General features: G+C 65.8%; 203 protein-coding genes and 1 pseudogene (2 of these 204 running past the window's edge). 96 read left to right on the forward strand and 108 right to left on the reverse strand.

Annotated features, from left to right (window positions below):
• Both U4Y88_RS20490 and U4Y88_RS20495 read left to right on the forward strand, forming a co-directional pair.
• On the forward strand, positions 1-780 hold the 3' portion of the coding sequence (locus U4Y88_RS20490; protein WP_321785970.1) for a type IV toxin-antitoxin system AbiEi family antitoxin. Its footprint begins 285 nt before the window's first position; only the last 780 of its 1065 coding nucleotides appear in the window; its start codon lies beyond the left edge, outside the window; the stop codon is at positions 778-780.
• Positions 749-1654 carry a nucleotidyl transferase AbiEii/AbiGii toxin family protein gene (locus U4Y88_RS20495; RefSeq protein WP_321785972.1) on the forward strand — a complete coding sequence of 302 codons (906 nt, stop codon included), beginning with the start codon at positions 749-751 and terminating at the stop codon, positions 1652-1654. Before U4Y88_RS20490 ends, U4Y88_RS20495 begins: the two co-directional genes overlap by 32 nt.
• A gap of 32 nt (positions 1655-1686) precedes the next feature.
• On the opposite strand, the gene U4Y88_RS20500 is transcribed toward U4Y88_RS20495, so the two are convergent.
• Positions 1687-2472, reverse strand: coding sequence for a DNA/RNA non-specific endonuclease (locus U4Y88_RS20500; RefSeq protein WP_224013189.1), 786 nt, complete (start codon positions 2470-2472; stop codon positions 1687-1689).
• A 313-nt stretch (positions 2473-2785) separates the two neighbouring features.
• Positions 2786-3145, reverse strand: a complete 360-nt coding sequence (locus U4Y88_RS20505; protein WP_224013187.1) for a DUF3564 domain-containing protein — start codon at positions 3143-3145, stop codon at positions 2786-2788.
• A gap of 383 nt (positions 3146-3528) precedes the next feature.
• Here U4Y88_RS20505 and U4Y88_RS20510 point away from each other — a divergent pair, with 383 nt between their 5' ends.
• The 3 genes from U4Y88_RS20510 (at position 3529) to U4Y88_RS20520 (ending at position 6111) form a co-directional block, all read left to right on the forward strand.
• Complete coding sequence (locus U4Y88_RS20510) at positions 3529-3951, forward strand: rubrerythrin family protein (protein WP_321785974.1); 423 nt, start codon at positions 3529-3531, stop codon at positions 3949-3951.
• A gap of 182 nt (positions 3952-4133) precedes the next feature.
• On the forward strand, positions 4134-5483 hold the full coding sequence (locus U4Y88_RS20515) for a heterodisulfide reductase-related iron-sulfur binding cluster (RefSeq protein WP_321785976.1): 1350 nt from the start codon (positions 4134-4136) through the stop codon (positions 5481-5483).
• Positions 5484-5520: 37 nt separating this feature from the next.
• On the forward strand, positions 5521-6111 hold the full coding sequence (locus U4Y88_RS20520) for a DUF3501 family protein (RefSeq protein ID WP_321785978.1): 591 nt from the start codon (positions 5521-5523) through the stop codon (positions 6109-6111).
• A gap of 35 nt (positions 6112-6146) precedes the next feature.
• Here U4Y88_RS20520 and U4Y88_RS20525 read toward each other — a convergent pair whose 3' ends face one another.
• Positions 6147-6608, reverse strand: coding sequence for a GNAT family N-acetyltransferase (locus tag U4Y88_RS20525; RefSeq protein WP_321785980.1), 462 nt, complete (start codon positions 6606-6608; stop codon positions 6147-6149).
• A gap of 135 nt (positions 6609-6743) precedes the next feature.
• Between U4Y88_RS20525 and U4Y88_RS20530 the strand changes: the two genes are divergently transcribed.
• Positions 6744-8234: a PLP-dependent aminotransferase family protein gene (locus tag U4Y88_RS20530; protein WP_321785982.1), complete on the forward strand. Its 1491-nt coding sequence runs from the start codon at positions 6744-6746 to the stop codon at positions 8232-8234.
• Positions 8235-8271: 37 nt separating this feature from the next.
• On the opposite strand, the gene U4Y88_RS20535 is transcribed toward U4Y88_RS20530, so the two are convergent.
• From U4Y88_RS20535 to U4Y88_RS20585, 11 genes are all read right to left on the reverse strand, one after another.
• Positions 8272-9576 (reverse strand): FAD-dependent oxidoreductase, encoded by a 1305-nt coding sequence (locus tag U4Y88_RS20535; protein WP_321785984.1) that lies wholly within the window; start codon positions 9574-9576, stop codon positions 8272-8274.
• A gap of 13 nt (positions 9577-9589) precedes the next feature.
• Positions 9590-10882 carry an FAD-binding oxidoreductase gene (locus U4Y88_RS20540; protein ID WP_321785986.1) on the reverse strand — a complete coding sequence of 431 codons (1293 nt, stop codon included), beginning with the start codon at positions 10880-10882 and terminating at the stop codon, positions 9590-9592.
• Positions 10883-10946: 64 nt separating this feature from the next.
• Positions 10947-12578: a DUF3138 family protein gene (locus U4Y88_RS20545; protein WP_321785988.1), complete on the reverse strand. Its 1632-nt coding sequence runs from the start codon at positions 12576-12578 to the stop codon at positions 10947-10949.
• A gap of 156 nt (positions 12579-12734) precedes the next feature.
• Positions 12735-13646 carry an ABC transporter permease subunit gene (locus U4Y88_RS20550; RefSeq protein ID WP_321785990.1) on the reverse strand — a complete coding sequence of 304 codons (912 nt, stop codon included), beginning with the start codon at positions 13644-13646 and terminating at the stop codon, positions 12735-12737.
• Positions 13643-14551: an ABC transporter permease subunit gene (locus tag U4Y88_RS20555; protein ID WP_405044934.1), complete on the reverse strand. Its 909-nt coding sequence runs from the start codon at positions 14549-14551 to the stop codon at positions 13643-13645. The genes U4Y88_RS20550 and U4Y88_RS20555 overlap by 4 nt, the downstream gene beginning before the upstream one ends.
• Before the next feature lie 73 nt (positions 14552-14624).
• On the reverse strand, positions 14625-15776 hold the full coding sequence (locus tag U4Y88_RS20560; protein WP_321785992.1) for an ABC transporter ATP-binding protein: 1152 nt from the start codon (positions 15774-15776) through the stop codon (positions 14625-14627).
• 298 nt (positions 15777-16074) lie between these two features.
• Complete coding sequence (locus tag U4Y88_RS20565; RefSeq protein WP_321785994.1) at positions 16075-17196, reverse strand: polyamine ABC transporter substrate-binding protein; 1122 nt, start codon at positions 17194-17196, stop codon at positions 16075-16077.
• Between the two features lie 78 nt (positions 17197-17274).
• The gene (locus U4Y88_RS20570; protein WP_321785996.1) at positions 17275-18717 is read right to left on the reverse strand and encodes an aspartate aminotransferase family protein; all 1443 of its coding nucleotides are present in this window, start codon (positions 18715-18717) and stop codon (positions 17275-17277) included.
• Positions 18718-18736: 19 nt separating this feature from the next.
• Positions 18737-20071 (reverse strand): glutamine synthetase family protein, encoded by a 1335-nt coding sequence (locus tag U4Y88_RS20575; RefSeq protein ID WP_224013173.1) that lies wholly within the window; start codon positions 20069-20071, stop codon positions 18737-18739.
• Positions 20072-20101: 30 nt separating this feature from the next.
• Positions 20102-20908, reverse strand: a complete 807-nt coding sequence (locus U4Y88_RS20580) for a gamma-glutamyl-gamma-aminobutyrate hydrolase family protein (RefSeq protein WP_321785998.1) — start codon at positions 20906-20908, stop codon at positions 20102-20104.
• 293 nt (positions 20909-21201) lie between these two features.
• Positions 21202-21426, reverse strand: a complete 225-nt coding sequence (locus U4Y88_RS20585; RefSeq protein WP_224013171.1) for a hypothetical protein — start codon at positions 21424-21426, stop codon at positions 21202-21204.
• A gap of 411 nt (positions 21427-21837) precedes the next feature.
• On the opposite strand from U4Y88_RS20585, the gene U4Y88_RS20590 reads away from it, so the two are divergent.
• The 3 genes from U4Y88_RS20590 to speB all read left to right on the forward strand — a co-directional run bounded on the left by U4Y88_RS20590 (position 21838) and on the right by speB (position 25042).
• A complete protein-coding gene (locus U4Y88_RS20590) occupies positions 21838-22407 on the forward strand; it encodes a cupin domain-containing protein (protein ID WP_224013170.1) in 570 nt (189 codons plus the stop codon).
• Between the two features lie 85 nt (positions 22408-22492).
• On the forward strand, positions 22493-23983 hold the full coding sequence (locus U4Y88_RS20595; protein ID WP_321786000.1) for an aldehyde dehydrogenase: 1491 nt from the start codon (positions 22493-22495) through the stop codon (positions 23981-23983).
• Between the two features lie 96 nt (positions 23984-24079).
• A complete protein-coding gene (speB, locus tag U4Y88_RS20600) occupies positions 24080-25042 on the forward strand; it encodes an agmatinase (protein ID WP_321786001.1) in 963 nt (320 codons plus the stop codon).
• A gap of 16 nt (positions 25043-25058) precedes the next feature.
• On the opposite strand, the gene U4Y88_RS20605 is transcribed toward speB, so the two are convergent.
• The gene (locus tag U4Y88_RS20605) at positions 25059-25511 is read right to left on the reverse strand and encodes a MarR family transcriptional regulator (protein WP_321786003.1); all 453 of its coding nucleotides are present in this window, start codon (positions 25509-25511) and stop codon (positions 25059-25061) included.
• A 357-nt stretch (positions 25512-25868) separates the two neighbouring features.
• Here U4Y88_RS20605 and U4Y88_RS20610 point away from each other — a divergent pair, with 357 nt between their 5' ends.
• From U4Y88_RS20610 to U4Y88_RS20630, 5 genes are all read left to right on the forward strand, one after another.
• Positions 25869-27359 (forward strand): DHA2 family efflux MFS transporter permease subunit, encoded by a 1491-nt coding sequence (locus U4Y88_RS20610; RefSeq protein ID WP_224013258.1) that lies wholly within the window; start codon positions 25869-25871, stop codon positions 27357-27359.
• 109 nt (positions 27360-27468) lie between these two features.
• The gene (locus U4Y88_RS20615) at positions 27469-28410 is read left to right on the forward strand and encodes an AEC family transporter (RefSeq protein WP_321786005.1); all 942 of its coding nucleotides are present in this window, start codon (positions 27469-27471) and stop codon (positions 28408-28410) included.
• Between the two features lie 86 nt (positions 28411-28496).
• Positions 28497-28688: a glycine zipper 2TM domain-containing protein gene (locus U4Y88_RS20620; RefSeq protein ID WP_224013165.1), complete on the forward strand. Its 192-nt coding sequence runs from the start codon at positions 28497-28499 to the stop codon at positions 28686-28688.
• Between the two features lie 285 nt (positions 28689-28973).
• A complete protein-coding gene (gene adiC, locus U4Y88_RS20625; RefSeq protein ID WP_321786007.1) occupies positions 28974-30548 on the forward strand; it encodes an arginine/agmatine antiporter in 1575 nt (524 codons plus the stop codon).
• Positions 30545-32893 (forward strand): Orn/Lys/Arg decarboxylase N-terminal domain-containing protein, encoded by a 2349-nt coding sequence (locus U4Y88_RS20630; RefSeq protein WP_310629901.1) that lies wholly within the window; start codon positions 30545-30547, stop codon positions 32891-32893. The genes adiC and U4Y88_RS20630 overlap by 4 nt, the downstream gene beginning before the upstream one ends.
• A 102-nt stretch (positions 32894-32995) precedes the next feature.
• On the opposite strand, the gene U4Y88_RS20635 is transcribed toward U4Y88_RS20630, so the two are convergent.
• The 3 genes from U4Y88_RS20635 to U4Y88_RS20645 form a co-directional block, all read right to left on the reverse strand.
• Positions 32996-33841 (reverse strand): carbohydrate ABC transporter permease, encoded by an 846-nt coding sequence (locus U4Y88_RS20635; RefSeq protein ID WP_065057562.1) that lies wholly within the window; start codon positions 33839-33841, stop codon positions 32996-32998.
• Entirely contained in the window at positions 33838-34755 is a 918-nt protein-coding gene (locus tag U4Y88_RS20640) for a sugar ABC transporter permease (protein WP_321786009.1), read from the reverse strand. The genes U4Y88_RS20635 and U4Y88_RS20640 overlap by 4 nt, the downstream gene beginning before the upstream one ends.
• Positions 34756-34972: 217 nt before the next feature.
• Positions 34973-36205 (reverse strand): sugar ABC transporter substrate-binding protein, encoded by a 1233-nt coding sequence (locus tag U4Y88_RS20645; protein ID WP_321786011.1) that lies wholly within the window; start codon positions 36203-36205, stop codon positions 34973-34975.
• Between the two features lie 348 nt (positions 36206-36553).
• Here U4Y88_RS20645 and U4Y88_RS20650 point away from each other — a divergent pair, with 348 nt between their 5' ends.
• From U4Y88_RS20650 to U4Y88_RS20660, 3 genes are all read left to right on the forward strand, one after another.
• On the forward strand, positions 36554-37327 hold the full coding sequence (locus U4Y88_RS20650) for an SDR family oxidoreductase (RefSeq protein ID WP_321786013.1): 774 nt from the start codon (positions 36554-36556) through the stop codon (positions 37325-37327).
• A gap of 84 nt (positions 37328-37411) precedes the next feature.
• A complete protein-coding gene (locus tag U4Y88_RS20655; RefSeq protein ID WP_224013159.1) occupies positions 37412-38476 on the forward strand; it encodes an ABC transporter ATP-binding protein in 1065 nt (354 codons plus the stop codon).
• A 61-nt stretch (positions 38477-38537) separates the two neighbouring features.
• Positions 38538-39422 carry a MurR/RpiR family transcriptional regulator gene (locus U4Y88_RS20660; RefSeq protein ID WP_321786015.1) on the forward strand — a complete coding sequence of 295 codons (885 nt, stop codon included), beginning with the start codon at positions 38538-38540 and terminating at the stop codon, positions 39420-39422.
• Here the strand turns inward: U4Y88_RS20660 and U4Y88_RS20665 are convergent.
• The 3 genes from U4Y88_RS20665 to U4Y88_RS20675 form a co-directional block, all read right to left on the reverse strand.
• Positions 39419-40864, reverse strand: coding sequence for a cytochrome P450 (locus U4Y88_RS20665; protein WP_224013157.1), 1446 nt, complete (start codon positions 40862-40864; stop codon positions 39419-39421). The genes U4Y88_RS20660 and U4Y88_RS20665 overlap by 4 nt on opposite strands.
• Positions 40865-40970: 106 nt before the next feature.
• Complete coding sequence (locus tag U4Y88_RS20670) at positions 40971-41861, reverse strand: IclR family transcriptional regulator (RefSeq protein ID WP_321786017.1); 891 nt, start codon at positions 41859-41861, stop codon at positions 40971-40973.
• Between the two features lie 2 nt (positions 41862-41863).
• Positions 41864-42691 (reverse strand): IclR family transcriptional regulator, encoded by an 828-nt coding sequence (locus tag U4Y88_RS20675; protein ID WP_321786019.1) that lies wholly within the window; start codon positions 42689-42691, stop codon positions 41864-41866.
• A 216-nt stretch (positions 42692-42907) separates the two neighbouring features.
• Between U4Y88_RS20675 and U4Y88_RS20680 the strand changes: the two genes are divergently transcribed.
• The 3 genes from U4Y88_RS20680 to U4Y88_RS20690 all read left to right on the forward strand — a co-directional run bounded on the left by U4Y88_RS20680 (position 42908) and on the right by U4Y88_RS20690 (position 45944).
• Positions 42908-43867: an MBL fold metallo-hydrolase gene (locus U4Y88_RS20680; RefSeq protein ID WP_321786021.1), complete on the forward strand. Its 960-nt coding sequence runs from the start codon at positions 42908-42910 to the stop codon at positions 43865-43867.
• Between the two features lie 83 nt (positions 43868-43950).
• Entirely contained in the window at positions 43951-45663 is a 1713-nt protein-coding gene (locus U4Y88_RS20685; protein WP_321786023.1) for an FAD-dependent oxidoreductase, read from the forward strand.
• A 50-nt stretch (positions 45664-45713) separates the two neighbouring features.
• On the forward strand, positions 45714-45944 hold the full coding sequence (locus U4Y88_RS20690) for a DUF2783 domain-containing protein (RefSeq protein WP_224008624.1): 231 nt from the start codon (positions 45714-45716) through the stop codon (positions 45942-45944).
• 62 nt (positions 45945-46006) lie between these two features.
• On the opposite strand, the gene hydA is transcribed toward U4Y88_RS20690, so the two are convergent.
• From hydA to U4Y88_RS20715, 5 genes are all read right to left on the reverse strand, one after another.
• Entirely contained in the window at positions 46007-47464 is a 1458-nt protein-coding gene (gene hydA, locus U4Y88_RS20695; RefSeq protein ID WP_321786024.1) for a dihydropyrimidinase, read from the reverse strand.
• A gap of 43 nt (positions 47465-47507) precedes the next feature.
• Entirely contained in the window at positions 47508-49013 is a 1506-nt protein-coding gene (locus tag U4Y88_RS20700; protein ID WP_224008619.1) for an NCS1 family nucleobase:cation symporter-1, read from the reverse strand.
• A gap of 82 nt (positions 49014-49095) precedes the next feature.
• The gene (preA, locus tag U4Y88_RS20705; protein WP_224008617.1) at positions 49096-50373 is read right to left on the reverse strand and encodes an NAD-dependent dihydropyrimidine dehydrogenase subunit PreA; all 1278 of its coding nucleotides are present in this window, start codon (positions 50371-50373) and stop codon (positions 49096-49098) included.
• A 72-nt stretch (positions 50374-50445) separates the two neighbouring features.
• Positions 50446-51858 (reverse strand): NAD(P)-dependent oxidoreductase, encoded by a 1413-nt coding sequence (locus U4Y88_RS20710; RefSeq protein ID WP_321786026.1) that lies wholly within the window; start codon positions 51856-51858, stop codon positions 50446-50448.
• A 160-nt stretch (positions 51859-52018) separates the two neighbouring features.
• Complete coding sequence (locus U4Y88_RS20715; protein WP_321786028.1) at positions 52019-53284, reverse strand: Zn-dependent hydrolase; 1266 nt, start codon at positions 53282-53284, stop codon at positions 52019-52021.
• Positions 53285-53733: 449 nt separating this feature from the next.
• Between U4Y88_RS20715 and U4Y88_RS20720 the strand changes: the two genes are divergently transcribed.
• Entirely contained in the window at positions 53734-54447 is a 714-nt protein-coding gene (locus tag U4Y88_RS20720) for a TetR/AcrR family transcriptional regulator (protein ID WP_415774475.1), read from the forward strand.
• A gap of 66 nt (positions 54448-54513) precedes the next feature.
• Here the strand turns inward: U4Y88_RS20720 and U4Y88_RS20725 are convergent, their stop codons facing one another.
• Positions 54514-54996, reverse strand: a complete 483-nt coding sequence (locus U4Y88_RS20725) for an Lrp/AsnC family transcriptional regulator (RefSeq protein WP_065057580.1) — start codon at positions 54994-54996, stop codon at positions 54514-54516.
• A 399-nt stretch (positions 54997-55395) separates the two neighbouring features.
• Here U4Y88_RS20725 and U4Y88_RS20730 point away from each other — a divergent pair, with 399 nt between their 5' ends.
• A complete protein-coding gene (locus U4Y88_RS20730; protein WP_321786030.1) occupies positions 55396-56043 on the forward strand; it encodes a LysE family translocator in 648 nt (215 codons plus the stop codon).
• A 102-nt stretch (positions 56044-56145) separates the two neighbouring features.
• Here the strand turns inward: U4Y88_RS20730 and U4Y88_RS20735 are convergent, their stop codons facing one another.
• Together U4Y88_RS20735 and U4Y88_RS20740 are read right to left on the reverse strand one after the other, a co-directional pair.
• A complete protein-coding gene (locus U4Y88_RS20735; protein WP_321786032.1) occupies positions 56146-57351 on the reverse strand; it encodes a DUF2242 domain-containing protein in 1206 nt (401 codons plus the stop codon).
• 410 nt (positions 57352-57761) lie between these two features.
• The gene (locus U4Y88_RS20740; protein ID WP_415774476.1) at positions 57762-58922 is read right to left on the reverse strand and encodes a branched-chain amino acid ABC transporter substrate-binding protein; all 1161 of its coding nucleotides are present in this window, start codon (positions 58920-58922) and stop codon (positions 57762-57764) included.
• A gap of 410 nt (positions 58923-59332) precedes the next feature.
• Here U4Y88_RS20740 and U4Y88_RS20745 point away from each other — a divergent pair, with 410 nt between their 5' ends.
• A complete protein-coding gene (locus U4Y88_RS20745; protein ID WP_321786035.1) occupies positions 59333-60007 on the forward strand; it encodes a GntR family transcriptional regulator in 675 nt (224 codons plus the stop codon).
• 133 nt (positions 60008-60140) lie between these two features.
• Here U4Y88_RS20745 and U4Y88_RS20750 read toward each other — a convergent pair whose 3' ends face one another.
• A complete protein-coding gene (locus tag U4Y88_RS20750; RefSeq protein WP_321786037.1) occupies positions 60141-61502 on the reverse strand; it encodes an APC family permease in 1362 nt (453 codons plus the stop codon).
• 251 nt (positions 61503-61753) lie between these two features.
• Positions 61754-62584: a carbon-nitrogen hydrolase family protein gene (locus U4Y88_RS20755; RefSeq protein WP_321786040.1), complete on the reverse strand. Its 831-nt coding sequence runs from the start codon at positions 62582-62584 to the stop codon at positions 61754-61756.
• 144 nt (positions 62585-62728) lie between these two features.
• Here U4Y88_RS20755 and U4Y88_RS20760 point away from each other — a divergent pair, with 144 nt between their 5' ends.
• Positions 62729-63580: a helix-turn-helix transcriptional regulator gene (locus U4Y88_RS20760; RefSeq protein ID WP_321786042.1), complete on the forward strand. Its 852-nt coding sequence runs from the start codon at positions 62729-62731 to the stop codon at positions 63578-63580.
• A 70-nt stretch (positions 63581-63650) separates the two neighbouring features.
• On the opposite strand, the gene U4Y88_RS20765 is transcribed toward U4Y88_RS20760, so the two are convergent.
• The 6 genes from U4Y88_RS20765 to U4Y88_RS20790 form a co-directional block, all read right to left on the reverse strand.
• Positions 63651-64082: a rubredoxin gene (locus tag U4Y88_RS20765; RefSeq protein ID WP_321786043.1), complete on the reverse strand. Its 432-nt coding sequence runs from the start codon at positions 64080-64082 to the stop codon at positions 63651-63653.
• Between the two features lie 43 nt (positions 64083-64125).
• Positions 64126-64449 (reverse strand): hypothetical protein, encoded by a 324-nt coding sequence (locus U4Y88_RS20770; RefSeq protein WP_310630331.1) that lies wholly within the window; start codon positions 64447-64449, stop codon positions 64126-64128.
• A gap of 139 nt (positions 64450-64588) precedes the next feature.
• Complete coding sequence (locus U4Y88_RS20775; RefSeq protein ID WP_310630330.1) at positions 64589-65146, reverse strand: FUSC family protein; 558 nt, start codon at positions 65144-65146, stop codon at positions 64589-64591.
• Between the two features lie 124 nt (positions 65147-65270).
• Positions 65271-66677 carry an aspartate aminotransferase family protein gene (locus tag U4Y88_RS20780; protein WP_321786045.1) on the reverse strand — a complete coding sequence of 469 codons (1407 nt, stop codon included), beginning with the start codon at positions 66675-66677 and terminating at the stop codon, positions 65271-65273.
• Positions 66678-66883: 206 nt separating this feature from the next.
• The gene (locus tag U4Y88_RS20785) at positions 66884-67297 is read right to left on the reverse strand and encodes a DoxX family protein (RefSeq protein WP_205995712.1); all 414 of its coding nucleotides are present in this window, start codon (positions 67295-67297) and stop codon (positions 66884-66886) included.
• 173 nt (positions 67298-67470) lie between these two features.
• The gene (locus U4Y88_RS20790; protein ID WP_065057591.1) at positions 67471-68196 is read right to left on the reverse strand and encodes a pirin family protein; all 726 of its coding nucleotides are present in this window, start codon (positions 68194-68196) and stop codon (positions 67471-67473) included.
• Positions 68197-68329: 133 nt separating this feature from the next.
• Between U4Y88_RS20790 and U4Y88_RS20795 the strand changes: the two genes are divergently transcribed.
• The 4 genes from U4Y88_RS20795 to U4Y88_RS20810 all read left to right on the forward strand — a co-directional run bounded on the left by U4Y88_RS20795 (position 68330) and on the right by U4Y88_RS20810 (position 72567).
• Positions 68330-69238 carry a LysR family transcriptional regulator gene (locus U4Y88_RS20795; RefSeq protein WP_321786047.1) on the forward strand — a complete coding sequence of 303 codons (909 nt, stop codon included), beginning with the start codon at positions 68330-68332 and terminating at the stop codon, positions 69236-69238.
• 546 nt (positions 69239-69784) lie between these two features.
• On the forward strand, positions 69785-70348 hold the full coding sequence (ahpC, locus tag U4Y88_RS20800) for an alkyl hydroperoxide reductase subunit C (protein WP_224013658.1): 564 nt from the start codon (positions 69785-69787) through the stop codon (positions 70346-70348).
• Between the two features lie 188 nt (positions 70349-70536).
• Positions 70537-72138, forward strand: coding sequence for an alkyl hydroperoxide reductase subunit F (ahpF, locus tag U4Y88_RS20805; protein WP_310632770.1), 1602 nt, complete (start codon positions 70537-70539; stop codon positions 72136-72138).
• A gap of 162 nt (positions 72139-72300) precedes the next feature.
• On the forward strand, positions 72301-72567 hold the full coding sequence (locus tag U4Y88_RS20810; RefSeq protein ID WP_224013656.1) for a cupin domain-containing protein: 267 nt from the start codon (positions 72301-72303) through the stop codon (positions 72565-72567).
• Positions 72568-72585: 18 nt separating this feature from the next.
• Here U4Y88_RS20810 and U4Y88_RS20815 read toward each other — a convergent pair whose 3' ends face one another.
• The 4 genes from U4Y88_RS20815 to mprF form a co-directional block, all read right to left on the reverse strand.
• The gene (locus tag U4Y88_RS20815; RefSeq protein WP_224013655.1) at positions 72586-72870 is read right to left on the reverse strand and encodes a HigA family addiction module antitoxin; all 285 of its coding nucleotides are present in this window, start codon (positions 72868-72870) and stop codon (positions 72586-72588) included.
• A 10-nt stretch (positions 72871-72880) separates the two neighbouring features.
• Positions 72881-73165, reverse strand: a complete 285-nt coding sequence (locus U4Y88_RS20820; RefSeq protein ID WP_224013654.1) for a type II toxin-antitoxin system RelE/ParE family toxin — start codon at positions 73163-73165, stop codon at positions 72881-72883.
• Between the two features lie 96 nt (positions 73166-73261).
• Positions 73262-74683 (reverse strand): virulence factor family protein, encoded by a 1422-nt coding sequence (locus tag U4Y88_RS20825; protein WP_321786049.1) that lies wholly within the window; start codon positions 74681-74683, stop codon positions 73262-73264.
• Complete coding sequence (gene mprF / locus U4Y88_RS20830) at positions 74680-77292, reverse strand: bifunctional lysylphosphatidylglycerol flippase/synthetase MprF (RefSeq protein ID WP_321786051.1); 2613 nt, start codon at positions 77290-77292, stop codon at positions 74680-74682. The genes U4Y88_RS20825 and mprF overlap by 4 nt, the downstream gene beginning before the upstream one ends.
• A 645-nt stretch (positions 77293-77937) precedes the next feature.
• On the opposite strand from mprF, the gene U4Y88_RS20835 reads away from it, so the two are divergent.
• Positions 77938-79110, forward strand: coding sequence for a porin (locus tag U4Y88_RS20835; protein WP_321786053.1), 1173 nt, complete (start codon positions 77938-77940; stop codon positions 79108-79110).
• A 145-nt stretch (positions 79111-79255) separates the two neighbouring features.
• Here U4Y88_RS20835 and U4Y88_RS20840 read toward each other — a convergent pair whose 3' ends face one another.
• Positions 79256-79681, reverse strand: coding sequence for a DUF2917 domain-containing protein (locus U4Y88_RS20840; RefSeq protein ID WP_321786055.1), 426 nt, complete (start codon positions 79679-79681; stop codon positions 79256-79258).
• 684 nt (positions 79682-80365) lie between these two features.
• On the opposite strand from U4Y88_RS20840, the gene U4Y88_RS20845 reads away from it, so the two are divergent.
• From U4Y88_RS20845 to U4Y88_RS20865, 5 genes are all read left to right on the forward strand, one after another.
• On the forward strand, positions 80366-80596 hold the full coding sequence (locus tag U4Y88_RS20845; RefSeq protein WP_224013649.1) for a hypothetical protein: 231 nt from the start codon (positions 80366-80368) through the stop codon (positions 80594-80596).
• Positions 80577-81305, forward strand: coding sequence for a GntR family transcriptional regulator (locus U4Y88_RS20850; protein ID WP_224013648.1), 729 nt, complete (start codon positions 80577-80579; stop codon positions 81303-81305). The genes U4Y88_RS20845 and U4Y88_RS20850 overlap by 20 nt, the downstream gene beginning before the upstream one ends.
• 679 nt (positions 81306-81984) lie before the next feature.
• Positions 81985-83232: a formyl-CoA transferase gene (frc, locus tag U4Y88_RS20855; protein ID WP_321786057.1), complete on the forward strand. Its 1248-nt coding sequence runs from the start codon at positions 81985-81987 to the stop codon at positions 83230-83232.
• A gap of 44 nt (positions 83233-83276) precedes the next feature.
• The gene (locus U4Y88_RS20860) at positions 83277-84110 is read left to right on the forward strand and encodes a fumarylacetoacetate hydrolase family protein (RefSeq protein WP_321786059.1); all 834 of its coding nucleotides are present in this window, start codon (positions 83277-83279) and stop codon (positions 84108-84110) included.
• A 46-nt stretch (positions 84111-84156) separates the two neighbouring features.
• A complete protein-coding gene (locus U4Y88_RS20865) occupies positions 84157-85113 on the forward strand; it encodes a hypothetical protein (protein WP_321786061.1) in 957 nt (318 codons plus the stop codon).
• A 113-nt stretch (positions 85114-85226) separates the two neighbouring features.
• Here the strand turns inward: U4Y88_RS20865 and U4Y88_RS20870 are convergent, their stop codons facing one another.
• Positions 85227-86171: a LysR family transcriptional regulator gene (locus U4Y88_RS20870; protein ID WP_224013644.1), complete on the reverse strand. Its 945-nt coding sequence runs from the start codon at positions 86169-86171 to the stop codon at positions 85227-85229.
• A gap of 361 nt (positions 86172-86532) precedes the next feature.
• Between U4Y88_RS20870 and oxlT the strand changes: the two genes are divergently transcribed.
• Both oxlT and U4Y88_RS20880 read left to right on the forward strand, forming a co-directional pair.
• The gene (gene oxlT, locus U4Y88_RS20875; protein WP_224013642.1) at positions 86533-87861 is read left to right on the forward strand and encodes an oxalate/formate MFS antiporter; all 1329 of its coding nucleotides are present in this window, start codon (positions 86533-86535) and stop codon (positions 87859-87861) included.
• A gap of 21 nt (positions 87862-87882) precedes the next feature.
• On the forward strand, positions 87883-89061 hold the full coding sequence (locus tag U4Y88_RS20880) for a LysR family transcriptional regulator (protein ID WP_321786063.1): 1179 nt from the start codon (positions 87883-87885) through the stop codon (positions 89059-89061).
• A 135-nt stretch (positions 89062-89196) separates the two neighbouring features.
• Here U4Y88_RS20880 and U4Y88_RS20885 read toward each other — a convergent pair whose 3' ends face one another.
• From U4Y88_RS20885 to gltS, 3 genes are all read right to left on the reverse strand, one after another.
• Entirely contained in the window at positions 89197-90174 is a 978-nt protein-coding gene (locus tag U4Y88_RS20885) for a 2-dehydropantoate 2-reductase (protein WP_321786065.1), read from the reverse strand.
• A 259-nt stretch (positions 90175-90433) separates the two neighbouring features.
• Positions 90434-91054 (reverse strand): LysE family translocator, encoded by a 621-nt coding sequence (locus tag U4Y88_RS20890; RefSeq protein ID WP_321786067.1) that lies wholly within the window; start codon positions 91052-91054, stop codon positions 90434-90436.
• A gap of 113 nt (positions 91055-91167) precedes the next feature.
• Positions 91168-92388, reverse strand: a complete 1221-nt coding sequence (gene gltS, locus U4Y88_RS20895) for a sodium/glutamate symporter (RefSeq protein ID WP_321786069.1) — start codon at positions 92386-92388, stop codon at positions 91168-91170.
• Positions 92389-92655: 267 nt separating this feature from the next.
• Between gltS and U4Y88_RS20900 the strand changes: the two genes are divergently transcribed.
• From U4Y88_RS20900 to U4Y88_RS20940, 9 genes are all read left to right on the forward strand, one after another.
• Positions 92656-94071: a DUF2252 domain-containing protein gene (locus tag U4Y88_RS20900; protein ID WP_224013637.1), complete on the forward strand. Its 1416-nt coding sequence runs from the start codon at positions 92656-92658 to the stop codon at positions 94069-94071.
• A 60-nt stretch (positions 94072-94131) separates the two neighbouring features.
• Entirely contained in the window at positions 94132-95016 is an 885-nt protein-coding gene (locus U4Y88_RS20905; RefSeq protein WP_224013636.1) for a LysR family transcriptional regulator, read from the forward strand.
• Positions 95017-95052: 36 nt separating this feature from the next.
• Positions 95053-95838 carry an SDR family oxidoreductase gene (locus U4Y88_RS20910; protein ID WP_321786071.1) on the forward strand — a complete coding sequence of 262 codons (786 nt, stop codon included), beginning with the start codon at positions 95053-95055 and terminating at the stop codon, positions 95836-95838.
• Positions 95839-95964: 126 nt separating this feature from the next.
• The gene (locus U4Y88_RS20915) at positions 95965-96168 is read left to right on the forward strand and encodes an oxidoreductase-like domain-containing protein (RefSeq protein ID WP_310631210.1); all 204 of its coding nucleotides are present in this window, start codon (positions 95965-95967) and stop codon (positions 96166-96168) included.
• Between the two features lie 40 nt (positions 96169-96208).
• The gene (locus U4Y88_RS20920) at positions 96209-97090 is read left to right on the forward strand and encodes an NAD-dependent protein deacetylase (RefSeq protein ID WP_321786073.1); all 882 of its coding nucleotides are present in this window, start codon (positions 96209-96211) and stop codon (positions 97088-97090) included.
• A 67-nt stretch (positions 97091-97157) separates the two neighbouring features.
• A complete protein-coding gene (locus U4Y88_RS20925) occupies positions 97158-97775 on the forward strand; it encodes a pyridoxamine 5'-phosphate oxidase family protein (protein WP_310631208.1) in 618 nt (205 codons plus the stop codon).
• Between the two features lie 28 nt (positions 97776-97803).
• A complete protein-coding gene (locus tag U4Y88_RS20930) occupies positions 97804-98445 on the forward strand; it encodes a DUF938 domain-containing protein (protein WP_321786075.1) in 642 nt (213 codons plus the stop codon).
• A 139-nt stretch (positions 98446-98584) separates the two neighbouring features.
• Entirely contained in the window at positions 98585-99997 is a 1413-nt protein-coding gene (gene gndA, locus U4Y88_RS20935; RefSeq protein WP_224013630.1) for an NADP-dependent phosphogluconate dehydrogenase, read from the forward strand.
• A gap of 248 nt (positions 99998-100245) precedes the next feature.
• Positions 100246-100572, forward strand: coding sequence for a DUF4148 domain-containing protein (locus tag U4Y88_RS20940; RefSeq protein WP_224013629.1), 327 nt, complete (start codon positions 100246-100248; stop codon positions 100570-100572).
• A 773-nt stretch (positions 100573-101345) separates the two neighbouring features.
• Here the strand turns inward: U4Y88_RS20940 and U4Y88_RS20945 are convergent.
• Together U4Y88_RS20945 and U4Y88_RS20950 are read right to left on the reverse strand one after the other, a co-directional pair.
• On the reverse strand, positions 101346-102203 hold the full coding sequence (locus tag U4Y88_RS20945; protein WP_321786077.1) for a DUF2968 domain-containing protein: 858 nt from the start codon (positions 102201-102203) through the stop codon (positions 101346-101348).
• A 130-nt stretch (positions 102204-102333) separates the two neighbouring features.
• Complete coding sequence (locus U4Y88_RS20950; protein WP_224013627.1) at positions 102334-102654, reverse strand: hypothetical protein; 321 nt, start codon at positions 102652-102654, stop codon at positions 102334-102336.
• Positions 102655-102990: 336 nt separating this feature from the next.
• Here U4Y88_RS20950 and U4Y88_RS20955 point away from each other — a divergent pair, with 336 nt between their 5' ends.
• Complete coding sequence (locus U4Y88_RS20955) at positions 102991-103734, forward strand: murein hydrolase activator EnvC family protein (RefSeq protein ID WP_224013626.1); 744 nt, start codon at positions 102991-102993, stop codon at positions 103732-103734.
• 281 nt (positions 103735-104015) lie between these two features.
• Positions 104016-105020, forward strand: a complete 1005-nt coding sequence (gene ltaE, locus U4Y88_RS20960) for a low-specificity L-threonine aldolase (RefSeq protein ID WP_321786078.1) — start codon at positions 104016-104018, stop codon at positions 105018-105020.
• Positions 105021-105093: 73 nt separating this feature from the next.
• On the opposite strand, the gene U4Y88_RS20965 is transcribed toward ltaE, so the two are convergent.
• Entirely contained in the window at positions 105094-106443 is a 1350-nt protein-coding gene (locus U4Y88_RS20965; RefSeq protein ID WP_224013672.1) for an MFS transporter, read from the reverse strand.
• A gap of 642 nt (positions 106444-107085) precedes the next feature.
• Between U4Y88_RS20965 and U4Y88_RS20970 the strand changes: the two genes are divergently transcribed.
• Positions 107086-109539 (forward strand): glycogen/starch/alpha-glucan phosphorylase, encoded by a 2454-nt coding sequence (locus U4Y88_RS20970; protein WP_321786080.1) that lies wholly within the window; start codon positions 107086-107088, stop codon positions 109537-109539.
• A 132-nt stretch (positions 109540-109671) separates the two neighbouring features.
• Here U4Y88_RS20970 and U4Y88_RS20975 read toward each other — a convergent pair whose 3' ends face one another.
• The 11 genes from U4Y88_RS20975 to phnG form a co-directional block, all read right to left on the reverse strand.
• Positions 109672-110103 carry a DUF6232 family protein gene (locus U4Y88_RS20975; RefSeq protein WP_321786082.1) on the reverse strand — a complete coding sequence of 144 codons (432 nt, stop codon included), beginning with the start codon at positions 110101-110103 and terminating at the stop codon, positions 109672-109674.
• A 190-nt stretch (positions 110104-110293) separates the two neighbouring features.
• Entirely contained in the window at positions 110294-111454 is a 1161-nt protein-coding gene (locus U4Y88_RS20980; RefSeq protein WP_321786084.1) for a porin, read from the reverse strand.
• Positions 111455-111946: 492 nt separating this feature from the next.
• Entirely contained in the window at positions 111947-113086 is a 1140-nt protein-coding gene (locus tag U4Y88_RS20985) for a M14 family metallopeptidase (RefSeq protein ID WP_310634420.1), read from the reverse strand.
• Positions 113087-113302: 216 nt separating this feature from the next.
• Positions 113303-114070 carry an ABC transporter substrate-binding protein gene (locus U4Y88_RS20990; protein ID WP_321786086.1) on the reverse strand — a complete coding sequence of 256 codons (768 nt, stop codon included), beginning with the start codon at positions 114068-114070 and terminating at the stop codon, positions 113303-113305.
• A 565-nt stretch (positions 114071-114635) separates the two neighbouring features.
• Complete coding sequence (locus U4Y88_RS20995) at positions 114636-115769, reverse strand: alpha-D-ribose 1-methylphosphonate 5-triphosphate diphosphatase (RefSeq protein WP_321786088.1); 1134 nt, start codon at positions 115767-115769, stop codon at positions 114636-114638.
• Between the two features lie 117 nt (positions 115770-115886).
• Positions 115887-116660, reverse strand: a complete 774-nt coding sequence (gene phnL / locus U4Y88_RS21000; RefSeq protein WP_321786090.1) for a phosphonate C-P lyase system protein PhnL — start codon at positions 116658-116660, stop codon at positions 115887-115889.
• Positions 116661-116673: 13 nt separating this feature from the next.
• Complete coding sequence (phnK, locus tag U4Y88_RS21005; RefSeq protein WP_224013616.1) at positions 116674-117444, reverse strand: phosphonate C-P lyase system protein PhnK; 771 nt, start codon at positions 117442-117444, stop codon at positions 116674-116676.
• A complete protein-coding gene (locus U4Y88_RS21010) occupies positions 117441-118361 on the reverse strand; it encodes an alpha-D-ribose 1-methylphosphonate 5-phosphate C-P-lyase PhnJ (RefSeq protein ID WP_321786092.1) in 921 nt (306 codons plus the stop codon). Before U4Y88_RS21010 ends, phnK begins: the two co-directional genes overlap by 4 nt.
• Positions 118358-119452 carry a carbon-phosphorus lyase complex subunit PhnI gene (locus U4Y88_RS21015; protein ID WP_321786094.1) on the reverse strand — a complete coding sequence of 365 codons (1095 nt, stop codon included), beginning with the start codon at positions 119450-119452 and terminating at the stop codon, positions 118358-118360. The genes U4Y88_RS21010 and U4Y88_RS21015 overlap by 4 nt, the downstream gene beginning before the upstream one ends.
• Complete coding sequence (gene phnH, locus U4Y88_RS21020) at positions 119452-120126, reverse strand: phosphonate C-P lyase system protein PhnH (protein WP_321786096.1); 675 nt, start codon at positions 120124-120126, stop codon at positions 119452-119454. Before phnH ends, U4Y88_RS21015 begins: the two co-directional genes overlap by 1 nt.
• The gene (gene phnG / locus U4Y88_RS21025) at positions 120123-120620 is read right to left on the reverse strand and encodes a phosphonate C-P lyase system protein PhnG (RefSeq protein ID WP_321786098.1); all 498 of its coding nucleotides are present in this window, start codon (positions 120618-120620) and stop codon (positions 120123-120125) included. Before phnG ends, phnH begins: the two co-directional genes overlap by 4 nt.
• A 257-nt stretch (positions 120621-120877) precedes the next feature.
• On the opposite strand from phnG, the gene phnF reads away from it, so the two are divergent.
• The 4 genes from phnF to U4Y88_RS21045 all read left to right on the forward strand — a co-directional run bounded on the left by phnF (position 120878) and on the right by U4Y88_RS21045 (position 123993).
• Positions 120878-121633, forward strand: a complete 756-nt coding sequence (gene phnF, locus U4Y88_RS21030) for a phosphonate metabolism transcriptional regulator PhnF (protein ID WP_321786100.1) — start codon at positions 120878-120880, stop codon at positions 121631-121633.
• The gene (locus U4Y88_RS21035) at positions 121630-122385 is read left to right on the forward strand and encodes a DUF1045 domain-containing protein (protein ID WP_321786102.1); all 756 of its coding nucleotides are present in this window, start codon (positions 121630-121632) and stop codon (positions 122383-122385) included. Before phnF ends, U4Y88_RS21035 begins: the two co-directional genes overlap by 4 nt.
• Positions 122382-122963 (forward strand): phosphonate metabolism protein/1,5-bisphosphokinase (PRPP-forming) PhnN, encoded by a 582-nt coding sequence (gene phnN / locus U4Y88_RS21040; protein WP_321786104.1) that lies wholly within the window; start codon positions 122382-122384, stop codon positions 122961-122963. The genes U4Y88_RS21035 and phnN overlap by 4 nt, the downstream gene beginning before the upstream one ends.
• 136 nt (positions 122964-123099) lie before the next feature.
• Entirely contained in the window at positions 123100-123993 is an 894-nt protein-coding gene (locus U4Y88_RS21045) for a LysR family transcriptional regulator (RefSeq protein ID WP_224013608.1), read from the forward strand.
• Positions 123994-124058: 65 nt separating this feature from the next.
• On the opposite strand, the gene U4Y88_RS21050 is transcribed toward U4Y88_RS21045, so the two are convergent.
• Positions 124059-124883 carry an IclR family transcriptional regulator gene (locus U4Y88_RS21050; RefSeq protein WP_224013607.1) on the reverse strand — a complete coding sequence of 275 codons (825 nt, stop codon included), beginning with the start codon at positions 124881-124883 and terminating at the stop codon, positions 124059-124061.
• Positions 124884-125497: 614 nt separating this feature from the next.
• Between U4Y88_RS21050 and cyoA the strand changes: the two genes are divergently transcribed.
• From cyoA to U4Y88_RS21080, 6 genes are all read left to right on the forward strand, one after another.
• Positions 125498-126391, forward strand: a complete 894-nt coding sequence (gene cyoA / locus U4Y88_RS21055; RefSeq protein ID WP_224013606.1) for a ubiquinol oxidase subunit II — start codon at positions 125498-125500, stop codon at positions 126389-126391.
• A gap of 6 nt (positions 126392-126397) precedes the next feature.
• Positions 126398-128401, forward strand: a complete 2004-nt coding sequence (gene cyoB / locus U4Y88_RS21060) for a cytochrome o ubiquinol oxidase subunit I (RefSeq protein ID WP_310630895.1) — start codon at positions 126398-126400, stop codon at positions 128399-128401.
• 3 nt (positions 128402-128404) lie between these two features.
• The gene (gene cyoC / locus U4Y88_RS21065; protein ID WP_224013604.1) at positions 128405-129016 is read left to right on the forward strand and encodes a cytochrome o ubiquinol oxidase subunit III; all 612 of its coding nucleotides are present in this window, start codon (positions 128405-128407) and stop codon (positions 129014-129016) included.
• Positions 129017-129334 (forward strand): cytochrome o ubiquinol oxidase subunit IV, encoded by a 318-nt coding sequence (gene cyoD / locus U4Y88_RS21070; protein ID WP_321786106.1) that lies wholly within the window; start codon positions 129017-129019, stop codon positions 129332-129334.
• A gap of 315 nt (positions 129335-129649) precedes the next feature.
• A complete protein-coding gene (gene pcaF, locus U4Y88_RS21075; RefSeq protein WP_310630894.1) occupies positions 129650-130852 on the forward strand; it encodes a 3-oxoadipyl-CoA thiolase in 1203 nt (400 codons plus the stop codon).
• Positions 130853-131176: 324 nt separating this feature from the next.
• Positions 131177-131797 (forward strand): hypothetical protein, encoded by a 621-nt coding sequence (locus U4Y88_RS21080; protein ID WP_224013671.1) that lies wholly within the window; start codon positions 131177-131179, stop codon positions 131795-131797.
• A gap of 173 nt (positions 131798-131970) precedes the next feature.
• Here the strand turns inward: U4Y88_RS21080 and gabD are convergent, their stop codons facing one another.
• Together gabD and gabT are read right to left on the reverse strand one after the other, a co-directional pair.
• Entirely contained in the window at positions 131971-133422 is a 1452-nt protein-coding gene (gene gabD, locus U4Y88_RS21085; RefSeq protein ID WP_224013601.1) for an NADP-dependent succinate-semialdehyde dehydrogenase, read from the reverse strand.
• A gap of 175 nt (positions 133423-133597) precedes the next feature.
• Positions 133598-134890, reverse strand: a complete 1293-nt coding sequence (gene gabT, locus U4Y88_RS21090; RefSeq protein ID WP_310630893.1) for a 4-aminobutyrate--2-oxoglutarate transaminase — start codon at positions 134888-134890, stop codon at positions 133598-133600.
• Between the two features lie 124 nt (positions 134891-135014).
• Here gabT and U4Y88_RS21095 point away from each other — a divergent pair, with 124 nt between their 5' ends.
• Complete coding sequence (locus U4Y88_RS21095) at positions 135015-136808, forward strand: PLP-dependent aminotransferase family protein (protein WP_321786108.1); 1794 nt, start codon at positions 135015-135017, stop codon at positions 136806-136808.
• Between the two features lie 39 nt (positions 136809-136847).
• On the opposite strand, the gene U4Y88_RS21100 is transcribed toward U4Y88_RS21095, so the two are convergent.
• The 4 genes from U4Y88_RS21100 to phnC all read right to left on the reverse strand — a co-directional run bounded on the left by U4Y88_RS21100 (position 136848) and on the right by phnC (position 140809).
• Positions 136848-137684 carry an EamA family transporter gene (locus U4Y88_RS21100; protein ID WP_321786110.1) on the reverse strand — a complete coding sequence of 279 codons (837 nt, stop codon included), beginning with the start codon at positions 137682-137684 and terminating at the stop codon, positions 136848-136850.
• 322 nt (positions 137685-138006) lie between these two features.
• A complete protein-coding gene (gene phnE / locus U4Y88_RS21105) occupies positions 138007-138858 on the reverse strand; it encodes a phosphonate ABC transporter, permease protein PhnE (RefSeq protein ID WP_321786112.1) in 852 nt (283 codons plus the stop codon).
• Between the two features lie 8 nt (positions 138859-138866).
• Positions 138867-139853: a phosphonate ABC transporter substrate-binding protein gene (gene phnD / locus U4Y88_RS21110; RefSeq protein WP_310630889.1), complete on the reverse strand. Its 987-nt coding sequence runs from the start codon at positions 139851-139853 to the stop codon at positions 138867-138869.
• A 62-nt stretch (positions 139854-139915) separates the two neighbouring features.
• Positions 139916-140809: a phosphonate ABC transporter ATP-binding protein gene (gene phnC, locus U4Y88_RS21115; RefSeq protein WP_321786113.1), complete on the reverse strand. Its 894-nt coding sequence runs from the start codon at positions 140807-140809 to the stop codon at positions 139916-139918.
• Positions 140810-141114: 305 nt separating this feature from the next.
• Between phnC and U4Y88_RS21120 the strand changes: the two genes are divergently transcribed.
• From U4Y88_RS21120 to U4Y88_RS21145, 7 genes and pseudogenes are all read left to right on the forward strand, one after another.
• On the forward strand, positions 141115-142149 hold the full coding sequence (locus U4Y88_RS21120; RefSeq protein ID WP_224013594.1) for a M14 family zinc carboxypeptidase: 1035 nt from the start codon (positions 141115-141117) through the stop codon (positions 142147-142149).
• Positions 142146-143102: an alpha/beta fold hydrolase gene (locus tag U4Y88_RS21125; RefSeq protein ID WP_321786115.1), complete on the forward strand. Its 957-nt coding sequence runs from the start codon at positions 142146-142148 to the stop codon at positions 143100-143102. The genes U4Y88_RS21120 and U4Y88_RS21125 overlap by 4 nt, the downstream gene beginning before the upstream one ends.
• 54 nt (positions 143103-143156) lie before the next feature.
• Positions 143157-144230 (forward strand): selenide, water dikinase SelD, encoded by a 1074-nt coding sequence (selD, locus tag U4Y88_RS21130; RefSeq protein WP_224013592.1) that lies wholly within the window; start codon positions 143157-143159, stop codon positions 144228-144230.
• Entirely contained in the window at positions 144227-145132 is a 906-nt protein-coding gene (locus U4Y88_RS21135; RefSeq protein WP_321786117.1) for a cation diffusion facilitator family transporter, read from the forward strand. The genes selD and U4Y88_RS21135 overlap by 4 nt, the downstream gene beginning before the upstream one ends.
• 441 nt (positions 145133-145573) lie before the next feature.
• Positions 145574-145705 (forward strand): annotated as a pseudogene (locus tag U4Y88_RS37775) (ESPR domain-containing protein); the annotation flags it as partial.
• A gap of 96 nt (positions 145706-145801) precedes the next feature.
• Entirely contained in the window at positions 145802-150328 is a 4527-nt protein-coding gene (locus U4Y88_RS21140; protein ID WP_321786119.1) for a YadA-like family protein, read from the forward strand.
• A 470-nt stretch (positions 150329-150798) separates the two neighbouring features.
• Entirely contained in the window at positions 150799-153738 is a 2940-nt protein-coding gene (locus U4Y88_RS21145) for an ESPR-type extended signal peptide-containing protein (RefSeq protein ID WP_321786121.1), read from the forward strand.
• A 251-nt stretch (positions 153739-153989) separates the two neighbouring features.
• Here U4Y88_RS21145 and U4Y88_RS21150 read toward each other — a convergent pair whose 3' ends face one another.
• Positions 153990-154265, reverse strand: coding sequence for a DUF4148 domain-containing protein (locus U4Y88_RS21150; protein ID WP_224014512.1), 276 nt, complete (start codon positions 154263-154265; stop codon positions 153990-153992).
• A gap of 258 nt (positions 154266-154523) precedes the next feature.
• On the reverse strand, positions 154524-155528 hold the full coding sequence (locus U4Y88_RS21155; protein WP_321786123.1) for a LysR family transcriptional regulator: 1005 nt from the start codon (positions 155526-155528) through the stop codon (positions 154524-154526).
• 188 nt (positions 155529-155716) lie between these two features.
• Here U4Y88_RS21155 and U4Y88_RS21160 point away from each other — a divergent pair, with 188 nt between their 5' ends.
• From U4Y88_RS21160 to U4Y88_RS21185, 6 genes are all read left to right on the forward strand, one after another.
• Positions 155717-156703 carry an alpha/beta hydrolase gene (locus U4Y88_RS21160; RefSeq protein ID WP_224014508.1) on the forward strand — a complete coding sequence of 329 codons (987 nt, stop codon included), beginning with the start codon at positions 155717-155719 and terminating at the stop codon, positions 156701-156703.
• Positions 156704-156736: 33 nt separating this feature from the next.
• Complete coding sequence (locus U4Y88_RS21165; protein WP_224014506.1) at positions 156737-157963, forward strand: efflux RND transporter periplasmic adaptor subunit; 1227 nt, start codon at positions 156737-156739, stop codon at positions 157961-157963.
• An 85-nt stretch (positions 157964-158048) separates the two neighbouring features.
• Complete coding sequence (locus U4Y88_RS21170; RefSeq protein ID WP_321786125.1) at positions 158049-161234, forward strand: efflux RND transporter permease subunit; 3186 nt, start codon at positions 158049-158051, stop codon at positions 161232-161234.
• Between the two features lie 15 nt (positions 161235-161249).
• The gene (locus U4Y88_RS21175) at positions 161250-162815 is read left to right on the forward strand and encodes an efflux transporter outer membrane subunit (protein ID WP_321786127.1); all 1566 of its coding nucleotides are present in this window, start codon (positions 161250-161252) and stop codon (positions 162813-162815) included.
• A 200-nt stretch (positions 162816-163015) separates the two neighbouring features.
• The gene (locus tag U4Y88_RS21180; RefSeq protein ID WP_321786129.1) at positions 163016-164236 is read left to right on the forward strand and encodes an acyl-CoA dehydrogenase family protein; all 1221 of its coding nucleotides are present in this window, start codon (positions 163016-163018) and stop codon (positions 164234-164236) included.
• A gap of 65 nt (positions 164237-164301) precedes the next feature.
• The gene (locus U4Y88_RS21185) at positions 164302-165627 is read left to right on the forward strand and encodes an Nramp family divalent metal transporter (RefSeq protein ID WP_321786131.1); all 1326 of its coding nucleotides are present in this window, start codon (positions 164302-164304) and stop codon (positions 165625-165627) included.
• A 140-nt stretch (positions 165628-165767) separates the two neighbouring features.
• Here the strand turns inward: U4Y88_RS21185 and flhC are convergent, their stop codons facing one another.
• Both flhC and flhD read right to left on the reverse strand, forming a co-directional pair.
• The gene (gene flhC, locus U4Y88_RS21190) at positions 165768-166367 is read right to left on the reverse strand and encodes a flagellar transcriptional regulator FlhC (protein WP_224014497.1); all 600 of its coding nucleotides are present in this window, start codon (positions 166365-166367) and stop codon (positions 165768-165770) included.
• Positions 166368-166378: 11 nt separating this feature from the next.
• Positions 166379-166699: a flagellar transcriptional regulator FlhD gene (flhD, locus tag U4Y88_RS21195; protein ID WP_065057654.1), complete on the reverse strand. Its 321-nt coding sequence runs from the start codon at positions 166697-166699 to the stop codon at positions 166379-166381.
• Between the two features lie 719 nt (positions 166700-167418).
• On the opposite strand from flhD, the gene U4Y88_RS21200 reads away from it, so the two are divergent.
• On the forward strand, positions 167419-167877 hold the full coding sequence (locus U4Y88_RS21200) for a universal stress protein (RefSeq protein WP_224014495.1): 459 nt from the start codon (positions 167419-167421) through the stop codon (positions 167875-167877).
• 23 nt (positions 167878-167900) lie between these two features.
• On the opposite strand, the gene U4Y88_RS21205 is transcribed toward U4Y88_RS21200, so the two are convergent.
• The 7 genes from U4Y88_RS21205 to U4Y88_RS21235 all read right to left on the reverse strand — a co-directional run bounded on the left by U4Y88_RS21205 (position 167901) and on the right by U4Y88_RS21235 (position 178122).
• Complete coding sequence (locus tag U4Y88_RS21205) at positions 167901-169181, reverse strand: nitrate/nitrite transporter (RefSeq protein WP_310632252.1); 1281 nt, start codon at positions 169179-169181, stop codon at positions 167901-167903.
• A gap of 58 nt (positions 169182-169239) precedes the next feature.
• The gene (locus U4Y88_RS21210) at positions 169240-170028 is read right to left on the reverse strand and encodes a peptidylprolyl isomerase (RefSeq protein ID WP_321786133.1); all 789 of its coding nucleotides are present in this window, start codon (positions 170026-170028) and stop codon (positions 169240-169242) included.
• A gap of 50 nt (positions 170029-170078) precedes the next feature.
• Positions 170079-170762, reverse strand: a complete 684-nt coding sequence (gene narI / locus U4Y88_RS21215) for a respiratory nitrate reductase subunit gamma (RefSeq protein WP_224014490.1) — start codon at positions 170760-170762, stop codon at positions 170079-170081.
• A gap of 70 nt (positions 170763-170832) precedes the next feature.
• Entirely contained in the window at positions 170833-171528 is a 696-nt protein-coding gene (gene narJ / locus U4Y88_RS21220) for a nitrate reductase molybdenum cofactor assembly chaperone (RefSeq protein ID WP_321786135.1), read from the reverse strand.
• A 1-nt stretch (position 171529) separates the two neighbouring features.
• Complete coding sequence (narH, locus tag U4Y88_RS21225) at positions 171530-173053, reverse strand: nitrate reductase subunit beta (protein ID WP_224014485.1); 1524 nt, start codon at positions 173051-173053, stop codon at positions 171530-171532.
• The gene (locus U4Y88_RS21230; RefSeq protein WP_321786137.1) at positions 173050-176832 is read right to left on the reverse strand and encodes a nitrate reductase subunit alpha; all 3783 of its coding nucleotides are present in this window, start codon (positions 176830-176832) and stop codon (positions 173050-173052) included. Before U4Y88_RS21230 ends, narH begins: the two co-directional genes overlap by 4 nt.
• A 555-nt stretch (positions 176833-177387) precedes the next feature.
• Entirely contained in the window at positions 177388-178122 is a 735-nt protein-coding gene (locus U4Y88_RS21235) for a helix-turn-helix domain-containing protein (RefSeq protein ID WP_415774477.1), read from the reverse strand.
• On the opposite strand from U4Y88_RS21235, the gene U4Y88_RS21240 reads away from it, so the two are divergent.
• From U4Y88_RS21240 to U4Y88_RS21250, 3 genes are all read left to right on the forward strand, one after another.
• Positions 178075-178614 carry a hypothetical protein gene (locus U4Y88_RS21240; RefSeq protein WP_321786282.1) on the forward strand — a complete coding sequence of 180 codons (540 nt, stop codon included), beginning with the start codon at positions 178075-178077 and terminating at the stop codon, positions 178612-178614. The genes U4Y88_RS21235 and U4Y88_RS21240 overlap by 48 nt on opposite strands.
• A gap of 248 nt (positions 178615-178862) precedes the next feature.
• Positions 178863-179294, forward strand: coding sequence for a DoxX family protein (locus tag U4Y88_RS21245; RefSeq protein WP_224014481.1), 432 nt, complete (start codon positions 178863-178865; stop codon positions 179292-179294).
• A 43-nt stretch (positions 179295-179337) separates the two neighbouring features.
• Complete coding sequence (locus U4Y88_RS21250) at positions 179338-179607, forward strand: hypothetical protein (protein WP_224014480.1); 270 nt, start codon at positions 179338-179340, stop codon at positions 179605-179607.
• A 132-nt stretch (positions 179608-179739) separates the two neighbouring features.
• Here U4Y88_RS21250 and U4Y88_RS21255 read toward each other — a convergent pair whose 3' ends face one another.
• From U4Y88_RS21255 to U4Y88_RS21265, 3 genes are all read right to left on the reverse strand, one after another.
• The gene (locus U4Y88_RS21255) at positions 179740-181209 is read right to left on the reverse strand and encodes an MFS transporter (protein ID WP_321786138.1); all 1470 of its coding nucleotides are present in this window, start codon (positions 181207-181209) and stop codon (positions 179740-179742) included.
• A gap of 147 nt (positions 181210-181356) precedes the next feature.
• The gene (locus tag U4Y88_RS21260; protein WP_321786139.1) at positions 181357-182658 is read right to left on the reverse strand and encodes an MFS transporter; all 1302 of its coding nucleotides are present in this window, start codon (positions 182656-182658) and stop codon (positions 181357-181359) included.
• 188 nt (positions 182659-182846) lie between these two features.
• On the reverse strand, positions 182847-183023 hold the full coding sequence (locus tag U4Y88_RS21265; protein WP_321786141.1) for a hypothetical protein: 177 nt from the start codon (positions 183021-183023) through the stop codon (positions 182847-182849).
• Between U4Y88_RS21265 and U4Y88_RS21270 the strand changes: the two genes are divergently transcribed.
• Positions 183022-183741 carry a response regulator transcription factor gene (locus U4Y88_RS21270; protein WP_224014475.1) on the forward strand — a complete coding sequence of 240 codons (720 nt, stop codon included), beginning with the start codon at positions 183022-183024 and terminating at the stop codon, positions 183739-183741. The two genes, U4Y88_RS21265 and U4Y88_RS21270, sit on opposite strands and share 2 nt — an antisense overlap.
• A 141-nt stretch (positions 183742-183882) precedes the next feature.
• Here U4Y88_RS21270 and U4Y88_RS21275 read toward each other — a convergent pair whose 3' ends face one another.
• Both U4Y88_RS21275 and U4Y88_RS21280 read right to left on the reverse strand, forming a co-directional pair.
• Positions 183883-184164 (reverse strand): hypothetical protein, encoded by a 282-nt coding sequence (locus tag U4Y88_RS21275; RefSeq protein WP_224014473.1) that lies wholly within the window; start codon positions 184162-184164, stop codon positions 183883-183885.
• A 184-nt stretch (positions 184165-184348) separates the two neighbouring features.
• A complete protein-coding gene (locus U4Y88_RS21280; protein ID WP_224014471.1) occupies positions 184349-184681 on the reverse strand; it encodes a hypothetical protein in 333 nt (110 codons plus the stop codon).
• 381 nt (positions 184682-185062) lie between these two features.
• On the opposite strand from U4Y88_RS21280, the gene U4Y88_RS21285 reads away from it, so the two are divergent.
• Entirely contained in the window at positions 185063-188305 is a 3243-nt protein-coding gene (locus tag U4Y88_RS21285) for a transglycosylase domain-containing protein (protein ID WP_321786143.1), read from the forward strand.
• 100 nt (positions 188306-188405) lie between these two features.
• Here U4Y88_RS21285 and U4Y88_RS21290 read toward each other — a convergent pair whose 3' ends face one another.
• Together U4Y88_RS21290 and U4Y88_RS21295 are read right to left on the reverse strand one after the other, a co-directional pair.
• Positions 188406-188936: a glycine zipper family protein gene (locus tag U4Y88_RS21290; RefSeq protein WP_321786145.1), complete on the reverse strand. Its 531-nt coding sequence runs from the start codon at positions 188934-188936 to the stop codon at positions 188406-188408.
• A 19-nt stretch (positions 188937-188955) separates the two neighbouring features.
• Complete coding sequence (locus tag U4Y88_RS21295) at positions 188956-189345, reverse strand: hypothetical protein (RefSeq protein WP_321786147.1); 390 nt, start codon at positions 189343-189345, stop codon at positions 188956-188958.
• 644 nt (positions 189346-189989) lie between these two features.
• Between U4Y88_RS21295 and U4Y88_RS21300 the strand changes: the two genes are divergently transcribed.
• The 6 genes from U4Y88_RS21300 (at position 189990) to U4Y88_RS21325 (ending at position 197061) form a co-directional block, all read left to right on the forward strand.
• Positions 189990-190454 carry a DUF2844 domain-containing protein gene (locus U4Y88_RS21300; protein ID WP_310632780.1) on the forward strand — a complete coding sequence of 155 codons (465 nt, stop codon included), beginning with the start codon at positions 189990-189992 and terminating at the stop codon, positions 190452-190454.
• A 14-nt stretch (positions 190455-190468) separates the two neighbouring features.
• Entirely contained in the window at positions 190469-192043 is a 1575-nt protein-coding gene (locus U4Y88_RS21305; RefSeq protein WP_321786149.1) for a DUF3443 family protein, read from the forward strand.
• Between the two features lie 413 nt (positions 192044-192456).
• The gene (locus U4Y88_RS21310) at positions 192457-194154 is read left to right on the forward strand and encodes a methyl-accepting chemotaxis protein (RefSeq protein WP_321786151.1); all 1698 of its coding nucleotides are present in this window, start codon (positions 192457-192459) and stop codon (positions 194152-194154) included.
• 16 nt (positions 194155-194170) lie between these two features.
• Positions 194171-195022 carry a CheR family methyltransferase gene (locus U4Y88_RS21315; protein ID WP_224014457.1) on the forward strand — a complete coding sequence of 284 codons (852 nt, stop codon included), beginning with the start codon at positions 194171-194173 and terminating at the stop codon, positions 195020-195022.
• The gene (locus tag U4Y88_RS21320; RefSeq protein ID WP_224014455.1) at positions 195009-195506 is read left to right on the forward strand and encodes a chemotaxis protein CheD; all 498 of its coding nucleotides are present in this window, start codon (positions 195009-195011) and stop codon (positions 195504-195506) included. Before U4Y88_RS21315 ends, U4Y88_RS21320 begins: the two co-directional genes overlap by 14 nt.
• 52 nt (positions 195507-195558) lie before the next feature.
• Positions 195559-197061 (forward strand): chemotaxis protein CheW, encoded by a 1503-nt coding sequence (locus U4Y88_RS21325; RefSeq protein ID WP_321786153.1) that lies wholly within the window; start codon positions 195559-195561, stop codon positions 197059-197061.
• A 2-nt stretch (positions 197062-197063) separates the two neighbouring features.
• On the opposite strand, the gene U4Y88_RS21330 is transcribed toward U4Y88_RS21325, so the two are convergent.
• Positions 197064-198086, reverse strand: a complete 1023-nt coding sequence (locus tag U4Y88_RS21330; RefSeq protein WP_321786155.1) for a DUF2891 domain-containing protein — start codon at positions 198084-198086, stop codon at positions 197064-197066.
• A 46-nt stretch (positions 198087-198132) separates the two neighbouring features.
• Positions 198133-198852, reverse strand: a complete 720-nt coding sequence (locus U4Y88_RS21335; RefSeq protein ID WP_224014452.1) for a TetR/AcrR family transcriptional regulator — start codon at positions 198850-198852, stop codon at positions 198133-198135.
• A gap of 223 nt (positions 198853-199075) precedes the next feature.
• Between U4Y88_RS21335 and U4Y88_RS21340 the strand changes: the two genes are divergently transcribed.
• Genes U4Y88_RS21340 through U4Y88_RS21355 form a run of 4 tightly spaced genes read left to right on the forward strand, consistent with a single transcriptional unit; the run spans position 199076 to position 204778 of the window.
• A complete protein-coding gene (locus U4Y88_RS21340) occupies positions 199076-200257 on the forward strand; it encodes an isovaleryl-CoA dehydrogenase (protein WP_321786157.1) in 1182 nt (393 codons plus the stop codon).
• 40 nt (positions 200258-200297) lie between these two features.
• A complete protein-coding gene (locus tag U4Y88_RS21345) occupies positions 200298-201905 on the forward strand; it encodes a carboxyl transferase domain-containing protein (protein ID WP_224014449.1) in 1608 nt (535 codons plus the stop codon).
• A 43-nt stretch (positions 201906-201948) separates the two neighbouring features.
• Positions 201949-202734 carry an enoyl-CoA hydratase/isomerase family protein gene (locus tag U4Y88_RS21350; RefSeq protein ID WP_321786280.1) on the forward strand — a complete coding sequence of 262 codons (786 nt, stop codon included), beginning with the start codon at positions 201949-201951 and terminating at the stop codon, positions 202732-202734.
• Between the two features lie 34 nt (positions 202735-202768).
• A complete protein-coding gene (locus tag U4Y88_RS21355; RefSeq protein WP_321786159.1) occupies positions 202769-204778 on the forward strand; it encodes an acetyl/propionyl/methylcrotonyl-CoA carboxylase subunit alpha in 2010 nt (669 codons plus the stop codon).
• A 129-nt stretch (positions 204779-204907) separates the two neighbouring features.
• Here the strand turns inward: U4Y88_RS21355 and U4Y88_RS21360 are convergent, their stop codons facing one another.
• A complete protein-coding gene (locus tag U4Y88_RS21360; protein WP_310632789.1) occupies positions 204908-205393 on the reverse strand; it encodes a carboxymuconolactone decarboxylase family protein in 486 nt (161 codons plus the stop codon).
• A 66-nt stretch (positions 205394-205459) separates the two neighbouring features.
• Here U4Y88_RS21360 and U4Y88_RS21365 point away from each other — a divergent pair, with 66 nt between their 5' ends.
• Entirely contained in the window at positions 205460-205975 is a 516-nt protein-coding gene (locus tag U4Y88_RS21365) for a MarR family transcriptional regulator (protein WP_321786161.1), read from the forward strand.
• A gap of 64 nt (positions 205976-206039) precedes the next feature.
• On the opposite strand, the gene U4Y88_RS21370 is transcribed toward U4Y88_RS21365, so the two are convergent.
• From U4Y88_RS21370 to U4Y88_RS21415, 10 genes are all read right to left on the reverse strand, one after another.
• Complete coding sequence (locus U4Y88_RS21370) at positions 206040-206828, reverse strand: CDP-diacylglycerol diphosphatase (protein WP_321786163.1); 789 nt, start codon at positions 206826-206828, stop codon at positions 206040-206042.
• A 281-nt stretch (positions 206829-207109) separates the two neighbouring features.
• Positions 207110-207400, reverse strand: coding sequence for a DUF6587 family protein (locus U4Y88_RS21375; RefSeq protein WP_224014439.1), 291 nt, complete (start codon positions 207398-207400; stop codon positions 207110-207112).
• On the reverse strand, positions 207397-209262 hold the full coding sequence (feoB, locus tag U4Y88_RS21380) for a ferrous iron transporter B (protein ID WP_321786165.1): 1866 nt from the start codon (positions 209260-209262) through the stop codon (positions 207397-207399). Before feoB ends, U4Y88_RS21375 begins: the two co-directional genes overlap by 4 nt.
• Positions 209259-209534, reverse strand: coding sequence for a FeoA family protein (locus tag U4Y88_RS21385; protein ID WP_224014435.1), 276 nt, complete (start codon positions 209532-209534; stop codon positions 209259-209261). Before U4Y88_RS21385 ends, feoB begins: the two co-directional genes overlap by 4 nt.
• A gap of 268 nt (positions 209535-209802) precedes the next feature.
• Positions 209803-211266 carry an indoleacetamide hydrolase gene (gene iaaH / locus U4Y88_RS21390; protein WP_310632794.1) on the reverse strand — a complete coding sequence of 488 codons (1464 nt, stop codon included), beginning with the start codon at positions 211264-211266 and terminating at the stop codon, positions 209803-209805.
• 187 nt (positions 211267-211453) lie between these two features.
• Positions 211454-212374 carry a ferritin-like domain-containing protein gene (locus U4Y88_RS21395; RefSeq protein WP_310632795.1) on the reverse strand — a complete coding sequence of 307 codons (921 nt, stop codon included), beginning with the start codon at positions 212372-212374 and terminating at the stop codon, positions 211454-211456.
• 136 nt (positions 212375-212510) lie between these two features.
• Complete coding sequence (locus tag U4Y88_RS21400; protein WP_205994927.1) at positions 212511-212738, reverse strand: transcriptional regulator; 228 nt, start codon at positions 212736-212738, stop codon at positions 212511-212513.
• 383 nt (positions 212739-213121) lie between these two features.
• Complete coding sequence (locus tag U4Y88_RS21405) at positions 213122-213826, reverse strand: NAD(P)H-dependent oxidoreductase (protein ID WP_321786167.1); 705 nt, start codon at positions 213824-213826, stop codon at positions 213122-213124.
• Between the two features lie 430 nt (positions 213827-214256).
• A complete protein-coding gene (locus tag U4Y88_RS21410) occupies positions 214257-214730 on the reverse strand; it encodes a hypothetical protein (protein WP_321786168.1) in 474 nt (157 codons plus the stop codon).
• Positions 214731-215086: 356 nt separating this feature from the next.
• Positions 215087-216358, reverse strand: a complete 1272-nt coding sequence (locus U4Y88_RS21415; RefSeq protein ID WP_321786170.1) for a cyanate transporter — start codon at positions 216356-216358, stop codon at positions 215087-215089.
• 177 nt (positions 216359-216535) lie between these two features.
• On the opposite strand from U4Y88_RS21415, the gene U4Y88_RS21420 reads away from it, so the two are divergent.
• Entirely contained in the window at positions 216536-217270 is a 735-nt protein-coding gene (locus U4Y88_RS21420; RefSeq protein ID WP_224014423.1) for a GntR family transcriptional regulator, read from the forward strand.
• 25 nt (positions 217271-217295) lie between these two features.
• Here U4Y88_RS21420 and U4Y88_RS21425 read toward each other — a convergent pair whose 3' ends face one another.
• Together U4Y88_RS21425 and U4Y88_RS21430 are read right to left on the reverse strand one after the other, a co-directional pair.
• Complete coding sequence (locus tag U4Y88_RS21425; RefSeq protein ID WP_065057692.1) at positions 217296-217511, reverse strand: hypothetical protein; 216 nt, start codon at positions 217509-217511, stop codon at positions 217296-217298.
• 140 nt (positions 217512-217651) lie between these two features.
• Positions 217652-218296 (reverse strand): glutathione binding-like protein, encoded by a 645-nt coding sequence (locus tag U4Y88_RS21430; protein WP_321786172.1) that lies wholly within the window; start codon positions 218294-218296, stop codon positions 217652-217654.
• A 187-nt stretch (positions 218297-218483) separates the two neighbouring features.
• Here U4Y88_RS21430 and U4Y88_RS21435 point away from each other — a divergent pair, with 187 nt between their 5' ends.
• The 3 genes from U4Y88_RS21435 to U4Y88_RS21445 all read left to right on the forward strand — a co-directional run bounded on the left by U4Y88_RS21435 (position 218484) and on the right by U4Y88_RS21445 (position 219498).
• Entirely contained in the window at positions 218484-218678 is a 195-nt protein-coding gene (locus U4Y88_RS21435; RefSeq protein ID WP_373681580.1) for a DUF1653 domain-containing protein, read from the forward strand.
• 59 nt (positions 218679-218737) lie between these two features.
• The gene (locus U4Y88_RS21440) at positions 218738-218932 is read left to right on the forward strand and encodes a YqaE/Pmp3 family membrane protein (RefSeq protein WP_065057694.1); all 195 of its coding nucleotides are present in this window, start codon (positions 218738-218740) and stop codon (positions 218930-218932) included.
• Between the two features lie 164 nt (positions 218933-219096).
• Complete coding sequence (locus tag U4Y88_RS21445; RefSeq protein ID WP_321786174.1) at positions 219097-219498, forward strand: hypothetical protein; 402 nt, start codon at positions 219097-219099, stop codon at positions 219496-219498.
• 204 nt (positions 219499-219702) lie between these two features.
• On the opposite strand, the gene U4Y88_RS21450 is transcribed toward U4Y88_RS21445, so the two are convergent.
• Positions 219703-219960 carry a DUF4148 domain-containing protein gene (locus tag U4Y88_RS21450; RefSeq protein ID WP_224014418.1) on the reverse strand — a complete coding sequence of 86 codons (258 nt, stop codon included), beginning with the start codon at positions 219958-219960 and terminating at the stop codon, positions 219703-219705.
• Between the two features lie 351 nt (positions 219961-220311).
• Here U4Y88_RS21450 and U4Y88_RS21455 point away from each other — a divergent pair, with 351 nt between their 5' ends.
• Entirely contained in the window at positions 220312-220599 is a 288-nt protein-coding gene (locus U4Y88_RS21455) for a DUF4148 domain-containing protein (RefSeq protein WP_224014416.1), read from the forward strand.
• A gap of 100 nt (positions 220600-220699) precedes the next feature.
• Here U4Y88_RS21455 and U4Y88_RS21460 read toward each other — a convergent pair whose 3' ends face one another.
• The 3 genes from U4Y88_RS21460 to U4Y88_RS21470 form a co-directional block, all read right to left on the reverse strand.
• A complete protein-coding gene (locus U4Y88_RS21460; protein WP_321786176.1) occupies positions 220700-221077 on the reverse strand; it encodes a 2Fe-2S iron-sulfur cluster-binding protein in 378 nt (125 codons plus the stop codon).
• Positions 221074-222234, reverse strand: a complete 1161-nt coding sequence (locus U4Y88_RS21465; RefSeq protein WP_321786178.1) for a VIT1/CCC1 transporter family protein — start codon at positions 222232-222234, stop codon at positions 221074-221076. Before U4Y88_RS21465 ends, U4Y88_RS21460 begins: the two co-directional genes overlap by 4 nt.
• Before the next feature lie 95 nt (positions 222235-222329).
• On the reverse strand, positions 222330-224378 hold the full coding sequence (locus tag U4Y88_RS21470) for a sigma-54-dependent Fis family transcriptional regulator (protein WP_321786180.1): 2049 nt from the start codon (positions 224376-224378) through the stop codon (positions 222330-222332).
• A 178-nt stretch (positions 224379-224556) separates the two neighbouring features.
• Between U4Y88_RS21470 and U4Y88_RS37780 the strand changes: the two genes are divergently transcribed.
• Entirely contained in the window at positions 224557-224910 is a 354-nt protein-coding gene (locus U4Y88_RS37780; RefSeq protein WP_415774478.1) for a DUF2964 family protein, read from the forward strand.
• 421 nt (positions 224911-225331) lie between these two features.
• Complete coding sequence (locus U4Y88_RS21480; RefSeq protein ID WP_224014410.1) at positions 225332-225625, forward strand: DUF1488 domain-containing protein; 294 nt, start codon at positions 225332-225334, stop codon at positions 225623-225625.
• A 144-nt stretch (positions 225626-225769) separates the two neighbouring features.
• Here U4Y88_RS21480 and U4Y88_RS21485 read toward each other — a convergent pair whose 3' ends face one another.
• The 4 genes from U4Y88_RS21485 to U4Y88_RS21500 form a co-directional block, all read right to left on the reverse strand.
• Entirely contained in the window at positions 225770-226303 is a 534-nt protein-coding gene (locus U4Y88_RS21485) for a cytochrome b (protein ID WP_321786182.1), read from the reverse strand.
• A 207-nt stretch (positions 226304-226510) separates the two neighbouring features.
• Positions 226511-227812 (reverse strand): NCS2 family permease, encoded by a 1302-nt coding sequence (locus U4Y88_RS21490; RefSeq protein ID WP_224014406.1) that lies wholly within the window; start codon positions 227810-227812, stop codon positions 226511-226513.
• A 427-nt stretch (positions 227813-228239) separates the two neighbouring features.
• Positions 228240-228503, reverse strand: coding sequence for a DUF4148 domain-containing protein (locus tag U4Y88_RS21495; RefSeq protein WP_321786184.1), 264 nt, complete (start codon positions 228501-228503; stop codon positions 228240-228242).
• A gap of 100 nt (positions 228504-228603) precedes the next feature.
• A protein-coding gene (locus tag U4Y88_RS21500; protein WP_321786185.1) for an AraC family transcriptional regulator crosses the window boundary here: on the reverse strand, positions 228604-229358 show its 3' portion. The gene runs 247 nt beyond the window's last position; the window shows 755 of its 1002 coding nt (coding positions 248-1002); the start codon falls outside the window, past its right edge — the gene reads right to left on this strand; its stop codon occupies positions 228604-228606.

Consider the following 229358-nt stretch of genomic DNA (forward strand, 5'->3'; position numbering starts at 1 on the left):
CAGTACGTTTCTCCGAAGCTCGCCTCAGAACTCATTGCCGGGCGCATCCCGTTTATCGACACCGCTGGCAACGCCTATATCGATGAGCCGGAGGCCACCATCATGATCGTCGGGCGGGATCGGCCCGCGACGTTTGTGAAGGAAACGTCCGCGCGCTCGACCACGCCCAAGGGCCTTCGCGTCATGTTCGCGCTGGCCAGCGAGCCAGCCCTGGTCAACGCGCCATATCGCACGATTGCCGCGCATGCCGGCGTATCGCTCAACACCGTGAATCTGGCGATGGACGATCTCATCGCCCGCGCGTTCGTGGGTATGAAAGGCGACGAGCGGGTGATGGCCGATTGGCGCCGCTTCGTCGAGGCCTGGGTGAGCCTGTATCCGGTCCGTTTGCGGCCGAAGCTCGGCGGGCGCAGGTTCAAGGCCGCGACGAGCGGATGGTGGCGCGACATGCCCTTCGACCATTACGCCATGTACCTCGGCGGCGAGGCGGCTGCCGAACGCCTGACCGGCCAGTTGAAGTCGGCTTCGGTGACGATCTATAGCCACTCGGGCATCTCGTCCGAGTTCCTGCTTGCCGCGCGTCTGCTGCCCGATGTGCACGGCGAGGTCGAAATTCTCGACGCATTCTGGCCTTCGGCCACGGAAGCCCGCGGGGGCGATGGCGTACAACTCGTCCACCCCTTGCTCATCTATGCCGACCTGATTGCGTCGGGCGACAGCCGGTTGCACAGCGTGGCGGAAACCGTTTATGAGCAGTGCCTCTCCACCCCCCCTGTTTGAGGTTGCGGACGAGCGGCCCGTCGATGACACGACGATCGCGCTGCTTCGCGAAGTCAAAACTGCATGCGACCGACTAGGCGCCGAGTTCGTGCTTGCTGGCGCGGCGGCGCGCGATATCCAGATGTGGCACGTTCACGGCGTCAAGGCCCCTGTCGCGACGCGTGACGTCGATGTCGCCGTGTGCGTCGTGAGTTGGGCCTGGTACGATGAGCTGGTCGCGCTGCTCGGGCGGACGGGGCGCTTCGAGCAGGACGCGAAGGAGCAGCAGAAGCTCCTTTTCAGGCGCCCTGGAGACGCGTTCGCCTCGCAACTCGATCTGGTGCCGTTCGGTGCGCTCGAAGCGCCGCCAGGCGCGATCGCGTGGCCGCCCGGCGAGGACATTGTTCTGACTGTGCTGGGATTTCAGGAGGCTGTGGATACGGCATGCAGCGTCCATATCGGCGAGGGGCTCGTGGTGCCGGTCGTTGCGCTCCCTGCGTTTGCGTTGCTGAAATTGATTGCGTGGAAAGAGCGGCGCGCCCGCAAGAATAGCGATGCCTCGGATCTGCTCTTTATTCTGCGTAGCTACGTTGATGCGGGCAACGGCGAGCGCCTTTTCGAGCACGCGGCGGATCTGCTCGTCAGGCACGACTTCAAGGCCGAATATGCGGCAGCCGGCTTGCTGGGACGGGAGGCGAGCGCGATCGCGAAACCGCAAACGCGCGAGTTCATTCGCGCGATGCTCGACTCGCCGCGAGTCTACGACATGCTGCGAGCCGATTTATTTGCTCGCGCGGCAACGCAGATGTTCGGCGAACCGGACGAAAACACCGACGCGCTGCTTGCTGCGTTTGCCGAGGCGTTCGCGAGTGCGAGCCCGCGCACCGGGGTTTAGCGGGGTCGTCGACTCGACCCGCACTTACTCGCTCACCACCCCCACTTCTTCACCGCAAACGCGTGCCCGTTGAACGCGACCTTCGTCTGCGCGGCGACATTCGCGGGAATCCCCGGGAACGCGATACCGCTCTGCGCTTCGAGATCGCGCACCGAACGCACGTCGTAGCGATCGGCGGTCGTGTTGTCGGCGACGATCGCGAACGCGAGCTGCTGCGACGGCACGTACACCACCTTGAAGATCTGCGTGGGCACCAGCACGCGTGACGCGCCGATGGTCTGCAACTGCGCGCCCGAGAAAAGCGGCCCGGTCACGACATAGGCGTCGCCGTATTTCGACGCGAGCTTGCGCACGGCCGTTTCGATGTGCGCCCAGAGGCGCTGATTGTTTTCGCGGTTCTGCGGCACGATGTTGGCGAGCGAGAACGACTCGGCCATCGCCTGCGGATTCCAGCGGTTACCCGCCGGGCTCATGTGGCCGCGATCGAAGCCGCTGCGCTTGTAGTCGGCGAGCGTCGCGCCTTCGCCGGCGGGCAGGCGGTCGTCTTCGAAGAAACGATTGGTGCGCGTCATGTCCTTCGCGGCGTCGAGGTGATCGCGCGTCAGGTGTTCCGCCGACCAGAGCGGGCCGTGCGTGACGCCCGAATGCAGCACCACGAAATCGGAATAGCAGAGCATGCGCGTCTTCGGCGCCATGCGCGCATTGGTGAGCTTCGGGAACTGGCCGTCGGGGACGAAATCGGTGCACGCGGGCGCGGCGAACGCATGGCTCGAAAAACTCGACACGGCCATGACGAGACAGGCAAACAGCTTCTTCATCGGCGGGAATACAGGAAGACGTACAGCAAGAAAATCGGATCACGCGGGGCGACGTGAAACGCGAAGCGGAACTCGAACGACGCTTCGGCGCGCCCTGCGCAACGTGCATAAAGGGCCCGAAAGTATAGCGGCGGCTTTCGCGAGCGGCCATCTTTGTACGCGGCTTCGCGTCATCGGCCTGCACGATTGCCGCGAAGCGCAACTAACAAATGAAAACGGCGCCGCGATGAGCGGCGCCGCGAGGCAATCAAGCTAAACCAATCAAGCGAAAGCAACTAAAGGGAACGATCGCGCCGGGCGGGGCGCGAAGGGATCAGCCTGCGAACAGCGCGTTTTCGGCGTGGATCGCCTGGCGATCCACCGCTTGCAGGCGCCACTGGCCTTCCATCTGCGTATGCGAGGTTTCGCATGCCCAGGTGGCGTCGCCATGCGCCGAGCTGATTTCCTGGCGGCGGTTCACGTGCAGGCCGCGCAGGGTGCAAAGCGGTTCGTTCTCGCGCGGCGCGCATAGCGCCGTCACGCCGTTCGCATCGCGAATCTCGCCCCAGGCGGGAAGCTCGATGCCGTCGTGCGACTCGCGCGACCAGCGTTGCTGGTCGGTATCGAGCCAGAGCACGGCGTAGTCGTGGTTGACGGTCGGATCGGGACCGTTAATCAGAATCGTCAGTCGCATGTGATCTCCGCAAAGACGCGCCATCGGCGCGAAAACTGTCGTGACACTCATTGAGACTCGGGGGCAGACATTCAGCATAGGATGTGTGCGCGCATCCGCAAGTCGATTCTTCACATAGTGGGACGTCAAATCGTCGCGCCTCGGCAGTACCAGGGTTTGCGCGTGTCCCGGTATCCGCGATGGGTCCGCCGACTGCCGTCGCGCGGCGTTTGCGCGGCGATTCGGGTTCCGGCTATCGGCGAGATTGAAATTCGCAATTGGGACTGCAAAGGGCATTTCCTAGATTGATAGTGCGGCGTGATCCGCACTCATGACTGTCTGCTGCACCGCACGAAGATGCGCAGCGCCGCGTCCCCACAATCAAACGATGGATGGAGGCACAGATGGCACAGCTCAAAGGCTCGAAGACGGAGCAAAACCTCAAGGACGCCTTCGCCGGCGAATCGCAGGCGAACCGGCGCTACCTGTATTTCGCGGCGAAAGCCGACGTGGAAGGCCAGAACGACGTCGCCGCGCTGTTCCGCTCGACCGCCGAAGGCGAAACCGGCCATGCGCACGGCCACCTCGAATATCTGGAAGCGGTCGGCGATCCGGCCACGGGTTTGCCGTTCGGCAGTTCGCGGCTGAATCTCCAGGCGGCGATCGCGGGCGAAACCCACGAGTACACCGATATGTACCCCGGCATGGCCAAGGCCGCGCGCGACGAGGGTTTCGACGAAATCGCCAACTGGTTCGAGACGCTGGCCAAGGCCGAGCGTAGCCACGCGAACCGTTATACGAAAGCGCTCGAAGTGCTGGCCGATTAGCGCTGGCCGATTGGTGCTGCGATTGCTGCTGCGATTGGTTCCGGCCAGTCAACGGTGCGACCCGCGCGCCTTCGCAGGCGCTTTGCCGACGCAACGCGCACGCGGCCTGAGCCGCGTCGCGCGCGTTCGTCTGCGTGCGCCCTATCGACAAAAGACAAGAAAAAATAAAACAAGGAGACGTCATGCCCCACAAGGAAGGCAGTCTCGAAGCCCCGACGCGGCATCCGCTCGACTGGCGCTCCGATGCGTTCTACGACTCCGCCCAGCTCGACACCGAACTGGCGCGCGTGTTCGACATCTGCGCGGGCTGCCGGCGCTGCGTGTCGCTGTGCGGCGCGTTTCCGGCGCTGTTCGATCTCGTCGACGAAACGGATAGCGGCGAGGCGCACGACGTCGACAAGGCCGAGTTTTCGAAGGTGGTCGATCAGTGCTATCTGTGCGACCTCTGCTACATGACGAAGTGTCCCTATGTGCCGCCGCATCCGTGGAACGTCGACTTTCCGCATCTGATGCTGCGCGCGAAGGCGATCGACTATCGCAACGGCGAGGTGAAACTGCGCGACCGCGTGCTCTCGAACACCGACGCGCTTGGCCATCTCGCGGGCATTCCGGTCGTCACGCAGACCGTGAACGCGGTGAACGGCACGAAGGCGATGCGCGCGGCGATGGAGGATGCGCTCGGCGTGGATCGTCACGCGTGGCTGCCGTCGTTCGCCACGCGCAAGTTTCGCGGCGCGGCGCGCAAGGCGTCGGCGAGCGAGGTGCGCGACGGCGAGCGCACGCCCGGCAAGGTCGCGATCTACGCCACGTGCTACGTGAACTTCAACGAGCCGGGCATCGGCCACGATCTGCTCGCGGTGCTCGATCACAACGCCATTCCCTACGTGCTCGTGAAAAGCGAATCGTGCTGCGGCATGCCGCTGCTCGAACAGGGCAATCTGGACGGCGTGGCGAAGAAGCACGACGCGAACACGCCGATCCTCGCGCAGTACGCGCGCGAAGGTTACGCGCTGCTGGGCGCGGTGCCGAGTTGCGTGCTGATGTACAAGCACGAACTGCCGCTGATGTTCCCCGACGACGCCGATACGCACGCCGTGAGCGAAGCGTTCTGGGACCCGTTCGAATACTTCGTGGCGCGCAATCGCGACGGCCTGCTCAAGACCGATTTTCGCGCGCCGCTCGGCACGGTTTCGTATCACGTGCCGTGTCACGCGCGCGTGCAGAACATCGGCCGCAAGACCGCCGATCTGCTGTCGCTCGTGCCCGAAACGAAGGTCAACGTGGTCGAGCGCTGTTCGGGCCACGCGGGCACCTTCGGCGTGAAGAAGGAATTTCACGCGATGGCGATGAAGATCGGCACGCCCGTGTTCAAGCAGATGGCGCAGGGCGAGCCCGATTTCATTTCGTCCGATTGCGCGCTCGCGGGCCATCACATCGCGCAGGGCATCGACGAGAAGCAGTTGCGCGACGCGCAGGGCGGGCCGCCGCTTGCGCATCCGCTCACGCTGCTGCGCCGCGCCTACGGTATTTGATCAGGATAACGATTGAATTGATCGACGAGAGAAACCGATGACTATCGCCAGAATCGCCAGAAATTCACTGCTCACACTGGAAGCGTACGCGAAGCAGCGCACCGAGATGCGCAACCACATCATCGAGCACAAGAAGCGCCGCGCCGTGGCGCTCGGCAATCACCTCACGTTCCTGTTCGAAGACGACGCGACGATCCGCTATCAGATTCAGGAAATGCTGCATATCGAGCGTATTTTCGACGAGGCGGGCATTCAGGGCGAACTCGACGCCTACGCGCCGCTCGTGCCCGACGGCAGCAATTTCAAGGCCACCATGCAGATCGAGTACGAGCACGAGAAGGAGCGCCGCGCGGCGCTCGCGCGGCTGATCGGCATCGAGGACCGCGTGTTCGTGCAGGTGGACGGCGAGGCGCCCGTGTTCGCCATCGCCGACGAAGATCTCGAACGCGACAACGAAGAAAAGACTTCGGCCGTGCATTTCGTACGCTTCGAACTGACGCCGGAAATGAAACAGCGCCTGCGCGAAGGCGCGGCGCTGTTGATCGGCTGCGATCATCCGAACTATCGCGTGCCGGTGCAGACAATCGGCGGCGCGGTGCGCGAGTCGCTGCTCGGCGATCTCGCGTGAGCACGACGTTTGACGCGTGACGTGCACCGTGCGCGTTAAACGTCCTTGCGATACATGACGAAGCCGGGCTTCACCGCCACGTCGTCGTAAAGGCGCATGGCAGTCAGATTCGTCTCGTGCGTATGCCAGTAGACGCGCGACGAATTCGCGGCCTTCGCGTGCGCATAGACCGCTTCGATCAGCGCGCGGCCCACGCCCTGGCAGCGCACCTCCGCCGCCGTGAAGAGATCCTGCAAATAGCAGATCGGACCGTCGAGCGTGGTGCTGCGGTGATAGATGAAATGCACGAGGCCCACCACGCGGCCGCTCTTGAGCGCGATGAACGCGTGCATGGGTTCGTAGCCGTCGAAGAAGCGCGTCCACGTGGTGCGCGTGATCGACTCGGGCAGCGCCGTCGGGCCCGAGCGCTCGTAGAAGTGGTTATAGCCGTCCCACAGCGGACGCCATGCCGCGTAGTCGTCGGGCGTGACGGGGCGCACCTGGATCGCTTCGTTCAATCTCGTTCTCCTGTTTGCTTCATCTGCGGAGCGAAGGCGTGCAGGGCAGGCCTTCGCGAATCACAGGTGTCAGCGTAAGCGATCTGTGGCACCATTGTTAGTCCCACGCAACCGACAAACGATGGAGCCACGAAATTGGATTACGCGCTGATCATGGCGGCCTACGAGCGCAAGGCGCGCACGAGCGTGCAGCGCCGGCTCACGCAGCAGGATCTGCTGTACGAGAGCCTGCGTCGCGCGATTCTCGACGGCGACATCGTGCGCGGCACGCGTCTCGCGTCGAGCCGCGCGCTCGCCGAGGAGATGAGCATCGCGCGCAATTCGGTGCTCTATGCGTACGAGCGCTTGCTGGAGGAGGGTTTCATCACGGCCACGCGTCACGGCTCGGTTGTGAACGACGTGAAGGCCGTGGCCGCGCAGCCAGCGGGGATTGAGCAAGCCGCCGCGGAACAAGCAGCGGATGCCCCGCGCACGCTCTCGCGGCGCGTGAGCGAATTGCCGCCGCGTCCCGCGTATCGCGCGGGCGTGACGGCGTTGCGTCCGGGCGTGCCTGCGCTCGACGCGTTTCCGCTCGCGCAGTGGCGCAGCACAGTCGAACGCGCGCAACGAGAGTTGAGCCCGGAAGATCTCAGCTACGGCGCGAGCGCGGGCATTCCGGCGCTGCGCCAGGCCATCGCGCAATACGTGCGCGTCTCGCGCGGCGTGCGTTGTCAGCCCGATCAGGTGTTCATCACCGAAGGCACGCAAGAGAGCCTCGATCTCTGCGCGCGTTTTTTCGCCGATGCGGGCGAGCGCGTCTGGATCGAGAATCCCGGTTATCTGGGCGCGCGCGTCGCGATGCACGCGGCGAGTCTGAAGCTCGTGCCGATTCCCGTCGATGCTGCGGGCATGGCCGCGCGCGAGGAGCACTGGCGCGAGACGCCGCCGCGCCTGATTTATCTCACGCCGTCGCATCAATATCCGCTCGGCTGCGTGCTGAGCCTCGAACGGCGGCTCGCGCTGATCGAGCGTGCGCGCGCGTGCGGCGCGTGGATCATCGAAGACGATTACGACAGCGAGCTGCGTCACGACGGCCCGCCGCTGCCTTCGATCCAGGGTCTCGCCGACGACACGCCCGTGATCTATCTCGGCACCTTCAGCAAGACGCTGTTTCCGGCGCTGCGCATGGGCTTCATGATCGTGCCGCGCCAGGTGGTGGAGCAGGTCGACATGGCGCATCGCACGCTGGTGCGCCAGGGCCGCGTGGCGGACCAACGCGCGCTCGCGGAATTCATCGAGAGCGGGCGTTACGCGCGTCATCTGCGGCGCATGCGCAAGCTGTATCTGACACGCCGCGACGGTCTCGTCGCGGCGATCGACAAGCATCTCGGCGGATTGATGACGGTGTCGGCGGACGCGGGCGGCATGCATCTGAGCGTGCGTCTCGACGCGCCGCTCGACGACGTCTCGGTAAGCGAGGCCGCGCGCGAGCATGGCCTCGCGCTTTCGCCGCTGAGCGCGTATTGCCTCGACGCGCCCGATGCCGAGCACTACAACGGCTTTCTGCTCGGCTACGCGGAAGCCTCGCCCGAAGACTCCGATGCGCTGATGGCCACGCTCGCGCGCGTGGTGCGCGCGATGCTCTGATCCGCGACCAGGAGCTTCGCAGCGGTTCTGCGAGTGCTCAGAACATCTCCATGATGCGGTGATAGAACATGCCGATTTCGAGCGCGGGACGGCGCCACGCCGGACCGAGCGGGAAGCGCGCGTGGCGTAACTGCGCGAACAGATCGAACGCGGCGCGCTCGCCCGCGATGGCCTGCGAGACCACGCGCCCGGCGATGCCCGTGAGCGCCACGCCGTGGCCTGAAAAGCCCTGCACGTAGAACCAGTTCGGATCGACCGCGCCGAAGTCGGGCGCGCGATTGCGCGTGACGTCGACGAAACCGCCCCACGCGTATTCCACCTGCACGCCTTCGAGCTGCGGGAACACGCCCGTCATGCGCGTCTTCATCGCCTCGGTGAGTTGCGCGGGCGCGGCGCCCGTGGAATCGGCGCGGCCGCCGAACAGCAGGCGGTCGTCGGCGGAGAGACGGAAGTAGTCGAGGAAGAAGTTGTTGTCGCAAATGGCGGCGCGGCCGGGAATCAGCGCGTCGGCGCGCGCGCGTCCGAGCGGCGTGGTCGCGATGATGTACGAGGCGATCGGCGCGATGCGCGCTTCCACCGGCGCGGGCAGCACGCCGCCGGGCGCGGCGTTGCAGCACGACACCACGAAGCGGCAGCGCACCTCGCCGCGCGCGGTTTTCACCACGGGCTGCGCGCCGCGCACGACTTCCGTGACGCGCGAATGCGCGTACAGTTGCGCGCCTTCCTTGCGCGCGGCATCGGCGAGACCGAGGCAGTATTTCAGCGGATGCAGATGCCCCGAGAGCGGATCGTAGACGCCCGCGAGATAGCCCTGCGAATTCACGCGCTGGCGCGTGGCGTCGGTGTCGAGCCATTCGAGCTTGTCGTAGCCCCAGCGCGCGCGTGCCGCATCCATCCACGAACGCAGGCTCGGCACACGCTTCGGCTTGGTCGCGACCGTCACGTAGCCCGAGGTGAAATCGCAGTCGATCCCGTAGCGCGCGATGCGCTCCTTCACGAGTTCCACGCCCTGAATCGAGAGCGCCCACGCCGCGCGCATGCCTTGCGGCCCGAGTTGCTTTTCGAGCACTTCGTCCTTTGCGAAGCCGACGAGCGTTTGCCCGCCGTTGCGTCCCGACGCGCCCCAGCCGGGACGATGCGCGTCGAGCACCACGACGGAGAGGCCGCGCGCGCGGCATTCGAGCGCGACCGAGAGGCCCGCGAAGCCCGCGCCGATCACGCAGACATCGGCGTCGAGCGCGCCTTCGAGCACCGGGTCGTCGGCGGCGGGGCGCGTGACGGAGGCTTCGTAGTACGAGTGGCGGGCGAGCACGTCCGCCTGGGCGTCGAGGTCGAGTTTCATCGGTTCAGATCCATCAAAGCAGGTCCTTCATTCGATACCAGGCCATCGCGAGCACGAGGGCCGGGGTGCGCAGCGTAGCGCCGCCAGGAAAGTCGCGGTGACGGATCTTGCCGAACAGGTCGAAGCGCGCGGCCTGGCCGTGAATCGCTTCGGCGATCAGCTGGCCCGCGAGACCCGTGGTGTTCACGCCATGCCCCGAAAATCCCTGCGCGAAATATACCGTGGGCGAGACGCGGCCAAAATGCGGCGCGCGATTCATGGTGATATCGACGTAGCCGCCCCACGCGTAATCGACCTTCACATCGGCGAGTTGCGGGAAGGTCTTGAGCATGTCGCGGCGCATCGCTTCGCCGAGGTTCGGCGGCGCGAAGGTCGAATAGCTGACCTTGCCGCCCCACAGCAACCTCGTGTCGGGCGCGGGGCGGAAGTAATCGAGCACGAAGCGGCTGTCGCACACGGCGGCTTGCGCGGGCATCAGCGTGCTCATGCGCGCCTCGCCGAGCGGTTCGGTGGCGATCACGTAGGTGCCGACCGGCATGATCTTGCGCGCGAGCGCTGGCGCCAGCGCGCCCAGATAGGTATTGCACGCGAGCACGACGAACTTCGCGCGCACCTTGCCTTGCGCCGTTTCGATCACGTGCGCGCCCGCTTCGTCGCGAATGCGCGTGACGGCGCTGTCTTCGAAGATCTGCACGCCCGCTTCGTGCGCCGCGCGCGCAAGGCCGAGCGTGTAGTTGAGCGGATGCAGATGGCCGCTGTCCGGGTCGTAAAGGCCGCCCGGATAGCGGCCCGATTGCACGTAGCGGCCTACGCCGTCGCTCTCCACGTAACGGAAGCGGTCGTAGCCGAAGCGATGCGCGGCTTCATCGCGCCAGCGCTTGAGTTCGTCGACGTCGCGCGCCTTGTTCGCGGCGGTGAAATAGCCTTCCGTGAGCGCGCAGTCGATGTTGTGCTTCGCCACGCGCGACTTCACGATGTCGAGCGTTTCGAGGCCCATGTCCCACATCTGTTTGACTTCGCCTTCGTTCATGAACTGCGCGAAGGTGTCGATGCCGCAGGCGAAGCCGCCGATCAGCTGGCCGCCGTTGCGTCCGCTCGCGGCCCATCCGACCTTCGAGGCTTCGAGCAGCGCGACGCGATAGCCGCGCTCCGCGAGATTGAGCGCGGTGGACACGCCCGTGAGACCCGCGCCGATCACGCAGACATCGGCGTCGAGCGTGCCTTGCAGCGCGGGATGGCGAGTGGCGTCGTTGGCGGTGGCCGCGTACCACGACGGCGCATGAGGCTGATTGGCGAATTTGTGCATAAGGAATGCGTGCGAAAAAAAACGGCGGGCGCGGGCGCGTGGCCCGCCGCCCGCCGCGTACCCGTTAGAACGAGTAGATGAACTGCGCGCCCAGCAAGTCGTTGCTCTTGCCGTACGAGCCGTCGTCGTGCAGGAACACCTTCTGCGTGGCCCAGTCGTGGCGATATTCGACCTTGACGGTGATCTGCTGCGTCGGGAAGAACAGCAGGTCGAGCGCGACGTCCTGGCGTACCGCGCCCTTGCACTCGAAGCCGTAACCGCCGCCCGCCTGCGAGTTCGTCAGGCAGTCCGCGCCGATGCCGAAGCCGTTGTACGGGTCCATGCCGTTGCCGTTGAGCGCGATGCCGCCGCCGCCGCCGCCGTTCTTGCTGTTGGCGAGCACGTCGTAACGCGCGGTCACGCCCATGCGGCCCACGAGCGGCGCGGTGAACTTGCGGTGCGCGAGCAGCGAGAGACCGTACCACTGCGCGTTGCCGCCGTTGAACGCGGCGCGCTGCTGCTGGCCGTAATCGACTTCGGCGTTGTACTGGATGTCCGCTTGCGTGTAGGTCGCATCGACTTCGCCGAAGAAGAAGTAGCCGCCCGAGCTCGTTGCCTGGCCGCCCGGACCGTAGACGACCTGACCGTCCGAGTTGGTCGCGCTCGACAGCGTCTGGCGGCCGATGTTGAACGAACCGCCGATATCGAGCGCGCTCGACATCGTGTAGTCCGCGCGCGCCGTGAAGGTCGGGATCTTGTTGCTCGTCGTGATCGGATCGCCCAGCGCGTTCGTGCCCGTCTGCGTAACCGCGCCGTAGGTGCGGTACTGCTCGTTGCCGAGGATGAACTTGAAGGCCCACTGGCTGCCGTCCGGCGCGTAGTTCCAGCCCACACCCACGTAGCTGCCCGGATCCGAGAAGTCGTACAGCAGGTTGTGCGTGAGGGTCAGCATCTGGTTCGACTGCTGCACCTCGTAGCCGCCGAAGCTCGGCATCAGACCGGCGACGAAGGTCTGCGTGGCCGTGATCGGCACCGTGACGATCGCCGTGTTCAGGATGTTGTTGCCGATGTCGCCGTGTTCGTTCGCGAGCAGCGTGATGCCGTTGCCGCGGTTCGGCATGAGCGTGATTTCGGCGGACGGCGCCATCGGGCCGACACCGAAGGTCTTCTTGATGTCGAGGTAGAGGTCGCCGAACGTGCTGTTGAAGTAGTTGTACGAGCTTTCGTGATTCGCGAACAGGAACGACGAGGTGCCCGGCGCGCGGTTGTAGATGTACGACGGGTCGATATAGCCGGTGATCGAGAGGCCCGCGATCGGTCCGGTGCTGGCCGCGTCGCTGAGCGAATCGACCTTGAGCTGCTGGCTCGCGATCTGCTGCTTCATCGAGTCGACGTCGTCGTTGGTCAGACGAGCGGGCGCCTTGCCGTAGTCGGGCGAGCTGATATCGATGGGCGCGGCTTCCGCCGTGGCCGTCGTGCCCGCTGCCGCCGTCGCGCCTGCTGCACCCGCCGTGCCGCCTGCCGACGCCGTGGCCGTTTTCGACGTCCCCTTCGCCGTACTCTTCGAACTGGCGATTTCGCTCTTGAGCGATTTCACCTCTTTTTGCAGCGCATTGAGTTGCGCCTGGAGGGCCTTGATCTGATCGCTGGTCGAGTCCGCGAAAGCGAGCCCCGGCAGTGCCCCGGCCACCAGCAGACAGATTAACTTCTTCTTCATGGACAATTCTCCTTATTGGGTCGTTATTGCAAACACTTCGAGGCGTTCTTGCTTTTTCTTGCGGCGGGCCGTTGCACGCGGCGCGCGCGAGGCGCGCCGTCTTGTTGTCAAACTCTCAGGTTCCGTCGAGCTTCACTGCGAACTGCGAAAACCGCTTCAGGCCGCGCGCCGTCCGATCGGCGCGCCCACCGCGCCCGCCGGTGAAGCGGCGCTGACCGTTTCGGCGGGGTCGGGCTGCGTGAAGGCCATCTGCAGGTCGCGCAGACGCTTCTTCTCGCGTGCGCTCATCAACTGATTCACCGCGATCACGCCGATCGTCACGGCCGTGATGAACAGCGTGGCGAGCGCATTCATTTCCGGGTTCAGGCCGAGACGCACGCGCGAGAACACGACGAGCGGCAGCGTGGTCGAGCCGGGACCGGAGAGGAACGCGGAGAGCACGAGGTCGTCGATCGAGAGCGTGAACGAGAGCAGCCAGCCGGAGAGCAGCGCCTGCGAGATCAGCGGCAGCGTGATGACGAAGAACACCTTCAGCGGGGTAGCGCCGAGATCGAGCGCGGCCTCTTCGAGCGACTTGTTCATCTCTTTCACACGCGACTGCACGATGATCGCGACGTAGGACACGCACAGCATCACGTGGCCGATCCAGATCGTCAGGATGCCGCGCCCGGCGGGCCAGCCGATCATCTGCTGGAGCGCCACGAACAGCAGCAGCAGCGAAATGCCCTGGATCACTTCGGGAATCACGAGCGGTGCGTTGATCATGCCGGTGTAGAGCGTGAAGCCGCGAAAGCGTCCCATGCGCGCGAGCACGAAGCCCGCCCACGTGCCGATCACCACCGAGGCGAACGCCGTCATCAAACCGATCTTCAGCGAGAGCCAGGCGGCGCTCAGCAACTCGTCGTCCTGCAACAGCGCGGCGTACCACTTGAGCGAGAAGCCGGACCACACCGTCACGAGCTTCGACTCGTTGAACGAGTACACGACGAGGCTGATGATCGGGATATAGAGGAACAGAAAACCGAAGGTGAGAACGCTGGTCGAGAGCGTGCGATTGGGCTTGATCATTTGCCTTCCTCCAGTTCCTTGACCTGGTAGTACTGGAACACGGCCATCGGCACGAGCAGCAGCAGCACCATCGCGACCGTGACGGCGGACGCCATCGGCCAGTCCATGTTGTTGAAGAACTCGTCCCACATGACGCGGCCGATCATCAGCGTGTCGGCGCCGCCGAGCAGTTCGGGAATCACGTACTCGCCCACCGCCGGAATGAACACGAGCAGGCTGCCCGCGATGATCCCGTTCTTCGAGAGCGGCAGCGTGATCCGCGTGAACGCGACCCACGGCTTCGCGCCGAGGTCGTACGCGGCTTCGAGCAGCGTGAGGTCCATCTTCACGAGGTGCGCGTAGAGCGGCATCACCATGAACGGCAGATACGAATAGACCATGCCGATATAGACGCCCGCATCGCTGTGATAAAGACGCAGCGGCGAGTGAATCAGGCCGATGGCGATCAGCGCGTGATTGAGCAGGCCGTCGTCCTTGAGAATGCCGATCCACGCGTAGACGCGAATCAGGAACGAGGTCCAGAACGGCAGCATCACGGCCATCATCAGCACGTTGCGCGTGGCCGGATTCGAACGCGCGATGTAGTAGGCGATGGGATAGCCGATCAACAGGCAGAAGATCGTCGAGACCGCCGCCATCTTCAGCGAGCTGATGTAGGTGGCGATATACAGGCTGTCCTGCAACAGGAACGCATAGTGCGAAAGCTGCAAGGCCAGATGCACCATGCCGTCTTTCATCTCGACCAGATTCGTGTAGGGCGGAATGCCCATCACCTGGTCGGCGAAGCTGATCTTGAGCACCAGCACGAAGGGCAGCGCGAAGAACAGCGCGAGCCACAGGAACGGCACGCCGATCACCGTGGTGCGGCCCGACGGCACGAAGCGCGAGAACATGCGCGCGAGCATGCCGCGCGGCGCGCTGCTGCGCGACGACACGGAGGGCGTGGAGGGCAGGGACGTACTCATGTCGGCATCTCCGTTATTGCGTGAGCACGACGCCGCTGGCGGGCGACCACGACACATACACGTCGTCGTTCCAGGCCGGCGCGCCTTCGTTCATCAGATGCGAACTCGACAGGTTCGACACCACCACCTTGCCGCCCGGCAGACGCACGTGATAAAGCGAATAGCTGCCCATGTAGGCCACATCCGTCACGACGCCGCGCGCCCAGTTGGTTGGCGTGCCCGGCTTCTCGCGCGTCACGCGCACACGCTCGGGGCGCACCGAAATGCCCACCGGCATGCCGAGCGGCCCGGTTACGCCGTGGCTCACATACATGCGCGTTTCGAGGTCTTCGCTTTCGACGTAGATGTGATCGGGTTCGTCCTCGACCACCTTGCCTTCGAACAGATTGGTCGAGCCGATGAACTCGGCCGAGAAGCGGCTGTTGGGGAATTCGTAGACTTCGTTGGGCGAGCCGATCTGCACGATGCGGCCTTCGCTCATGACGGCGAGACGATTGGCCATCGTCATCGCTTCTTCCTGATCGTGCGTGACCATCACGCAGGTGACATCGACCTTCTCGATGATGTTCACGAGTTCGAGCTGGGTCTTCTGGCGGATCTTTTTATCGAGCGCCGACATCGGTTCGTCGAGCAGCAGCAGCTTGGGGCGCTTGACGAGCGAGCGTGCGAGCGCGACGCGCTGCTGCTGGCCGCCCGAGAGCTGATGCGGCTTGCGCTTCGCGTAGCGGCTCATCTGCACGAGATTGAGCGCGTCGGCCACGCGTTCCTTGATTTCGTTCTTCGGCACGCCTTCCTGCTTGAGGCCGAACGCAACGTTCGATTCCACGCTCATATGCGGAAAGAGCGCATACGACTGGAACATCATGTTGACCGGACGGCGATAGGGCGGCAGCGACGCGAGGTCCTCGCCGTCGACATAGATCTTGCCCGAGGTGGCCGTTTCCAGCCCGGCGAGCATGCGCAGCAGCGTGGACTTGCCGCAGCCGGAGCTGCCGAGCAGCGCGAACAGTTCGTTCTTCGCGACGTTCAGGCTGACGTTGTTCACGGCGACACTGTCGCCGAACTTCTTGACGACGTTTTCGATGCGCACGAAAGCGTCGCGGGAGGCGGCCTGCGCGCCCGGTTGCGCGGCTTCGGAGGCGTGGACTTTGGACGTCGAATTCATGATGTAACGGTTTCCTTTCTGATCGCGGCACTGCGCGTCGTCGCGCGGTTTTCCTGTTGCGTCACTACGGTTTTGCAAATCGCGGGCGCGAGTTGCCCCGCACGGGGCGCACAAGGCGACTCGCGGACGTCAGCACTGCGAACGGAGCTCGGTGGAGGCTGGCGCGTTGCCGGGGAAAGGGGGCGGCGCGCTCAGCCGGACATCAAACAGCGGACTTCGTGGCGGCGAGGGGTCGAGCGATCCCTCAGCCGCGCGTTGTCTCCTTCCTTCTCCTTGTTATTCGCGCCTCAATGGACGCTTAGTGGCCGGTCTTGAGCTGCGACCACAGGCGGTTTTCGAGGCGCAGGATTTCGGCCGGCATCGGCCGCATCAGCGTCATCTTCTTGAGCACGTCGTCGCCCGGATACACGGTCGGGTCCTGCGCCACCGACGGCGTCACGAACTGGCGCGCGGCCTTGTTCGCAGTCGGATAGAACACTTCGTTGGTGATCGCGGCGTTGACCTTCGGGTCCTGGATGTAGTTGATCCACTTCAGTGCGGCTTCGGGATGCGGCGCGTCCTTCGGGATCACCATCACGTCGAACCACAGCAGACCGCCTTCCTTCGGATTGCCGAACTTGATGTGATACGAACGCTTGGCTTCCTCGGCGCGGCGATGCGCGATGCCCACGTCGCCCGACCACGCGAAGGCCACGCAGATGTCGTTGTTCACGAGGTCGTTGATGTAGCCCGACGAATTGAACTGCGTGATGTACGGGCGGACTTTCTTCAGCGTTTCGAAGGCGGCCTGATAGTCGGCCGGATTCGTGCTGTTCGGATTCTTGCCCATGTATTGCAGCGTGGCGGCGAACACGTCGGCGGCCTGGTCGAGGAACGACACGCCGCAGCCCTTGAGCTTCGAGAGATTGGCCGGATCGAAAATCAGCGACCAGCTGTCGACCGGCGCGCTCGTGCCGAGCGCCTTCTCGACGGCTTCCTGGTTGTAGCCGATGCCGTCGGTGCCGTAGGCCCAGGGCACGCCGTACTGATTGCCCGGATCGGCGTCCGCGATCATGTGCATGAGCACCGGATCGAGGTTCGAGAGATTGGGGAGCTTCGACTTGTCGAGCTTCTGGTACACGCCGGCCTGAATCTGCTTGGCCATGTAGTTCGACGTGGGCACCACGATGTCGTAACCCGAGCTGCCCGCGAGCAGCTTGGCCTGCAAGGTGTCGTCGCTATCGTAGTTGTCGTACTTGACGTGAACGCCCGTCTGCTTTTCGAAGTTCGGGATCGTGTCTTTCGCGATGTAGTCGGACCAGTTGTAGACGTTCAGTGTGTCGTCCGCGGCGCGAGCCGGCTGGCTCGAAGTCGCCGTGAGACCCGCGCAGACGGCGAGCGCGGCCAGTGCGACGGCATGACGAAGATGTCTGACACTCATGTTGATTTCCCCAAATGATGAAGGTTGGCGGGCGGCGCCCGCACCCCGTTGTGCGCCGCCGGCCCGGTTGTGACTGCGTTACGAATAGCCCAGTTGCTGCGCGGTGGCGTCGACGGCTTTCTTCGCCTTCGACACGATTTCGTCGATCTCGCCGCGCGTGATGACGAGCGGCGGCGAGAGCAGCATGCGGTCGCCGGTGGCGCGCATGATGAGGTTGCCGTTGAAGCAGAAGTCGCGGCAGATCGTGCCCACGTCGCCGCCGTTCGCGAAGCGCTTGCGCGTCTTCGGGTCTTCGGCCAGTTGCAGGGCGGCCACGAGGCCCGCACCCGAAATGTCACCGACGATCGGATGATTCGCGAAGGTCTCGCGCAACTGCTGCTGGAAGTACGGACCCGTATCGGTCTTCACGCGCTCGACGATCTTCTCGTCGCGCAGCAGCTTCAGATTCGCGACGGCCACGGCGGCGGCCACCGGATGACCCGAATACGTGAGGCCGTGATTGAAGTCGCCGTTCTCGATCAGCGCCTTGGCCACGCGATCGTGCAGGCCGACCGCGCCCATCGGCACATAGCCGCTCGTGAGGCCCTTGGCCATCGTGATGAGATCGGGCTCGAAACCGAAGTGTTGATGCGCGAACCATTCGCCCGTGCGGCCGAAGCCGCCGATCACTTCGTCGGCGCACAGCAGAATGTCGTACTTGCGGCAGATGCGCTGGATTTCCGGCCAGTAGGTCGAAGCCGGGAAGATCACGCCGCCCGCGCCCTGGAACGGCTCGCCGATGAACGCGGCCACGTTCTCCGCGCCCACTTCGAGAATCTTCGCTTCGAGTTGCTGGGCGCGCGCGAGGCCGAATTCTTCCGGCGTCATGTTGCCCGCCGCTTCGCCGTAGAAATACGGTTGATCGATATGAACGATGTTCTCGACCTTCGAGGGCATCTGCTCGTGCATGTAGCCCATGCCGCCGAGCGTGCCGCCTGCGATGGTCGAACCGTGATACGCGTTCTTGCGCGAGATGACGACCTTCTTCGACGGCTTGCCCTGCGTGAGCCAGTACTGATGCACGATGCGCAGCACCGTGTCGTTGCCTTCCGAGCCGCTGTTGCAATAGAAGAAGTGGTTGAACGGCTCCGGCGACACTTCGGCGAGCAGCGCCGAGAGTTCGATGACCGGCGGGTGCGTGGTCTTGAAGAAGGTGTTGTAGAACGGCAGTTGCTGCATCTGCTCGTAGGCGGCGTCGGCGAGTTCCTTGCGGCCGTAGCCCACGTTCACGCACCAGAGACCGGCCATGCCGTCGATGATCTGGTTGCCGTCCGAGTCCCACAGATACACGCCCTTGGCCTTCACGATCACACGGCTGCCCGCCTTGTTCAGCGAGCCCATGTCCGAGAACGGATGGATGTGATGCGCGGCGTCCAGCGCGCGATATTCGGCGGTCGTGCGTGCGCCTTGCGCGGCTTGTGCGCGCAGCGTCGTCGGCGCTTCTTGCAGCGCGCTGGCGGGGGCGTCGATTCGATAGCTCATTGCAATGTCTCCTTTCTCGTTACACGTGCAGCAGCAGGTGCTTGCGTTCCCACGAACTGATCACGCGGAAATACGCTTCGTATTCGGTTTCCTTGAGCGCGAGATACGCGCGCACGAACTTCTCGCCGAGGATGCCCATCAGCGGCTCGCTCGCGCCCATCAGCGTGAGGCCTTCTTCCAGATTGCGCGGCAACTGGTAGGGCAGCGCGTAGCCGTCGCTCACGAGCGGGTCGGTGGGCTTGAGGTGCTGCGTCATGCCCAGATAACCGGCGGCGAGCGTGGCGGCGATGGCGAGGTACGGATTCGTATCGACGCCGGGAATGCGGTTCTCCACACGGCGCGCGGCCGGCGACGAATACGGCACGCGGAAACCCACGGTGCGGTTGTCGTAGCCCCACGCCACGTTGATCGGCGCGGCCATGAAGCGCGACAGGCGGCGATACGAATTGATGTACGGCGCGAAGATCGGCATCAGCGCGGGCGTGTACTTCTGCAGGCCCGCGATATACGCATGGAACATGTCGGTGGGCTTGCCGTCCTCGCCCGTGAACAGGTTCTGGCCGCTTTCCGCCGAGACGAGGCTCTGATGGATGTGCATGGCCGAGCCCGGCTCGTTCTCCATCGGCTTCGCCATGAAGGTGGCGTACATATGGTGGCGCAGCGCCGCTTCGCGCACGGTGCGCTTGAAGAGGAACACGCGGTCCGCGAGGCCGAGCGGCTCGCCGTGCATGAAGTTGATTTCCATCTGCGCGGCGCCGACTTCGTGAATCAGCGTATCGACTTCGAGATCCTGCACGTCGCAGTACTCGTAGATGTCTTCGAACAGCGGATCGAACTCGTTCACGGCTTCGATCGAATACGCCTGGCGGCCCGTCTCAGGACGGCCCGTGCGGCCGATCGGCGGCGCGAGCGGAATGTCCGGGTCCTTGTTCATGTCGACGAGATAGAACTCCAGTTCCGGCGCGATGATGGGCTTCCAGCCCTTCGCCTCGTAGAGTTCGAGCACGCGGCGCAGCACGCGGCGCGGCGAGATTTCGACGGGCGAGCCGTCGAAGTGCACGCAATCGTGAATGACCTGCGCGGTGGGGTCGACGGCCCACGGAATGATGCGGATGGTCGAGGCGTCAGGCACGCAGACCATGTCGGGGTCGGTGACGCCGGTGAGGGTGCCGTCCTCGGGATAGTCGCCCGTGACGGTCTGGATCATCACCGCTTGCGGCAGACGCATGGATTCGCCGGATTCGAATTTGCTGCGCGGAATGATCTTGCCGCGCGCGATACCCGCCATGTCGGGGATGATCGCTTCGATTTCGGTAATGTGGTGCTTCTTCAGGAATTCGTCGATGTCGTGCATGATCGTTCTCTCTGTTCTGTTCGGCCGGGCTCAGACGTGCGCGGCGTGGGCGCGTGCGGGCTGATGCGCGGCGCCGCCCGGTATTCGGGCCAGCATGCGTGCGCGGCAAGCCGCGCCGAAGGCGTGGAAGATGGCGGTGGACAAGGCGTTTTGCGCGTGCTGCCACTCAGGGTGCCACTGCACGCCGAGCGCGAAGGCGCACGCGTTCGCCACGCTGATCGCTTCGATGAGACCGTCGGGGGCCGTTGCATCCGCAACGAGTCCGCTGCCGAGCGTGTCGATGCCTTGCCCGTGCAGCGAATTCACGCGCGCCTCGGTCGCGCCGTCTGCGATCTTGCGCAGCAGCCCGCCTTCGACGAGCGCGATCGTGTGCGCCGGACCATATTGCGTATCGAGCGGATCGGCCTTGTTCTCGCGATGGTCGTGCAGTCCGTCGACGGCGTGCACTTCCTGATGCAGCGTGCCGCCGAACACCACGTTCATCTCCTGGAAGCCGCGGCAGATCGCCAGCACCGGCACGCCCGCTTCGATCGCGGCGCGCAGGAGCGGCAAGGTGGTCGCGTCGCGCGCCGGATCGTGCAGCGTGCCCGCGGCGCTCGCCGGGCCGCCGTAACGATGCGGTTCGACGTTCGAGTAGCTGCCCGTGAAGAGCAGTCCGTCCACAGCATCCAGTATGTCCGCCGCCGCCTGACGCTCGCCGAGCGCGGGCAGCACGAACGCGAGCGCCCCGGCGCCATCCACGGCTGCGGCGATGTACTTCTCGCCGGCCACGTGCGACGCGTGCGGTCCCATCATCGTGCGATCGGCGGTAACGCCAATCAAAGGTTTGGTTCGCATGACTAATGGTTCACTTCTTCTTCCTGATGCGCGTTTGCAAACATAAAGCATTGGCGCAACAGGCGTGACATGACCTTGCAACCGCGCTGAATGCACGGCCGCAAACGTAATGACGCAGCGATGAGCGACGCTAACGCATCGCGCTGCGCGTGGAGATCATGTAGGCGGTTCGTTTTCTGCCGTTATGCGGCGCGACGGTATTCAGACGTGCGCAGGCACACCGCGCATGCACGACACAAGGCCTCGCATGCAAAAGACGGCGATAAAAACGAACGGCGCAGGAAGGAGAGGCGCTAGGGCAGCAGCGACGCGACTTCGTCCGTGTGGACGGCAATAAAGGCGCGTGCGGAAACGGCGTTATGGCGCCGGACAGACCGGCGGGAAAGGATTGTGAAGACGGAAAGAAGCGGGCGAGAGGCAAGTCTGCCGCTACTGCCGTCGGCGATGGCGGCGCAGTCGCTGCGAAGACACCTCGCATGACTTCGATCCCATCTCACCAGAGGGCCACGGACTCTCACAATTACACTCGACTTGGGTTTTGTTGGTCAGTTGTTTGTTTCGCACCGCGCGGTATGCAAAATGCGCTTCGCGACACTAAACATAGGTGCCGTTCGATGTATCGCGCATTGATCGCGTGTTGCGGTGCGATGTGATGCTGTGAATCATCGTTCGATCGACCTGTGTTTCAGCATATACGAGCCAAAAAGGCCGTCAATTATTTTTTTACGTTTTTTATGTCAGCACTTTCCCGGACAGCCCTGAAAACACAGCGGAGTGCGAAATATGCCGCACTGTCTTTATATTTCGAATAACTTACAGGGGTTTGTACTGACGCAAAAAAAAGCAAACTGATTAGAATATTCAACACGTTTATCGCGCCGCGCAGGTGTGTCTCATGCGCGTTCCCTGATCCAAACCGCTTTTCGACCGTGACCGAGTCCGCATCCGTTTCCACCGAAGTCGCCACGCGCCTGCGTTACGTGCGCAAGCGCTATGGTTTGTCGCAGCGCGAACTCGCCAAACGCGCGGGTGTGACGAACGGCGCGATTTCGCTGATCGAGCAAAGTCGCGTCAGTCCCTCAGTGGGATCGCTCAAGAAGCTGCTCGAATGCATTCCGATGAGCCTCGCGGAATTCTTCACCTTCGATCTGAATGAGGGTGCGAGCGTGGTGTCGCGCCGCGACGAGATGCCCAACCTCGGCAACGCGTCGATCGAGCTCTATCTGGCGGGCGCGAACGTGAGGGACCGCAACATGGGCATCCTGCGCGAGGTGTATCAGCCGCTCGCGGATACCGGCCCCGAAATGCTGATTCACGCGGGACACGAGGGCGGCGTCGTGGTGAGCGGCCAGATCGAACTGACCGTCGACGGCACGACGTGGCTGCTCGACCCCGGCGATAGTTATTACTTCGAAAGCCGCCTTCCGCACCGATTTCGCAATCCCAGCGCGACCGACGTCTGCGAAGTGGTGTCGGCGAATTCGCCGCCCACGTTCTGATCGCGCGAAACCGATGCGCCCGAAGCCGCGCGCGCCATGCGATGCGCGGCACGCCGGGCGAATCGCCATTTATTGAGGCATCCTGATGGAAAAGAAAACTCTCGCTTATTGGCAGGACAAGGCCGCGACGCTTTCGATCGAAGGCCGTGCATTCATCGACGGCGCGTATCGCGACGCCTACTCGGGACGCAGCTTCGACTGCTTGAGCCCAATCGACGGCCGCGTGCTCGCGAGCGTGGCCGACTGCGGCGCCGCCGATGTCGATGGAGCCGTGGCCGCCGCGCGCCGCGCCTTCGACGAAGGCGTGTGGGCCGGTCTCAATCCGCGCGCGCGCAAGGCGGTGCTGCTGCGCTGGGCCGCGCTGATGCGCGAGCACCAGGACGAACTCGCGCTGCTCGAAACGCTCGACGCGGGCAAGCCTATCGGCGACACCACCACGGTGGACGTGCCGGGCGCCGCGTATTGCGTGGAATGGTTCGCCGAAGCCATCGACAAGGTGGGCGGCGAAGTCGTGCCCGCCGATCATCATCTCGTGGGCCTCGTCACGCGCGAACCGATCGGCGTGGTCGCGGCGGTGGTGCCGTGGAATTTCCCGATCCTGATGGCGTCGTGGAAGTTCGGCCCGGCGCTCGCGGCGGGCAACAGCGTGGTGCTCAAGCCCTCGGAAAAATCGCCGCTCACGGCGATTCGCGTGGCGCAGCTCGCGCACGAAGCGGGCATTCCGGCGGGCGTGTTCAACGTGCTGCCGGGCGGCGGCGAGCCGGGCAAGCTGCTCGGCCTGCATCGCGACGTGGACTGCATCGCGTTCACGGGCTCGACCAACGTCGGCAAGCAGATCATGCAGTACGCGGGCCAGTCGAATCTCAAACGCGTGTGGCTCGAACTCGGCGGCAAGTCGCCGAACATCGTGCTCCCCGATTGCCCCGATCTCGACCGCGCGGCCAACGCGGCGGCGGGCGCGATCTTCTACAACATGGGCGAGATGTGCACGGCGGGTTCGCGCCTGCTCGTGCATCGCGACATCAAGGACGTGTTCCTCGCGAAGCTCGTGGAAGCGGCGAAGGCGTATAAGCCTGGCAATCCTCTCGATCCCGATGTTTCGATGGGCGCGATCGTCGACAAGATCCAGCTCGAACGCGTGCTGAGTTATATCGAAGCGGGCCGCAAGGACTCGAAGCTGCTCTATGGCGGCGAGCGCGTGAACGAGGCGAGCGGCGGCTTCTACGTGGAGCCGACGGTGTTCGACACGCATCACGACGCCCGCATCGCGCGTGAGGAAATCTTCGGGCCGGTGCTCTCGGTGATTACGTTCAGCACCATCGACGAAGCCGTGCGCATCGCCAACGACAGCGACTACGGTCTCGCCGCCGCTGTGTGGACGTCGAATCTCACGAACGCGCACGAAATCTCGCGTCGTCTGCGCGCGGGCACCGTGTGGGTCAACTGCTACGACGAAGGCGGCGACATGAACTTCCCGTTCGGCGGCTTCAAGGAGTCGGGCAACGGCCGCGACAAGTCGCTGCACGCGCTGGAGAAGTACACGGAGTTGAAGTCGACGCTCGTGCGTCTGCGTTAAGCGTCACCGCGGCGGCGTCGCGGCGGCGTCGTGGGCATCGATGCTCGCGCGCCGCCGCGTTTTTTCTTCTTCCGATCCCACGACCAAAGGCATCGCATGACGGCCACGCTACACGGCGACGGCGCCATCCGCCGCGACTCGCTGCACGGTTCTTCCATCGAAAATACTTATGCGGGCGTGCTTTCGTTCATGCGCCGCAAGTACACGCGCGAGCTGGACGGCGTGGATGTGGCGATCAGCGGCGTGCCGCTCGATCTGGCCACCACGTTCCGCTCGGGCGCGCGCCTCGGCCCGGCGGCGGTGCGCGCGGCGAGCGTGCAACTGGCGGAGCTGCATCCGTATCCGTGGGGTTTCGATCCGTTCGAGACGCTGGCCGTGACCGATTACGGCGATTGCTGGTTCGACGCGCACAATCCGCTGACGATCAAGCCCGCCATCGTCGAGCATGCGCGCACGATCCTGCGCTCGAACGCGAAGATGCTCACGCTCGGCGGCGATCACTTCATCACGTATCCGCTCCTGATTGCGCACGCGGAGAAGTACGGCAAGCCGCTTTCGCTGATTCACTTCGACGCGCATTGCGACACCTGGCCCGACGATGCACCCGACAGCCTCAATCACGGCACAATGTTCTACAAGGCCGTGAAAGAAGGGCTGATCGATCCGCAGACCTCGGTGCAGGTCGGCATCCGCACGTGGAACGACGACTTTCTCGGCATCAATGTGCTCGATGCCGCGTGGGTTCACGAGCACGGCCCGCGCGCGGCGCGCGATCGCATTCTGGAGATTGTGGGCGAGCGGCCCGCGTATCTGACCTTCGATATCGACTGTCTGGACCCGGCATTCGCGCCGGGCACGGGGACGCCGGTGGCGGGCGGGCTGTCGTCGGCGCAGGCGCTGGCGATCGTGCGCGGCCTGGAGGCGCTGAACCTCGTTGGCGCGGATGTGGTGGAAGTCGCGCCCGCCTACGATCAGAGCGAGATCACGGCGCTGGCCGCCGCGCATCTCGCGTGCGATCTGCTGTGCCTGTGGCGGCAGCGCAAAATCGCGGGGCGCTGAGCCTCGCTGGCGTCGGCTAGCGCTCGACTAGCGCGCCCAGATTGCCGCGCACGCGTTGGAGCATATTGCTGAACTGCTCCGCTTCTTCCGGCGTGAAGCCCGCCAGGGCTTCGGCCTGCACTTCGTCGCCCACGCGGCGCGCGGCGGAAAGCACGCTTTCCGCCTTGGGCGTGAGGCTCGCGAGCAATTCGCGGCGATCGTCGGGATTGGGCGTGCGCACGACCCAGCCCGCTTCTTCCATGCGTTCCAGCAGGCGGCCCGCCGAAATCGGCGCCACTTCGAGCTGCTCGGCGAGGCTCGCCTGGTTCATCGCGCCATAGTGCGCGAGGTACGCAATCATGCGGCACTGCGCGCGCGTGAGATCGAGCGACGACTTCGCAAGCTCGTCGTAACGTTTGCCGTACAGCCGGCCCACATCGACGATCAAGAAGCCAAAGCGTTTTTCGAGGTCGGTAGTGTCGGTAGTCATGGCGCAATTATACGGTCGCGCCGTGGGCGGCTTCGCGCGCGAGGGCCGGGGCGCTTCGGTCGCGGCCGCTCCACATCGACCCGCGTTTTCGGCAGTGGTCCCGCGTTTGCCGCTTCTTCATGAATGTTCCCGATTGCGCCGGCGTTTCGGATTCGTATAATAAGCAGGCTTATTATTTCTGTTCGACCTGACCCGAACGCTTATTTACTGCTTACTGACCTCGTCACCCACGCACCCGAACGGCTCACGATGACCGCTGTTACGCAGGACGGCGCCGCCGCATCGCGTCCGGCGCCGCCGCACGACGACGCGCCGCGCAAGGACGCCCCACGCGCGCAAGCCCCGCTCAATCGCGGCATGATCACGCTCTCGATCATGCTGGCGACGCTGATGCAGACGCTCGACAGCACGATCGCCAACGTCGCGCTGCCGCATATGCAGGGCACGCTCTCGGCCTCGCAGGACGAGATCACCTGGGTGCTCACCTCGTACATCGTGGCGGCGGCCATCGCCACGCCGCTCACGGGCTGGCTGGCCGACCGCTACGGCGTGAAGAAGCTGCTGGGCGTCGCCATCGCAGGCTTCACGCTGGCCTCGGCGCTGTGCGGCTTCTCGGAAACGCTCGGCGAAATCGTGCTTTCGCGGCTGCTGCAAGGCATATTCGGAGCGTCGCTCGTGCCGCTTTCGCAGTCGATTCTTCTCGACATCAACCCGCGCGAGCGCCAGGGCCAGGCGATGGCCGTGTGGGGCATGGGCGTGATGGTCGGGCCGGTGCTCGGGCCGACGCTCGGCGGCTGGCTCACGGACAGCTACAACTGGCGCTGGGTGTTCTTCATCAACGTGCCGATCGGCGCGTTCGCCTTGTTCGGCGTCTCCACCTTCCTGCCCGCGCGCGAGCCGCTGCGCGAATCGCGCTTCGATCTGTTCGGCTTCGCCACGCTCGCGCTCGCCATCGGCGCGTTGCAGGCGATGCTCGACCGTGGCGAACAACTCGACTGGTTCGGCTCGCTGGAGATCCGCATCGAGGCGCTGCTCGCGGTGCTGGCGTTCGCGTTCTTCATCGTGCATACGGCTTCTTCGGGGCCGATGACGTTCTTCCGCTACCAGCTGCTCAAGGACCGCAATTTCGCCACCGGCACGTTCTTCATCTTCGTGATCGGCGCGGTGCTCTACGCCACGCGCGCGCTGCTGCCGCCGATGCTGCAAAACCTGATGGGCTATCCGGTCGCTACCACGGGCCTCGTCACGGCGCCCAGCGGCGCGGGCACGATGATCGCCATGCTGATCGCGGGGCGCATGCTCAAGCATGTCGATGCGCGCGCGATGCTGCTATTCGGCTTCGTGGTCTCGGCCTACGCGCTCTGGCAGATGATGCAGTACACCATCGTGCTGTCGGCCTCCGATATCGTCTGGCCCGGCGTGGTGCAGGGATTCGGCCTCGGCTTCGTGTTCGTGCCGCTGTCGGCGCTGACGTTCTCCACGCTCACGCCGCAACTGCGCGCGGACGGCACGGCCACGTACAGCCTGATGCGCAATATCGGCAGCAGTATCGGCATCTCGATCGTGCAGACCTTCGTCACGCGCGGCACGCAGGTTGCGCACTCGGATCTCGCCGCCAACATCACGCCGTTCAACCCCGCGGTGCAGCCGATGCTCGAAGCCGGATCGCGAGTCGATCTCGCGCTCCTGAACCAGTCGATCACGCAGCAGGCGACCATGATTGCGTATCTGAACGACTTCAAGATGATGTTCGTCGCCACGCTGCTGGTGATTCCGCTGCTGGTGTTCATCCGGCCTTCCTCGCACGCTGCGGGCGCCGCCGAGGCGAACCACGCGGCCATGGACTGAGACGGATTTGCCGATGAACTGAACCCGTCTCGCCGCTTTATTTTTTGTCATGTCGTGCGCGCGGCCGGTCCGCGCGCGATGCTTTTGCCGCTTCTCACTCCGAACTCCGATGCTCTCCGCTGTTTCGATTCTCCTGCCCGTCTTTGGCCTCATCTTCGCGGGCTTCGCCTGCCGCCGCTTCGGCGTGCTCGGTCCCGCCGCCGCTTCCGAACTGAACCGCTTCGTCGTCTGGCTCGCGCTGCCCGCGCTGCTGTTCGACATTCTTGCGCACGCAACGTGGCATGAACTCTTTCAGCCCGCGTTCGTGGCCGCGTTCGGCATCGCGGGCCTCGTCGTGTTCGCGGGCGTGGTGGCGGTGCGTTTGTTCCTCGGCCGTCCGCTCGCCGACGCGAGCATTGACGGCCTCGCCGCCGCCTATCCGAACACCGGCTACGTAGGCTTTCCGCTCTGCATGATCGCGTTCGGGCCGTCGAGCCTCACGCCCACCACCATCGCGACGATCCTCGTGGTGTGCGTGCTGTTCGCCTTCGCCATCGTGCTGATCGAAACGGGGCTGCAAAGCGAGCGCCGTCCGCACCGTCTGCTGATCAAGGTGGCGCGCTCGCTGATGCGCAATCCGCTGCTGGTCGCGCCCGCGCTGGGCGCGCTGATGTCGGGTTTTCACGTGACGATTCCCGCGAGCGGCGAAACCTTCCTCAAGCTGCTCGGCGGCGCGGCGAGCCCGTGCGCGCTGGTGAGCCTCGGCCTCTTTCTCGCCGAGCGCCGCGCGAAAAGCGATGCGCCGCAGGAATCGTCTTGGTGGCTCACGCTCTCGAAGCTGGTCGCGCAGCCCGCGCTGACGTGGCTGCTCGCCGACCGCGTGTTCGGCCTGTCGCCGCAACTGGTGGAGACGGCCGTGCTGCTCGCCGCGCTGCCCACGGGCACCGGGCCGTTCATGCTCGCGGAGTACTACAAGCGCGAGGCGCACGTGACCGGCCGCACGATCCTGCATTCGACGCTCGGCTCGCTCGTCACGCTCACGCTGATCCTGCTGCATCTGCATCACGGCTGACGCGCGAATCGCGTCACGATTGAGCCTGCGAATGCGGCACGCCGTTTGCTGACTGAAAGCCGTCAGCATCGATCAGGAGATTGACGATGAAGCGGCTCACTCGCAGCGGCGCGGCGCTCGCGCTCCTCGTTCTCATGGCGTTCGGCGGCAGCGCCTGCACGCTCGGCGGCGCGGCCGCGGGCGGTTATGTCGGTAACAAAGCGACGAACGGCAGCGCGGTCGGCACCGTCGGCGGCGCGGTCGCGGGCGGTGTGATCGGGCACGAACTCGGCAAGTAACGCCCGCCGCACGTCACCGTGCACCGATCCGCGCGGTCGCTCGCATCGATGCGCGCGCTACGCCAGTCAAAATTGAGATGAGTTGATTCAAGGCATGGAGTCGCCAGAAACGCACGACTTCTGACCTGAATCGACCTGTTTTCGCACTTCACCAGACTATTCTTCCTACCTGTTCGCGGCCGTCCATCCGACGGCTTCGCACAGGCGGCGAGGCGTTGGCCGACGCGTCTCGCCAGGTCGTCATCGCAGCCCACACGGCTGCATCACACCTGACTGGGAGAGCGCATGTCTGATGCGAAACCCTCCGGCACCGCTCTCACGAAGGGCGGCGCCGCGAGCAGCAATGAGACGCCGAAGATCGGCGTCGTGCCCGCCACGCTGATGGTGGCCGGCAACATGATGGGCTCGGGCGTGTTCATGCTGCCCGCCAATCTCGCCGCGACCGGCGGCATTTCGATCTTCGGCTGGCTGATCACGGTGGTGGGCGCGGTGTCGCTCGGGCTCGTGTTCGCGAAGCTCGCGGCCATCGACCCGCTCGCGGGCGGCCCTTATGCCTACGCGCGCAAGTCGTTCGGCAACTACGTCGGCTACCAGACCAACCTGATCTACTGGCTCGCCAACGTGCTCGGCAACACCGGGCTCGCGGTCGCGGGCCTCGGCTATCTCACGCACTTTTTCCCTTCGCTGCGCGACCCGCTCACGCTGGCCGCCGCGCAGATCTTCGTGATCTGGCTGCTGACCTACGCGAACATCCTCGGCCCGCAGGTGGTCGCGCGCGTGCAGTCGGTCACGACGATCATCGCGCTGATTCCCATCGTCGGCATGGCGCTGTTCGGCTGGTTCTGGTTCAGCGGCGCGGTCTACATGTCGGGCTGGAACGTGAGCGGCGGCAACGCGTTCAGTGCGATCGGCTCGACGCTGAACTTCACGCTGTGGGCGTTCATCGGCGTGGAAAGCGCCTCCGTGTCCACGGCCGTGGTGGCGAATCCGCAGCGCAATGTGCCGATCGCGACCGTGGGCGGCGTGGTGATCGCGGCCGTCTGCTACGTGCTCAGCTCGACCGTCATCATGGGGATGATCCCGAATAAGGCGCTGATCGCGTCGAACGCGCCATTCGCCGACGCCGCGCGCGTCGCGCTCGGCAGCACGGCGGCGAACGCGGTGGCGCTGTGCGCGGCGCTCGGCTGTCTGGGCTCGCTCGGCGGCTGGACGCTGCTGGTCGGCCAAACCGCGAAAGCCGCCGCCGACGACGGCCTGTTCGGCAACGTGTTCGCGCGCGTGAACGCGAAGAACGTGCCGTCGGCGGGCCTTGCCATCGTCGCGACGATCATGACCGTGCAGGTGCTCGCCACCATGTCGCCGAACGCGAGCGAGCAGTTCGGCAAGATCGCCTCGATCGCCGTGATCATGACGCTCCTGCCGTACATCTATTCGTGCATCGCGATCAAGGTGCTCGGCTACGGGAAGATGTCGCCGCATCAGTTCACGTTCTACACGGTCGTCGGGCTGGTCGGCGCGGTCTACGCGCTCTGGGCGATGGTCGGCTCGGACGGGCAGCAGACGCGCTGGTCGCTGATCTTCGTGATCGCGACGGTGGTGTTCTACGAGCTCTCGGTGAATCGCCAGCGCGAGATCGCCGAGAAGCATCTGCATCCCGGCGGCCGCGCGCCAGGCTGGGTGCGTTACGTGTCGTTCGGCGTCGCCGTGGTGGCGCTCGTCGCGACCTTCTGGATTTCGGTGGGCCACGATCGCGGCCTCACGCTGCGGCCGCGCGTGCCGCTGCCGGGCGTCGCGAGCGCGCCGGCGCAGCCAGGTTCGCCGCCCGTCACGCCTTCCACGACCTCGGAGAATGCTTCATGAGCACCGTGTCCCCGCAACACGCGTCGCGCCGCCTCGGCATGCGCGCGCTTTTCGTCCACCCGCAGATCGACGCCGCCACGGCCAACGGACGCGCCGCGCGCGCGCTGATCGACGAGCTGCGCGAACGCCTCGTCGACGTGGTGACCGCCGCGAGCGCCGACGACGCCATCGCCGTGATCGGCGCCGATCCCGGCGTCCAATGCCTGCTGCTCGACTGGGAACTCGGCACGCTCAGCGCCGACGCCGACGCCAGCGAGCACGCCGCTGCGCGCGCCGTGCTCGACGCCTTGCGCGCGCGCAGCGCGACGCTGCCGGTGTTCCTGCTCGCCGACCGCATGAGCGCGGCGGGCGTGCCCGTCGAAGCGATGCGCCAGGCCGACGACTTCATCTGGATGCTCGAAGACACCACGTCGTTCATCGGCGGGCGCATCGTCGCGGCCATCGAGCGTTACCGCGAAACCGTGCTGCCGCCGATGTTCGGCGCGCTCGCGCGCTTCTCGCGCGTCTACGAATATTCGTGGCACACGCCGGGACACACGGGCGGCACGGCGTTCCTCAAGTCGACGGTCGGCCGCGCGTTCTTCGAGTTCTTCGGCGAGCAGTTGTTTCGCTCCGATCTGTCGATCTCGGTGGGCGAGCTGGGTTCGCTGCTTGATCACAGCGGGCCGATCGGCGCGAGCGAGAAGTACGCCGCGCGCGTGTTCGGCGCGCATCGCAGCTATCACGTGACCAACGGGTCGTCGACCTCGAACCGCGTGATCGTGATGGCGAGCGTGACGCGCAACGAAGTTGCACTGTGCGACCGCAATTGCCACAAGTCGGTCGAGCACGCGATGACGCTCGCGGGCGCGATCCCGACCTGGCTCGTGCCGTCGCGCAACCGTTACGGCATCATCGGGCCGATCCTGCCGGAGCGGCTCACGAAGGCGGCCGTGCGGCTCGCCATCGATCACAATCCGCTCGTGAAAGGGCGGCCCGAGGTGAAGCCGAAGCCGGTGCACGCGCTCATCACCAACTCGACTTACGACGGCCTCTGCTACAACGTCGCGCGCGTGGAGGCGCTGCTTGGCGAGAGCGTGGACCGGCTGCATTTCGACGAAGCGTGGTACGGCTACGCGCGTTTCAATCCGCTCTATCGCGAGCGCTTCGCGATGCATGGCGACCCCGCCGATCACGACGCGAGCCGCCCGACCGTGTTCGCGACGCAATCGACGCACAAGCTGCTCGCCGCGCTCTCGCAGGCCTCGTTCATCCACGTGCGCAACGGGCGCGGCGCGATCGGTCACACGCGCTTCAACGAGTCGTTCATGATGCACGCGTCGACTTCGCCGCAGTACGCGATCATCGCCTCGAACGACGTGAGCGCCGCGATGATGGACGGCCCCGGCGGCCTCGCGCTGACGACCGACGCGATGCGCGAGGCCATCGGCTTCCGGCAGATGCTCGCGCGCCTCGCCGCCGGTTTCGACGATCGCGACGACTGGTTCTTCCACGTCTGGCAGCCCGAGACCGTGGTGGACCGCCGTAACGCGCGCCGCTACGCCTTCCACGATGCGCCCGAGGCGCTGCTGTTGCAGGATCCGTCGTGCTGGGTGCTGCACCCGGAAGACGACTGGCACGGCTTCGGCACGATCGAGGACGGCTACTGCATGCTCGATCCGATCAAGGTGTCGATCATCACGCCGGGTGTCGCGCCGCATGGCGGACTGCTGCCGGTGGGCATTCCGGCCAGCGTGGTGACGGCGTATCTGGACCGCCAGGGCATCGTGGTCGAGAAGACCGCGGACTTCACGATCCTGTTCCTGTTCTCGCTGGGCGTGACCAAGGGCAAGTGGGGCACGCTCGTGAACACGCTGCTCGACTTCAAGCGCGACTACGACGTGAACGCGCCGCTCGAACACGTGCTGCCCGACCTCGTCGATCAGCATCCGCAGCGCTATGCGGGCATCGGGCTGCGCGAACTGTGCGACCGCATGTTCGCGGCGATGCGCGATTTGCGCACGACCGCGCTGATGGCGCAGGCGTTCTCCACACTGCCGCGTCCCGATTGCAGTCCCGCCGAGGCCTATGAGCAACTCGTGCACAACGAGATCGATACGCTCGAACTCGGACGCATGGACGGGCGCACGGTGGCGACCGGCGTGGTGCCGTATCCGCCCGGCATTCCGCTGCTGATGCCTGGCGAAAACGCGGGCGATGCGGATGGTCCTTTCCTTGGCTATCTGAAGGCGCTGGAAGCGTTCGACCGGCGGTTTCCGGGCTTCACGCACGATATCCACGGCGTGGAGGCGGAAGACGGCGTGTATCGCGTCGCGTGCTTGAGGAAGGGCGCGTTGAACGCCTGAGCGCGCGGTGGCCGTAGTCGCGAGACGCAAAAGAAACGGGCCGATCGTCTGATCGGCCCGCTTTTTATCGGCGAAGCTATGCGCGCGATTAGTTCGTGATCCTCATTTCACCGCGCCGAGCGCGAGCCCCTTCACCATATAACGTTGCAGCCACGCGAACACCACCGAAACCGGCAGCGTGGCCGCGAGCGTGGCGGCCATCACCAGTTCCCATTCGACCGTGTACTTGCCCGCGACCATGTCGGTGACCTGCACGGTCAGCGTCTTGTTCTCGGGCGAGCGGATCAGCGTGTAGACCACCGCGAACTCGTTCCAGGCGCTGATGAACGTGAAGATGGCCGTGACTACCACGGCCGGAATCGCGAGCGGCAGGAACACGCGGAACACCGCGCCCGTGCGGCTGCTTCCTTCGAGCCACGCCGATTCTTCGAGATCGCGCGGCACGGTCTGGAAATACGACGAGAGCATCCACACCGCGAACGCGATATTGAACGCCGCATACGAGACGATCACGCCGAGCTTCGAATCGACGAGATTGCCGTCGCCGTACGGAATCATCGCGGCGAGGCGGAACAGGCCGACCACCAGCAGGATCGGCGAGAGCATCTGCGTGACCAGCAGGAACTGGCGATACGCGCCGCGTCCGCGAAACGGAAAGCGCGCGAGCGCGTAGGCGGCGGGCAGGCTCACCGCGAGCGCGAGCGCCGTGGAGAGAAACGAGATCACGATGCTGTTGCGCAGCGCGACGCCGAAGTTCGCGGCCTGCCACATATCGACGTAATTTTCCCAGCGCCAATGTTGCGGCAGCCAGCGCGCCGGATAGACGAACACTTCGTTGGCGGGCTTGAACGAGGTGAAGAACATCACCGCGAACGGAAACAGCACGGCGACGACGAGCGGCGAGAGCGCGAGCCAGCACCAGAGCGAGCGTTTGAGCTTGCGGTTCATGCGAGGTCTCCTTCGGCGCCGCCGCTGCGCTTCGCCTGCACGCGCAGATACGCGACCGAAAACGCGAACAGGATCACGAGCATGATCAGCGAAACCGCCGCCGCTTCGCCCGGACGCCCGAGCCGGAAGCCGAGTTCGTAGAGGTAGGTGACGAGGATGTGCGTGCTGTCGTCGGGGCCGCCCTGCGTCATCACCCAGATGATCGGAAACGAGTTGAACACGTAGATCACGTTGAGCAGGATCGCCATGTTGATGAAGGGCTTGAGCAGCGGCAGCGTGAGCTGGCGGAACTGCTGCCAGGCGCTCGCGCCGTCGATGCGCGCGGCTTCGTAGATGTCGCCCGGCACCGAAGAGAGGCCGCCCAGGAAGATCGTGGTGGTGAACGGAATCGACACCAGAATGCCGACGGCGATTTCCACCGGAAACGCGTATTCGGGCGTGGCGAGCCAGTGAATCGGCCCGGCGATCAGGCCGAGTTTTTGCAGCGTGACGTTGACCATGCCGTAGTCGTCGTTGAAGGCCCAGCGCCAGACCACGGCAGTCATTGTGAGCGAGACCGACCACGGCAGCATGACGATCGTGCGCGCGATGCCGCGCCCGTAGAAGTCCTGGTTCAGCACGAGCGCGACCGGCACGGAGATCGCCACCGTGCCCACCACGACGCAGACCGTCCAGATGATCGTGTTCTTCAGCGCGCTCAGGAACACGGGGTCGCCGAACACGTTGAGGAAGTTTTGCAGCCCGCTGAAATCGCGGATCTGGCCGAAGCGCGACACGTCGTGCAGCGACTGCCAGATGATGTTGAAGATCGGATAGCTGATGATGAACAGCGCGAGCGCGAGGCTCGGCACGATCAGCAGCCAGGGCGCGCGGGGCGCGGAAACGTTGCGGTCGGCGCGGTCGGGGCGGCTCATGCTGGGGCTTTGGCGTGCGCGTGTGGGGTCGGGGGCGGCGCCGTCCGCCGTTGCGGCTCGCGGTGTCGGCTTCAGGGGACCCGTGGTCATGTCGTGAGGCGTCCGGTCAGTCGGTGAATCAACGTGCGGCAACCGGCGCGACGCGTAGCGGGAGTGCAGGCTACGCGTCGCGCCGGTCAGGGCCGCGGTCAAACCCCGCGGCGAGACGGCTGCATGCTTACTTGCCGAGCGACTTGTTCGCTTCGGTTGCGGCCTGGTTCAGCGCGTCGGCGGGCTTGGCCTTGCCGAGATAGATCGACTGCATCGCGTTGGATACGGCCTTGGCGGTGTCTTCCCAGCCCGTCACGGTCGGCGCGAACTTCGCGTGCGGCAGCAGCGCGACGAAGGCCTTCGTGTCCGGGTCCTGGAACGCCGGATCGCCTGCTTCGGCCTTGGTCGTCGGCAGGAAGCCTTCCGTGCTCGTGAACTCCACGCGCGGCTGCTTCGTGAACAGGAAGTCGAGGAACTTCCAGGCGCTTTTCTTCACCTTCGAGTTCTTGAACATCATGATCGAGTCGGTGACCGCGTAGGTCGCGGGCGCGGTTGCAACCGGAATCGGATCGATGCCGTACTTGATGTTCGGCGCTTCCTTCTTCAACTGCTTGGCGAGGAACGGCGCGGAGATCATCATCGCCACGCGGCCCTGCTTGAAGAGGTTCTGCACGTCTTCGCGGCTGTAGCCCGTGACGCCCGGCTCCGTGAGACCTTCGTCGATCATGGTCTTGTAGAGCGTGGCGGCCTTCACGCCGGCCGCCGAATTGAACGCGGCCTTGTTGTCCTTGCCCACCACGTCGCCGCCGTGCGTCCACAGCGCGTAGTAGAAGTACACGTCGGTTTCGATTTCCTTGCCTTGCAGACCGAAGCCCGCGATGCCCTTCGCCTTGAGCTTCTTCGAGGCGTCGATCACGTCGTTCCAGGTCTTCGGACCGTTCGGATAGCCCACCGAGGCGAGCATGTCCTTGTTGTAGTAGAGCGCGCGCGCCGACGCCGCGATCGGCAGGCCGTAGATCTTGCCGTTGATCTCGCCAGGCGCGAGGAACGGGCCGATGAAGCGGCCCTTGAAGTTCGCGTCCATGTACGGATCGAGCGGCTCGGCGATGTCGTCCTTGACGAAGTCGAGCAGCCAGCGCGTGCCGATGATGGCGAGGTCGGCGTTGGCGCCGCCGGAGATGTCGGTCTGAAGTTTCTGTTGCAGCGAGTCCCAGTTCACGTCTTCGATCTTGATGGTCGTGCCGGGATTGGCGGCCTCGAACTGCTTGGCCATTTTCTCGAAGTACGGCGCCGTGGCGTCGCTGTAGTGCGCGACGGTCACGCGTACCGTGTCGGCGTGCGCCGCGACGGCGATGCCGGCGAACGCGAGCGCGGCGGCCAGCTTGCCGAGCGTGAGGGTTACACGTTGCTGAAACGACATTCTCGTTCTCCTGGGTGGTCTTCCTGTTTTATTGCACCGACTGCCGCCGCCTGGATGGGCGCGTTTTTTTGCTGCCTGTTTTTGTGCCAGTTGCCTTGTTTGAAAAAATCCTACAGGATGAAAAAAACGTTGTCACCTGGGAATCGCGATATTGTTTTCTGCTCCTGAATTTGCCTAACATGCCGTAAAACAGGGGGAAATCATGCAGTGCAATATGTGGGACGCCTGCGTGTCAACTCGCGACGGAATGCAGGCGAAACGATATTTAACGTAAGTCTGTTGGAAATTTACAGGCCCGCTGGCGCGCACGCCGGCGGGCTTTTCAGTCGATACGCGGAGAGTTCGAACATGAGCCGTGTGGTGCTGGTGACGGGCGCGAGCGGCGGCATCGGCCGCGCGCTGTGCAAGCGGTTTCTCGATGGCGGCGACACCGTGCTCGCGCTCGACCGCGACGCGGCGGGCGTGCAGCAACTCGCCGACGCCTTCGGCGCGCAACGCCTCGAAGCGCTGGCCGCCGACGTGAGCGATCCGCTCGCGATGGCCGACGCCGTGGCGCGCGGCGTGGCGGCGCGCGGGCCGGTGGACGTGGCGGTGGCGAACGCGGGCGGCGCGCTCGGCACGACGCTCGCGCATACCGACGCGGCCAGCTGGCGGCGCGACGTCGACCTCAATCTCAACGGCACGTACAACACCATCGAAACCGTGCGCGCCGCGATGATCGAACGCCAGCGCGGCGTGCTGGTGCTGATCGGCTCGGTGAACGGCTTGAGCGCGCTCGGGCATCCCGCGTACAGCGCCGCGAAGGCGGGCCTCGTGAGCTACACGAAGGCGCTCGCGATGGAACTCGGGCCGCATGGCATCCGAGCGAACATCGTGTGTCCGGGCACCGTGAAAACGCCCGCGTGGCGCGCGCGCGTCGAGCAGAATCCGAAAATCTTCGAACAGCTAAGTAAATGGTATCCGCTCGGCGACGTGGCCGAACCCGAGGATATCGCCGACGCCGTGCATTTCCTCGCCTCGCCACAGGCGCGCGTGATTACCGGCGTGGCCTTGCCGGTGGACGCGGGGCTCATGGCGGGCAACCGGCTGATGGCGAACGAGCTGACGCTCGATCCGTTCTGAGCGTTCGCATCGGCGCTTTCACGCAATGCCCTGAAAAAAGCAGGAAAACACACGCAAGCAGCGACAACAGCCCACGAGGACAGCATGGCAGCGGTACAACTGAACGGCATCTACAAGCGCTACGGCGACACGCAGGTCGTGCACGGCGTCGACCTCGACATCGAGGACGGCGAGTTCGTCGTGCTGGTCGGACCGTCGGGCTGCGGCAAGACCACTTTGATGCGCATGATCGCGGGTCTCGAAGATATTTCGGGCGGCGACCTCACGATCGGCGGCACGCGCGCGAATGCATTGCCGCCGCAACAGCGCAACATTTCGATGGTGTTCCAGAGCTACGCGCTCTATCCGCATCTCTCGGTCTACGACAACATCGCGTTCGGCCCGCGCATCCGCAAGGAACGCGAGGACGGCTTCAAGCCGCGCATCGAAGCCGCCGCGAAGATGCTCAATCTCTCGAACTATCTCGACCGCCTGCCGCGCGCGCTCTCGGGCGGCCAGCGCCAGCGCGTGGCGATGGGCCGCGCCGTCGTGCGCGAGCCTGCGCTGTTCCTGTTCGACGAACCGCTCTCGAATCTCGACGCCAAGCTGCGCGTGCAGATGCGCACCGAAATCAAGGCGCTGCACCAGCGGCTGCGCAACACGGTCGTCTACGTCACGCACGACCAGATCGAAGCGATGACGATGGCCGACCGCATCGTCGTGATGAACGCGGGGCGCATCGAGCAGATCGGCAAGCCGCTCGATCTCTACGACAAGCCCGGCAATCTGTTCGTGGCGAGCTTTCTCGGCTCGCCGTCGATGAACTTCGCGTCGGGCAGCGTGATGAGCGACGCGCGCGGCACGGCGCTCGTGCTCGACGACGGCGTGCGCATCGCGCTGCCCGAAGGCGGCGCGCCAGCGGGCGCGCGCGTGACGCTGGGGATTCGTCCCGAGCACGTCGAAACGCACACGGGCGAGGTGCCGTTCGCCGTCGACGTGATCGAGCCGACTGGCGCGGAAACGCACTTGTACGGGAAAATAGGCGGCCAAACATGGTGCGTCACGACACGCGCGCGGCCCGGCATCGAACCGGGCCAGCGCATGACGCTCGGTCTGCCTCTCGCGCATCTGCATCTGTTCGACACCGAAAGCGGCAAGCGTCTCGATTGAAGCACTGAACCCGGGCTTCGGGCGTCTCGCATCTTCCACGGCTCAACCCACGGAACATAGCTTGCCGGTCTCCAACCTGATCCATCACATCCGCAATGTCGCGGAGTCGCTGCGGCCCGCCGAACGCAAGGTCGCGGAGATGGTGCTCGCCGACATCGACTTCGCGATGCGCGCGAGCATCACCGAACTCGCGTTGCGCGCGGACGTCTCCGAGCCGTCGGTCACGCGCTTTTGCCGCGCGGTGGGCGCGCACGGGCTGCGCGACTTCAAGATGCGGCTCGCGCAGAGCGCGGCGGGCGGCGTGCCGTTTTCCGCCACGGACGACGCGGCGGGCGGCGAGCCCACGCAGATCGGCTCGCTGCTCGACAAGGTCGCCGACGCCGTGGTGCAAGGCGTGATGCACGCGCGCGCCTCGCTCGATCCGGCGGTGTTCGAGGCGGCGGTGGCGGCGCTCGGCAGCGCGCGGCGGGTGTTTTTCTTCGGCGTGGGCGCGGGTTCGGGGCTGGTCGCGAACGACGCGGCGCTGCGCTTCCTGCGTCTGGACGTGGCCGCGAGCGCGTTCACCGACGGGCATCTGCAGCGTCTCTACGCGGGCCTGCTCGAACCCGGCGACGTGGCCTTCGCGATCTCGCAGTCGGGCCGCAGCGTGGAAGTGAACGAGAGCATCCAGATCGCCAAGGAGCGCGGCGCGACCACGATTGCGCTGACGAATGCGGGCTCGCGGCTCGCGTGGGTCGTCGATATTCCGCTGCTGCTGCGCGTGCCGGCTTCCGGCATGGCGGCGGACGAACCGCACGCGCCGGGCGTATCGCGTATCGCGCATCTCGCGGTGATCGACGCGCTCGCGCTGGGCGTCTCGCTCGGGCTCGGGCCGAAGACGCTCGCCAAGATGCGCGACGCGCAGGCGCGCAGCGACTCGGACAGCGCGGGCGACGTGAAGGCCTAACGCACGCGCTTGCGCAGCTTCACCGGCATCGTGTCCGGCACCATCGTGAACGCCGACACCTCTTTGATCTGCGCGGGATCGATCGCCAGTTCGATTTCGAATTCGTTCATCAGCATCGACAGCGCGAGACGCATTTCCACCGTCGCCAGATGGCGTCCGGGGCACACGCGCGGCCCCGCGCCGAATTGCAGATACGCGCGCACGTCATGCGCGCCCGCCTGCTCGGCTTGCTCGCCCTTGCGCATCCATCGCCACGGATCGTAGCGCTGCGGATCGGCGAAATTTTTCGCGTCGACCATCGCGGGCCGCGCGACGAAGAACATGCGCGTGCCCTTCGGCAGCGCGACGTTGTCGACCACCACGTCTTCGAGCGGCTCGAACGAATGCACGGCGGCCACTGGACGCAGACGCGTCGCTTCGATCGCGATCGCTTCGAAAATGTCGAGGTCTTTGAGCGTGGCGTAGTCGGGGCACACGGGCGCGTCGCCGATCACGCGGCGCGCTTCCTCGCCCAGATGCGTCTGCAACGCGGGATCGGCGGCCAGATAGGGCAGCGTCCACGCGATCGAATCGGCGGTCGTGTCCTCGCCCGCGAGCAGCAGCGTGAGCACGTTGGCGCGAATCTGCGCATCGCTGATCGACTCGCCGTCGTGTTGCTGCTGCTGCACGAGCATCGCTTCGAGCAGATTGCGCGGCAGCTCCGACGGCTCGTCGCGCATCCGCGCGCGGGCGCGCGCCATCATCGAGTCGATGTAGCGGTGCACTTCGGCCAGCGATTGATCGAGCTTGCGGTCGCTGGGCAGCTTGAACACGCGCCAGTACGGAAACAGTGCGTTGATGCGGCCCATCACGGCGGGCAGGATGCGTTCGAGATGCTCCTGGATCGCGCCGTGATCCTGTTCGAGCGTGCGCGGATCTTCGCCGAAAGCGAGCGCGCTCGTGACGTCGACGGTGTAGCGCTTGAGGTCGTCGGTCATCTCGACGGTCTCGCCGCGCTCGGCCGCGCGCAGCCAGCGCGCGCGCAGACGCTGCGTGATGTCCGCGAGCGTCGGATAGAACGCCTTGATGTTCGGGATCGAGAGCGCCTGCATCACGAGGCGCCGGTGCGATTCCCACTGGACGCCTTCGGAGGAAAACAGGCCGTTCGCGCCCATTTCGTCGAACACGCTTTCGATCGGCTGATAGCGGCGATAGCGGTGCGGGCGCTCGCGCATGATCGACTGGATCAGCTCGGTGTCGGTCCAGATCGTGATGGGGATGCTGCCCACCTGGAAGCGGTACGGCGTGCCGAGTTCCTCGGCCCAGCGTTCGAGAATCTGATGCAGCCGCGTGGGTTCGAGTTGCAGCAGGTTGCCGATCAGCGGCAGGCCGCGCGGGCAGGGCAGGTCGGCGACCTGGCGCAGCGCGGTGGCGGAACCGGTACCGGTGGAGGCGGTGCTCATGAGGCTGTCCTTGTGATGGAGCCGCCTTGCGTGTCGACGCGGATCAAGGCGCTCAGGCGCGCGGCGGCGCTTGAGCGTTGCGCGTCAATCGTCTGACGGAAGCCGATTATAGCGGCGCTGCGGCCGCGCCCGCCATGTAGCCGAAGCGCCGCGAGAGGCGCTCGGAAGCCGCCATCAGCAAGGACGCGCAGTTGCCGTCGCGCGTGGTGTCGAGGTTGCCCGACGGCCCCATCAGCGCGAGCACGAGGCAGACGCTGCCGGTGTGGTCGAACACGGGCGCGGCGACCGTGCTGATGCCGGGAATCGGCTTGTCGAGCGCGGTGTCGAGCCCTTGCGCGCGGATCGCGGCGAGGCGTTCGGCGTAGGCGGCGTCGTTGGTCGCGTTCGTCGCGTTCGTCGCGTTCGTTGCGTTGGTCGCGCCCGCGAGCCGCAAACCGTCCTGCGCGAGCAGCGCGGCGCGCACGTCATCGTCGAACCAGGCGGCGAACACGCGGCCGATCGCAGTGTTGACGATCGACATGACGGTGCCGGGCCGCAGGCTCACATGCAGCGGCCGCGTGGATTCTTCGAGCCGCACGACGGTCGGCCCGAGCGGCCCCTGCACTGCGAGCGCGACGCTCATGCCGGTCGCGGCGGCGAGGCCGACGAGTTCGGCGTCGGCTTCACGCACCGGCGAGAGACGCGCGAGTCCGAGCAGGCCCAGTTCGAGGCTGAGCGGCCCCGCGCCGTAGCGGCCCGCTTCGTCGCGTTCGAGCAGGCCGGTTTTCAGCAGGCTCACGAGGTGCGGAAAGGCCTTCGCGCTCGGCATGCCCGCCGCCGCCGCGAGGTCGCGCAGCGCGAGCGGCTGCCCCGCCGCGACGAGCGCGGCCAGCAGGTCGCCGGTCGCGTCGAGCGCCTGGATGCCGCGCTGGGTTTTTTCGCTGCCGGCGGCGTCGGTGTGCGGCGTGGTGTCGATGGACGCTTCGGCGTCGGGCGTGGGTCGGGCGGACTTCGGCATGGTCAATTCGATGTCGATGAAAACGCGGCGCGTGCGATTGCGTCCGTGGCCTCGCGCAGCGCGTGCACGAGCGCGCCGTCGGCCCGCACGTCGAGTGCGCCGCTCGCGCCGATGGCCGTGAGCGTGAGGCGCAGCGCGCCCGCGGCGTCGCGCACCGGCGCGCAGACGCTGCTCACGCCGGGGCTCGGCGCGTCGATGCCCAGTTCGAAGCCGCGCGTGCGGATCGTGTCGAGCGTGGCCGCGAAGGCCGCATCCTGACGCGGCGCGGCGTCGTGCTCGCCCGAGGTGCCGCGCCAGACCGGCTGCGCCGTCTGGTTGGCCCACATCGCGTGCAGCGCGTCGTCGTCGAGATACGCGCAGAACACGCGGCCCGTGGACGTGGCGGGCAGCGACATCACCGTGCCCACGTGCAGGTTCACGTGCAGCGGCAGGCTCGCGTGCTCGTAACGGACGATGGTCGGCCCCTGCGGACCGGCGATGCACATCGCCACGCTGCAGTTGTGCGCCTGCGCGAGCGCCGCCGCGTGCGGCACGGCTTCGCGCAGCGCGGGCTGCTGCGCGAGATGCAGCAGGCCGAGGCGCAGCGCGAGCGGACCGGCCTCGTAGCGGCCCGACAGCGCGTCGCGCTTGATCAGGCCGAGGCGCGTGAGGCTCACCAGATAGGCGTGCGCCTGGCTCGACGCGATCTCCGCGCCCGCCGCGAGGTCGCTGGGCGCGAGCGGCACGCGCGCGTCGGCGAGCACGCGCAGCAGGCGCGCGCCCACTTCCACGCTCTGAATGCCGCGCTGGGTTTTCGCGCCGTCCGCTTCGGCGTTGCGAGGGGTCTTCACGCGTTGTCCCGGGCTGAAAAAGGGTCCATGTTAACCGAAGCGCGGGCGATTTCACGCGCCCGCGAGGCGGGCGGCGCATCGCCGCGTGCGTCGACGAGAAGTCGGCGAGAAATTAGCCAATAGCGATAGTATTCGCTATTGACAAATAAAAACCGCTGGACGATCATGGCCTCACACCGGCACCCTCCGGCGCCCCAATACATATGGAGACTCACGATGGCAAAGGCGTTCGCATCCCAGGCCGACCTCGAAGAGAAACAGGTCACGTTCACGCAGCTCTCTGAAAACGCATACGCCTACACCACCGAAGGCGACCCGAATTCGGGCGTGATCATCGGCGACGACGGCGTGCTGATCGTCGACACCACGGCCACGCCCGCCATGGCGCAGGATCTCATCGCGAAGATCCGCAGCGTCACCGACAAGCCCATCAAATACGTCGTGCTCTCGCACTATCACGCGGTGCGCGTGCTGGGCGCGTCGGCGTATTTCGCGGAAGGCGCGCAGCAGATCATCGCGAGCCGCGGCACCTACGAGATGATCGTCGAGCGCGGCGAGCAGGACATGAAGTCGGAGATCGAGCGCTTCCCGCGCCTCTTTGCTGGCGTCGAAACGGTGCCGGGCCTCACGTGGCCCACGCTCGTGTTCGAGAAGGAAATCACGCTGTTCCTCGGCAAGCTCGAAGTGAAGATCGCGCATCTGGGCTCGGGCCACACGAAGGGCGACACCGTGGTGTGGCTGCCGCAGCAAAAGGTGCTGTTCTCCGGCGACCTCGTGGAATACGACGCGGCCTGCTATTGCGGCGACGCGCAACTGGCCGACTGGCCCGCCACGCTCGAAGCGCTGCGCGCGCTCGGCGCAGAAAAGCTCGTGCCGGGACGCGGCCCCGCGCTGCTCAATCCGGCCGACGTGAACAAGGGCCTCGATTACACGAAGGATTTTGTGAGCACGCTGCTCGCGCAGGGCCGCAAGGCGGTCGAGAAGCAGCTCGATCTCAAGCAGTCGATGGCGCTCACGCGCGAGGCGATGGACCCGAAATTCGGTCACGTCTTCATCTACGAACACTGCCTGCCGTTCGACGTGTCGCGCGCGTATGACGAAGCGAGCGGCATCACGCATCCGCGCATCTGGACCGCGCAGCGCGACAAGGAAATGTGGGACGCGTTGCAGGATTGAGCGGATAGCGATGAACGCAGAGCAAGCGCGCGCGTCCCGACACGCGCGCGCTAAATGCCGATAAAGGCATGGTGGAGACAACAATGATCGACTATCAGACGCTGACTTTCGACTACACGCGCTGTCGCGAGCAGGATTCGAATGCGGATGCGTGCGTGCATCCGGTCGTGGTGGTGGGCGCGGGTCCGGTCGGGCTCGCGACGGCCATCGACCTCGCGCAGCAGAACCTGCCGGTCGTGCTCGTCGACGACGACTGCACGCTGTCCACGGGCTCGCGCGCGATCTGCTTTTCGAAGCGCTCGCTCGATATCTTCGACCGCCTCGGCTGCGGCCAGCGCATGGTCGAGAAGGGCGTGAGCTGGAACGTGGGCAAGGTGTTCCGCAAGGACGAACTCGTTTATACGTTCAATCTGCTGCCCGAAAGCGGGCATCATCGTCCGGCGTTCGTGAATCTGCAGCAGTATTACGTGGAAGGCTTTCTGCTCGAACGCGCGCAGGAACTGCCGAATCTGGAAATCCGCTGGAAAAGCAAGGTCACGGGCATCGCGCAACGTCACGATCGCGATGCGCCCGATGCGCACGTGGCGCTGGAAATCGACACGCCCGACGGCCCGTACGAACTGCGCGCGCGCTACGTGGTGGCCGCCGACGGCTCGCGCAGCCCGGTGCGCAAGCTCATGGGCCTCGACAGTCACGGCCGCACGTTCAAGGACCGCTTCCTGATCGCCGACGTGAAGATGGAAGCCGACTTTCCCACCGAACGCTGGTTCTGGTTCGATCCGCCGTTCCATCCGAACCAGTCGGTGCTGCTGCATCGTCAGCCGGACAACGTCTGGCGCATCGACTTTCAACTGGGCTGGGACGCCGATCCGGTGCTCGAAAAAACGCCCGAGCGCGTGATCCCGCGCGTGCGCGCGCTGCTCGGACCGGACGTGAAGTTCGAACTCGAATGGGTCAGCATCTACACGTTCTCGTGTCTGCGCATGGACAGCTTCCGGCACGGCAACGTGCTGTTCGCGGGCGACTCGGCGCACCTCGTTTCGCCGTTCGGCGCGCGCGGCGCGAATAGCGGTTTCCAGGACGGCGAGAACCTCGCGTGGAAGCTCGCGATGGTGCTGGAAGGCCGCGCGCCCGACGCACTGCTCGACACCTATGCGAGCGAGCGCGAATTCGCCGCCGACGAAAACCTGCGCAATTCCACGCGCTCGACCGATTTCATCACGCCGAAAAGCGCGGTGAGCCGCGTGTTCCGCGACGCCGTGCTGACGCTGGCGCGCGAGCATGCGTTCGCGCGCCAACTGGTGAATAGCGGGCGGCTTTCGGTGCCGGCGGTGCTGCACGAATCGACGCTCAACACGGCCGACGAAGAAACGTTCGCGGGTCAGATGGTGCCGGGCGCTTCATGCGCCGATGCGCCGCTCGTGGACACGCAGGGCCGCGAGCAATGGCTGCTCGCGCAACTTGGCGGCCGCTTCACGGCGCTGGTGTTCTGCCGCGCGGGCGAGGCGCTGGCGAGCGGCACGCGCGCGGCGCTCGACGCGTTGGCGGGCGGCTCGGTGCCGATGCACTTCGTGGCCGTGCTGGAAGACGAGGGCGCGCCGCCTGCCGGGCTGCCTTCGGGCACGTCGGTGTTGCGCGATGCGGATGGCCTCGCGGCGCAGCGCTACGACGCGCGCGACGGCGCGTGCTATCTGATCCGCCCGGATCAGCACGTATGTGCGCGCTGGCGTCAGGCCGACGCGCCGCGCGTCGAGCGCGCGCTCAAGCGGGCGCTGTGCGTGGCGGGCACGGCATGACCTGATCTGATCTGGCCGCGAACCCCATAACATCAAAGAAGGAGACAACGATGCTGAACACGCAACCCAACCTCGCGCGTCCCGACGACTTCTATGAAGCGCTGATCGACATGCATCGCGATCTGGACGAAGCGCAGAGCCAGTCGGTCAACGCGCAACTGATCCTGCTGCTCGCGAATCACGTGGGCGAGCATGAGGCGCTGATGGACGCCATCCGCTTCGCGCGCGCGGGCGTGGCGGTGCCGCCCGCGAACGGATCGGTGGGCAAGCTGGCGGCTTGAGCTTCACGGCGATGAAGAGGGCGAAGCGCACGCGTGTCGCCCTCTTCATCACTGAGTCACGCTCACTTCACCTTGTCGCCCTCGCGATGCACGGGCTCGGTTTCCTTCAACTGCTTCGCGAGCCGCGAGGCCTGCAAATAGCCCGGATTCGCAGGCCGCTTCAGATAACGCCCTGCACCACGCTTCGCGCGCAAATCGCCATTCGCCCACACCAGTTCGCCTTGTGAAAGCGTGTGCGTGGGCACGCCGCGCACCGTCATGCCTTCGAACACGTTGAAATCGACGTTCTGATGATGCGTCTTCACCGAGATCGTGCGCGTGGCTTCCGGGTCCCAGACCACGAGATCGGCATCCGCGCCCACGGCCACGGCGCCCTTGCGCGGATAGAGGTTGAAGATCTGCGCGGCGTTCGTCGAGGTCACGCGCACGAATTCGTTCGGCGTGAGTCGGCCCGTGTTGACGCCCTGATCCCAGAGTATCGCCATGCGGTCTTCCACGCCGCCGCAACCGTTAGGAATCCGAGTGAAATCGTCGCGGCCCATGGCTTTCTGCGAGGCGCAGAACACGCAGTGATCGGTGGCCGTGGTGTGCAGCACGCCGCCTTGCAGGCCGCGCCAGAGCGTGTCGCGATGCTCCTTGCTGCGGAACGGCGGGCTCATCACGTGCGCGGCGGCGCGCGTCCAGTCCGGGTCGCGATAGACGGCCTCGTCGATCACCAGATGCCCCGCGAGCACTTCGCCGAACACGCGCTGGCCTTCGGCGCGCGCCCGCGTGATCGCTTCGAGCGCCTCTTTCGCCGAGACGTGCACGATATACACGGGCACGCCGAGCACCTGCGCGATGCGGATCGCGCGGTTCGCGGCCTCGCCTTCGACTTCGGGCGGACGCGAGAGCGGATGCGCCTCTGGTCCCGTGAAGCCGCGCGCGAGCAACTGGCGCTGTAGCTGGAACACGAGTTCGCCGTTTTCCGCGTGAACGGTCGGCAGCGCGCCCAGTTCGAGCGAGCGCGCGAAGCTGTTCACGAGGATTTCGTCGTCGGCCATGATGGCGTTCTTGTACGCCATGAAGTGCTTGAAGCTCGACACGCCGTGATCGTTCACGAGCAGGCCCATGTCGCGGTGCACGCTCTCGTCCCACCAGGTCACGGCCACGTGAAAGCCGTAGTCGGCGGCGGCTTTTTCGGCCCAGCCGCGCCACTCGCGGAACGCTTCCATGAGCGGCTGCTTCGGGTTCGGAATCACGAAGTCGATGATCGACGTGGTGCCGCCCGCGAGTCCCGCCGCCGTGCCGGTGTAGAAGTCGTCGTGCGCCTTGGTGCCCATGAACGGCAGCTCCATGTGCGTGTGCGGATCGATGCCGCCGGGCATCACGTACTGGTCGCCCGCATCCACGATGGTGGCGCTCGCGGGCGCGTCGAGGTTCTCGCCGATCGCCTGGATCGTGCCGTTTTCGCAGAGCACGTCCGCGCGATACGTCTTGTCTGCGTCGACGATGGTGCCGCCTCGAATCAGGATCGCCATGATGCTATGTCTCCTTCGGTTTGAGCCTGCATTTCCCGTGGTTTTATGCGTTCGCGATGCTCGGCCTGCGGCTCTTGCCGAGCTTCATCAGCACGCCGTAGACGACCGCCGCGATGGCGAGGCCCACGAACCACGCATACGTATAGAGTCCCTTGAACGCGTCGGGCACCGAGGGAAACGCGCTCGGGAACGCGATGTTCAGAAAGCCCGGCAGATTCGGCAGCACGCCCGCGAGCAGCGCGATCACGGCGGCGCGATTCCAGCCGTTCGTGTAGGCGTATTCGCCGTTTTCCTCGAAGAGCTGATCGGTGTCGAGACGCGTGCCGCGAATCAGGAAGTAATCGACCATCAGAATGCCCGCGACCGGGCCGAGCAGCGCCGAATAACCGACGAGCCAGGTGAAGATATAGCCCTGCGTGGTGGCGAGAATCTTCCACGGCATCATCACGATGGCGAGCGTGGCCGTGATCAGGCCGCCCGCCTTGTACGAAATGCCCTTGGGCCAGAGGCTCGAAAAGTCGTAGGCGGGACCGACGAGATTCGCGGCCAGATTGCAGCACATCGTGTCGAGCGTGAGGATCACGAGCGCGATGCCCACGCCGATGCCTTCCATGCGGCTCGTCAGGTCGATCGGGTCCCAGATCGCCTTGCCGTAGATCACCACGGTCGCCGACGTCACCACGACCGAGACGACGGAGAGCAGCGCCATCGGAATCGGCAGGCCGATTGCCTGGCCCACGAGCTGATCCTTCTGCGTCTTCGCGAAGCGCGTGAAGTCGGGAATGTTCAGCGCGAGCGTGGCCCAGAAACCCACCATCGCCGTGAGGCTCGGCCAGAACGTGACCCAGAAGAGGCCGGCCTTCTTGCCGCCCGCCGCGAATTGCGAGGGCTGCGAGAGCATCGAGCCGACGCCGCCCGCCTTCGAGCAGGCCCACCAGACGAGCGCCACGCACATCACGACCTTGATCGGCGCGGACCAGCTTTCGAGCCAGCGGATCGAATCGGTGCCGTGCAGGATGAAGTACAGTTGCAGCGCCCAGAAAATCAGAAAGCACGCGCCCTGGCCGATGGAAATGCCGAGAAATGGCAGCGCGTCGCCGACCAGCGCGTTATGCGTGAGGATGTTCGCGAGCGTGTAGATGGCGCTGCCGCCGAGCCACGACTGGATGCCGTACCAGCCGCACGCCACGATGGCGCGCAGCATCGCGGGCAGTTTCGCGCCCTGGGTGCCGAACGAGGAGCGCACGAGCACGGCATAGGGAATGCCGTATTTCGTGCCCGCATGGCCGATCAGCAGCATCGGCACCAGCACGATCACGTTGCCGAGCAGCACGGTGATGACCGCCTGCCACGGCGACATGCCCTGCTCGGTGAGCCCGGCCGCGAGCATGTACGAAGCGATGTTCATCACCATGCCCACCCACAGCGCCGCGAAGTGATACCAGCGCCAGGTGCGCTGCGCGGTGCTCGTGGGCGCGAGATCGTCGTTGTAGAGCTCGCTTGCGCTGCGGCGCGCGCTCGCGTCGCTGCTGGCTGCTGACTGGCTCATGATGCGGGTTCTCCGTGGCTTGTCGTTCGGTTTGTGGTTGGGTTTCTTATTCAAGTCGACGCGCGTATTTCATGCCGGTGCTTCAAGCCGCTTTCGGATCGGCCACGCGCGCCGGGTTGTTCGGATGCGTCGTCCAGTTCGCGTAGCGGCCCGAATCGACGCGCTCCATCGTGATGCATTCGTCGACCGGACAGACATGCATGCATAAATTGCACCCGACGCAATTCGCATCGACCACCTCGAAGTGACGCTGGCCGTCCTTCGTCGCCGTGATCGCCTGATGCGAGGTGTCTTCGCAGGCGATATGGCACAGGCCGCACTGGATGCAGCGGTCCTGATCGATGCGCGCCTTGATGTCGTAGTTCAGGTTCAGGTATTGCCAGTCGGTGACGTTCTGCACGGCGCGGCCGCGGATCGCGTCGAGGTTCGCGTAGCCCTTGTCGTCCATCCAGTTCGAGAGGCCGTCGATCATGTCGGAAACGATTCGGAATCCGTAATGCATCGCGGCGGTGCAGACCTGCACGCTGCCCGCACCGAGCACCATGAATTCGGCGGCGTCGCGCCAGTCGGAAATGCCGCCGATGCCGGAGATCGGCAGACCTTGCGTTTGCGGGTCGCGCGCGATTTCGGCCACCATGTGCAGCGCGATCGGCTTGGCGGCCGGGCCGCAGTAGCCGCCGTGCGTGCCTTTGCCGTCGACGGTCGGCAGCGGCGCCATCGCGTCGAGATCCACACCGACGATCGAGTTGATCGTGTTGATCAGCGAGACGCCGTCGGCGCCGCCCTTGTACGCGGCGCGCGCGCCGTGGCGGATGTCCGTCACGTTGGGCGTGAGCTTGACGAGGCAGGGCAGGCGCGTGCCTTCCTTGACCCAGCGCGTGACCATTTCGATGTACTCGGGCACCTGGCCCACGGCCGCGCCCATGCCGCGCTCGCTCATGCCGTGCGGGCAGCCGAAGTTCAGTTCGACGGCGTCCGCGCCCGTGTCTTCCACGAGCGGCAGGATCCACTTCCAGTCCTCCTCCGTGCACGGCACCATCAGCGACACGATCAGCGCGCGGTCGGGCCAGTTGCGTTTTACCTCGGCGATTTCCTTGAGATTCACGTCGAGCGGACGGTCGGTGATCAGTTCGATGTTGTTCAGGCCCGCGATGCGCTGGCCGCGCCACGTGGTCGCGCCGTAGCGCGAGCTGACGTTGACCACGTGCGGGTCGAGCCCGAGCGTTTTCCAGACCACGCCGCCCCAGCCCGCCTCGAAGGCGCGGTTGACGTTATAGGCCTTGTCGGTGGGCGGCGCGGAGGCGAGCCAGAACGGATTCGGCGATTCGATACCGGCAATCGTGCAGCGCAGATCGGCCATGGTGGGGCTCCTTGTCGATTGTGTGTCGCGTGCTTGTGCGTTTTATGCGTTCGCTTCGTACGATTGGCGCGCTCAGGCGGCCTGCTCGCTTTGCGCCGCGAGCCAGCGGTCGATGGCGCGCGCGGCGAGCTTGCCGTCCTGCACGGCCTGCACGGTGAGGTCGGTCGCGCCGTGCCCGGCGCAGTCGCCGCCTGCCCAGACGCCTGCGAGCGAGGTCGCGCCATCGGCGTCCACGGCGATGCGCGTGCCGCCTTCGGTCAATGCGAGCGCGTCGAGACCCTTGAGCCCGTCATGCAGCAGCTTCTGGCCGATCGCCTTGAGCACCATGTCCGCCTCGATGCGCTCGATCTCGCCGGTGCCGTGCAGCGCGCCGTTCGCATCGAGCGCGGTGCGTTCGAACTCGACGGCCTCCACGCGGCCCGTGCCTACCGCGCCCACGATGCGCACGGGCTTCATCCACTCGACGAGGCTCACGCCCTGAGTGCGCGCGAATTCCTGTTCGACCCACGTGGCGCTCATCTGCGCGCCGCCGCGCCGGTACGCGAGCGTGACGTGTTCCGCGCCGAGCTTGCGGCTTTGCACGGCGGCGTCGATGGCCGTATTGCCGCCGCCGATCACCACGACGCGGCGGCCAACGGGCAACGCCGCGAGATCGCTCGCCTCGCGCAGATCCGCGATGAAATCCACGGCGTCGCGCACGCCGTCGAGCGTTTCGCCTTCGATCTTCAGCGCCTGTGTGCCGCCGAGTCCGATGCCGACGAACACGGCGTCGAAATCCGCACGCAGCGCATCGAGCGTGAAATCGCGGCCCAGACACTGCCCCTGCTTCAGTTCGATTCCGCCGATCGAGAGCAGCCACGCGACTTCGCGCTGCGCGAAATCGTCGACGGTCTTGTACGCGGCGATGCCGTATTCGTTGAGGCCGCCAGGCTTCTCGCGCGCGTCGAACACGGTCACCGTGTGGCCCGCGAGCGCGAGCGTATGCGCGCAGGCGAGGCCCGCCGGTCCCGCGCCGATCACGGCGACCTTGCGGCCCGTTTCGCTGGTGCGCTTGAACAGCGGCGGCGCGCCTTCGCGTTCGCGCGCCATCTGGAAGTCGGTGGCATGGCGTTGCAGCGCGCCGATGCTGACTGGTTCGCCATCCTGATGATTTCGCACGCAGGCGCCTTCGCAGAGGATTTCGGTCGGGCAGACGCGCGAGCACATGCCGCCGAGCGGATTGGCGCTCAGGATGTCGCGCGCGGCGCCCTTGAGATTGCCGTTGCCGATCTTGCGGATAAAGCTGGGAATGTCGATGCCGGTGGGGCAGGCCGCGACGCAGGGCGCGTCGTAGCAGTAGTGGCAGCGGTCGGCGGCGACCACGGCTGCGCCTGCGGAAAGCGGCGGGGCGACATCGGCGAACTGGCAGCCGAGTTCTTCCGCGCTGAGTCGTCCTGCTGCGATGCCGGGCGTGGCACGCGCGTTGTTCTTTGTGGAGTGGGACATCCGGATGCTCCTTGCGAGGCAAAACACGGGTCCGCCGGCCGCGTGCGCGAGGCAGCGCGGCCGGTACGTGGGGACAAAGCGGAATCACTGCGCGGCTCTGTGGCCGCTGGCATTCAAGCGATGCTCAAGCGATATTCAGGCGACGTCCAAGCACGCGGCATCAGCCAGGTTCGTTCGCGCGTTCGAGCATCGCGTGCAGCAACACGTTCGCGCCGGCCTCGATCCACTCGGGCGTCGCGTCCTCGATTTCGTTATGGCTGATACCGTCGATGCACGGCACGAACACCATCGACGTGGGCGCGACGGTCGCGAGATAGCACGCGTCGTGGCCCGCGCCCGAGACGATGTCGCGATTCGAATAGCCGAAGCGCTCGGCCGCCGCGCGCACGGACTTCACGCAGGCCGCGTCGAACGGCACCGGCGCGTAGTAGAAAATCTGCTCGACTTCGGCTTCGAGCTTGCCTTGTTCGACGATCTTCGCAATGCCTTCGCGCAGTTCGGCGTCCATCTTCGCGAGCACGGCGTCTTCGGGGTGACGGAAGTCGATCGTGAAGAACACGCGGCCCGGAATCACGTTGCGCGAGTTCGGATGCACCTGCATCATGCCGACCGTCGCGCACGCGAGCGGCGCATGGCGCAAGCCGATTTCGTTGACGAGCTGCACCACGCGCGACGCGCCGAGCAGCGCATCGCGGCGGCGCGGCATGGGCGTGGGGCCGGCGTGCGCTTCCTGGCCCGTGAGCACGACTTCGTACCAGCGCTGACCTTGCGCGTCGGTGACCACGCCGATGGTCTTCTTCTCCGCTTCAAGAATCGGCCCTTGCTCGATGTGCAATTCGAACGCCGCGTGAATCTTGCGGCCGCCCACCGGCAGGTCGCCCGCATAGCCGATGCGCGCGAGTTCGTCGCCGAGGGTCTTGCCATCGACGTCCTTGCGCGAGAGGCCGTAGTCGAGCGTGAACACGCCCGCGAACACGCCCGAGGCCACCATTGCGGGCGCGAAGCGCGAGCCTTCCTCGTTGGTCCAGATGACCGTTTCGATCGGATGCTCGGTCTCGATGCCGTGGTCGTTGAGCGCGCGGATCACTTCGAGTCCGCCGAGCACGCCGTAGATGCCGTCGAAGCGGCCGCCCGTGGGCTGCGAGTCGGCGTGCGAGCCGGTCATGACGGGCGGCAGGTCGTTGTTGCGGCCCGCGCGGCGCATGAACACGTTGCCCATTTGATCGACGCTGATCGTGCAGCCCGCTTCCTTCGCCCACTTCACGATCAGGTCGCGGCCCTGCTTGTCGAGGTCGGTGAGCGCGAGACGGCACACGCCGCCCTTCGCGGTGGCGCCGATCTTCGCCATCTCCATCAGGCTGTCCCAGAGGCGCGGGCCGTTCACGTGAATGGCGGTGGTCAGCGCGGCTTCGCTTACGGTGTTCATGCGGGGCTCTCCTTATCGTGGGGCGGTGCGGCGCGCCTGCATCGTTCGCCTGCTTTGCGTGGCGATGCGTGCGCGCCGTTCGTGCATTCGTGCCATCGTCTGGGGCGTGTTGCGCAACGGCGGTGCATGCGCGCGACGTCCGTTCGGTGCGCCGATTCCGCGCTTGCCGAATCCTGTCCGATTGGACAGGTTGTAGACGATAAACTTTGCGAATTCAATGCGGTGTTGCGAGCGAAAAGCGTGCCATCGATGTTGCAGTGCGCGAAAACCCACTCAGGCGCGTGCGTGAATGCGTGCGGCGCGTGAGTGTTTATCCTGGGTGGACGCGGTTGAGCGCACGGGACGCTACGCGTCGTTCACAAGCCCTGACTACAATGAAGCCGGCATCGCGCCTTTCTGCATCAGCTGTTGCGAGGCGATGCCTTTCTCACTCGACCGGACCGATCACCATGCGCGACGACGACACGACCACGCCAGCCGCGAATCTCGCGATGCGTCAGGCAGGCGCCGACGCTGATGCAACGCACAAGCCCCGACGCAAGGCATCGATCCGCGCGTCGAACGAAATGCATCTGCTGGCCTGCGCGGAAGCCGTGTTCGCCGAGCGCGGTTTCGAGGGCGCGAGCACGGCGCAGATCGCCGAGCGCGCCGGACTGCCGAAGGCGAATCTGCATTACTACTTTCCGACCAAGCTCGCGCTCTACTGGCGCGTGCTCGACGACGTGTTCGAAGAATGGAACGCCGCCGCCGACACCTTCGACGCGAGCGACGACCCCGTCGAAGCGATTGGCGGCTACGTGCGCGCGAAGATGGCGCTGTCGCGGCGCAGGCCGCTCGGCTCGAAAGTGTGGGCGAACGAGATCATCAGCGGCGCGACGCATATGCAGGACATTCTGCTCAAGCGCGTGAAGCCGTGGATGGAGTCGCGCGTGACGCTGATCGAGCGCTGGATCGACGAAGGCGTGCTCGCGCCCGTGGAGCCGCGCACGCTGCTCTACATGATCTGGGCGACCACACAGCATTACGCCGATTTCGAAGCGCAGATTCGCGCGCTTTCGGGCAAGCGCGCGCTCAGCGCCGCGAGTTTCGATGCGACGACGGAAGAAGTCGTGCGGATGATTCTGCGCGCGAGCGGCGCGCGCTCGCCGGATACGCGCGGGTAGAGGGGATCAAGCCGGCCATTTGATACGGATGCCGAACTAATCGTCAAACGTGGGCGTTTGCGCGCCTCATACCTGCATCGACGCCACGTCTTTCATGCAGCGCAGCGCGAACATCGAGCGGCTGTGACGGATGCTCGAAATGCGATAGAGCTTTTCGCGCAGGAAGCGCTCGTAACCCGCGGTGCCGTCCACGGCCACCTTGATCCAGTAGTCGTATTCGCCGGACACCAGATACGCCTCCAGCACTTCGGGCAGCGCGGCCAGTTCCGCGCCGAAGCGCGCGAGCGCGTCGTCTTCGTGGCGGTCGAGCGTGACTTCGAGAATCACGATATCGGCGAAACCGAGCTTGCGCTGGTTCACGAGCGCAACGTAACCGTCGATATAGCCGTCGGTTTCCAGTTGGCGCGTGCGGTTCCAGCACGCCGTGGTCGACATGCCCACCTGCTCGGCGAGTTCGGCGTTCGAGAGACGGGCGTTCTGCTGGAGCGCGCGCAGGATCTTGAGATCCTGGTTGTCGAGCGTTTTGGGCGGGCGTTCGCGAGCGATCATGGCGAAAAAGAATTCTGTACAGGGAAATTCGATTTTAGCGGAAGGAGATTCCGGTCGCAGCCGGTATTTGCCGGAAAACAGGAAGCCTATCCCGCGGGTTCGGCGGGATAATTTACCCATGCCTTCTTGACCGGCACGACTCACGCGGCCACCTCCCCGCGTCGAGGCGCGCCGCCGCAGCCACAAGCTACGGTGGACCGTCAGGGCCGATTCACCGTTGCACCCTGCGGCGGCCAACCGGACGTTGCGTGCGTTTATCGCGCAGCAGCCACGTTCGATCGGACAAGAAGGCTATTAAGAACCGCGCACGATCTGCGCGGTTTTTTGTTGCCCGGGCGTTGCGCTTATCCGCGCGCCGCCTCCGTCGCTCACGCTTTCTCGCCGTCGTACTCCAATAACATGTCGCTTCAGTTGTATTTGTCGTTTCTCGCCGCCGCGCTCGTCCTCGTCTACACCCCCGGTCCCGTCAACGTGCTCACGATGAGCCAGGCCATTCACGCCGGCTGGCGCCGCGCGCTGCCCTGCGTCTGGGGCGGCACGCTCGCCGTGCTGCTGCAACTCGTGTTGACGGCGTTCTGCCTGAATTCGCTGCTGCTCATTAGTGAGCATTCACTGACCGTGCTGCGCTGGGTCGGCGCGGCTTATCTCGTCTGGCTGGGCTGCAAGCAGTGGCGCAGCCGCTCGCTCGGCGGCGCGCAGCCGGAAGCGCTCGCGCAAGGCGAGGCAGCGGAGCCGGCGCTCACTTCGCATCGCGATCTGTTCTGGCGCGGGTTCGCGACATCGGGGCTCAATCCGAAGACCTTGCTGTTCTTTCCGTCGTTTTTTCCGCAGTTCATCAGCGCCGATGCGGCGTGGAGCGCGAATCGCCAATATCTCGTGCTGGCCGCGACGTTTGCGCTGCTGTTCGCGGGCGGTGTGGCGTCGATGGCACTGTTTTCGCACCGTCTGCGTCACGTGTTGCAGCGGCCGCGCCGACTACGCGCGGTGAACCGGCTGATGGGCGGGCTGCTGGTGGGAATGGGCGCGGCGATGGCCGGGCTGCGCTAGGCGCGGAGCCGTGACGGGCGCTTGATTCGGCCCTTGATGCGGGGAGCGGCGCGCGTCGCGCGCCGGCTGGTCCGGGGCGACGCGCTAAGGCGCCTGGGTTGATTAAGGCGCCGAGCTGACGGCGACGCCCGACGCGCCTTGCGCGTCAGCGCCCGCCGACGCGAATGCCGCGATGGCGTCGATGGCGCCATTCGCGTTGCTCGCGCCGTTCGCACCGTTCTGCGACGCCGTGGTGGCATCGACGGACGAATGGTTCGACGTTCCGCCATTGTTCGGCGACGAAGCCGCCGTGGGCGCAGCCGGTGCGCTCGCGGCCGAAGCGGCCGCCGCCGCGGCGGGTCCGCTGGCCGCCGACGCGGCGCTCTCGGGCTTGGCCGCTGCCGTGGCCGTCGTGGCCGTAGCCGATGCCGCCGAAGCAGCAGCAGGAGCCGCAGCCACCACCGGCGTCAACAGCGTGGCTGCCGCCGCCGCAGTGGCCGGCGTCGCGCCCGGCGTGGGCGCACTATTCGTGACGACGCCCGCCGCCGCAGCAGCATTCGCCGCGGCGTTGGCCGTCGCGCCCGCGACAGCGGCCTTCGGGCCGAGCACCGGCGTCGCGGGTACGGCGGCGTTATGCAGCGCCGCCGCGCCGGTCGCGGCCGCAGCCACCGCAGCCGCAGGCGCCGCCGAGCCCGCCGAAGCGGTCTCGCTCGTCGCTGCCGTCGCAGTCGTGGGCAGGATCTCGGGCGGCAGGGGCGTGATCTGGATCGCGCCGCTGCCCGGCACCGGCTCGCTTTTCGCCACCGTGCCCAGGTAATGGCTGACCAGATCGAAGAAGCGCGTGTAGAACGTGCCCGACTGGATCGTTTCGCTCGAAATTTTCACCATCTCGTCGCTGTTCGAGCGGATCGGCAGCGAAACCGACCCCAGAATCGACAGCCCCACGCTCGCCGACGTATCGCTTTTCTTCAGCGCATAGCCGTTCTGCACGGCGTTCACGTAGACCATGCTCGAATTGCTCGCGTCGCCGGACGTGCAGACCACGTGCACCTCCACGACGATGTGCTGGTCGCTGGTCGGCTGGAAGTTCTTGGTGGCGTCGACGGTGTCGCTCTTGGCCATCGTCGTCATGTAGCCCTGGCTCAGCAGCGCGCGGCGCGAGGCTTCGCAGGCGTCGGCGCTGCCATAGGCGAAATTGCGCGAGAACGGGCTGGGGGCGCTGCTCCACAGCTGGTCGTCCTGGAATTTAGGCTTCGCGGACGAGCACGCGCCCAGCGCGGCGGCTAGCGGAATCAGCAGAAACGGGGCAACTCGGGAAAAACGGGACATATTCGAGGAGGCGAGGCGGCAAACGTCGGACGGCAAGCATTGTAGTTCGGTTCGGGTTTCCACGACCGAACGGTCGTATCGGGGGCGCGATCGGCGGGCCCGAAAACGAGCGAAAGCAGACAAAATCGCGCACCTGAACCACGGCAAAACGACGCACATGGCGAAAGTGAGCGCCTACTCACCATACTATTCTCCGCCATCGCGCGGCAAAAGCGTGGCGAAAAAAATGGCCAAAAAAAACGGGCTTTCGCGTGGAGCGAAAACCCGTGTCAACCCGGCGCGCGTCCCGGCGGACGGAGAAGTGTGATCCGCCGCTGGCGCGCCGCAGCCGGGTACCGCCGGCTGTTCCCCTGGACCGCGCGGCGCCGGAACGCCCCGAAGGGCGGCCCATCGCCGCGTGGAACGATGCTTTACTTCGTGCCGACCGTCGTGAGCGGCTGCCACTGGCCGTTCACGACCTTGTAGACGGTCACGCCGCCGTACTTCAGGTCGCCGTACTGGTCGTAGGCGAGTTCGTTGGTCGTCACGCCCTTCATGCTGGTCGCCTTGAGCGCAGCGAGGAACACGTGCGGATCGGTCGAGTTGGCCTTCTTCATCGCGGCGATCACGGCGCGCGTGCCGTCGTAGGCATACGGCGAGTACAGTTCGACCGGCTTGTTGAAGCGCTTCGTGTAGCGCTCGACGTAGTCCTTGCCGCCCGGCATCTGTTCGAGCGGGCTGCCGCCCGACGACGCCAGCGCGCCTTCAGCCGACGGACCGGCGATCTTGATCAGCTCGGCCGAATGGACCATGTCGGGCCCGATCAGCGTGGCTTTCATGGCGAGCGACTTCATCTGCTTGAGCATCGGCGCGGCTTGCGTGTCGGCGCCGCCGTAGAAGATCGCGTCGACGTCGGCCGACTTGATGTGCGTGAGGATCGAGCGGAAGTCGACGGCCTTGTCGTTGGTGAATTCCTGCGCGACCACGGTGCCGCCCGCCGCCTTCACGGCCTTCGCGAATTCCTCGGCCACGCCCTGGCCGTAGGCCGTGCGGTCGTCGACCACGGCGAAGCGCTTGAACTTCAGATCCTTCACGACGTAGGCGCCCAGCACGCTGCCCTGCTGCGCGTCGGAGGTCACGAGGCGGAAGGTCGTCGGCAGGCCCTGGCGCGTGTAGGCGGGCGCCGTGGCCGTGGCGATTTCGGGGATGCCGGCCTTCGCGTAGATCGGCGCGGCCGGGATGCTGGTGCCCGAGTTGAAGTGGCCGATCACGGCGGACACGCCATCGTCGACGAGCTTCTGCGCGACCGTCGTGCCGGTGCGCGGGTCGGCCTGGTCGTCGTAGGCGTCGATCACGAAGTGCACGGGCTTGCCGCCGATGGTCGGGTTGGTGGCGTTTTCGTCCTCGAGCGCCATCTGCACGCCGCTCTTGAAGTCGGCGCCGTAGTGGGCCTGGCCGCCGGTCAGCGGCGCGGCGAAGCCGATCTTGACGTCCGTGCCCTGGGCGAGCGCGGCGGCGCTCCAGAGGCCGGCGAGCGCGGCGATCATGACGGGTGCGCGCAGGCGCAGGCTCGGGGTGGTGTGGCGTGCCATCTTGGTTCTCTCCTCAGCGTTCTACGTTTTCATGGGCGCAGGCGGGCCCGCGCCGCGCACGGGAATGCGCGGCGTGCCGTTCTGCATAGGGGTGAATCGGTCGGCGCCGGCCGCCGGGCGCGCGCTGGCGCCCGAACCGTCCTCGATCCGGCCTGAATCCGTTGCGTCCGCAACGTCCTCGGGCGGTCCGGCGGATACGCTAAAATTGTTTGTTTTTCAGATGTTTACAACATCCCATACGGTCTCCAGACAAGGACGCGGCAACGGCAAATCGATTGATTGACGGATACACTCTGCCTCAACAAGTATCCATCAGTGATCGGATTGTATCCAATTCTGGCAGGCAAAAAAAACGACGACAACTTTTTTTCGTCGGCCGGCGTTCGGCTGGCGCAAACGCACACGAACACATGACGACAGTGCAGGGCAAGGAAGACCAGCGATCGCTGCCTCAAACCATCCGCGAGCAGTTGCGCGAGGAGATCTTGCGCGGCGTGCTGCCGCCGGGCGCGCAACTGCGCCAGGAGAGCCTCGCGGAGCGCTTCGGCGCGAGCCGCATTCCGGTGCGCGAGGCGCTGCGCCAGCTCGAAGCCGAAGGGCTCGTGAGCTATCAGCTCAATCGCGGCGCGGTGGTGATGGCGATGTCGACGCACGAGATCTGCGAACTGCTCGATATCCGCGCGGCGCTGGAGACCTACGCGGCGAAGCTCGCGGTGCCGAACATGGTGGCCGCCGACATCGACGTGATGAAGCGCATCCTCGCCGCCTACGACGCCGCCACCTCGCCCGCCGACTGGGCCGAGTACAACCGCCAGTTCCACCTCGCGCTGTGCGCGCCCGCGAACAACCAGCGGCTGCGCAAGATGATCGAGGAATATTGTTTGTCGACGACCAATCGCTATCCGCATCTGCGCATGTCGCTCGACACGGAAAAGGGCGACGTGCAGCGCGATCACTACGAGATCGTCGACGCCTGCAAACGGCGCGCTGTGGACGACGTGGTCGAGCTGATCGAGCGGCACATTCTCGATACCAAGCGCGAAGTGATGGCCGCCGCGCGGCTGGCGGGCTTGACCGATCAGTGATTTGAAGGGATTTGACGCGTTGCGCGTGCAACGAAAAACGGCGAGCGCCCATGCGGGCGGCTCGCCGTTTTTTATTTCAGCGCGTACGGAACGCGCGGTATTTTGAGGCCTGTTTCGAGGCTTATTTCAAGGCTTAAACCGCCATTTCCGGCGGGGCGCGGCGGAAGAAGCGCGTGATCCAGCCGAGGTACGCGAGGCCGAGCACGAACCAGACCACGCCGAGCACGATCGCGGTTTTTTCCAGGCTGCAGAGCAGCCAGAGGTCGGTGACCGCGCCGATCAGCGGGAACACCAGGCCGCCGAGCACGCCGAAGCCGCGCGTGCCGGCCGCGCCGCTGAAGTACTGGCGGATCACGCAGAGGTTCACCGACGTGAACGCGAGGAACGCGCCGAAGTTGATGAACGACGTCGACGTGGCCACGTCCAGCTTCAGCGCGATCAGGCCGACGATCCCGGCGATCGCGATGTTGATCGCGGGCGTGCGGAAACGCGGGTGGATGTAGCCGAAGATCGACTTCGGCAGCACTTCGTCGCGGCCCATCGCGTAGAGCAGACGGCCCACGCTGGCTTGCGCCGAGATGCCCGAGGCGAACTGCGCGAGGATCAGGCCCGCGAGGAAGATCGTGACGAAGATGTCGCCGCCGACCTTGCGCGCGATTTCGAACGCGGCCGAATCCGGGTCCTTGAACACGGCGCCCGGATGCGCGAGCTGCAGCGTGTACGCGGCGATCACGAAGATTGCGCCGCCCACCAGCGCGATCAGCACGATGGCGCGCGGAATGGTCTTTTCGGGCTCGATGGTTTCTTCGGTGAGCGTCGAGACGGCGTCGAAGCCGAGGTACGAATACGCGGCAATCGCAGCGCCCGCCATCGTCGCCGAGAGCGGCACGTGCGGCTGGAAGAACGGCTGCGCGGTCAGCAGGCCGCCCGGACCCGCGGCGGCCGCGGCGTAGTGGCAGCAGAGCACGACGAACACGGCGGCGATGCCGAGCTGCACGACCATCAGCACGATGTTGAAGCGCGCGGCCAGTTCGATGCCGAGCACGTTCAGGCCGCTCGTCAGCACGATGAACGCGACGATCCAGATCCACGCCGGAATGCTCGGGAACGCGGCGCCCAGATAGGCCGCGCCGATCAGCCAGATCACCATCGGCAGGAAGAAGTAGTCGAGCAGCGTGGCCCAGCCGATCATGAAGCCCAGATGCGCGTTGAAGCTCTTGCGCGTGTACGTGTAGGCGGAGCCCGCGACCGGGAACAGACGCGCGAGCTTGCCGTAGCTGAGCGCCGTGAACACGATCGCGACGAGCGCGATCAGGTACGCGAGCGCGGCGGTGTCCTGGCTTGCGCCGGCGAGCACGCCGTAGGTGCCGTAGACGATCAGCGGCGCCATGTAGGCGAGGCCGAACAGCAGCACCGACGGCAGGCCGAGCGTGCGCTTGAGGTGCGGTTCTCGCGCGCTATGCGAGCCTTGGGCGGGTGGCGAGGATGGCTTCATGATGCAGGTGTCTCCGAAATGCTGCGGGTGGGTTGCAAGGATCTGCGAGTGAAGTCCAGCCGATCTCTGCGCATGCGTGAGTGAGGCGTCTGGCTTCGTGTTGCACAATTTGATTCGGGGTACGAATCAGTGCGCGTCGCGAGCCTGACGCGAGCGATGGCCGGTGTTCGGGCCACGCTTCGTTGCTTTATTTTTTGGGTGCTCGCGGCGGCGCGCGTGAGGCTGGCGCGCGCCGCCGCGGTGAAACTGGTTTAGCGCGTCCGCGCGCGGATATTGAGCGAGCGGCGGCCCTGCGCGTCGTTTTCGTCGGCGAGATTCAGCGCGATGCGCGCGTCGTGCAGATAGCTGTAGTGCTCGCGGCTCTGCGCGAGCAGCGCGCGATCGACCGTGACCGGCAGCACTGCGTCTTCGTTCCTCAGTTCGGCCAGCACGTCGCCGAACGGGCTGATCAGCGCCGACTCGCCGGGGAACGTGAGGTTGTCGTCGCCGTCGCCGATACGGTTCACGAGCGCCGCGAACATCTGGTTTTCCATCGCGCGCGCCACGATCGCGCGGCGGTGCACGGGGCCGAACGGATCCATATTGCCGTTCGTGACGACCAGCATTTCGGCGCCGAGCGAGCCGATCGCACGCGCGGTCTCGGGAAACTCGATGTCGTAGCAGATCAGCAGACCGACCGTCATGCCCTTGAATTCGCAGACTTCGTAGCGGTCGCCGGGCGTGAACACGCCGACGTCGGTGGCCCACAGATGCGTCTTGCGGTATTGCAGCGCGATCTCGCCGCGCTCGTCGATCAGCACGGTGGTGTTGTAGAAGCGCTCGCCGTCACGTTCGGCGAGGCCCACGGCGACGGCCACATTGGCGTCGCGCGCGGCGTCGCGCACGCGGGTCAGCGACGGGCCGGACAGCGTCTCGGCGATGTCGCGCACGTTCTCGCGCGTGGGAAAACCGGTGAGCGTGGCTTCGGGAAACACCATGAGGTCGGTGCCCGCGCGACGCTTGCCGATGGCGTCCAGGGTGCGTTCGAGGTTGGGCGCGACGGCGCCGTCCACGAGAGGAATTTGCGCGAGTTCGAGTTGCATGTCTGTCTCCGATTCTGCCTCTAACTACGGGCTCGCGAGGCGTTGAGCTTATAAAATGGCCGCGCGAGCATCAGGAGCGGCTATTATCACCACGTTATTTTTGTCCAGGAATTACCCAGCAGGGGTACCCTGATCGGAGGACTCATGGAACCCGACTGGCAGGACCGCGCGTTCCATCATCACATCGCGACGCTGATCGACGCCCTCGACGGCCCCGATTTCTGGACCCGCGCGACCCGTGTGATCGAGCGCTTCGTCGCCTTCGACAACTGGGTGGCGCTCGTCTTCGTGCGCGATCGCGCGCCGCTCGTGTGCGGCGAGTCGCCGATGCCCGACGGCACCGTGGATCTCTTGTTCCGCGCGTATCTGGAGGGGATGTACCAGCTCGATCCGTTCTACATCAACGCATGCGAAAGGCCGCGCGCGGGGCTGATCACGCTCGCCGAAGTCGCGCCCGACAACTTCCGCATGACGGATTACTACCAGCGCTATTTCAAGAGCAACATCATCGGCGACGAAGTGCAGTTCAACGTGCCGCTCGATGCGCGGCGCACGCTGATTTTTTCGCTGGGCGCAAAGCACCATTACACGGAACGCGATGTGGCGCAGTTCGCGATGTTCGCGCCGTGGGTGATTGCGTTGATGCGCCAGCGCCTGGCCTATGAGCCGCGCGTGGCCGCCGACGAGGCCGAGGGCGCGCCGCAATCCGAAGCCGTGGCGGAACGTGTATCGGCGGAGGAGCGCGAGCTCGATTACGCGAGCCGCTTCGAAGCGGTCACGCAGCAGAGCGGACGCACGCCGCTGACCGCGCGCGAAGTCGAGGTCGTGCGGCAGAGTTTGTCCGGGTTTTCGACGCGCGCGATCGCCGAGCGGCTGGAGATCTCATTCGAGACCGTGCGGGCGCACAAGAAGCATATCTACGCCAAGCTCGGCGTCAGCTCGCAGTCGGAACTGTTCGCGCTGTTTTATGAGCCGCACGGGCGCGAGGGGGCTTGAGCGTGCGTGGGCGTCGGTAGATGACCCCGCGCGTCGTTGAGCGCGGGGCGCGAGCTTCAGAACGCGTGCTTCAGAACTCGACCAGCGCGAAGTCTTCCTTGCCCACGTCGCAGAGCGGGCAGCGCCAGTCGTCGGGCACGTCGGCCCAGCGCGTGCCGGGCGCGAGGCCGTCATCGGGCGCGCCGGTGGCCTCGTCGTAGACCCAGCCGCAGATCACACAGACCCATTGCTTGAAGCTGTCGTCGGCCGCTTGTGCGGCTTGTGCGGCTTTCGGCGCGTTCGTGTCTTGCGCGGACTCGGCCTGCGCGTCCCCACGCGGCGTGTCGAGCGCGACGACGAGCGGCGCCGACGTGCTCTCGCGGTTCGCGAGCCGGGTTTGCAGCGTGTCGAGCAGCGCGGCGGCTTCTTCAGCCGTGAAGTCGATCCAGTAAGGATCGCCGGCGCCGTCGTTCAGACGCTCGGGGGAGAACTGGATTTCGAGGGCGACGCCTTTCTTGTACATAAGCGAAAACGGATTCCTGGGCGTCCCGTGCGGCGCGCCGCGCTTAGACGAACAGACGGACCAGGAGCGAGCCAGCGATGCCGCCAAAGGCGATCAGCGCGAGCATCTGCAGCAGAGAAATGGTCTTGCGCGACGAAGCGTTCGGGGCGGGATGACGGGTCGTGGTGTTCATGGATGTGCGATGGTCGTGCGACGCGCGCGGCGGCCGGATGGCTGCGCGGCGCTGATGGTGGCGAAAATCGGTCGAAATCTCGTGCGCCGACGTGGGCGCGGCCCGGAGTTTCGCACGATTTCGCGCCTGCGGGGGCAATTGCGCGGTGACCGCGCGCAGCAGCCGCACCAGGCCGAGGCTTCGGCGCCGGCCCATCGGCACGACGCTGCTGATTATCGCCGCTAATCGGCTGAGGATTGCGCAGCGAACGGAGATGGATTATTTCGCGAGGGTTGAGAGCGTGGGGCGACTCTTTCTTCGGACGAGGCATCAGGCCCTTCTTCGCGCCCCCTGCTCAAACGTGTAGCCACTTCCTTTCCACCAACGAAAACACCCAGCAAACCGGCACCGCGCAGGCCATGCCGATCGCCACTTCGGCCACCCGGAACAGCGCCACGTCCCACACGGGGCCGTGCGTGGGCACGAGCAGCACGATGGTGGTCGTGATCGCGCCCAGGCGCGCCGCCGTGCTCACGCGCAGGCACCAGCACGCGATGATGACGACCGCCACCGCCACCAGATACGCGGTGAGATTTTCGGGCCCGAGCGTGGCCGCCGCGAAGCCCACCACGCCGCCCGCGATGGCGCCGATGAACTGGTCACGCGACTGCGCGAGCGTGTCCGCGTAGTCGTGCTGGGTGACGGCGATGGCCGTGATCGCGGCCCAGAATGCCTGCTCGGTGTGCAGCGCGTGGCCGATGGCATACGCGAGCCCCGCGCCGCATACGGCGCGCAACGCCATCAGCGTGCCTTGCGCGGCGCGGCTCTTGAGCGGCAAGCGCTTGAGCGCGCCGAGCGCCGATTGCTGGAGCGAAGTGAGATAGGCGGACAGATTTTCTTGCGGGTCGAACATCGCGCGTGCTGGAAAAGTCGGGCTGAAAACAATGACAAAAGTAAACGACAAGGTCGTAACACGGCGTGCCGCCAAGGCGACGCCGCGAGCCGCCGAAGCATAGCAACTCACGCATGCGGCTGGCTTACGCCGCGCACAGTTCTCCCACGCAGGCGCCGAAGGCCGCGAGCAGGCGGTCGACGTCGTCGGCCGTGGTGTCGGGGCACACCAGCATCATGTTGTGGAACGGCGTGATCAGCACGCCGCGATTGAGCAGATAGAGATGGATCACGTGTTCGAGTGCGTCGTCCATGGCGGCGCGCGCTTCGCTGCCGTTGCGCGGCGGCGTGGCGCAGAACTGGAACTCGCTGCGCGCGCCCACGCGCGTCACGCACCACGGCAGCGCGTGCGTCTCGATGATCGCGGCGAGTCCCGTCGCCAGACGTTCCGAGAGCGCGAACATCTGCGCATAGGCAGCTTCGGTCATTACCTCGTCGAGCGTCGCGCGCATCGCGCTCATCGACAGCGCATTGGCCGTGAGCGTAGTGCCGATGCCCGAGTGACCCGGCGGCGCATTGAGCTTGGCTTTTTGCGCGCGTCCCGCGAGGTCGGCGCTGAAGCCGTATACCGCGCACGGCACGCCGCCGCCCACCGGCTTGCCGAGCACGAACAGGTCGGGCTCGATGCCGTGCTCGCGCGCGTAACCGCGCGGGCCGCTGCTGATGGTGTGGGTTTCGTCGATCAGCAGCAGCGCGCCGTGGCGCTTGATGAGCGCCTGCGCGTCGCGCCAGAAGCCCGCTTCGGGCAGCACCATGCCGACGTTGGTCATGGCCGGTTCGGCGAGCACGCATGCGACGTCGTCGTTCGCGAGCGCCTGTTCGAGCGCCGCGAGGTCGTTGAACTCCACCACGCGCGTATGCGGCAGCAGGTCGTGCACCTGGCCGAGCAGGCTCGCGCGTTGAGTGGGCACGCCGTCGATCAGGTCGACGAAGACGTCGTCGACGGTGCCGTGATAGCAGCCGTTGAACACCACGATGACGTTGCGCCCCGTGGCCGCGCGCGCCCAGCGCAGCGCGAAGCGGTTGGCGTCGCTCGCGGTCATGGCGAATTGCCAGTAAGGCAAGCCGAAGCGTTCGGCGAGCGCCGCGCCGACCGCCACCGCGTCTTCGCCGGGCAGCATGGTCGTGAAGCCGCGTTCGGCCTGCTTCGCGAGCGCGCGCGCCACGGCGGGCGGTGCGTGGCCGAACATCGCGCCCGTGTCGCCGAGACAGAAGTCGATATAGCGATGGCCGTCCACGTCGCTGAAAGCCGCGCCGCGCGCGGCGTCGACATAGAGCGAGAACGGCGTGGACCAGTCGTTCATCCAGTGCAGCGGCACGCCGAACAGCAGATGCCGCGCCGCCTGTTCCGAGAGCGCGCGTGACTTCGGGCGCGCGGCGACAAACGCTTCGCGCTCGCGTGCCAGGACGCGCTGCGCGCGTTCGCGATTCACGCCACGGTATGGCGGATTGCGCGGGGCCTGCGGGTTCTGCGGGTCGTGCGAGTGCTGCATGGGGCGCTCCTGACTCCTGTGGGGTTCGGAGCATCCTCGCATGGCCGGCGGGCGTTCGACAATTCGGTCAAATAGCCTATGCCGTCCGGCCGATGGGCGAGCGCCGCGAAGCCCGCCGCACAATAAAAAACGCGCCGCTTCGCAAGAGTCTTGCGTCGCAGCGCGTTTCCTTCGGCTTGACCGGCGCGGAGCGTCGGCCCGTCGTCTTACTGCCGGTCGATCGAGAACTTGCCCGGACCGGCCACGGCGAGGGCCAGCAGACCGCCCGCGATGCTCACGTTCTTGTAGAAGTTGATCATGTTCGCCATCTGGTCGGCGCCCGTCATGTTCCAGAAGTGATGGCCGATGATCGCGGTCGCCACGGTGTAGAGCGCGAGCAGCACGGCGAGCGGACGCGTATAGAAGCCCACGATGATCAGGATGCCCACGACGAATTCCATGACGACGGCGATCACCGCCGAGAGCATCGGCGCGGGCGCGCCCACGTGCGCCATGTAATCGACCGTGCCGGAGAACCCGGTGATCTTGGACCAGCCGAACAGCACGAACAGGGCGGCCAGCAGGATGCGCGAGACCAGCAGGACGGCATCGTTGCCTTGCCCGAACAGGTTATGTCGCATGGTGTATTTCTCCGAAAAATTTGATTGAGGCGTTTAAGTTATTGACTTGATTTGCGCGCTCGCCGGGCGGCGGCCTGGGTTCGTTCGTATCGTTGTCGATCCATGACGTCGATACCGTCGACACGTCGAAACAGGCCGCCTGACTCCGGTTTGCACGCCCTGACGTGCAGGGCTTACGACCAGAGTTCCGACACTTCGATATTACGCAGATCGAACACCAGGACTTCGGCATCGTGTCCGTCGGTGAAGGTCAGTTCGCGTTCCGAGCGGATCCGCGCGCCGTCGCCTTCGCCCATTTCCACGCCGTTGAGCTTCACGCTGCCGCGTGCCACGTGCACATAGGCGTGGCGTTCGGCGCCGATCTCGACCTTCGCGCTTTCCGCGCCGTCGAGGCGGCCGGCGTAGACGCGGGCGTCCTGGCGCAGCAGCAGCGAATCGTCGGCGCCGTCCGGCGAGAGGATCAGGCGGAACTTGCCGCGCTTTTCCTCATCGGCGATGTTCTTCTGCTGATAGCGCGGTTGCGCGCCCTTCTCGTTCGGCGCAATCCAGATCTGCAGGAAGTGCACCGGCTGATCGGCCGAATGGTTGAACTCGCTGTGCGCCACACCCGTGCCGGCGCTCATCAGCTGCACGTCGCCGGGGACGATCACCGAACCCGTGCCCATCGAATCCTTGTGTTCGAGCGCGCCTTCCAGCACGTACGAGAAGATTTCCATGTCGCGGTGCGGGTGCTTGCCGAAGCCGCGCGCCGGAGCGACGCGGTCGTCGTTGATCACCAGCAGGTCCGAGAAGCCGGTCTGCTTCGGGTCGTAGTAGTTCGCGAACGAAAAGGTGTGACGCGAGCTGAGCCAGCCATGTTCACCGCGGCCACGTTGGTCTGCTTTGCGAAGTTCGATCATGTTCTCTCTCCAGTTCGGTGGGGCCGTTTCGGCCCGGAATGTTGTGCTGCGATGGAAGAGAGTTTAGGTCAATCAAAGCGATGTAAATCGCCGTAAAATAGTACTCACTGTCACATTGAAGTGGACAATCGCAATGCAACTCGACGACATGCGGATCTTCGTGAATACCGTGGATGCGGGCAATTTCACGGCGGCGGGCCACCGGCTGCGGCTTTCCAAGCAGTTCGTGAGCCGCCGCGTGGCGGCGCTGGAGGCCGATCTGGGCGCGCGCCTGCTGGTGCGCAACACGCGCAAGCTGGCGGTCACCGATCTCGGCCAGGACTTTTACGAGCGCGCGAAGCGCATCCTCGCCGACGTGATCGAGGCCGAGCAGGCCATGTCGGCGCGCCGTTCGGAGCCGCGCGGGCTGCTCAAGGTGAGTGCGCCGATGTCGTTCGGCATGGCGCATCTGTCGCCGCTGGTCGCCGAATTCCTGCGCGAGCATCCCGACGTGCGCTTCGATATGGATCTGAGCGACCGCACCGTGGACGTGATCGGCGAAGGGTTCGACATGGCGCTGCGTATCGGGCGGCTGGCCGATTCCTCGCTGGTCGCGCAAAAGCTCATCGACGTGCGCATGATCGCGTGCTGCAGCCCCGGCTACCGGCGCCGCCGGCGCGCGCCGCAAACGCCCGACGAACTCGCGCAGCACGACTGCCTGCCTTACGGACAACAGGGTCGTGCGCCGTGGGAATTCATCGTCGATGGCGTGCGAACGCCGTTCGAGGTGCACGGGCCGCTGCGCGCCAACAATGGCGAGGTGATCCGCGACGCGGCCATCGCGGGGCTGGGCATCTGCTATCTGCCGGACTTCATCGTGGCGGGATCGGTGGACGCGGGCGTGCTCGTCGAGGTGCTGGAGGACTACATGCCGCCGCCGAACGCGCTGCACGCGCTGTATCCGCAGCATCGCGAGGCGTCCGTGACGATCCGCGCCTTCACGCAGTATTTGCGCGAGCGGCTGGCTGCGCGCGCGGCAACGGCGCGTGGCGGCGCGCTTTGAGGCGATTTGGGCGCGCTCAGAACGCGTTTTGTCGCAAAGCCATTGAGGAATGGCGGTTGCGCCTGCATCTGATGAATGCGGCGCGCGCCGTAACGGACGACGTAATGGCGTCAGTCCCGCGGAACCCGGCGCGCATCGGGCGATCACAGCGGTTGCGGATCACGCCACGATCGCGCCACGTTTCCGCCGCCTGTTGTGCCTCGCGTGCCGCTGCTTGTCACGAAACGCGAGGCAACATGGCGCTGAAAGCCGCGCGCCGACCCCACGAACGCCTCGAAAATGCACCGATATGGGGCATGAACGGGACGGGGAAGTGAGGCGCGATGTCGCAGTTTCGTTGTATGCTCACCGCCCCGACGGTTGCTCGGGCCGCCCCCGGGCGGCGCGGACGCCCGGCTGGCGGGCTTCGGCGGCCTTCATAGGGCTTTTCCGGGGTCCGATAGGCACGGTTTATTCCCGCGATCAAAGCAACCAATTTTTCAAATGGCCGAGGATCCCTTAATCTTCGTCCATACCTTTTCCCAACCCAGAGCGAGGAAACAACGCATGTCTCTCATCAACACGAAAGTCCAGCCGTTCAACGCAACCGCATACCACAACGGCAAGTTCGTTCCGGTCTCTGACGAAAACCTGAAGGGCAAGTGGTCGGTTGTCGTGTTCTACCCGGCTGACTTCACGTTTGTTTGCCCGACGGAACTCGGCGATCTGGCCGACCAGTACGCAGAATTCCAGAAGCTGGGCGTTGAGATCTACGGTGTGTCGACCGACACGCACTTCACGCACAAGGCATGGCACGACACGTCGGACACCATCGCCAAGATCCAGTACCCGCTGGTCGGCGACCCGACGGGCGCGATCACGCGTAACTTCGACGTCATGATCGAAGAAGAAGGTCTGGCACTGCGCGGCACGTTCGTGATCAACCCGGAAGGCGAGATCAAGCTGTGCGAAATCCACGACAACGGCATCGGCCGTGACGCCAAGGAACTGCTGCGCAAGGTGCAAGCTGCCCAGTACGTGGCATCGCACCCGGGTGAAGTCTGCCCCGCCAAGTGGACGCCGGGCGCAGAAACGCTCAAGCCGTCGCTCGACCTCGTCGGCAAGATCTAAGCGTCGTTTGATCAGCGCGGTCGTCATGACCGCGTGACGCTGAAGTCTCACTCGCTGTACACGCTGTATCTCCGGGCCGCGCCCTCGCGGCGGCGGCCCGGACGCCTGATCCGCCCCTGTGCAGGACGGCGAAATTTGCCAGGCAATACTTAAGAATTCCCCCGCTTCTTCTCTAGCCGGAAAACGCCATGCTCGACGCCAATCTCAAGACCCAACTGAAAAGCTACCTCGAAAAAGTCACGCAGTCGATCGAGATCGTCGCGTATCTGGACGACGGCGAGAAGTCGCAAGAACTGCAGCAACTGCTGCAGGACATCGCAACGCTCTCGGACCGTATTGCTCTCGAAGAACGCCGTGGCGCCGCAGCCGGCGACGCGCGTACCCCTTCGTTCGAGATCAAGCGCGCCAATTCGGACGTGAAGGTCACGTTCGCGGGCATTCCGATGGGCCATGAATTCACGTCGCTCGTGCTGGCGCTGCTCCAGGTGGGCGGCTACCCGGTCAAGCTCGAAGACGAAACGATCGAACAGGTCAAGTCGCTCGACGGCGTGTTCTCGTTCGAAGTCTATATGTCGCTGTCGTGCCAGAACTGCCCGGAAGTCGTGCAGTCGATCAACTCGATGGCCGCGCTCAACCCGAATGTGAAGATCGTCACGATCGACGGCGCGCTGTTCCAGGGCGAAGTCGAGAAGCGCCAGATCATGGCCGTGCCGACCATCTACCTGAACGGCGAAGTGTTCGGCCAGGGCCGCATGGGCGTCGAGGAAATCCTCGCGAAGCTCGACACGGGCGCCTCGGCGCGTGCCGCTGAAAAGCTGAACCAGAAGGACGTGTTCGACATGCTGATCGTCGGCGGCGGCCCCGCTGGCGCGGCAGCGGCGATCTACTCGGCGCGCAAGGGCATCAAGACGGGCGTGCTGGCCGAGCGTTTCGGCGGCCAGGTGCTCGACACGATGTCGATCGAGAACTTCGTCTCGGTGAAGGAAACGGAAGGACCGAAGTTCGCGGCGGCGCTCGAACAACACGTGCGCGCCTATGACGTCGACATCATGAACCTGCAGCGCGCGCAAGCCATCGTGCCGGTCGGCAAGGGCTTCGAAGTGCGCACGCAAAGCGGCGCGACGCTGCGCGCAAAGAGCGTGGTGCTGGCGACCGGCGCGCGCTGGCGCAATGTCGATGTGCCGGGCGAGCAGGAGTACAAGAACAAGGGCGTGGCGTACTGCCCGCACTGCGACGGCCCGCTGTTCAAGGGCAAGCGCGTGGCCGTGATCGGCGGCGGCAACTCGGGCGTCGAAGCGGCGATCGACCTCGCCGGCATCGTGAGCCACGTGACGCTGCTCGAATTCGGCGCGCAACTGCGTGCGGACGAAGTGCTGCAACGCAAACTGCGCAGCCTGCCGAACGTCACGGTGCACGTGAACGCGCAGACGACCGAAATCGTCGGCGACAGCCAGAAGGTCACGGGCCTCGCATTCCTCGAACGCACCACGGGCGAGAAGCGTCATCTCGAACTCGAAGGCGTGTTCGTGCAGATCGGTCTGGTGCCGAACACCGAGTTCCTGAAGGGCACGGTGGCGCTCTCGAAGCACGGCGAGATCGAAGTGGATGCGAAGGGCCAGACGTCGGTGCCGGGTCTGTTCGCGGCGGGCGACGTCACCACGGTGCCGTTCAAGCAGATCGTGATCGCCGTGGGTGAAGGTGCGAAGGCGTCGCTCGGTGCGTTCGACTACCTGATCCGCTCGTCGGCGGACGACGAGGAAGATGCGAAGGTCGCCGCCGCGGTGGTCTGACGCGCGCGTCGTATCGAAACTTTTTTAGCAGTCTCTCTTTGCGCCGGCCTCGTGCCGGCGTTTTTTTCGTCTGCTGATTGCGCAATGGATACTGCGTGCAAGGGCCTGGCGGAAGTGACACACTGAATGCATGGCGCGTTGCCGATCGAGAAGGAGAGTGCCGTGGACCGCGAAACGTTTATCCGCACGCTGGCCGAAGAGGGCTTTCCCGAGCCGGTGCTCGTGACGCGCGAGTACGGCGCGATGGACGAACACGCGCATCCTTTCGAAGCGAAAGCATTGATCGTGCTCGGCGAAATCACGATCGGCGCGGATGGCGAGGAGCGGCTCTATCGTGTCGGCGATGTCTTTCATCTCGCCGCCGGTCAGCCGCATGTCGAGCGCTACGGGCCGCAGGGCGTGCAGTATCTGGCGGGGCGCAAGGGGTGATCGATTTGCGCCGCGCGCTCAGGCCGCGATTCGGCGCAGATCTTTCAGATTAACGTAGCGTGCGGCTTCTTCGAGATCGTAATCGGTCTGCAAGGTCATCCAGAATTGCGGCGTCGTGCCGAAGACGTATGAGAGACGCAGCGCCGTATCGGCGGTAATACTGCGCTCGCCGTGCACGATCTCATTGATGCGGCGCGGCGGCACGCTCATCGCGCGAGCCAGCGCGTTCTGGCTCATCTCCATCGGCGTGAGGAATTCTTCCTGGAGTACGACTCCGGGATGAACGTTCGCGAGTTTTTTCATAGTCTGCGCCTCAGTGATAATCGACAATCTCGACGTCGTAGGCGTTGGCGTTGTGCCAGCGAAAACAGACGCGCCATTGATCGTTGATGCGAATGCTGTGCTGGCCCGCGCGGTTGCCTTTCAGTGGCTCAAGCCGGTTGGCTGGAGGAATCCGCAGGTCCGATAACGCATGCGCGGCGTTGAGCATGCGGAGTTTGCGACGCGCGATCTCCTGAATGTCGGCAGGCAGCCGACGTGAGCGCTCGCCGGCCCAAATGAGCGCGGTTTCCCGGTCTTCGAAGTTTTGGATCGCCATGCCAAAGCATAACGCCACGCGTCATATGACGCGTGGCGTTATAGTCCGGCAAAGTGTGCGCGCAGTCAAGCTGCGCGCGAAAAGGCGCGGTTCGATTTACCCCCGCACCGCAATCTCCTTCTTCCACCCCTCGATGATCTTCGCCGCGAGCGCGTTGTAATCGCCGTCGAAGTGGTGGCTGCCGTTGGTCTTCACGAGGTCGATGCCGGTGTTCGCGAGCGCCGGGCACAGCGTGTCCTTTTCGTCCTCGCCGTACACGCACTGCACGATCGACGGCGGCACCTTCGCGAGTTCCGGGCGCACCTTGAGCGCCTTGTCGCTCGCGGGCATGCCGAGCCAGCCCGTCACGCGGATCTGGAAATCGGCGTCGGGCGCGAAGCCGAGCAGCGACATGTACGACACCTTCGCGCGCAGCGCGTCGGGCAGGCGGTTGTACGCGAACGGCATCACGTCCGCGCCGAACGAGTAACCCACGAGCGCGATGTGCTTCGCGTGCCAGCGCGCCGCATACGTGTTCAGCACGCGCGCGAGGTCGTGGCTCGTCTGCGCGGGCGGCTTCTCGCTCCAGAAGTAGCGCAGCGCGTCCCAGCCGACTACCGAAATGCCCTGCTTTTGCAGCGCTTCCGCGATGGTCTTGTCGAGATCGCGCCAGCCGCCGTCACCGGAAATCACAACGGCGAGCATGTCGGTCGGATGGGCGGCGGGCAGTTCGATCAGCGGCAGATCGGAGACGTCCTCTTCGCTTTCCGTTTGCGCGCGCAGATGCGGCGCGGTCAGCGTCGCGAGCTTGTCGGCGTCGGCAAGATTCGCGGCGAACACGCGCGGCGCGGCGCCGTTCGATGCGGGCGCAACCTTTGCGGCATCGGCTTGCGAGGCCGTCACGCCTTGCTCGAAGAAGCCCGGCAGACCCTTGCCGCGCGAGAGCGTCGGGTCGGCGGGGCAGGGCGCGAAGCGTGCGTCGAGCGGTTTCGTCGACGGATCGAGCGTCACCGCGCCCGCCATCGTATTCGCGGGCGACTGCGAGAGCATGCGCTGCGCGATCAACGCACCTTCGCCGCTGCCGATCGCGATCGGCGCGAAATACTCGGTCGATCCCTGCTGGCGTTCGAGCTGATGGCTCAGCGCTTCGGCATCGCTATAGAGCTTGTGGCAGGTCTCGTTCTTGATCGCGCCGAGGTTCGACGCGTAGCGCGCCGTGTCCACGCCGACCACCAGCGCGCCGTGCTGCGCGAGCGCGTCGGCGCGTGTCTGGTCGGCGGCGATCCAGTGCGGGCCCGCCGAGAACAGCACCGCGAAGCCGCGTATCGCGCCATCGGGCCGGGTCATCGCGACGTCGCCGTAGCGGCCGCCCGAGACGTGCTTGACGGCGCTATCGGCGGCTTTCGCCGTCGGCGCGGAAGTCGTGGAAGTTGTCGAGGGCGTGGCGGCAAGCGCGCCATGCGAAGCGCCGGCGACGAGCAGGACGGCGCCCGCCGCCGCGCGAAGCGTGCGCGGCAGCGTGGAAAAACAAGGAATCATGAACGCCAGCCTCCTGCCAGCAGCGAGAGATCCGCAAGGGTGATGAACACGCTGATCGAGCCGGAGGCGGCCAGATAGCGCGGTTCCCAGCGCGGCGCGAACTTGTTCTTGAAGCCGCGCAGCCCACGGAAGTTGTAGAACTTGCCGCCGAAGCGCCAGATCAGCCCGGCAAGGCGATGCCACGACGACGCGAGCGGCGTCGGTCCCATGCCGGAAAGCGGCGCCATGCCGAGCGAGAGCGACTGATACCCGGCGGCCTTGAGATGCAGCGCGAGCTGCGTGAAGAGATATTCCATCGCGTAGGGCGAAGCGCCCGGCAGATGGCGCATGACGCCGACCGTCGCGTCGGTGTTCAGGTCGGTCGTCATGAAGGTGACGAAGGCGAGCGGCTCGCCGTTCTGGCGCACCAGCAGCACGTGCTGGGCGGCGAGGTAGTCGTCGTCGAACGCGGCCACCGAGAAGCTCTTTTCGCGCGCTTCGCGGTCTTCGAGCCAGGCGTCGGAGATCGCGCGCAGCACCGGCAGCGTGTCGCTCATCTGCGACGGCTCGATGTGATCGAAGGTGAAGCCGTCGCGCTCGCCGCGCTTGAGCGCGTAGCGCAGATGCGCGCGCTGCGGGCCCTTGAGGTCGAATTCCTGGAGCATCACGCGCGCTTCCTCGCCGAGCTTCATCAGCGTGAGGCCCGCGTCGAGGTAGAGCGGCAGGGCGTCGGCGCGCACCTGATAGAACGCGGCGCGGCCGCCGTGCGCGTGCGCGAGCGAGACGAATTCGCGGATCAGCGCGGGCCATTCGTCGCGCGGGCCGACCGGGTCGTGCAGCGCGGCCCACGTGCGGCCGCGCTTGGCGTACATGAGGAAGGCGCTGCGCGACTGCGAGAACAGGAAGCTCTTGTCGCCCATCAGCGCGAGGCCGGCGTCGCTGCGTTCCTGCGCGCGCACGATGCGCGCGGCTTCGATCAGGTCCTCGCTGGCGGGCATCACGAAGCGCCCGGCCGCCGGACGCAGCAATTGCCACGAGGCCAGCGCGGCGGCGAACACGCCCGCGCCGAGCGTCGCGCGCAGCGCGCGCGGGGCGCGTTCGTCGAAGGCGAATTGCCACCAGAGATGCTGCGAATAGTCGACGTCGCGGAACGCGAACAGCAGCACCCACACGGCCAGCGCGATCACGCAGCCGACCGAGGCGAGCCACGCGGGCGTGAAGCGCTCGGTGAACAGCGACGAATGGCGATTGAAGCGGCGGCGCGTGGCGAGCAGCAGCGCGATCAGCACGCACAGCACGCCCGCCTCGACGAACGCGAGGCCCTTCATCAGCGAGAGCGCGAGGTTGGTCACGGCGAGCACGAGCGCGAGCCACCAGGCGGCGTCGAGGCGGCGAAGCAGGCCGCGCGCGACGAACAGCAGCAGCACGCCGAACAGGCTGCCGAGCATCTGCGAGCTTTCGAGCACCCAGAGCGGCAGCACGGTTTGCAGCATCGCGATGCGCTTGGCGAACGCGGGAGTCGCGCCCGAGATCACGAGCATGCTGCCCGTGACGAAGGTGACGATGGCGAGGAACAGCGGGGCGAGTTGCGAGACGCCGTCCGCGCCGCGTTTGGCGATCGTCGTGCTGAGCGGGTTCTTGAGCGCGCGGCCTTCGAACACGGCGAGCAGCGCGGCCGAGAGCGCGAGCGGCGCGCCGAAATAGATCGCGCGGTAGGCGAGCAGCGCGGCGAACACCGTCGAGCTGGGCACGCTGGAGCCGAGCGCGAACACCATCGCGGCTTCGAACACGCCGATGCCGCCGGGCGTGTGGCCGATCAGGCCGAGCAGCATCGCGGCGGTGTAGACGGTCAGGAAATCGGTGAAATCGATGTGCGCGTGCGGCATCACCGACCAGAGCGCGAGGCCGGCGCCCACCACGTCGAGCGCGGCGAGCAGCAGCTGCGCGACGAGGTCGCGGCGCGCGGGCACCGAGAAGCGCGCCCATTCGCGCTTGAGCGGATTGATTTCACGCGCAGAGCGGGGGCAGGCCGCGATCATCGCCACGCCGAGCGCGAGCACCGCGCCGCCGATGCCGCGCAGCGCGTCGGGCGAGAGGTGGAGCAGGCCGGAGAGCGTCGGCGCCGCGCAGACCATGCCGAGCGCGGTCATCAGCGCGAGGGCGAGCGCGAGCGTGACGCTCGTAAATACGGTCATGCGGCCGATCTGCGCCGCCGTGACGCCCGAGCCGCCGTAGACGCGGCAGCGCACCGCGCCGCCCGTGAGCGCGCCGAAGCCGGTCACGTTGCCGAGCGCCGAGCCGGCGATCGCGCCAACCCAGAGCGGGCCGCGCGGCACCTTCATGCCGAGATAGCGCAGGCCGATGGCGTCGCGCCCGACGAGCGCGACGAAGCTCAGCGCGGTGGCGGCGAGCGCGCCGATCCACTGGGCCGCGCTCAGTTGCCAGAGCCGGCGGATCACCGAGCGGTAATCGACGGATTGCGACAGATGCTGGAACACGACCAGCAACAGCGCGCAGATGCCGAGCGCGAGCGCCGGCGCGGCGAAGCGCTGCAGGCGCAGGACGCGAGCGCGGCGGCGCAGCGCCACGAGGGCGGCGCGCGCGATGCGCGAAGGGGAGGATTGAAGCATGGATCGGTCTGGCGAGTCTGCGATGGCGCCTATGCGCCGTGGGCGGCGTCCCCGGGGACGGCATCGCGTTCTGGTCGTCACGTTCTTCCGGCGGCGGCGCCGTTCGGTCGCGGCGCGCAGCAATCAAGGCCGGGACGGCGAGCCAAAACGTAAACGTTCGGTAAATGACTGGTAATGCAGCAAACGCGCTGGGCGGCCCGACGGTTGACTAAGCGGATAAAGAATCCCGGAAAGGGCGCGATCGGCAATCGCGCGAAACCGCGTTTGGGGCGGTATCGATGTTTAAATTTGCCGATAAACGTTTGTTAATGTCGTGTGCGACGGATTGCCGGAATGGCAAAAGTCGCGCGCCTGTCCCCGATTGTGGCGATTGTGTCGATTCAGAGCGGATCACTGCGGAAAACCTCGACTAAGCAAGCATGACGAACCCGCCCGCAGGCCCGCCGCGCAAGGCATCGGCGAAAACGGGGCGCGCCATTGTTTCACGGTGCGACAGAATGTTTTACGGCAGCGCGCGACCCTTTCTGAATCCGTTGTGACGATTTGGATACACGTCTTTTAAATCTTTTACTTCCCTCGGCGGCGGAGTTAGTCTGATCCGGTCGGGCGCTCATGACCGTGGTTTGACAGCGCAGGGAGAATGACGTGAAAAGACCAGCCTTGACTTCGCTTTCGCTCGCCGCGCTCGGCGTGCTGGGTATCGCGGGCGCCGCGCACGCCCAGACCAGCGTCACGCTGTACGGCACCATCGACACTTCGATCACCTACGTCAACCACGCCAACGGCAGCGCCAATCTCTGGTCGCTCGGCAACAGCAGCTTCGGCAATCTGTCGGGCTCGCGCTGGGGCCTGAAGGGCGCCGAGGATCTCGGCGGCGGCCTCAAGGCGATCTTCCAGTTGGAAAACGGCTTCAATCCGTCGACCGGACAGTCGGGCCAGGGCGGCCGGATGTTCGGCCGCCAGGCGTACGTGGGCTTGACCGCCGCGCAGTACGGTTCGCTCACGCTCGGCCGCCAGTACGATCCGCTGATCGATCTCGTGCAGGGCATCACGGCGGACAACTACTTCGGCTCGGCCTTCGCCACGCCCGGCGACGTCGACAATTACGACAACAGCTTCCGCGTCAACAACGCCGTCAAATACACCACGCCGGTGTGGAACGGCTTGCAGGCCGCGGCGATGTACTCGTTCGGCGGCATCGCGGGATCGACGGGCTCCGAGCACTCGTATTCGGCGGCGGTCGCCTATAACAACGGGCCGATTGCGGTCGCGGGCGGCTATTTCTACGCGGCCAACAGTCCGGCCGGTCTTGGCATCCGCACCGACGGCTGGACCAGCACATCGGACGGCACCTTCGACGGGCCGGTCAATTCCGGGTATGTGAGCGCACACTCACTTTCCATCGCGCGGGCGGCGGCGCAGTATTCGGCGGGGCTGTTCACGTTCGGGCTCGGCTACAGCAACGCGCAGTACGCGCCCGACGCAAGCTCGGTTTTCCGCGATACCGAGCGCTACAACACTGGCCAGGGTTTCGTGAACTACCAGCTCAGTCCGGCGCTGCTGCTCGGTCTCGGCTACACCTATACGCACGCGAACGGCGATACGAACGCGAACTACCATCAGGTGTCGATCGGCGCGGACTACAGCCTGTCGAAGCGCACCGATCTCTATATGACCGCCGCCTGGCAGCACGCGAGCGGCGAGCAGGGCGACGGCTCGGGCGGCTCGATGCCGGCGGAAGCGTCGATCGGCTCATATGGCTACAACGGCACCTCGTCGCAGACGATGGTGAACTTCGGGTTGCGGCATAAGTTCTGACGGGCGCGTTCTCATAGCGGTTCCGTCGCGGCTTTGTCGCGGTTTCAAGGCATTTTCAGAACCGGCGCCGGGCGTCTGCTTTCGCGGACGCCCGGCGTTTGCCTGTGTGCGTACGGCTACGCTTGTGCTGTCTTACGCGAGGACGCTAACGCGCGCGCCGCAAGACGAACAGGCCGAACCAGGTCGCGAGACGTTCTACGGCCACGCTGGAGAAAAGCGGCGGCCGCCAGGCGCTCGTGAGCGTCACGCGCGCGGCGGCGCGATGCGTGGAGGTGTCGTCGATGTCGGCGCTCAGCCAGAGACGTTCGCCGCGATGCACGCGCAGCACGTCGCCGGGATTCAGCCAATGATCGTAGGGACAGCGGGCGCGCGTGACCCAGATGCGCGCGCCGTAGACGCGCAACGTGCCGTCGGCGATGACGCGCCAGGTGAGCGTGGCCGAAGTGGGCACGGCGAAGTGAATCGATTGCGCGGGCAGGGCGACGTCGTGTGCGCCGAAGTCCGCGCCGAAATCGGCGGCGAAAGCGGGAACGGCGCTGCACGCGCCGGGCTGTTGTGAAGCTTCATCCATCGTCATCTCCAGAGTGGGAGCCGACGGACGGAGCGTTTTCTTCTGCGCTTGCTGCTTGTTCGATGCTCACAAAACAAGAAGCCCCGTCGACGCCGGCGGGGCTTTGTGATTTGCGTAAGACGGACTGCCTGTATTACCCGTACGCACACACTCCCCGTGACTCGCCAGTTTTCGGCGTGTGCCACGGATGATTCATCGCGGTCGTGAGGATGAGGGCTGCGGGCGTGTGCATGAATCGAGTGTGCGGGGACGACCGGTGCGCTGTCAACAAAATTCGCGCCGATCCCTCGCGAAGCGCCGGACGTGAACGTCGCCGCGCGATGTTGCCGATTTGCCGACCTGGCAACCTGGCAACCTGGCAACCTGGCAACCTGGCGACTTGGCGACTTGGCGACCTGGCGACCTGGCGGCGCAGCGAAGCACGCCGACGCGGACGCGTTCCATCTGCCCCCTTGCCGCTGACGTCCATTTCCTCCAGGATGGGTTGTTTTCACTTTCGGGACCAGCCGGGCAACGGGTTCGCCGCGCCGGAGCGTGCCGTTCGAAATCCTGGCCATCAACGCTGTTGCAGGAAGATCACACTAGAGCGGATTCTCGGTGATATATCACATACGGAATATTGCTTTTTGTCGCGACGCAGCATATGATTCAGTCATTCGATGACTCAATCTTGCGGAGCTTCAAATGGATCTCGTCTCTCTTGCACTCTTCGGCACGGCAGTTGTGGGCTTAGGCGCCGCCGCTACGGTTATGATCGCGAAATGGCTGCCGCAATCGGCCATCGAGCAGGCCGCGCAGCACGGCCGCTTCGTCGGTCTGGGCGAGGCGCCGCGCGCACGTCCCACACGTTCGGTCCGCCCGCTGGTTCGTCCGCAGGTCGGTAAAGAGGCAATGAATGTCGTCAGAACACACTGAAGAAGTCGCCACCCGGGACGCCGCGCCGCTCACGCTGGCGCTGCAACCCATCAATGCCACGCTGAGCCTGCGCGATCAGGCTTATGCGATGCTGCGCCAGGCTATCGCCGACGCCGATATCTATCAGTCGCGCGAGGAAATCCGCCTCGACGAGCGCGTGCTGAGCGAAACGCTCGGCGTGAGCCGCACGCCGGTGCGCGAAGCCATGACGCTGCTCGAACAGGAAGGCTTCCTGCGCATGGTGCCGCGCCGCGGCATCTATATCGTGCGCAAGAGCAAGCGCGAGATCGTGGAGATGATCCAGATGTGGGCCGCGCTCGAGAGCATGGCCGCGCGCCTCGCCACGCTGCACGCCACGGACGAGGAAATCGCCAGGCTGCGTCATATGTTCGACAGCTTCCGCGACAGCACGCCTGCCGAGCATATCGCCGAATATTCGGACGCCAACATCGCCTTCCATCAGGCGATCGTCGAGCTTTCGAAGTCGCAGATCATCCTCGACACGATCAAGAACATCTTCGTGCACGTGCGCGCGATCCGTCGCATGACGATCTCGCAGAGCGATCGCGCTTCGCGTTCGATCGTCGACCATCTGCGCATTATCGAGGCGCTGGAGCAGCGCGATACCGAACTCGCGGAACGCCTGACGCGCCAGCACTCGCTGGATCTTGCCGCTTACGTCGAAAAGCATTGCGACTTTCTCGATTGAGCGCGCGGGCGCGCGCGGCAAGGCGCTCGATGCGCTGATGCGCCGATGCGAAATGAAAACGGGAGACCTGCGGGTCTCCCGTTTTTATTTGCGCGGCGCGTGGCGGTAGGGAGCGTGTGGCGGACGCAGCGTGCACGGCCTGCGAACGGGACCTACCACGCCCGCGCGAATCACCACGAATCGCCAAGCCCACCGGCCCCAGGCGGAAACTTTATGCGCATCAAGCCCGCCACGCGTGGCGCGGCACGGCTCGCCCGAGACCTCGCGGCTGCATTGCCGAACGCCTGAAATCAAAGCCCAGTAAGCGTTTCAGGCACTCGAACGCGTCGCTATCTTCCACACCAAATCTGAAATATCTGCGCGCAAAACGCTCGGGGTTTTCCCCTGTGTGCATCGCAGCAAACCCCGGTCGGATCCGTCAACGCCTTATTCCATAAGCTTTTCCGTCCGTTTTTCGACGCGCTCCGCCGGATAAATCCCCTCTTGCTTCGTTGTGATATATCACATACCGTATTGTTCAAGGACGCAGCAAACAGATCGATCAAAGCAGCGATCGAAGCACCGATCAAAGCAGCGACTGCGGCAACGAACAAGGCAGCACCCGGCGAACGCCCCAACGCCTTCGCAACCCACCGATTTCGATCACTCGCCCGGCCACGATTAGATAAGGAGACATGACATGGGCAAGGCACTGGATGGCGTGCGCATTCTCGATTTCACGCATGTGCAGTCGGGTCCGACCTGCACGCAACTGCTCGCCTGGTTTGGCGCCGACGTTATCAAGATTGAGCGTGCCGGCGCTGGCGACATCACGCGTGAGCAACTGCGCGATATCCCCGACGCGGACAGCCTCTATTTCACGATGCTGAACAGCAACAAGCGTTCGCTCACGCTCGACACGAAGAATGCGGAGGGCAAGCGCGTGCTCGAACGGCTGATTCGCGAATGCGATGTGCTCGTCGAGAACTTCGCGCCCGGCGCGCTCGATCGCATGGGTTTCAGCTGGGAGCATATCCAGTCGCTGAATCCGCGCATGATCCTCGCGTCGGTGAAGGGCTTCGGCGCGGGGCCGTACGAGGACTGCAAGGTCTACGAGAACGTCGCGCAGTGCGTCGGCGGCGCGGCCTCCACGACGGGCTTCGACGACGGCCCGCCGGTCGTCTCCGGGGCGCAGATCGGCGACAGCGGCACGGGCCTGCATCTCGCGCTCGGCATCGTCACGGCGCTGTTTCAGCGCACGCATACGGGACGCGGCCAGAAGGTGCTCGCGGCGATGCAGGACGGCGTGCTCAATCTGTGCCGCGTGAAGCTGCGCGATCAGCAGCGCCTCGATCGCACCGGCGTGATGAAGGAGTATCCGCAGTATCCGAACGCCGGTTTCGGCGATGCGGTGCCGCGCGCGGGCAATGCGTCGGGCGGCGGTCAGCCGGGCTGGATTCTCAAGTGCAAGGGCTGGGAAACCGATCCGAACGCGTACATCTATTTCATCGCGCAGGCGCCTGTGTGGGACCGCATCTGCAAGCTGATCGGCCGCGAGGAATGGATCGACGATCCGCGCTACGCCACGCCGAATGCGCGCCTGCCGCATCTGAAGGAAATCTTCGCGGAGATCGAGCACTGGACCATGCATCGCAGCAAGTTCGAAGCGATGGCCGCGCTCAATCGCCACGACATTCCGTGCGGACCGATTCTCTCGATGAAGGAAATCGCCGCCGACGAATCGCTGCGCGCAAGCGGCACGATCGTCGAGGTCGAGCATCCGGTGCGCGGCAAATATCTCACGGTCGGCAATCCGATCAAGCTCTCGGACAGCCCGACGAACGTGACGCGTTCGCCGCTGCTCGGCGAGCACACCGATGAAGTGCTCGCGGAATTCGGCTACAGCGAAATCGAGATTCACTCGCTGCGCGCGGCAGGCGCGCTCTGAGCCGCGAAGCGTGCACATGCACACATGACACGACGGAGTGAAGCATGGATACATGGATGCGCTTGATGGCCAACGACGGCAGCATCGTGTTTGGCCGCATCGAAAACGGATATCTGCACGAATACGAAGGGCTCGATCAGCCGGTCCCGACCGGCGCGGTGTTGTCGTTGCGTGCACTGACGCCGATCGCACCTTGCGCGCCAGGCAAGGTCGTTGCGCTCTGGAACAACTTCCACGCGCTGGCATTGAAGCTCGAAAAGCCAGTGCCCGAGCATCCGCTCTTTTTGATCAAGCCCGCGAGTTCGGTGATCGGCTCGGGCGATGCGATTCGGCGACCGGCTCACTATGCGGGAAAAATCGTTTTCGAAGGCGAGCTGGGCATCGTGATCGGCAAGCGTTGCCGCGATGCGAGCCTCGAAGAAGCGGAGGCGGCGATCTTCGGTTACACGATCGTCAACGACGTCACCGCGGCCGGACTGCTCGCCGAGAATCCGCACTTCCCGCAATGGTGCCGCGCGAAGGGATTCGATACGTTCTGTTGTCTGGGACCGGCGATCGTGTCCGGTTTCGACTGGCGCAGCGCGCGCGTGGTGACGCAGCTCGATGGCGTGGAGCGGCAGAATTATCCGATCGACGACATGGTGTTTTCGCCCGCGCAGCAAGTGAGCCTGATTTCGCAGGATCTCACGCTGGAGCCAGGCGACGTGATTGCGTGCGGCACCTCGCTGGGCGTGGGCTCGATCGGTGATGGCGCAACGGTCGAGGTGACGATCGAAGGGATCGGCACGCTCGTCAATGCGCTGGGCGTCTGCAAACGCGAAAGCGCCGATGCGGCATCGTCCGAAGGCGAACGCGAGAAACCCGCCGTCGTGTGGTGATGGAGACAACGCGCGCGGCCACGCCGCCGACGCGCGAGGAGGAGACATGCCGGAGCAACTGGCTGGCGATGTGGCGTGGCTGGGCGGCGGCGTGCTGTTCGCCTGGCTCGTGTGCGCATTGGCACAGCTTGCCGCGCTCGCGCCCGCATGGGCGCGGCGCGGGCCTGCGCGCGCGAAGCCGCGATGCAAGCGGGCGCGCCGCGAAGTTAGCCAACCTGCGCGTCACCTTGCGTTTGCCATTTCGTTCGGACTGCTACTGACGATTCCACCGGGTGTGCTGGCGGCGTTGCTGGCGCATGGCGCGGCCGCGGTCGCCGCGGCGGAGGCGGGCGTGCTGGCGGGGCTATGGCTCGGCGCGCGCCGCGATCTGACGAAACGTGCGCGCGTAGCGGGCGCGGCCGGCTGTGTGATCGGCGCGAGCGCGATGGCCGCGGCGCTCGCGAGTTTCCTGCTGCTGCCCGCGCAAGACGCGCTCGAACGCGCCGCGCTCTACACGGGCGCGACGCTCGGCGCGCTGCTGTTCGGCGCCGCCGCGCGCGCCTGGTCGTTCGGTGCGCGCGGGCGTTCGCGCGCTCGTGTGCCGGCTCGATACGGCGATCGTGTTCTGCATGCCGCCGCCGTCGTTCTGTGCGCGGCGCTGGGCTACGGCTTCGCGATGGAGCGGGTTTGCGCGTCGGCGGAATTCGGCGCTTCGGTGCTGGTGGGCGCGTGCGTGTTGTGCGCCGCGCTCGGCGTGCGGCTGATGGGCGGGACGCATCGCGCCGCCTCGTTAGCCGCGCCCGCGCCGCCCGTGCTGTACGCGCGTTTCGCGGGCGTGCCCGACGAATGGCTCGTGGCGGCGTTCGACAGCGGCGTGAATCCCTCCGCCGGATTCGATGCGTGGGCCGCCGGTTATGAAGCGCCGCCTGAATGGGCGCGCGCGGCGCAGCACGCGTCTCAACATTTGCCGCGTCGGCGGCGCAGTCGTCACGGCGCGCTCAGGCAGCGCCAGGGGCCGCATTGAGCGTCGCGTGTCGGCGCTTGAGGGTACTTTCCGATCGCGATTCAACCCTTTCGCGCCTCGCGGCCGGCGAATCATTCAGCCTGTCTAATACATCGGTATCGACCTATCCATCCTTACTTATGGAAGGTCGATTCGGAGACACGCGTGATGTTTTCGATAAGCTGCGCGCCTTCTTCCATCAAGAAGCGTTTGAAGGCGAGCGCGACGGGCGGCAGACGCTTGTTCTTGCGGTGCACCACGTACCAGTTGAGCATGACCGGAAAGCCCTCCACGTCGAGCACGACGAGGTGGCCCACCTGCAATTCGAGGCTGATCGTATGCGCCGATAGAAACGCGATGCCCATGCCCGCGATCACGGCCTGCTTGATGGTCTCGGTGCTCTGGATCTCCATCGCGATCTTGAGGTTCGTGATCTTGCCCGCGAAGCCTTCTTCCATCGAATTCCACGTGTCCGAGCCGCGCTCGCGCACGATGAAGGCCTCGTTGGCGAGCGTGCTGAGCTTGATGCTGCGCTTGTGTGCGAGCGGATGCGAGGGCGCGGCGACGATCACGTACGGGTGCGGCGCGAACGGCTCGTTGATGGCGTCGGTGGTGTGCGGCGGACGCACCATGACCGCGAGATCGGTCAGGTTGCTCGACAGCTGATGCAGCAATTGCTCGCGGTTATGCACCGAAAGATTGAGCGTGACGCCTTTGTAGCGGCGCGTGAATTCGGCCAGCAGGCGCGGAAAAAAGTAGTCGCCCGCGCTGATCACGGCCACGTTGAGCTTGCCGCCGGAGACGCCCTTCAACTGGCTCATCGCCTCGTCGACTTCATGGAACTGCTGAATGATCGCGCGGCTGTAATGCAGCATCTCGGTGCCCGCAGGCGTGAGATAGATCTTCTTGCCGAGCTGCTCGAACAGCGGCAGACCCGCGTGCTCCTCGAGCTGGCGGACTTGCGTGGAAACGGCAGGCTGCGTGAGATGCAACTCTTCCGCGGCACGCGAAAAACTGAGGTGGCGCGCGACGGTTTCGAACACCTTGAGCTGGCGCAGCGTGGCATTTCTCATGGTCATGGCCGATCCATAAAGGATGGTGAATCAACATAATAACAAACTTTAATTATGAGTAATCCAGCAATCCCCCTAGCATGAGTTGAAAGGAGTCCGAATGCCAGCGAAGCGGCGTGCGGGTTAACGCGTAAAAGTGCCTTTTAAAGCGGGAAAACCCGTAGTTGAAGCCTTCAGTAACGGTGTTTTCAGGCAATTCCGCGAATTGTCGAATGAAAGGGATTTCACGAATTTCCATTCGATTTTTCGTGTGCAGATTCGAGTGGTATTCAGAAGGAAAGCAGGGAAGTTTTAAAACGATAAGTAAATATCTATGCAGGCCGGCGAAAGTACCGGCATCCATGAATGGATAGCGGAGACAAGCGAGATGAATGCAATCAGTCAGAGGAGCGAGGGCGGTCCGTTCTGGACGAACCGCTGGTTTCAACTGGTGGTGGGCATGCTATGCATGGCACTCGTCGCCAACCTGCAATACGCATGGACGCTATTCGTCGCGCCCATGAACGCGCGTCATCATTGGGGCGAAGCCTCGATTCAGCTGGCGTTCTCCATTTTCATCCTGACTGAAACCTGGCTCGTCCCGGTCGAAGGCTGGCTGGTCGACAAGTTCGGTCCGCGTCCGGTCGTGATGGTCGGCGCGCTCTGCGCGGGCCTCGCCTGGGTGCTCAACTCGTACGCGACCACGTTGCCGATGCTGTACGTCTCCTCGGTGATCGCAGGCATCGGCGCGGGCGGCGTGTACGGCACCTGCGTGGGCAATGCGCTGAAGTTGTTCCCGGATCGCCGCGGTCTCGCGGCGGGCCTCACGGCGGCGGGTTTCGGCGCGGGCGCGGCGGTGACGGTGATTCCGATCGCCAACATGATCACGCGCTCGGGCTACGAGCATACGTTCTTCTTCTTCGGCATCCTGCAGGGCGTATCGATCCTCCTGCTCGCGCTCGTGCTCGTGAAGCCCGCGCCGCGCGCCAACGTCGCGGCGGGCCGCCGTCTCGTCACGCGTGTCGACTACACGCCGGGGCAGATGGTCAAGCAACCGGTGTTCTGGCTGATCTACATCTCGTTCGTCGCGGTGGCCGCAGGCGGTCTGATGGCGACGGCGCAGATCGGGCCGATCGCGAAAGACTGGGGCCTCGCGCGCATTCCGATGACGGTGTTCGGCGCGACCTTGCCGCTGCTCACGCTCACGCTCTCGATCGATAACATCTGTAACGGCTTCACGCGTCCGCTGTGCGGTTTCATCTCGGACAAGATCGGCCGCGAGAACACGATGTTCATCATCTTCACGGGCGAAGGGCTCGCGCTGCTCGGCATGATGCAGTACGGCACGAATCCTTATGCGTTCATGACGTTCGCCGCGCTGATCTTCCTGTTCTGGGGCGAGATCTTCTCGATCTTCCCGGCGATCTGCGCCGACACGTTCGGCAGCAAGTACGCCGCCGCCAACGCCGGCACGCTTTACACCGCGAAGGGCACGGCCGCGCTGCTGGTGCCGGTGGCCTCGGTGCTCTCGGCGACGGGCGGCTGGAGCGCGGTGTTCATCGCTTCGGCTGTTATCACGATCGCGGCGGGTGTGAGCGCCAAGTTCATCCTCGCGCCGATGCGCCATCGTCTGATCGAGCAGAGCGACGAGCATTCCGCGACGCTCGCGACGAATCCCGCCGGGCTGCAAAGCTTCCCCAACCGCAGCGGCGAATGACGAGCGGACGCGGCGATGTCGATGAACGTTTCGCTTCAGCAACTCAAGGTGTTCGTCGCCGTGGCGCGCGCGCGCAGCTTCACGCGCGCCGCGCGCGAATTCGGGCTCACGCAGTCGGCGGTCAGCCGCTGCGTGCGTGAGCTTGAAGAAGCGGTCGATCTCAAGCTGTTCGATCGCACTACGCGCCAGGTCGAACTCACGGTCGCGGGCAGCGGCTTCGAGCGGCGCATCGGGCGCCTGCTCGATGAAATCGACATGGCGCTCTCCGAAGGCCGCGACGCGAACCAGGCCCATAGCGGCGTGGTGCTGATCGCGAGCAATCCCGTGCTGTCCTCCGGCTGGGTGCCGGCCGCGATGGCGCGCTGCGCCGCCGCGTTTCCCGCGCTCACGCTCCAATTGCAGGATTTGCCGCAAGCGGCCGTGTTGCAGGCCGTCGAGCAGGGCGAAGCCGACTTCGGCGTGATCGCCGAATGCGTGCCGTTCGCGAGCGGCAATCTCGACGTGCAGCCGCTCAGCGCGACGCCGCTGTGCGCCGTGCTGCCCGCGCAACATCCGCTTGCGTTGCAGGGCGCGCTGCGCTGGGACGATCTCGCGCGCGAGCCTCTCGTCACGCTCAATCGCGATGCGGGCTGCCGCGCGGCCGTCATGCGCGCGCTCGAAGGTCTGCGTCCCGAAGGGCGTCCGTTGCAGGAGTTCGCGCATGTGGCGGGCGTGGCGCGCATGGCGCAGCTCGGCATGGGGATCGGCGTGCTGCCGGTCTGCGGCGAAGATGGGCGCGACGGACGAGATGTTCGCGACATGCGCGATGGGCGTGATGGGCGCATGTCGGCCGATGCGCTCGGCGGTTCCGCGAGCACCGCCTGCCATTGGCCCGCGCCGCCGGGTCCGCTGGTCACGCGCGTGCTGCATCCGGTCGTGCAGGTGAGCACGATGCTCGTGCGGCGGCGCAATCGCTCGCTGCGTCCGAGCGCGCAGGCGGCGTGGTCGCAGTTCGTCAGCGACGGCCGCACGGCTGCGCCGGAACTCTCGACGATATCGGCCAATGCGTCGGCCAACGCGTCAGCCAACGCCTCGGCCGACACCTCGGCCCACAACCGCGCCGCCCGCGCGCGCAGCAACGACGCCAGCGAAACGCAGCGCGGCGCCGCGCTGTTCGAAAGCGCGCTGCGCGCGTCGCGCGAGCAGGCACGCGTGGAGTGATCGTCGCGTCTGCGTTTTTCCCTCGCAGCTTTTTCAATCGAAGCAAAAAAACGGACCGCATTTTCATGCGGTCCGTTTTGTTTTCCCCCTTTAAACAAGGCGCTTTCTACGCGCCTTGCCGAGACTTATCGCACCTCATGCCGCCTGCTTCGCCATGCGTTCGCGTTGCTTGACGAGCGCGAGCACGGTGTCGATGGTGGGCGTCGGTTCGCCGACGAGCAGGCCCATCTCCTGCACGACGGTCAGCAGCGGATCGATTTCCATCGGCCGGCCCTGTTCGAGATCGACGAGCATCGAGGTCTTGTGCGCGCCCACCGCGCCCGCGCCGTCGATACGCCGCTCCAGATCCACGCGGAAATGCACGCCGAACTGCTCCGCGATGCGCTGGCCTTCGAGCATCATCGTGCGCGCGACGGCGCGCGTGGCGGGGTCCTGCGTGATGACGTCGAGCGTCGCGTGCGTGAGCGCGCTGATCGGATTGAAGCAGAGATTGCCCCAGAGCTTCAGCCAGATTTCGTCGCGGATATTGTCGCGGATCGGCGCCTCGAAGCCCGCCGCCGTCATCGCTTCCTGCAACTGCACGATGCGCGTCGTACGTTCGCCCGACGGCTCGCCGATCGGGAACTTCTTGCCGTAGACATGGCGGATCAGGCCCGGTTCGTCGATTTCGGCGGCCGGGTAGAGTACGCAGCCGATCGCGCGCTCGGGACCGAGGCGCGTCCATTGCGAGCCGTCCGGGTCGATGCTTTCGAGGCGCGTGCCTTCGAACTTGCCGCCGTGGCGATGGAAGTACCAGTACGGAATGCCGTTGGTGCCCGTGACGATGGCCGTGTGCTTGCCGAGCAGCGGCTGCATCGCGTCGATCACGCCCGCGACCGAATGGGCCTTGAGCGTGACGATCACCACGTCCTGCACGCCGAGTTCACGCGGATCGTTCGTACACCGTACTTTGGCGACGTATTCCTCGCCGTCCATCAAGAGACGCGCGCCGCGCTCGCGCATGGCGGCCAGATGCGGGCCGCGCGCGACGAAGCTCACGTCGGCGCCCGCGCGTGCGAGTTGCACGCCCATCATGCCGCCGATCGCGCCCGCACCGAAGATGCAGATCTTCATATCGATTCCCCAATGACGTTGAAAACCGCGTGTCCGCTTAATCGCTGCAAGCGCTGCGTGCCGGATGTGCAATGCACACGCACGCCCGCGCGACGGACGATGGTTCGAGCATAGGGGGTGCTGTCGATTAACGACAGTTAAAGTTTCTCGCCAAAATCATCAGCGAAACCTTATGGATGATGGCGCACGCGGAAGCACAAACGGAGGCACAAGCGGAGGCACAAACAGAGGCGCGCAAAGACGCTCGCGCCGCGCGCGTTCAGCCGCGCCGGACCAGCAGGAAACTCACGCCGATCGCGCCGAGAAACGTGCCGCACGCGCGGTTGAACCAGCGGCGCACGGCGCTGCGCGTGAGCCAGCGCGCGAGGTACATGCCCGCGAGCGAGTAGAGCGCGATCGCCACGGTTTCGAGCACGAGAAAGCTCGCGCCGAGCACGCCGAATTGCGCGAGCATCGGCTTCGTCACGTCGACGAATTGCGGCAGGAAGGCCGTGAAAACCAGAATCGCCTTCGGATTGCCCGCCGCCACGAGGCACTCGCGCCAGGCGAGGCGCGCGAGCGTGGCGTCGCTGTCGAGTTTCATGCCGACGGGCGCGTCGTCGCTGCGCCAGAGCTGCACGGCGAGCCACACGAGATAGGCCGCGCCCGCGAGCTTGATCGCGAAGAACACCGCTTCGGAGGCGCGCAGCACGACCGCGAGGCCGGTGGCCGCGAGCGCGATCATCGCCGCGAAGGCCAGCAGCCGGCCGAGTCCGCCCACGAACGCGCGCGCGAAACCGTGGCGCGCGGCCACGTTAATCGACAGCAGGTTGTTCGGGCCCGGCGCCATGTTCAGCGCGAAGCAGGCGGGCAGGAAAAACAGCCAGGCGGAGAGGGACATGATCGTGCTCGGCGAATCGTATGAAGGTACGCGATGGCGCGCGCAGCTACGCGCGCAAGTGCGCATTCCGCGATTCTAGCGCGCCGGCGCGCGCCGCTTCGCCGATGCACTATTCACCCGAAAATCGGCAGCGCGAGAAACAGCTTGATGACGATGGCGTTGGCGATATCGATGAAGAACGCGGCCACCATCGGCACCACGAGGAAGGCCAGGTGCGAGTGGCCGAAGCGCGCGGTCACGGCCTGCATGTTGGCGATGGCGGTGGGCGTCGCGCCGAGGCCGAAACCGCAATGCCCGGCGGAAAGCACGACGGCGTCGTAGTTGCGGCCCATCACGGGGAACGTCACGAACATCGCGTACAGCACCATCATCACGGTCTGCGCGACGAGGATCGAGAACACCGGCAGCGCGAGCGCGGCGAGGTCCCAGAGGCGCAGCGTCATGAGCGCCATCGCGAGAAAGAGCGCGAGGCTCACGTTGCCGATCAGCGCGACCGCGTGTTCGGCGATCGGGCGGCCCAGGAGCGCGAGTCCGTTGGCGAGCAGCACTGCCACGAACAGCGTGCAGACGAAGCCCGGCAGCTCGAACGGCGTGCCCGCGATCCAGCCGGCGATCACGTCGCCCACGGCGAGACTGATGGCGATGAGCGTCAGCGTTTCGATGAAGACGGCGGGCGTGGTCGCCTGCTCGGCCTTGGGTTCCTCGAAGGCGTAGGGTGCTTCGGCGCTGGCTTTGTCGGGAGCGTCGGCTGTGGCGGATGGGCCAGGCGCGTGGCCGATGCGCTTGAGCAGCCGCTGCGCGACCGGGCCGCCGAGGATGCCGCCCATCACGAGGCCGAACGTCGCGCACGCGATGGCCGCTTCGGTCGCCGACTCCAGGCCGTGTCGTTCGGTGAAGACCTCGCCCCACGCGGCGCCCGTGCCGTGTCCGCCCGCGAGCGAGACCGAGCCGCCCAGCAGCCCGAACAGCGGATCGACGCGCAGCGCGAGCGCGAGCCCGATGCCCACCACGTTTTGCAGCACGAGCAGGCCGATCACCACGGCGAGAAAACGCGCGAGCATCGGGCCGCCCGATTTGAGGCTCGCGAGATTGGCGTTCAGGCCGATGGTCGCGAAGAACGCGAGCATCAGCGGCGTTTGCAGCGAGGCGTCGAAGCGCACGTCGACATGCGCGAACGCATGCAGGCCGAACAGCGCGAGCGCGACGACGAGGCCGCCCGCCACGGGCTCGGGGATCGTCCATTTGCGCAGCAGCGGCAGCGCGGCCAGCAGCCGGTTGCCGAGCAGCAGGACGAGCGATGCGGCGACGAGCGTTCCATAGACACCGATGTTCATGCAGGCCTCGTGAGACGGCGATGGTCGAGCGTGGAGCGGGGCGGCGTGAACCCGGCGGTCCGCGCGAGGTCCATTCGCACGGTACACGAGCGCCGCGCGCGCTGCGCGGACCTTGCGCACGCATCGAATCGCATGGATCGCGCGGATCGCCGCGCTTGCGTAAATGAGGGCCGCACGCTTAAATACGGCAGGCTGGCGCGCCTTCGCGGACGCGCCGATGCCGGGCGCATCACGGGTCGTCAATGTCATCCAGGACGGGAGCCGTTCATGAATGGAAAGACCGTTGCAGAACGCGAAGCGGCCGGACGCGCCGCGCGCGAGCGGGCGAAACGTTCGAGCCACAAGCTGGTCGGCGAGCTGCATCGCGATCCGCTCAAGCTGCTGCAGGCGAGCAGCGAAGGGCGCGTGCCGAACCTCGTGCCGCTGCGCTATGGCCGCATGATCGTCTCGCCGTTCACGTTCTTTCGCGGCAGCGCGATCCTCCAGGCGCACGACCTCGCCCAGGTGCCGAACACCGGCATGGTCATGCAGATTTGCGGCGACGGCCATCTGCTCAATTTCGGCGGCTTCGCCACGCCCGAGCGTCAACTCGTCTTCGATCTCAACGACTTCGACGAAGTCGCGCCCGGCCCGTGGGAATGGGACCTCAAACGCCTCGTCGCGAGCTTCGTGGTGGCGGCGCGGCACATGCGCTACTCGCGCGGCGTGGCCGAGGATCTCGTGATGACGGTGGTGAACACCTATCGCGACCGCATGCGCCAGTACGCCGACTACGGCGCGCTCGAACTCTGGTACGACAAGATCACCTTCGACCGCATGGTCGAGACGGCGCTCACGCCCGAGGGCCGGCGTCTGATCCGCCGTGGCATGGAGAAGGCGGCGGGCCGCACGCACGAAAGCATGCTGGAGAAGCTCGCGCATCGCGACGACGCGTCGGGCCACTGGATCGTGCGCGACGCGCCGCCCGCGCTCTTTCACGTGCATGGCCCGAACACGCTCTACGAAGCCGAGGACAGCTGGCTCACGTTCGACGACTGGCGCACGCTCATCGAGCCCACTTACGAGGCGTATCTGAAGACGCTCGCGCCGGACCGCCGCGAACTGCTCGAACACTTCGCGCTCCAGGATCTCGTCTTCAAGGTCGTGGGCGTGGGCAGCGTGGGCACGCGCTGCCTCGTGATCCTGCTCGTCGATCATCACGGCAAGCCGCTGTTTCTCCAGGTCAAGGAGGCGCGCCGCTCGGTGATCGCGCAGCACTTCAAGTCGCCCGCGTTCAAGCACGAAGGCGCGCGCGTCGTGCAGGGGCAGCGTCTGCTGCAGGCCGCGAGCGATATCTTTCTCGGCTGGTCGACGGGGCCGTCGGGGCGTCATTTCTACTTCCGCCAGTTGCGCGACATGAAGCTGTCCGTCGATCTCGAACTGCTCGACAGCACACTGCTCGCGGGCTACGGACGGCTGTGCGGCTGGGCGATGGCGCGCGCGCACGCGAAGTCGGGCAACGCGGCCATCGAGATCGCCTCGTATATCGGCCGCAGCGATCAGTTCGCCGAAGCGCTCGTCGAATACGGCTTCGCTTACGCCGATCAGGTCGAGCAGGATTACGACCTGTTCGTGAAGGCGGCGCGCAGCGGCAAGATCGTCGCGCGCAGCGACGAGGACATGGCCGCCGACTTCCGCGTGTGAGGCCCGGCTGACGCGCTATCCTTGCGCTTTTGCCTTGCCGCGCCGGGCGGCCCGCGCCTCATGCGTCTACGCCACATCGAAGTCTTTCACGCGATCATGCGCACGGGCTCGCTCTCGAAGGCGGCCGAGCTACTGTGCGTCTCGCAGCCCGCCGTGAGCAAGGTGCTCGCGCATGCCGAGCGCAGCGCGGGCCTCAAGCTGTTCGCGCGCACGCACGGGCGGCTGCAACCGACGCGCGAAGCCGAACTGCTGTTCGCCGAAACCCAGAAGCTGCAAACGAGCCTCGACAGCATCCGCGACCTCGCGCGCAATCTCGCGCTGCAGCCGCAAGGGCTGCTGCGCATCGGCTGTCTGCCGAGTCTGGGCCTGAGCCTGATTCCGCAGGCCGTGCAGGCGTTTCGCGCGAGCTATCCCGAGGTCTCGCTGCAGATCCAGACGCGCCATACCCACGAACTGTTCAACGCGCTGCTCACGCGCGAGCTTGACATTGGCGTGGCGATCAACCCGCCTGCGTGGCCCGGCATCGCCTCGCTCGAACTCGGGCGCACGGCCGTGGTCTGCGTCGCGCCGCCCGACGAGCCGACGCCCGCCGATGTGCCGCTCGCCTTGCAGGACGTGGTCGCGGGCGACTGGATCAGCATCGGCAATGTCGATCCGCTGGGCGAGACCATCGGGCATCTGCTCGAAACACAGGGCGTGGAAGGGCGGCTCGCCGTGGTCGAGGCGCAGACCTGGTACGTGGCGCGCTCGCTCGCGGCGCGCGGCGTGGGGCGCGTGCTGCTCGACGAAATCACGGCGAAAAGCGCGGGCGAGCCGGTCGCGATCCGGCGCGTCGAGCCGGAATTGAGCGTGGGCGTGTTCGCGATGTGGCGCGATGGCGGCATGGATTCGCAGGCGGGCAACGCGTTCGTCGACGTGCTGCGCGCGGGATTCGCGCAGGATTGAAGGTCAACAACGATCGAAGCAAACGAGGCAGGCACGATGACTCAGGCAACGCAGGAAAGTAAGCAAAACCACGCGCGCAAGGTGGCGCTCGTGACGGGCGCGGGCAGCGGCATCGGCCGCGCGTGCGCGCGCAAGCTGCTCGCGAACGGTTACGCGGTCGTGCTCACGGGCCGCCGCGCCGAGCCGCTCGACGCGCTCGCCGCCGAGGCGCGCGCGGCGGGCCAGGACGCGCTGGCCGTGCCGTGCGATGTCAGCGACGCGGCGGCCGTCGAGTCGCTGTTCGAGACGGTGCGCCAGCGCTACGGCCGTCTCGATCTGCTGTTCAACAACGCGGGGCGCAACGCGAAGGCCGTCGATATCGACGAGCTTTCCGTGGAGGACTGGCGCGCCGTGGTCGATACGAACCTGACCGGCGTCTTTCTCTGCACGCGCGCGGCGTTCGCGCTGATGAAGCGGCAAAGCCCGCAAGGCGGACGCATCATCAACAACGGTTCGATTTCGGCGCATGCGCCGCGTCCGTTCAGCATCGCGTACACGGCGACCAAGCACGCCATCACCGGCCTCACGAAGTCGGTGTCGCTCGACGGGCGGCGCTACGACATCGCCTGCGGCCAGATCGACATCGGCAACGCGGGCACCGACATGGCCGAGCGCATGGCGCGCGGCGTGCCGCAGGCGAACGGCGAGATCGCCGTGGAGCCGCTGATGGACGTGGAACTGGTCGCCGACGCGGTGCTGCACATGGCGCAGCTGCCGCTGGCCGCGAACGTCCAGTTCATGACGATCATGGCGACGAAGATGCCGTTCGTTGGGCGAGGATGAGGGTGCGTAGGCTGGTGTAGGCCGACATAGGCGACTTCGGCGCGCGCTGGGCGGGTGGCGGGGCGCCCGCACGCGCAAACGCGCGCTCCCGTATACTGGACGTCGAATCATTACGACGTTTGCCCCATGTCATTGTCTTTGCGTCCCGAGGACGACCCGCGCCCCGAACCGCCCGAGCGGCCCAACGATGGCGATTGCTGCCAGAGCGGCTGCGAGCCCTGCATCTTCGATCTCTATGCCGAGGAGGTGCAGCGCTGGCGCAAGGCGCTCGCGGAGTGGGAAGCGCGCGAAGCCGCGCGCCAGGCCGCCGAGGCCGAACCGCCGCGCTGAATTCCGCGCCGTCCTGCGTCCCCAACCCCGCCGAGCCGTCATGTCCGAATCCCTCGATCTTCCTGCCGTGAGTGCGCCCGCCAATGTGCCGGACGCGCCGGATGCGCTCGATGCGCTTCAGGCGTTCGCCGAGCGCCATCCGCGCCTGTTCGTGCTGACCGGCGCGGGCATCAGCACGGACTCGGGCATCCCCGGTTATCGCGACGAAAACGGCGCCTGGAAGCGCTCGCCGCCGATCACGCTGCAAGAGTTTCTCGGCTCGGACAGCTCGCGCCGCCGTTATTGGGCGCGCAGCATGCTGGGCTGGCCGACCGTCGGGCTCGCGCAGCCGAACGGCGCGCATCGCGCGCTCGCGCGGCTCGAAACCGCGGGGCGCGTGGGCGCGCTGGTCACGCAGAACGTCGACGGCCTGCATCAGCGCGCGGGCAGTCACGGCGTGATCGAACTGCACGGCAGCATCGGCCACGTGCATTGCCTCGCCTGCGGCGCGCAGTACATGCGCGCCTCGATCCAGCCGCAGCTGGAGGCGCGTAATCCAGCGCTCGCGGGCGCGTTCGCGGAACCGGCCGCAGACGGCGATGCCCATCTCGACTTCGACGGCGAACACGCCTTCGACATTCCGGCCTGCGAAGCTTGCGGCGGCATGCTCAAGCCGTCGGTGGTGTTTTTCGGCGAGAACGTGCCGCGCGAGCGCGTGGCGTCGGCGTCGGCGTCGCTCGATGATGCCGATGCGGTGCTCGTGGTCGGCTCGTCGCTGATGGTGTATTCGGGCTATCGCTTTTGCGCGTGGGCGCAGCAGCGCGGCAAGCCCGTGGCCGCGATCAACCTCGGCAAGACGCGCGCCGATCCGCTGCTCGCGCTCAAAGTCGAGGCGCCGTGCGCCGCGACGCTCGACGCGCTGGCGGCGCGGCTCGGCGTGTGAATTTCGCGCCGTTTTTATCGCCGCAAGCGGGAAGGAAATCGACAGGAAATCGAGAGGAAGCCGACCGATGCTGACCACGACCGCCGAACTCGAAGCCCATTACGGCACGCCGCACGAGCGCGCGCTGCGCAAGGAAATCGACCACGTGAACGCGGATTACCGCCGCTTCATCGAGCTTTCGCCGTTTGTCGTGCTGGCCACGGGCGGGCCGGACGGGCTCGACTGCTCGCCGCGCGGCGACGCGCCGGGCTTCGTGCGCGTGCTCGACGAGCGCACGCTCGCGCTGCCCGACCGGCCTGGCAACAATCGCGTCGACAGTCTGCGCAACGTGGTGGCCGCGCCGCAGGTCGGCCTGCTGTTCATGGTGCCGGGCGTGGGCGAGATGCTGCGCGTGAACGGCCGCGCGCGCGTGAGCGTCGACGCCGGGCTGCTCGAACGCTTCGCCGTCGACGGCAAGCCGCCGCGCTCGGTGATGCTGATCGACGTCGAGAGCGTCTATTTCCATTGCGCGAAGGCGATCGCGCGCTCGAACCTCTGGGACGCGTCGCGCCACGTCGAGCGCTCGCAACTGCCGAGCGCGGGCGACATGCTGCGCCGCGTGAACGACGAGCAATACGGCGAATCGTTCGACGTCGCGCGCTATGAAGCCGATCTCGCCGAGCGCATGAAGAAAAGCCTGTACTGAGCGCACCTTCTCCATTTTTCCGTTTCATATGACCGTTTCCGATCCCAGCCCGCGCCCCGAGCGCCTGCACGCGCCCGCCGCCGAACGCAACGCCGCGCCGATCCTCGACGTGCTGCGCGGCGCCTTGCCCGCGCGCGGCACCGTGCTCGAAATCGCCAGCGGCACCGGCCAGCACGCGGTGCATTTCGCTTCCGCGCTGCCGGGCATCGACTGGCAGCCGAGCGACGCCGATCCGCGCGCCCGCGCCTCGGTGTCCGCCTGGCGCGCACACACGGGGCTCGCCAATCTGCGCGAGCCGATCGATCTCGACGTGCGCCGCGAACCCTGGCCGATCGGCCAGGTCGACGCCATCGTCTGCATCAACATGATTCATATTGCGCCGTGGGAAGCCGCTGTTGCCTTGCTGAAAGGCGCGGGCGCGCGGCTTGCGGATGGCGGCGCGCTGGTGCTGTACGGCCCGTACCGGCGCGGCGGCGCGCACACGGCGCCGAGCAACGAAGCCTTCGACGCCGATCTGCGCGCGCGCGACCCGTCCTGGGGCGTGCGCGATATGGAGGCAGTGGAGGCGCTCGCGGCGGCCGAAGGGCTCGTCTGCGAGGCCGTGGTGGCGATGCCGGCGAATAATTTCAGCCTCGTTTTCCGCAGGCAGGCAGCGGCGGGCCGCGAGTAGGCGATAATCGCGGCCCTCGGGCCGGGATGCCGTGCGCGCCTTCGCGCAGCGCACGGACGTTTCCCTTATGCTTGCACGATCGACGCGCGGCGCGAGGCCGCGCGCGCGTCACCCCAATTGATTGAAGTGGAGAGTCAACATGAGCAAACAGGCAATCGGCGTGGTGGGTCTGGCCGTGATGGGGCGCAATCTTGCGCTCAACATCGAGAGCCGCGGCCATGCGGTGTCGGTGTTCAACCGCAGCCGCGAAAAAACCGATGAGCTGATCGCTGAATTCCCCGAGCGTAAGCTCGTGCCGGCCTACACGCTCGAAGAATTCGTCGAGTCGCTCGAAAAGCCGCGCCGCATTCTGCTGATGGTCAAGGCCGGCGAAGCGACCGACGCCACCATCGAGGCGCTCAAGCCGCTGCTGGACAAGGGCGACATCCTGATCGACGGCGGCAACACGCATTTCACCGACACGATCCGCCGCAACCAGGAACTCGCGAAGGCGGGCCTGCATTTCATCGGCACGGGCGTGTCGGGCGGCGAGGAAGGCGCGCTCAAGGGTCCGTCGATCATGCCGGGCGGCCAGCGCGACGCGTACGATCTGGTGGCACCGATCCTCACCGAAATCGCGGCGAAGGCGCCGGCGGACGGCGAGCCGTGCGTGGCCTACATGGGCCCGGACGGCGCAGGCCACTACGTGAAGATGGTGCATAACGGCATCGAATACGGCGACATGCAGCTGATCGCCGAAAGCTACGCGGTGCTCAAGCAGGTGCTCGGCCTCACGAACGAGGAGCTGGGCGAGGTCTACACCGAGTGGAACGCGGGCGAGCTCGACAGCTACCTGATCGAAATCACCTCGAAGATCTTCCAGAAGAAGGACGACGAAACCGGCCAGTATCTCGTCGACGTGATCCTCGATCGCGCCGCGCAGAAGGGCACGGGCAAGTGGACGAGCCAGAACGCGCTCGACCTCGGCGCGCCGCTGCCGCTGATCACCGAAGCGGTGTTCGCGCGCGTGCTGTCGTCGCTGAAGACGCAGCGCGTCGCGGCCAGCAAGGTGCTCGCGGGCCCGGACGCCAAGCCGTTCGCGGGCGACCGCAAGGCGTTCGTCGAGTCGGTGCGCCGCGCGCTGTACTTCTCGAAGGTCATCTCGTACGCACAGGGTTTCGCGCAGCTGCGCGCCGCCTCGGACGAGTACAAGTGGGATCTGCAATACGGCACGATCGCCAAGATCTTCCGCGCGGGCTGCATCATCCGCGCGCGCTTCCTGCAGAAGATCACCGACGCCTACGCGAAGGACCCGCAGCTCGATAACCTGCTGCTCGACCCCTATTTCCGCGATATCGCCGCGAACTACCAGGCCGCGCTGCGCGACGTGGTGATCCAGGCGGTGGCGGCAGGCGTGCCGGTGCCGGCGTTCTCGTCGGCGGTCGCGTATTTCGACGGCTATCGCTCGGAGCGCGTGCCCGCGAATCTGGTGCAGGCGCAGCGCGACTTCTTCGGCGCGCACACCTTCGAGCGCACCGACAAGCCGGGCAGCTTCCACGCCGACTGGTCGTGACCGGTCCTGATCGCCGACGCTGAGCGCCCGCGTGCGGGCGTGGTGTAAGGGGCTATCGGCCCCATAGTCGTTGCGGGCTTTTGTCTGAATAAAAGGGGAACCAACCGGGTTCCCCTTTTTTATTACCAATTTTGCAACGGTGTTTTTTGTTATTAGGGTTTTCCCTAGATCAAGGAAACGCCTAAACTTTCATCAAGCGCTGAGGAAAACAAAGCCCGAAGCGCAAAAAAACAGATGGAGGTTAAATCATGAACAAGCTCATTCCCGCCGTTGTCGTTGCAGCAGCACTGGCCATCCCGGCGATCTCGTTCGCCCAGTCGAGCCAGCAAGGTCTGACCCGCGCACAAGTCCGCGCGGAGCTCGTCGAACTCGAGCAGGCTGGTTACAACCCGTCGCTCGACCATGTGAATTACCCCGAAAACATCCAGGCCGCCCAGGCTCGCGTGAACCAGGAAAAGCTGGCGAACGGTGAAACCAGCGGCTACGGCGCTCCGGCCGTCGGCACCTCGCAGTCGGGCGCCCCGGTGCAGCCCGCGCATGTCGCGCCGTCGCAAGCCGTGTATTTCGGCCACTAAGCAAGTTGGTGGCTGGCAGTATCGGCGAGATCGCTCAGTGCGGTCTCGCTAACCAGGCAGTGAAGCAGTCGAAGTTGTTGTGAGTTGTGCCCAGAGAGCAGAGAGCGGTTGTTGTGTGTTGTTGAAGGTGAAGTAGAAGTGGCAGGTGCAGTGCAGTAGCAGGTTGTTTGGGTTGTAGAGGTTGCAGTGTGTAGCAGGCAGTAGAGGTTGCAGTAGGCAGTTGCAGGTCGCAGTAAGCACACAGAGGTGCAGTACGTAGTAGAGGTTGCAGTACGCAGTTGAAGTTGATTTACGCAGTAGAGGTTGTAGTACGCAGTTGAAGTTGCAGTACGTAGTAGAGGTTGCAGTACGCAGTTGAAGTTGCTTTACGCAGTAGAGGTTGCAGTACGCAGTTGAAGTACGTAGTAGAGGTTGCAGTACGCAGTAGAAGTTGCTTTACGCAGTAGAGGTTGCAGTACGCAGTTGAAGTTGCTTTACGCAGTAGAGGTTGCAGCACGCAGTTGAAGTTGCTTGACGCAGTAGAAGTTGGTAGTAGAAGCACGCAGTTAGCAGTAGATGTTGAAGTCGGCAGTAAGCAAAGAGGTTGAAGTTGGCAGTTGCAGTGCGTAGTGAGTAGTAGCAGCAGTCGCTGTATGCAGCAGAAGTGCGCAGCACGCAGTAGAAGTGAAAATGCAGTACGCAGTAGCAGCAGTCCAGCGCGGCCCGGTCGAGAACCGGCCCGCGCTTTTCTTTTGGGCGCGTGATCTGGCGATGCGGCGGCGCGAAGCCGCGCCTCAGCGTCCGTGCAAATGCGGTACGCCTTCGCTGCTCGTCACGGTCAGTTGATGAATCGCGCGGTGCGCCTTGTTCAATTGCGCCTGCGCCGCAATGCGCTGCGCCTCCAGTTGCGCCACGTCCTTGCGCACCTGATGCTGGCGCGCGCTCACGCGGTGCTCCTGCTCGGAGTGCCGTTGCAGATCCACGCGCAGCCGTTCGGCCTGCGCTTCCGAATCCTCGATTTGTCTCGCCAGCAGCACGTTTTGCGCGCTCAGCTGCGCCAAGCGCGTTTCGCCGTCGGCGAGGCGCGTCGCTTGCTCTTGCAGATGGTGAAACACCGCGCTCGCCGAATCGATGTCGTTGGCGCGGAACGCATGCCAGAGCGTGCCGTCCTGATGCAGCGCCACGAAATAGCCCAGCGACTCGCTGTGAAACAGCATCGTCACCGTGTAATCGAAGCTGCGAAACGAGCGAAACGTGGTCAGCGTGCGTGTGGCGACGAGCGCCTCGAACGACGCGCCATCGGCGATCTGCACCGGACGCCCGCTCAGATGCGCGGGCATGGCGGGCACCGCGTGCAGCGTCGAAACCGGACGCGGCGCGCCGCCGATGTGGCTCGGCATGCGCGCGGTCACGGCGGCGTCGGCGCTGACGCTGACGCGCTCATCGAGGCTGTCGGCGTTGTCGCGTTGATCGGCGGCTTCGGTTTCGGGGTGCGGCGGGTGGTCGGTTTCGTGGATGCGGCGAGCGGCTTGGGCGTCCGCGGAAGCGTCGGCGGCTTCCTGCGAGGCGTCGCGCGCCACCGCGACGAGATGCGATGACGGAGACGGGCCGCCCGGCTGAGCGGCATGACGGCGGTTCAGAAAGGATTTCACGGCGTTTCCCCCAGAGGATCACGCCGCTCGTCCGTGGCGCGCGCGGGGCGGCCGGGGCGGCGGCATGTCGGCAAGGCGGGACAGGCGCGCGCCGGCGGGCGCGGTCCGCTCCGCGCGGTCCTGCGGCGCCTCAGTGCAAGAGGCGCGAGCGGCGTGCGATGTCGTCGAACAGCGCACGGCCGGGTTCGAGCGCGAACAGCCAGGTTTCGTCGTAGCCGCTCAGGGTGTCGAGCGCGTCGCGCAAACGCTCGATCACCACAGCCGGAATCTGCACGGTCGCGTCGGCGCCGCCCGAGATCCCCGCGACGCTCGCGTGCTGGACCAGTTCGTCGGCGGCTTCGGCCACGTCGGCGGCAAAAACGAGATGGTTATTGAGCAATTCGACCAGCCCCGGAGACGCGGCGACGTCTTCGACATTGAGCTGGACGGACAGGAAAGTGGCTTTGTTCATGCTCGAAATCCTCACGGACGTGGGGCCGCGGCGAGAGGCGCATTGTCTCTTTCGTCTGATTATCTGATGAGCAGCTTGAGGCAGTATAGGCGAGGGGGCGAACAGAAGAGTCGTGTTTGTCCTTGCAGACTGTAGGGCGGTTCTGACGAGCGTCGTATGCTGGTTGAAAACCGGGAGACGGGCGCCTTGAAAGGGCCGTCGCGCCCGGAACGATATAATGGGGGCCGTTCGCCATATTGAGCGGAGGGTCTCGCGGGCGAACGCCGGCGGTCCCACGCGCATCCAGATATACGTATCCCCGACGTACGTAGCGAGGAACAAGCGAGGTATAGCAAGATGAATCGACAACGGCGAAACCCGGGCGCATACGCGGCACTGGCCGCGCTCACGCTCGTCTGCAGCGCCTGTACGCTCACCCCGTGGGAGGGCCAGCCGAGTTCGGCGCCCACCGCATCGACCACGGGCGTCCCGGCCGGTTATTACCGCGTCAATCCAGGCGATACGCTCTCGCGCATCGCCTCCGCCTACGGCCAGCGGCCGCAGGATCTCGCAAGCTGGAACCAGCTGCCGTCGAACGCGCAGGTGCTGCCCGGCCAGGTGCTGCGCGTCGCGCCGCCCGCGAACTACGCGGGCGCCGCGCCTCAGCAGCCCGGGTTCGGCGCGCCGAATTCCGCGCCGGCTGCAGCCGGCGTGGCCGCGCCCGCGCCTGTCGCGCCGCAGCTCACGCTGGCCTGGCCCGCGCGCGGCCCGATCCTGCAACGCTTCGTGCCGGGCAAGTCCACGGGCATCGTGATCGGCGGCCAGCCGGGCGCGCAGGTTCGCGCCGCCGCTGCCGGGCGCGTGGTCTACGCGGGCACGGGCATCGAGGCTTACGGCCCGCTCGTCATCATCAAGCACAACGATCAGACCGTCACGGCTTACGGCCACAACGGCAGGCTGCTCGTGAAGGAAGACGACGCCGTCACGCAAGGCCAGCCGATCGCCGAAATGGGCGTCGACAACAACGGCGTCGCGGGCGTGCAGTTCGAGGTGCGCAGCGACGGCAAGCCCGTCGATCCGCTGCCGCTGCTCTCGCGCTAGTCTCTTTCTCCCCGTCGAACGGATGCGCGGCGCTCAGGCGCCGCGTTTTCTTTGTATCGGCCGTTTTTTCCGCCACGGCTGCTTTTTGCCGATTCGCGGCAGATTTCTAGCCGATTCATAGCCGATCCGCGCCGATTCCCCTCATCGCCCGCCGCCTTTCTCTTGCCGCCGCCGATTTTTCGCACGGTTGCCTCGTCGCGCCGTTTGAAAATACACTCGATGATTCCCATGCCGCGCGGCTCTGAGCGCGGCCGTCACGAGGACTTCGAGGACTTCATCGCATGATCGATTTGCGCAGCGACACCGTCACCCGTCCGGGCCCCGCCATGCTTGCCGCCATGAGCGGCGCCGAAACCGGCGACGACGTCTGGGGCGACGACCCCACCGTGCTGCGCCTGCAGGCGCGCGTGGCCGAGCAGGCCGGCAAGGAGGCGGGCCTGTTCTTCCCGAGCGGCACGCAGAGCAACCTGGCCGCGCTGATGGCGCATTGCGGACGCGGCGACGAGTACATCGTCGGCCAGGCGGCCCACACGTATAAGTACGAGGGCGGCGGCGCGGCGGTGCTCGGCAGCATCCAGCCGCAGCCGCTCGACAACGCGGAAGACGGCTCGATCCCGCTCGAACGCATCGCCGCCGCGATCAAGCCGATCGACGATCACTTCGCGCGCACGCGTCTGCTGGCGCTCGAAAACACCATCGGCGGGAAAATTTTGCCGGCGGCCTATGTCGCCGAGGCGACGCAGTTCGCGCACGGCCGCGGGCTCGCGACGCACCTCGACGGCGCGCGCGCGTTCAACGCGGCGGTCGGTTCGAAACAGCCGCTACAGGCGCTGACGGCGGGCTTCGATTCGGTGTCGCTCTGCTTTTCGAAAGGGCTGGGCGCGCCGGTGGGTTCGGTGCTGGTGGGCAGCCGCGCGCTGATCGACTCGGCGCACCGCTGGCGCAAGATGCTGGGCGGCGGCATGCGCCAGGCGGGCGTGCTGGCGGCGGCGTGTCTCTACGCGCTCGATCATCATGTCGAGCGTCTCGCCGACGATCACGCGAACGCCGCGCGCCTCGCGGCCGGGCTCGCGCAGATCGACGAGGTCAAGGTGATGTCGCACGCCACCAACATGGTGTTCGCGCAGTTCCCGCAGGCCGATTGCGCGCCGCTCGAAGCGTGGCTCAAGGAACGCGGCATCCTCACGCAGATGCTCTATGCGTCGCGCTTCGTCACGCATCTCGACGTGAGCGCCGCCGATATCGACACCTTCGTCGACGCCGTGAAGGCGTACTTCAAGCGCTGACCCAGGCGCGGATTCAACCGGGCGCGCGCCGCGAAACCGCCGACGCGCGCCGCTTCAGCGGTTCACCGGCACTTCACTTGCGCACCGCGCGGTGCGACGGCGCGAACAGGCGCAAGCCGCTCGCGATGCTCGCCGCCGCCGAGAACGCCGCGCCGAGACCGAGCGCGAGCGTCGGGCCGCGCGAACCCACGATCCCGAAACACAGCGCCACGAGCGCCGCGCCCGTGGTCTGCCCGAGCAGACGCGAGACGGCGATGGTGCCGCTCGCGCCGCCGCTGCGCTCGGGCGGCGCGGCGGCCATGATCGCGCGCAGATTCGGCGACTGGAAGAAACCGAAGCCCGCGCCGCAGATCGCCATGCGGATCACGATGTCGGGCACGCTCGGATGCACGGGCAGCATCGCCAGCGACGCCATGCCCGCCGCGAGGATCGCCAGCCCGATCGCGCCGAGCAGGCCCGGCGGATAGCGGTCGGACAGCCGCCCGGCGATGGGCGCGGCGGCGGCCACCACGACCGGCCAGGGCGTCATCAGGAAGCCGGTTTCCACCTGGCTGCGCATCAGCACGGTTTCGAAATAGAACGGCAGCGAGACGAACGCGAGGCCCTGCGCCGCGAACGAGCAGACCGCGGTCAGCGACGACAGCGCGAACACGGGCCGCTTGAACAGGTCGACGGGCAGCATCGGCGCGGGATGACCGGCTTCGCGGCGGATCAGCAGCAGGCCGAACACCAGCGCGATCACGGCGGCGATGCCCACTTCGCGCAGCGGCGCGCGCTGCGCCGCCTCGCCGAGCGCGAAGATCAGCGCGGCGAAGGTCACGAGATTGAGCAGCGCCGCGAGCGGATCGAAGCTGTGCTTGCCGCGCGCGGTGTGCGGCAGCGCGGGCATCGCGAACACGAGCGCGATGGCGCCGAGCGGCACGTTGATCGCGAACAGCCACGGCCAGGTGCCCGCCGAGAGAATCAGCGAAGCGATGGTCGGACCGATGGCGAACGACACGCCCACGATCAGCGCGTTCATGCCGAGGCCGCGTCCGAGCCGGTGCGGCGGATAGAGGAAGCGGATCAGCGCCGTGTTGACGCTCATGATCGCGCTCGCGCCGAGCCCTTGCAGCACGCGCGCCGCCGCGAGCGCGCCGAGCGTGGGCGAGACCGCGCAGGCGAGCGAGGCCACCGTGAAGATCGCCAGCCCGGCGATATAGATGCGCCGATGCCCGACGATGTCGCCGAGCGCCGCGAGCGGCAGCAGCGTGGCGACCATCGCGAGCTGGTAGGCGTTGATGATCCAGACCGAGGCCGCGGGCGCCGCGTGCAGGTCGGTGGCGATGGCGGGCAGCGCGGTGTTGGCGATGGCGGTGTCGAGCGTCGCGAGCGCGACGGCGAGCATGATCGCGGCCATGGCGCGGCGGTTTTTCGCCGACATGGGCTCGTCGGCGCGCGGCGTGGTGTCGGGCGGCGCGGTGTGGGTATCGGACAAGGCGGCGGTCTCGGGCGAATCGGAGGGCGTGCGCGCGCGGCGCGGCTGTAGTGCGATTGTTACAGACGCGGCGCGTTTGTGCAGCGCCTGCTTCAGAGCGTGAGGCGCTTGTAAGGCAAGCGCTCGCGACGTCGCGCGCGAGGGTGCGAGGTCTCGCGCAAGAGGAGGCAAATGAGGCGGCAAGTGAGGCGGCAAGTCGTCGGATGCCATCGTCCGATGTTTGGAACGCAACTAACCGCCAACCTCGCCGCATCGGGCCGAGTCCCCCGCCTCGCGTGCCGCGAGCGCTTTCGCGGCATGGCGAATCAGGCGCGTTCGCCATGCCGCGCTGCCGCACGCGATCCGAAAATGTCCTAATCTGCAAACTGATCTGCGTCTGCGGGCCTGGGGCCTTCATGCGAAGTGATGCGAACCGGTGCGAGTCGATGCGAATCGATGCGGGCCACTGAGGCACGCAATCGAACGCATCCGAACGCAATCGCATGCACTCGAACGGTGCCCGCGCGCAGCCCCTGAACGACCGCGCGCCACCGCATCTGCTGGCATCTGCTCGCATTCGCGGCGCGTCGCTTTTCCGGGAGGCATTCGATGACAGCAGTCGGTCTTGAGTTCGACCAGTTGAAGAGCAGCGCCGATGCGCTGCGCCGCTCCATCTCCAATCGCCTGATGTATGGCGTCGGCAAGGACGCCGTCACGGCGCGCCCGCAGGACTGGCTGCACGCCGCCGCGCTCGCCGTGCGCGACCGGCTGGTCGAGCGCTGGATGATCACCACGCGCCGCCAGTACGATCAGGACGTCAAACGCGTCTATTACCTGTCGATGGAATTTCTCATCGGCCGCACGTTCTCGAATGCGCTGCTCGCGCTCGGCATCCACGATCAGATGAAAGAGGCGCTCGCCGATGTCGGCGTGGACCTCGATTCGGTGATCGACCTCGAACCCGACGCCGCGCTCGGCAACGGCGGCCTCGGCCGGCTCGCCGCGTGCTTCCTCGACTCGATGGCGACGCTCGGTATTCCGGGCTTCGGCTACGGCATCCGCTACGACTACGGCATGTTCCGCCAGCAGATCATCAACGGCGAGCAGGTCGAAGCGCCCGACTACTGGCTGCGCTCGGGCAATCCGTGGGAGTTTCCGCGCCCCGAGGTGCAGTATCCCGTGCACTTCGGCGGGCGCACCGTGCAGCGCGACGGCCACGTCGAATGGATCGACACGCAGCACGTGAACGCGATGGCCTACGACACCGTGATTCCCGGCTACGCGACCAGCGCGACCAACACGCTGCGCCTGTGGTCCGCACGCTCCGACGAGGAACTCGACCTTTCCGCGTTCAACAAGGGCGATTATCAGCGCGCGGTCGAAGCGAGAAATATTTCGGAGAACGTATCGCGTCTGCTCTATCCCGACGACTCGACGATGGCGGGCCGTGAGCTGCGTCTGCGTCAGGAATATTTCTTCGTGTCGGCGACGATGCAGGATCTGATCCGCCGCTATCTGCGCACGCACAGCACGTTCGGCCGCTTCTCCGACAAGGTCGCCGTGCATCTGAATGACACGCATCCGGTGCTGGCGATTCCCGAATTGATCCGGCTGCTCGTCGATATCCATCACATGCCGTGGGACGAGGCGATGGGTCACATCAAGCGCGTGTTCTCGTACACGAATCACACGCTGATGCCCGAAGCGCTGGAAACCTGGGACGTCGAACTATTGGCGCGCCTGCTGCCTCGTCACCTCGAAATCATCTTCGATATCAATGCCGCGTTTCTGCGCGAGGCGAGCGAGAAGGGCACGCACGATCTGGACTTTATCCGCCGCATTTCGCTCGTCGACGAATACGGTCAGCGGCGCGTGCGCATGGCGTATCTCGCGATCGTCGCGAGCCACAAGGTGAACGGCGTTTCGAAGCTGCATTCGCAATTGATGACGCGCGATATCTTCGGCGATTTCGCGCGGCTCTATCCCGAGCGCTTCACCAACGTGACGAACGGCATCACGCCGCGCCGCTGGCTCGGGCAGGCGAGTCCGCCGCTGGCGCGGCTCGTCGACGACACCATCGGCACGCGCTGGCGCACCGATCTGTTCGAACTGGGCGCGCTGCGCAAGCTGGCGGGCGACCCGGCGTTCGAGACCGCGTTCCGCGCGGCCAAGCGCGAAAACAAGGTGCGTTTGATTCGCCGGCTCACGGCGCGCACGGGGCTGCCGTTCGACCCGGACGCGCTGTTCGACATGCAGGTCAAGCGCATCCACGAATACAAGCGGCAACTGCTCAACGTGCTGCACGTGATCACGCGCTACAACCGCATTCTCGCGGAACCCGAGCGCGACTGGGTGCCGCGCGTGGTGCTGTTCGCAGGCAAGGCCGCTTCGGCGTATCGGATGGCGAAGATGATCATCCGCCTGATCAACGACGTGGCCGAGAAGATCAATCACGATCCCGTGGTCGGCGACCGGCTCAAGGTGACGTTCGTGCCGAATTACGGCGTGAGCGTGGCCGAGGTGCTGATTCCGGCGGCCGATCTCTCCGAGCAGATTTCGACGGCGGGCACGGAAGCGTCGGGCACCGGCAACATGAAGCTCGCGCTCAACGGCGCGCTGACGATGGGCACGCTCGACGGCGCGAACATCGAGATCCGCGACGCCGTGGGGCCGGACAACATCTTCATCTTCGGCCACACGTCCGATCAGGTCGATGCGCTGCGCTGCTCGGGCTACCGGTCCCGTCAGGTGTACGAAGAAAATGCCGAGCTGCGCGCCGTGCTCGACCAGATCCGCACGGGCTTTTTCTCGCCCGGCGATCCGGCGCGCTACACGGACATTTTCCACACGCTCGTGGACTGGGGCGATCACTACCTCGTGCTGGCCGACTACGCCGCGTTCGTCGAGGCGCAGGAAGCCGCCGACCGCCGCTTCGTCGACGTGCCGGCCTGGACGGCGAGCGCGATCGAGAATATCGCGGGCATGGGGACGTTTTCGTCGGATCGGGCGATTGCCGAATACGCGCGCGACATCTGGCACACGCGGCCAATCGATCTCGAGTGACGTGCGCGGACGCGGGCGGTAATCAGGTGGCTGGCGAGGAGGCTGGCTGGCGCGCGGGAGCGGCTCGGGGCCGATGCTGGCCGCGCGGTGCGAGGTTCGGTTCTCGGCCCGGTTCGCGGCTCAGTTCGTAGCTCAGTTCGCAGGACTGGCGGGCGGACGGGCGCTGGACGTATCGGCGGCGGGTGCGGTGGCGGCGTCGGCTTTGGCGGCGCGCACGGCCTGCTCGACGCGTTCGAGGAAGGCGCGGTCGCCGCTCACGACGGCTTCGCGCGGCGCGCCGCCCACCGTCACGATCAGGCGATGCGAGACTTCTTGCCAGATCCACGCGAGCCAGCCCACCACGGCCAGCATCACGCCGGAACCGAGCGCGGCGCCCGAGCCCCAGATGCCGCCGGCCGCGGCGATGGCCACGCCGATCAGCGAGATCGCGACCGGCACCACGCGGCTGCGCTCCACGGTGACGATGCGGGTGTCTTCGATGTCGCGCATCGCGATCACCTGACCGGCGGCGGACAGCGAAGTGCGGGTGACCGTCACGGCCGCTTCGTTGAAAGGAAGTTCCATCGATTCGAATGCTGCGAGTGGAAAGGCCGCAGCGTACCAGAAGCGCGCGCGCGGCGGCAGATCGCGTGCTGCCGCAGACCGCCTCCCGCCGCGGCGATCATGCGCCGCGCCCAACAAAAAGGGCGTCCCGAAGGACGCCCTTTCGCGCATGTGCACCACGCCCGCGAAGCGGGCGCGGCGTCGTGCGTGCTTAGAACTTGTGGCGGATGCCGACGCGCACCGCGACCTGGTTCTGCGAACCCGTGCCCGACGGCGCGAAGATGCTCGACGACGAATCGCCGATCTGTGCCTGCACCGCCTGGCCCTTGTACGTGCCCGATGCGTCCTGGTAGGCCACGAGGCCGTAGACGTCCGTGCGCTTGCTCAGCGCGTAGTCGACCGAACCGTTGACCTGGTTCCAGTGGGCGTTCACGAGACCCGACGAACGCGAGTACGTGTAGCCCAGGCCGCCCGTCAGGGCCGGCGTGAAGGCGTACTTCACGCCTGCTTCGTACGCGTTGTAGATCGTCGACGAACCCGTGATCGGCTCGAAGCGCGTGTTCGTCCACAGCAGCCATGCCGTAGCCGGGCCGTAGACATAGCGGCCGCCGAAGCCGAACGAGCGCAGGTCGCGGATAGTGCCGCCGCCCGTCGTGTTGACGTTGGCGAGCGTGGTCGAGAACGTCGTCGGCGATGCTGCTGCCGGGTACGTGATGTCCGTGTACGCGCCGCCGAGGCTGAACGGACCGTACGCGTAGTTCGCGCCGAAGCTGAATGCGCGCGACGAAGCCGTCGACGTGCCCGAAGCCGAGCCGGCGAACGACGTCGTGTTCGAGAAGCCGTACATGCCGCCGAACGTGAAGCCCGAGAAGTTCACGCTCTGGAACTTGACGGCGTTGCTGATACGGCTCGACGTCAGCTGGTCGACGTCGTTGACGTGGTACGCCCAGTTGCCCGAAACCGTGTTGCCGCCGGTCGAGTACAGCGAACCGAGGACGTCCGTGCTGAACGAGTATTGACGGCCGAAGGTCAGCGAGCCGATGTTGCTTTGCGTCAGACCGACGTAGGCTTGACGGCCGAACATCGAGCTACCTTGGCCAGCCGTGCCGTTGCCGCTGTTGAAGCCGTTTTCGAGCACGAAGATTGCCTTGAGGCCGCCGCCCAGGTCTTCCGAGCCGCGCAGGCCCCAACGGCTGCCTTGCGCCACGCCGTCACCGTACTGGATTGCCTTCGCGCTGCCCGTCGACGTCTGCACGTGATTGATGTAGCTCACGCCTGCGTCGATCAAGCCATACAGGGTCACGCTGCTTTGAGCGTGGGCCGCGCCCGCAATGGTTGCAAGGATAGCGGTGGTCAGAATTTTCTTTTTCAACTGTTGCTCCGGGTGAAGGAAAAGTATGTGCCGGCCTCTTTTGGGCCGGTCTGTGCGACGCGCTGCAATTTAAGGGTCGAGAACGAAAGGATTGTGACAGTAAGGAAATGCCTCATGAATGTCGCCAGGGTGTGGTGTAAAAGCGACAAGAGGCTTGCGGCCAGGCCGAAGCGGCGCAAATCCAGTCAGGGAGCGGCTTGCGAGCCGATTTGAAAGAAAATTCCGGCGCAAAAAGGACGATTTCGCGCGTTATAAAATTTTCTGCTTTGAACGATTGGATTTCGTATATGGATCGCGGCTTTTAGCAGATTTATTTGCGGATCCATGCAATTGATTGAGCCGCGGAATGAGCCGCGCATGGCATTTTTTATCGCGCGAACAAAGTTGGGATTGCGAAGTAACTGGTAAATCGGCAAGCCGCGCAATAAGCGTATTACGCCATGGCTCACCGGTTGCGATGAGCCATGACGAAGACGTCGATAAGGGAGGGATTTACAGCGAGAGCAGCGAGCCCGAGCGGATCGGCGTGTCGCCGGCGATGCGCGCGACTTCCATGCCGGCCGTCGCGAAGCGCGCGCTGTGACGCGCGTACATCACGCCGCTCACGCTGGCGTGCAGCGTGATCAGCTCGTCGGTGAGCGGATCGACGATATCGGCGACCGGCGCGCCCGCTTCGAGCCACGCGCCGCATTCGGCGCGAAACACGATCACGCCGCTCGTCGGCGCGACGATCGGCTCCGTGCCCGCGAGCGGCGTGGCCGGATGCGCGAGCGGCGGCAGCGGCGCGGCGTCGCCGGCAATCACGCCGCGCGCAGTCAGATACTCGACGATGGCCTGGGCGTCGTGCTCGGCGAATTCATGCGAGACGTCGCGCTGGCTGCGCAGTTCGACGGTCACCGAAATCGAGCCGTGCGGAATCGGGAAACGCTCGCCGAAGCGCTCGCGCAGATCGCTCCAGCAGAAGCTGTGAATCTCATCGAACGGATTGCCGATCGAGTTCAGCGCGAGCAGCGAGGCCTTCGCGTCGAGATAGCGCGCGAGCGGCTCGACTTCGGGCCACAGTTCGGGGTTCGTGTAGATGTGCATCGCGGCTTCCCAGTCGCAATGCAGGTCGAGCACGATATCGGCGTCGAACGAGAGACGTTGCAGCGCGAGGCGTTGCGAATCGAGTTCGGTCTTCGGCTGCTGCGCCGCGAGCGCTTCGCCCATCGCCTGGCGGATGGTCTTCAGGTTCGTGGCGGCATCCGCGCCCAGACGCGCCTCGATATGCGGCAGCACGAGCGCCGCGAGGTCGTGGAAGTTGCGGTTGTAGTTCTGTGCCGTGTTCGATTCGAAGCGGCCCACGAGATGGCCGAGCCAGTGCTGGTTCAGGCCGATCGGGTTCGCCACCGGCACGATCACGATCTCTCCGCGCAGGCGTCCGGCGGCTTCGAGCGCGGCGAGCTTGCGGCGCAGCGTCCACGAGACGAGCATGCCGGGCAGTTCGTCGGCGTGCAGCGACGACTGGATGTAGACCTTCGGGCCGCCCGTCGAGGCCGCAGTCGCGTCGGCGGCGGGGCCGTAATGGAAGCTCGTGATCTGTCGCGCGGTGCCGAGGGCGGGCGCGATCAGCGCATGGTTGCGGGTTTGCATGATGAGTGCGCGCGACGCGGTTGAGCGCGAGGCGCGTTCGAAGTGACGGTAGGTTGTCGGTCCGCTGGCGGACCGGTGCCCATGATCTTAGCCGATCTGCGCAAGCGGCAGAATCGCGGCGGCGGCGCGCCCCAAAGCAAAAAGCCCAGACCGGGGTCTGGGCTTTTACCGTTCGCGGACCGCGCGGTGGCGGTCGCGAAGCAGACGCTGCGAGGCTTAGCCGCCGTACACGTCGAAGTCGAAGTACTTGGCTTCGATCTTCTTGTACGTGCCGTCCTTGATCATGTCGGCGATGGCCTTGTCGATCTTCGCCTTCAGGTCGGTGTCTTCCTTGCGCAGGCCGATGGCCGCCGCGCCCGTCGGGATTTCCTTGCCCGCGAACTGGAAGCCCGCGCCGCGCGGGGTCTTCAGGAAGCCGATGTCGGCCTGCACTTCGTCTTGCAGCGCGGCGTCCAGACGGCCCGAGATCAGGTCGGCGTAGACCTGGTCCTGGTTCTGGTAAGGCACCACGTTCACGCCCTTCGGCGCCCAGTTTTCCTTCGCGTAGGTTTCCTGGATCGTGCCTTGCTCGACGCCCACCGACTTGCCCTTGAGCGAGTCAGCCGTCGGCTGGAAGCTCGTGCCCTTCTTGGCGACGAGGCGCGTCGGCGTGTTGAACAGCTTGGCCGAGAACGCGATCTGTTCCTGACGTTGCGGGGTGATGGTCATCGACGAGAGCACGCCGTCGAACTTCTTCGCCTTCAGGCCCGGAATCATGCCGTCGAAATCCTGCTCGACCCACACGCACTTCGCGTTCATGCGCTTGCAGATTTCGTTGCCGAGATCGATGTCGAAACCGACCAGCTTGCCATCGGGTGCTTTCGATTCGAACGGCGCGTAGCTCGCGTCGACGCCGAAGCGCATGGTGGTCCAGTCCTTCGCCTGGGCGACGTTGGCCGAGACGGCCAGCAGGGCAACCGACAGGGTGGCAAGCAGTTTCTTCACTATGTGTACTCCTCGTATGGTTCAGGACGCGCAGCGTGCGGTCGTGCCGCCGCCGCGCTGTGTTCCGGCGCGGCTCGCGCAGGAACTGTGGTGGCCTCGCAATTCACGTCGGGCGTGTTGCGAGCGGCGCCGCAAAGCTTACCCGGTCAAAATTGCTGCGTCGCTAGTGAAATACCGGATGGCGGGAGAGGCAACGCTCTAGCGCCTGTTCGCGGATCGCGGACGTCGGCCGCAAAGCCTTGCTGGACAAGGCGTGCGGCGTATCGATGCAGGCTCGCGGGAGAGGCGCGCGAGCGCGATTGCGATGCTCTGCCGCAACAGTCGGATGACTGCGCAAGCACCGATGTGGCGCGGCGCGCGGAACTTGAAGGGAAGTTGAAAACGAAACGAGAGCGCGCCGTTGGTTTTCGACGGCGCGCCGTTGGCTTCGCAGCAAGCCAGGGCGCGCCGATATCGCATTGCAGCAATGCCGCCGATGCGTGCATGAGCGTGCTTGAAGCACGTTCAGCGCAGGTTCACCACGCGCTTAAACCCCGTGTTTAAACCGCGCGCTTGAATCACATGCTTAAACCACGCGCTGACCCGCGCGCCACGTTGCGCGCGGCACCGGCAGCGAGTCGAGCATGGTCACGCGCACGAAGTCGGCGCGCAGGCCCGGTTCGATCGCGCCGCGGTCGTGCAGGCCGGCCTTGCGCGCGGGCTCCCACGACACGGTGGCGACCGCGCGCGGCAGCGTCCAGTCGGCCTTGGTGACGAGGTCGAACGCAGCGGTCAGCAGGCTCGACGGCACATAGTCCGACGAGAGGATGTCGAGCAGATCCGCCTGCGCCAGCTCCAGCGCCGACACATTGCCCGAATGCGAGCCGCCGCGCACCACGTTCGGCGCGCCCATGATGGTGGCGATGCCGCGCTGCTTCGAGGCTTCGGCGGCGAGGCGCGTGGTCGGGAATTCGGCCAGCACGATGCCTTCTTCGGCCGCTTGTTCGACGTGCTCGACCAGCGTGTCGTCGTGGCTCGCGAGCGGGATGTGGCGCGCGCGGCAGCGCTCGACGATCTCGCGGCGGTGCGCATCGGCGTAACGCTCCTGCTCGGTGGCCATTTCGGCGAGCAGGTTGTCGGCGTGCTCGTCGGTCCATTTGCCGTGGCGCTCCTGATAGCGGCGCCACTGCGCGCGGTCGTGCCATTGGCGCTGGCCCGGCGTGTGGTCCATCACCGAGGCGAGGCGCAGCAGCGGGTGCACGCTGAGCGTGTCGAATAGTTCGATCACGTCCTCGGTGGCGATCTCGCAGCGCAGATGCAGGAAGTGATCGGCGCGCAGCAGCTTGCGTTCGGTGAAGCGCGAGAGCGCGGCGGCGCTCGCGAGCTGCACGTCACGGCCGCGCACGCCCACCGAAAGGCGCGTGCCGATGGCGAGCGCATCGAACACCGTGGTGATGCCGGCGGCGGCGATCTGCGCGTCGTGGATCACGAACGCGGCGTCGATGTTCCAGTGCACGCCGGGACGCGGCGCGAGGTGTTTTTCGAGGTTGTCGGTGTGCAGTTCGACGAGGCCGGGCAGCAGGAAGTCGCCTTCCCAGTCCTCGGCTTCGGACGCGGCGGTCGTGCCGCGCGACAGCTCGCGGATCATGCCGTCTTCCACGCGCAGCGTGCCGGTGAATACGTCGTCTCGCGTCACGATGCGAGCGTTGGTGATCAACATCGTCGGGCTCCAGAAATCAGGTCGTCATCAGGTTGTGGCGCGCGCGGATCAAAGCCGGTTCCATGCCTCTAGTGTGCATGCCGCGCGTGACACGTTGCAGTTTCTTCGCGTGGTCCGTTATGCGGCAGCCTGCGCTTCCACGGCGGCAGGCGCGCGCGGCGCGGCGAGCGTCAGCACGCGCGTGGCGACGCGCTCGCGCGTGTCCTCGTCATGGAACACGCCGACGATCGCCGCGCCGCGCTCGCGCGCCTCGACGATCAGTTGCGCGACCACGGCGCGGTTTTCCGCATCGAGCGACGCCGTGGGCTCGTCGAGCAATAGCACGCGATGCTGCGCGATCAGGCCGCGCGCGATGTTCACGCGCTGCTGCTCGCCGCCCGAAAACGTCGCCGGCGCGAGCGGCCACAAACGCTGCGGCACGTTCAGGCGCGCGAGCAACTGCGCGGCGCGCTCGCGCGCTTCGTCTTCATCGACGCTGCGCGCCACCAGCGGCGCGGCCACGATATCGAGCGTGCTCACGCGCGGAATCACGCGCAGAAACTGGCTCACGTAGCCCACCACGTTGCGGCGCAGACGCAGCACGTCGTGCGGCTCCGCGCCCGTGATTTCCAGATGCTGATGCGGCAGCGCGTCGTCGCGGATCGCGATGGCGCCGCCGCTCGCGAGATAGTTGCCGTACAGGCAGCGCAAAAACGTGCTCTTGCCCGCGCCCGAGGGACCGACGAGCACGACGCATTCGCCGCGCTCGACATCGAGCGAGACGCCCGCGAGCGCCTCGATGCCGATACCGCCCTGACCATGCAGCGTGAAGGTCTTGCGCACGTCTTCGGCGCGCAGCATGAGCGCGGGGCGCTCGGCGAACGCGCGCGCGGATGAGGGATTGAGTGTCATCGTGTTCACCATCCTAGACCGGCAGCACCGAGGCCACCAGCGTCTGCGTATAGGGATGCTGCGGGTCGTCGAGCACCTGATCGGTCAGGCCCGATTCGACCACCGTGCCGCCTTGCATCACCATCAGACGATGCGCGAGCAGGCGCGCCACGCCGATGTCGTGCGTGACGATCAGCACCGAAAGATGCAGCGTGGTCGTGAGCGTGCGCAGCAGGTCGAGCAGGCGCGCCTGCACGGAGACGTCGAGGCCCGCCGTGGGTTCGTCCATGAAGACGAGGCGCGGACCGGTCACGAGATTGCGCGCGATTTGCAGGCGCTGCTGCATGCCGCCCGAAAACGCCGAAGGCAGTTCGTCGATGCGCGTGGCGTCGAGTTCTACACGCGACATCCATTGCTGCGCGGTGTGGCGGATCTGCCCGTAATGACGCGCGCCCACGGCCATCAGCGGCTCGCCGATATTCGCGCCCGCCGAGACGCCCGCGCGCAGTCCGTCGCGCGGATTCTGCTGCACGAAGCCCCATTCGGTGCGCGCGAGCAGGCGTCGGCGCGGCTCGGAGAGCGTGCGCAGATCGAGCGTTTCGCCGTTCGCGTTCACGTAGCTCAACGCGCCGGAATCGGCGGGCGTGCGCAGCGCGAGCGTGTTGAGCAGCGTGGTCTTGCCCGAGCCCGATTCGCCGACGATGCAGAGCACTTCGCCGGGATACAGGTCGAAGCTCACGTCGCGGCAGCCGTTCTTGCCGCCGAACTGCTTCGTGAGCTGGCGGGCGCTGAGTAGCGGCGTCATGCGTGGTCTCCCGGTTGATTGAACTGTTCGGTATCCTGATGTTCACGGCGATCGTGGCAATAATCGCTGTCCGAGCAGACGAACATGCGCTGGCCCGCATCGTCGACGATCATTTCGTCGAGGAAACTCTCGCGCGAACCGCACAGCGCGCACGCGTGTTCCCAGCGCTGCACCTCGAACGGGTGATCGTCGAAATCGAGCGATTTCACCGGCGTATAAGGCGGAATCGCATAGATGCGGCGCTCGCGGCCCGCGCCGAACAACTGCAGCGCGGCGTTCATGTGCAGCTTCGGATTGTCGAACTTCGGGATCGGCGAAGGCGAGGCCAGATAGCGGCCGTTCACCGTCACCGGATAGTCGTAGGTGGTGGCGATGCTGCCGTGCTGCACGATGTCCTCGTAGAGCTTCACGCTGATGAGCCCGTAGTCGGCGAGCGCGTGCAGCTTCTTGCACTCGGCCACGCGCGGCTCCAGCCGGTACAGCGGCTCGGGCATCGGCACCTGATAGACGAGAATCTGCTTCTCGGTGAGCGGCGTTTCGGGAATGCGATGGCGCGTCTGCACGATGGTCGCTTCGCTTGTGCGGCGCGTGGTCGCCACGCCCGTCGTGCGCGCGAAAAAGCGGCGGATGTTCACGGCATTGGTCGTATCGTCGGAACCTTGATCGATGACCTTGAGCGTGTCGTTCGCGCCGATGATCGCCGCCGTCACCTGAATGCCGCCCGTGCCCCAGCCATACGGTAGCGGCATTTCGCGCGAGGCGAACGGCACCTGGTAGCCGGGCACCGCCACGGCCTTGAGCAGCGCGCGGCGGATCATGCGCTTGGTCTGCTCGTCGAGATAGGCGAAGTTGTAGCCGTCGGCGGCCTGCGTTTCGTGCGAGGCGAGCGACGTGTCGAAGGTGTCGGGCGCGTTCATGCGGCGTCTCCTTCATGCTGCGCGCGCAGGCGGCGCACGAGTTCGAGTTCTGACTGGAAGTCCACGTAATGCGGCAGTTTCAGATGCTGCACGAAACCCGAGGCTTCCACGTTGTCGCTGTGCGAGAGCATGAATTCGATGTCCTGGGTGGGCGAGGCGAGCGTCTCGCCGAGTTCTTCCGCACGCAGCGCGCGGTCGACCAGCGCCATCGCCATGGCCTTGCGCTCCGCGTGGCCGAACGTGAGGCCGTAGCCCTGCGTGAACGCGGGCGGCACGTCCTTGCTGCCCGCGAACTGGTTGATCATCTGGCACTCGGTCAAGTCGATTTCGCCGATCTCGACCGCTTCGCCCAACTCGTCCAGCACCATCTCCACGGCCACCGAGCCGAAGCGGATCTCGCCCGCGAACGGATGCGAATGCGCGTAGCCGCGCTGCGTGGCGTAGCCCATCGCGAGCAGGAAGCCTTCGTCGCCGCGCGCGAGGTTTTGCAGGCGCACCGAGCGGTCGGCGGGAAACGATAGCGGCTCGCGCGAGAGGTCGCCCGGTTCGGCGGCGTCCGGCGAGACGGTTTCCTGCTCGATCAAGCCTTCTTTGTTCAGCAGCGTGACGACGCGCGGCATCGGTTCGGTTTCCTGTGGCGGAAGTGCCGAGGCGATTGATTCGGTATCCGTATCGTTATCGCCTTCCGCGAGCAGCGCGAAATCGAGCAGACGCTGCGTGTAATCGTAAGTCGCGCCGAGCACCTGACCGCCGGGCACGTCCTTGAAGGTCGCGGAAATACGGCGCTCCACCACCATGTTTTCCGTTTCCACGGGCAGCGTATAGCCGAAACGCGGCAGCGTCGTGCGATACGCGCGCAGCAGAAAGATCGCTTCGACGAGATCGCCCGCAGCCTGCTTGATCGCGAGCGCCGCGAGTTCCTCGTCGTAGACCGAGCCTTCGGCCATCACGCGCGCCACGGCAAGGCGCATCTGTTCGCGGATCTGCGCGACGCTGAGTTCGGGCACGTCCGTGTCGCCACGGCGTGCCTTGTCGAGCAGACGCCACGACGCTTCGATCGCGCGCTCTCCTCCTTTGACGGCGACGTACATCAGTTCATCTCCACGCGAGTCGTGCGCGGCAGGCCCATGAGGCGGTCGCCGCACACGAAATAGAAGTCGATGCCGCACGGAAAGAGCGGCGCGAGCGCGGCGCGTTCCTGCCAGAAACGCGCGGGCAGTCCAACGGGCGCGATGGTCTGCGTCGATGCGATGCCGGGGCCGCGCAGCGTGAGCGGCGCGCCTTCGGTCAGCGAGTCGACGCGCACGAACACGGTGGCCGACTGCTCCGGCGACTCGGGCGTGCCGCTCGCGAACGCGTCGAGCGGCGGCAGCGCGGCGGCGGCGTGCACGTAGGCGAACGCGGCTTCGTGCGGGGTGGCGGCGAGCGGCGCGTCGGCATGAAAGCGCAGCGCGGCGGCGAGCGCGGCGTCGGGCTGCGCGAGCCAGACCGGCGTGGCGTAATCGGCGAGCGCGAGCAGGGCCGCGAAGGCCGCGAGGCCCGCGCGGTCTTGCTGTTGTTTTTGCTCCGATTGCGTCGATTGCGTCGCTGAAGCGGCGGCGGGCAGCGGCGTTTCGATCACGCCGATCGTGCCCGGACGCGCGAGCGCATCGAGCAGCGTGCGGAACACCGTTTGCGTGTCGTGGACCGGATCGGCGAAACCGGGCGCGAGCGCTTCCAGCATCGCGTGTGTGGGCGTGTGGGTGGGCATCTGAGCGTCGTTCATGCGTCGCCTCGAACCATCGTGAAGAACTCGACCTTGGTGCTGGCCGCCTCGTCGCGGCGCTCGGCGCGCTGTGCCGCGAGGCGTTGCGCGAGCGGGGCGATCAATTCGGCGTGCAGTTGCGCGTGGCGGGCGGGCTGTTGCAGGAGCGCGTCGGCGAGCGCGGCCAGTTCGGCGCGGCGCTTGTCGCGGCCCAGATGGCAGGCGACGCCGACCGTGGCGGCTTCGCCTTCGGGCGCGCGCAGCCGCAGCGTGGCGCGCGTGACCGTAGCTTCGCCGAGGTTGAAGGCGTTGCCGGTGCCGCCGACGCGTCCGCGCACCATCGCGAGACCCGTCTGGGGCGGCCGCAGCCAGTCGTAGGAGGGCGCCGGGGCGCCGCCGAGGACGCTGACGAGCGCCGTTTCAAGCTCGGCGCGCGACGTGCGGGCGAGGACCGCCATCCAGGCGCGCCGGGCGTCGGAGCCGGCGGCGGTGGGCGGGGCGGAAGATGCGTTCATCGGAGTTCCTGTGTCGAGAACGGGAGGATCATTTCAGACCACTGCGAATGACAACGACTGCGGGAAATCTGGCGCCACTTTTCTGCCGCGTTTCTGGCGGACCCGGGCTAGACATTTGAGCATCTATTCATCCAGACGTCTAGACGTTTAATGGTACAGTCGACCGAACACGGCGGACGGGGCGTTTCATATTTCCATCACGCCTTGCGCACTACAATGCGCAAAACGATATTGAAAACCAGAGGAATGACAGCACCATGACATCGAACGACGAGGCGACGCACAGCACGCTCGAACGCGGCGCGGGCGTGGCGGTGTGGCGGCAGATCGAGCAGATTCTCGCGGCGGAGATCGCGGCGAAGGGTTTCGGCGAGGACGGCCGCCTGCCGAGCGAGGGCGAACTGGCGCGGCGCTTCGACGTGAACCGCCATACGGTGCGGCGCGCGATGCTGGGCCTCGCCGCGCTCGGTCTCGTGAGCGTCGAGCAGGGGCGCGGCACCTTCGTGCAGCCCGGCGCGATCGACTACAGCATCGGCAAGCGCACGCGCTTCACGGAAAACCTGCAACGTCATCAGCATTCGGCGGTGGGGCGGCTGCTCGCCTCGTCGCGCGTGAAGGCCGATCCCACGGCGGCCAAGGCGCTCGGTTTGCGCGCGGGCGCGCTGGTCTATCGGCTGGAAACGCTGCACGAGTCGGACGGCGTGCCGCTCACTTACGCGCGCAGCTGGTATCCGGCCGCGCGTTTCGCCGATCTGCCCGCCGTGATGGAGCGCGTGGACAGCACTTCGAAGGCGCTCGCCGAATTCGGCGTGACCGACTATCTGCGCAAGTGGAGCCGCATCGGCAGCGTGCTGCCCGAGCCCGAAGTGGCGCGTCGGCTGAACATCAATCGCCAGCAGCCGGTGCTGTGGGTCGAAAACGTCGACGTCGATATCGACGGTACGCCGATCAAATACGGCATCACGCATTTCGCGGCCGACCGCGTGCAACTGATGGTGGAGCACGACCTATGAGTCCGGCGCAGGCGTTGCGGGCCGCGAATCTCGCGGAGGAAGGCTGGACCGGCGCGACGCGTTTCGCGCTCTATTACGCGCCGCCGCGCGAGTCGGCCTGGTGGCGCGAAGGCTGCGCGTGGCTCGGGCGCGATCCCGAAAGCGGCGCGACGCTGACGCCGCCCGCCATCGACGGGCTCGCGCGGCCGCTCGGCGCGCTGACGCTCGCACCGAGCCGCTACGGCTGGCACGGCACCCTGGTGCCGCCGTTTCGTCTGGCTGCGGGCGTGACGCCCGAAGCGCTGTGCGCCGCCGTGCAGACGTGGGCCGCGCGGCGCGCGGGCTTCGAAGTGGCGGCCGAGGCGGCCACGCTCGGGCGCTTCGTCGCGCTGCGCGCCGCCGAGGAAACGGGCGAGCGTGCGCTGCGCGAACTGGCCGCCGACGCGCTGCGCACGCTCGCGCCGCTGCGCGCCACGCAGACCGCCGCCGAACTCGCGAAGCGTCTCGACGCGCCGCTCACGCCACGTCAGCGCGAGTACGTCGAGACTTGGGGCTATCCGTATGTGTTCGACGAATTCCGCTTTCACATGACGCTCTCCGATTCACTCGACGACAGCGCCGCGCGCGCGCAACTCACGCAGGCCTGGAATACGCGGATGCGCGACGCGGGCGCGCTGCCGGTGCACGGCGTGGCGCTTTACGTGGAGCCGCGTCCGGGCGCGCCGTTCGCGCTCTGGCGGCGCGCGGCGTTTGCGGCGGGAGTGCGCGAATGACCTCCGCTACCAGCACGACACCTCTCACCGCCACGCGCCTGATCTACGTGATGGGGCCGTCGGGCGCGGGCAAGGACACGCTGCTCGGCTATGCGCGCGCGCGGCTCGCGAGCGAAGGCGTGGTGTTCGCGCATCGCTACATCACGCGCGAGGACGGCGGCCCGGAGAATCACATCGCGCTGACCGACGCCGAATTCGAAGCGCGCTCGACGCGCGGCCTGTTCGCGCTGCAATGGCGCAGCCACGCGCTGCGTTACGGCATCGGCGTGGAAATCGATCAGTGGCTGGCGCTCGGCTGCACGGTGGTCGTGAACGGCTCGCGCGCCTACGTGAACGACGCGCTCGCGCGTTATCCGCGCATGACGCTCGTGCACGTGGAAGCCGCGCCGCACGTGCTCGCCGCGCGGCTCGCCTCGCGCGCGCGGGAGACGCCCGAGCAGGTCGCCGCGCGGCTGGCGCGGCGCGCGCCGTTCGAGGTGCCCGCGGGCGCGTCGTTCACGCGCATCGACAATTCTGGCCGCCTCGACGAGGCCGGCATCGCGTTCGTGCGCGCCGTGCAGCGGGTAGCGATGGACTAAGCCGCCTGGAGCCGGGATCGGCCCGTGGGCTGTGTGGGTTCTTGTTGCCGTGCGCGTTATTTTTGGCCGCCCCAATATGGCATGAGAAGATGCAGGCGACCCCGCGAATCATGCGCAAACCAAAACGAGAACGCCCTTGGACCGTTTCCAGGAGATGCAGATCTTTACGCGCATCGTCGATCGCCGCAGCTTCACGCAGGCGGCCGAAGATCTGAACTTGCCGCGCGCCACCGTCACGAATTCGATCAAACGTCTGGAGACCCGTCTCGGGGTGCGCCTGCTCGAACGCACCACGCGCCACGTGAAGCCCACGCACGACGGCGAAGCCTACTATCAGCGCTGCACGCGCCTGCTCGCCGACCTGGAAGAAACCGAGGAAGCGTTCCGCGACACCGACCCGCAAGGCCGCTTGCGCGTGAACATGCAGGAGACGCTCGCGCGTTACTTCGTGATGCCGCGCCTCGGGCAGTTTCTCGAACGTTATCCGCGCGTGGAGCTGTTCATCGGCTCGGGCGATCATTTCGTCGATCTGGTGCGCGAGGGCATCGACTGCGTGCTGCGCGCGGGCGAACTGGCCGATTCGTCGATGATCGCGCGGCGCGTCGCGCTGCTCGAACAGGTGACGTGCGCGAGTCCCGCATACCTTGAACGTCACGGCGATCCGGCGACGATCGACGCGCTGCTCGACGGCCATCACGCCGTCAACTATCTCTCGCCGGCTTCGGGCCGCGCGCATCCGCTCGAATTCGCGCTGCCCGACGGCGTGCGCAACGTCACGCTGCCGGGACCGGTGGCGGTGAACGGCGCGGAACTGTATACGGCGGGCGCCGTCGCGGGACTGGGACTCGTGCAGGTGCCGCGCTATCGCGTGCGCGAGCAACTGGCCAACGGCGAGTTGTGCGTCGTGCTGGCGGACCAGCCGCCGCCGCCGATGCCGGTCTCGGTGCTGTATCCGCAGAGCCGGCAACTGGCGCTGCGCGTGCGCGCGTTCGCCGACTGGCTCGTGCAGGCGTTCGCCGAGGCGGGGTGAGGTTGAAGCGAGGCGCTGATGCCGCCGCGAGGCGGCGCGCGCCTCAGCGGCTCGTCAGGTGCGTTTCAAGTGCGCCGCGACACCATGCCGGAGACGCGCTGCGCGGCCTGCTGAAGCGGATCGAGGAAGGTCTTGACCATCTGCTTCGCGCTGGTGCGCTGGGCGTTGCCGCTGATGTTCATCGCGGCGATCACGCGGCCCTGGCGGTTGCGGATGGGCGCCGAAATCGAAATCAGCCCGCCTTCCAGTTCCTGATCGACGATGGCCCAGCCCTGCGCGCGCACCTGGGCGATGATCTTCTTGAGCTCGTCCTTGTCGGTGACGGTGCGCGGCGTGTGCGCGTAGAGCGGCGAGGCGCCGAGCGTGGCGTCGAGCGCGTCGTCGTCGAGCGCGGCCAGCAGCACGCGGCCCATCGACGTGCAATACGCGGGCAGGCGGCTGCCGATCGAGAGGTTGATCGTCATGATCTTGTGCGTGGGCACGCGCAGCACGTAGACGATCTCGGTGCGGTCGAGCACGGCCGCCGAGCAGCTTTCGTGGACCGTGGCCGAGAGTTCTTCCATGACCGGCTCGGCCAGATTCCAGAACGGCATCGACGTGAGATAGGCGAAGCCGAGGTCGAGAATCTTGGGCGTGAGCCGGAACAGGCGGCCGTCGGCCTCGACGTAGCCGAGCGTTTGCAGCGTGAGCAGGATGCGGCGCGCGCCGGCGCGCGTGAGGCCGGTGGCGGCCGCGACGTCGGTGAGCGTCTGCTCGGGGTGCTCGGCGTTGAACGCCCGGATCACGGAAAGGCCACGCGCGAACGACTGCACGTAGGAGTCGCCCGGCTTTTCGGGCGTGTCCGGCTGCTCGTCGGGACGGTCGGGCGAGGCGCTGGTGGCGGAAGTCATGGCGTCTTGGCGTCGGATCAAGGGCGGGAGGCGGCGCGTGAGGAACCCGTCACGATAGCGCAAGCGCATTGTTTCGCCAACCGGCATAGGGAAAAGCTGAGCGGATGCGGCGCGATCACGGGTTTCGTCCTCACATTTTATCCGTAGATTTGATTTAGCTCAATTTTCACCTCGCATAATCACATTGACGATATTTTCTCGATGCGATATTGCGACGAATTTTTAATCGGACGATTGAATGCTGGAGTGATTAACTCGGGTAAATAAAATCGCGTCCGTTTATCGGTCGAATTTTCCGTATTCGAGACGAGGCCGACGCGTCTCGAAAAGCGCGGCTTTGCCACGCCGTTTATCCGCGCCGCTCGAGAAGCGATGCCTGCGCACGCGCCGCCTGTCAAGCAAGAAAGCTGTTTGAAAGATATTTGCGTCTTTCCGTCGCGCTTGGCCGGGCGAGATTTGTCGCATTCGGTAAACCTTGGCGCTGATCAAATTTTTGAATAGTTCCTTTCCGTAGAATTTCGCCAAATACGATACGGGTGCATTTTGCAGAGCGGTTTTATTGCAATGCGAGTGCGTGAAGCGTCCAAAGTGGTTCAACGGAAAATCAGGCAATTATGAAGAGAAAGGCCTTCAAAAGGTGGTTAATCCCCCTCGGCAGCGGGCTGCTCGTCTCCCTCGCGGGATGTAGCGGCAACATGGTTCTGCTCGATCCCAAGGGCAGCGTGGGCGTAGCCGAGAAAGAACTCATCGCCACGGCAACATGGACCATGCTGCTCGTCGTGGTGCCCGTGATCCTGCTCACGCTCTACTTCGCCTGGCGCTATCGAGCGTCGAACCGCAACGCCACCTATGCACCCAAGTGGGCGCACTCCACCGCGATCGAAGTGGTGGTCTGGACCATTCCGGCCATCATCATCCTGTTCCTCGCGGTCCTCACGTGGAAGACCACGCACGAACTCGACCCCTACAAGCCGCTGGAGTCGAACACGAAGCCCATCAACGTCGACGTCGTCGCGCTCGACTGGAAGTGGCTGTTCATCTACCCGGACCTCGGCATCGCCACGGTCAACCAGCTCGCCGTCCCGGTCGGCACGCCGGTGAACTTCCGCATCACGTCGGATTCGGTGATGAACTCGTTCTTCATCCCGCAGCTGGGCACCCAGGTCTACGCCATGGCCGGCATGCAGACGCGTCTGCACCTGATCGCCGACCACGCGGGCGACTACGCGGGCATCTCGTCCAACTATAGCGGCAAGGGCTTCTCCGACATGAAGTTCCGCACGCTCGCCACGAGCCAGCAGGACTTCGACGCGTGGGTCCAGAAGGTCAAGGCGTCGCGCGCCGACCTCACCATGGACCAGTACGTGAGCGTCGCGCAGCCGCAGGAGAAGGCGCCGGTGGCGTACTTCTCGACGGTCGACCCGAAGCTCTTCAACAACATCATCGCGAAGTACAACAACGGCCACGTCACGAATTTCAGTGACCCGTCGTGCGCGACCAAGGGGTAAGCAGGCATGTTCGGCAAACTTACATTAGAGGCGATTCCATTCGATCAGCCGATCATCATGGGCGCGGCCGCGTTCATGGCGCTGATCGTGCTCGCGGTGTTCGGCCTCATCACCGTGACGGGCAAGTGGAAGTACCTGTGGAACGAGTGGTTCACGAGCGTGGACCACAAGCGCATCGGCGTGATGTACATGGTCGTCGCGGTGCTCATGCTCGTGCGCGGCTTCGCCGACGCGGTCATGATGCGTATCCAGCAGGCGCTGGCGTTCGACGCGCCCGGCTATCTGCCGCCGCACCACTACGACCAGATCTTCACGGCGCACGGCGTCATCATGATCTTCTTCATGGCGATGGCGCTCATGGTCGGCCTGTTCAACATCGTGGTGCCGCTGCAGATCGGCGCGCGCGACGTGGCGTTCCCGTTCCTGAATTCGCTCTCGTTCTGGATGACGGCAATCGCCGCGATCCTCATGAACCTGTCGCTCGTGATCGGTGAATTCGCGCAGGTGGGCTGGCTCGCGTATCCGCCGCTTTCGGAGCTGCAATACAGTCCAGGCGTCGGGGTCGACTATTACATCTGGGCGCTGCAGTTGTCGGGCGTCGGCACGCTGATCACGGCGATCAACTTCTTCGTCACGATCATCAAGATGCGCGCGCCGGGCATGAGCCTGATGAAGATGCCGGTGTTCACGTGGACCGCGCTCTGCTCGAACGTGCTGATCATGGCCACGTTCCCGATCCTCACGATCGCGCTCGCGCTGCTCGGCCTCGACCGTTACGTCGGTACGCACTTCTTCACGAATGACGGCGGCGGCAACCCGATGGTGTATCTGAACCTGATCTGGGCGTGGGGCCACCCCGAGGTGTACATCCTCGTGCTGCCCGCGTTCGGCATCTATTCGGAAGTCATGGCCACGTTCTCGAAGAAGCCGCTGTTCGGCTACAAGACGATGGTCTACGCCTCGTGCGTCATCATGATTCTCGCGTTCCTCGTGTGGGCGCACCACTTCTTCACGATGGGCTCGGGCGCCGACGTCAATGCGTTCTTCGGCATCATGACCATGATCATCGCGATCCCCACTGGCGTGAAGATCTTCAACTGGCTGTTCACGATGTATCGCGGCCGCATCGAATTCACGGCACCCGTGCTGTGGACGATCGGCTTCATGGTCACCTTCTCGATCGGTGGCATGACCGGCGTGATGATGGCGATCCCGGGTGCGGACTTCGTGCTGCACAACTCGCTGTTCCTCGTGGCTCACTTCCACAACGCCATCATCGGCGGCGTGGTGTTCGGCTACCTCGCGGCCTTGCACTACTGGTTCCCGAAGGTATTCGGCATCAAGCCGAACGAGAAGCTCGGCAAGGCGTCGTTCTGGTGCTGGTTCGTGGGTTTCTACGTGGCCTTCGTGCCGCTGTACGTGCTCGGCTTCATGGGCGCCACGCGCCGTCTGAACCACTACGACAATCCGGCATGGCATCCGTGGTTCCTGCTGGCCGCCGTGGGCGTGGCCATCATCGCGCTGGGCGTGGTGTTCCAGGTGGTGCTGTGGGTGATGGCGTTCGTGAACCGCAACAAGGCGGAATGCCAGGACGTCACGGGCGATCCGTGGGACGCGCGCACGCTCGAATGGTCGATCTCGTCGCCGCCGCCGGTCTACAACTTCGCGGTCATCCCGCAGGTGCATGACATCGACGCCTTCGCGCACATGAAGGAAACGGGCCGTGGCCTGGGTCTCGCGGCGAAGTACCAGGACATCCATATGCCGTCGAACACGGCGTCGGGTTTCCTGATCGGCATGTTCAGCCTGGTGCTGGGCTTCGCGGGCATCTGGCACATCACGTGGCTCGCGGTGCTCTCGCTGGTCGCCATCGTCGTGACGGTTGCGCTGCATAGCTTCGGCAAGCACGACGGCTACTACATTCCGGCCGCCAAGGTCCGCGAGATCGAAGAGAAGCGCCATCGCGCGGCGGTTGCCGCCGAGCGCGAAATGGAAGCGCTGGAGGCTTAAACGATGTTACAGAAAACTCATACGGCAACGCTCGCCGATCTCGATCATCACGATCATCCGCCGTCGAATTCGGTGTTCGGCTTCTGGGTGTACCTGATGACCGACTGCATTCTGTTCGCGTCGCTGTTCGCCACGTTCGGCGTACTCGGCCATCAGTTCGCGGGCGGCCCCACGGGCAAGGACCTGTTCAAGATCGGCGACGTCGCGGTGGAAACCGCCGCACTGCTGCTGTCGAGCATCACCTACGGTTTCGCAATGCTCGCGGCGCACCGCCGCAAGACCGGCGCGGTGCTCGGCTGGCTGGCCGTGACCTTCGTGCTCGGCCTGGCGTTCCTCGGGCTGGAACTCAACGAGTTCTCGCACCTGATCGCCGAAGGCGCGGGTCCGCAGCGCAGCGCGTTCCTCTCGTCGTTCTTCGCGCTGGTGAGCACGCACGGTCTGCACGTGTTCTTCGGCCTCGTCTGGATGATCGTGCTGATGGTGCAGGTCATGCGCCAGCCGCAACTCGACGACCAGGCGATCCGCCGCCTCACGTGCCTCAGCCTGTTCTGGCACTTCCTGGACGTGGTCTGGATCTGCGTGTTTTCTTTTGTCTATCTCGGGAGCGTGCTCTAAATGGCTCATCCTCAAGCAGAAGCCCATGGCAGCCTCAGCACCTATGCAACGGGCTTCATTCTCTCGGTGCTGCTGACCGCCGCCGCGTTCGGCATCGTGCTGCACGGTACGCTGGACGCCACCACCGCGCTGATCGTGATCGCCGTGCTGGCCTTCGTGCAGGTCGTTGTCCACCTCGTGTTCTTCCTGCATCTGAACTCGTCGGGGCAGGGCTGGAACGTACTGTCGCTCGCCTATACTGTGCTAGCCGCTGCGTTCCTGATCTTCGGCACGATCTGGGTCATGCATAACGTCAGCATGAACATGATGTCGCGCTAAGCCGCATCGCGCGCGTCCTGCCTGGCGCGCAGGCACTACCCGCAACGGCCGCACAGTTCCTTGATCTGTGCGGCCGTTGCCGTTTTGTCTGCGCTTTATGGACGGCTGGCACGCTTGACACTCGCGCGCCGCGACGCCTATCATGGGCGCCAAATGTTCGATTATCGACCATGAGTTCGCATATCGAACATCACGCACGAGGACGTGCGCGTTCGATCCCTCCTTTTCGCCCGCGCAGTCCGTCTATCTCAATCAGCTTTGCATGAGATTCGGGTCGAGCCGCCACGCTCGCACCAGGGTCCACAGGAGACTTCAATGACGGAAGCATTCATCTGCGACGCGATTCGCACGCCTATCGGCCGCTACGCGGGCACCCTTTCCCCGGTTCGTGCCGACGACCTCGGCGCCGTGCCCCTCAAGGCGCTCATGGAGCGCAACAAGGAAGTGGACTGGGCCGCGATCGACGACGTGATCTACGGCTGCGCGAACCAGGCCGGCGAAGACAACCGCAACGTCGCGCGCATGTCGTCGCTGCTGGCGGGCCTGCCGCAGGCCGTGCCGGGCTCGACCGTCAACCGTCTCTGTGGCTCGGGCATGGACGCCGTCGGCATCGCCGCGCGCGCGCTCAAGTCGGGCGAAGCGGGTCTGATGATCGCGGGCGGCGTGGAAAGCATGAGCCGCGCGCCGTTCGTCATGGGCAAGGCCGCGACCGCGTTCGCGCGCGACGCCGCCATCTACGACACGACCATCGGCTGGCGCTTCGTCAACAAGCTGATGAAGCAGCAATACGGCGTCGATTCGATGCCGGAAACGGCGGAAAACGTCGCGGTCGACTACAACATCAGCCGCGCCGATCAAGACGCCTTCGCGCTGCGCAGCCAGTTGAAGGCCGCGCGCGCCATCGCCGACGGCACGCTCGCGCAGGAAATCGTCTCGGTGTCGATCGCGCAGAAGAAGGGCGATCCGCTCGTGTTCTCGCGCGACGAGCATCCGCGTGAAACCACGCTCGAAGCGCTCGCGAAGCTCAAGGGCGTCGTGGGCCAGGACGGCTCGGTCACGGCCGGCAACGCGTCGGGCGTGAACGACGGCGCCTGCGCGCTGCTGCTCGCCAACGAAGAAAACGCCAAGCGCTTCGGCCTCACGCCGCGCGCACGCGTGCTCGGCATCGCCACCGCGGGCGTCGCGCCGCGCGTGATGGGCATCGGCCCGGGCCCGGCCACGCAAAAGCTGCTCGCGCGTCTGAACATGACGATCGATCAGTTCGACGTGATCGAGCTCAATGAAGCGTTCGCTTCGCAAGGTCTCGCTGTGCTGCGCATGCTCGGCGTGGCCGACGACGACGCACGCGTCAATCCGAACGGCGGCGCGATCGCGCTGGGCCACCCGCTCGGCATGAGCGGCGCGCGTCTGGTGACCACGGCGATGTATCAACTGCATCGCACCAACGGCCGGTTCGCGCTGTGCACGATGTGTATCGGCGTCGGCCAGGGCATCGCTATCGCGATCGAGCGCATCTAAGCCCAAGGCTTCACGCGGCGATGTTTTGAAACATGCCGCATCGATTGCGCGAAACCGCGGACCTTCGGGTTCGCGGTTTTTTTTCGTCCCGAATCTCCGCTGATTTGCGCGAAGTCCAATTCCCATCGACTGCGTGTCGAAGTCCTTCATCCAACGCGAATAACCTGATACCGGACGCGGACAGTTACGACGCTCGATCAGAAAGCCGCGCGTAAAATCGCCTCCACATCGGCGCGAGGTCGTCGGTCGCAATCGACGAGCACAGCCGACCGCAATTCCGTTGCATCGTGATTCAAACCCCGTCTTTGAAGGAGAACGCGGATGATGAAGGCAGCGACTTTGGCAGCAGCAATGGTGATGGGCGTGGCCGTCGGCCAGGCGGCGTGGGCGCAGAACGAGCAGCCCGCGCAGCCGGATCAGGCGGGTGGACAATCGGCGCTGGCGGGCGCGGCGCAGGCGATCGTCGCCAACGTGCCGCCGGTGCACGTGAAGGCGAAGATCGTCGGCATCGACCGCGCCGCACGCGTGGTCACGCTGCGCGGCCCGCGCGGCAACGATGTCGATATCGCGCTGAGCCCGCAGGTCAGCAATTTCGATCAGCTGAACGTCGGCGATACCGTTGACGTGCTCTACAAGAACGCGCTGCTCGTGACGGCCGAGAAGGTGACCGGCAGCGGAAAGGGCATCCGCAAGCGCGTGGATACCAACGTTTATCTGCCCGCTTCGTCGGGTTACGACGCCGCGCGCCAGGTCGAGGTGCAGGCGACCGTGCAGCACATCAACGCGAAGAAGCGCGAGGTCACGCTGCGCGGCGCGTATCAGACGGTGACGCTCGAAGCCCCGTCGGATATCGATCTCAAGAGCCTGAAGGTCGGCGACACGGTGCATGCCGTGTTCGTGTCGGCTTACGCGACGCAGGTCACGCCGGTGGGCGCGACTGAGTAAGCGACTGAGTAAGCGACGGCCTAAAGCGCTGCGCGAGCGCGCTTTCCGGCGTCATTAAAGACAACGCCGGCGTACCGCGAGTGATCGCGATGCGCCGGCGTTTTTACGTGCAAGCGTACGAGCAACGCGGCGCGCTTGAGCAACGCGCGCGCCGGGTCAATCGACAGGCAGATTTACATCCCCGCCATGCACAGATACTTGATGACGACGTAATCGTCCACGCCGTAGTGCGAGCCTTCGCGGCCGAGGCCCGATTGCTTCACGCCGCCGAACGGGGCGACTTCGTTCGAGATCAGGCCCGTGTTGATGCCGACCATGCCGTATTCGAGCGCTTCCGCCACGCGCCAGACGCGGCCGATGTCGCGGCTGTAGAAGTAGGCGGCGAGGCCGAACTCGGTGTCGTTCGCCATCTTGATCACTTCCTCGTCCGACGAGAAGCGGAACAGCGGCGCGAGCGGGCCGAAGGTCTCGTCGCGCGCGACCTTCATCGCGGGCGTGACGCCCGTCAGGATGGTCGGCTCGAAGAAGCCGTGGCCGAGCGCGTGGCGCTTGCCGCCCGTCAGCACGTGCGCGCCCTTGCCGAGCGCGTCTTCGATATGCGATTCGACCTTCAGCACGGCCGCTTCGTTGATCAGCGGGCCTTGCGTCACGCCGCCCTCGGTGCCGAGGCCGACCTTGAGCTTCTCGACCGCGTCCTTGAGCTTCGCGGCGAACGTGTCGTACACGGCGTCGTGGACGTAGAAGCGGTTCGTGCAGACGCAGGTCTGGCCGCTGTTGCGGTACTTCGAGGCGATCGCGCCCGCGACGGCGGCGTCGATATCGGCATCGTCGAACACGATGAACGGCGCGTTGCCGCCGAGTTCGAGCGAGACCTTCTTGACCGTCGAGGCGCACTGGCTCATCAGCAGGCGGCCGACCGGCGTCGAGCCCGTGAACGACAGCTTGCGCACGGTCGGGTTGCTCGTCAGTTCGCCGCCGATGGCCTTCGGGTCGCCCGTGACGACGCTGAAGATGCCCGCAGGCACGCCCGCGCGTTCGGCCAGCACGGCCAGCGCGAGCGCCGAGAACGGCGTGGCTTCGGCGGGCTTGAGGACGATCGGGCAGCCTGCGGCGAGCGCGGGGCCGACCTTGCGCGTGATCATCGCGGCGGGGAAATTCCACGGCGTGATCGCGGCGCACACGCCGATCGCTTCCTTCGTCACGACGAGGCGCTTGTCGTTGGCGACGGTCGGAATCGTGTCGCCGTAAATGCGCTTGCCTTCTTCCGCGAACCATTCGAGGAACGAGGCGGCGTAGCCGATTTCGCCCTTCGCTTCGGCGAGCGGCTTGCCTTGTTCGGTCGTGAGGATCAGCGCGAGGTCGTCGGCGTTTTCCATCATCAGGTCGTGCCACTTGCGCAGGATGACGCTGCGTTCCTTCGCGGTCTTCGCGCGCCACTTCGGCCACGCGGCGTTCGCGGCGGCGATCGCGCGGCGCGTTTCGGCGGCGCCCATGCGCGGCACCGTGCCGATCAGCGCGCCGGTGGCGGGATTGGTCACGTCGAGCGTGGCGCCGTCTTCGGCGCCTTGCCATTCACCGTTGATGTAGGCCAGATTCTTCAGCAGCGATGCGTCTTTCAGGTTCATCTCAGAACTCCCGACAGGCTTCGATTCGATTGAATGCGATGTGATTCGGTGGGTCGTCGCGGCGCGCGGCGCACAACGACGAACGGCACAGCGGCAAGTGCCGATGTGCCGTCAGGGATGGCCCGCGCGCGGCGGGCCGGAGGTCTTGCAGCGGTCGCGATGCAGGCTGTGAGGCTTACGCCGGCACGCCCACGGCTTCCTTGATCGACTCTTCGAGGATCGCGAGCGCTTCGTCGAACACGTTGTCCTGGATCGTCAGCGGGAACAGGAAACGCACGACGTTCGAGTACACGCCGCAAACCAGCAGCAGCAGACCGCGGTTCAGCGCGGCGGTTTGCACGCGCTTCGTGAAGTCGGCGTCGGCTTCGCTCGTGCCCGGCTTGCAGAATTCCACGGCGTTCATCGCGCCCGGGCCACGCACGTCGGCGATTTGCGGCACTTCTGCCTTCATCGCGTTGAGCTTGGCCTTGATCTTGTCGCCGAGCTTCGTGGCGCGTTCGCAGAGCTTTTCTTCTTCGATGATCTCGATCACCGCGTGCGCCGACGCCACGGCCAGCGGGTTGCCCGCGTACGTGCCGCCGAGGCCGCCGGGCGCTGCCGCGTCCATGACTTCGGCGCGGCCGACCACGCCCGACAGCGGCATGCCGCCGGCCAGGCTCTTGGCGATCGTCATCAGGTCAGGCGTGACGTCGTAGTGTTCCATCGCGAACAGCTTGCCGGTGCGCGCGAAGCCCGTTTGCACTTCGTCGGCGATCAGCAGGATGCCGTGCGTGTCGCAGATCTGGCGCAGGCCGCGCACGAAGTCCGCCGGCGCCTGGTAGAAGCCGCCTTCGCCCTGAACCGGTTCGAAGATGATCGCGGCGACGCGCTTCGGATCGATGTCGGCCTTGAACAGCATCTCGATGTGCTTGAGCGAGTCGGCCGTGCTGATGCCGTGGACCGCGTTGGGGTACGGCGCGTGGTAGACGTCGGCCGGGAACGGGCCGAACGCGAGCTTGTACGGCGCGACCTTGCCGGTGAGCGCCATGCCCATCATCGTGCGGCCGTGGAAGCCGCCCGCGAAGGCGATCACGCCCGGACGGCCGGTCGAGGCGCGGGCGATCTTGACGGCGTTTTCGACGGCTTCGGCGCCGGTCGTGAAGAACGCGGCCTTCTTCGCGAAGCTGCCCGGCGCGCGCGCGGCGACCTTTTCGGCCAGCGAGACGTACGACTCGTACGGCACGATCTGGTAGGCGGTGTGCGTGAAGCGATCGAGCTGCGCCTTGATGGCGGCGACGATCTTCGGATGGCGGTGGCCCGTGTTGCACACGGCGATGCCGGCGGCGAAGTCGATGACGCGGCGGCCTTCGACGTCCCACAGTTCCGCGTTTTCAGCGCGCTCGGCGTAGAAGTTGCACATGACGCCCACGCCGCGCGGCGTGATGGCGTCCTTGCGGCTCTGCAGATCGGCGTTCTTGCTCACGTTCATCTCCTTCACAAACTTCGGTTTTCGGATTGGTTGGTGGACCGGCAAGCAGTCCATGGCGCGACTATACTCACGTTTGGCTCTAAATTTCAGAGCCATTCAAATAAATTCATAGGAGCCAATTTCGATGCGTGCGAGTGTCCTGTCAGACTGGCTGGCCCAGCGGATCGAGCGCGGCAGCGGACAGCCCGTCTATCGCCAGTTGCACCGGCTGTTGCAGCAGGCGATCCTGTCGCGCGAGCTGCCCGCGGGCGCGCGCGTGCCGTCTTCGCGGCTGCTGGCGGCGGAATTGGGGATCGCGCGTAATACCGTCACGCAGGTCTACGAACAATTGGTGCTCGAAGGCTATGTGACTTCGGCGACCGGGCGGGGCACGTTTGTCGCCGATACGTCGCCGGATGAGATCGTCGGCGCGGCGGAAATTGGCTCTGTCGATGCGCGGAAAAGTGGCGTACTGGGAGGGGCCGGATCGCCGGGTGTCGGGATTGCAACTAACAGCCCCGGCGTGCGGGGCGCGATGGGGCTGGCCGGAGTCGGAGCTGGAGCCGGAGTTGGGGCCACAACCGGAGCCACAGCCGGATCACCCGCGAGCGCGGACGCGCGGCAATCAGCAGGCGGCACGCTCGCAGCGGCCGTGGCGAGTGCGGCGCACCCAGGCCTCGCCGCATCCGCTTCCACCGCGACGCCATCGCCATCGCTCCCGCTCCCCCCCGACGCACTCACCGCCGCCGCCCAGATCCATCGCCCCGCCGCGCGCGCCTTATCCACGCGCGGCGCGCGCCTGATCGCGGGCGCGGGCGTCTCGAAGCGCCAGGGCGGCGCGTTCATGCCCGGCGTCCCCGACGTCTCGCGTTTTCCCGCGCGCGTCTGGACGCGTCTGCACAACAAATACTGGCGCAGCCTGCGCCCCGACCTGCTGACCTACGCGCCGGGCGGCGGCCTCGCGCTGCTGCGTCACGTGCTCGCCGACTATCTGCGCACCTCGCGCTCGGTGCGCTGCTCGCCCGAGCAGATCATCATCACGACCGGCATCCACCAGTCGGTCGACCTGGCCGTGCGTCTGCTGTCCGATCCCGGCGACACCATCTGGACCGAAGATCCGTGCTACTGGGGCGTGCGCAGCGTGCTGCACGTGTCGGGGCTGAAGGCGCGTCCGGTCGCCGTCGACAGCGAGGGCATCAATCCGTCCGCCGCCGATTTCGCCGCGCCGCCGCCGAAGCTCATCCTCGTCACGCCGTCGCATCAATATCCGCTCGGGATGGTGATGAGCCTCGCGCGCCGCCGCATGTTGCTCGAATACGCGCGCCAGCATCAGTGCTGGATCATCGAGGACGATTACGACAGCGAATTCCGTTACGGCAGCCGTCCGCTCGCGTCGCTGCAAGGGCTCGATACGGCGGGGCAGGTGATCTATGTGGGGAGCTTCGGCAAGACGCTGTTTCCGGGGCTGCGCGTCGGTTATCTGGTCGCGCCCGAACCGCTCGCCGAGAGCTTCGCCACCGCGAGCGCCGAACTGTATCGCGAAGGCCAGCTATTGCAGCAGGCCGTGCTGGCGGAGTTCATCGCCGAGGGGCATTTCACGTCGCATATCCGCAAGATGCGCGCGCTTTACGGCCAGCGTCGTCAGGCGCTGCTCGACGCCGCGACGCGCCGTTACGGCGACGCGCTGCCCGCGCTCGGCGGCGATGCGGGCCTGCACGTCGTCATGCAGTTGCCCGAAGGCAGCGACGACCGCGCCGTGGCCGAGGCCGCGCTCGCGCGCAACATCGTCGTGCGGCCCTTGTCGGGGTATTACTCGGAGCGCGAGCGCGCGGCGTCGGGCTTGCTGATCGGCTATGCGTGCGTGCCCGACGAAGAGATCGCGCCCGCATTCGACACGCTCGCCGAAGCCATCGACGTGACGTTGCCGACGTTCGCTTGAACTCCGCGCCTTCAGCCGCTTAAAGCTGTTTAAAGCTGTTTAAAGCCGGATCAACACCGCGCCGCAAGTCACGAGCGCGCATGCGATCATGCGGCGCGCCGTGAGTTGCTCCTTCATGAACAGCCAGCCGATCAGCACCGCGAAGATCGACGACAGTTCGCGCAGCGCCGACACCATCGCGATCGGCAGGAAACGGAACGCCTCGATCACGAAGCAGTACGCGACGAGCGCGAGCACGCCCGCGAGCATGCCGCGCGCGACGGCGGCCTTCGACATGAACATCTGCGCCGCGCCGCCGCGCATCTTGCAGACGATCAGGAACTGCGGCACGTTCCAGAGCAGATAGACCCACATGATGTAGCTGAGCCCGTTGCCCGCGGCGCGCGCGCCGAGGCCGTCGACGATCGAATAGACCGCGATGAACAAACCCGTGAGCAGCGCGTACGGCACGCTTTCGCCGGAGAAGCGCATGCCGCGCCGGAACGCCAGCGACATGATGCCGAGCGAGACCAGCACGACGCCGGTTGCCGCGAGCGGGTGCAGTTCTTCGTGCGCGAATACCAGCGCGCCCGCCGAAATGAGCAGCGGCGAGAGTCCGCGCGCGATCGGGTAGATCTGGCCGAAATCGCCGCTGCGATAGGCGCGCACGAGCGTGAAGCAGTACGCGAGTTCGAGCACGGCGGAGGCGGCGATGTACGGCCAGCTCGCGGCGTCGGGCAGCGGCAGCACGCAGACGGCGATCGCGCTCACGATCACATACGGCACCGAGAACATGCCGAGCAGCCAGACGCGGTCGCTCGAGAGATGAAGGAAGGCATTCCAGCTCGCGTGCATGAGCGCCGAGAGCAAAACCAGCAGGACGACGAAACTGGCCATCGAGAGTGATCGCGGTGAGGCGGTTGGGAGTGGAGAGCGCGGCGCGGCGAGTGCCACAATTTGCCACAAAGCGATGCAAATCGCCGCAAGGCTCTCATTATTCCAGCGAATGGCGGGCGATGCCAGCGAATTGGCCGCGAACCTCGCGGCGAATTTCACCCTGTAGCGCGTTTGTCACGCTGCTTGTGAGCCACGCGAAAAATGCGTGACGCGAGCCGCGAGACCTTCGTCCCGGGGCTCGCGTCGATCAGCACGCAAGCGTGGCGCACAACGCGGCGCACAACGCGGCGCACAAGAAGCGCCGGTTCGGCGAAAACCGCGATCAGATCACGCGCGCGCGCAGCCGCGCCGATACCAGATCGATCACCGTCACGACGGCCACGACCATGATCAGCACCGCGCAGGTTTGCGGATAGTCGAACGAGCGGATTTCCTCGTAGAGCACGACGCCGATGCCGCCCGCGCCCACCATGCCCACCACCATCGCCGAGCGCACGTTCGACTCGAAACGGTAGAGCGCGTAGGAGATCCACAGCGGCATGACTTGCGGCAGCACGCCGTAGATGATTTCGTCGAGCGGCGTGGCGCCGGTCGCGCGCACGCCTTCGGCGGGACGCGGATCGATGGCTTCGACGGCTTCCGCGAACAGCTTCGCGAGCACGCCCGTGGTGTGCACCCACAGCGCGAGCACGCCCGCGAACGGGCCGAGCCCGACGGCCACGATGAAGATCATCGCGAACACCATCTCGTTGATGGCGCGGCACGCGTCCATCAGGCGGCGCACCGGATGCAGCACCCAGCGCGGCGCGAGATTGTGCGCCGACATCAGCCCGCACGGCACCGCGCAGACGAGCGCGAGCGCCGTGCCCCAGAGCGCGACCGCGATGGTCACCCACATTTCATGCACGTAGGTGCGCCACTCGTGGAAGTCGGGCGGAAAGAAGCCTTCCGCGAAGGTGCCCATGTTCGCCGAATCGGAGAGCAGGTCGAGCGGGCGCATGTCCGCGCCGCGCCACGCCGCGCCGAGCAGCATCAGCACGATCGCCCACAGCACGAGCGAGGACCAGCTGCGCTTGCTTGAGGCGGCTTGCAGGCGCGCTTTCGCATCGGCGCTCTGGGCGCTCTGGGTGTTTTGCGCGTTTTGCGCGGCGAGCGGCGGGGCGTCGAAGTCCATCGCGCCCATCACGGTTTCGCGGCGGCGTTGAGCGCGCCGATCTTCGCGTCGATGGCCGCGATCTGGCTCTTGCGGTCGTCGTCGGAAAGATGCGTGTCGGCGACGATCTTCTGCTTTTGCTGGAACAGCGCGATCTGGCGGATCGGCAGCAGTTGCTCGTCGCTCGACGGCGCGAAGCCCGCGTAGCCGGTGATATCGGCCATGATCTTCTTCTCGCGCGGATCGGTCTTCGCGTAGTGATAGAAGAAGTCGCGCAGCTTCTGTTTGGTCGCTTCGGGCAGATCCTTGCGCATCACGAGCGGATCGGACGGAATCAGCGGCGAGGTCCACAGCACGCGCACCTGCTTGAAGCGGTCGGGGTGCTTGCGTTCCAGCGTGGCCAGTTCCATCGTGTTGTTGGTGGCGATATCGACCTTGTTGTTGACCACGGCGAGCAGATTCGCTTCGTGGCTCGACGGCAGCACGGTCTTGAACGTGGTCGCGTTCACGGGCAGATTGCGCTGCGCGAACAGGTAATAACCGGGGATCAGCGAGCCGGACGTGGAATTCGGGTCGCCCCAGCCGAGCGTGAGGTCCTTAGGATTCTTGAATACGTCGTCGAGCGTCTTCACGCGGCTGTCGACGTTGGTGATCAGCACCGACTTGTAGCCCGCGTCGCCGTTCGCGTAGAGCACCTTCGCGAACACTTCGCCGTTCGAGCGGTCCACGGCTTCCATCGCCGAGGCGTTGCCGAAATAGCCGATCTGCACCTTGTTGAAGCGCATCGCCTCGATGATGCCCGAGTAGTCGGTGGCGAAGAACGCATTCACGTGCAGGCCAGTCTGACGGCTCATGTCGTCGATGAACGGTTGCCAGCGCTGCTTGAGGACTGCTGACGAATCGGTCGAAATAATACCGAAGTTCAGGTCGTCGGCGTGAGCGGCCGATGCGCCGAGCGAGGCGAACGCAACGGCGCCGGCGGCGCAGCAGGAAAGCAGGGAACGGATCAGTTTCATGGGAGAGGCGGTCCGGTTCGGTTGGGGAGGAAAACGTTTGCTTGCGATTCGCGTAGAAGGGGCTAGGCCGCCTTCGGCTGCGCGCCGAACTGCTGCGCGCGTGCTTGCGTTGCCGCTTGTGTTGCTGCTTGTGTTTCCGCTTGCGTGGACGCCTGTGCGGGCGCCGCATCCGCTTCGAGCAATTCGCGCGCGGCGCTGCCGTACAGCTTCTGCAACAGCTCGGGCGTGAGCGCGGCGGACGGCCCGTCGTAGACCACGCGGCCGTCGCGCAGCGCGATCGTGCGCGGGCAATACTGCATGGCGATATCGACCTGATGCAGCGACACGACCACCGTGAGCCCGTGATTGCGATTGAGCATGCGCAGCATGTCCATCACGCGGCGCGACGATTCGGGATCGAGCGAGGCGATCGGTTCGTCGGCGAGAATCAGGCGCGCGCGCTGCACCAGCGCGCGGGCGAGCGCGGCGCGCTGCTGCTGGCCGCCGGAGAGATTCGCGGCGCGCTCGTGCGCTTTATCGGCGATACCGACTTCCGCGAGCGCCGCGATCGACAACTCGCGTTCGCTGCGCGGAAAGCGGCCGGTGAGACGGCGCCACAGCGGCAGGCGCGCGAGCGCGCCGATCAGCACGTTGGTCTCGACGCTCAGGCGATGCACGAGATTGAACTGCTGGAACACGAAGCCGACGTCGCGGCGAATACGGCGCACTTCGCGCACGATGCGTCCGTCCTGCTGGATCGGGCGGCCGAGAATCTCGATGCGCGAAGGCTGCGGATCGGCGGCGACGAAACCCGCGATATGGCGCAGCAAGGTCGACTTGCCCGAGCCCGATGCGCCGATCAGCGCGACCATTTCGCCCACGCCCACGCGCAGGTTGATTTCGTCGAGCGCCTTGCGCTGCGGCCCGAAAGTTTTCGACAGTCGTTCGATTCGAATTGCGTCCATTTGCGCGCTCATGTCAGCGTCGGCTCCATTCATCCGATGAGTGGGAGGCGTGCGCATCCCGTGCTCGAGTCGGGGACATTCTAGGAAGCGACTATGACGGTTGAGTGAAGGTGTCGCGACGTCTAGACGACTACACATTCACAAGACGTTCACGAGGGCGCAACAAGTCGAGGTGATGACATCTGTGTGACGTCTCACACATGTCACGCGGAATGCCGCATGAAAGGGCTATATTGTTGGCAAACGCATGTGCTGTCCCCGGTTTTCGAATGCCGCGCTGTTTCCCTTGAACCGAACGAGCGACGACCCGCGACGCCATGCAGGCACTGAGCTTCCTTCCCGACAGCTTCGCCGAATACGAGGACCTGAAAACGCTCCTCGACGCGGGCTCGCCCTGGTTCGACATCCGCAGCGCGGGCGAGGTCGCGGTGCGCGGCCGGTCGTTTTCGCTCTACGTGGCGGCGGTGGGCTCGCGCGATCCGCACGCGCCCGCGATCGGATTCTTCGGCGGCATTCATGGGCTCGAACGCATCGGCTCGCAACTCGTGCTCGATTACATGCGCGCGCTCGTGGGCCGTCTCGCGTGGGACGAATTGCTGATGCGCCAGCTCGAATCGGTGCGGCTCGTGATGATGCCCATCGTCAATCCGGGCGGCATGTGGCTCGCCACGCGCGCGAATCCGAATGGCGTCGATCTGATGCGCAACGCGCCGCAGGACGCCGACGAGCGCGTGCCCTTTCTCGCGGGCGGCCAGCGCGTGGGGTCGTGGCTGCCGTGGTATCGCGGACGGCGCGGCGCGACGATGGAAACCGAAGCCTCGGCGCTGCTCAAAGTGGTCGACGACGAACTCACGAACCGGCCGCTCGCGTTCGCGCTCGATTGTCATTCGGGTTACGGATGGAGCGACAGCATCTGGTTTCCGTACGCGCGCACGCGCCAGCTCATGCGTCATCTGCCTGAAATGTACGTGCTGAAAACGATGTTCGAACGCGCGCATCCGCATCACGGTTACACGTTCGAGCCGCAGAGCCATCAATATCTGCTGCACGGCGATCTGTGGGATTGCGCGTACGATCGCGCACCCGCCGACAACGTGTTCCTGCCGCTCACGCTCGAACTGGGCTCGTGGCTGTGGATCAAGAAAAATCCGCGCCAGATCTTTTCGCGTCAGGGCATGTTCAATCCGGTGATGCAGCACCGCACCGCGCGCGTGCTGCGGCGTCACGCGAATCTGTTCGATTTCCTCACGCGCGCCGCGTATTCGTCCGAACGCTGGCTGCCCGAAGGCGTCGCGCGCCAGCAGGTGCTGCAAAGCGCGATCGGGCATTGGTATCAGCGGCCCGGCGTATGAGTGCGAACCTGAACCCATCGTCGTCGTCGTCGGCTTCAGCGCCGTGGGTGCTGCTGCGCGGCCTCACGCGCGAGTCGCGGCATTGGGGCGCGTTCGCGCCGCTGCTCGAAGCGCGTGGCGGCGCCGTGCTGCCCGTCGATCTGCCGGGCAACGGCACGCGCCATCACGCGGTGTCGCCGCTCGACGTGAACGATTACGTCGATGCCGTGCGCCACGAGCTTCAGCGCGCGCTGGTGCTCCGCGAGGGCGCGCCGCCGGTCCGCGTGCTGGCGATGTCGCTCGGCGGCATGGTCGCGACGGCCTGGGCGCTGCGCTTTCCGGCCGAGATCGCGCGGCTCGTGCTCGTGAACACGAGCATGCAGCCCTTCAGCCGGTTCGACGAGCGCCTGCGGCCCGCCGCGTGGCCCGCGCTGCTGCACGCGGCGCAGCATTGGCGCGGGCGCGACCGCATCGGCGTGGCCGAGACGCGCATTCATGCCGCGACCTGCGCGCGCCGCAACACGCTCGCCGCCGATCTCGACACCTGGCGCGCGATCCGCGCGAGCGCGCCGGTGAGCCGCGCGAACGCGCTGCGCCAGCTCTGGGCCGCCGCGCGGTTTTCGGCGCGCGGCGTGCCGCGTTGCGAGGTGCTGGTGGCGTCGTCGCGCGCGGATCAACTGGTGAATCCCGTGTGCTCGGCGCGGCTCGCGCAGGCGTGGGGCGCGCGCCATGTCGAGCATCCGTGGGCGGGCCACGATTTGCCGCACGACGATCCGCACTGGCTGATCGAGGCGATCTGCGCGAGCGAAGCGGTGAATGAATCCGTGACCGAATCCGCAAGCGAATTAGCGAGCGATCCCGCGACCGATCACGCGACCGATCACGCGAGCGATTCCGCAAGGGCGAGAGCCGAGGCGGAACCGCAAGCCGATTCGCCCGCCCCCGCGCCGGACGAGCCTGCATCGCCGCCGTGACGATTGCCCCATAATAGGGACGTTTCGTCAGCACTTTCAGGAAGATTTCCCGCCATGAACGACACCGTCCGCACTTCATCGGGCAGCGCCGCGCCGCGCCTCACGAGCCTTTCGCACGGCGGCGGCTGCGGCTGCAAGATCGCGCCGGGCGTGCTCTCCGCGCTGCTCGCGCGCAGCACGCCGCTCACGGCCGCGTTCCCCAATCTGCTCGTCGGCACCGAGACGGCCGATGACGCCGCCGTCTATCAGCTCAACGACGAGCAGGCCATCGTCGCGACCACCGACTTCTTCATGCCGATCGTCGACGATCCGTACGACTTCGGCCGCATCGCCGCGACCAACGCGCTTTCCGACGTCTACGCGATGGGCGGCAAGCCGATCCTCGCGCTCGCGCTCGTGGGCATGCCGATCAACGTGCTGCCGCACGAAGTCATCGCGCAGGTGCTGCGCGGCGGCGAGGACGTCTGCGCGGCGGCGGGCATTCCCGTCGCGGGCGGCCATTCGATCGACTCGGTCGAGCCGATCTACGGGCTCGCGGCGCTCGGCGTCGTGCATCCGTCGCGCGTGAAGCGCAACGCGTCGGCGCGCGCGGGCGACGTGCTCGTGCTCGGCAAGCCGCTCGGCGTGGGCGTGCTCTCGGCGGCGCTCAAGAAAGACTTGCTCGACGATGCCGGCTACCAGGCGATGGTCGCCGCCGCCACGATGCTCAACAAGCCGGGCGCGGCGCTCGCCGAACTCGACGACGTGCACGCCATGACCGACGTGACCGGCTTCGGCCTGCTCGGCCATACGCTCGAAATCGCGCGCGGCGCGGGTCTCACGGCGCGCGTGCGTTACGCGGATCTGCCGTGGCTGCCGGGCGTCGAGGCGTTCGTCGATCAGGGCGTGTTCACGGGCGCGTCGGGGCGCAACTGGGCCTCGTACGGCGAGGGCGTGACGCTCGCGCCGGGCCTGCCCGAGAGCGCGCGCACGCTGCTCACCGATCCGCAGACGTCGGGCGGCCTGCTCGTCGCCTGCGCGCCGGAGCGCGTGGAGGATGTGCTCGCGCTGTTCCGCGACGACGGTTTCGCCGACGCCCGCGTGATCGGCGAATTGAGCGAAGGCCCCGCGCGCGTCGAGGTCGTATGAGCGCGGAGTCGCCGAAAGCCATTTTCTACGCGCTCGCGGCGAACGCGGGAATCGCCGTCTGCAAATACGCGGCGGCGGTGTTCACGGGTTCCGGCTCGATGTTCGCCGAGGCGATTCACTCGACCGCCGATTGCGGCAATCAACTGCTGCTGCTGTTCGGCCTGCGCCAGTCGCGCGAGCCGCCTTCGCCGCTGCATCCGATGGGCTCGGGCCGCGCGATCAACTTCTACTCGCTGCTGGTCGCGCTGCTGCTGTTCTTCGTGGGCGGCGCGTTTTCCGTCTACGAGGGCGTGCATCGGCTGTTCACGCGCGAGCCGCTGCAGTACGTCTATATCGCGCTCGCGGTGCTCGGCATTTCGGTCGTGCTGGAGGCGCTTTCGCTGTACGGCGCGATGCGCGAGATTCGCAAGGGCAATCCCGGCAAACCGCTGTGGCGCTGGTTTCGCGAGACGCGCGATTCCGATCTGCTGGTCGTGGCGGGCGAGGACGTCGCCGCGCTCGCGGGTCTCGCGATTGCGTTCGTCGCGGTGCTGCTCACGGTCGTTACCGGCAACCCGGTGTGGGACGCGTGCGGCTCGATCTGCATCGGCTTTTTGCTGATGACGATCGCGTGGCTCGTCGCGCGCGAGGTGAAGTCGATGATCGTGGGCGAATCGGCGAGCCCGGAAATGCGCCGCGCCATCGAGGCGTATTTGCGCGCGCGTCCCGAGATCCGCGCGATCATGAACATCATCACGCTGCAATGGGGCAAGGAGATTGTCGTGGCGGTGCAGGCCGAAATGATCGATTACGAGCACAGCCGCACGATGGTCGAAGCCATCAACGAAATCGAGGCCGATTTGCAGGCGCGTTTTCCCGAAGTGCGCTGGGTGTTTTTCGAACCGGATTTCGTGAATCGTTAAAGTTCTTTTGTGCGATCCGTCCTGCGCGGATCTGACCATGTTTAAACGGGCCGCCGCTCCTTGAGCGCGGCCCGTTTTGTTTTTCTCTCTCCTCACGCTTTCTCGCGTACCGCGCGCCCGGTTCTCGTGCGCGATTTTTCCGCCTTTCGAATTCGTCTTATTCCGATGGTTTCTCCGATATGCGAGACACCTCGGCTTGCGCGTGGCCGCCGTGCGTCAACCCACGCCACACCGGCCCTGATTCGAATTCGTCCTATTCGCTCGCATCGCGGAAATTTTTAGACTGGGTTCATCGCTTCCACAACCCCATCGATTGTTCTGCTACCTGATTTGAATGGAGGCAGACATTCGTGCCACGGGCTCTGTGAAGAGGCATTTATTTCGGATAGCGAAGTTTTGGTTGTGAATCGCTGTCCGGCAACTTTTCCGGAGGAATCCAAGATGAACAAGATTTATCGCACTGTGTGGAACGCGGCGATGGGTGCGTGGGTGGTGGCGCAGGAAACCGCGCGGGTGCGCGGAAAAGGTTCGCGCCTGCGGACGGCTCGGACCGTGCTTGCTGCGTCGCTTGCGGCCACTGCGTTTGGCGGTGTCGCGATGAATGCCAGGGCCGCTACCATTAGCACTTCGACTGGCACATGCACCACTGTCGCGGGGACCGTCAACGGCGTGGCTTACGCCGCGGAAACCAACCCGATCGACGGTAACGGAACCTATTCGCTGGTCGCAGGGTGTTCCGCCTCGGGCGGCAATATGCTTGCGGCCACGGCTTATGGCGCGTTCGCCTCGGTGAAGGGCGACTATGGCGTCGCCATGGGATTCGGCTCGACCGCGGCAGGTAGCGCGACGGCAGTCGGCATGCAGGCCAATGCGGGCGGTACCGGCAGCAACGCATTCGGCTTCACGGCGAACGCCGCCGGCAACAACAGTGTTGCGATCGGCTCCGCTGCGTCGTCGAGTGGTGCGAATTCCATCGCGATCGGCAATGCGTCGACGACGACGGCGTCAAACGCCGTAGCGATCGGTGGCGCAGCCACGGCCTTGGGGAACGACGCGATCGTGATTGGCTCTGCCGCCAGCAGCATATCGCTCGGCGTCGCGATGGGTAAAGGTGCCACGGTTGCATCGACCGATAGCAACAACTCTGGCGTGGCGTTGGGCAACGGATCGTATGCCAATGGCGTAGCGGTTTCGACCGGCTATCAGACGACCGCGAGCGGTTCGTGGAGTACCGCGCTCGGCCCCCGGGCGACGGCATCCGCGACGAATGCCACCGCGCTCGGCTACGGCGCGAATGCCTCCACGGTGAACTCGGTGGCGCTGGGCAATGGCGCGACAACGGCGGCCGCTGTGGCGACCGCCAATGGCGTGATCGGCGACACGACGTACACCTATGCAGGCACGTCGCCGACCGGCGTGGTGAGCGTGGGCAAGGCAACCGCCGAACGTCAGGTGACGAACGTCGCGGCGGGTCAAGTGACGTCCAGCAGCACGGACGCGGTGAACGGCTCGCAGCTCTACGCGACCAATACGCAGGTGACGGCGAACACGACCTCGATCACGAGCCTCAACAGCACCGTCAACAACATCACGAACGGCGGCGGCATCAAGTACTTCCACACGAACTCGTCGCTGGGCGATTCGGTGGCGACGGGCGCGAACTCGACGGCAATCGGGCCGGCCGCCGCTGCCAATTACGCGGATGACATCGCGATTGGTGATGGAGCGGCGGCAAGCCGAGCGGGCTTTAATTCGCAGGGCGGCAATGTCGCGCTGGGTGCAAGCGCGTCGGCGCAGGGCTATCGTTCGATTGCCATCGGCAATGGGGCTCAAACGAACACCGGGTCGCTCTACAACAATTCCTCCGATATCGCGATCGGTCAGTCCGCGTTCTCTGAAGGCTACGATTCGGTCGCGCTGGGCAACAACGCGAATGCAGGCTCGGCAGGAGGGAACGGCAACAACGTGGCAGTGGGCAGCAGTTCCTATGCCAAGGCATCGGGCGCCGTTGCGTTTGGCGGCACGGCCAGCGCGGCGGCGGCCAACTCGACGGCCATCGGCGCACTCGCTTCGACCAGCGCAGCCGGCGCGGTTGCGATCGGTACCGGTGCGAATGCTTCCACGGTGAACTCCGTGGCGCTGGGCAACGGCGCGACCACGGCGGCCGCTGTGGCGACGTCCAATGGCGTGATCGGTGGCACGACGTACACCTATGCAGGCACGACGCCGACCGGCGTGGTGAGCGTGGGCAAGGCAGGCGCAGAACGTCAGGTGACGAACGTCGCAGCAGGCCGTGTGACGTCGACCAGCACCGACGCGGTGAACGGCTCGCAGCTGTACGCGACCAACACGCAGGTGACGGCGAACACGACGAACATCAGCAATCTGCAAGGCAACGTCACGACGATGCAAGGTCAGATCACCAGCCTCAACGGCCAGATGGCCGACGCGGTGATGTACGACTCGTCGGCGCATGCTTCGGTGACGCTGGGTGGTGTCGGCGCGAGCACGAAGGTGAAGCTGACCAACGTGGCAGCGGGCACGCTGTCGTCGACCAGCAGCGATGCGGTGAACGGTTCGCAGCTTTACGCGACGAACACGAACGTGTCGAACATCGCGGGCAACGTCACGACGTTGCAAAGCCAGATCACCAGCCTCGGCGGCCAGATGGCTGACGCGGTGCTGTACGACTCGTCGGCGCATGCTTCGGTGACGCTGGGCGGTGTCGGCGCGAGCACGAACGTGAAGCTGAGCAACGTGGCAGCGGGCGCGCTGTCGTCGACCAGCAGCGATGCGGTGAACGGCTCGCAGCTCTACGCGACCAACACGCAGGTGACGACGAACACGACCAACATCAGCAACCTGCAAGGCTCGGTGACGACGCTGCAAGGCGACGTGAGCAACATCGCGGGCAGCATCACCAGCCTCGGCGGCCAGATGGCTGACGCGGTGATGTACGACTCGTCGGCGCATTCGTCGGTGACGCTGGGTGGTGTCGGCGCGAGCACGAACGTGAAGCTGAGCAACGTGGCAGCGGGCGCGCTGTCGTCGACCAGCAGTGATGCGGTGAACGGTTCGCAGCTGTACGCGACGAACAACAACATCACCACGATGCAGAGCCAGATCACCAGCCTCAACGGCCAGATGGCTGACGCGGTGCTGTACGACTCGTCGGCGCATGCTTCGGTGACGCTGGGCGGTGTCGGCGCGAGCACGAACGTGAAGCTGAGCAACGTGGCGGAGGGCACGCTGTCGTCGACCAGCAGCGATGCAGTGAACGGTTCGCAGCTCTACGCGACGAACACGAACGTGTCGAACATCGCGGGCAACGTCACGACGCTGCAAAGCCAGATCACGAGCCTCGGCGGCCAGATGGCTGACGCGGTGATCTACGACTCGTCGGCGCATGACTCGGTGACGTTGGGTGGTGTCGGCGCGAGCACGAAGGTGAAGCTGAGCAACGTGGCAGCAGGCACGTTGTCGTCGACCAGCAGCGACGCCGTGAACGGCTCGCAGCTCTACGCAACCAACAACAACATCACCACGATGCAGAGCCAGATCACCAGCCTCGGCGGTCAGATGGCGGACGCGGTGATCTACGACTCGTCGGCGCATGACTCGGTGACGTTGGGTGGTGTCGGCGCGAGCACGAACGTGAAGCTGAGCAACGTGGCGGCGGGCACGCTGTCGTCGACCAGCACCGATGCGGTGAACGGTGCGCAGCTCTACGCGACCAACACGCAGGTGACGTTGAACACGACCCACATCAGCAACCTGGAAGGCTCGGTGACGACGCTGCAGGGCGACGTGAGCAACCTCGCGGGCAGCATCACCAGCCTCGGCGGTCAGATGGCGGATGCGGTGATGTACGACTCGTCGGCGCATGACTCGGTGACGCTGGGCGGTGCCGGTTCGAGCACGCCGGTCGCGCTGCACAACGTGGCGGCGGGCGCGGTGAACGTGTCGAGCACCGACGCCGTGAACGGCTCGCAGCTCTACAAGCTCGCCAGCAGCACGGCGACCGGTCTGGGCGGCGGCTCGACGGTGAACGACGACGGTTCGATTTCCGGTCCGACGTACAACATCGGCGGCGCGACGTTCAACAACGCCGGCGATGCCTTCACGAACATCGACGGCCGCGTGAAGGATCTGTCCGACGCGCTGAGCAGCGGCACCATCGGCCTCGTGCAGCAGGACGCCACCTCGCGCACCATCACGGTCGCGAAGGGCACCGACGGCAATCTGGTGGACTTCACGGGCACGGCGGGCACGCGCGTGCTGACCGGTGTGTCGGCGGGCGCGCTGAACGCGCAGAGCACCGACGCGGTGAACGGCTCGCAGCTCTACGCGACGAATCAGCAGGTCGCGCAGAACACGACCGACATCGCCGGTCTGCAAGGCAACGTGACGAACCTGCAAGGGCAGATGGCGAACGCGGTGATGTACGACTCGTCGGCGCACGATTCGGTGACGTTCGGCGACGGCAGCACGCCGGTTGGCTTGCACAACGTCGCGGCCGGCACGGCGAACACCGATGCGGTCAACGTCGGCCAGATGAACGACGCCATCGCGTCGGTCCAGCAGGCGGCGGAAGCGGCGGTCAACCCGTTCTTCGCGGCGCAAGGCAACCGCGACACGGAAGGCGCGCAGGCAACCGGCGCTCATGCAACGGCGGCGGGTGCGAACGCGGTCGCCAGCGGCGAGAAGTCGGTGGCGATCGGCGCGAACGCACAGGCGAGCGGCACGAACGCGGTGGCGCTGGGCGCAGGTTCGATCGCCGATCGCGACAACGCGGTGTCGGTGGGCTCGGCGGGCAGCGAACGCCAGATCACCAACGTGGCGGCGGGCACGGCGGGCACCGATGCGGTGAACGTGAACCAGCTCAACGCGGTGGCCTCGCAGGGTCAGGGTTATGTCGATCAGCGTATCGCTGGCGTGCAGAACCAGATCAGCGACGTGCGCAAGGACGCGTTCGGCGCGGCGGCGGCGGCGATGGCGGTGGCGGGTCTCCCGCAGCCGACCGAGCCGGGCAAGACGATGGTGGCCGCTGCCGGTTCGCGTATCGGCGGTCAGACCGGCATGGCGCTCGGTGTGTCCTACGTGACGCGCAACAACCGCTGGGTCGCCAAGGCATCGGCGAGTTCGAGCAGCCAGGGCAACACCGGCGTGACCGTTGGCGCGGGTTATCAGTGGTAATCGAGCGCCAGAAAAAAACAATGCTACGGGGTGAACCGCGCGGCTGAGCACACAAGCCGCGCATTCCAGGCCCGGTGGTCGAAAGACCACCGGGCTTTTTTTTTTTGCGGCGGCGTGACGCAGGATGGCCGCATGGGCGGCATCGCCAATATCGGGCGAGTTTGACGTGGACCCTGCGCGCAGGTCCGCGCCCTATCTCATTTAGGAATATTCCTATTTTTCTGTGTCCTACGCGGTCATAGGATTTCCCCTCGGTCGATACTTCATCGATTGCAAATCTTTGTTGCATGTTGCGTCCCGCTCCACGCGGGCGGCGCGATGTGCCGCCGCACTGTCGCAGCGGCCGATGCGCGACGTGGGCGTCCGGCGTGGACGCCCTGCAATGCTGAATCGCGAAGCGCGTCGGAGCCTGACGAATCCTGTTCGTTCTCTCTGGATTCGCGGTGTTGTTGAAATGATAAGGATGGCGAATGAACAGGATTTATCGGAGCATCTGGAGCGCCGCAACGGGGTGCTGGGTCGCGGTGCAGGAGAACGCGCGCGCCCGGGGTAAGGGGGGCGTGCTCCTGAGTGCGCTCGCCGTGGCCGCTGCATCGAGTGGCGCACTGGACGACGCGCGCGCGGCCCTTGTGCTGGATACGGAAGGTTCGCCGGTCATTTCGGCGGATAGCTGCTCGGGCACGACGATCGCCGGTTCGGGCCTGAATTACTTTGCGATGGGCTGTAATGCCTATGCAAACGACACCGATTCGATGGCCATTGGCACGTCGTCGGTCGCGAACGGCGTGTCGGCGCTTGCGTTCGGCGATCACAGCAACGCGCTCGCGGACGGCGCCACCGCGCTGGGCGGCGGCGCGACGGCCGGCGGCGTGCAATCGGTCGCGCTCGGCGGCGACAGGGTGGACGCCACCCAGACCGGCGCCGCGAAGGCGACGGGCGAGCGTGCCGTGGCGGTGGGCGCGTCGACGCTCGCGCAAGGCGACGACTCGCTCGCGCTCGGCAGCGGCGCGACGGCCGCCGTGGGCAGTTCGGTGGCGATCGGCAATGGCGCGAAGGCGTTGGTGGCGAATTCGGTGGCGTTGGGCAGTGGCGCGGCGACGTCTGCGGCTGTCGCGACGGCGAGCGGGGTGATCGGCGGAAAGAAGTACGATTTCGCGGGCGTGTCGCCCACCGGCGTGGTGAGCGTGGGCGCGAAGGGCGCGGAGCGTCAGGTGACGAATGTGGCGGCGGGGCAGATTACGTCGAGCAGCACCGATGCGGTGAATGGCTCGCAACTCAACGCGACCAACACAGCGGTGACGGCGAACACGACCGCGATCACGGCGTTGCAAGGTCAGACAGCCGATGCGGTGATGTACGAGTCGTCGGCGCATGATTCGGTGAGGCTTGGCGGTGTTGACGCAAACACGCCTGTCGCGCTTCACAACGTGGCAAACGGCGCGCTGACCGCATCGAGCACCGATGCGGTGAACGGTTCGCAACTCAACGCAACCAACACGCAGGTCACGGCGAATTCGAACGCCATCACATCATTGCAAGGCCAAACCGCCGATGCGGTGATGTACGAGTCGTCGGCGCATGATTCGGTGACGCTCGGCGGTGTTGACGCGAACACGCCCGTGGCGCTTCACAACGTGGCAAACGGCGCGCTGACCGCATCGAGCACCGATGCGGTGAACGGCTCGCAACTCAACGCGACCAACACGCAGGTCAAGGCGAATTCGAACGCCATCACATCGCTGCAAGGCCAAACCGCCGACGCCGTGATGTACGACTCATCGGCGCATGATTTGGTGACGCTCGGCGGTGTTGACGCGAACACGCCTGTGGCGCTTCACAACGTGGCCAGCGGCGCGCTGAACGCATCGAGCACCGATGCGGTGAACGGCTCGCAACTCAACGAGACCAACACGCAGGTCACGGCGAATTCGACGGCGATCACTGCGTTGCAAGGCCAGACCGCCGACGCCGTCATGTACGACTCATCGGCGCATGATTCGGTGACGCTCGGCGGCGCGGCTTCCAACACGCCCGTGGCGCTCCACAACGTCGCGAACGGCGCGATCAACGCATCGAGCTTCGACGCCGTGAACGGCACGCAACTCTTCGGCGTATCGAGCGCGCTCGTGAAGGCGCTGGGCGGCGGCGCGAGCCTGCAGGCGGACGGCTCGATCTCGATGCCCGCCTATGCCATCGGCGGCGCGACTTTTCACAACGTCGGCGGCGCGCTCACGACGCTCGACGGCCGCGTGACGGATCTCTCCGTTGCGATCAGCAGCGGCCAGATCGGCATCGAGCAACAGGACCCGATCACGCACACCATCACGATCGGCAAGGACGTGCCCGGCACGCGCGTCGATTTCGCGGGCACGAACGGCGTGCGTCTGCTCACAGGCGTCGCGGCGGGCAACATCGACGCGAGCAGCATCGATGCCGTGAACGGCGCACAACTGTTCTCCATCAGCAGCGCCACGGCGCACGCGCTCGGCGGCGGCGCACAGATGAACGCGAACGGCACGATGAGCGCGCCGAACTACAGCATCGGCGGCAACAATTACGACAACGTGGGTGGCGCGCTCACCGATCTCGACGGCCGCGTTTCGCAGAACGCGCAGGAGATCAGCGACATCAAGGGCGACGTGGCGAACGCGGTGTCGTACGACTCGTCGGCGCACGATTCGATCACGCTCGGCGACGGCGAGACAACGGTCAGCCTGCACAACGTCGCGGCGGGCACCGCGAACACCGATGCTGTGAACGTCGGGCAGATGAACGACGCCATCGCCTCGGTCGAACAGGTTGCGGAAGCGGCGGCGAATCCGTTCTTCGCGGCGCAGGGCGACCGCACGACGGAGGGCGCGCAGGCAACCGGCACGCATGCGACGGCAGCGGGCGCGAACGCCGTGGCGAGCGGTGCGAATGCGGTGGCGCTCGGCGCGAACGCCCAGGCCGGCGGCGCGAACTCGGTGGCGCTGGGCGCGGGTTCCGTGGCCGATCGCGATAACGCGGTGTCGGTGGGCTCGGCGGGCAACGAGCGCCAGATCACCAACGTCGCGCCTGGCACGCAGGGCACCGACGCCGTCAACGTGAATCAGCTCACCGCCTCGCAGGCGCAAGCGCAGAGCTACACCGACATGCGCATCTCCGGCGTGCAGGACCAGGTCAGCGACGTGCAGCGTAAAGCGTACGCGGGCACGGCGGCCGCGATGGCGGTTGCGGTCCTGCCGCAGCCGACCGAAGCGGGCCGGGCTGTCGTCGCGCTCGGCACGTCGCGCTACGGCGGGCAAACCGGCGCGGCGATCGGCATTGCTTATGTCACGCAGAACAATCGCTGGATTGGGCGGCTCGCCGGCAGCACCAGCAGCGTGGGCAATACGGGCGTCGCCGTGGGCGGCGCGTATCAATGGTGATCGGATCGTGACACGGTCCTGATCACCGGCATTCGAGCATGGAGTCGGCACGGCGCACCGCCAGGCCGTGCCTTTGCGCCCAGCGGGCTACCCGACCGCTGGGCTTTTTTTTACCGCTATTTCAATGACGGAACGGCGTCCACACCGGCGTGGTGTTGTTCCAGGTGTCAAGCTCGGAAGGCGTAGTCGTGTTCATGATCAGGCATCCTGAAGAATTTTGAAGTTCGCTGTTCGATGCGGCGAGTCGAGCGTTAATCGCCCGCGCGCGCCACGCGTTGTGCGTCGTTCGCGCGGCTTTCCTGAATCGCGAGACGTTGCGCCTGCGTGCGGCCGACGAGGCTCTGATTCGGATAGCTCGTCTTGTTCAGCGCGGGCAGCGAACCGTCGCGATACGCGGCGACGATTTCCGCCTTCACTTCTTCACGCGTCTTGGGACCGTTGTTCACCGATTGCGCGAACACCGATGCGCTGGCGGCAAGCGAAATAACGAGGGTGGCGCCGAGGGCGGTTGCGAGAGTGCGTTTCATGATCTGCTCCTGTTTTAAGGGCGCCGCAAATCGATGAAAACAACAACCGGTGCGGCGACAGGTGCAAATGTAGGTGTCCGCGCGTTGCCGATAAACCGCCTGAAGGCGAAAGCAATTGTCGAAAATTCGGAACAATCGCTCGCACGCGTGCGCCGTGCAAGCGCTCAAAAGCAGGACGGGCGGGCCTTTGGGGCCCGCCCGTCTGGGCGCGAATCTGTGCCATACCACGCGATATCGCGCTTGAAAATCAGCAAAAAATCACGCAGCCCATTCCGAAATGACCGGCGTTTCAAGACTCGGCGCCGTTTCGCGTTCTTCGAGCGTGCGCAGCGTGCAGGCCTTGTCGAGCGAAGCGCGGCCGCTCAGCAGCGGGCAGCGGTCGAACACTTCGGCGATCCAGTCGACGAACACGCGCACCTTCGGCGACAGATGGCGGCTATGCGGATACACCGCCGAAATCGGCATCGGCAGCGGCTTGATATCGGGCAGCACCTCGACAAGCTGGCCCGATTTCAGCAGCGGCAGCACCATGTAGCGCGGCGCCTGAATCAGCCCGAAGCCTTCCACGCCGCACGTCACGTAAGCATCGGCGTCGTTCACCGAGACCATGCTCTTGAGCTTGACCTCGACTTCCTTGTTGTCGACCAGAAACGCCCAGTCGATCACGCGCCCCGTGCGGCTCGAAAAATAATTCACGGCGCGATGCTCCTGCAAATCTTCGAGCGTTTTCGGCATGCCGTGGCTTTCGAGGTACGAGGGCGCCGCGCACGACACGCCTTCGAACAGGCCGATGCGCCGCGCGACCAGCGAGGAATCCTGCAACGCGCCCACGCGCACCACGCAATCCACGCCTTCCTGCAAGAGATCGACGGGGCGATCGCTCAAGCCCAGTTGCAGGTCGATGTCGGGATAGCGCGTGTGGAATTCGCACAGCGACGGAATCACGATCAGCCGCCCGATGGAGCCTGGCATGTCGATGCGCAATTTGCCGTGCGGCTTGCGGTTGCGATCCTGGAACGTCTGTTCGGTTTCCTCGACATCGGCGAGGATGCGCACGCAGCGCTCGTAATACGCGGCGCCGTCGGGCGTGAGCGAAAGACGGCGCGTGGTGCGATGCATGAGGCGCACGCCGAGAAACGCTTCGAGATTCTGAATGATCGTCGTGACCGAGGCGCGCGGCATGTCGAGCGTTTCGGCTGCGCGCGTGAAGCTGTTGGTATCGACGACGCGGGTGAACACCTGCATGGCCTGAAGGCGGTCCATTGCCATTCTCCGAAAGTCATCGGACGCACGCCGCGCGGTGCTTGAAAGCGACACGCGCGCGTAAAGAGGAGACAGATTGTTCAGGTGCGCCGAATTGTGTTGCCGGATTATAGGCATTTATTTAGAAGTCTGCCGAACCCACAATTCGCTCCATTCGAATCTACTCTCGCGCATTGCGCCGTTTCGACATGGATGCCTTTAAACGTTCGACGCCGTGGATTTCAGCCGCTGCTCATCCTGCTAACGCTGCTAACGCCACGGCCGATGCGCCCCACGTGCCCGACGCAGCCAACGAGCCCGCTCGTCCGGCGCGTCCCGCAGCCCCGGCCGGCAAGGCGCGCGGCCGCGTCGCCATCGACGTGAGCGAAGTGACGATCGAAGGCCACGTGAAGGATATCGTGCTGCGTCTTTATCGTCCGCAGGGCGCGAACAATCTGCCCGTGCTGCTGTATTTCCACGGCGGCGGATTCGTGCGCGGCACGCTCGACGACGCCGATGTGCAAAGCCGCTTTTTCGCAGAACGCTTACCGGCGCTGGTGGTGTCGGTCGATTATTCGCTCGCGCCCGAATTCCCGTTTCCGGCCGCGCCCGAAGACGCGCATCGCGCGGCGCTGTGGGTGCTCACGCGCGCCCGCGCATTCGGCGGCAGCGCGAAACGCGTGATCGCCGCGGGCCACGACGCGGGCGGTCAGATCGCCAACGTGCTCGCCTTTATCGGCCGCGATCGCGGCGACGTGAAGCTCGCGGCGCAGGCCTTGTTCGCGCCGATGCTCGACCCGAGCCTCACGCGTCTGGGCGACGCGCAGCGCCTCGGCTCGGACATCACCGCGAGCGAATGCGCGCAGTGCTATCGCGCCTATTTGCCCGACGCCACGCAGCGCATGCATCCGTACGCGGCGCCGCTCGAATCGTCGCGGCTCGGCGGTTTGCCGCCCACGCTGATCGTCACCGCGCAGAACGACGTGCTGCATATCGAGGCGGAAAAGTACGCGAGCCGCCTGATCGAAGCCGGCGTGCGCACGAATGTGGTGCGTTATCCGAGCATCTCGCACGCGCAGATCGGCGCGCACGAGGAAGCGCTCGCGGAAGCCGTGCGATTTTTCAAATGCTGTTTCGAGGCGGACGCCAATCGCGATGTCAATCGCGACTCGCCGCGTTCGCCGCGCAATCCATAAACAACAACCACTCAGCAACCTGGAGCCCGCCAAATGTCACTCTTCTCGCAATCCCCCACACGCATCGCGCTAGCGGTCGTGGCCGTGCTCGTCGTCGCGGGGCTCGGCACGCTCGGCGCGATGCGCTTCGACGCGCATCCGGCCGTCGCCGCCGAAGCGCCGCCCGCGCCGGAAGTCGATGTCGCCGCTGTCGCGCAACGCACGATCACCGACTGGCAGAGTTACTCCGGCCGCATGGCCGCGGTCGAAAAGGTCGATATCCGCCCGCAGGTGACGGGCACGATCGTTTCGGTGAACTTCCGTGACGGCGCGCTCGTGAAGAAGGGCGACACGCTGTTCGAGATCGATCCGCGTCCGTATCAGGCCGCCGTCGATCAGGCCGCCGCGCAACTCGCCGCCGCGCAGGCCCGCACGGGTTACGCGCAGAGCGACTGGGAGCGCGCGCAACGCCTGATCGGCGATAACGCCATCGCCAAGCGCGATTACGACGAGAAGCAGAACGCCGCGCGCGAAGCCAGCGCGAACCTGAAGGCCGCGCAGGCCGGGCTCGAAGCCGCGCAGATCAACCTCGGCTATACGCGCATCGTCGCGCCGGTCGCGGGCCGCGTGTCGCGCGCGGAGATCACGGTGGGCAACGTGGTGAGCGCGGGCGCGAGCGCCGCGCCGCTCACGACGCTGGTCTCCGTCTCGCCGATCTACGCGGAATTCGACGCCGACGAGCAGACCTATCTCGACTACATCAGCCGCATGAAGGATGGCTCGAAGGTGCCGGTCGAACTGGGTCTTGCGAACGAAACCGGTTACTCGCGCTCGGGCACGATCGAGTCCGTCGATAACCGGCTCGATACCTCGTCGGGCACGATCCGCGTGCGTGCGCGTTTCGACAACGCCGACGGCGCGCTCGTGCCGGGCCTCTACGCACGCATCAAGGTGAGCGGTTCCGCGCCGCATCCGGCGCTGCTCGTGGACGAAGCGGCCATCGGCACCGACCAGGACAAGAAGTACGTCTACGTGGTCGACGGCGCGGGCAAGGTCGCGTATCGCGCGGTGCAGATCGCCGGTCAGCAGGGCAATCTGCGCGTGATCGTCGACGGCCTGAAGGCGGGCGAGCATGTCGTGGTGAACGGCACGCAGCGCGTGCGTCCGGGCGAAGCCGTGCGCTCGCACATGGTGCCGATGAACGGCGACCCCGACGCCGACGCGGCGGCCGTCGCCACGCAGCCCGCCGCGAAAGACAGCAAGGACGCGAAGGCTTCCTGACGCGTAGCGTTTGGCACACGGCGCGCGTCGCCGTGTGTGTCAGCCTCGCAGTCAGTTAGTTATACGAATGAGTTAAGAGCGACCCATGAACATATCGAAATTCTTCATCGACCGGCCGATCTTCGCGGGCGTGCTGTCCGTGCTGATCCTGCTGGCCGGGGTGATCGCCCTGTTCCAGTTGCCGATCTCCGAATATCCCGAGGTCGTGCCGCCTTCGGTCGTCGTGCACGCGCAGTATCCGGGCGCGAATCCGAAAGTGATTGCCGAAGCCGTGGCCGCGCCGCTCGAAGAGCAGATCAACGGCGTCGAGAACATGCTGTACATGCAGTCGCAGGCGAATAGCGACGGCAATCTCACGCTCACAGTCACGTTCCGTCTCGGCACCGACCCGGACAAGGCCACGCAGCTCGTGCAGAACCGCGTGAACCAGGCCTTGCCGCGCCTGCCGGAAGACGTGCAGCGCCTCGGCATCACGACCATCAAGAGCTCGCCTACGCTCACGATGGTGGTGCACCTGATCTCGCCGAACAATCAGTACGACATGACGTACCTGCGCAACTACGCGCTGCTCAACGTCAAGGATCGTCTCTCGAACATCCAGGGCGTGGGCGAGGTGCAGCTCTGGGGCGCGGGCGATTACGCCATGCGCGTCTGGCTCGATCCGCAGAAGGTGGCGCAGCGCAATCTCACGGCGCAGGACGTGGTCAGCGCGATCCGTGAGCAGAACGTGCAGGTGGCGGCTGGTGTGATCGGCGCGTCGCCGAGCGTGCCCGGCACGCCGTTGCAGCTGAACGTGAACGCGCGCGGCCGTCTGCGCACGGAAAGCGAATTCGGCGACATCATCGTCAAGACCAATCCCGATGGCGGCGTGACGTATCTGCGCGACATCGCGCGTATCGAACTCGCGGCGTCCGAATACGGCCTGCGTTCGCTGCTCGACAACAAGCCCGCCGTGGCGCTCGCGATCAACCAGGCGCCGGGTGCGAATTCGCTCGCGATCTCGGAGCAGGTGCGCGCGGCGATGAAGGACCTCAAGCAGGACATGCCCGCGGGCGTGGACTACAAGATCGTCTATGACCCGACGCAGTTCGTGCGTTCGAGTATCGAAGCCGTGATTCACACGCTGCTCGAAGCCATCGCGCTGGTCGTGATCGTGGTGATCGTGTTCCTGCAGACGTGGCGCGCGTCGATCATTCCGCTGATCGCCGTGCCGGTGTCGATCGTGGGGACGTTCTCGCTGCTGCTGGCGTTTGGTTTCTCGATCAACGCGCTCTCGCTGTTCGGCATGGTGCTGGCGATCGGTATCGTCGTGGACGATGCGATCGTGGTGGTGGAGAACGTCGAGCGCAATATCGCAAGCGGCTTATCCGCGCGCGATGCCACGTACAAGGCGATGCAGGAAGTGAGCGGGCCGATTATCGCCATCGCGCTCACGCTGGTTGCCGTGTTCGTGCCGCTCGCATTCATGAGCGGTCTCACGGGCCAGTTCTACAAGCAGTTCGCGATGACCATCGCCATCTCGACGGTGATCTCGGCGTTCAACTCGCTCACGCTGTCGCCCGCGTTGTCGGCGCTGCTGCTGCGCGGCCACGATGCGAAGGAAGACTGGCTCACGCGCGGCATGAACCGCGTGCTCGGCGGCTTCTTCACGCGCTTCAACCGGGTGTTCCATCGCGGTTCGGAAAGCTATGGCCGTGGCGTGAACGGCGTGCTGCGCCGCAAGGGCGCGATGCTCGTGGTCTATGTGGTGCTGCTCGGCGCGACCGTGCTGATGGGCCGCATCGTGCCGGGCGGCTTCGTGCCCGCGCAGGACAAGGAGTATCTGATCGCATTCGCGCAATTGCCGAACGGCGCTTCGCTCGACCGCACGGAAAGCGTGATCCGCGATATGAGCGCGATTGCGCTCAAGCAGCCGGGCGTGGAAAGCGCGGTGGCGTTCCCGGGTCTTTCGGTGAATGGCTTCACGAATAGTTCGAGCGCGGGCATCGTGTTCGTCACGCTCAAGCCGTTCAAGGAACGCAAGGGCAAGGCCCTCGCGGCGGGTGCGATCGCGGGCGCGCTGAATCAGCAGTACGCGAGCATCAAGGACTCGTTTATCGCGGTGTTCCCGCCGCCGCCGGTGCTCGGTCTCGGCACGCTCGGCGGCTTCAAGATGCAGCTGGAAGATCACGGCGCGCTCGGTTATGAAGCGCTCAACCGTGCGACCCAGGACTTCGTGAAGCGTGCGGCGCAAACGCCCGAACTCGGCCCGACCTTCACGAACTATCAGATCAACGTGCCGCAACTGAACGTCGATCTGGACCGCACGAAGGCGAAGCAACTTGGCGTGCCGGTGACGGACGTGTTCGACACGATGCAGATCTATCTGGGCTCGCTGTATGTGAACGACTTCAACCGCTTCGGACGCGTGTATCAGGTGCGTGTGCAGGCCGATGCGCCGTTCCGCCAGAAGGCCGACGACATCCTGCAACTGAAGACGCGCAACGCGGCGGGCGATATGGTGCCGCTCTCGTCGCTGGTCACGGTGTCGCCCACTTACGGCCCCGAAATGGTGGTGCGCTACAACGGCTACACCGCTGCCGACATCAACGGCGGACCCGCGCCCGGTTATTCGTCGGGGCAGGCTCAGGCGGCAGCGGAACGCATCGCGGCCGAGGTGCTGCCGCGCGGCGTGAAGTTCGAATGGACCGACCTCACGTATCAGCAGGTGCTGGCCGGCAACGCGGGTATCTGGGTGTTCCCGATCAGCGTGCTGCTCGTGTTCCTCGTGCTGGCCGCGCTCTACGAGAGCCTGACGCTGCCGCTCGCGGTGATCCTGATCGTGCCGATGAGCGTGCTCTGCGCGCTGACCGGCGTGTGGCTCACGCAGGGCGACAACAACATCTTCACGCAGATCGGCTTGATGGTGCTGGTGGGGCTGGCGTCGAAGAACGCGATTCTGATCGTGGAATTCGCGCGCGAACTGGAGCATGACGGACACACGCCGCTGTCGGCGGCCATTGAAGCGAGCCGCCTGCGTCTGCGCCCGATTCTGATGACGTCGATCGCGTTCATCATGGGTGTGGTGCCGCTCGTGCTCTCGTCGGGCGCGGGTTCGGAAATGCGTCATGCGATGGGGATTGCGGTGTTCTTCGGCATGCTGGGCGTGACCGCGTTCGGTCTGCTGCTCACGCCGGTGTTCTACGTGGTGCTGCGTACGCTCGCGGGCGGCAAGATTCACGTCGCGCAGAAGGACAATGCGCACGCGCCGCAGCCTACGGTGGATGCGTAAAGAAGGATGATAAAGATGACTAACTATTCATTCACACAGGAACGCACGGCGCACGCGGGCGCGTTCTGGCGCCGCACGCGGCTCGCGCTGGGCGTGGCGCTGTTCGCCTGGCTCGCGGCCTGCTCGGTCGAGCCGACCTACAAGGTGCCCGACTCGGGCGTGCCGAACGCGTACAAGGAAGCGCCGCAGCAGACGCAATCCGCGAATCCGCACGATGTGGGTTCGTGGACAGCGGCCCAGCCCGCCGACGATGCGCATCGCGGCGAGTGGTGGAAGGTGTTCGGCGACCCGACGCTCGATCAGCTCGAAGATCAGGCGCTGGCCGCGAATCAGGACCTGAAGGCGGCGGCCGCGCGTGTGCAGCAGGCGCGTGCGTTGACGCAGGCGGCGCGGGCCTCGTGGTTCCCGTCGTTCGATGCGGGCTTCGGCCCGACTTACGAGCGCGCCTCGCCCGCTTCGCAGTACCTGCCGCAGAACACGCCGGTCGCGACGCAGACGCTCTGGCGCGCACAGGCCACGGCGAGCTACGAAGCCGATCTGTTCGGCCGCGTCAGCTCGAACGTGAACGCGGCGCGCGCGGATGCGCAGCAAAGCGAGGCACTGTTCCTCTCGGTGCAGCTCGCGTTGCAGGCCGATGTCGCGCAGAACTACTTCCAGCTGCGCCAGTTCGATTCGGACGTCGATCTGTATCGCCGCACCGTGACGCTGCGCGCCGACGCGCTCAAGCTCGTCGAACGCCGCTTCAAGGAAGGCGATATCAGTGAGCTCGACGTGGCGCAGGCGCGCAACGAACTCGCGAGCGCGCGTGCGGATGCGGTGGGCGTGGCGCGTCAGCGCGCGGCGTCCGAGCATAGCCTTGCGATTCTGCTCGGCAAGGCGCCCGCCGAGTTCACGTTCCCCGAAACGCCGCTGCAAAGCGTGAACGTGAGTGTGCCGCCGGGCTTGCCGTCGACGCTGCTCGAACGCCGTCCCGACATCGCCGCCGCCGAGCGCGCGATGGCGGCCGCGAACGCGCGCGTCGGTCTCGCGAAGTCGGCGTTCTTTCCGAAGCTCGATATCACGGGCGCGTTCGGTTACGAGTCCGCTTCGCTCGGCGATCTGTTCATGTGGTCGAGCCGCGCGTTTCTGCTCGGGCCGCTCGCGGGCACGGCGCTCACGATTCCGCTGTTCGACGGCGGCCGCCGCAAGGCCAATCTCGCCCAGGCGCGCGGCAAGTACGACGAGGACGTGGCGCAGTATCGCCAGCAGGTGCTCGTGGCGTTCCGCGAAGTCGAGGACAACCTTTCCGATCTGCGTTTGCTCGACGATCAGATTCGCCAGCAGGACGAGGCGGTGAACGCCTCGGAGCGCTCGGCGCATCTGTCGCGCACGCAGTACGAGGAGGGCGAGGTCAGCTATCTGAACGTGATCGACAGCGAGCGCACGGTGCTGGTGTCGCAATTGCAGGCGAGCCATCTGCAAGGCTCGCAGGCGGTCGCGGCCGTGAATCTGATCCGCGCGCTGGGCGGCGGCTGGGGCGACGTGAAGCCGCAGACGCCCGATGGCGCGGCGCCGCCTCCGGCACCGCTCGCCGCGCGCTAGACGCCGGGCGGCGGGCGTTGCACCGCTTCGCGGCTGGCCGGTATGCACTCGCATATCGCCAGCCGCGATTTCATTTGCGCAAACGGTTCGTAGACCGTCCCGGCGCCTGCCACTATCATCGATTGATTGAAGCTGGAGCGGACGGCGCGCCGTCCGCCTGGAAGCTCGTTCGCGAGCGTCACTCATTCGGGAAAACAGGCATGAACGATCCACGACCGCCGCGCACGGCGGAGCATGTACTCGCCACGCTCGCCGAGACCTTGCGCGCGAGCGCCGCGCGCCGCGATCTCGCGGGCGGGCACGCCGCCGCCGAAAAGCAGTTGATCGCCGATGCGGGACTGCTCACGCTGGCTGTGCCGCGCGAGTTTGGCGGCGCGTTCGGCGAAGCTATCGAAGCGCCTGGCGCGGAAAACATCGCGCAAAACACGACACGCTGGCCCGAAATCTACAAAACGATCCGCACGCTCGCGCGCGCGGACAGTGCGCTCGCGCATCTGCTCGGCTTCCAGTTTCTGCAGATCGTGAGCGTCGATCTGTGGGGCAACCCGGCGCAGCGCGCGGACTGGCTGCGCGGCACGGTCGAACATCGCTGGTGGTGGGGCAACGCGGTGAATCCGCTCGATACGCGCCTCGTCGCGCAGCCGGACGGCGAGGGCGGCTGGCGTCTGCACGGCAAGAAGGGCTTCTGCTCCGGCACCTACGGCTCGCAGATGATGACCGTGAGCGCGCACGATCCGGCCACCGGCCAGCCCGTGTTCGCGGTGGTGCCCACCACGCGCGCGGGCATCACCGTGCACGACGACTGGGACCCGATCGGCCAGCGTCAGACCGATAGCGGCACGGTGTCGTTCGACGCCGTCGAGGTGCGCGCGCACGAAGTGCTCAAGCGCCCCGACACGCCGCGCGCCTCGCTGCGCACGCTGGTGTCGCAACTCGTGCTGACGAATCTGTTCGTCGGCATTGCGGAAGGCGCGCTCGACGAGGCGCGCGAGTACGTGCTCGCGAACGGCCGTCCGTGGGTGAACTCGGGCGTGCAGCGCGCCGCCGACGATCCGTATCTCCAGCAGCGTTTCGGCGAGATGCGCATTCAGGCGCTCTCGGCCGCGCTGCTCGCGGACCGCGCCGCGTCGCTGCTCGACGCCGCCTGGTCGCAAGGCGACGACTTGAGCGCGGCCACGCGCGCTGAAGTCTCGCTCGCCGTTTCCGAGGCGAAGATCGTCGCGCATCGCGCCGCGCTCGAAGCGGGCGAGCAACTGTTCGACGCCTGCGGCGCGCGCGCCACCGCCGCCGCGCTCGCGTTCGACCGCTTCTGGCGCAACGCGCGCGTGCACACGCTGCACGATCCGCTCGACTATCGTGTGCGCGACGTGGGCCGTCACGCGCTCACGCGCGAATTGCCGGAGCCGACGCTGTACACTTGAGGGACCGATCGCGCGCCACATCGCTCTGCTGGCCGCGAAAAAATCCACCCTCGAGGATCGCACCGTTGGAGTTCAAATTACCGACAACGGCGACGGCGCCGTTTTGCCCATCGGAAGTGCAGGGCAGCGTGACGGTGTCGCCGGCCGCGCCGTTCTGGAAGAAGTTTCTGCAGTTCGCGGGCCCTGGCCTGCTGATCTCGATCGGTTACATGGACCCGGGCAACTGGGCCACCGATATCGAGGCCGGTTCGCGCTACGGTTACAACCTGCTGTTCGTGGTCGTGCTCTCCAGCATCGCGGCGATGGCGCTGCAATGTCTCGCGATGCGTCTGGGCATCGTCACGGGGCGCGACCTCGCCGAACTCTCGCGCTCGCGTTATTCGAAACCCGTCGCGCTCGGCCAGTGGGCGCTCGCCGAACTCTCGATCATCGCCTGCGATCTCGCCGAAGTGCTCGGCGGCGCGCTCGCGTTCCATCTGCTGCTCGGCTGCTCGCTGATATGGGGCGTGGTGCTCACCGCGTTCGACACGATCATCGTGCTCGGCCTGAAGGGCAAGAACTTCCGCACGCTCGAAGCGATCATGGCCGGGCTGATCGCCACCATCGGCCTCGGCTACGTGATCGAGCTCGCGCTCGTGAAGCCGCACTGGCCGTCGGTGTTCGCGGGCGCGGTGCCGTCGTGGCACGCGATCGCGAGCCAGGAACCGCTCTATCTCGCCATCGGCATTCTGGGCGCGACCGTGATGCCGCATAACCTCTATCTACACTCGTCGATCGTGCAGACGCGCGCCGTGAAGCGCGACGAAGCCAGCATCGGCCAGGCGATCGGCATGTCGCGGCTCGATACGATCGTCTCGCTCGTGCTCGCGCTGCTGATCAACGCGGCGATCCTGATTCTCGCGGCAGCGGCTTTTCATGCGACCGGCCACAACCAGGTGACCGAAATCGAAGACGCCTACAAGCTGCTCGCGCCCATCGTCGGCAGCGGCGCGGCGGCGGTGCTGTTCGCGGTGACCTTGCTGGCGTCCGGGCAAAGCTCGACCTTCACCGGCACCGTGGCGGGCCAGGTGATCATGGAAGGCTTCCTGAAGATGAAGATTCCGTGCTACCAGCGGCGGCTCATCACGCGCGTGCTCGCGCTGATTCCGGCGTTCGCGGGCGTGTGGCTGCTGGGCAACGGCGCGGTGGGCAAGCTGCTGGTCGCGAGCCAGGTGGTGCTGAGCCTGCAATTGCCGTTCGCGCTCTGGCCGCTGATCCGCATGACGAACGATCGTTCACTGATGGGCGTGTTCGCGAACCGGCTGCACACGCGCATGATCGCGTGGCTGCTGTTCGCCATCATCACGGCGGCGAACCTGTGGCTGGTCTGGCAGACCTTTGCGGGGAACTGAGGGAAGGTGTAACAGGGAGGAAGGCGGCGAAGCGCCGATGAGAAATGCGCTTCGCCGTCCGGCACCGCGTGGGGCGCCGGACGGTTTCGCGTCTAGTCTTGCTGCTGCGTCCGGTTGACCGGATCTTGGCTCTCCTACGCTTATGCAGCCTCGGCAATGCCATCCGGCGTTTCCACCGGAAGGTCGCTCTCGGTCTGCTCTGCGCCCCGTCGCGCTGCAGCCGCCTTCTTCGTCTTGCCAGCGCGCGAAGGCGGCTGGCATGCGCCACACACGACGTTGTGCTGCAAGTCGTGGCGGTGCGCGACGAACTTACCGCCACAACGGCAGCAAGGCGTCATCTGCAGAATATCGGCATCGAAAAACCGCACCAAAGTCCACGCACGCGTGAGGTCGAGCACCGGCTCGGTCTCGCTGTGGCGGCAGTGTTCCAGATACAGCCGGAACCCTTTGGTAAGCGCGTCGAGATGCGAGCAACGCGCTTCGTTCTTGAGGAACAGGTACGTGTTGTAGAACAGCGAAGCATGAATGTTCGCCAGCCACGTCATGTACCAGTCCGCCGAGAACGGCAACATACCCTTGGGCGGCGATACGCCGCGGATCTCACGATACAGGCGAATCATGCGGTCCCGCGAAAGCGACAGTTCGCTCTCCAGAACCTGCATGCGCGCACCCAGTTCGATCAGCGCGATCGCGCGAAACACTTCCTGGGCATCTTCGGTGAGGCTGCGGCGGGTCGTCATGTCCGTTCCCCTCAGGCGAATTGCCCGGCGGGCTGTCCCGCAAGCAGGATAGCCGCATGAGTCGCCGCTACGTTGGCATGCCGGGAAGTCTGCGTCAGCGCGGACAACATGGCATGGTCATCGAAGCGGAAAAGGCAAAGAAGCTGGTCGGAAGCAGCCAGCTTGACGATCTGTGCCAAAGACAGATTGGAAAGCAGATCGGCCAGTTCCGACGACAGACCCAGTCGGAACATCCCGACCGGCTTGTCCTCGCGCAGCATGCGCTGTGCGAGCATCAGATACGACAAATTAATTTCGCGGATAGATTCCAGCGTCTCGCTGCTACGGTCCATTTCTCTCTTTTCCGAAGCCCCGATTAAACCCCCCGGCATTTGCTGCCGTTGTAACTTTTTTCTGGTCTTTGTCGGTCCGCTCTTTTATGTCGGCCCTGACTCTTTGATACAACGTGTTACAACTCGTAACACGTTGAAGCGAATTGTATGAGGACTAATCTCAGAAATCAATCCCTCTTCAAAAAAATAATTCGCCTGTTACAAATATTCCCGGTAACTCTTTCTGGTGTCCGAAACAACTGACCCCAAGATCCCGATGCGAACGGGATGAGCGCTGAAATCTGGCGTAAACCCGCTCAGGATAAGGGGCTCACGGATTTCGCCGGTGCATGCGCAACGAATCGCAATTCGCGGCCGGGCTCGCGCCGCCAAAATAAACGTTTTGAAAGGATTTGCGTTGGCAGGTAAGAAATACCCGCATGGCGATTAATCCGTATGAAGATAAAACTGTAACAAGTGTTTCGACCCTGTGTAACTAGCCTTGTCAAGATGTATCAAGACGCGGACTTCTGCGTCTCGTTGACGCGCTTTGTAACAGCGCTGGTTTACGCCTATATGTAAATCGCATGGAAACAACGGATTGAACGCGGGGCGGCGTCTGTAACTGGACGCGGGAATTGCGCCGCCGCATCTATCACGAAGTGATATAAATAAATGAGAAGCCGTGTCCGGCCAAAGGATGGGGCGCAGTGGCGAAGGGCGCGGCGCAGGAGGCAGTCATGGCTTCGTTCAGGCGCATTCTTTTGTGTTACGACGCGACCCGCGAAGGGCGGCGGGCCTTACGCGAGGGCACCGAGCTGGCGCTCGCGTGCCGCGCGCAGACGCATTTGCTGGCGGTGCTCGACGAGGGGCCGCTGCAATGGGGCACGGATGTGGTCTCGGCCGTGCCGTTCGAGGCGGCGGAATCGGCGGCCAGGGAAATCCTGCACGACGGCGTGGAGCGGCTCCAGCAACTGGGGCTGGCGGCGACGGGCGAATTCGCCGTGGGCCGCGCCATCGACGAAATCGCGCGCGTGGCGGCCCTGTTCGGCGCGGACCTGATCGTGCTCGGTCATCATCGGCGCGGCCCGCTCGCGCGCTGGTGGGAGGGCCGCGACGACCGGCAGCTGCTCGACCGCGTGTCGTGCAGCGTGCTGGTGGTCACGGCGCCGGAGCCGGCGGAAGCCGCCGCTGCCTGAGCGGCTGACGTCAACCGTGTCGTTCAGGCGGCCTTTCCGCCCAGAACCGGCATGCGCTTGACCTCGGAAACATAGAGCAGGATCAGCGAGACCCACACGACGCCGTAGAGCAGCATGAAACAGCTCGAACGGATCTTGAGCAGATCGAGCAGCGCGCCGAACAGGATCGGCAGCAGAAAGCCGCCCAGCCCGCCTGCGAGCCCGACGATGCCGGTCACGACGCCCATGTTGGACGGAAAGTCATCGGCGACATATTTGAAGGTGGACGCCATGCCGAAGGCGAACACCGCGCCCAGCACGAAGGTCAGCGCCACGAAGCCCGCGAGCGGCATGCTGATATGCAGCGTGGCGGTGCCGTCGATCGTGTGGATCACGAAGTCGGTGGCCGGGTACGAGAGGATGAACAGGCAGATCCACGCGACCCACAAGCCCCACCAGGTGACGTTGTGCGCGCCGAGCTTGTCGGCGAGCAGGCCGCCGACCGCGCGCAGCACCGAGCCCGGCAGCGAGAAGCCCGCCGCGAACGCCGACGCCATCACGAGCGACATGCCGTATTCGGCCTTCAGATACTGCGGAATCCACAGCGAGAGCGCGGTGAAGCCGCCGAACGTGATCGAGTAGTACTGGCACAGCCGCCAGACGCGCGGATCGGCGAGCACCTTGAACGAGTCGAGCAGCGAGCCGTTCGACTTGCCCGCGCCCGGATCGCGCGCCGAGGCGAACCAGAAGATCACGGCGGTTACGAGCAGCGCGATCGCGTAGACACGCGGCACGAAGCGCCATCCGTACAGCGACTGCAAGGTGGGCGTGACAAACAGATTCACAGCCGCGCCCACGGTGCCTGCGCCGAAGAAGCCCATCGCGAAGCCGCGTTTCTGGGGCGGGAAGAAGCGCGCGACATAGGGCGTGCCGACCGCGAACGACGCGCCCACGCAGCCCAGAAAGAGCCCGATGAACAGAAACTGCCAGAGCTGGCTCGCATAACTGACGATATAGACCGGCACCGCGCAGACCACGAGCAGGATCGTCATGACGATGCGGCCGCCGTAGCGGTCGGTCCACGCGCCCAGCGGCAGGCGCATGAGCGCGCCGGTGAGCACGGGCGTGGACGTGAGCAGGCCGAACTCGGTGCTGTTGAGCTTGAGTTCTTCGCGCAGCGGCACGCCGAGCACGCCGAACATCATCCACACCACGAAGCAGACCAGAAACGCGAGTGTGCTCGCGAGCAGGACGGACCACGCCTTGCCGCTGACTTGTGTGGGTGCGTCGGTGGCGGCCGGAGGCGGTTCGGTGCGCAGATTCATGATGATTTCCCTTGTTGCGCGAGTTGTGGCTGTGATTGTTGGTGTGTTCGTTGGCGTGTCACTGCACGAGCGGACTCGTGGCCGCGTCGACGGCGGCATGTTCGAGCGTCGCCGCCGAGGCGAGGATCGAGACGTATTGCTGAATCGCCTTGTGGCGCACGCGTTCGGTGAGAAAGCGCGCGATCTCGTCGGCGACCGATTCGAATTCGATGGGCTCGCCCGCCACGCGCCGGTCGACGCGCACGAGGTGAAAGCCGAAGCGCGTGCGCACGAGACGCGGCAGCAAACCCAGTTCGGGACTGTTGAACAGCGCCTGCTCGAATTCGGGCACGGTGTCGCCGCGCGTGAGCTGGCCGAGGCTGCCGCCCACGGCGCCCGACGGACAGTTCGACAATTCGCGCGCGCGCGCTTCGAACGCGTCCGGCTCGCGCAGCAGCGCGTTGAGCGCGTCTTCGGCCTGATGGCGTTGCAGCGCGAGCGGCACGCGCTCCGTCACGGCGAACAGAATATGGCTCGCATAGACGATCTCGTTGCGCACGAACTGCGAGCCATGCTGCTCGTAATAGCGGCGGCAATCGTCGGGCGTCGGCTCGGGCACGCGCAGTTCGCGCGCGAGCAGGGCGTCGAGCGCGTCGTCGTCGAGTGTGGCATCCGCGTCGATCAGCGCGAGTTCAGCGGCGCGCTGGCGCAGCAGTTCGCGCACCACGAGCGCGCGGCGCGCGGCCAGCGGCGGATCGGGTTCGTCGGCGTGATGGCGGCTTTCCTCGGCAATCGCCGCAGCGGCGATTTCCACGTGATTCACGCGCGCGGCGGGCGCGCTGTCGAGCGTCTGCGGATCGGCGTTCATGGTGTCGGCTCCTGGCGTTCGTGTGGCGTTTGTATGACGCTCGTATGGCGTTAGCGCTTGCGCACGAGTTGATACGGACGCAGCAGATACGCCACCGACGCGAGCCCGCTCCAGATATGCACCATGCGCGTGAACGGCGAAACGAGGAAGATCGTGAAGCCGAGCGCGATATGCATCTGATAGACGAGCGGCACGCCGTCGAGCAGCGCCGCGAGATTGCCCTGGAACGTCACCACGCCCTTCACGTAATCGGTGAGCTGTTCGAACATCGCGCCGTCCATGTGATGCGAGGACAGCACGACGGTCATGAGCCCGAGCGCGAGCTGCACCCACAACATCAGCACGATGACGATGTCCCACACCTTGCTGTTGCGGCGGATGCGCGTGTCGCCCAGTCGCCGCGCGATCAGCAGCGTGAGCCCGACGATCGCGAACGCGCCCGCGATGCCGCCCGCGACCATCGCGAGCAACTGGTGCATCGACGCGGAAATGAACGGCGCGACCAGCCAGTGCGGCGCGAGAAAGCCCGCGAAATGCCCGGCCACCACGACGAGAATGCCCCAGTGAAACAGGTTGCTGCCGAGGCGCAGCGTGCCGCGCCGCAGCAGTTGCGACGAGTCGCTTTTCCACGTGTACTGCTCGCGGTCGAAGCGCACGAGCGAGCCGAACAGCAGCACCGCGAGGCAGATGTACGGATAGATGCCGAACAGGAACTGATGGAAATAGTGGCCCATGACTGATCCTTTCCAGGTGTGACGTGTCGTGCTGCTGTTGCGTGCTTCTATGGCGGTGACGGCGTGCGCTTCAGCGCGGCGGACGCCGCGCGTGGAATTGCACCGGCGCGACGGCGGGCTGCGCGTTGCCCATGAAGCGCACCGGCTCCTCGCTCCATGCTGCGTCGAGCGCGCTCAAACCTTCGCGGTCGTGCGGCGCGTTGGCGTCGTCGTCGTGGGCTTCGTCGGGCTGGGCGGCGCCGCTGTCGCCCGCGAGCGCGAGCACCGCGCCCATCACATACGCGTAGTGGCTGTTGCGGCGGCTCAGCTCAGCCGTGATCGATTGCACGATGGCCGTGGTTTCGCCGAGCAGCGAGCGCGCTTCGTTCGCTTCGAGCAGCGACAGATATTCGAGGAACACCGGCAGATAATCGGGCAATTGCTCGGGGCCGAGCAGCAGGCCGTGGCGCTCGTAGGTCTGTTTCAGATCGATCATCGCCTGGCCGCGGTCGCGCGATTCGCCGTGCACGTGCTCGAACAGATGCAGCGAGGTCGCGCGGCCGCGATCGAATAGCGCCACGTAGTTCTCTTGCAGCGAAAGCAGATCGCGCGAGCCGAGATAATCGAAAAAGCGCAGCAGACGTTCGCGCGTTTCGCCGCGCAGCGCGCGTTCGTTTTGCAGATACGCGCGCGCTTCGTCGAGCGATTGAATCAGCGTGTCGTCGGGATAGTCGAGACACGCGGCGAGCAGCCGGAACGTGAGACCGTTGGGGCGGGGCGCGAACATCTCAGATCTCCTGAATCGGAATGTTGCGATGGCCGGATTTCGGCGCGAAGAGGCTCGCCTCGCTGCGTCCATCGGAACAGCCGTTGCCGAACGTGAAGCCGCACGACGAATGCAGATCGAAGGCGTTTTCCGCGTATTCGCGGTGCGTCGTGGGAATCACGAAACGGTCCTCGTAATTCGCAATCGCCAGATAGCGATACATCTCCTCCACCTGATGCAGCGAGAGCCCCGCTTGCGTGAGCACTTGCGTCGCGTCGACGCGATCGACGTGACGCGCGCGCATGAACGCGCGCATCGCGAGCAGACGTTCGAGCGCGACCTGTACGGGCTGTTCGTCGCCGGCCGTGAGCAGGTTCGCCAGATACCGCAGCGGAATGCGCAGCGAATGCACGTCGGGCAGCCAGCCGTTCATGCCGAGATCGCCGCTATTGGCGGCTGCGTTGATCGGCGAAAGCGGCGGCACGTACCAGACCATCGGCAGCGTACGGAACTCGGGATGCAGCGGAAATGCAATGCGCCAGTCGATCGCCATCTTGTAGACCGGCGAGCGTTGCGCGCCGTCGATCCACGAGGCGGGCACGCCGTCGCGTTCGGCTTGCGCGATCACTGCCGGATCGAACGGATCGAGAAACACGTCGAGCTGCGCCTGATACAGATCCTTTTCATTGGCGACGCTTGCGGCTTGCTGAATGCGGTCCGCGTCGTAGAGCATCACGCCGAGATAGCGGATGCGGCCCACGCAGGTTTCTGAGCACACGGTCGGCTGGCCCGCCTCGATACGCGGATAGCAGAAGATGCACTTCTCCGCCTTGCCGCTTTGCCAGTTGTAGTAAATCTTCTTGTACGGGCAGCCGGATACGCACATGCGCCAGCCACGGCACTTGTCCTGATCGATCAGCACGATGCCGTCTTCCTCGCGCTTGTAGATCGAACCCGAAGGACAGGCCGCCACGCACGCCGGATTCAGGCAGTGCTCGCACAGGCGCGGCAAATACATCATGAACGTATTTTCGAACTGGCCGTAAATCTCTTTCTGCACGTTCTCGAAGTTGTAATCCTTCGAGCGCTTTTCGAATTCGCCGCCGAGAATTTCTTCCCAGTTCGGCCCCCATTCGATTTTCTCCATGCGCTCGCCGCTCACCAGCGAACGCGGCCGCGCGACCGGCGTGGCCTTCGTATTGCCCGCTTCCTGCAAATGCGCGTAATCGAACGTGAACGGCTCGTAGTAGTCGTCGATTTCGGGCAGATGCGGATTCGCGAAAATCTGCGCGAGCAAGCGCCACTTGTTGCCCAGACGCGGCTCGATCTTGCCGTCCGCTTTACGCACCCAGCCGCCGCGCCAGCGCTCCTGATTTTCCCAATCCTTCGGATAGCCGATGCCCGGCTTCGTTTCGACGTTGTTGAACCACGCGTATTCCATGCCTTCGCGGCTCGTCCAGACGTTCTTGCAGGTGACCGAACACGTATGGCAGCCGATGCATTTATCGAGGTTCAGCACCATGGCGATCTGCGCGCGCACCTTCATGACGTTTCTCCTTCGCGAACGACGGGCGGCAAGGCGCCCACGGGCGTTTCTTCGCCATCGAGCCAGTCGACGTTCTTCATCTTGCGGACGATGAGAAACTCGTCGCGATTCGACCCGACCGTGCCGTAGTAATTGAAGCCGTAAGCCAGTTGCGCGTAGCCGCCGATCATGTGGGTGGGCTTGAGCGAAATGCGCGTGACCGAGTTGTGAATGCCGCCGCGCGTGCCGGTGATTTCCGAGCCCGGCGTATTCACGATCTTTTCCTGCGCGTGATACATCATCACCATGCCGCGCGGAATGCGCTGGCTCACCACGGCGCGCGCACACAAGGCGCCGTTCGAGTTGTAGCACTCGATCCAGTCGTTATCGACCACGCCGATCTGTTGCGCGTCCTGCTCGGAAATCCACACGATCGGACCGCCGCGCGAGAGCGTGAGCATCAGCAGATTGTCGGTGTAGGTGCTGTGAATCCCCCACTTCTGATGCGGCGTGATGAAGTTCAGCGCGATCTCGGGATTGCCGTTCGAACGCGAACCGACCATGTGTTCGTAACTGCCCGTGTCGATGGGCGGCTTATAAACGCACAGCGCCTCGCCGAATGCGCGCATCCATTCGTGGTCCTGATAAAGCTGCTGTCTGCCGCTGAGCGTGCGCCAGGGAATCAACTCGTGCACGTTCGTATAACCGGCGTTGTACGACACATGTTCCGATTCGATGCCGCTCCAGGTGGGCGAAGAAATGATCTTGCGCGGCTGCGCCTGGATATCGCGGAAGCGGATCTTTTCGTCGGCGCGCGCTTCGGCCAGATGCGCGTGCTGAATGCCGGTGATCTTGCTGAGCGCCTCCCACGCTTTCACCGAGACTTCGCCGTTGGTTTCGGGCGCGAGCGAGAGAATGGTTTCGGCGGCGTCGATCGCGGATTCGATGCGCGGGCGGCCGGCGGCGTCGCCGAATGCGGGCTCGTTCGCGTAACGATAGTTGAGATCGCCGAGCTGGTTCACTTCGTCCTGCGTGTTCCAGCTGATGCCCTTGCCGCCGTTGCCGAGCTTGTCCATGAGCGGGCCGAGCGAGGTGAAGCGGTGATACGTCTCGGGATAGTTGCGCTCGACCACGGCCACGGTCGGCATGGTCTTGCCCGGCACGGGCTCGCATTCGCCGCGCTTCCAGTCGGCCACGCCGAACGGCTGCGCGAGTTCGCCCGGACCGTCGTGCGCGATGGGCGAGAGCACCACGTCGCGCTCCACGCCCAGATGCCCGACGCTCAATTCCGAAAAGCGCTTCGCGATGCTCTTGAAGATTTCCCAGTCGCTTTTCGCCTGCCACGAAGGATCGACGGCGGCCGAGAGCGGATGAATGAACGGATGCATGTCCGAGGTGTTCATGTCGTCTTTCTCGTACCACGTGGCCGTGGGCAGCACGATGTCCGAATACATGCAGGTCGTGGACATGCGGAAGTCGAGCGTGCAGAGCAGATCGAGCTTGCCGCGCGGCGCTTCGTCGTGCCAGACGATTTCCTCGGGATGCGGCGCGCCTTGCTTCGACATTTCCTCGCCCTGCACGCCGTTGGTCGTGCCGAGCAGATGCTTGAGGAAATACTCGTGGCCCTTGCCCGACGAGCCGAGCAGATTCGAGCGCCACACGAACATATTGCGCGGGAACGCGTCCGGAGCGTCGGGATCTTCGCAGGCGAGCTTGAGGCTGCCGTCCTTGAGGCTCGCAGCGACGCTCGCGCCCGCTTGCGCCGCGTCGCCGATCGTGCGTCCGAGATCGAGCGGATTGCGCTTCAGTTGCGGCGCGGAAGGCAGCCAGCCCATGCGTTCCGCGCGCACGTTGTAGTCGATCGGCGCGCCGTGAAACGCCGATTTATCCGCGAGCGGCGAGAGCAGGTCGGTCGGGTTCATCGGGTCGTAGCGCCACTGGTCGGTGTGCGCATAGAAGAACGAGGTCGCGTTCATCTGGCGCGGCGGACGGCTCCAGTCGAGTGCGAACGCGAGCGCGGTCCAGCCCGTTTGTGGACGCAGCTTTTCCTGGCCCACGTAATGCGACCAGCCGCCGCCCGACTGGCCCACGCAGCCGCACATCACCAGCATGTTGATGATGCCGCGGTACGCCATGTCCATATGGAACCAGTGATTGATGCCCGCGCCGATGATGACCATCGACTTGCCCTCGGTCTTGTCGGCGTTCTCGGCGAACTGGCGCGCGACGTTGATCACGTCCGCGCGCTTCACGCCGGTGATCGCTTCCTGCCACGCGGGCGTGTAGGGCACGTCGTCGTCGTAACTGTGCGCGACGTCCTTGCCGCCGAGGCCCTGATCGAGCCCGTAGTTCGCCACGAACAGGTCGTAGACGGTCGCCACGATCCGCTCGCCTTCGCGCGTGGCCACGCGGCGCACGCCGATGCGGCGCGAGAGGATCGACTGGTGCTCGGTGTGGGCAAAGTGCGCGTGCGCGACGTTGCCGAAGTAGGGGAACGCGACGTCCACCACGTCGTCGTGACCCGCGACGAGCGAGAGCGCGGGCGTGAGCGGTTCGCCCTGGGCGTTTTCCTCGCGCAGATTCCATTTGCCGAGATCGCCGCCCACCTGCTGGCCCCAGTGGAAGCCCGCCGATCCGGCCGGCACGGCGAACGCGCCGTTCGCGGAATCGATCACCACGGTTTTCCAGTCGGGATTGTTGGACTGGCCGAGCGAGTCGGCGAAGTCGGAGGTGCGCAGATAGCGGTCGGGCACGTACTGGCCGTCGCGCTCGACGAGCGTGACGAGGCACGACATGTCGGTGAAGCGGCGGCAGTAATCGGCGAAATACGCGCTCTTGCCCGCGAGGTGATATTCCTTGAGGATCACGTGGCCCATCGCGAGCGCGAGCGCCGCGTCGGTGCCTTGCTTCGGATGCAGCCAGATGTCGCCAAACTTCGCGCCTTCCGCGTAATCGGGAAAGATCGACACGATCTTCGCGCCGCGATAACGCGCTTCGACCATGAAGTGCGCGTCGGGCGTGCGCGTTTGCGGCACGTTCGACCCCCACATCATGATGAAGGTGGAGTTGTACCAGTCCGCCGATTCGGGCACGTCGGTCTGCTCGCCCCAAGTTTGCGGCGAGGCGGGCGGCAGGTCGCAATACCAGTCGTAGAACGAGAGGCACACGCCGCCGATCAGCGAGAGATAACGCGAGCCCGCCGCATACGAGACCATCGACATGGCGGGAATCGGCGAGAAGCCGATCACGCGGTCGGGGCCGTGGCGCTTGACCGTGTGCACGTTCGCGGCGGCCACGATCTCCGTGACCTCGGCCCAGTCGGCGCGCACGAAACCGCCGAGTCCGCGACGCGATTGATAACTTTTGCGCGCGGCTTCGTCGTCGACGATGGCGGCCCAGGCGTCCACCGGACCGAGCGTGCGGCGTTTCTCGCGCCACAGCTTGACGAGCGCGCTGCGCACGAGCGGGTACTTGAGACGGTTTGCGCTGTAGAGGTACCACGAGTACGACGCGCCGCGCGAGCAGCCGCGCGGTTCGTGATTGGGCATGTCGGGGCGCGTGCGCGGATAGTCGGTCTGCTGCGTTTCCCACGCGACGATGCCGCCTTTCACATAGATTTTCCACGAGCACGAGCCGGTGCAGTTCACGCCGTGCGTGGAGCGCACGATCTTGTCGTGCGCCCAGCGCGTGCGATAGGCGTCTTCCCACTTTCGGTCTTCGTCTGTGACGGCGCCGTGTCCGTCTGCGAACTGTGGTCTCGCGGTCGTGAAATAACGCAGACGATCCAGAAAATGGCTCATGACACCTCCAGACAACCCGTGGGGACAGGCTTATTTAAGAATATGCGGCTTAACAAGTAAAGCTAATGCATCAAATGTTAATTGACGCTTCTTGCCGATTGCGGACGTCGAGAAGGTAACGAGATATAAATCAAAAGAAGTGCGTGGAGGCATTGTGCATGAGGCGTTATTTGTGTGTATGCAGTTTGTCCTCGAAGACGTTATGTATCGTTTCGTTATATTTTTGTGGGAATATCGTATCGAATGGAAATGTTTGAATTTTTTATCTGAAATGAATACGTTCCGTTGTCGAAATATCCTTTGTTTACGGGGTATTTCGGCGCGGTCAGTGTATGAAAGGCGTTTTTAATATTGGCCCGAATCGCGCTGAAATGGTCTAAAGCTTCGGTGCGGGTTTTGCAACGGATGCGCGGCGTAGCGTCGCGCGGGATTTACATCGGCGAAAGAAAGGGATTGGCGGGCGTGGATCTGATCAAGGCAATTGAGGCGCGATTTCCAGGGTGAACCGGCGCCGAAAATGTGTCAATTGCAATCGCGTGATGCGCTAATTGGCATTTAATTGCGCTGCGCCTGCAATGCCCGGGCCGTGGATTCATCGGCGGGGAAAAACGCTTCAATCGCCAGCTCGGAGAGCGTGATATCGACGGGCGTGCCGAACACGGTCGTAGTGCTGTAGAACGCGAGGTCGCCGAGCGCGGTGCGTACGTGCAAGGGCACCGCGATGTGATGCTGGATCGGTTCGACCGCCGCGTGACCCGCTTGCGGCGGCGCGGGATATGCGGCGAGTTCGTCGTGCAGCGCGCCGAGCGCCGGGTCCGCGCTCGCGTCGATCTGCCGTTGCAGGCGCGCGAGCAGATGCGCGCGCCACGCGTGCCAGTTGAGAATGCGCGGCGCGATGCCGTCGGGATGCAGCGAGAGGCGCAGCGCATTCACGGGCGCGGCCAGCAGCGCGGACGAAGCGTTGCCGACGAGCGGCGCGAGCGCATCGTTGGCGGCCACGATGTTCCAGTGTCGATCGACCGCGAGAGCGGGATAAGGCGCGTGCGCGCGCAGCACGAGTTCGACCGCTTCGCGCGCGGCGGCCAGTTGCGGATCGTCGAGCGCGCGTTCGCGATAGAGCGGCGCGTAGCCGGCCGCAACGAGCAGCGCGTTGCGCTCGCGTAGCGGCACGTCGAGACGCTCGGCGAGATGCATCACCATTTCGCGGCTCGGCAGGGCGCGTCCCGATTCCACGAAACTCAGATGGCGCGTGGAAATCTCCGCTTCGGTCGCGAGCAGCAACTGACTCATGCGCCGGCGCTGCCGCCATTCGCGCAACAGTTCGCCGACGCCGCGGCGCAGGTCGCTGGAAGCCGGCATGGCGAGTTGAGACGTGAACCGGGGCGCGGGCGTGTTCATGGCGCCGATTCTAGCGAAATCACGGCGTGGCGCGATTACCTCAGACGTAATGAACGTGCCGCCTGCGTGCGATTCTTTTTTTGTCGGGGCGGCGATGCGGGCATCATGGGAATCCCGCGTGTATCGACGCGTCCGGTGTGCGCACAAGCCACTTATCGCTGTGCGTTCGATCGCCTAGAATGCAATTTCACTTTCGTGCTGGCGGCATGGCGGGAGAAGGCCATGAGGGAAACGGTTGTCGCTTATCTGCTGGGTCCGGCCGTGATGGTGCTCATTTGCGCCGCCATGTGGGCCGCGTCGCGCCATCATCGCGGCGGATTCGAGGCGCGTGTCACGCGCTGGCTCGACGCGCATCGAGGACACGGCATCCGTCATAAGCATTGAGTGTGCCAGCGTACCCGCATGATGGCGCAACGCTCGCGCATTCTTCAGCGGATTGCGGGCGCTTGCGAAAATTGCGGGTATACACGCATGGCATCGCCCGCACGCATATTCTTCAGTCCACGCCATTTGAGTGGCAGTCCGAATTAATTCGCGCGCTGCCGCGCTCCGGCCGTATCGGGTCTGTCCCGTATGCGGGGAACTGTATGACAGGACAGGTGTCACTGCCATATTGCGAAACGGAGCCTTCCATGACACGACCCGCTGATTCCCTGATCATTTTCATCGCCCGCATCCTGCTCGCGATCCTGTTTTTGTGGGGCGGCGCCATGAAACTGCTGGGTTATGCGGGCTTTGTCGGCTACCTGCATTCGCGCGGCGTGCCGTATGTGCAGGTCGCCGCGCCCGTGGTGATCGCGGTCGAACTGCTCGGCTCGCTCGCACTGATCTTCGGCGTGCGCATGCGTGCCATCGCGTTCTTGCTGGCCGTGTACGCTATCGTCACGGCCGTGCTCGGGCATGACTTCTGGAACTTCACCAATGCCGCGCAGCAGCAGGAAGCGGCCGTGCACTTCTGGAAGAACGTCGCCATTGCCGGCGGATTTTTGCTGCTCACGGTAACGGGCGCGGGACGTGCTTCCATCGATGGAATGCGCGCGCCGCGCGGCGGCCTGCGAGGCTGAGCGCCGCGCCGCGACCCGATCCCCGAAACGCAAGGAGCCGGCTTTGATCCAGAACTTCGATTTCAACGTGGGCGGCACGACCGGGCAATTCTGCGCGAGCCTGGCCGAGGACGGCACGCGCCGCGTGCTGATCAGCGCCGCCGATACGGCCAAGACCCTCGTGATCCTCGACGCGTCCGGTTTGCTCGGCGCGCTCAAGGCCGAACTCGAGGAGCCAGAGCAGTTGGTCGCCCACGCGATCCGCAAGGCGCAGAGCGAGGGACTGATCGCGCGCGCGCTCGCGACGGGCGAGATTCAGGAGACATCGCTCTAGCGAGTCTTAGCGCTTGTGTGTCCGCGCATGCTGGCATAAGCGCGCCTTGTCACGCGTGCGTCATGCGGGATTTTTTCGTCGCTACCGCGCCGCCAGGCGTTTGCCTTCGCGGCGCGCGTCCTTCTCTTTCGATCAGCGCGATGCCTTCATGCGCGTCGCCGTTTCGGCGGCGGGCGGCGCGTGGGCGGCATCCGCGCGCACGAACCACGCGAGCGCCGCCGCGATCAGCAGCAGGATCGCCGAAATCGCCGCGTCGGCGTGCAGGCCGCTCACGACTTGCGCCGCCGCGCCGCTGCCCGTGAGCGCGCCGAACGCCGCCACGCCTACCGCGCCGCCCGCCTGACGCGCCGTGTTCAGCAGCGCCGAGGCCGTGCCCGCGCGCGCCGGTTCGACCGAGGAGAGCACCGTTGTCGTCATGGCGGGGACGGCGAGGCCCATCCCCGACGGAATCAGCAGGAACGCGGCCAGCAGCGCGATCAAGGGCGTGCCCGCATCGACGGGCATCAGCAGCGCGTAGCCGAGCCCCGCGACCAGCGCGCCGCCGATCATCGGCAAACGCGTGCCGAAACGCGCGACCACGTGGCCGCTCGCGATATTCGAGAACAGGAAGCCGCCCGTGAGCGGGATGAACGTGAGTCCGGCCTGCAACGGCGTCTGGCCGCGCGCGTGCTGGAGAAACAGCGCGAGCACGAACACCGTGCCGTAGTAGGTGAGGTTCACGCAGACGCCGAACAGCACCGACGCGCTGAAATTGCGGTTGCGCAGCATGCCGAGCGGCAGCATCGGCGACGCGATGCGCGCTTCGAGCATCACGAACGCCACGCCCGCGATCAGCGCGAGCGCGAACCCGCCCGAGACGGCCCAGTGCGCGAAGCCGAGCGGCCGCCATTCGATCACCGCGCCCGTGAACGCCGTGAGCGCGACGATGGCGAGCAACTGGCCGCGCAGATCGAGACTGCGCGCGGCGGCGCTTGTGCCGGATGCCGGCGCTGGCTCGCGCCGCGGCGCGGGAATCCAGAGCAGCGTGGCGGCCAGCCCGGCGGCGCACAGCGGCAGATTCACGAGAAAGATGCTGCGCCAGCCGAACGCCGCGATCAGCAGGCCGCCCGCGACCGGCCCGGCGGCGATCGAGATCGCACCGGCGGCGGTCCAGAAACCCACGGCGCGCGCCCGCAGCGTGCGCTCGTGACGGCAGGCCTCGTTGAGCAGCGCGAGCGAGTTCGGCAGCATCGCGGCGGCGCCCGCGCCTTGCAACGCACGCGCGGCGATCAGCAAGGCCGGATCGGCGGCGAGTCCGCAGGCCAGCGAGGCGAGTGCGAACACCACCAGCCCGGCCGCGTACAGACGGCGCGCGCCGTAACGGTCGCCGAGCACGCCGCCGGACAGCATCAGCACGGCGAAGGCGAGCGTATAGGCATCGACGATCCATTGCAGCCGCGCGATGTTGGCGTGCAGATCGGTGGCGATGCGCGCGAGCGCGATATTGACGATGGTGACGTCGAGCTGCGTCACGACGAAGCCCACGCTCACGGTGGCGACGATGCGGGCGAGCGCCGGCGTGAAGCGCGCGGGCGGGGCGGAGGGGGAATGGGCGGTATTCATGCGACTCATGGTAGGCCGCGTGAGGGCGTCGACGTTTCGGGTTGAGACGAAACGTCGGCGCATGTTCCAGTCCCGCGCCCGGCGCCAGTGAAAATGGCGCCGTATCGCGAACGATAGGGCGCCACGGCGCGGCTTTTCAGGGTTCGATCAGCGCGTGCGCACCGGATCCTTGAAGAACAGCGTGGTCAGCGCGCCCAGCACACAGATCGCGGCCACGTAATACGGCGGCGCGAGCGGCTCGGACTTCATCAGCAGCGCGACGACGATCGGCGTGAGGCCGCCGAACACCGCGTAGGCGACGTTGTACGAGAACGAGATGCCCGAGAAGCGCACCACGGCCGGGAACGCGTTGACCATCACGAACGGCACCGCGCCGATCGTGCCGACCAGCAGGCCCGCGATCGCGTAGAGCGGCATCAGCAGCGAGCTGTCGACCGCGAGCTGGCGGAACAGCGTGTAGTAGGCGATGGCCAGCGCCACGCCGCCGATCGCCAGTACGCGGCGCGCGCCGAAGCGGTCCGCGAGCGCGCCCGCGCTCACGCAGCCGACGGTGAGGAACAGCGTCGCGACGCAGTTGGCGAGCAGCGTGGTGGTGGCGTCGAGATGGAACTGCTTCTGCAGCAGCGGCGGCGTCATCAGGATCACGACGACGATGGCCGCCGAGAGCATCCACGTGAGCAGCATCGAGACGATCACGGCGCGGCCATGGTCGCGTAGCACGGCCTTGAGCGGCACTTCGTCGGCGAGCGACTTGCGCGCCTGCATCTCCGCGAACACGGGCGTTTCGTGCAGCCACTGGCGCAGATACACCGAGAACAGGCCGAACACGCCGCCGATCAGGAACGGCACGCGCCACGCCCACGCCGAGATTTCCGAGGGCGCGAAATGATGATTCACCGCCGCCGCGATCAGCGAGCCGAGCAGGATGCCGAAGGTCAGACCCGCCGTGAGCGTGCCGCACGCGTAGCCGATATGGCGGCTCGGCACGTGCTCGGAGACGAAGACCCACGCGCCCGGCACCTCGCCGCCGACGGCCGCGCCCTGCAGCACGCGCAGCGCGAGCAGCAGCACGGGGGCGAATACGCCGATCGTCGCGTAGGTCGGCAGGCAGCCCATCGCGAGCGTCGGCAGCGCCATCAGCAGGACGGAGAGCGTGAACATGCGCTTGCGGCCGAGCAGGTCGCCGAAGTGCGCCATGACGATGCCGCCGAGCGGACGCGCCAGATAACCGGCCGCGAAAATGCCGAAGGTTTGCAACTGGCGCAACCAGTCGGGAATCGCCGCTGGAAAGAACAGCTGGCCGATGGCCGGCGCGAAGAACACGAAGATGATGAAGTCGTAGAACTCGAGCGCGCCGCCGAGTGCGGCAAGGCCGAGCGTTTTGTAGTCGCTGCGCGTGAGCGCGCGCGCCGGTGCGCTCGCCTGAGCGCCCAGATCCGTAGCTTGCATGTCCGAAAACCGAGAAGTTGTTTTGGGCCGTGGGACGGCACGTCTTATGGCTTCACCGGCAGGCGCGCGGGTGGCGCGGCGGGCGGCGGCGGTCGGGCGCGGATCGCGGGTGCCTGATAGGCACAAGGAACGGGAAACGGCGCGCGGCTCCGGGTAGGGCGCGCGCCGACGCAGACCAATCCGCGATTTTACAGTAAGCCGACGATGCGCCCGGCATCGGACTCTGGAGGATTCCTGTCAGGTTTGGTGGTGTCGTCGTAGGATTGCGGCCCGTTGTTGCGCAATTCGGACTCCTCTGATGGGCGGCCTTTGCAATTCTCCACAGAATTGCGCCCAGGTTGTTTGTCCAAGAGAGGTGTCTTCATGCGTATCGCGATTCTCCAGCGCGACCCCGTCCAGCGCGCACAGATCGAGCGGGTGCTCGGGCAAAGTGGGCATGCGTGCATGCCGTTCAGCGACGGCATTTCGCTGGCCAAGGCGCTCGCCGCTTCCACCGTCGACATGCTGGTGCTCGACTGGCAAGGCACGCGGCTGTCGGGCACGGAGCTGCTGAAGACGGTCCGCGCGATCAACGGCAATCAGATCCCGGTGCTGTTCGCCTCGGAAGACACGTCCGACGACAGCGTGCTGCGCGCCTTTTCCGTGGGCGCCGACGACTACGTGAGCCTGCCGGTGTGTCCGTCGGTGTTTCGTGCGCGCGTGAATGCGCTGCTGCGGCGCGCGTTTCCCGACCGCTTCGACAACGTGACGCTCGACGCCGGCCCGTATCGTTTCGACATGCGCCGTCAGGCTGTGACGGTGCGCGGCAAGAGTGTTGAGCTGTCGGGCACGCAGTATCGGCTGGCTTCGCTGTTCTTTGCGAACGTCGGGCGCGTGCTGTCGCGCGATCATATTTACGCGATGGTCTGGGGCCGCGAGTTGCAGACGCTCACGCGCACGATCGACAGCCATGTTTCGCGGCTGCGCGTGCTGCTCGACATCGAGCAGCACAACGGTTACCGCTTGCAGCCGGTTTATAAGAGCGGTTATCGCTTGCTGCGTCTACAGGACGACGCCGCGCCGATGGAACGCGAGGCGGCTTAATCCGCTACCGACTTAGGCCACCCGAAGCGGCGCGCGTCGGGCAATAAAAAAGGCGGCACGTTATGCGTGCCGCCTTTTTTGTTTGCGCGATCCCGGGCTGCGGGACCGGCGCGGAATGCGTATCGAAACTGTGCGTGCGCCTTAACGCGCGAGGCCGAGGCCTTGCAGCACCGCATTGCCTTCGGTCGTGAGGCGGATCTTCGTGGCGCCCGCGGCGACGTCGCCGGGCACCTGCTCCACGAGGCCCGCTTCCTGGAGCATGGCGATCTCGGGTTTGGCGTGCGCGTCGATGGGCGCATGCAGCAACAGCAGCAGCGTGGCGAGCTCGTGATGGCTCAACAACCGGCGCAGGATATTGCGCTTCGCGGGCTTCGCCGGTTGCTCGCTGCTTGCCGCTTGAGTCTTCGAACTGGTCCAGTACACGGGCACCTCCTGCTACGTTGTCTTTCTGGGTGACGCGATGATGCGGACGAAGACTTAAACGATTCTTAAAACCGTCCGCCCAATTGTGTCGCGGTACTACACGGCGTTACGCCCAGTAAGCAGGTGTTAATGCGAGGTGCATAAGCGCTTTCGGTGTTCCGCAGCGCGGACCGCGATTCCAGAATCAGGGTGCGCAGGTCTTGCTCGCGCCCTCAATCCACAGGTTCTTCGCGTGGCGCTTGCCCGCGTAAAAACGATAGGTGGTCGTGCCATTGTCGGCGCGCACCTTGATGACGTTCGAATCGCCGAAGTCGAGCATTTCGCCTTGCGGAAGCGCCGAGGTGCCGAAGCTGGAGCCGTGCCGCGTCGCTTCCACGGTCAGGCAGGAGATCACATCCTGAACCGAGCGGTTGGTCGTGGAGTCGATGACGGGCTGGCCGGAATCCGGGTTGCCCTGAAACCAGGCGCAGGCGCCGAGCGTGAGCGAAAGGGTGAGGGGCACGACAAGCTGCTTCATATTGCTCCTGTTAACCATGTCGGCGATGGGCTGACCGAAGGACCGCCGCAAAGTGAATGACCCAGGGTGAATACCCCAGGTGACTGCCACCAAGGCCGGCGAGCATGGGTGCAAGGCCGCACGCCGCAGCCAGCCAAAAAAGAGCCGAAGATTATATCGGCAGCACGTCGCGTGCCGCTGCGCGCAAGGCAACACAGCGAAGGAAAAATGGCATTCGCGTGACGCAAACCCCCGCGCACGACGTAATAAACAGGCACGTGTGTTGCGGCGATACGACTCGCGCGCCCGATGCGCGACACAGGCGTACACGTTTGATCGCGGCGAGATAGACTACCCGAGAGGTGCACTCCGCAATCTGACGCGACGTCAGGGAGAATAACCATGAGCCGCCCTTCGGTCCGTTTTCCAGTACGTGCCACCGGCACCGCCTCGGTCTGGCGGTGGATCAAATGGGGTTTTATCGTCGCGTTGCTGGCGGCGATCGTGATCCTCGCGCGAATCGTGCAGATCGAGATCGACACCTCGCGATTGCAGGCGCGCTATCTCTCCGAACTCACGCGCGACATCGGTTTCACCGTCGAGAACGGGCCGAGCCACAGCGTCCGCTTTCCCACCACGAACGGTCCCTACGACACGCGGCTCGGCTACGCCCAGTTGCCCATGTTCACCGACCGGCTCGCGCAGCGCGGCTTCACGATCGCTTCTCAGGCGCGCGATTCGGAACGCATGATTTCGCTGGCCGATCAGGGTCTGTTTCTGCCGTATGAGGAAAAGGATCAGGCCGGCATCGTGCTGCGCGACGTGAACGGCGCGACGCTGTTCCACACGCGTTATCCGCAGCGCGCCTACGAAAGTTTCGACGCCGTGCCGCCGCTCGTGCGCGACTCGCTCCTGTTCATCGAAGACAAATACCTGCTCGCCTACGATCAGCCGAACCGCAATCCTGCTATCGACTGGGGGCGATTTAGCCGTGCGCTCGTCGATCAGGGCGCGCGGCTCGTCAATCGCCATCAGCAGACGCCGGGCGGCAGCACGCTCGCCACGCAGATCGAGAAGTTTCGCCATTCGACCGGCGGGCGCACTTCGACGCCGCCCGAGAAACTGCGCCAGATCGCGTCCGCTTCGGTGCGCGCGTATCTCGACGGGCCGCAGACCATGCCCGCGCGCCAGCAGATTCTCGTCCACTATCTGAATTCGGTGCCGCTCGCGGCGAAGGCGGGCATCGGCGAAGTCAACGGCATCGGCGACGGGCTGGCGGCCTGGTACGGACGCGATTTCCGCGACGTGAACCGCGTGCTGCGCGAGCCGATTTCGAGCGCGACGCTCGACGAACAGGCGCTCGCGTTCCGCCAGGTGCTGTCGCTGCTGATCGCGCAGCGCGCGCCCACGTATTTCCTGCAAAAGAACCATGACGCGCTCGCGAAGCTCACCGACAGCTACCTGCGCCTGCTCGCGAACGGCGGCGTGATCTCGCCGCAACTGCGCGACGCCGCGCTCGCCACGCAACTGACGCTCGACCGCTCGAAGCCCGCGCCGCGCCCGGCGGTGTCCTACGTGGACCGCAAGGCCGTGCTCACGCTGCGTACGCAGCTGATGCAGGCGCTCGGCCTGAAGACGCTCTACGATCTCGACCGCCTCGACCTGACCGCGACCGCCACGCTCGACGACGGCGTGCAGCAGGCCGTGAGCGACCGGCTCGCCGACGCCGCGACCAAGGACGGCGCGCGCGCGGCGGGACTCGTGGGCTTCGAGATGCTGCGCCCCGCCGACGATCCGTCGAAGATCGCCTACAGCTTCACGCTGTTCGAGCGGCGCGGCGGCGAAAATCTCGTGCGCGTGCAAACCGACAGCGTGAACCAGCCGTTCGACATCAACTCGGGCGCGCGCCTGAATCTGGGCTCGACGGCGAAGCTGCGCACCATCATCACGTATCTGCAGATCGTGAGCGCGCTGCACGCGAAGTACGCCGATCAGGACGCGAAGACGCTGCGCGCGGAACTCGCGCAAACGGACCCGAGCGATGCGCTCACGCGCTGGGCGCTCGATTATCTGTCGAAGACCTCGGACCGCACGCTGCCCGCGATGCTCGAAGCGGCCGTGGAGCGCAAATACTCGGCGAATCCGGGCGAAACCTTCTACACGGGCGGCGGCGCGCAGAGCTTCAACAACTTCGAGTCGAGCGACAACGGCTCGATCCTCACCTTGCACCGTGCGTTCCAGCATTCCGTGAATCTCGTGTTCGTGCGGCTGATGCGCGACATCGTCCACTACGAGATGATCCAGACCTCGGGGCCGCCCGCCACGTGGCTCGAGGATCCCGCGGTGCGCAGCCGCTTCCTCACGCAGTTCGCCGATGGCGAAAGCCAGGTCTACATGAAGCGCTTCTACTCGCGCTATCAAGGCAAGAGCGACGACGAAGCGCTGCAGATCCTGCTTCAGCACACGCGCAAGGGACCGGCGCGGATCGCGACCGTGCTGCGCAGCACGAACCCGGACGGCACGCTCGCGTGGTTCGACACGCAGATGCGCGCGCAACTGAAGAACACGAAGTTCCAGTGGCTCGACGACGAAGATCTCGCGAAGTACTACGACAAGTACGCGATCGACAAATTCAACCTCAACGATCGCGGCTATATCGCGGGCATTCATCCGCTCGAATTGTGGCTGCTGCTGTATCGTCGCTCGCATCCCGATGCGACGCTCGCGCAGGTGCAGCAGGCGAGCCGCGACACGCGCCTGTACACGTACAAGTGGCTGTTCAAGACGAAGTACCACGCGACTCAGGACCGCCGCATCCGCCGCATGATCGAGCTGCGCGCGTATGACTCGATCGGCAAGTCGTGGCGCGCGCTCGGCTATCCGTTCGACAACATCACGCCGTCGTATGGCGCGGCGATCGGCGCATCGGGCGACCGGCCTTCGGCGCTCGCGTATCTGATCGGCCTCGTGTCGAGCGACGGCCAGAAGCTGCCGACGCATAGCTTCGAATCGCTCGACTTCGCGCGCGGCACGCCGTACGAAACGCGCTTCGTGCATACGTCCACGCCACCGCAGCCGCTGATTTCGCCGGAGGTTTCGAAGGTGGTGCGCGAGCTGCTCACGTCGGTGGTGGAGGGCGGCACGGCCAGGCGTCTCGCCGATGGCATGACCTTCCCGGACGGCAAGAAGCTCGACGTCTACGGCAAGACCGGTACGGGCGATCAGCGCTTCAATGTCTATGCGCCGGGCGCGCGGCTGATCGAGTCGCGCAAGGTGAACCGCAGCGCCACGTTCGTGTTCGTGATCGGCAATCGCTTCTACGGCACGATGACTGCGTGGGTGCACGAGCCGTATGCGGCGCGCTATACGTTCACGAGCGCGCTTTCGGTGCAGCTGCTCAAGTCGCTCGCGCCGGTGCTGCAACCCTTGCTAGAAGATCAGGACGCACCCGACGGCAAGCTCAAGGCCGCGACGGGATCGCAGGACATGACGCTGATCGATCCGCAAACGGGCGCGATGCAGCACGTGAGTCTGTCGTTGTTGAAGGCGGGACTGGATTCGGCGGCGAATCCGGGATGGACGAGCACGATGCCGGGCGTTTATTCGGATGCCGAATCAATCGCGGCGAAGGTCGCCAGGAAGTGAGTTCGCGCTGCGTGCTTTCGTGAATGCCCTTCGATAAAAAACGCGCCCATACGGGCGCGTTTTCCTTGGTGCCGTCGATGCGCTTGCGAGCGCGATAACGTCAGTACGCACCATCCGCCGGGGGCGGCGGCGAGCCCGGCGGAGGCGGCGGCAGATAACGCTGCTGCGGTTGCGCCTGTGTCTGATACGGCTGCTGCGTCTGCATGCGGCCCGCGACCGGAATGCGGTTGCCGTTGCCGTACATGCACTGGAGATACGCGTAGTCGTAGCGGCGTTGCGCGTCGTAGGCCGAGCCCTGCACGTTGCCCATGCCGACCGCGCTGCCCGCGAGCAGGCCCGCGCCCGCGCCGATGGCCGCGCCCTGGCCGCCGCCGAACGCCGCGCCCGCTGCCGCGCCGAGCGCGGTGCCGACCACGGCGCTGCCCACGCCCGCATTCGTCGCGGCCTGATTGGTCGCGCCGCCGCCGACCTGCTGGAAGGCGAACTGGCGGCAGTTGTAGTCGTCGTTGCGGAACTGGTCGAAGGTCTTGCCGGTGCCGGGCAGCGCCATCACGCTCGGGCCGGTCGGCACCACGGCGCACGCGCTCAGGAGCCCCGCCGCGGCAAGCACCGCGAGATAAGTCGATTTCATGTGCAGCTCGTTGGGTGAGTTAGTTCGAAGGGGCCACCTGGGCGGGCACCGAGCGCCAGCCCGACGCGCATTGCTTCACGTACGGGTAGTAGGTCCTGGAGGCGTCGCAGTAGTACCAGGTGTCGCCGTTCTGGCCGGCGGCGACGCCGTTCGGGCCGTCGGCGGGACCTTGCTGGTAGACCGCGTCCGGGTCGCCTGGCTGGCCTTGCTCGACGTAGTCGGGCGGCGGCGGAGGCGGCGGCGTGACGATGACGGGCGGCGGGCCGTAGTAATAGGGCACGGGTGCGACGGGGTAGTAATACGGCACGCCGCCGCCGATGAACACGCCGACGTGCGCCGCGTTCGCCGCGCCGCTCACGCAGGCGATGGCGGTCACGGCAGCCCCGAGAATCAATTTCGACCTTCTCACAACGATCTCCAGTACGGATGGTCCCGGGCCGGTCAGCCCGCGCATGGTGAGACGCTATGACAACGCGGGGTTCAATGCAATTACGCGAGTTGTACGGTTTTTTCGAGTTGTTACAACCGGGTGACGAAGGGTGCCGCTCAGGCGCCGGTCAAGCGCCCTTCGGCGGACAAGCTCCGGCTTCATGGGCGTATCGGCACGCTTCGGCCGCGTCCTGTCCGGTTCGCGCGCGGCCGGCTTTCGCGCCGTAAGGTGTCTGTCGGTAACATTTGGATATTTGAGATGCGGGGTTTTTGCCGATGGTGGATCCGCCTGGCGTCTGCGTCAAACCGAAAAAATCGCCGAAGTCTCCACGATTGATCTGAAATCCACACCGTATCGACGGGTCAAGGTGCGCGCATCAAGGTGTGTGCGCATGCTTCGATCTCGGTCCGACTCGATCGACTTTTTCCCTTGTTGATGTGCTGCCCTTGCCCGCGTGGCCGGGCTTGCAGGGAGTTCGCTGCGGATGCAGCGCGCGCTCGCGAAAAAGTCGAATAGTCATTTCGATTCGCTACGCAAGGCAGACGCGAATGCGCCACTTAGACTGACCGACCGCCGCGTGATCGGCGTGACCCTCTTCGTGAAAATTAATAAGGACTACAAACGTGAAGAATTTTCTGATGGGCGTGATGGCTTGCACCGTCATGAGCGCCGCGCCCGTGTGGGCCGGATTGGGCGGCGCGCCCGCTTATCCGTCGGCACAGCGTGCGCCTGCCGTGCGCACGATGGCGGCCGCGAACGGCGTTGCCGCGTCCTACACGGTGACCACGGCCACGCTCGATAACGGCACCGTGATTCACGAATATCTCGACAGCGCGGGCACGGTGTTCGCCGTGTCGTGGCGCGGACCGCGCGTCGGTTCGCTGGAGAGCTTGCTCGGCAGCTACTTTCCGGCGTGGCAAAAAGGTCTCGCCGACGCCCGCGCCGCGCGCGGCGGCGGTCATGGTCCCGTCTCGATGCATGGTGCGGATCTGGCCGTCGAAGCGGGCGGCCACATGGGTGCGCTGACGGGCCGCGCGTGGCTGCCGAAAGCGCTGCCGCAAGGCATGAACGCAGATCAAATTCAATGAGCGGGAGCGAGACGATGAACAAGATTCTTATGGCGTCGGCGCTCGCGCTGAGCGTTGCACTCGCGGCCTGCGGCGGCGGTGGAGGCGGTGACGGCGATAACGCGTCGGGCAATGCGGCGGTGTCCAATGGCAGCACGTCGTCGGGCAGCGGCGCTTCGGGTTCGGGGACGAACTCGGGCACGAACTCGGGAACGTCCGGCTCCGGCAGTTCCGCGAGCAGTGGCAACAGCGGCAATAGCGGTAGCAGCGGCAGCGGTGGCAGCAGCGGCTCCGGCAACAGCAATTCGACGAGCGGCAATTCGGGCTCGGGATCGAGCACATCGTCGGGAAGTTCGGGCTCGTCGGGTTCCTCAGGTTCTTCGGGCTCAGGTTCTTCGGGTGGCGATACGTCCGGCAGCGGCACCTCCGGCGGCGGCACTTCGGGCGGCGACACCTCCGGCAGCGGTTCGTCGAGCGGCGGCAGCTCGGACAGCGGCTCTGGCGCCGACATCGGCAACACGATCGCCGTGCGCGTGTCGTCGGCGAGCAGCGTGCTCAATTTCCCGCTCGTGAGCGTGACGATCTGCCAGCCAGGCAGCAGCGCCCAGACGAAGTGCGCGACGATCGACAACGTGCTGCTCGATACCGGCTCGTTCGGCCTGCGCCTCTACGCGTCGACGATCCCGTCCGACACGCTGGCGGCGCTGCCGATCCAGCGCGACGCCGCGAGCGGCAACAACGTCGCCGCGTGCGGCGTGTTCGGCTCGGGCTACACGTGGGGCAGCCTGCGTAGCGCCGACGTGAAACTCTCGCGCGAAGTCGCCGCCTCGGTGCCGATTCAGGTGATCGGCGACCCGGCCATCGCGTCGAGCGCGCCGTCGTCGTGCGTCTATAACTCGTCGCTCAATACGGTGAGGGCGCTCGGCGCGAACGGCATTCTCGGCGTGGGCGTCGCGCGCCAGGACTGCGGCGCGGCTTGCGTGAACACGGCGCAGGCCGGCTATTACTACGCGGACGCCGCGCCGGCCACGCCCATCGCCATGCCGCTCGCGAGCCAGGTGACGAATCCCGTCGCGCTGTTCCCGGTCGACAACAACGGCCTGATCGTCGATATGCCCGCGATCGACGCGAGCGGCGCGCTCACGGCGTCGGGCACGGTCATCTTCGGTGTCGGCACCCAGTCGAACAACGCGCTGCCGGGCGCGGCCGCCACGATCCTCACGACCGACCGCTGGGGCAACTTCCTCGGCAGCGTCGCGGGCGGCGCCACCGTGGCCGCCTTCATCGACTCGGGCTCGAACACGCTGAGTTTCGAGGACTGGGCGCTGCCGCAATATCAAGGCTTCTATGCGCCCGTTTCGGTGATCCAGCGCTCGCTCGCACTGTCCGACGTCACGGGCGCGGCGACAACGGCCAGCATGGGCATCGACAACGCGCGCACGCTGCTGTCGACGAAATTCATGGCGTTCAGCACGATCGGCTCGTTCCTCGCGCAAACGCTCGATCTCGGCATGCCGTTCCTCTATGGCCGGCGCGTCTGGTACGGCATCGAAGGGACGCGCTCGGGTGGGAGCGTCACGGGGCCTTATGTGAGTTTCGCCGCGCGTTAAATCCGCTCTGAATTAACTGGCATAAAAGGCGCACTCATCTGGTGCGCCTTTTTTATTCAAATTACGCTGAAAAGGTTTTCATTAAAAATGTAAAACGTATTTGCAAAGCATGATTTATTCCGGTGATTATTCGCACAGTGTGCAAAGTTCAATCATGTATTTGTAAGCCGGTTATCCTTCTCCGATATAGCCCTAAAAAATCGACGAAACCAAACGTTTGCCTCAGAGGAAACCCTTAGTCAAGGTCTCCAGATTGTGGGCCGTTATAGCGCTGGTAGGACTAGCCGCCAGAAGCCGGTCCTTTTGCCCGATTAGAAAATGCGAATTTTTAAGGGCAGAAAAAATTACTGAGAGCAGCGTGCGATTTGCACGCTTGATGTGAATTGCGCGCCACGACCACGAGGGAAATAACGATGGAACATTCGACGCCCGAGCGTCAGCTCGAACTCATCGAGCTGAGCGCGGTCACCGCTGCGCTCAATCGCGTGCAGGCCGTGATCGAATTCGATCTGCACGGCATCATCCTGCACGCCAACGAGAACTTTCTCGCGACCGTTGGCTATACGCTGGAAGAAGTGCGCGGCAAGCACCATCGAATGTTCTGTGATCCTGACTATGCGCGCGGCGAAGCGTATCGCCTGTTCTGGGAGCGCCTCGCCCGCGGCGAATTCGATCGCGGCGAATACCGGCGTCTGGGCCGCGACGGCCGCGAAATCTGGATCAACGCATCGTACAACCCGGTGTTCGGCGAGGACGGCCGACCGTACAAGGTCATCAAGTTCGCCACCGACATCACGGCGATCAAGCAGCAACATGCCGAGTACGAAGGCCGTCTGCGCGCGATCGACAAGGCGCAGGCCGTGATCGAATTCGACACGCAGGGCATCGTGCTGCAGGCGAACCAGAATTTTCTCGACACGCTCGGTTATCGGCTCGACGAAATTCAGGGCAAGCATCACCGCATGTTCTGCGAGGAGACGTATGCGTGCAGTCCCGACTACGCCGAATTCTGGGCTAAGCTCAATCGCGGCGAATTCGATGCGGGTCGTTACAAGCGCGTCGGCAAGGGCGGCCGCGTGGTGTGGATCCAGGCGACCTATAACCCGATCTTCGACGTGAACGGCCGCCTCTACAAGGTCGTGAAGCTCGCCAACGACGTGAGCGCGCAAGTCGAACTCGAAGAGAGCGTGAAGCGCCGCGCAGAAAGCGACCAGCGCAAGGTGGCGACGCTGCTCGACGTGGTGCGCAATGCGGCGGCGGGCGACCTCACGGGCAAGGTGGACGTGACCGGCGACGATCCCATCGACCAGCTCGCGGCGGGCATCAAGAGCATGATGAGCGACCTTTCGAGCGTGATCGGCAAGGTGGTGGAGTCGGCGGGCACGTTCAAGGATTCGTCGCAGGACATCGCGGCGCGCGCGGACACCGTTGCGGGCGGCGCGCAACTGCTCGGCGCGACGGTCGAGGAAATGAACGCCTCGATCGAGGAACTGACCGCATCGATCAACTCGATCGCCGACAACTCGCGCGGCGCGGACCAACTCGCCAAGGACACGCAGCAGGAAGCGGAGCGCGGCGCGAAAGCGGTGGGCCGCTCGATCGAATCGATGGAGCTGATCAACCGCTCGTCGGAAGATATCGGCGAGATCGTCAAGGTGATCGGCGAGATCGCCAGTCAGACCAATCTGCTCGCCTTCAACGCGGCGATCGAGGCCGCGCGTGCGGGCGAGCACGGCCTCGGCTTCTCGGTGGTCGCCGACGAAGTGCGCAAGCTCGCCGAACGCTCCTCGCAGGCGACCAAGGAAATCTCCAAGCTCATCAACGAATCGGTCAAGCGCGTCGCGCAAGGCAGCGAGATCTCGAAGCAGGCGGGCGAGGCGTTCGAGCGCATTCTCTCGGGCGTGAGCCGCACGACGCAAGCCATTTCCGAAATTTCCTGCGGCGCGGACGAGCAGTTGATCGCCGCGCGCGAAGTGGCCGCCGCGATCCAGCAGGTGGCCGAGGAGACCGAGAAGTCAGCGGGCGCGTGCGACACCATCGCGCGCGCAGCGGCATCGCTCAAGGGCGGCGCGGAAGGACTCGACACGACGGTTGCGCGCTTCGTCGTTTGACGGGCAGGAGGCAGCAGTGGATATCGATAAGGATGCCGAAGCGTCGGTGCAGCGCGCATTGTTCGAGCAGGTGAGGCGGCACACCGGCATCGCCATGAACGAGCGCAAGTGGACCATGCTCAAGGGCCGTTTGCGCCGGCGCGTGATGGCGCTGGGCCTGCCCGACTATCGCGACTATCTTCAGGTGCTCGACAGCAACGTGGACGAAGTGCGCGATTTCATCGACCTCGTGACGACCAACGAGACTTCGTTCTTCCGCACGCCGCGCATCTGGGAGTATCTGTCCGAAGCGTTCTTGCCGTACTGGTATTCGCAGCAGACGGGCGCGCCGTTGCGCATCTGGTCGGCGGCGGCGTCGAGCGGCGAGGAAGCGTGGTCCACGGCCATGCTCTGCGAGGAATTTCGCGCGCGCCAGCCGTCGTTTCGCTACGCGATCGTCGGCACCGATATCTCGGACGGCATTCTCGCCACCGCGCGCGCGGGCCGCTACCAGGGCCGCAGTCTCGAAGGCCTGCGCCTGCATCATCCCGCGCTCGCGCAGAAGTATCTGCGCAGCGACGGCGAATGCGCGAGCGTGACCGATGCGCTGCGTGCGAACGTCGCGTTCCGGCAGCACAACCTCTACGCGCTGCCGCGCGATCTCGGCCTGTTCGATCTGGTGCTGCTGCGCAACGTGCTGATCTATTTCGATCAGGAAGGGCAACAGGCGGTGCTCGCGAACGTGCGCCGCGCGATGCGGCCCGACGCTGTGCTGATCGTCGGCGAGTCGGAATCGTTGAGCCGCATGGCGACGGATTTTACCTTCGAGCAGCCGCTCATCTATCGCAACGGAAACCACAACGAGGAACGCGACCATGAGCACGCGTGACGTGCAAGTGCGGATGTGCGAGATCGCGGTGAGCAGTGCGGACGACGCGAAGATCCTGCGCGCGACGCTCGGCTCGTGCGTGGGCATCGGCCTGTTGTGGCGCGCGCGCGGCACGTATGGACTCGCGCATTGCCTGCTGCCGCAGCCCGTGGGCAGCACGCGCGCGCCGGGCGCGGCGCAGACGGGCAACGGCGCGAAATACGTGGTCGAGGCGCTGCCCGCGCTGATCGCGATGATGGGCGCCGACGCCGCGCAGGACGGCGAAATCGAAGCGGTGCTCGCGGGCGGCGCGAACATGATGCATCACCGCACCACGCTTCATGAGCCGATCGGCGATCTCAACGTGCGCATGGCCCAGAATCTGCTGGCGGGCGCGCGCGTGCGCGTGGTGCATGTCGACGTGGGCGGCGAGTGCGGGCGTCAACTGACCATCGACTGCGAACAGCATCATTACGCCGTGCGCCACTTCACGCGTCCGGCATGAACGCGCGTGAGTGCTGAAAAGTCGTTCGCATAACGAATCAAGGAGCTTCACGATGAATCATCGTGCGCTGGCGGTGGGCGGCAAGCTGGAGCTATACGGGTCGTTTCACCTCGCGGGCACCGAGCTGGCGTTGCCCGTGGCGTCGCTCCAGGAAGTTGTCAATCATCCGGGCACGCTCACGCCGGTGCCGCTCGCGCCGTCGTATCTGCTCGGCCTGTTCAACCTGCGCGGCACGCTGATTCCCGTGGTCGATCTGCGCCAGTTGCTGAATCTGCGCGACGAAGGCGTGACGGGCGTGCGCAAGATCGCGATTGTCGAAGCGGCGGGCGGGCGTGTGGGCCTGCAATTCGACGCGACCGGCGAAATCCTGCGCGTGCCGAAGGAGCAGGTGATCGCGATCGAGATGGCCGAGGGCAGCGCGCCTTCGGCGATCGGCGCGGTGCTCAAGCTCGATGGCGGCGAGCGCATTTTGCAGGTGTTGTCCGCCGACGCGCTGCTGCGTCTGCGCGACGTGCCGCATCTGGCCGAGCCCGCCGCGCGCTCGATCGAGCGCCGCGCGCAGCAAGGGCAGCGGCGGCAGAACGTTTCGTTCAAGGTGGGCGGCACCGCGCTCGCATTGCCGATGGGCGCGATCCAGGAAATCATTCGCGTGCCCGCGCTCCAGCAGTCGCCGCTCGCCGACGACGTGTGCATCGGCATGCTCAATCTGCGCGGCGCGACCGTGCCGGTGCTCGATTTCGGCCGCTTCCTCGGCTTTGCGCGCGCGCCGGAGGGCGCGACGTCGGCCGATGACCGGCGCATCGTCATCCTGCATCGCGAGGATCTGTATTTCGGCTTGCTCGTCGACGAAGTGGCGAGCATCGTCGCCTATCGCGAGGACGAGTTGTTGCCGATGCCGTCTTACGGCGCTGCGCATCGTTCGCTGTTCGCGGGCTATCTCGCGGCGGAAGGCGCGGAAGGCGCGAGCGGCGTCCTGCTCGTCAACGCCGATGCGCTCTACGCGAACGCGCGCGTGTCGTCGCTCGCGGCGGGGCATCGCGATCTCTATCGCAAGGCCACGGAGACGGCCAGCGTCGCGCAAAAACGCGGTACGGGCACGCGTCAGACGCTCGTGACGTTCCGCATCGGCCAGTTGCTCGGCGTGCGGATTACCGAGTTGCGCGAGGTGATCGACTATCGCCACGACACGGTGAAGACGCCGGGCCTGCCTGCGTTCGTGCGCGGCGTGCTGAACCTGCGCGGCGTGCTCGTGACGGTGATCGACGTGCGTGCGATGTACGCGATGCCGCCGTACGAGGATCTGTCGCGCGCGAAGATCCTGATCGTCGAGCATCACGGCGACAAATACGGACTCCTTGTGGATTCCGTCGAGGATATCGTGACGCTGAAAAGCGGATCGCAACTCGCGATGCCCGCCATGCTCACGCGCGCGGCGGGCGCGAACGTGCGCAGCGACATGCGCGAGGCCGTCGAATTGCCCGGCCAGGGCACGCTGATGCTGCTCGATCCCGCGTCGTTGTGCGAGCGCGTGGCGCAGGAAGCCGCGACGGTTTGAATTCAGGCGTCGAGTGCGAGCGTGGCGAAAGTGGCGAGCCAGTGCTCGCCCATGTAGTCGCCCGCAACGTGTTCGAGCGCCGCGTCCAGATGCGTCTGCGCCGCTTCGCGCAACGCATCGGCGCGCGGATCGTTCGCGGGCAAGGCGCGCGCGAGCGTGCGCTGGCACCACGCGCGGCTCAGATTCAGGCCGTCGAGATGCGCGATCTTGCCGTCGCTGCGGTCGCTCACTGTAGCCGGGATAAAGAGCGTGGTGGGTTCGCGATTCGCCAGCGCGGGCAGAAAGCGCGCGAACCACGGTGCGAATTCATCGGCGCGCAACACGCGGCTCATCAACACCGCTTCCATCAATGACGGCGACAGAAACTCGTCGCCAGACGGCTCCCATGCCTGGCAATCCGCATCGTTTTCATGCCAGCGTCGTGCGGTTCGCTCAATCAGTGTTGCCAGCGAGTCGCGCTGCGTTTGGCGTGCGAAATCCAGCGCGAGAGTGAGCGCGAACGCCGTGTTGAAATGCGTGCCGACGCGCAGCGGATAAGTCGATATCGGCAGAAATTCCTCGAAGCGCTCGACGAAGGTCTCCGTGAGCGGCGCAAGCGCGCGCGACCAGCGCGCGGCCTCGGGCGTCGTCGTCGCGTGCAGTTGCGCGGCGAGCGCGAGCAACCAGGCCCAGCCATACGGACGCTCGAAGCCACGGTTATGCGGCAGGTCGAGATAGGCGCGCTCGGCGGCCATGTTTGCATCGGTGAAATGTTCGTCGATGACGGCGACGATGCGCGACGCTTCCGGTAGATCGGGGAAGCGGTCGAGCAGATGCGCAATGAGCCAGTAGCCGTGCACGCACGAATGCCAGTCGTAGCTGCCGTAGAACACCGGATGCAGCGCGCGCGGCGTCTGCACGTCCTGCGGACCCGCGAGTGCGTGGGTGAGCTTGTTCGGATATTCGCGCGTGAGATGCGCGAGTGCGAGCGAGGCGAAGCGCGAGGCCTGCGAAGCGGTGAGCGTGGACATGAGCGTGGCGTGCATGGGCGATGTCGCGAGAGCGCCAGCTTAGCGTGATTCGCTCAGCGCTTCACGATGTGCGTTCGCGCTCCAGCCGCCGCATCGCCTCGCCCACGTCCTGACTGAATTGCGCGAGCGCAGCCAGTTCGATGTTGGGCGGTTGCAGCGCGCTCCACAACACGTTGGCGAGCTGTTCGGCGGTGGCCGCGATATCGGTGCGGCGATTGGCGAGCGTCGCGTCCCAGAGCACGTGTTCCATCGGACCGAATACCAGCGAGCGCAGCAGACGCAGCGGCATGTCGTTGCGAATCTGCCCGCATTCCTGACCGCGCGCGAGCACGCGCATGAGCGGCGCCGTGTAGCGGCGCTGCATTTCCACGAGCGCCTCGCTCAGATCGTGATGGCGCGTGCGCCCCTCGGACAGCACGAGTTCGCAGATGCCGGTGCCGCTCTCCAGCATCAGTTGCAGATGCATGCGCACGATGAAGGTGAACTGCTGATGCACCGTGCCGTCGCGCGGCAGCCCGGCTTCGATCGCCTCGATCGATTCGTCGTACCAGTCGCCGATCACGCGCGCGCACAGTTCGCGCTTGCCGCGGAAATAGCTGAACACGGTGGCTTCCGAAATGCCCAGGCGCTGCGCGATCTCGGCCGTGGTGGCGCGCGCGTAGCCTTTTTCGGAGAACACCGCGCGCCCCGCTTCGAGGATCTCCTTGACGCGCTGCTGGGACTTGCGCCCGGCCGGCTGGCGGCGCGACGCGGGCAGGACGGGATGGGCGGTGGCGGTCATTCTGAGTCAGATTCACTTCTGTGCGGATTTGCCGCCGATTATGCACGATTCCGTCGACGATTCAAGGCGTTTATGGCGGCTCCACGCACGCTAAATCCGAAATCTGAGTGATGCTCAAAATCCCCTATTGACGTTAACGTAAATGTGGCGTGAAATGTGTGACGAAGAGGACAGCATGCGCCCCACGCGGCCAGGCCCGCGCCCGCACACAGGAGACAGACAGATGAGCAACGTACCCGGTTTGCAGTTCCCGCTCGGCGAAGAAATCGAAATGCTGCGCGACAGCATTGCGAATTTCGCGGCCCGGGAGATCGCCCCGCGCGCGGGCGAGATCGACCGCACCGACCAGTTCCCCATGGATCTGTGGCGCAAGTTCGGCGACCTGGGCGTGCTCGGCATGACCGTCGCGGAGGAGTACGGCGGCGCGAACATGGGCTACACGGCGCACATGGTGGCGATGGAGGAGATCTCGCGCGCGTCGGCGTCGGTCGGTCTGTCGTATGGCGCGCATTCGAACCTCTGCGTGAACCAGATTCACCGCAACGGCACCGAAGCGCAAAAGCGCAAATATCTGCCGAAGCTCCTGTCCGGCGAGCACGTGGGCGCGCTCGCGATGAGCGAGCCGAACGCAGGCTCGGACGTGGTCAGCATGAAGCTGCGCGCCGAGAAAAAGGGTGACCGTTACGTGCTCAACGGCACCAAGATGTGGATCACCAACGGCCCGGATTGCGACACGCTCGTGGTCTATGCGAAGACCGATCCGCAGGCGGGCGCGAAGGGCATCACGGCCTTTATCGTCGAAAAGGGCATGAAGGGCTTTTCGGTTGCGCAGAAGCTCGACAAGCTCGGCATGCGCGGCTCGCACACCGGCGAACTCGTGTTTCAGGACGTGGACGTACCCGAAGAGAATATCCTCGGTCAGCTCAACGGCGGCGTGAAGGTGCTGATGAGCGGGCTCGACTACGAACGCGCCGTGCTCGCGGGCGGCCCCACCGGCATCATGGCCGCGGTCATGGATTCGGTCGTGCCGTACATTCACGAGCGCAAGCAGTTCGGCCAGGCTATCGGCGAATTCCAGCTCATTCAGGGCAAGGTCGCCGACCTCTACACCACGTATCAGGCGTGCCGCGCGTATCTCTACGCCGTGGGCCGTCAACTCGATACGATCGGCAAGGAGCACGTGCGCCAGGTGCGCAAGGACTGCGCGGGCGTGATTCTCTACACCGCCGAAAAGGCCACGTGGATGGCGGGCGAAGCCATTCAGATTCTCGGCGGCAATGGTTACATCAACGAGTATCCGGTCGGACGTCTCTGGCGCGACGCGAAGCTCTACGAAATCGGCGCGGGCACGAGCGAGATTCGCCGCATGTTGATCGGCCGCGAACTGTTTGCGGAAACGATGTAATCCTAACTATCGCCCAGAACGATTCAGACAGGAAGCCCCGATGCCGATCATCGAATCGAAGCTCAATCCGCGCTCGGACGATTTCAAGGCCAACGCCGCCGCGCTCGATGCGCTCGTCGCCGACCTGCGCGAGAAGATCCAGAAGCTCTCGCTCGGCGGTGGCGCGGCGGCGCGCGACAAACACGTGTCGCGCGGCAAGCTGCTGCCGCGCGAGCGCATCGCGCAACTACTCGATCCGGGCACGCCGTTTCTCGAACTCTCGCAGCTCGCCGCCTACGGCATGTATAACGACGACGCGCCGGGTGCGGGCGTCATCACCGGCATTGGGCGCATCGCGGGCCAGGAGTGCGTGATCGTCTGCAACGACGCCACGGTGAAGGGCGGCACGTACTATCCCGTCACGGTGAAGAAGCACGTGCGCGCGCAGGAAATCGCGCAGGAAAACCGCTTGCCGTGCGTCTATCTCGTCGACTCGGGCGGCGCGAATCTGCCGAATCAGGACGAGGTCTTTCCCGATCGCGATCACTTCGGCCGCATCTTCTACAACCAGGCGAATCTGTCCGCGCAGGGCATTCCGCAGATCGCCGTGGTGATGGGTTCGTGCACGGCGGGCGGCGCGTATGTGCCCGCCATGAGCGACGAATCGATCATCGTGAAGAATCAGGGCACGATTTTTCTCGGCGGCCCGCCGCTCGTGAAGGCGGCGACCGGCGAGGAAGTGAGCGCCGAAGATCTCGGCGGCGGCGACGTGCATACGCGGCTGTCGGGCGTGGCCGATCATCTCGCGCAGAACGACGCGCATGCGCTCGCGATCGCGCGTTCGATCGTCGGCAATCTGAATCGCGTCAAGACGCCTTCGCTCGCGTTGAAGGAACCGCTGCCGCCGCGCTACGACGCACAAAGTCTCTACGGCGTGATTCCCGTCGATACGCGCAAGCCCTTCGACGTGCGCGAAGTGATCGCGCGTATCGTCGACGACTCGGCCTTCGACGAATTCAAGGCGCGCTACGGCACCACGCTCGTCACGGGCTTCGCGCATATCTGGGGGCATCCGGTCGGCATCGTCGCGAACAACGGCATTCTGTTTTCGGAGTCGGCGCTCAAGGGCACGCACTTCATCGAACTGTGCTGCCAGCGCAAGATTCCGCTCGTGTTCCTGCAGAACATCACGGGCTTCATGGTGGGCCGCAAGTACGAGAACGAAGGCATCGCGCGCAACGGCGCGAAGATGGTGACGGCGGTGGCCACGGCGAAGGTGCCGAAGTTCACGGTGATCATCGGCGGCTCGTTCGGCGCGGGCAACTACGGCATGTGCGGGCGCGCGTATTCACCGCGTTTCCTGTGGATGTGGCCCAACGCGCGCATTTCGGTGATGGGCGGCGAGCAGGCCGCGTCGGTGCTCGCGACGGTGCGTCGTGACGGGATCGAAGCGAAGGGCGGTGCGTGGAGCGCGGAGGAAGAAGAGGCGTTCAAGCAGCCGATCCGTGATCAATACGAACGCCAGGGGCACCCGTATTACGCGAGCGCGCGCCTCTGGGACGACGGCGTGATCGATCCCGCGCAAACGCGCGATGTGCTCGGTCTCGGGCTCTCGGCCACGATGAATGCGCCCATCGAGGAAACGCGCTTCGGCGTGTTCCGCATGTGAGCGCAGCCACGGAGAAGACATGACGATGCAAAACATGCCGAACGTGCAATATGAAACGTTGCTCGTCGACGTCGCGGAGCACGTCGCGACGGTCACGCTGAATCGCCCCGACGTGCGCAACGCGTTCAACGAAACCATGATCGCCGAAGTGAGCGCCGCATTCACGGCGCTCGGCGCGCGCGACGACGTGCGCGCGATCGTGCTCGCGGGCAACGGCAAGGCCTTCTGCGCGGGCGCGGACCTGAACTGGATGCGCAAGATGGCCGGCTATTCCGACGCGGAAAATCGCGCCGACGCGATGGGCCTCGCGCAGATGCTCGCGGCCGTGTATCGCTGCCCGAAGCCGGTGATCGCGCGCGTGCAGGGCGACGCCTACGCGGGCGGCATGGGCCTCGTCTGCACGGCGGACATCGTGGTGGCCGCGGACACGGTGAACTTCTGCCTCTCCGAAGCGCGCCTCGGTCTGATGCCCGCGACCATCGCGCCGTATGTGATTCGCGCGCTCGGCGAGCAGGCATCGCGCCGCTATTTCGTCACGGCGGAGGCCTTCGATTGCGCGACCGCGCTGCGCCTCGGCCTCGTGAGCGAGGCGGTGAGCGCCGCCGATCTCGACGCCACCGTGCAGCGCCTCGCGCAGACGCTCTGCGCGAACAGCCCGAACGCGGTGCGCGAGTGCAAGCAGCTCGTGCAGGACGTCGCGAGCGCGCCCATCGACGACGCGCTGATCGCCGATACGGCCGCGCGCATCGCCCGCATCCGCGCGAGCGACGAGGGCCGCGACGGCGTGTCGTCGTTCCTGGAAAAGCGCACGCCGCGCTGGCGCGCCTGATTGCTGTGCAAGCCCAGATATCGCGAGACCATTCATGTTCAACAAGATTCTGATCGCCAACCGGGGCGAGATTGCCTGCCGCGTCGCGGCTACGTGCCGCCGTCTCGGCGTGAAAAGCGTGGCCGTGTATTCGGATGCGGACGCGAACGCGAAGCACGTGGCCGCCTGCGACGAAGCCGTGCATATCGGCGAGGCGAGCGCGGCGCAGAGCTATTTGCGCATCGAGCGCATCATCGCCGCCGCGAAGGCAACCGGCGCGCAGGCGATTCATCCGGGCTACGGATTTCTTTCGGAGAACGAAGACTTTGGCCGCGCTTGCGAGGAAGCGGGCATCGTCTTCATCGGGCCGCCGGTGGACGCGATTGCGGCGATGGGTTCGAAGGCCGCCGCCAAGGCGCTGATGCACGCGGCGGCGGTGCCGCTCGTGCCCGGTTATCACGGCGACGATCAAGATCCCGCGCTGCTCCAGCGCGAAGCCGATGCGATGGGTTATCCCGTGCTGCTCAAGGCGAGCGCGGGCGGCGGCGGCAAGGGCATGCGCGTGGTCGAGCGCAGCGAGGATTTCGGCGCGGCGCTCGCGTCGTGCAAGCGCGAGGCCGCGAGCAGTTTCGGCAACGACCGCGTGCTGATCGAAAAGTATTTGCAGCGTCCGCGTCACGTGGAAGTGCAGGTGTTCGCCGACCGGCATGGCGGCGCGGTCTATCTGTTCGATCGCGATTGTTCAGTGCAGCGCCGTCACCAGAAGGTGCTCGAAGAAGCGCCCGCGCCGGGCCTCGCCGACGACGTGCGCCGCGCGATGGGCGAAGCCGCCGTGGCGGCCGCGCGCGCGGTGAATTACGTGGGCGCGGGCACCGTCGAATTCATCATGACGGGCGCGAGCTTCTACTTCATGGAGATGAACACGCGCTTGCAGGTCGAGCATCCAGTGACGGAAATGGTCACGGGACTCGATCTCGTCGAATGGCAGTTGCGCGTGGCGGCGGGCGAACCGCTGCCGCTCGATCAGACGCAGCTCGCAGTGACGGGGCACGCGCTCGAAGCCCGCATTTATGCGGAGAATCCGGCGCGCGGCTTCCTGCCGTCGACGGGCACGCTCAAGCATCTGCGCATGCCGGAGGGCGTGGAGTTCCGGCTCGGCGACGCGGGGCAGCGCGCGCATGTGCGCATCGACAGCGGCGTGCGCGAAGGCGACACGATCACGCCGTTCTACGATCCGATGATCGCGAAGCTGATCGTGCATGGCGCCACGCGCGCCGACGCGCTCGCGCGCATGCAGCGCGCGCTGGAAGCCTGCGAGGTGGTGGGGCCGAGCACGAACGTCGAGTTCCTGCATCGGCTCGTGACGTGCGAACCGTTTGCGAACGCCGATCTCGATACGGGCCTGATCGAGCGTCATCACGACGCGCTGTTCGCGCCGCAGCGGAAGCCGTTGCGCGAGGCGCTGGCGCTGGCGTGCGCGGCGCTACTCGGGCGGGAGGGCGGCGCGTCGAACACGGCGTCGCCGTGGCAGGCGCTCGCGCACTGGCGGCTCAACAGCGGCTTCACGCAGACCTTCACGTGGCGCGACACGGAAAACGATGCGTCGATCGAAGTGGCGTTCGCGCACGACGGCGGCGCGCAGACCATTGCCTGCGCGGGCAGCGACGAGCGCTTCACATGGTGGCGTGGCCAGGGCGCGGACGAATACGGCGCGACGGTCGGCGACACGCGCGTGACGGGGCGCGTGTTCATCGACGGTGACGTGTTTCATGTGTTCTGTCTGGGCGCGGCGCTGTCGTTCGAATGGCAGAACCTGCTGGCGCATGCGGCAGACACCGAGCACGGCGAAGGGCGTCTCACGGCGCCGATGCCGGGCAAGGTCATCGCGGTGCTGGTCGAGCCCGGCGCGGTGGTCGAAAAGGGCACGCCGCTCATCGTCATGGAGGCGATGAAGATGGAGCACACCATCGGCGCACCGGCAGCGGGCAAGGTGACCGAAGTGCTTTACGGCGTGGGCGATCAGGTCGCGGACGGCGCGCAACTGCTGATGCTCGAAACCGAATGAGGCGATTGGCGCGATTACCGCGATTACCGCGATTACCGCGACTGTCGCGGCGGATGTTTTGACGCGTGAGAGCGTATGACCCTGGGGCGTTTCGCGAGAGCGGAACGCCTTCTTTTTTGCTGTGTTGTTTCAGGCCGTGTTCTTCGGTACGGGCGGCGCGAATCGCAGCGCGACCGCAATGCGATTCCATGCGTTGATGTTCGCGATGGCCGACGTCAGAAACGCCATCTGCATGCCGGGAAACTGCTGCGCCACTTCCGCGTAGAGCGCGTCGCTAACGCCTTCGTGCAGATGCGAAACCAGCGCTTCCGTATAGGCGAGCGCCGCGCGTTCGCGCGCCGTGTAATGCTCGGGCGCTTCGTGCCAGGCCGCGAGCAGATCGAGCTTCGTGCGCGTGAGCGCTTCGCCCGGCAGATCGCGCGCGATATTCAGGTGGTACTGAATGCAGAACGCGCAGCCGTTGATTTGCGAGGCGCGAATCTTCAGCAATTCGGTGAGCGGCTTTTCGAGGCCGGAGGCGTCGACGGCCTTGCTCATCGTGACGAGGCCGGCCACCACGGACTGGGCTTCGTGGGCGAACGTTTCATAGCTGATGCGGGTAGACGTGCCGGACATGACTGGACCTCGCGCGGGTTGGCGGTTAATATCAGAGCACGAACATCATATTCGAACTCTGATATCATGCGCAACACGACGAAGCGGTCGGCCAAAATCGGGACGGAAAGCACGCCGCCTGGCACACCCGCGATTCCCGCGCCAGGCGAAGGCAAGCGCGGCGAGATGGGGTATCTGGGTTATCTGCTGCGTCAGGCCGGCGCGGCGCACCGCTTGCGCATGGAGCGCGCGCTGGCCGATCTCGGCATCACGCCGCCGCAATTCGTGGTGTTGACGATGCTCGTGGCCTATACGGGCATTTCGGGCGCGGACCTCGCGCGGCTCGCCGCGCTCACGCCGCAGACCGTGAGTGTGATCGTCGGCAATCTCGAACGCGATGGCGCGATCGAGCGGCGTCCGCATCCGGTGCACGGGCGCATTCAGCAGATCGGCGTGACCGAGGCGGGCCTTGCGTTGCTCAAGCAATGCCGCGCGCGCGTAAAGAAGCTCGAAGCGCAGATGATCGACGGCTTCACGCCGGGTGAGGAGCAGGTGATCCGCCGCTGGCTCGCGAGCCTCGCGCGTGACGGCGAGGCGTCGTGAGCGGATTTCCTGGGCGGCCTTATTGCGCTTATTGCGCTCTTTGCGCTCTTTGCGCTTATTGCGCTTATTGCGCGCGCGCGCGCGCGACGTTGCACGCGTGATCGAGCAGGCCTTCGGCGGTGCCTGAACCGTTCTCCACGTCGAGCCCGCTGTTGACGATCAGCCAGCCGTCGCGTGCCGTATCCGCGCCCGCGCCGGTCACGAGAATCGTCTGCGCGCCCATGCTCTGCTTCGCGTCCAGATCGCGCTCGACCACGCGGAACGGATTGCTGCGATCGGCGAGACTCGTCACACGCATGATGCGATAACGCTTGCCGTCGAGCGTGGCCCAGCGCCATGTGCCGGTCGCGTCATGGCGATAAGGCGCGAGCGCATCGGCGATATCGGCGCGCATGCAATCGACGTGGATATGCAGCTGATTCTGCGAGCGTCGTTCCGTGGCGTTGATTTCGAGGCCGAGTTGCGTCGGCGCGAGCGTGGTCTTGAGCTTCGCGTTGACGTAGCGCGTCGCGTCCCATGCGCCCACCCAGTATTCGGGCGAGCCGCCGTAGAGAATCTCGGGGCTTTCGATGCCGGAAACGCGGTCGGTCGGAATCAGCAGATATTGCGCGCGGCCGTTGATGTCCTTGAGCACCGCATAGCGCTTCTGGAAATCGACCGTCGTGCACGGGCCGGGATCGCCCTTGTCGCGCGCGTTCGGCACGCATTGGCCGCCCACCACTTTCCAGAGTCCGTTCGGGTCGAAGGTCGACAGCCGCACGCAGCCCGTGACGGCGAAGGCGGCGATCAGCACGGCGGACAAGGCTGCGATGGGCGAGCGGCGAAGAGTGGCGAGAGCGGGAAGGTGACGCATCGGCGCGAAAGGAGCGAAGTGGATCGATTCGATATCGATCGTGAACGGGCCGCGCGGTTGGCTGTGTCGATGGCTTCGATCCGATTTGATTCGATCCGATCCGATTCGAAGCGCGCGGGCTGGCCTTGCTGCGGGGAGTGTAGCGGAACGATGTGTCTGGCGTGTGTGCAGAGGCGGACTTCGCGTCGAGCCGTGATGCAAAACGCCGAAAAAAAAGCGGCCCGCCGAATCGCTCCGGCGGGCCGCTATTTCATCGACATACTCATCGACCTACGCTGCGCTTATTTACGCGGCGGATGAAACGTCACCGTCTGTTCGGCGGGCGCGTCGGACGGCCCGCAGGTGCCGCACGTGCCGCAGCCGTCGCCGCAATCGCCCGTTGCGCCTTTCGGTTGCAGCCAGCGTCCCACGCGTTGCGCGAACGCGCCGCGTTGCGGACGCAGCAGCGGCGCGGCCGCGCCCGCCTGCACGCGCGAAGCGGTTTTCGGCGCGAGCTTGCGCAGCGCCTGCCAGAGGCTCGCCGCGACGAGCAGCGCAATCACGGCGTATTGAAACAGCAGGTTCGCGCTCACAGGAAATACCTCGCCGCTTGATAGGTGACGAACGAAGCCGCATACGCGACCGCGAACATATAACTGAACGACACCACTACCGCGCGCCACGAACGCGTCTCGCGGCGGATCACGGCGAGCGTCGACATACATTGCGGCGCGAATGCGAACCACACCATCAACGACAGCGCGCTCGCCACCGAGAAGTTCTGCGCGAGCGTGTGGCCGAGCGCGGCCACGTCGCTGTCGCCGCCTGCCACGGCATAGACCGTCGCGAGCGCGGCCACGGCGGTTTCGCGCGCGGCGAAGGCCGGAATGAGCGCGAGGCTCATCTGCCAGTTGAAGCCGAGCGGCGCAAACGGCCATTGCAGCGCGCGGCCGAGATAGCCCGCGATCGTGTAATCGATGGCCGGACCGGTCGCACCTGCGGGCGGCGAGGGGAACGTCGAGACGAACCACATGATCACGGTCAGCGCGAGGATGATGCCGGTCAGGCGCTTCAGGAAGATCGTGCAGCGTTCCCACAGGCCGATCGCCACGTCGCGCGCGCGCGGGATGCGATACGACGGCAGTTCCATCAGCAGCGCGTGTTCGGTGCGGTCGCGGCGCAGATGCTTCATCACCCAGCCCACCGCCATCGCGCCCACGATGCCCAGCACGTAGAGCGCGAACAGTACGAGCCCTTGCAGGTTGAACACGCTGAACACCATGCGGTGCGGGATGAACGCGCTGATCAGCAGCGCGTAGACGGGCAGCCGCGCGGAACACGTCATGAGCGGCGCGACGAGAATGGTCGCGAGCCGGTCGCGCGGATCGGAGATGCTGCGCGTGCCCATCACGCCCGGAATCGCGCACGCGAAACTCGAAAGCAGCGGAATGAACGAGCGCCCTGTGAGGCCGACCGACACCATCATGCGGTCGAGCAGAAAGGCCGCGCGCGGCAGATAGCCCGATTCCTCCAGCACGAGGATGAAGAAGAACAGCACGAGAATTTCGGGCAGGAAGCCGAGCACGGTGCCGAGGCCGGTGAGCAGACCGTCGGTCAGCAGGCTGCGCAGCGGGCCGTCGGGCAGCCACGCGCCCGCGATGCCGCCGAGCCAGTCGAAGCCGTCGCCGATCGAATCGGTCAGCGGCTTGCCGAGCGAATAGACCGCCTGGAACACGAGGAACATCACCACCGCGAGAATCAGCGGGCCGAGCACCGGATGCAGCGCGACGCTGTCGATGGCGTCGTCGCGTGCGTCGGTGGCGCGCGGCATCGTCACCGCGTCGGCGAGGATGCGGCGCACGGCGGCGTGAAGATCGCCGCCCTGTGCTGCGGAGTCTTCTGCTGCATCCTGCGAAGGCGCTGCGTCTTCCGTGTTCACGCGGTCGAGCAGCGCGACGAGCGACTGCGCGCCGTTGCGCTGCACGGCCACCGTTTCGACCACGGGCATGCCGAGCGCCTGCGAGAGCTTCGCCACGTCCACGACGATGCCGCGGCGCTTCGCGGCGTCCATCATGTTGAGCGCGAGCACGACCGGGCGGCCCATGCGCTTCACTTCGAGCACGAAACGCAGATGCAGGCGCAGATTGGTCGCGTCCGCCACGCAGACGACCAGTTGCGGAATCGCCTCGCCCGGATAGCGGCCCATCAGCACGTCGTGCGTGACGCGCTCGTCGGGGCTCGCGGAATCGAAGCTGTACGCGCCGGGCAGATCGAGCAGTTGCACCTTGCGGCCCGACGGCGTGACGAAACGGCCTTCCTTGCGCTCGACCGTCACGCCCGCGTAGTTCGCGACTTTCTGGCGCGCGCCGGTGAGCAGATTGAACAGCGCGGTCTTGCCGCAATTCGGGTTGCCGACGAGCGCGATGCGCAGCGGCTTGGCGTTCGGCGTGCTCATGCGGCGGTTCCTGCCTGGGTGTTCGTGATGTCGATGGCGTCGAGCTGGATGGTCACGCGCTCGGCTTCGGCGCGGCGCAGCGCGAAGCGCGTCGAGCCGATCTGCACGAGCAGCGGGTCGGCGCTCCACGGCGCGCGTGCGACCACGCGCACGGGCTCGCCGGGAACGAAGCCCAGGTCGCGCAGGCGCTGGGCGATGGGGTCGGGCGCGGAGGCGTCTTCTACGCGCTCGACAAAGGCGCTTACGCCTTTTGAAAGGTCGGTCAGACGCATGGGGAAGCTTTCTGTTTTGAAATGAGAACTGTTCTCATTGTAGCGGCGATGCGCTTTGCGTGCGGCGGAGTGCATCAGATCCGCGCGTCGTGCGGCGAGGTTGCGACGCCCTGCAAGGGCTTGGCGAAGGTTTGGTCGATTGAGTGCGCCAATTTGTCACATGAATGGGCGGCGCACGTCGCGCCGACGCCGCTTACGACTGACGGCGCATGGCCGAAACGACGTAAGCGCGGCGGAAGTCGAGCGAAAGAAAGCCGGAAAGTCCGGCTCAGATGGCGGGCGCGGGCAAGCTGCCGAGAATCTGCTCGAATGCGAGACCGATCGCGAGCAGACGACGGTCGCTGCCTGCGGGTCCATCGAGTTCCAGGCCGACCGGCAGCGGCCCGTTTTCGCCTTCGACGAGCCCGCACGGCAGCGCGAGCCCCGGAATGCCCGCGTTGCTGGCGGGATCGGTGTTGCGCAGATACGCCTCCATCTCGTCGATGGGCGGCCCGCCGTCGATCGACACGCTCGACGAGCCGTTCACTTCGTCGAGCGGCACGGCGGCAAGACGCGTGGTCGGGAACAGCAGCGCGTCGAGCCCGTTCGCCGAAAACGTCTGCGCGTAAAGCTGCTGCAGGCGCGGACGCCAGACGGTCATCGCCGTCTGATAGTCGCTGCCGCGCACGTCGGCGAGGATCGCGTCGTAGGCTTCGCGCACGTCGGGACTCGCGATGCGCGCCGCCACGTCGGCCACGCTGCGCGCCGGCGCGTGATTGGCGGTGAGCCACGCCTGTAGATCGTCGATGGGTTCGTGCAGCGCGATGGCCAGGCTCACGCGGTCGTTGAGCGCGAAGATGTCGCCCATCTCGATCGGCACGAGCGTCACGCCCGCCGCCGCGAGCTTCGCGAGCGCGGCGCGCGAGACGTCTTCAGTGGCCGCTTCGAGGCCCTCCCAGAACGGCGCGGGCAGGCCGATGCGCAGATTCGCGACGGCCGCCTGCGCGAGCGGGCCGTGGCCCGTGATCACGCCGTCGAGCAGGGCTACGTCGGCGACCGTGCGCGCCATCGGGCCTACGGTGTCGCGCGTGTGGCTGATCGGCACGACGGCTTGCGGATCGTGATAGCGACGCTGCGTGCCGCCGTCGCCGACGCTCGGACGCAAGCCGACGATGCCGCAGAGCGCGGCCGGAATGCGCGTGGAGCCGCCGGTATCGGTGCCGAGTCCCGCAGGTACGATGCGCGCCGCGATGGCGGCGGAGGTGCCGCCCGACGAGCCGCCGGGAATTCGTTCGGGATCCCAGGGATTGCGCACCGGGCCCGCGTGCGGCGCGAGATTCGTGCTGGTGATGCCGAACGCCAGCTCGTGCATGTTGGCCTTGCCGAGCACGATGGCGCCCGCATCGACGAGACGCTGCACCGAGGGCGCGTGGCGCGCGGGCACGAAGCCTTCGAGCGCGGGCGTGCCCGCCGAGGTTGGCAGGCCGCGCGTGTTGATGTTGTCCTTCACGACCACGGGCAGTCCCGCGAGCGGCAGATGCGCGCGTTCGGACGCGCTGAGCGCGTCGATGCGCTGCGCCGCCGCGAGCGCGCCTTCGACATCGAGCGCGGTGAGCGCGTTGAGGTTTTCGAGCGCCTGCGCGCGGGCGATCAGCGTGGCGACGTAGTCGGCGGCCTTGAGGCGGCCCGCGCGGATTGCGTCGACGGCTTGCGTCGCGGTCAGTTCGAGCAACTGGTCGACAGTCCAGGTCATGCAGTCTCCTCCTCGTGCGGCCGTCGCGCGGCGCGGCGCGCGATCATGCGCAATCGTCATGGTTCATGCGCCGCTGTTACGCGCTCAAGTTACGCATCGCAGTTTCGCACCGCTGTTACGCACTCAACTCACGCGCAACAATCATGCGCAAGCCAGCGAAATCGCGCGCGTTGTTATAGGGCTTCGCTCACTTCTTCATGAAGCGCAGCGCGAGCCGGGCGAGCGCGGGTACGAGCGTCGGGCGCAGCAGGCGCGGATCGTAGCCGCGCATGCGATCGGTGTCTTCCTTCAGGCACAGCTCGATCATGTCGCGCGGCTTGAGCGAATCGCCGAGCACCTCGCGGTTCGCGGGCAGGAAGTTCGAGTCGTGCGCCACGCCGTCGGCGTCGATGCCGCGCGCGATCGCCACGCGGTCCCATATCAGTTTGATCCAGATTGCGCCCACGCGCAGCGAGTGCCACGGACGGCGCCACCACGGCATGGTCTTGCGATACCACGCGACCCAGTTCACGAAGAACAGGATGTGGCGCGCTTCTTCCTGAATCACGGGCTCGAAAGTCTCGACCAGTTCTGCCGGAAAAAAGCCCGAGCGCTGCGCCGAGCGGAACAGGCCGAAGGCGAAGAAGCTGTCGATGCACTCGCTGTAGCCCGTGAACATCCACGCCCATTCGGCGTCTTTCGGCGGCGCGTAATGCGGTTCGGGCGCGAGTTCGATGCCGTAGGCCTGCACCAGATGCGAGAGCACGACCTTGTGGCGCGCTTCCTCGTCGCCGTCCATTTCGATGGCTTCGCGCAGCAGCGGTTCGGTCACGGTCGCGGCGTAAGTCTTCACGCGAATCGACGCGCGGCCTTCGGTCTGCACGGCGATATCCCAGATCGGCAGCGACGTGAGGCGCCCGAGCGCGTCGGGTTCGAGCTTCGGCCAGTCGAGCACGGCGGGACGGTACGGATCGTGGGTGTCGAGCAACATCCGGCAGAACATCTTGCGGTGCTCGTCCGATCCGATCTTGATGGGCCCTGGCGTGTCGTGAGTCCAGCGACGCAGCGCGGCGTCCTGGTCGGTGAGGCGATCGCTGCCTACCTCTCGATGCATCAGGGTGTCGGACATGGATACGGTAAAAATGACGGTGATATGACTCCTATTCTGTCACATTCGTAAGAAATCTTGCCTTGCCGCGCGCACGAAGGGGCCGCACGCCGGATCGTCGGAGATCGCTGGAGATCGTTGGCGATAGCGGGCCGGATCAGGCGCAGCGGCGCTGCTCGTCGATCCACATGCGCGCCCAGCGGCACGCGTAGGCGAGCGCGTGGCGCTCCTCGAAGAAGTAATCGAGCGCGTCGAACGATCGGTGTGCATGCGGGCGTGTGCTCGGCAGCGTGCCGATCGTCAGATTGGCGGCGTACAGGCCGTTCGGAAGCCGCTGCGCGCTGGGCGCGACTTCGTAGCCTTTGTAGCGGAGGGTTGCGTGCATGGCCACTGAATCCTGTCGATGCTTGCGTAAACAGGCCCCAGCGTAGTGACACCATCGCGCGGGCGGAACCAATCATTCGTCGCAAGCTAATCACGTCCGGCCTGCAACGATCAGCAGCTTGGTCTGCATGAGGTTTCGCATGAGGCGGGTTCGTGTGGGCGGCTTCAATGTGGCGCCGCCACAATGCGCCGTCTGTGGGCTGACCGACGCAACGCGCGCGCGTGCGTGCGCTGGCGCGCACAGCGGCGTGCGGGACCAATCTGATGAATCGGACGAATCAGACGAAGGGGACAAACAGGACGTGTGAAAGGCGCGCTCGTCCGCGCGCGCGGCGCGGACGTTTTCAGGCGATGAGCGGAACGTTCATCCGCTCAAAGCGACGCTCAAACGGCGACGCTCAGGCGGTCTTCGTTGCGCGCGGGCTGTGCCGCCGAACTCGATGACGTCGACGACGCCGATGCGCCGGCGGCAGCAAGCGCCGCGCCGGTCTGCGATGCGGTGTGACGCGTGTTGAACGCGAGCGCGAACTGCGCGGCCTGCTGGCCGACCGTCGCGAGCTGATCGACGACCTTCGGGTCCGAGCACTCGTGCGCGCTCTCGAAGCGCGTTTCCAGCGTGTTGATGCCCGCGCCGAACGGCGTCGGCCAGCCGCGCAGCGCGTGCACGATCGAGCGCAGCGAGGTCAGCACCGAACCGGCGGCCTGCCAGCCGTAGGCGGTCACGATGCAGCCGACCGCGCGGCCGTCGAGATACGGACGCGCGTCGCCGCGCAGTTCTTCGAGCGTATCGAGCGCGTTCTTCACGAGGCCCGAGACGCCGCCGTGATAGCCGGGCGTCGCGATGATCACGGCGTCGGCGGCGCGCACGGCTTCGATCAATTGGAGCTGGGCGTCGGTGCGCGTGGGGCTTTCGGGCGCGTAGTGCGGCAGGCTGTGCAGGAAGGTGCCGTCGAACAGCTGCGTGCGTGCGCCGGCGGCTTCCGCGCCGCGCAGTGCGAAGGCCAGCGCGCGCTCGGTCGACGACGCGGCGCGCGTCGTGCCGCCAATGCCGACCACGAGCGGACGGTGTCTGGAATCGGAAGTGCTCAAGGGGTGCTCCTCGAAATGGCGATGGGCCCGGCGTGCGAAACATGACGGCGCGCGGCAACGCGGGTCATGGCGGATCGCTCGCCTGGCGCCCGATGCTGGGGCGGCTTAAATCAGGCCGGAACAGTCATCTTAGTGAGCGCGCGGCGCGTCGCGAAACGACTTTTTGTTCTAACCATATGCCGTCGCGGCGGGTTCGCACCTGCGGCGCGCGCGCGATATGCATATGCGAAAGCATTGGTTGGGGCGCGGGCGGGTCATCGGTACGATGAAACCGTCTCCTCCATGACATCTCCTTGACATGGGATTCGGCCCCGCACCGCAAGGTGGCGGGGCCGCTTTTTTTGTGTCTCGGGAGAGGGCCAGGCGAGGAAAGCGCGGCGTGCCGGATGTGGATCGACTGCGCGGCTTGTTGCGGTGCTTCTTGCGCGGCTTACTGCGGCGCGCGCGAAGCGGCGGATTGAAGCGTCGTGGACTGCGTGGCAGGCTGCATCGAAGCACGCGCGACAGGCACGGTCGGCAGCGCCATCAGCGGACTTTGCGCGCGGCGAGTGGGCACGGTGTAGTTGACTTGCAGCACGTTGCCGTCGGGGCCGATCTGCGGCGGAATGGCGGGCAGCGTGCCCGGTTCCGGCTTCGTGAGCATGGGTGTGGAGCCCGGCATGACCGGCACGGTGGGTGCCGGGTCGCGCAACGCCGGTTCGGCGATCTTGCGGGTGCCGAGGCGGTCGTTATTGGCGAGCTTGTGCTTCGCGCCGTGATGCGCGTGCGCTTTCTTGTCGGTCCTCGCGGGATGCGCGCCGGGCGTTCTCGCCTCGGGCGGATTCCAGATCTCGATGTAGTGTTCCCCAGCGAGCGCGGTGGATGCGAGGGCGCACAGCAAGCTCCCCGTCAAGATGAATCGCACGTCGTGATCTCCGTTTTGATGAACTGCCCCGCCTGACCGCACCGGCCCCGCAAAGCGCGGGCTGGCGGGCACGCCCGAAGGCGGCGGTGCCCGGTACGGCAACCGGGCGGCACGGATGGCCGGCTGCACGCACTGTACATTCGTACAGCGGTGAATGCAAACGTTTGAGGGAAAAGCGCGCGTCGCTGTTGCGTGGAAGCGCCGTGTGCGCGGGCACGGCGGCGGGATGGTTTTTTTTCGAATTTTTTTGTGCGCCGGAGAACCGCCAGGGCGCGCCTGGCGGGATCAAGCGGAATCTGGCGGGGATCGATCAGTTATCGAAACCGCCCGGCCCGGATCGGCCGTGTCGGGCAGGCTCAGACGGCGTCGAGCGACGCCGAACCGTGAATGCCGAGCCAGCGCCCATAGCTGCGCGGCGAGAACGCGAGCGTGAGCACGATCATCGCGGTGATGGAGACGGCGAGCATGATCCACGCGGCGGTGAAGCCGCCGGTCAGGTCGCGCACGCGTCCGGCCACGAGCGGCGCGAGCGCGGCGATCACGAAGCCCAGTCCCTGCACGAACGCGACGAGCCGCGCCGCGATACGGTGATCGCCCGAATGATCGAGCGCGGTGACGAGCGTGACCGAGAAGGTGCCTCCGAGGCCCGCGCCCGCCGCCGCGACCCAGAGCAGCGGTGCGGCTTCGGGCCAGGCCGCGAGGCCGACCACGCCGATCCACTGTGCGCAGAGCCCGGCGATCAGCCACGGACGGCGGTCGGCGAAGCGCGCGGCCGCGAGCGGCAGCAGCAGCGCGCTGGCGGCCTGGAACACCGTCATGGCGGCGAGCAGCGAGCCGCTCGCTTCGACGCTCGCGCCGTGCTGCTGGTAATACGCGGGCAGCCACGCGACGAGGCTCGTATAGCCGCCGTTCACGAGGCCGAAATGCAGCCCGAGCGTCCATGCGCGGCGCTTGCGCCAGACCGGCACGGGGGCGGCGGATTGCGCCGCCGTGCTGGCCGGAGCCGTGCCCGCGTCACGACTGCCCCGATTTCCCCGATTCAGCCAGAGCCACAGGCCGAGCGCGGCCACGGCGGGCAGCGCCCAGACCGCGAGCGCGCCATGCCATGACTCTCCCGCGCGCGCGACGAGCGGGCTCAGGCTCGCGCCGAGTCCGCCGCCGCCCATGATCGACGCCGAAAAGAGGCCCATCGCGAGCGGCACGCGGTGGGCGAAGCGCTGCTTCATGACGGCGGGCAGCAGCGCCTGGATGGCCGCGACGCCCGCGCCCGCCGCGACGGCGGTGAACATCAGCGCGCCGCCCGACGCCGCGAACGCACGCGCGCCGACCGCCGCCGCAATCGCCACGAGGCCGAGCGCGACGCCGCGCGTATCGCCGAGCCGGCGCGCCAGCCAGCCGGTGCCGAACGCGCCGAGTCCCATCGCGACCACGGGCAGGCTCGTGAGCAGCGACGCGCCCGAGAACGACAGCCCGGTGTCGTGGCGGATGGTCGCCATGAGGGGACTGATCGACGTGAGCAGCGGCCGCAGATTCAGGCCGATCGCGACGATGGTCGCGTACCAGACGAGCGCGGCGGCGCCGTCCGGCTGGGACGGCGAGGAACGTGAAGGGTCGGAGCGAAGCGTCATGCGGTCAACCTTATCGGCGATATTTGGTTGACCATTATACAGAACGATTGTCAACAATCTGGCGGGGAGAGTGATACCCGGTATCACGCAGCCGCCGCGCACGGCGTTGTTTCGCCCGTTCGCGCGCGTCGCTACAATGCCGCCTGGTCCCGCACGTCACCCGATCCGCACGCACACATGGCATCCCGAACCCGCACGGCCGAGCCGGCCCTCCCATCCCCGCCCGACGACGACGCCGACGACGTCGAAGCGCTCGTCTACGCCTCGATCAATTCGGCGCTGCTGCAAGGCAAGCTCGCGCCGGGCCAGCAGCTCGTCGAGCGCGAGCTCGCGGCCGCGTTCGGCTGCACGCGCGGCGCGCTGCGCAAGGTGCTCGCGCGGCTCGGCTACGAGGGCAAGCTCGTGCTGGAGCCGAATCGCGGGGCGTTCGTGCCGTCGCCGTCCGAGGACGACATTCGCGCGGCGTTCCGCGCGCGGCAGGTGGTGGAGGCGGGCGTGGTGATCAGCTTGTGCGGGGCGCTCGATGCGGGCGCGCGCCGCACGCTCGCGGCGCACGTGCGCAGCGAAAAGAAGGCACTGCGCGACGGCCGCATCGACGAGGCGGTGCGCCTCGCGGGCCAGTTTCATCTGGTGCTGACGGAGATCGCGGGCGGCGCGGCGCTGGTGGCCGCGCTCGCGCAGCTCGTCGCGAAGACGGAGCTTTACAAGGCGCTGTTCGATCCGAGCAAGGGCACGACTTGCGCGCCCGACGAGCACGCGCAGATCATCGCCGCGCTCGAAGCGGGCGAGCAGGACGCCGCGCTCGCGACCATGCGCGAGCATCTGGCGGAGATCGAGACGCGCGTGGTGAACCAGGCGCGTGCGCGCGCGGGCCGCGACCTGAAGGCGGTGTTCGCCGGGCTGGCGGAGTAAAGGCGCGAACGCGCGCCGAATGTGCTCAGCGCGTTTCGGCCACGCGCCGGTTCAGTTCCTTGGTCGCCGCGAGCGGAATGCGCGCGTCGTCCCAGGTCGCGAGCCATTCGACTTCTTTCGAAGCGAAAATCTGGCCGTGATTGCGCAGCGCGTATTGCAGCGAATCGATGATGTGATTGCGGATGATCTCGGGCGTATGCGGATCGTCGAGTACGGTGCGGAAAGCTTCGAGCGTGGCCATCGCGATGGTTCCAGCGTGTGTGGCGATTAAGCGGTTATCGCACGACAAAAAGTCGGATGCCAGCACGCCAAAAAAGTCTCGTGACAGGTTTGCAATGATGATTCGCCGATGTGCGGCCTTCGCGCTGATCGTTGCTCAGGTCATTTTTTCTGTTCGCGTTCGCGTTTGAGAATCTCCAGTTCCTCGGCGATCGCGCGCGCGACGGCGGGACGCGCGCGCATGCGTTTCGCGTAGTCCGCCACGGCGGGCCAGCGCGCGAGATCGATGCCTGCGTACGGCGCCCAGTTCAGCACGGTGACGAGATACGCATCGGCGACGCTGAATGCATCGAGCAAATACGCGTGCGTCGACAGATGCCGCTCCAGCCGGCCGAAGCGCAGTTCGACCTTGCTGAGCGCGTAGTGCTTCACGGCCTCCGCCGTATCCGTGGCGAGCAGTGGCACGAACACGGCCTTGTGCAGTTCGGTGCCGATAAAACCGAGCCATTGTTGCAGGCGGGCGCGCTCGCGCGTGCCGGCGGGCGGCGCGAGTTGCGCCTGCGGAAAGCGGTCGGCGACCCACTGGAGCACGGCGGAATTTTCGGTCAGCGTCCAGCCGTCGTCCTCGCGCAGCACCGGCACCTGGCCGAGCGCGTTCACCGCGAAGAAGTCGCGGTCGTCCGCCTTGTCGTCCACTATTTGTTTGGACTGCGTATCGACCTGAATGAAGTTCGCGGACGCGTTGGCCTCATAGAGCGCGATGCGCGTGGCGAGCGAGCAGGCCAGCGGGGAGAAGTAGAGATCCATCGTCGTCCTCCGTGGTGGTTCTTCGTGAAGGTCTTGCGTTCGCGAAAACGAGCGCATCACGCGTGCCGCGACGCTGAGCCTCGCGCGCCGATTGGCGTATCAAGTCCATCTCACGCGTATTCCGTTGATACACTACGCCGATCGCGCCGCGAACGTGGCGGCGCTATCTACGAAAGAGGATATGACGATGGTGCGTTACCGGCACTACAAAGGCGGCATCTACGAACTGGTTTGCGAAGCGACGCTCGAGTCCGATCCGTCGGTCACGATGATCGTCTATCGCGCCGCGAACGGGACGATCTGGACGCGGCCCGAGTCCGTGTTTTTCGAGCTCGTCGAAGTCGACGGCGCGCTCGTGCCGCGCTTCGCGCCCGTCAACTGAACGGTCAACTGAACGCGCAGTTTTTCGCTGCTCGTCACCACTCACGAGGTTCGCAGAAGATGCGTCTACTGATTGCTCTGGTCTTGCCCTGGTTGCTGTTCTTCACGATTGGCCGTCCGCTCGCGGGCATCATCTGTCTGATCCTGCAGATCACGCTGATCGGCTGGATTCCGGCGGCCATCTGGGCTGTCTATTCGCTGAGCCAGTATCAAACCGATCGCAAGATCAACGACGCGTTCGGCCGCCGTAATTAAGGCGCCGTCGAGTCGAGGCTGATTCGACGCGTCGCGCGGTTGCATCCGCGTGGTGACATCCGCGCAGTTACATCCGCGCAGTTACATCCGTAATGCACGCTCACAATTCAGCGAGAACTTAAGACTGAATCGACTTTCTTACATAAAGGAAAGGAGATTCGGCAATGCTCAAATATGCGCTGATGGTGGGCGCCATCGCCCTGCTCGCGGGGTGTGCCGTGGCGCCAGGTTACGGCTATGGATATGGCTACGGCCAGCCCGGTTACTACGATTATGGTTATGCGCCGGGCTATGCCGCGCCGGCTTACGGCGCCGTGAATATCGGCATCTGGGGCGGCGGTGGTGATTACTACCGCGGCGGCGGCTGGCACGGCGGTCATGGCGGACCGCCCCCGGGCGGATGGCATGGCGGCCCTGGCGGCGGACGTGGTCCCGGCGGGCCGGGTGGTCCTGGTGGACACGGCGGAACGTGGGGCTCGCCCGGCGGCGGAGGTGGCGGTCACGGCGATGGTGGTGGCCACGGCGGTGGCGGCGGTCACGGCGGCGGAGGCGGCGGGCATCGCTAAGCCGCTGCGCAGTTAAGCGGTCGTGATTGCTAGAGGAAAGCCTCGATCGATCACCGCCGCGTATTGCCTTCGCGGAAGTCGTGGCCCAACGCGTGGCTCGACACGCAGCCCAAAAACAATCAGGCCCGCCGCTCGAAAGAGCGGCGGGCCTGATTCACATCGGCACGTGGACGCTGTCTGACCTGTCAGCGCCCGCGTCGAAACTTATTGACCCGACTGCGACGTGCCGGTGGTCGACGGACCGTAAGCCGTGTTGGCCTTTTCGGCCGCGATCTTGGCTTCGGCAGCCTGAATGTTTTCCGGGTAGTGCATCCAGTCGCTCGGATCGTAGCCGGCGGCGCGCAGTTGCGCGAGTTCGGCGCGGACTTCAGCGCGCGTGACGGGTTGTTGCGACTGGGCGAACGAAACCGCCGGGGCGGCGACGATGGCGGCGATGGCTACAGCCTTGAGAAGCGATTTCATAACGTTGACCTCCGGGTTCTTTTTAGCGGGCCGGCGTGACGCCTTGACCCATGCCGACAATGTAGGCGCTCGGAGGGCTAGGGTAAATACCTACAAAACGAATTCAGTGTTGTCCTGGCGACAACAATGGCGCCGAACATTCCTCTGATTATTTCCACAGGCGCTTAATAAAAAATTTATTTAGGTGTCAGATCATTGCGGATCGCGGTGTGGATTATTGCGAAATCCGCAACTGGAAATCGCCTGATTCGCCATATATCCAGAACGGGCGCTTGCCTAGAATCCACTCAACGCTCGATGCCGGCACACAAGCCGCGACAGCCGGGCGATTCCAACAATCTGGAGGTCATCATGAAGTCGCTTGTTCAAGCCGTTGTCATCGCCACTGTCTGTGCTGCCCCGCTGGCCGCGTTCGCGCAGTCGGATCAAGGTCTCACGCGCGACCAGGTGCGCGCCCAGCTCGTCGAATTCCAGCAAGCCAGCCGCAACCAGAACGCCGGTGCCGGCGTCGCCGCCGCGCCCGTCACGCAAGGCAACAGCGCCTACGGCGGCGTGAGCAGCACGTCGATGGCCGGTGCGGGCTACGTCTCCGAAGCCGCGCGCAAAGGCCCGCAATCGGTGTACTTCGGCGGTCAATGACGCGCCGGGCGAAGCGCCTTCGCCCCGTACAGCAAAACCGGCCCGCGATCGATCATCGCGGGCCGGTTTTTTTCATGGATCGGAATAATCGGCGCCGAAGTCACGCCATTTCGGCGTCGGGCACGTCGAGCACGAGGTCGGTGAGCGCGACGGCCACGCAGGTCAGCACGTCGCCTTGGGCTTTCTCCTCGCGCGAGAGGCCCGGCCATTCGATCGTGTAGCGGATTTCGCCGCTGACGACGCGGCACAGGCACGTGCGGCAGGTGCCGTTGCGGCACAGTCGCGGCAGGCGGACGCCCGCGAACGACGCCGCTTCGAGCAGCGTTAGCTCGGGCGGCGCCTCGAAGCTCGCGCCGAGCGGCTCCACGCGGACGATCGGCACGGGCGTCGCCACGTGTGCGGAAGCAGGCGCGGATGAGGGGAGAATGCGCGCTTCGCCGTCCTGCGCGAAGCGATCGTCGTGCTCGTCGGCGCTCATGATATCGATACCCCGAGCAGGCGCCCCGCGCCCGCCGTGAACGCGGCGGCGACGAGGCCGATCGCGATTTGCCGCGCCGCCGAAAATGCCGCGCTGCGTCCGTTGAACAACGACGTGAACACGCCGACCGCCGCGAGCCCGAACGCGCTCAACAGCACGCTCTGCACGATCGCCGCCGTGCCGTGCGCCCACAGAAACGCCGCCGTCGGAAACGCCGCGCCGAGCGAAAACAGGCAGAACGACACCGCCGCCGCCGACCACGGATTGCCGCCCAGTTCCTTCGGATCGATGCCGAGTTCCTCGCGCGCGAGCGTGTCGAGCGCCTCGTCCTTGTCGCGCATGATCTGGGCGGCGACGCGGCGCGCCTCGTCGGCGTCCACGCCCTTGGCCTGGTAGATCAGCGCGAGTTCGTGGCGCTCGGCGTCGGGCGTGTGTTCGAGCTCGTCGGCTTCCTTGGCGAGCTGCGTGCGTGCGAGTTCGCGCGCGTTGGTCACCGAGAGCCATTCGCCGAGCGCCATCGAGCATGCGCCCGCCACGAGGCCCGCGAGCCCCGTCAGCAGGATCGTGCGGCTCGCGCTGCCCGCACCCGCGACGCCCATGATCAGGCAGAAGTTCGAGACGAGTCCGTCGTTCGCGCCGAGCACCGCCGCGCGCAGGTCGTTGCCCGAGGTCGCGCCCTTGTGCCACGACTCGGCGGCCGCGATCTGTTCGCCTTTCGTGCGGCCGCCGCGTGTGCCGTCTGTATCACGCGTGCGGCTCTGGCGCTTGCTCGCGACGATCGACTGCACGATGGCCGCGTGTTCCTGTTCCTGTGCGGAGAGCGTTTCCGCGCCGGGTTCGCGCGCGTAGCGGTCGCGGTCCGCGTATTCGGCGGCGGCGACGGTCGGCAGCACGAGCGACGGCCCGAACGTGCGCGTGAGCGTTTGCAGGAGGCGCGTTTTCGCGCTGCGCCGATGCGTGCGCACCGGCACGCCGTTGGCCGTGAGTTTGTCGCGCCAGATCGCGGCGTGTTCGCGTTCGGAGGCGGCGAGTTCCGCGTAGATCGCGCGGCGGCGCGCGTCCTGCTCGCAGGCGCTGAGCGTGTCGTAGACGGCGGCGCTGTCGAGTTCGTCGGCGAGATTGCGCCGGTAGCGTTTAAGTTCCTGGGCGGAGGCCATGTCGCGCGGGGGAAAAGCGTTGTCGCGAAGCTTACCCTGGCGGCGCGCGCGTGCCGGCGTTCACGGTATCGACTGGCGCGCCGGACGCCGCGCGGCTAGCGCCGCCGCAGATGCCGGTACACCGTGTTGCGCGCGAGCCCGAGTTCGCGCGCCGCGGCGGAGACGTTGCCGCTGTGGCGCGTGAGGGCGTCGTCGATCAGATGCGCCTGCCAGTCGGCCAGACGTTCGGGGCGCGTATCGGGGTTATCGTCGTGATCCTCGGCGCTCGCGTCGGGCGGGGTCGGCGGATCGGCCGGGTCGAACGCGCAATCGGCGAGCAGATCCTCGGGCAGATGCGCGATGTCGATGACGGCCTCGCCCTCGGCGAGAATCGCGGCGGTGCGCAGCACGTTCGCCAGCTGACGCAGATTGCCCGGCCAGCGGCAGCGCGCGAAACACGCGCGCACGGCGGGCGTCAGACGCGTGGGCGCGTCGGGCACTTCGGTACGCACGCGCGCAAGCACGCGGGCGATCAGCACGTCGAGGTCGCTGCGTTCCGCGAGCGGCGGCAGCGTCACGGCGAGCCCGTTGATGCGGTAGTAGAGATCCTCGCGGAAGCTGCCCTCGGCGATCATCGCGCGCAGATCGCGGTGCGTCGCGCAGACGATGCGCAGATCGACCGGGATCGCGCGCGCGCCGCCGAGCGGCACCACGGCGCGCTCCTGCAATACGCGCATCAGGCGCACTTGCTGGGCGAGCGGCATGTCGCCGATTTCGTCGAGAAACAGCGTGCCGCCGTGCGCCTGCACGATCTTGCCGGGACTGCCGCGCCGCCGCGCGCCGGTGAACGCGCCATCCTCGTAACCGAACAGTTCGGCTTCGATCAGCGAGTCGGGCAGCGCCGCGCAATTGAGCGCGACGAAGGGCGCGCCGCGCCGCGGCGAATCCTGATGCAGCGCCCGCGCGAGCCATTCCTTGCCGGTGCCCGTGCGGCCGAGCACGAGCACGGGGATGTCGCGGCCACGCACGCGCGCGACGCGTTCGAGCACGGCGGACATGCGCGCGTCGCCGGTGTCGAGGTCGGCGAACGTGGGCTGCCATGCAATTTCGGCGGCGGTTTCGGCGGCGCGTGCGCTCGGCGGCGCGGGCCGCGCGGCATCGCGTGCGGCTTGAGCCGCTTGAGCCGCTTGAGCCGCTTGAGCCGCTTGAGCCGCTTGAGCCGCCTGTGCGGCTCGCGCCGTGTATGTGGCGTTCGCGGCGGACGACGGCGCGCCGAACCCCGATGCGCCCGGCGTGCCGCGCGCCACCACGCGCACGCCGCTCGGCAGCGTCAGCGTGACGGGTTCGCCGCGCGCGCTGGCGAGCTGCTGCATGAAGGCCGCGAAGGGCTGGCCGAACAGCGCGTCGAAGCCGCTCGACTGCAAGGTGGCAAGCGGCGAGCCGAACTGGAACAGCGCGCTGCGGTTCGCGCAGAGCAGCGTGCCGTCGGCGGCGAACGCGGCGAGTCCTTCGTAGAGCGTGCCGATGAATTCCGCGCGCGCGTGAAACTGCAGCCGCACGGACGCGGCGAACTCGATGTTGAACAGATGGTTCTCGATCATCTGCGCCGACATGCGCACGAGCGCGAGCGTGTGCTTGTGAAAGCCGCGCGATTCGCCGCTCACGTCGAGCGCGCCGAGCGTGCGGCCCCACGGATCGGCGATCGGCGCACACGAGCAGGTGAGGATGTGATTCGCGCGCAGGAAGTGCTCGCCCGCGTGGACGATGGTGGGCTGGGCGTCGACGAGCGCGGTGCCGATCGCATTGGTGCCGCGGTCGCGCTCCGACCACGAGACGCCGGGACGCAGCGCCACGCGCCGCGCCTTTTCGACGAAATCGGTATCGCCGAGACTGTGCAGGATCACGCCGTTGCGGTCGGTGAGCAGCACCATGCTTTCGGTATCGACGATCTGCGCGTGCAGCGCGTCCATCACGGGCCGCGCCTGGTGATAGAGCGTGTGATTCGCGTCGAGCAGGTCGCGCAGGTCCGCGCCGCCGAGCGGCTGAAAGTCGGGCGCCTCGCCCGCGCGCAGGCCGAGCGCGAGCGAGCGCGCGTGCGCCTGGGCGATCGTGTCCGCGCGCGCCGCCTCGGGCGGCTTGACGGTGACGGAGGGGCGTCGGGTCACTCGTGTCTCCAATCTTGTGTGGCCGCGCTGCGCCGCAACAAGCCGGCGCGCGCCGTGATGCCTCGCCTCATGGTACAGGAAGGGCCGCGTGCGCCACATCGGGGCGAATCCGGGCAAAACTGGGCGATCGCGGACGATGGCGGGCACATCGCCGACACGTCAGGAAGGCGTTGCGCACATGCGGCTTGCCTTTGCGCACGCGAGTGCCAGGATGAAGGAAGGGACGCGCGTCGAGCGCGTTCCGGCGGCGGCGCAGCGGGCAGGTCGGGCAGAAATGATTTCGCGCCGTCGCGGCTCCCTTGGGGAGTGCGTCATGGTTCATGGCGAATTGAGGATCCTGGTGGCGGCGCTCGCCGTCTTCGTCGCCCTGGCGGGTCTCGCGGCAGCCATTCACGGCCTGCTTTTCGACAAGCACGATGTCGTGGTCTACGGACTGGCGACGGTGGCGGGCGGCATCGCCGCGTTCGTCGTCATGCTGACCGTGCATCCGAAGGATCTCGAAATCGAGCATCGCCAGCATCGCGAGTCGTGACGTCTGGAGCGGCCGCGTTCGCGCACGCTCGTCGTTGCGATGCAGCATGCGCCCGCGCAATGCGGGTGCGGGAGTGGGCGTTTGTGTGCCGATTGTGTGCGCAACGGCGCGTCTATCGGTCTGCAATCGCGTTTGCGGGGTTTTGTTGCAGCGCTTTCGGTCCCACGCACGCATCGGCCTGCTGCGCGCGCGGCGAAAATCGGGCCGCGACGAAGGTTTCGCCCGTGTGACAAAGTCGTCCTTGCGGGCCGCAGGAAGTGTCCTAAAGTGAATCCAATCAACCGCCGCAAACGTGTCGCGCAAGACGGCATCCGCGGCGGTTGATGTGTTGTCCCGCGCGCAAGCCGAGGAGGAGCAACAAGTCGTGACGAGCAGTCATTGAATGCGCGGCCCGCTGAACCTCTCAACCTGAGGCATTCCCATGCAGATCCAGTTTCCGAATGAAGTCCCTGAGTATTCGGGACGCGCACTGACGTTGGCGTTTCCGGCGATGATCGATGGGGAAAGGGTGGAATGTACGATCACGGCGGCGGCGCTGGAAGATCACTTCGGCGCGGCTTCGCCGCGTGCCGAGGACATGCTCGACGCGTTCGATCATCATCGCGAGAGCATCGAGGCGGTCGCACGCAGGCTGCTCTCCGAAACCCGCGCGCAGTGCCTGACGCTGCGTAGCGGTTACGTGCGTTTCGTGCAGGCGCACGGCGCACGATCTTGAGTTGAGTGAGCTTGTCTGAGCGCGCGATGCGCTGAAAGCCACCCATCGCCTCTGCACGCCGGATGCCTTGCGCCGGCGCTTCATCACGCCACGCGCCCCTCTTGCGGGCGCGTGGCCGTTTTGAGCCGCCGTTTTGCACCGTCGCTAAATCATGCGCCGCAGCGTGTTGTCGCGGAACACCAGATGGTGCCCGATGGCCGCGAGCGCATGCACGCCGATCACCCAGTAGAACGCATTGCCGATCAGTTCGTGCGCTTCCTTGATGAACTGGCGCGCGATGGGATCGGCGCCCACCAGCACGATCTGCAGGTCGATGCCCGCGAGCGTGACCGGACGCCCGGCGGTGTTGATCATCAGGATGCCGAGCAGCGGCTGCACGAAGATAAACAGATAGAGCGCCAGATGCACGAGCCGCGAGAGAAACGTGAGCACGCGGTTCGAGTCGATGTCCTGCGGTGCGCCGTGCCAGAGCCGCCACAGGAGCCGCAGCACCGCGAGCGCCAGCACGAGCGTGCCGCACCAGAAATGCACGTTGCTCCAGAATGCGCGGCTGTCCGAACCTTTCGGCCCGCGTATTTCGATCGCGAGATAGGTCAGCGCGACGAGCAGGAAAATGATCCAGTGAAAGAAGATGGCGGGCTTCGAATAGCGTTCTGCGGCGGCGGGATAACTGGCCACGGACGGCTCCTTTGTGCGGGGATCGTTCTGGTGTGAATTCCGTATGATAAGTAGCCCGCGCGGCGGCGTGCGGCTGCATGACCGTTTAGCTTGACGTGGCTACCGGAGATTTGCCGCGAATCCCCGTGACGTAAACGCAAAACGGGCGGCCCGAAGGCCGCCCGCTTCATTCGAGACGCTGTCTCTATCGCCTCTATCGCGCCGGCGTCACTCGCCGCCGAGATAGAAGTAGCGGAACAGGAACACGGCCGCGATGATCCAGACGATCAGGCGCACGTCGCGCAGACGGCCCGTCAGCAGCTTCAGGCCCGCGTACGAGATGAAGCCGAACGCGACGCCATTGGCGATCGAGTACGTGAACGGCATCGCCAGCGCGGTCAGCGCGGCGGGCACGACTTCGGTGGCGTCGTCCCAGGGCAGGTCGGCCAGTTCGCGCAGCATCAGGCACGAAACGTAGAGCAGCGCCGGCGCGGTCGCGTAGGCGGGCACGACGCCCGCGAGCGGCGCGACGAACAGGCAGGCGAGGAACAGCACGGCCACGGTCAGCGCGGTGACGCCCGTGCGGCCGCCCGCTTGCACGCCCGAGGCGCTTTCGATATACGCCGTCGTCGACGAGGTGCCGAGCACCGAACCCGCGAGAATCGCGGTGCTGTCCGCGAGCAGCGCGCGGTTCAGTCGGTGCATCTTGCCGTGCACGAGCAGGCCCGCGCGGTTCGCGACGCCCATCAGCGTGCCGGTCGCGTCGAACAGTTCGACGAGGAAGAACACCAGCACCACGTTCAGGATGCCGGTCGAGAGCGCGCCCTTGATGTCGAGTTGCGCGAAGGTCGGCGCGATCGAGGGCGGCGCCGAGAAGATGCCGTGGAACTGGTTGCCGCCGAAGAAGAACGACAGAACCGTCACGCCCACGATGCCGATCAGGATCGCGCCGCGCACCTTGAGCACGTCGAGCGTCACGATCACGAAGAAGCCGATGATCGCGAGGATCGTGTGCGGATCGTGCAGGTTGCCGAGCGCGACCAGCGTGGCCGGATTGCCGACGATCACGCCCGAGGTCTTGAGCGAGATGATCGCGAGAAAGAGGCCGATACCCGAGGTGATCGCCACCCGCAGCGAGTGCGGAATCCCGTTGATGATCGCCTCGCGCACGCGCAGCAGCGTGACGATGAAGAACAGGCAGCCCGAGATGAACACGGCGCCGAGCGCGGCTTGCCACGTGAAGCCCATGCCCTTGACCACCGCGTACGCGAAGTACGCGTTCAGGCCCATGCCGGGCGCGAGCGCGATCGGATAGTTCGCATACAGGCCCATGATGATCGACGCCAGCGCCGCGACGAGGCAGGTGGCGACGAACACCGATTCCTTCGGCATGCCGGCGTCGCCGAGGATCGCCGGGTTCACGAAGATGATGTAGGCCATCGTGAGGAAGGTGGTGAAGCCGGCGAGCACTTCGGTGCGCAGGTTCGTGCCTGCCTCTTCGAAGCCGAAATAGCGTTTGATGGCGTCCATGAAGGTTGGGCCTTGAGATTCGAGCAGTGGATTTGTTGTTGGGATCGGCGTCGGCGGACGGGCGGCGGAGCGCATCCGGGTCGCGCGGATCGTGTGGTTGAAGCGGTTACGGGCGGGATTGTAAACAATTGTCCGCGCCGCGCCGAAATGCCGACGCGAATCGCGTGGAAGCGCTGCAACAGTGCGTGCTGTAAGGATAGAAAGGGATGCGCGCGCAACTTCCCTGCAGCGGGAAGCCCGGCGAAAAAAGGGGCGAAAGCGTTGGGGAAAAACGCGAGGTGAACCGAGACGAAAATCGCGATCGATCAGGGCGCGCGAACAGCACAACGCTCGCACGCCGGGCCGTCTGCGAGGAGCGGACCGTCATTCCCGCTTTCGGCGGGTCTGGCGCGCGGGCGAATGCCGTGGCGCGCCTGCACGTGAGCGCTTACTGCACCGATTGCGGCATGGCACCCGTTGCGTGCGCCGCGCGGCGTTGCGCGACGATGGCGCCCGCGCGCTGCGCGTTTTCGGGGTAATCGATCCAGTCGAGCGGATCGTAGCCCGCCGCGCGCCACTCGACGAGATCGGCGCGGACTTGCGCGCGCGTCATCGGCTGCGAGGGGTCGTAGGGCTGCGCGGAGGCCGGCAGCGAGGCGAAACAGCACGCGGCGGCGAACACGCCAAGCGCGGCACGTGAAAGGGAAGTCATGATACGTCCTTTCGTCTTAGGGATAACCCTTAAAAGTATAGGTGCTATCCCGATAATCGAAAGGGATGATTGAGTCTTTCGTTATGCCGCGTGAATGTCGTCAGCCCCGCCCCGCGCCGCGTTCACGGGATTGGCGGTATTCGCCGGGGCGCATGCCGGTCCACTTGCGGAAAGCCCGGTGAAAGGCGCTCGGTTCCGCGAAACCGACGGCGGCCGCCACGTCGGCGACCGCGCGCGTGGGGTCTTGCAGCGCGGCCAGCGCGAGGTCGCGGCGCAGCTCGTCCTTGATCGTCTGGCAGCGCTGGCCTTCCTGATGCAGCCGCCGCCGCAGCGTCGCGGGCGCGACGTTGAGCAGGCGCGCGATGGCGTCGGCGTCCGGCCACGCGCTCACGGGCAGGGCGCGCAGCGCGCGGCGCACACGCGCCGCGAACGCGCCCGGATTGCGGTACTTCACGACGAAATTGCCCGGCGCATTGCGCAGGAACGCGCGCGCCGAACTGGCCGTCTGGATCACGGGCAGATCGAGAAATGCGGGCGCGAGGTCGAACCACGACTCGGGCTGATCGAAGCCGATGTCGTCGCAGATCATCGACTGGTACTCGTGTGCGTCGGCGGGCGGCGCGCAGCGAAAGCGCGCCGCCGCCACCGGAATGCGCCGCCCGACCAGCCAGCTCAGCAAGCCGTAGACGAGGATGAACCACGTCGCGTAGGCGAACATCGCGGGCGCGCGCACGCCCGCGCGATGCACGAGCGTGACGCGCACGCGCGTGGCGTCGATGTCGATTTCGCCTGCGAGGTCGTCGAGCACGAGGCGCATGAAGTGGACGGTGCGCTGCAACGCCTGGCGGCCTGTGC

This window comes from Paraburkholderia sp. J94, assembly GCF_905220285.1.
Classification (GTDB): Bacteria; Pseudomonadota; Gammaproteobacteria; order Burkholderiales; family Burkholderiaceae; genus Paraburkholderia; species Paraburkholderia tropica_A.

Bases quoted from the DNA above. Each gene is read 5' to 3' on its own strand.
- U4Y88_RS20495 (WP_321785972.1), top strand. From the start codon at position 749: ATGAGCAGTGCCTCTCCACCCCCCCTGTTTGAGGTTGCGGACGAGCGG.
- U4Y88_RS20500 (WP_224013189.1), bottom strand. From the start codon at position 2,472: ATGAAGAAGCTGTTTGCCTGTCTCGTCATGGCCGTGTCGAGTTTTTCG.
- U4Y88_RS20505 (WP_224013187.1), bottom strand. From the start codon at position 3,145: ATGCGACTGACGATTCTGATTAACGGTCCCGATCCGACCGTCAACCAC.
- U4Y88_RS20510 (WP_321785974.1), top strand. From the start codon at position 3,529: ATGGCACAGCTCAAAGGCTCGAAGACGGAGCAAAACCTCAAGGACGCC.
- U4Y88_RS20515 (WP_321785976.1), top strand. From the start codon at position 4,134: ATGCCCCACAAGGAAGGCAGTCTCGAAGCCCCGACGCGGCATCCGCTC.
- U4Y88_RS20520 (WP_321785978.1), top strand. From the start codon at position 5,521: ATGACTATCGCCAGAATCGCCAGAAATTCACTGCTCACACTGGAAGCG.
- U4Y88_RS20535 (WP_321785984.1), bottom strand. From the start codon at position 9,576: ATGAAACTCGACCTCGACGCCCAGGCGGACGTGCTCGCCCGCCACTCG.
- U4Y88_RS20540 (WP_321785986.1), bottom strand. From the start codon at position 10,882: ATGCACAAATTCGCCAATCAGCCTCATGCGCCGTCGTGGTACGCGGCC.
- U4Y88_RS20545 (WP_321785988.1), bottom strand. From the start codon at position 12,578: ATGAAGAAGAAGTTAATCTGTCTGCTGGTGGCCGGGGCACTGCCGGGG.
- U4Y88_RS20550 (WP_321785990.1), bottom strand. From the start codon at position 13,646: ATGATCAAGCCCAATCGCACGCTCTCGACCAGCGTTCTCACCTTCGGT.
- U4Y88_RS20555 (WP_405044934.1), bottom strand. From the start codon at position 14,551: ATGCTCGCGCGCATGTTCTCGCGCTTCGTGCCGTCGGGCCGCACCACG.
- U4Y88_RS20560 (WP_321785992.1), bottom strand. From the start codon at position 15,776: ATGAATTCGACGTCCAAAGTCCACGCCTCCGAAGCCGCGCAACCGGGC.
- U4Y88_RS20565 (WP_321785994.1), bottom strand. From the start codon at position 17,196: ATGAGTGTCAGACATCTTCGTCATGCCGTCGCACTGGCCGCGCTCGCC.
- U4Y88_RS20570 (WP_321785996.1), bottom strand. From the start codon at position 18,717: ATGAGCTATCGAATCGACGCCCCCGCCAGCGCGCTGCAAGAAGCGCCG.
- U4Y88_RS20575 (WP_224013173.1), bottom strand. From the start codon at position 20,071: ATGCACGACATCGACGAATTCCTGAAGAAGCACCACATTACCGAAATC.
- U4Y88_RS20580 (WP_321785998.1), bottom strand. From the start codon at position 20,908: ATGCGAACCAAACCTTTGATTGGCGTTACCGCCGATCGCACGATGATG.
- U4Y88_RS20595 (WP_321786000.1), top strand. From the start codon at position 22,493: ATGGAAAAGAAAACTCTCGCTTATTGGCAGGACAAGGCCGCGACGCTT.
- speB (WP_321786001.1), top strand. From the start codon at position 24,080: ATGACGGCCACGCTACACGGCGACGGCGCCATCCGCCGCGACTCGCTG.
- U4Y88_RS20605 (WP_321786003.1), bottom strand. From the start codon at position 25,511: ATGACTACCGACACTACCGACCTCGAAAAACGCTTTGGCTTCTTGATC.
- U4Y88_RS20610 (WP_224013258.1), top strand. From the start codon at position 25,869: ATGATCACGCTCTCGATCATGCTGGCGACGCTGATGCAGACGCTCGAC.
- U4Y88_RS20615 (WP_321786005.1), top strand. From the start codon at position 27,469: ATGCTCTCCGCTGTTTCGATTCTCCTGCCCGTCTTTGGCCTCATCTTC.
- U4Y88_RS20620 (WP_224013165.1), top strand. From the start codon at position 28,497: ATGAAGCGGCTCACTCGCAGCGGCGCGGCGCTCGCGCTCCTCGTTCTC.
- adiC (WP_321786007.1), top strand. From the start codon at position 28,974: ATGTCTGATGCGAAACCCTCCGGCACCGCTCTCACGAAGGGCGGCGCC.
- U4Y88_RS20630 (WP_310629901.1), top strand. From the start codon at position 30,545: ATGAGCACCGTGTCCCCGCAACACGCGTCGCGCCGCCTCGGCATGCGC.
- U4Y88_RS20635 (WP_065057562.1), bottom strand. From the start codon at position 33,841: ATGAACCGCAAGCTCAAACGCTCGCTCTGGTGCTGGCTCGCGCTCTCG.
- U4Y88_RS20640 (WP_321786009.1), bottom strand. From the start codon at position 34,755: ATGAGCCGCCCCGACCGCGCCGACCGCAACGTTTCCGCGCCCCGCGCG.
- U4Y88_RS20645 (WP_321786011.1), bottom strand. From the start codon at position 36,205: ATGTCGTTTCAGCAACGTGTAACCCTCACGCTCGGCAAGCTGGCCGCC.
- U4Y88_RS20650 (WP_321786013.1), top strand. From the start codon at position 36,554: ATGAGCCGTGTGGTGCTGGTGACGGGCGCGAGCGGCGGCATCGGCCGC.
- U4Y88_RS20655 (WP_224013159.1), top strand. From the start codon at position 37,412: ATGGCAGCGGTACAACTGAACGGCATCTACAAGCGCTACGGCGACACG.
- U4Y88_RS20665 (WP_224013157.1), bottom strand. From the start codon at position 40,864: ATGAGCACCGCCTCCACCGGTACCGGTTCCGCCACCGCGCTGCGCCAG.
- U4Y88_RS20670 (WP_321786017.1), bottom strand. From the start codon at position 41,861: ATGCCGAAGTCCGCCCGACCCACGCCCGACGCCGAAGCGTCCATCGAC.
- U4Y88_RS20680 (WP_321786021.1), top strand. From the start codon at position 42,908: ATGGCAAAGGCGTTCGCATCCCAGGCCGACCTCGAAGAGAAACAGGTC.
- U4Y88_RS20685 (WP_321786023.1), top strand. From the start codon at position 43,951: ATGATCGACTATCAGACGCTGACTTTCGACTACACGCGCTGTCGCGAG.
- U4Y88_RS20690 (WP_224008624.1), top strand. From the start codon at position 45,714: ATGCTGAACACGCAACCCAACCTCGCGCGTCCCGACGACTTCTATGAA.
- hydA (WP_321786024.1), bottom strand. From the start codon at position 47,464: ATGGCGATCCTGATTCGAGGCGGCACCATCGTCGACGCAGACAAGACG.
- U4Y88_RS20700 (WP_224008619.1), bottom strand. From the start codon at position 49,013: ATGAGCCAGTCAGCAGCCAGCAGCGACGCGAGCGCGCGCCGCAGCGCA.
- preA (WP_224008617.1), bottom strand. From the start codon at position 50,373: ATGGCCGATCTGCGCTGCACGATTGCCGGTATCGAATCGCCGAATCCG.
- U4Y88_RS20710 (WP_321786026.1), bottom strand. From the start codon at position 51,858: ATGTCCCACTCCACAAAGAACAACGCGCGTGCCACGCCCGGCATCGCA.
- U4Y88_RS20715 (WP_321786028.1), bottom strand. From the start codon at position 53,284: ATGAACACCGTAAGCGAAGCCGCGCTGACCACCGCCATTCACGTGAAC.
- U4Y88_RS20720 (WP_415774475.1), top strand. From the start codon at position 53,734: ATGCGCGACGACGACACGACCACGCCAGCCGCGAATCTCGCGATGCGT.
- U4Y88_RS20725 (WP_065057580.1), bottom strand. From the start codon at position 54,996: ATGATCGCTCGCGAACGCCCGCCCAAAACGCTCGACAACCAGGATCTC.
- U4Y88_RS20730 (WP_321786030.1), top strand. From the start codon at position 55,396: ATGTCGCTTCAGTTGTATTTGTCGTTTCTCGCCGCCGCGCTCGTCCTC.
- U4Y88_RS20735 (WP_321786032.1), bottom strand. From the start codon at position 57,351: ATGTCCCGTTTTTCCCGAGTTGCCCCGTTTCTGCTGATTCCGCTAGCC.
- U4Y88_RS20740 (WP_415774476.1), bottom strand. From the start codon at position 58,922: ATGGCACGCCACACCACCCCGAGCCTGCGCCTGCGCGCACCCGTCATG.
- U4Y88_RS20745 (WP_321786035.1), top strand. From the start codon at position 59,333: ATGACGACAGTGCAGGGCAAGGAAGACCAGCGATCGCTGCCTCAAACC.
- U4Y88_RS20750 (WP_321786037.1), bottom strand. From the start codon at position 61,502: ATGAAGCCATCCTCGCCACCCGCCCAAGGCTCGCATAGCGCGCGAGAA.
- U4Y88_RS20755 (WP_321786040.1), bottom strand. From the start codon at position 62,584: ATGCAACTCGAACTCGCGCAAATTCCTCTCGTGGACGGCGCCGTCGCG.
- U4Y88_RS20760 (WP_321786042.1), top strand. From the start codon at position 62,729: ATGGAACCCGACTGGCAGGACCGCGCGTTCCATCATCACATCGCGACG.
- U4Y88_RS20765 (WP_321786043.1), bottom strand. From the start codon at position 64,082: ATGTACAAGAAAGGCGTCGCCCTCGAAATCCAGTTCTCCCCCGAGCGT.
- U4Y88_RS20770 (WP_310630331.1), bottom strand. From the start codon at position 64,449: ATGGGCCGGCGCCGAAGCCTCGGCCTGGTGCGGCTGCTGCGCGCGGTC.
- U4Y88_RS20775 (WP_310630330.1), bottom strand. From the start codon at position 65,146: ATGTTCGACCCGCAAGAAAATCTGTCCGCCTATCTCACTTCGCTCCAG.
- U4Y88_RS20780 (WP_321786045.1), bottom strand. From the start codon at position 66,677: ATGCAGCACTCGCACGACCCGCAGAACCCGCAGGCCCCGCGCAATCCG.
- U4Y88_RS20785 (WP_205995712.1), bottom strand. From the start codon at position 67,297: ATGCGACATAACCTGTTCGGGCAAGGCAACGATGCCGTCCTGCTGGTC.
- U4Y88_RS20790 (WP_065057591.1), bottom strand. From the start codon at position 68,196: ATGATCGAACTTCGCAAAGCAGACCAACGTGGCCGCGGTGAACATGGC.
- U4Y88_RS20795 (WP_321786047.1), top strand. From the start codon at position 68,330: ATGCAACTCGACGACATGCGGATCTTCGTGAATACCGTGGATGCGGGC.
- ahpC (WP_224013658.1), top strand. From the start codon at position 69,785: ATGTCTCTCATCAACACGAAAGTCCAGCCGTTCAACGCAACCGCATAC.
- ahpF (WP_310632770.1), top strand. From the start codon at position 70,537: ATGCTCGACGCCAATCTCAAGACCCAACTGAAAAGCTACCTCGAAAAA.
- U4Y88_RS20815 (WP_224013655.1), bottom strand. From the start codon at position 72,870: ATGAAAAAACTCGCGAACGTTCATCCCGGAGTCGTACTCCAGGAAGAA.
- U4Y88_RS20820 (WP_224013654.1), bottom strand. From the start codon at position 73,165: ATGGCGATCCAAAACTTCGAAGACCGGGAAACCGCGCTCATTTGGGCC.
- U4Y88_RS20825 (WP_321786049.1), bottom strand. From the start codon at position 74,683: ATGATTCCTTGTTTTTCCACGCTGCCGCGCACGCTTCGCGCGGCGGCG.
- mprF (WP_321786051.1), bottom strand. From the start codon at position 77,292: ATGCTTCAATCCTCCCCTTCGCGCATCGCGCGCGCCGCCCTCGTGGCG.
- U4Y88_RS20840 (WP_321786055.1), bottom strand. From the start codon at position 79,681: ATGGATGAAGCTTCACAACAGCCCGGCGCGTGCAGCGCCGTTCCCGCT.
- U4Y88_RS20845 (WP_224013649.1), top strand. From the start codon at position 80,366: ATGGATCTCGTCTCTCTTGCACTCTTCGGCACGGCAGTTGTGGGCTTA.
- U4Y88_RS20850 (WP_224013648.1), top strand. From the start codon at position 80,577: ATGTCGTCAGAACACACTGAAGAAGTCGCCACCCGGGACGCCGCGCCG.
- frc (WP_321786057.1), top strand. From the start codon at position 81,985: ATGGGCAAGGCACTGGATGGCGTGCGCATTCTCGATTTCACGCATGTG.
- U4Y88_RS20860 (WP_321786059.1), top strand. From the start codon at position 83,277: ATGGATACATGGATGCGCTTGATGGCCAACGACGGCAGCATCGTGTTT.
- U4Y88_RS20865 (WP_321786061.1), top strand. From the start codon at position 84,157: ATGCCGGAGCAACTGGCTGGCGATGTGGCGTGGCTGGGCGGCGGCGTG.
- U4Y88_RS20870 (WP_224013644.1), bottom strand. From the start codon at position 86,171: ATGACCATGAGAAATGCCACGCTGCGCCAGCTCAAGGTGTTCGAAACC.
- oxlT (WP_224013642.1), top strand. From the start codon at position 86,533: ATGAATGCAATCAGTCAGAGGAGCGAGGGCGGTCCGTTCTGGACGAAC.
- U4Y88_RS20880 (WP_321786063.1), top strand. From the start codon at position 87,883: ATGAACGTTTCGCTTCAGCAACTCAAGGTGTTCGTCGCCGTGGCGCGC.
- U4Y88_RS20885 (WP_321786065.1), bottom strand. From the start codon at position 90,174: ATGAAGATCTGCATCTTCGGTGCGGGCGCGATCGGCGGCATGATGGGC.
- U4Y88_RS20890 (WP_321786067.1), bottom strand. From the start codon at position 91,054: ATGTCCCTCTCCGCCTGGCTGTTTTTCCTGCCCGCCTGCTTCGCGCTG.
- gltS (WP_321786069.1), bottom strand. From the start codon at position 92,388: ATGAACATCGGTGTCTATGGAACGCTCGTCGCCGCATCGCTCGTCCTG.
- U4Y88_RS20900 (WP_224013637.1), top strand. From the start codon at position 92,656: ATGAATGGAAAGACCGTTGCAGAACGCGAAGCGGCCGGACGCGCCGCG.
- U4Y88_RS20905 (WP_224013636.1), top strand. From the start codon at position 94,132: ATGCGTCTACGCCACATCGAAGTCTTTCACGCGATCATGCGCACGGGC.
- U4Y88_RS20910 (WP_321786071.1), top strand. From the start codon at position 95,053: ATGACTCAGGCAACGCAGGAAAGTAAGCAAAACCACGCGCGCAAGGTG.
- U4Y88_RS20915 (WP_310631210.1), top strand. From the start codon at position 95,965: ATGTCATTGTCTTTGCGTCCCGAGGACGACCCGCGCCCCGAACCGCCC.
- U4Y88_RS20920 (WP_321786073.1), top strand. From the start codon at position 96,209: ATGTCCGAATCCCTCGATCTTCCTGCCGTGAGTGCGCCCGCCAATGTG.
- U4Y88_RS20925 (WP_310631208.1), top strand. From the start codon at position 97,158: ATGCTGACCACGACCGCCGAACTCGAAGCCCATTACGGCACGCCGCAC.
- U4Y88_RS20930 (WP_321786075.1), top strand. From the start codon at position 97,804: ATGACCGTTTCCGATCCCAGCCCGCGCCCCGAGCGCCTGCACGCGCCC.
- gndA (WP_224013630.1), top strand. From the start codon at position 98,585: ATGAGCAAACAGGCAATCGGCGTGGTGGGTCTGGCCGTGATGGGGCGC.
- U4Y88_RS20940 (WP_224013629.1), top strand. From the start codon at position 100,246: ATGAACAAGCTCATTCCCGCCGTTGTCGTTGCAGCAGCACTGGCCATC.
- U4Y88_RS20950 (WP_224013627.1), bottom strand. From the start codon at position 102,654: ATGAACAAAGCCACTTTCCTGTCCGTCCAGCTCAATGTCGAAGACGTC.
- U4Y88_RS20955 (WP_224013626.1), top strand. From the start codon at position 102,991: ATGAATCGACAACGGCGAAACCCGGGCGCATACGCGGCACTGGCCGCG.
- ltaE (WP_321786078.1), top strand. From the start codon at position 104,016: ATGATCGATTTGCGCAGCGACACCGTCACCCGTCCGGGCCCCGCCATG.
- U4Y88_RS20965 (WP_224013672.1), bottom strand. From the start codon at position 106,443: ATGTCGGCGAAAAACCGCCGCGCCATGGCCGCGATCATGCTCGCCGTC.
- U4Y88_RS20970 (WP_321786080.1), top strand. From the start codon at position 107,086: ATGACAGCAGTCGGTCTTGAGTTCGACCAGTTGAAGAGCAGCGCCGAT.
- U4Y88_RS20975 (WP_321786082.1), bottom strand. From the start codon at position 110,103: ATGGAACTTCCTTTCAACGAAGCGGCCGTGACGGTCACCCGCACTTCG.
- U4Y88_RS20985 (WP_310634420.1), bottom strand. From the start codon at position 113,086: ATGCAAACCCGCAACCATGCGCTGATCGCGCCCGCCCTCGGCACCGCG.
- U4Y88_RS20995 (WP_321786088.1), bottom strand. From the start codon at position 115,769: ATGTTGATCACCAACGCTCGCATCGTGACGCGAGACGACGTATTCACC.
- phnL (WP_321786090.1), bottom strand. From the start codon at position 116,660: ATGACACTCAATCCCTCATCCGCGCGCGCGTTCGCCGAGCGCCCCGCG.
- phnK (WP_224013616.1), bottom strand. From the start codon at position 117,444: ATGACGCCGCTACTCAGCGCCCGCCAGCTCACGAAGCAGTTCGGCGGC.
- U4Y88_RS21010 (WP_321786092.1), bottom strand. From the start codon at position 118,361: ATGAACGCGCCCGACACCTTCGACACGTCGCTCGCCTCGCACGAAACG.
- U4Y88_RS21015 (WP_321786094.1), bottom strand. From the start codon at position 119,452: ATGTACGTCGCCGTCAAAGGAGGAGAGCGCGCGATCGAAGCGTCGTGG.
- phnH (WP_321786096.1), bottom strand. From the start codon at position 120,126: ATGAACGACGCTCAGATGCCCACCCACACGCCCACACACGCGATGCTG.
- phnG (WP_321786098.1), bottom strand. From the start codon at position 120,620: ATGAACGCATCTTCCGCCCCGCCCACCGCCGCCGGCTCCGACGCCCGG.
- phnF (WP_321786100.1), top strand. From the start codon at position 120,878: ATGACATCGAACGACGAGGCGACGCACAGCACGCTCGAACGCGGCGCG.
- U4Y88_RS21035 (WP_321786102.1), top strand. From the start codon at position 121,630: ATGAGTCCGGCGCAGGCGTTGCGGGCCGCGAATCTCGCGGAGGAAGGC.
- phnN (WP_321786104.1), top strand. From the start codon at position 122,382: ATGACCTCCGCTACCAGCACGACACCTCTCACCGCCACGCGCCTGATC.
- U4Y88_RS21050 (WP_224013607.1), bottom strand. From the start codon at position 124,883: ATGACTTCCGCCACCAGCGCCTCGCCCGACCGTCCCGACGAGCAGCCG.
- cyoA (WP_224013606.1), top strand. From the start codon at position 125,498: ATGAAGAGAAAGGCCTTCAAAAGGTGGTTAATCCCCCTCGGCAGCGGG.
- cyoB (WP_310630895.1), top strand. From the start codon at position 126,398: ATGTTCGGCAAACTTACATTAGAGGCGATTCCATTCGATCAGCCGATC.
- cyoC (WP_224013604.1), top strand. From the start codon at position 128,405: ATGTTACAGAAAACTCATACGGCAACGCTCGCCGATCTCGATCATCAC.
- cyoD (WP_321786106.1), top strand. From the start codon at position 129,017: ATGGCTCATCCTCAAGCAGAAGCCCATGGCAGCCTCAGCACCTATGCA.
- pcaF (WP_310630894.1), top strand. From the start codon at position 129,650: ATGACGGAAGCATTCATCTGCGACGCGATTCGCACGCCTATCGGCCGC.
- U4Y88_RS21080 (WP_224013671.1), top strand. From the start codon at position 131,177: ATGAAGGCAGCGACTTTGGCAGCAGCAATGGTGATGGGCGTGGCCGTC.
- gabD (WP_224013601.1), bottom strand. From the start codon at position 133,422: ATGAACCTGAAAGACGCATCGCTGCTGAAGAATCTGGCCTACATCAAC.
- gabT (WP_310630893.1), bottom strand. From the start codon at position 134,890: ATGAACGTGAGCAAGAACGCCGATCTGCAGAGCCGCAAGGACGCCATC.
- U4Y88_RS21095 (WP_321786108.1), top strand. From the start codon at position 135,015: ATGCGTGCGAGTGTCCTGTCAGACTGGCTGGCCCAGCGGATCGAGCGC.
- U4Y88_RS21100 (WP_321786110.1), bottom strand. From the start codon at position 137,684: ATGGCCAGTTTCGTCGTCCTGCTGGTTTTGCTCTCGGCGCTCATGCAC.
- phnE (WP_321786112.1), bottom strand. From the start codon at position 138,858: ATGGACTTCGACGCCCCGCCGCTCGCCGCGCAAAACGCGCAAAACACC.
- phnD (WP_310630889.1), bottom strand. From the start codon at position 139,853: ATGAAACTGATCCGTTCCCTGCTTTCCTGCTGCGCCGCCGGCGCCGTT.
- phnC (WP_321786113.1), bottom strand. From the start codon at position 140,809: ATGAGCGCGCAAATGGACGCAATTCGAATCGAACGACTGTCGAAAACT.
- U4Y88_RS21120 (WP_224013594.1), top strand. From the start codon at position 141,115: ATGCAGGCACTGAGCTTCCTTCCCGACAGCTTCGCCGAATACGAGGAC.
- U4Y88_RS21125 (WP_321786115.1), top strand. From the start codon at position 142,146: ATGAGTGCGAACCTGAACCCATCGTCGTCGTCGTCGGCTTCAGCGCCG.
- selD (WP_224013592.1), top strand. From the start codon at position 143,157: ATGAACGACACCGTCCGCACTTCATCGGGCAGCGCCGCGCCGCGCCTC.
- U4Y88_RS21135 (WP_321786117.1), top strand. From the start codon at position 144,227: ATGAGCGCGGAGTCGCCGAAAGCCATTTTCTACGCGCTCGCGGCGAAC.
- U4Y88_RS21145 (WP_321786121.1), top strand. From the start codon at position 150,799: ATGAACAGGATTTATCGGAGCATCTGGAGCGCCGCAACGGGGTGCTGG.
- U4Y88_RS21150 (WP_224014512.1), bottom strand. From the start codon at position 154,265: ATGAAACGCACTCTCGCAACCGCCCTCGGCGCCACCCTCGTTATTTCG.
- U4Y88_RS21155 (WP_321786123.1), bottom strand. From the start codon at position 155,528: ATGGACCGCCTTCAGGCCATGCAGGTGTTCACCCGCGTCGTCGATACC.
- U4Y88_RS21160 (WP_224014508.1), top strand. From the start codon at position 155,717: ATGGATGCCTTTAAACGTTCGACGCCGTGGATTTCAGCCGCTGCTCAT.
- U4Y88_RS21165 (WP_224014506.1), top strand. From the start codon at position 156,737: ATGTCACTCTTCTCGCAATCCCCCACACGCATCGCGCTAGCGGTCGTG.
- U4Y88_RS21170 (WP_321786125.1), top strand. From the start codon at position 158,049: ATGAACATATCGAAATTCTTCATCGACCGGCCGATCTTCGCGGGCGTG.
- U4Y88_RS21175 (WP_321786127.1), top strand. From the start codon at position 161,250: ATGACTAACTATTCATTCACACAGGAACGCACGGCGCACGCGGGCGCG.
- U4Y88_RS21180 (WP_321786129.1), top strand. From the start codon at position 163,016: ATGAACGATCCACGACCGCCGCGCACGGCGGAGCATGTACTCGCCACG.
- flhC (WP_224014497.1), bottom strand. From the start codon at position 166,367: ATGACGACCCGCCGCAGCCTCACCGAAGATGCCCAGGAAGTGTTTCGC.
- flhD (WP_065057654.1), bottom strand. From the start codon at position 166,699: ATGGACCGTAGCAGCGAGACGCTGGAATCTATCCGCGAAATTAATTTG.
- U4Y88_RS21200 (WP_224014495.1), top strand. From the start codon at position 167,419: ATGGCTTCGTTCAGGCGCATTCTTTTGTGTTACGACGCGACCCGCGAA.
- U4Y88_RS21205 (WP_310632252.1), bottom strand. From the start codon at position 169,181: ATGAATCTGCGCACCGAACCGCCTCCGGCCGCCACCGACGCACCCACA.
- U4Y88_RS21210 (WP_321786133.1), bottom strand. From the start codon at position 170,028: ATGAACGCCGATCCGCAGACGCTCGACAGCGCGCCCGCCGCGCGCGTG.
- narI (WP_224014490.1), bottom strand. From the start codon at position 170,762: ATGGGCCACTATTTCCATCAGTTCCTGTTCGGCATCTATCCGTACATC.
- narJ (WP_321786135.1), bottom strand. From the start codon at position 171,528: ATGTTCGCGCCCCGCCCCAACGGTCTCACGTTCCGGCTGCTCGCCGCG.
- narH (WP_224014485.1), bottom strand. From the start codon at position 173,053: ATGAAGGTGCGCGCGCAGATCGCCATGGTGCTGAACCTCGATAAATGC.
- U4Y88_RS21230 (WP_321786137.1), bottom strand. From the start codon at position 176,832: ATGAGCCATTTTCTGGATCGTCTGCGTTATTTCACGACCGCGAGACCA.
- U4Y88_RS21240 (WP_321786282.1), top strand. From the start codon at position 178,075: ATGGCGCGTGGAAATCTCCGCTTCGGTCGCGAGCAGCAACTGACTCAT.
- U4Y88_RS21235 (WP_415774477.1), bottom strand. From the start codon at position 178,122: ATGAGTCAGTTGCTGCTCGCGACCGAAGCGGAGATTTCCACGCGCCAT.
- U4Y88_RS21245 (WP_224014481.1), top strand. From the start codon at position 178,863: ATGACACGACCCGCTGATTCCCTGATCATTTTCATCGCCCGCATCCTG.
- U4Y88_RS21255 (WP_321786138.1), bottom strand. From the start codon at position 181,209: ATGAATACCGCCCATTCCCCCTCCGCCCCGCCCGCGCGCTTCACGCCG.
- U4Y88_RS21260 (WP_321786139.1), bottom strand. From the start codon at position 182,658: ATGCAAGCTACGGATCTGGGCGCTCAGGCGAGCGCACCGGCGCGCGCG.
- U4Y88_RS21270 (WP_224014475.1), top strand. From the start codon at position 183,022: ATGCGTATCGCGATTCTCCAGCGCGACCCCGTCCAGCGCGCACAGATC.
- U4Y88_RS21265 (WP_321786141.1), bottom strand. From the start codon at position 183,023: ATGAAGACACCTCTCTTGGACAAACAACCTGGGCGCAATTCTGTGGAG.
- U4Y88_RS21280 (WP_224014471.1), bottom strand. From the start codon at position 184,681: ATGAAGCAGCTTGTCGTGCCCCTCACCCTTTCGCTCACGCTCGGCGCC.
- U4Y88_RS21285 (WP_321786143.1), top strand. From the start codon at position 185,063: ATGAGCCGCCCTTCGGTCCGTTTTCCAGTACGTGCCACCGGCACCGCC.
- U4Y88_RS21290 (WP_321786145.1), bottom strand. From the start codon at position 188,936: ATGAAATCGACTTATCTCGCGGTGCTTGCCGCGGCGGGGCTCCTGAGC.
- U4Y88_RS21305 (WP_321786149.1), top strand. From the start codon at position 190,469: ATGAACAAGATTCTTATGGCGTCGGCGCTCGCGCTGAGCGTTGCACTC.
- U4Y88_RS21310 (WP_321786151.1), top strand. From the start codon at position 192,457: ATGGAACATTCGACGCCCGAGCGTCAGCTCGAACTCATCGAGCTGAGC.
- U4Y88_RS21320 (WP_224014455.1), top strand. From the start codon at position 195,009: ATGAGCACGCGTGACGTGCAAGTGCGGATGTGCGAGATCGCGGTGAGC.
- U4Y88_RS21325 (WP_321786153.1), top strand. From the start codon at position 195,559: ATGAATCATCGTGCGCTGGCGGTGGGCGGCAAGCTGGAGCTATACGGG.
- U4Y88_RS21330 (WP_321786155.1), bottom strand. From the start codon at position 198,086: ATGCACGCCACGCTCATGTCCACGCTCACCGCTTCGCAGGCCTCGCGC.
- U4Y88_RS21335 (WP_224014452.1), bottom strand. From the start codon at position 198,852: ATGACCGCCACCGCCCATCCCGTCCTGCCCGCGTCGCGCCGCCAGCCG.
- U4Y88_RS21340 (WP_321786157.1), top strand. From the start codon at position 199,076: ATGAGCAACGTACCCGGTTTGCAGTTCCCGCTCGGCGAAGAAATCGAA.
- U4Y88_RS21345 (WP_224014449.1), top strand. From the start codon at position 200,298: ATGCCGATCATCGAATCGAAGCTCAATCCGCGCTCGGACGATTTCAAG.
- U4Y88_RS21355 (WP_321786159.1), top strand. From the start codon at position 202,769: ATGTTCAACAAGATTCTGATCGCCAACCGGGGCGAGATTGCCTGCCGC.
- U4Y88_RS21360 (WP_310632789.1), bottom strand. From the start codon at position 205,393: ATGTCCGGCACGTCTACCCGCATCAGCTATGAAACGTTCGCCCACGAA.
- U4Y88_RS21365 (WP_321786161.1), top strand. From the start codon at position 205,460: ATGCGCAACACGACGAAGCGGTCGGCCAAAATCGGGACGGAAAGCACG.
- U4Y88_RS21370 (WP_321786163.1), bottom strand. From the start codon at position 206,828: ATGCGTCACCTTCCCGCTCTCGCCACTCTTCGCCGCTCGCCCATCGCA.
- feoB (WP_321786165.1), bottom strand. From the start codon at position 209,262: ATGAGCACGCCGAACGCCAAGCCGCTGCGCATCGCGCTCGTCGGCAAC.
- U4Y88_RS21385 (WP_224014435.1), bottom strand. From the start codon at position 209,534: ATGCGTCTGACCGACCTTTCAAAAGGCGTAAGCGCCTTTGTCGAGCGC.
- iaaH (WP_310632794.1), bottom strand. From the start codon at position 211,266: ATGACCTGGACTGTCGACCAGTTGCTCGAACTGACCGCGACGCAAGCC.
- U4Y88_RS21395 (WP_310632795.1), bottom strand. From the start codon at position 212,374: ATGTCCGACACCCTGATGCATCGAGAGGTAGGCAGCGATCGCCTCACC.
- U4Y88_RS21400 (WP_205994927.1), bottom strand. From the start codon at position 212,738: ATGCACGCAACCCTCCGCTACAAAGGCTACGAAGTCGCGCCCAGCGCG.
- U4Y88_RS21415 (WP_321786170.1), bottom strand. From the start codon at position 216,358: ATGACGCTTCGCTCCGACCCTTCACGTTCCTCGCCGTCCCAGCCGGAC.
- U4Y88_RS21420 (WP_224014423.1), top strand. From the start codon at position 216,536: ATGGCATCCCGAACCCGCACGGCCGAGCCGGCCCTCCCATCCCCGCCC.
- U4Y88_RS21425 (WP_065057692.1), bottom strand. From the start codon at position 217,511: ATGGCCACGCTCGAAGCTTTCCGCACCGTACTCGACGATCCGCATACG.
- U4Y88_RS21430 (WP_321786172.1), bottom strand. From the start codon at position 218,296: ATGGATCTCTACTTCTCCCCGCTGGCCTGCTCGCTCGCCACGCGCATC.
- U4Y88_RS21435 (WP_373681580.1), top strand. From the start codon at position 218,484: ATGGTGCGTTACCGGCACTACAAAGGCGGCATCTACGAACTGGTTTGC.
- U4Y88_RS21440 (WP_065057694.1), top strand. From the start codon at position 218,738: ATGCGTCTACTGATTGCTCTGGTCTTGCCCTGGTTGCTGTTCTTCACG.
- U4Y88_RS21445 (WP_321786174.1), top strand. From the start codon at position 219,097: ATGCTCAAATATGCGCTGATGGTGGGCGCCATCGCCCTGCTCGCGGGG.
- U4Y88_RS21450 (WP_224014418.1), bottom strand. From the start codon at position 219,960: ATGAAATCGCTTCTCAAGGCTGTAGCCATCGCCGCCATCGTCGCCGCC.
- U4Y88_RS21455 (WP_224014416.1), top strand. From the start codon at position 220,312: ATGAAGTCGCTTGTTCAAGCCGTTGTCATCGCCACTGTCTGTGCTGCC.
- U4Y88_RS21460 (WP_321786176.1), bottom strand. From the start codon at position 221,077: ATGAGCGCCGACGAGCACGACGATCGCTTCGCGCAGGACGGCGAAGCG.
- U4Y88_RS21465 (WP_321786178.1), bottom strand. From the start codon at position 222,234: ATGGCCTCCGCCCAGGAACTTAAACGCTACCGGCGCAATCTCGCCGAC.
- U4Y88_RS37780 (WP_415774478.1), top strand. From the start codon at position 224,557: ATGCGGCTTGCCTTTGCGCACGCGAGTGCCAGGATGAAGGAAGGGACG.
- U4Y88_RS21480 (WP_224014410.1), top strand. From the start codon at position 225,332: ATGCAGATCCAGTTTCCGAATGAAGTCCCTGAGTATTCGGGACGCGCA.
- U4Y88_RS21490 (WP_224014406.1), bottom strand. From the start codon at position 227,812: ATGGACGCCATCAAACGCTATTTCGGCTTCGAAGAGGCAGGCACGAAC.
- U4Y88_RS21495 (WP_321786184.1), bottom strand. From the start codon at position 228,503: ATGACTTCCCTTTCACGTGCCGCGCTTGGCGTGTTCGCCGCCGCGTGC.